At 71.9% G+C, this 225,110-nt stretch carries 204 protein-coding genes, 3 tRNA genes and 2 pseudogenes (2 of these 209 cut by a window edge); 108 read left to right on the plus strand and 101 right to left on the minus strand.

Annotated features, from left to right (window positions below):
* The 13 genes from QFZ74_RS27040 to QFZ74_RS27100 form a co-directional block, all read left to right on the plus strand.
* Positions 1–112, plus strand: the end of a protein-coding gene (locus tag QFZ74_RS27040) for an ABC transporter ATP-binding protein (RefSeq protein ID WP_307623440.1). It extends 680 nt beyond the left edge of the window; the window shows 112 of its 792 coding nt (coding positions 681–792); its start codon lies off the left edge, out of view; the stop codon is at positions 110–112.
* A 412-nt stretch (positions 113–524) separates the two neighbouring features.
* Entirely contained in the window at positions 525–1,427 is a 903-nt protein-coding gene (gene hpnC / locus QFZ74_RS27045) for a squalene synthase HpnC (RefSeq protein WP_307623441.1), read from the plus strand.
* Entirely contained in the window at positions 1,424–2,374 is a 951-nt protein-coding gene (gene hpnD / locus QFZ74_RS27050) for a presqualene diphosphate synthase HpnD (protein ID WP_307623442.1), read from the plus strand. Before hpnC ends, hpnD begins: the two co-directional genes overlap by 4 nt.
* Before the next feature lie 142 nt (positions 2,375–2,516).
* Positions 2,517–3,944: a hydroxysqualene dehydroxylase HpnE gene (gene hpnE / locus QFZ74_RS27055; protein WP_307623443.1), complete on the plus strand. Its 1,428-nt coding sequence runs from the start codon at positions 2,517–2,519 to the stop codon at positions 3,942–3,944.
* A gap of 2 nt (positions 3,945–3,946) precedes the next feature.
* On the plus strand, positions 3,947–5,074 hold the full coding sequence (locus QFZ74_RS27060) for a polyprenyl synthetase family protein (protein WP_307623444.1): 1,128 nt from the start codon (positions 3,947–3,949) through the stop codon (positions 5,072–5,074).
* 118 nt (positions 5,075–5,192) lie between these two features.
* On the plus strand, positions 5,193–7,214 hold the full coding sequence (shc, locus tag QFZ74_RS27065; protein WP_307623445.1) for a squalene--hopene cyclase: 2,022 nt from the start codon (positions 5,193–5,195) through the stop codon (positions 7,212–7,214).
* On the plus strand, positions 7,214–7,855 hold the full coding sequence (locus tag QFZ74_RS27070) for a 1-hydroxy-2-methyl-2-butenyl 4-diphosphate reductase (RefSeq protein WP_307623446.1): 642 nt from the start codon (positions 7,214–7,216) through the stop codon (positions 7,853–7,855). The genes shc and QFZ74_RS27070 overlap by 1 nt, the downstream gene beginning before the upstream one ends.
* Before the next feature lie 5 nt (positions 7,856–7,860).
* Positions 7,861–8,883, plus strand: a complete 1,023-nt coding sequence (gene hpnH / locus QFZ74_RS27075) for an adenosyl-hopene transferase HpnH (protein ID WP_307623447.1) — start codon at positions 7,861–7,863, stop codon at positions 8,881–8,883.
* A gap of 4 nt (positions 8,884–8,887) precedes the next feature.
* The gene (gene ispG / locus QFZ74_RS27080; protein WP_307623448.1) at positions 8,888–10,045 is read left to right on the plus strand and encodes a flavodoxin-dependent (E)-4-hydroxy-3-methylbut-2-enyl-diphosphate synthase; all 1,158 of its coding nucleotides are present in this window, start codon (positions 8,888–8,890) and stop codon (positions 10,043–10,045) included.
* A 32-nt stretch (positions 10,046–10,077) separates the two neighbouring features.
* Positions 10,078–11,982, plus strand: a complete 1,905-nt coding sequence (gene dxs, locus QFZ74_RS27085) for a 1-deoxy-D-xylulose-5-phosphate synthase (protein ID WP_307623449.1) — start codon at positions 10,078–10,080, stop codon at positions 11,980–11,982.
* A complete protein-coding gene (locus QFZ74_RS27090) occupies positions 11,979–13,364 on the plus strand; it encodes an aspartate aminotransferase family protein (protein ID WP_307623450.1) in 1,386 nt (461 codons plus the stop codon). The genes dxs and QFZ74_RS27090 overlap by 4 nt, the downstream gene beginning before the upstream one ends.
* A gap of 79 nt (positions 13,365–13,443) precedes the next feature.
* Positions 13,444–14,043, plus strand: a complete 600-nt coding sequence (locus QFZ74_RS27095) for a helix-turn-helix domain-containing protein (RefSeq protein ID WP_307623451.1) — start codon at positions 13,444–13,446, stop codon at positions 14,041–14,043.
* Positions 14,040–14,162, plus strand: coding sequence for a DUF6126 family protein (locus QFZ74_RS27100; RefSeq protein WP_307623452.1), 123 nt, complete (start codon positions 14,040–14,042; stop codon positions 14,160–14,162). The genes QFZ74_RS27095 and QFZ74_RS27100 overlap by 4 nt, the downstream gene beginning before the upstream one ends.
* 32 nt (positions 14,163–14,194) lie before the next feature.
* Here the strand turns inward: QFZ74_RS27100 and QFZ74_RS27105 are convergent, their stop codons facing one another.
* A complete protein-coding gene (locus QFZ74_RS27105) occupies positions 14,195–14,992 on the minus strand; it encodes a tyrosine-protein phosphatase (protein WP_307623453.1) in 798 nt (265 codons plus the stop codon).
* A 261-nt stretch (positions 14,993–15,253) separates the two neighbouring features.
* Here QFZ74_RS27105 and QFZ74_RS27110 point away from each other — a divergent pair, with 261 nt between their 5' ends.
* Positions 15,254–16,039, plus strand: coding sequence for an SGNH/GDSL hydrolase family protein (locus tag QFZ74_RS27110; RefSeq protein WP_307623454.1), 786 nt, complete (start codon positions 15,254–15,256; stop codon positions 16,037–16,039).
* A 569-nt stretch (positions 16,040–16,608) separates the two neighbouring features.
* Here the strand turns inward: QFZ74_RS27110 and QFZ74_RS27115 are convergent.
* The 3 genes from QFZ74_RS27115 to QFZ74_RS27125 form a co-directional block, all read right to left on the minus strand.
* Entirely contained in the window at positions 16,609–17,229 is a 621-nt protein-coding gene (locus tag QFZ74_RS27115; protein ID WP_307623455.1) for a TetR/AcrR family transcriptional regulator, read from the minus strand.
* A gap of 104 nt (positions 17,230–17,333) precedes the next feature.
* Positions 17,334–18,512: a glutamate dehydrogenase gene (locus QFZ74_RS27120; protein WP_307623456.1), complete on the minus strand. Its 1,179-nt coding sequence runs from the start codon at positions 18,510–18,512 to the stop codon at positions 17,334–17,336.
* Positions 18,513–18,713: 201 nt separating this feature from the next.
* Entirely contained in the window at positions 18,714–19,385 is a 672-nt protein-coding gene (locus tag QFZ74_RS27125) for a carboxymuconolactone decarboxylase family protein (protein WP_307623457.1), read from the minus strand.
* Positions 19,386–19,516: 131 nt separating this feature from the next.
* Here QFZ74_RS27125 and QFZ74_RS27130 point away from each other — a divergent pair, with 131 nt between their 5' ends.
* A complete protein-coding gene (locus QFZ74_RS27130; RefSeq protein WP_307623458.1) occupies positions 19,517–20,734 on the plus strand; it encodes an MBL fold metallo-hydrolase in 1,218 nt (405 codons plus the stop codon).
* A gap of 80 nt (positions 20,735–20,814) precedes the next feature.
* Here the strand turns inward: QFZ74_RS27130 and QFZ74_RS27135 are convergent, their stop codons facing one another.
* Positions 20,815–21,750, minus strand: a complete 936-nt coding sequence (locus tag QFZ74_RS27135; RefSeq protein ID WP_307623459.1) for an alpha/beta hydrolase — start codon at positions 21,748–21,750, stop codon at positions 20,815–20,817.
* A 271-nt stretch (positions 21,751–22,021) separates the two neighbouring features.
* On the opposite strand from QFZ74_RS27135, the gene QFZ74_RS27140 reads away from it, so the two are divergent.
* Positions 22,022–22,894 carry a helix-turn-helix domain-containing protein gene (locus tag QFZ74_RS27140; RefSeq protein WP_307623460.1) on the plus strand — a complete coding sequence of 291 codons (873 nt, stop codon included), beginning with the start codon at positions 22,022–22,024 and terminating at the stop codon, positions 22,892–22,894.
* A gap of 223 nt (positions 22,895–23,117) precedes the next feature.
* Here the strand turns inward: QFZ74_RS27140 and QFZ74_RS27145 are convergent, their stop codons facing one another.
* On the minus strand, positions 23,118–23,906 hold the full coding sequence (locus tag QFZ74_RS27145) for an SAM-dependent methyltransferase (protein WP_307623461.1): 789 nt from the start codon (positions 23,904–23,906) through the stop codon (positions 23,118–23,120).
* A gap of 328 nt (positions 23,907–24,234) precedes the next feature.
* Between QFZ74_RS27145 and QFZ74_RS27150 the strand changes: the two are divergent.
* Positions 24,235–24,575: pseudogene (locus QFZ74_RS27150) on the plus strand (MBL fold metallo-hydrolase); the annotation flags it as partial.
* Between the two features lie 15 nt (positions 24,576–24,590).
* On the opposite strand, the gene QFZ74_RS27155 reads toward QFZ74_RS27150, so the two are convergent.
* Both QFZ74_RS27155 and QFZ74_RS27160 read right to left on the minus strand, forming a co-directional pair.
* Positions 24,591–25,352, minus strand: coding sequence for an IclR family transcriptional regulator (locus tag QFZ74_RS27155; RefSeq protein ID WP_307623462.1), 762 nt, complete (start codon positions 25,350–25,352; stop codon positions 24,591–24,593).
* Between the two features lie 120 nt (positions 25,353–25,472).
* Complete coding sequence (locus QFZ74_RS27160; RefSeq protein WP_307623463.1) at positions 25,473–26,795, minus strand: MFS transporter; 1,323 nt, start codon at positions 26,793–26,795, stop codon at positions 25,473–25,475.
* A 74-nt stretch (positions 26,796–26,869) separates the two neighbouring features.
* On the opposite strand from QFZ74_RS27160, the gene QFZ74_RS27165 reads away from it, so the two are divergent.
* The 11 genes from QFZ74_RS27165 to QFZ74_RS27215 all read left to right on the plus strand — a co-directional run bounded on the left by QFZ74_RS27165 (position 26,870) and on the right by QFZ74_RS27215 (position 38,372).
* Positions 26,870–27,820 (plus strand): 2-hydroxyacid dehydrogenase, encoded by a 951-nt coding sequence (locus QFZ74_RS27165; RefSeq protein WP_307623464.1) that lies wholly within the window; start codon positions 26,870–26,872, stop codon positions 27,818–27,820.
* A 369-nt stretch (positions 27,821–28,189) separates the two neighbouring features.
* Positions 28,190–30,247 (plus strand): ATP-binding protein, encoded by a 2,058-nt coding sequence (locus QFZ74_RS27170; protein ID WP_307623465.1) that lies wholly within the window; start codon positions 28,190–28,192, stop codon positions 30,245–30,247.
* 95 nt (positions 30,248–30,342) lie between these two features.
* On the plus strand, positions 30,343–30,777 hold the full coding sequence (locus QFZ74_RS27175) for a roadblock/LC7 domain-containing protein (protein WP_307623466.1): 435 nt from the start codon (positions 30,343–30,345) through the stop codon (positions 30,775–30,777).
* A 2-nt stretch (positions 30,778–30,779) separates the two neighbouring features.
* Positions 30,780–31,151 carry a DUF742 domain-containing protein gene (locus QFZ74_RS27180; protein ID WP_307624292.1) on the plus strand — a complete coding sequence of 124 codons (372 nt, stop codon included), beginning with the start codon at positions 30,780–30,782 and terminating at the stop codon, positions 31,149–31,151.
* Positions 31,129–31,731: an ATP/GTP-binding protein gene (locus tag QFZ74_RS27185; RefSeq protein ID WP_307623467.1), complete on the plus strand. Its 603-nt coding sequence runs from the start codon at positions 31,129–31,131 to the stop codon at positions 31,729–31,731. The genes QFZ74_RS27180 and QFZ74_RS27185 overlap by 23 nt, the downstream gene beginning before the upstream one ends.
* Positions 31,732–31,834: 103 nt before the next feature.
* Positions 31,835–32,407 (plus strand): GAF domain-containing protein, encoded by a 573-nt coding sequence (locus QFZ74_RS27190; protein ID WP_307623468.1) that lies wholly within the window; start codon positions 31,835–31,837, stop codon positions 32,405–32,407.
* Between the two features lie 163 nt (positions 32,408–32,570).
* Positions 32,571–34,424 (plus strand): DUF2207 domain-containing protein, encoded by a 1,854-nt coding sequence (locus QFZ74_RS27195; protein ID WP_307623469.1) that lies wholly within the window; start codon positions 32,571–32,573, stop codon positions 34,422–34,424.
* A 161-nt stretch (positions 34,425–34,585) separates the two neighbouring features.
* A complete protein-coding gene (gene tdh / locus QFZ74_RS27200) occupies positions 34,586–35,614 on the plus strand; it encodes an L-threonine 3-dehydrogenase (protein ID WP_307623470.1) in 1,029 nt (342 codons plus the stop codon).
* Between the two features lie 19 nt (positions 35,615–35,633).
* Complete coding sequence (locus tag QFZ74_RS27205; protein ID WP_307623471.1) at positions 35,634–36,827, plus strand: glycine C-acetyltransferase; 1,194 nt, start codon at positions 35,634–35,636, stop codon at positions 36,825–36,827.
* A gap of 212 nt (positions 36,828–37,039) precedes the next feature.
* A complete protein-coding gene (locus QFZ74_RS27210) occupies positions 37,040–37,948 on the plus strand; it encodes a LysR family transcriptional regulator (RefSeq protein ID WP_307623472.1) in 909 nt (302 codons plus the stop codon).
* A 64-nt stretch (positions 37,949–38,012) separates the two neighbouring features.
* On the plus strand, positions 38,013–38,372 hold the full coding sequence (locus tag QFZ74_RS27215) for an MmcQ/YjbR family DNA-binding protein (protein WP_307623473.1): 360 nt from the start codon (positions 38,013–38,015) through the stop codon (positions 38,370–38,372).
* 10 nt (positions 38,373–38,382) lie between these two features.
* Here the strand turns inward: QFZ74_RS27215 and QFZ74_RS27220 are convergent, their stop codons facing one another.
* The 6 genes from QFZ74_RS27220 to QFZ74_RS27245 form a co-directional block, all read right to left on the minus strand.
* Positions 38,383–39,300 (minus strand): transketolase family protein, encoded by a 918-nt coding sequence (locus QFZ74_RS27220; RefSeq protein ID WP_307623474.1) that lies wholly within the window; start codon positions 39,298–39,300, stop codon positions 38,383–38,385.
* Between the two features lie 54 nt (positions 39,301–39,354).
* The gene (locus tag QFZ74_RS27225; protein ID WP_307623475.1) at positions 39,355–40,074 is read right to left on the minus strand and encodes a transketolase; all 720 of its coding nucleotides are present in this window, start codon (positions 40,072–40,074) and stop codon (positions 39,355–39,357) included.
* Between the two features lie 135 nt (positions 40,075–40,209).
* Positions 40,210–40,283, minus strand: a tRNA-Pro gene (locus QFZ74_RS27230).
* A 152-nt stretch (positions 40,284–40,435) separates the two neighbouring features.
* The gene (locus QFZ74_RS27235) at positions 40,436–41,893 is read right to left on the minus strand and encodes an aldehyde dehydrogenase (NADP(+)) (RefSeq protein WP_307623476.1); all 1,458 of its coding nucleotides are present in this window, start codon (positions 41,891–41,893) and stop codon (positions 40,436–40,438) included.
* A gap of 30 nt (positions 41,894–41,923) precedes the next feature.
* On the minus strand, positions 41,924–42,871 hold the full coding sequence (locus QFZ74_RS27240; RefSeq protein ID WP_307623477.1) for a fumarylacetoacetate hydrolase family protein: 948 nt from the start codon (positions 42,869–42,871) through the stop codon (positions 41,924–41,926).
* Positions 42,849–43,889 (minus strand): MFS transporter, encoded by a 1,041-nt coding sequence (locus QFZ74_RS27245; RefSeq protein WP_307623478.1) that lies wholly within the window; start codon positions 43,887–43,889, stop codon positions 42,849–42,851. Before QFZ74_RS27245 ends, QFZ74_RS27240 begins: the two co-directional genes overlap by 23 nt.
* 536 nt (positions 43,890–44,425) lie before the next feature.
* Here QFZ74_RS27245 and QFZ74_RS27250 point away from each other — a divergent pair.
* The 9 genes from QFZ74_RS27250 (at position 44,426) to hypE (ending at position 54,661) form a co-directional block, all read left to right on the plus strand.
* Entirely contained in the window at positions 44,426–45,766 is a 1,341-nt protein-coding gene (locus QFZ74_RS27250) for an enolase C-terminal domain-like protein (protein WP_307623479.1), read from the plus strand.
* A gap of 4 nt (positions 45,767–45,770) precedes the next feature.
* Positions 45,771–46,562: a FadR/GntR family transcriptional regulator gene (locus QFZ74_RS27255; protein WP_307623480.1), complete on the plus strand. Its 792-nt coding sequence runs from the start codon at positions 45,771–45,773 to the stop codon at positions 46,560–46,562.
* A 66-nt stretch (positions 46,563–46,628) separates the two neighbouring features.
* Complete coding sequence (locus tag QFZ74_RS27260) at positions 46,629–48,383, plus strand: enoyl-CoA hydratase-related protein (protein WP_307623481.1); 1,755 nt, start codon at positions 46,629–46,631, stop codon at positions 48,381–48,383.
* Positions 48,380–48,952: a hydrogenase maturation protease gene (locus QFZ74_RS27265; protein ID WP_307623482.1), complete on the plus strand. Its 573-nt coding sequence runs from the start codon at positions 48,380–48,382 to the stop codon at positions 48,950–48,952. The genes QFZ74_RS27260 and QFZ74_RS27265 overlap by 4 nt, the downstream gene beginning before the upstream one ends.
* A 79-nt stretch (positions 48,953–49,031) precedes the next feature.
* Positions 49,032–49,778 carry a hydrogenase nickel incorporation protein HypB gene (hypB, locus tag QFZ74_RS27270; protein WP_307623483.1) on the plus strand — a complete coding sequence of 249 codons (747 nt, stop codon included), beginning with the start codon at positions 49,032–49,034 and terminating at the stop codon, positions 49,776–49,778.
* Positions 49,775–52,111, plus strand: coding sequence for a carbamoyltransferase HypF (hypF, locus tag QFZ74_RS27275; RefSeq protein WP_307623484.1), 2,337 nt, complete (start codon positions 49,775–49,777; stop codon positions 52,109–52,111). Before hypB ends, hypF begins: the two co-directional genes overlap by 4 nt.
* Positions 52,112–52,114: 3 nt before the next feature.
* Positions 52,115–52,435 (plus strand): HypC/HybG/HupF family hydrogenase formation chaperone, encoded by a 321-nt coding sequence (locus QFZ74_RS27280; protein WP_307623485.1) that lies wholly within the window; start codon positions 52,115–52,117, stop codon positions 52,433–52,435.
* A complete protein-coding gene (hypD, locus tag QFZ74_RS27285; protein ID WP_307623486.1) occupies positions 52,432–53,574 on the plus strand; it encodes a hydrogenase formation protein HypD in 1,143 nt (380 codons plus the stop codon). Before QFZ74_RS27280 ends, hypD begins: the two co-directional genes overlap by 4 nt.
* Positions 53,575–53,596: 22 nt before the next feature.
* Positions 53,597–54,661 carry a hydrogenase expression/formation protein HypE gene (gene hypE / locus QFZ74_RS27290; protein ID WP_307624293.1) on the plus strand — a complete coding sequence of 355 codons (1,065 nt, stop codon included), beginning with the start codon at positions 53,597–53,599 and terminating at the stop codon, positions 54,659–54,661.
* A 59-nt stretch (positions 54,662–54,720) separates the two neighbouring features.
* Here hypE and hypA read toward each other — a convergent pair whose 3' ends face one another.
* From hypA to QFZ74_RS27360, 14 genes are all read right to left on the minus strand, one after another.
* On the minus strand, positions 54,721–55,077 hold the full coding sequence (gene hypA, locus QFZ74_RS27295) for a hydrogenase maturation nickel metallochaperone HypA (RefSeq protein WP_307623487.1): 357 nt from the start codon (positions 55,075–55,077) through the stop codon (positions 54,721–54,723).
* A gap of 7 nt (positions 55,078–55,084) precedes the next feature.
* Positions 55,085–55,288, minus strand: a complete 204-nt coding sequence (locus tag QFZ74_RS27300; protein ID WP_307623488.1) for a hypothetical protein — start codon at positions 55,286–55,288, stop codon at positions 55,085–55,087.
* 44 nt (positions 55,289–55,332) lie between these two features.
* On the minus strand, positions 55,333–55,539 hold the full coding sequence (locus QFZ74_RS27305; protein ID WP_307624294.1) for a hypothetical protein: 207 nt from the start codon (positions 55,537–55,539) through the stop codon (positions 55,333–55,335).
* A gap of 55 nt (positions 55,540–55,594) precedes the next feature.
* Positions 55,595–56,188, minus strand: a complete 594-nt coding sequence (locus QFZ74_RS27310) for a DUF5947 family protein (protein ID WP_307623489.1) — start codon at positions 56,186–56,188, stop codon at positions 55,595–55,597.
* Positions 56,185–56,754, minus strand: a complete 570-nt coding sequence (locus QFZ74_RS27315; RefSeq protein ID WP_307623490.1) for a NifU family protein — start codon at positions 56,752–56,754, stop codon at positions 56,185–56,187. The genes QFZ74_RS27310 and QFZ74_RS27315 overlap by 4 nt, the downstream gene beginning before the upstream one ends.
* Positions 56,747–58,543, minus strand: coding sequence for a nickel-dependent hydrogenase large subunit (locus tag QFZ74_RS27320; protein WP_307623491.1), 1,797 nt, complete (start codon positions 58,541–58,543; stop codon positions 56,747–56,749). The genes QFZ74_RS27315 and QFZ74_RS27320 overlap by 8 nt, the downstream gene beginning before the upstream one ends.
* A gap of 68 nt (positions 58,544–58,611) precedes the next feature.
* Positions 58,612–59,700 (minus strand): hydrogenase expression protein HypE, encoded by a 1,089-nt coding sequence (locus QFZ74_RS27325; protein ID WP_373462442.1) that lies wholly within the window; start codon positions 59,698–59,700, stop codon positions 58,612–58,614.
* A 1-nt stretch (position 59,701) separates the two neighbouring features.
* Positions 59,702–61,204, minus strand: a complete 1,503-nt coding sequence (locus QFZ74_RS27330; RefSeq protein ID WP_307623492.1) for a hypothetical protein — start codon at positions 61,202–61,204, stop codon at positions 59,702–59,704.
* 341 nt (positions 61,205–61,545) lie between these two features.
* On the minus strand, positions 61,546–62,073 hold the full coding sequence (locus tag QFZ74_RS27335) for an NUDIX hydrolase family protein (RefSeq protein WP_307623493.1): 528 nt from the start codon (positions 62,071–62,073) through the stop codon (positions 61,546–61,548).
* Positions 62,074–62,114: 41 nt separating this feature from the next.
* Complete coding sequence (locus QFZ74_RS27340; RefSeq protein ID WP_373462443.1) at positions 62,115–63,263, minus strand: amidohydrolase family protein; 1,149 nt, start codon at positions 63,261–63,263, stop codon at positions 62,115–62,117.
* A 2-nt stretch (positions 63,264–63,265) separates the two neighbouring features.
* Positions 63,266–64,669: a glutamine synthetase family protein gene (locus QFZ74_RS27345; protein ID WP_307623495.1), complete on the minus strand. Its 1,404-nt coding sequence runs from the start codon at positions 64,667–64,669 to the stop codon at positions 63,266–63,268.
* A 39-nt stretch (positions 64,670–64,708) separates the two neighbouring features.
* Positions 64,709–65,506, minus strand: coding sequence for an SAM-dependent methyltransferase (locus QFZ74_RS27350; RefSeq protein WP_307623496.1), 798 nt, complete (start codon positions 65,504–65,506; stop codon positions 64,709–64,711).
* Positions 65,507–65,553: 47 nt separating this feature from the next.
* Positions 65,554–66,366, minus strand: coding sequence for an SAM-dependent methyltransferase (locus QFZ74_RS27355; RefSeq protein WP_307623497.1), 813 nt, complete (start codon positions 66,364–66,366; stop codon positions 65,554–65,556).
* A complete protein-coding gene (locus QFZ74_RS27360; RefSeq protein ID WP_307623498.1) occupies positions 66,363–67,193 on the minus strand; it encodes an alpha/beta hydrolase in 831 nt (276 codons plus the stop codon). The genes QFZ74_RS27355 and QFZ74_RS27360 overlap by 4 nt, the downstream gene beginning before the upstream one ends.
* A gap of 147 nt (positions 67,194–67,340) precedes the next feature.
* Between QFZ74_RS27360 and QFZ74_RS27365 the strand changes: the two genes are divergently transcribed.
* Entirely contained in the window at positions 67,341–68,528 is a 1,188-nt protein-coding gene (locus tag QFZ74_RS27365; RefSeq protein ID WP_307623499.1) for a thiolase family protein, read from the plus strand.
* Between the two features lie 78 nt (positions 68,529–68,606).
* Positions 68,607–69,383, plus strand: coding sequence for a sulfite exporter TauE/SafE family protein (locus QFZ74_RS27370; RefSeq protein WP_307623500.1), 777 nt, complete (start codon positions 68,607–68,609; stop codon positions 69,381–69,383).
* On the opposite strand, the gene QFZ74_RS27375 is transcribed toward QFZ74_RS27370, so the two are convergent.
* The gene (locus QFZ74_RS27375; RefSeq protein ID WP_307623501.1) at positions 69,380–70,165 is read right to left on the minus strand and encodes an HAD-IIA family hydrolase; all 786 of its coding nucleotides are present in this window, start codon (positions 70,163–70,165) and stop codon (positions 69,380–69,382) included. The two genes, QFZ74_RS27370 and QFZ74_RS27375, sit on opposite strands and share 4 nt — an antisense overlap.
* 85 nt (positions 70,166–70,250) lie before the next feature.
* On the opposite strand from QFZ74_RS27375, the gene QFZ74_RS27380 reads away from it, so the two are divergent.
* A complete protein-coding gene (locus QFZ74_RS27380) occupies positions 70,251–71,048 on the plus strand; it encodes a cobalt-precorrin-6A reductase (RefSeq protein ID WP_307623502.1) in 798 nt (265 codons plus the stop codon).
* Here the strand turns inward: QFZ74_RS27380 and cobF are convergent.
* Both cobF and QFZ74_RS27390 read right to left on the minus strand, forming a co-directional pair.
* A complete protein-coding gene (gene cobF, locus QFZ74_RS27385) occupies positions 71,005–71,778 on the minus strand; it encodes a precorrin-6A synthase (deacetylating) (protein ID WP_307623503.1) in 774 nt (257 codons plus the stop codon). The two genes, QFZ74_RS27380 and cobF, sit on opposite strands and share 44 nt — an antisense overlap.
* 279 nt (positions 71,779–72,057) lie before the next feature.
* Complete coding sequence (locus QFZ74_RS27390) at positions 72,058–72,585, minus strand: DUF309 domain-containing protein (protein ID WP_307623504.1); 528 nt, start codon at positions 72,583–72,585, stop codon at positions 72,058–72,060.
* A gap of 127 nt (positions 72,586–72,712) precedes the next feature.
* Here QFZ74_RS27390 and QFZ74_RS27395 point away from each other — a divergent pair.
* Together QFZ74_RS27395 and QFZ74_RS27400 are read left to right on the plus strand one after the other, a co-directional pair.
* Positions 72,713–72,786, plus strand: a tRNA-Pro gene (locus tag QFZ74_RS27395).
* A 193-nt stretch (positions 72,787–72,979) separates the two neighbouring features.
* Positions 72,980–73,354, plus strand: a complete 375-nt coding sequence (locus QFZ74_RS27400) for a VOC family protein (RefSeq protein ID WP_307623505.1) — start codon at positions 72,980–72,982, stop codon at positions 73,352–73,354.
* Between the two features lie 96 nt (positions 73,355–73,450).
* Here QFZ74_RS27400 and QFZ74_RS27405 read toward each other — a convergent pair whose 3' ends face one another.
* The 8 genes from QFZ74_RS27405 to QFZ74_RS27440 all read right to left on the minus strand — a co-directional run bounded on the left by QFZ74_RS27405 (position 73,451) and on the right by QFZ74_RS27440 (position 81,462).
* Entirely contained in the window at positions 73,451–74,488 is a 1,038-nt protein-coding gene (locus QFZ74_RS27405; protein ID WP_307623506.1) for a LacI family DNA-binding transcriptional regulator, read from the minus strand.
* Between the two features lie 42 nt (positions 74,489–74,530).
* Positions 74,531–75,229 (minus strand): nucleoside/nucleotide kinase family protein, encoded by a 699-nt coding sequence (locus QFZ74_RS27410; protein ID WP_307623507.1) that lies wholly within the window; start codon positions 75,227–75,229, stop codon positions 74,531–74,533.
* Positions 75,226–76,056, minus strand: a complete 831-nt coding sequence (locus QFZ74_RS27415; RefSeq protein WP_307624297.1) for an ATP-binding cassette domain-containing protein — start codon at positions 76,054–76,056, stop codon at positions 75,226–75,228. The genes QFZ74_RS27410 and QFZ74_RS27415 overlap by 4 nt, the downstream gene beginning before the upstream one ends.
* A gap of 62 nt (positions 76,057–76,118) precedes the next feature.
* Positions 76,119–77,138: an ABC transporter permease gene (locus QFZ74_RS27420; protein ID WP_307623508.1), complete on the minus strand. Its 1,020-nt coding sequence runs from the start codon at positions 77,136–77,138 to the stop codon at positions 76,119–76,121.
* Positions 77,139–77,140: 2 nt separating this feature from the next.
* Complete coding sequence (locus QFZ74_RS27425; protein ID WP_307623509.1) at positions 77,141–78,109, minus strand: substrate-binding domain-containing protein; 969 nt, start codon at positions 78,107–78,109, stop codon at positions 77,141–77,143.
* A gap of 220 nt (positions 78,110–78,329) precedes the next feature.
* A complete protein-coding gene (locus tag QFZ74_RS27430; protein ID WP_307623510.1) occupies positions 78,330–79,217 on the minus strand; it encodes a carbohydrate ABC transporter permease in 888 nt (295 codons plus the stop codon).
* A complete protein-coding gene (locus tag QFZ74_RS27435; protein WP_307623511.1) occupies positions 79,214–80,155 on the minus strand; it encodes a carbohydrate ABC transporter permease in 942 nt (313 codons plus the stop codon). Before QFZ74_RS27435 ends, QFZ74_RS27430 begins: the two co-directional genes overlap by 4 nt.
* Positions 80,152–81,462, minus strand: coding sequence for an ABC transporter substrate-binding protein (locus QFZ74_RS27440; RefSeq protein WP_307623512.1), 1,311 nt, complete (start codon positions 81,460–81,462; stop codon positions 80,152–80,154). Before QFZ74_RS27440 ends, QFZ74_RS27435 begins: the two co-directional genes overlap by 4 nt.
* A gap of 351 nt (positions 81,463–81,813) precedes the next feature.
* Here QFZ74_RS27440 and QFZ74_RS27445 point away from each other — a divergent pair, with 351 nt between their 5' ends.
* The 4 genes from QFZ74_RS27445 to QFZ74_RS27460 all read left to right on the plus strand — a co-directional run bounded on the left by QFZ74_RS27445 (position 81,814) and on the right by QFZ74_RS27460 (position 86,300).
* Positions 81,814–82,836: a sugar ABC transporter substrate-binding protein gene (locus QFZ74_RS27445; RefSeq protein ID WP_307623513.1), complete on the plus strand. Its 1,023-nt coding sequence runs from the start codon at positions 81,814–81,816 to the stop codon at positions 82,834–82,836.
* Positions 82,833–83,918: an ABC transporter permease gene (locus tag QFZ74_RS27450; protein WP_307623514.1), complete on the plus strand. Its 1,086-nt coding sequence runs from the start codon at positions 82,833–82,835 to the stop codon at positions 83,916–83,918. Before QFZ74_RS27445 ends, QFZ74_RS27450 begins: the two co-directional genes overlap by 4 nt.
* A gap of 4 nt (positions 83,919–83,922) precedes the next feature.
* Positions 83,923–84,786, plus strand: coding sequence for an ATP-binding cassette domain-containing protein (locus QFZ74_RS27455; protein ID WP_307623515.1), 864 nt, complete (start codon positions 83,923–83,925; stop codon positions 84,784–84,786).
* Positions 84,787–85,034: 248 nt separating this feature from the next.
* Positions 85,035–86,300: a serine hydrolase gene (locus QFZ74_RS27460; RefSeq protein WP_307623516.1), complete on the plus strand. Its 1,266-nt coding sequence runs from the start codon at positions 85,035–85,037 to the stop codon at positions 86,298–86,300.
* An 11-nt stretch (positions 86,301–86,311) separates the two neighbouring features.
* Here the strand turns inward: QFZ74_RS27460 and QFZ74_RS27465 are convergent, their stop codons facing one another.
* Positions 86,312–87,316 (minus strand): Gfo/Idh/MocA family oxidoreductase, encoded by a 1,005-nt coding sequence (locus QFZ74_RS27465; protein ID WP_307623517.1) that lies wholly within the window; start codon positions 87,314–87,316, stop codon positions 86,312–86,314.
* Between the two features lie 51 nt (positions 87,317–87,367).
* Complete coding sequence (locus QFZ74_RS27470; RefSeq protein WP_307623518.1) at positions 87,368–88,528, minus strand: Gfo/Idh/MocA family protein; 1,161 nt, start codon at positions 88,526–88,528, stop codon at positions 87,368–87,370.
* A 182-nt stretch (positions 88,529–88,710) separates the two neighbouring features.
* Between QFZ74_RS27470 and QFZ74_RS27475 the strand changes: the two genes are divergently transcribed.
* A tRNA-Pro gene (locus QFZ74_RS27475) sits at positions 88,711–88,784 on the plus strand.
* A gap of 134 nt (positions 88,785–88,918) precedes the next feature.
* Positions 88,919–89,722 carry an SAM-dependent methyltransferase gene (locus QFZ74_RS27480; RefSeq protein WP_307623519.1) on the plus strand — a complete coding sequence of 268 codons (804 nt, stop codon included), beginning with the start codon at positions 88,919–88,921 and terminating at the stop codon, positions 89,720–89,722.
* A 55-nt stretch (positions 89,723–89,777) separates the two neighbouring features.
* Here QFZ74_RS27480 and QFZ74_RS27485 read toward each other — a convergent pair whose 3' ends face one another.
* The 4 genes from QFZ74_RS27485 to QFZ74_RS27500 all read right to left on the minus strand — a co-directional run bounded on the left by QFZ74_RS27485 (position 89,778) and on the right by QFZ74_RS27500 (position 95,905).
* Positions 89,778–90,599, minus strand: coding sequence for an N-formylglutamate amidohydrolase (locus QFZ74_RS27485; RefSeq protein WP_307623520.1), 822 nt, complete (start codon positions 90,597–90,599; stop codon positions 89,778–89,780).
* A gap of 133 nt (positions 90,600–90,732) precedes the next feature.
* Positions 90,733–92,952 (minus strand): NADP-dependent isocitrate dehydrogenase, encoded by a 2,220-nt coding sequence (locus tag QFZ74_RS27490; RefSeq protein ID WP_307623521.1) that lies wholly within the window; start codon positions 92,950–92,952, stop codon positions 90,733–90,735.
* Positions 92,953–93,061: 109 nt separating this feature from the next.
* The gene (locus tag QFZ74_RS27495; protein ID WP_307623522.1) at positions 93,062–94,159 is read right to left on the minus strand and encodes a mechanosensitive ion channel family protein; all 1,098 of its coding nucleotides are present in this window, start codon (positions 94,157–94,159) and stop codon (positions 93,062–93,064) included.
* 225 nt (positions 94,160–94,384) lie between these two features.
* Positions 94,385–95,905 carry an amino acid permease gene (locus QFZ74_RS27500; RefSeq protein WP_307623523.1) on the minus strand — a complete coding sequence of 507 codons (1,521 nt, stop codon included), beginning with the start codon at positions 95,903–95,905 and terminating at the stop codon, positions 94,385–94,387.
* 178 nt (positions 95,906–96,083) lie between these two features.
* Here QFZ74_RS27500 and QFZ74_RS27505 point away from each other — a divergent pair, with 178 nt between their 5' ends.
* The 5 genes from QFZ74_RS27505 (at position 96,084) to QFZ74_RS27525 (ending at position 101,016) form a co-directional block, all read left to right on the plus strand.
* Entirely contained in the window at positions 96,084–97,523 is a 1,440-nt protein-coding gene (locus QFZ74_RS27505; RefSeq protein ID WP_307623525.1) for an FGGY family carbohydrate kinase, read from the plus strand.
* Complete coding sequence (locus QFZ74_RS27510; protein WP_307623526.1) at positions 97,520–98,923, plus strand: FAD-dependent oxidoreductase; 1,404 nt, start codon at positions 97,520–97,522, stop codon at positions 98,921–98,923. Before QFZ74_RS27505 ends, QFZ74_RS27510 begins: the two co-directional genes overlap by 4 nt.
* On the plus strand, positions 98,920–100,161 hold the full coding sequence (locus QFZ74_RS27515) for an NAD(P)/FAD-dependent oxidoreductase (RefSeq protein ID WP_307623527.1): 1,242 nt from the start codon (positions 98,920–98,922) through the stop codon (positions 100,159–100,161). The genes QFZ74_RS27510 and QFZ74_RS27515 overlap by 4 nt, the downstream gene beginning before the upstream one ends.
* Before the next feature lie 108 nt (positions 100,162–100,269).
* Complete coding sequence (locus QFZ74_RS27520; protein WP_307623528.1) at positions 100,270–100,602, plus strand: hypothetical protein; 333 nt, start codon at positions 100,270–100,272, stop codon at positions 100,600–100,602.
* Positions 100,603–100,674: 72 nt separating this feature from the next.
* On the plus strand, positions 100,675–101,016 hold the full coding sequence (locus tag QFZ74_RS27525) for a hypothetical protein (protein ID WP_307623529.1): 342 nt from the start codon (positions 100,675–100,677) through the stop codon (positions 101,014–101,016).
* 8 nt (positions 101,017–101,024) lie between these two features.
* Here the strand turns inward: QFZ74_RS27525 and QFZ74_RS27530 are convergent, their stop codons facing one another.
* Positions 101,025–101,789: a crotonase/enoyl-CoA hydratase family protein gene (locus QFZ74_RS27530; RefSeq protein WP_307623530.1), complete on the minus strand. Its 765-nt coding sequence runs from the start codon at positions 101,787–101,789 to the stop codon at positions 101,025–101,027.
* 177 nt (positions 101,790–101,966) lie between these two features.
* Here QFZ74_RS27530 and QFZ74_RS27535 point away from each other — a divergent pair, with 177 nt between their 5' ends.
* Positions 101,967–103,844: an ABC transporter ATP-binding protein gene (locus tag QFZ74_RS27535; protein WP_307624298.1), complete on the plus strand. Its 1,878-nt coding sequence runs from the start codon at positions 101,967–101,969 to the stop codon at positions 103,842–103,844.
* A gap of 37 nt (positions 103,845–103,881) precedes the next feature.
* Here QFZ74_RS27535 and cbbX read toward each other — a convergent pair whose 3' ends face one another.
* The 3 genes from cbbX to QFZ74_RS27550 are packed head-to-tail and all read right to left on the minus strand — an operon-like array spanning position 103,882 to position 106,742.
* Positions 103,882–104,859: a CbbX protein gene (cbbX, locus tag QFZ74_RS27540; protein WP_307623531.1), complete on the minus strand. Its 978-nt coding sequence runs from the start codon at positions 104,857–104,859 to the stop codon at positions 103,882–103,884.
* Positions 104,856–105,290, minus strand: coding sequence for a ribulose bisphosphate carboxylase small subunit (locus QFZ74_RS27545; RefSeq protein ID WP_307623532.1), 435 nt, complete (start codon positions 105,288–105,290; stop codon positions 104,856–104,858). Before QFZ74_RS27545 ends, cbbX begins: the two co-directional genes overlap by 4 nt.
* 21 nt (positions 105,291–105,311) lie before the next feature.
* Positions 105,312–106,742 (minus strand): form I ribulose bisphosphate carboxylase large subunit, encoded by a 1,431-nt coding sequence (locus tag QFZ74_RS27550; protein WP_307623533.1) that lies wholly within the window; start codon positions 106,740–106,742, stop codon positions 105,312–105,314.
* A gap of 203 nt (positions 106,743–106,945) precedes the next feature.
* On the opposite strand from QFZ74_RS27550, the gene QFZ74_RS27555 reads away from it, so the two are divergent.
* From QFZ74_RS27555 to QFZ74_RS27585, 7 genes are all read left to right on the plus strand, one after another.
* Positions 106,946–107,947 carry a LysR family transcriptional regulator gene (locus QFZ74_RS27555; protein WP_307623534.1) on the plus strand — a complete coding sequence of 334 codons (1,002 nt, stop codon included), beginning with the start codon at positions 106,946–106,948 and terminating at the stop codon, positions 107,945–107,947.
* Between the two features lie 201 nt (positions 107,948–108,148).
* Positions 108,149–109,543: an OFA family MFS transporter gene (locus tag QFZ74_RS27560; protein ID WP_307624299.1), complete on the plus strand. Its 1,395-nt coding sequence runs from the start codon at positions 108,149–108,151 to the stop codon at positions 109,541–109,543.
* A 71-nt stretch (positions 109,544–109,614) separates the two neighbouring features.
* A complete protein-coding gene (locus tag QFZ74_RS27565; RefSeq protein WP_307623535.1) occupies positions 109,615–109,749 on the plus strand; it encodes a hypothetical protein in 135 nt (44 codons plus the stop codon).
* A gap of 96 nt (positions 109,750–109,845) precedes the next feature.
* Positions 109,846–110,319, plus strand: a complete 474-nt coding sequence (locus QFZ74_RS27570; RefSeq protein ID WP_307623536.1) for an NAD(P)H-dependent oxidoreductase subunit E — start codon at positions 109,846–109,848, stop codon at positions 110,317–110,319.
* Complete coding sequence (locus QFZ74_RS27575) at positions 110,316–111,869, plus strand: NADH-quinone oxidoreductase subunit NuoF (protein WP_307623537.1); 1,554 nt, start codon at positions 110,316–110,318, stop codon at positions 111,867–111,869. The genes QFZ74_RS27570 and QFZ74_RS27575 overlap by 4 nt, the downstream gene beginning before the upstream one ends.
* Positions 111,866–114,667, plus strand: a complete 2,802-nt coding sequence (fdhF, locus tag QFZ74_RS27580; RefSeq protein WP_307623538.1) for a formate dehydrogenase subunit alpha — start codon at positions 111,866–111,868, stop codon at positions 114,665–114,667. The genes QFZ74_RS27575 and fdhF overlap by 4 nt, the downstream gene beginning before the upstream one ends.
* Before the next feature lies 1 nt (position 114,668).
* Positions 114,669–114,887: a formate dehydrogenase subunit delta gene (locus QFZ74_RS27585; protein WP_307623539.1), complete on the plus strand. Its 219-nt coding sequence runs from the start codon at positions 114,669–114,671 to the stop codon at positions 114,885–114,887.
* 67 nt (positions 114,888–114,954) lie between these two features.
* Here QFZ74_RS27585 and QFZ74_RS27590 read toward each other — a convergent pair whose 3' ends face one another.
* From QFZ74_RS27590 to rpe, 3 genes are read right to left on the minus strand one after another with little or no spacing between them, the layout of a single operon-like run.
* Positions 114,955–115,905 (minus strand): phosphoribulokinase, encoded by a 951-nt coding sequence (locus QFZ74_RS27590; protein WP_307623540.1) that lies wholly within the window; start codon positions 115,903–115,905, stop codon positions 114,955–114,957.
* Positions 115,906–115,933: 28 nt separating this feature from the next.
* Positions 115,934–118,195, minus strand: coding sequence for a transketolase (gene tkt / locus QFZ74_RS27595; protein ID WP_307623541.1), 2,262 nt, complete (start codon positions 118,193–118,195; stop codon positions 115,934–115,936).
* Complete coding sequence (gene rpe, locus QFZ74_RS27600; protein WP_307623542.1) at positions 118,192–118,917, minus strand: ribulose-phosphate 3-epimerase; 726 nt, start codon at positions 118,915–118,917, stop codon at positions 118,192–118,194. Before rpe ends, tkt begins: the two co-directional genes overlap by 4 nt.
* 121 nt (positions 118,918–119,038) lie before the next feature.
* On the opposite strand from rpe, the gene QFZ74_RS27605 reads away from it, so the two are divergent.
* Both QFZ74_RS27605 and QFZ74_RS27610 read left to right on the plus strand, forming a co-directional pair.
* The gene (locus QFZ74_RS27605; RefSeq protein WP_307623543.1) at positions 119,039–119,701 is read left to right on the plus strand and encodes a response regulator transcription factor; all 663 of its coding nucleotides are present in this window, start codon (positions 119,039–119,041) and stop codon (positions 119,699–119,701) included.
* Between the two features lie 38 nt (positions 119,702–119,739).
* Positions 119,740–121,023 carry a GAF domain-containing sensor histidine kinase gene (locus QFZ74_RS27610; RefSeq protein WP_307623544.1) on the plus strand — a complete coding sequence of 428 codons (1,284 nt, stop codon included), beginning with the start codon at positions 119,740–119,742 and terminating at the stop codon, positions 121,021–121,023.
* Here QFZ74_RS27610 and QFZ74_RS27615 read toward each other — a convergent pair.
* From QFZ74_RS27615 to QFZ74_RS27635, 5 genes are all read right to left on the minus strand, one after another.
* A complete protein-coding gene (locus QFZ74_RS27615) occupies positions 120,971–121,684 on the minus strand; it encodes an HAD-IA family hydrolase (protein ID WP_307623545.1) in 714 nt (237 codons plus the stop codon). The genes QFZ74_RS27610 and QFZ74_RS27615 overlap by 53 nt on opposite strands.
* Positions 121,671–122,708 carry a class I fructose-bisphosphate aldolase gene (locus QFZ74_RS27620; protein WP_307623546.1) on the minus strand — a complete coding sequence of 346 codons (1,038 nt, stop codon included), beginning with the start codon at positions 122,706–122,708 and terminating at the stop codon, positions 121,671–121,673. The genes QFZ74_RS27615 and QFZ74_RS27620 overlap by 14 nt, the downstream gene beginning before the upstream one ends.
* Positions 122,709–122,713: 5 nt before the next feature.
* Positions 122,714–123,793, minus strand: coding sequence for a class II fructose-bisphosphatase (gene glpX, locus QFZ74_RS27625; RefSeq protein ID WP_307623547.1), 1,080 nt, complete (start codon positions 123,791–123,793; stop codon positions 122,714–122,716).
* An 87-nt stretch (positions 123,794–123,880) separates the two neighbouring features.
* Positions 123,881–124,873, minus strand: a complete 993-nt coding sequence (locus tag QFZ74_RS27630; RefSeq protein ID WP_307623548.1) for a LysR family transcriptional regulator — start codon at positions 124,871–124,873, stop codon at positions 123,881–123,883.
* A 103-nt stretch (positions 124,874–124,976) separates the two neighbouring features.
* Positions 124,977–126,245, minus strand: coding sequence for an ATP-binding protein (locus tag QFZ74_RS27635; RefSeq protein WP_307623549.1), 1,269 nt, complete (start codon positions 126,243–126,245; stop codon positions 124,977–124,979).
* A gap of 515 nt (positions 126,246–126,760) precedes the next feature.
* Between QFZ74_RS27635 and QFZ74_RS27640 the strand changes: the two genes are divergently transcribed.
* The gene (locus QFZ74_RS27640) at positions 126,761–127,456 is read left to right on the plus strand and encodes a GNAT family N-acetyltransferase (protein WP_307623550.1); all 696 of its coding nucleotides are present in this window, start codon (positions 126,761–126,763) and stop codon (positions 127,454–127,456) included.
* A gap of 160 nt (positions 127,457–127,616) precedes the next feature.
* On the opposite strand, the gene QFZ74_RS27645 is transcribed toward QFZ74_RS27640, so the two are convergent.
* Entirely contained in the window at positions 127,617–129,875 is a 2,259-nt protein-coding gene (locus tag QFZ74_RS27645; RefSeq protein ID WP_307623551.1) for a SpoIIE family protein phosphatase, read from the minus strand.
* A 713-nt stretch (positions 129,876–130,588) separates the two neighbouring features.
* Here QFZ74_RS27645 and QFZ74_RS27650 point away from each other — a divergent pair.
* On the plus strand, positions 130,589–130,768 hold the full coding sequence (locus tag QFZ74_RS27650) for a TetR/AcrR family transcriptional regulator C-terminal domain-containing protein (protein WP_307623552.1): 180 nt from the start codon (positions 130,589–130,591) through the stop codon (positions 130,766–130,768).
* A gap of 79 nt (positions 130,769–130,847) precedes the next feature.
* Positions 130,848–131,384 (plus strand): GNAT family N-acetyltransferase, encoded by a 537-nt coding sequence (locus tag QFZ74_RS27655; protein ID WP_307623553.1) that lies wholly within the window; start codon positions 130,848–130,850, stop codon positions 131,382–131,384.
* Positions 131,385–131,437: 53 nt separating this feature from the next.
* Here QFZ74_RS27655 and QFZ74_RS27660 read toward each other — a convergent pair whose 3' ends face one another.
* A complete protein-coding gene (locus tag QFZ74_RS27660) occupies positions 131,438–132,325 on the minus strand; it encodes a helix-turn-helix transcriptional regulator (RefSeq protein WP_307623554.1) in 888 nt (295 codons plus the stop codon).
* 251 nt (positions 132,326–132,576) lie between these two features.
* On the opposite strand from QFZ74_RS27660, the gene QFZ74_RS27665 reads away from it, so the two are divergent.
* The 7 genes from QFZ74_RS27665 to QFZ74_RS27695 all read left to right on the plus strand — a co-directional run bounded on the left by QFZ74_RS27665 (position 132,577) and on the right by QFZ74_RS27695 (position 138,166).
* A complete protein-coding gene (locus QFZ74_RS27665; protein WP_307623555.1) occupies positions 132,577–133,593 on the plus strand; it encodes a zinc-dependent alcohol dehydrogenase family protein in 1,017 nt (338 codons plus the stop codon).
* Between the two features lie 592 nt (positions 133,594–134,185).
* Positions 134,186–135,439 (plus strand): MFS transporter, encoded by a 1,254-nt coding sequence (locus QFZ74_RS27670; protein ID WP_307623556.1) that lies wholly within the window; start codon positions 134,186–134,188, stop codon positions 135,437–135,439.
* 41 nt (positions 135,440–135,480) lie between these two features.
* Positions 135,481–136,248 (plus strand): glucose 1-dehydrogenase, encoded by a 768-nt coding sequence (locus QFZ74_RS27675; RefSeq protein WP_307623557.1) that lies wholly within the window; start codon positions 135,481–135,483, stop codon positions 136,246–136,248.
* A 62-nt stretch (positions 136,249–136,310) separates the two neighbouring features.
* Positions 136,311–136,631, plus strand: a complete 321-nt coding sequence (locus QFZ74_RS27680; RefSeq protein ID WP_307623558.1) for a carboxymuconolactone decarboxylase family protein — start codon at positions 136,311–136,313, stop codon at positions 136,629–136,631.
* 43 nt (positions 136,632–136,674) lie between these two features.
* Positions 136,675–137,085: a cupin domain-containing protein gene (locus QFZ74_RS27685; RefSeq protein WP_307623559.1), complete on the plus strand. Its 411-nt coding sequence runs from the start codon at positions 136,675–136,677 to the stop codon at positions 137,083–137,085.
* Positions 137,086–137,336: 251 nt separating this feature from the next.
* Positions 137,337–137,765, plus strand: coding sequence for an aspartate 1-decarboxylase (gene panD, locus QFZ74_RS27690; RefSeq protein ID WP_307623560.1), 429 nt, complete (start codon positions 137,337–137,339; stop codon positions 137,763–137,765).
* Between the two features lie 47 nt (positions 137,766–137,812).
* Positions 137,813–138,166: a GNAT family N-acetyltransferase gene (locus tag QFZ74_RS27695; protein ID WP_307623561.1), complete on the plus strand. Its 354-nt coding sequence runs from the start codon at positions 137,813–137,815 to the stop codon at positions 138,164–138,166.
* A gap of 627 nt (positions 138,167–138,793) precedes the next feature.
* Here the strand turns inward: QFZ74_RS27695 and gndA are convergent.
* The gene (gene gndA, locus QFZ74_RS27700; RefSeq protein ID WP_307623562.1) at positions 138,794–140,233 is read right to left on the minus strand and encodes an NADP-dependent phosphogluconate dehydrogenase; all 1,440 of its coding nucleotides are present in this window, start codon (positions 140,231–140,233) and stop codon (positions 138,794–138,796) included.
* A gap of 372 nt (positions 140,234–140,605) precedes the next feature.
* Between gndA and QFZ74_RS27705 the strand changes: the two genes are divergently transcribed.
* Positions 140,606–141,679, plus strand: a complete 1,074-nt coding sequence (locus QFZ74_RS27705) for a peptidoglycan DD-metalloendopeptidase family protein (RefSeq protein ID WP_307623563.1) — start codon at positions 140,606–140,608, stop codon at positions 141,677–141,679.
* Here the strand turns inward: QFZ74_RS27705 and QFZ74_RS27710 are convergent.
* Positions 141,669–142,655, minus strand: a complete 987-nt coding sequence (locus tag QFZ74_RS27710) for a DMT family transporter (RefSeq protein WP_307623564.1) — start codon at positions 142,653–142,655, stop codon at positions 141,669–141,671. The genes QFZ74_RS27705 and QFZ74_RS27710 overlap by 11 nt on opposite strands.
* Before the next feature lie 228 nt (positions 142,656–142,883).
* On the opposite strand from QFZ74_RS27710, the gene QFZ74_RS27715 reads away from it, so the two are divergent.
* From QFZ74_RS27715 to glgC, 3 genes are read left to right on the plus strand one after another with little or no spacing between them, the layout of a single operon-like run.
* The gene (locus QFZ74_RS27715) at positions 142,884–143,645 is read left to right on the plus strand and encodes a (2Fe-2S)-binding protein (RefSeq protein WP_307623565.1); all 762 of its coding nucleotides are present in this window, start codon (positions 142,884–142,886) and stop codon (positions 143,643–143,645) included.
* Between the two features lie 37 nt (positions 143,646–143,682).
* Positions 143,683–144,834, plus strand: a complete 1,152-nt coding sequence (gene glgA, locus QFZ74_RS27720; RefSeq protein ID WP_307623566.1) for a glycogen synthase — start codon at positions 143,683–143,685, stop codon at positions 144,832–144,834.
* 51 nt (positions 144,835–144,885) lie between these two features.
* Positions 144,886–146,106 carry a glucose-1-phosphate adenylyltransferase gene (gene glgC / locus QFZ74_RS27725; RefSeq protein WP_307623567.1) on the plus strand — a complete coding sequence of 407 codons (1,221 nt, stop codon included), beginning with the start codon at positions 144,886–144,888 and terminating at the stop codon, positions 146,104–146,106.
* Positions 146,107–146,238: 132 nt separating this feature from the next.
* On the opposite strand, the gene QFZ74_RS27730 is transcribed toward glgC, so the two are convergent.
* Together QFZ74_RS27730 and QFZ74_RS27735 are read right to left on the minus strand one after the other, a co-directional pair.
* The gene (locus QFZ74_RS27730) at positions 146,239–147,582 is read right to left on the minus strand and encodes a wax ester/triacylglycerol synthase family O-acyltransferase (RefSeq protein ID WP_307624300.1); all 1,344 of its coding nucleotides are present in this window, start codon (positions 147,580–147,582) and stop codon (positions 146,239–146,241) included.
* A 143-nt stretch (positions 147,583–147,725) separates the two neighbouring features.
* Complete coding sequence (locus tag QFZ74_RS27735; RefSeq protein ID WP_307623568.1) at positions 147,726–150,047, minus strand: GH92 family glycosyl hydrolase; 2,322 nt, start codon at positions 150,045–150,047, stop codon at positions 147,726–147,728.
* Positions 150,048–150,224: 177 nt separating this feature from the next.
* Here QFZ74_RS27735 and QFZ74_RS27740 point away from each other — a divergent pair, with 177 nt between their 5' ends.
* Positions 150,225–152,564 carry an FdhF/YdeP family oxidoreductase gene (locus QFZ74_RS27740; RefSeq protein WP_307623569.1) on the plus strand — a complete coding sequence of 780 codons (2,340 nt, stop codon included), beginning with the start codon at positions 150,225–150,227 and terminating at the stop codon, positions 152,562–152,564.
* A gap of 215 nt (positions 152,565–152,779) precedes the next feature.
* Entirely contained in the window at positions 152,780–154,294 is a 1,515-nt protein-coding gene (locus tag QFZ74_RS27745; protein ID WP_307623570.1) for an SDR family NAD(P)-dependent oxidoreductase, read from the plus strand.
* 81 nt (positions 154,295–154,375) lie between these two features.
* Here QFZ74_RS27745 and QFZ74_RS27750 read toward each other — a convergent pair whose 3' ends face one another.
* Positions 154,376–154,795: a hypothetical protein gene (locus tag QFZ74_RS27750; protein WP_307623571.1), complete on the minus strand. Its 420-nt coding sequence runs from the start codon at positions 154,793–154,795 to the stop codon at positions 154,376–154,378.
* A gap of 460 nt (positions 154,796–155,255) precedes the next feature.
* On the opposite strand from QFZ74_RS27750, the gene QFZ74_RS27755 reads away from it, so the two are divergent.
* Positions 155,256–155,429: a hypothetical protein gene (locus QFZ74_RS27755; RefSeq protein WP_307623572.1), complete on the plus strand. Its 174-nt coding sequence runs from the start codon at positions 155,256–155,258 to the stop codon at positions 155,427–155,429.
* A 159-nt stretch (positions 155,430–155,588) separates the two neighbouring features.
* Here the strand turns inward: QFZ74_RS27755 and QFZ74_RS27760 are convergent, their stop codons facing one another.
* Complete coding sequence (locus QFZ74_RS27760; RefSeq protein WP_307623573.1) at positions 155,589–156,947, minus strand: amidase; 1,359 nt, start codon at positions 156,945–156,947, stop codon at positions 155,589–155,591.
* 250 nt (positions 156,948–157,197) lie between these two features.
* Between QFZ74_RS27760 and QFZ74_RS27765 the strand changes: the two genes are divergently transcribed.
* Positions 157,198–160,218 (plus strand): glycoside hydrolase family 38 C-terminal domain-containing protein, encoded by a 3,021-nt coding sequence (locus tag QFZ74_RS27765; protein ID WP_307623574.1) that lies wholly within the window; start codon positions 157,198–157,200, stop codon positions 160,216–160,218.
* Positions 160,219–160,279: 61 nt separating this feature from the next.
* On the opposite strand, the gene QFZ74_RS27770 is transcribed toward QFZ74_RS27765, so the two are convergent.
* A complete protein-coding gene (locus tag QFZ74_RS27770) occupies positions 160,280–161,701 on the minus strand; it encodes a lipase maturation factor family protein (protein WP_307623575.1) in 1,422 nt (473 codons plus the stop codon).
* A 181-nt stretch (positions 161,702–161,882) separates the two neighbouring features.
* Here QFZ74_RS27770 and QFZ74_RS27775 point away from each other — a divergent pair, with 181 nt between their 5' ends.
* Together QFZ74_RS27775 and QFZ74_RS27780 are read left to right on the plus strand one after the other, a co-directional pair.
* Positions 161,883–163,958 (plus strand): SpoIIE family protein phosphatase, encoded by a 2,076-nt coding sequence (locus QFZ74_RS27775; RefSeq protein WP_307623576.1) that lies wholly within the window; start codon positions 161,883–161,885, stop codon positions 163,956–163,958.
* Positions 163,959–163,979: 21 nt separating this feature from the next.
* Positions 163,980–164,843: an Fpg/Nei family DNA glycosylase gene (locus QFZ74_RS27780; RefSeq protein ID WP_307623577.1), complete on the plus strand. Its 864-nt coding sequence runs from the start codon at positions 163,980–163,982 to the stop codon at positions 164,841–164,843.
* A 15-nt stretch (positions 164,844–164,858) separates the two neighbouring features.
* On the opposite strand, the gene QFZ74_RS27785 is transcribed toward QFZ74_RS27780, so the two are convergent.
* The 3 genes from QFZ74_RS27785 to QFZ74_RS27795 all read right to left on the minus strand — a co-directional run bounded on the left by QFZ74_RS27785 (position 164,859) and on the right by QFZ74_RS27795 (position 166,910).
* Positions 164,859–165,512: a zf-HC2 domain-containing protein gene (locus QFZ74_RS27785; RefSeq protein WP_307623578.1), complete on the minus strand. Its 654-nt coding sequence runs from the start codon at positions 165,510–165,512 to the stop codon at positions 164,859–164,861.
* 197 nt (positions 165,513–165,709) lie between these two features.
* Positions 165,710–166,225, minus strand: a complete 516-nt coding sequence (locus QFZ74_RS27790) for a hypothetical protein (protein WP_307623579.1) — start codon at positions 166,223–166,225, stop codon at positions 165,710–165,712.
* A gap of 136 nt (positions 166,226–166,361) precedes the next feature.
* The gene (locus QFZ74_RS27795) at positions 166,362–166,910 is read right to left on the minus strand and encodes a sigma-70 family RNA polymerase sigma factor (RefSeq protein ID WP_307623580.1); all 549 of its coding nucleotides are present in this window, start codon (positions 166,908–166,910) and stop codon (positions 166,362–166,364) included.
* A gap of 225 nt (positions 166,911–167,135) precedes the next feature.
* Between QFZ74_RS27795 and QFZ74_RS27800 the strand changes: the two genes are divergently transcribed.
* Positions 167,136–168,287 carry a CapA family protein gene (locus QFZ74_RS27800; RefSeq protein ID WP_307623581.1) on the plus strand — a complete coding sequence of 384 codons (1,152 nt, stop codon included), beginning with the start codon at positions 167,136–167,138 and terminating at the stop codon, positions 168,285–168,287.
* 24 nt (positions 168,288–168,311) lie between these two features.
* Here the strand turns inward: QFZ74_RS27800 and QFZ74_RS27805 are convergent, their stop codons facing one another.
* A complete protein-coding gene (locus tag QFZ74_RS27805) occupies positions 168,312–168,785 on the minus strand; it encodes a MarR family winged helix-turn-helix transcriptional regulator (RefSeq protein ID WP_307623582.1) in 474 nt (157 codons plus the stop codon).
* Positions 168,786–168,842: 57 nt separating this feature from the next.
* Here QFZ74_RS27805 and QFZ74_RS27810 point away from each other — a divergent pair, with 57 nt between their 5' ends.
* The gene (locus tag QFZ74_RS27810; protein WP_307623584.1) at positions 168,843–169,661 is read left to right on the plus strand and encodes an alpha/beta fold hydrolase; all 819 of its coding nucleotides are present in this window, start codon (positions 168,843–168,845) and stop codon (positions 169,659–169,661) included.
* A gap of 236 nt (positions 169,662–169,897) precedes the next feature.
* Here QFZ74_RS27810 and QFZ74_RS27815 read toward each other — a convergent pair whose 3' ends face one another.
* Both QFZ74_RS27815 and QFZ74_RS27820 read right to left on the minus strand, forming a co-directional pair.
* Positions 169,898–171,331: an amino acid permease gene (locus QFZ74_RS27815; protein WP_307623585.1), complete on the minus strand. Its 1,434-nt coding sequence runs from the start codon at positions 171,329–171,331 to the stop codon at positions 169,898–169,900.
* Between the two features lie 124 nt (positions 171,332–171,455).
* The gene (locus QFZ74_RS27820) at positions 171,456–171,860 is read right to left on the minus strand and encodes a universal stress protein (protein ID WP_307624301.1); all 405 of its coding nucleotides are present in this window, start codon (positions 171,858–171,860) and stop codon (positions 171,456–171,458) included.
* Between the two features lie 263 nt (positions 171,861–172,123).
* On the opposite strand from QFZ74_RS27820, the gene QFZ74_RS27825 reads away from it, so the two are divergent.
* Positions 172,124–172,966 (plus strand): polysaccharide deacetylase family protein, encoded by an 843-nt coding sequence (locus tag QFZ74_RS27825; protein ID WP_307623586.1) that lies wholly within the window; start codon positions 172,124–172,126, stop codon positions 172,964–172,966.
* A 27-nt stretch (positions 172,967–172,993) separates the two neighbouring features.
* Here the strand turns inward: QFZ74_RS27825 and QFZ74_RS27830 are convergent, their stop codons facing one another.
* Entirely contained in the window at positions 172,994–173,671 is a 678-nt protein-coding gene (locus QFZ74_RS27830; protein WP_307623587.1) for a class F sortase, read from the minus strand.
* Between the two features lie 337 nt (positions 173,672–174,008).
* Between QFZ74_RS27830 and QFZ74_RS27835 the strand changes: the two genes are divergently transcribed.
* The gene (locus QFZ74_RS27835) at positions 174,009–174,902 is read left to right on the plus strand and encodes a hypothetical protein (protein WP_307623588.1); all 894 of its coding nucleotides are present in this window, start codon (positions 174,009–174,011) and stop codon (positions 174,900–174,902) included.
* Between the two features lie 117 nt (positions 174,903–175,019).
* Here the strand turns inward: QFZ74_RS27835 and QFZ74_RS27840 are convergent, their stop codons facing one another.
* Together QFZ74_RS27840 and QFZ74_RS27845 are read right to left on the minus strand one after the other, a co-directional pair.
* Positions 175,020–175,778: a DUF4239 domain-containing protein gene (locus QFZ74_RS27840; RefSeq protein WP_307623589.1), complete on the minus strand. Its 759-nt coding sequence runs from the start codon at positions 175,776–175,778 to the stop codon at positions 175,020–175,022.
* A gap of 33 nt (positions 175,779–175,811) precedes the next feature.
* Complete coding sequence (locus QFZ74_RS27845) at positions 175,812–175,940, minus strand: hypothetical protein (protein ID WP_307623590.1); 129 nt, start codon at positions 175,938–175,940, stop codon at positions 175,812–175,814.
* A gap of 22 nt (positions 175,941–175,962) precedes the next feature.
* Between QFZ74_RS27845 and QFZ74_RS27850 the strand changes: the two genes are divergently transcribed.
* The 5 genes from QFZ74_RS27850 to QFZ74_RS27870 all read left to right on the plus strand — a co-directional run bounded on the left by QFZ74_RS27850 (position 175,963) and on the right by QFZ74_RS27870 (position 181,348).
* Positions 175,963–176,274 carry a hypothetical protein gene (locus tag QFZ74_RS27850; protein ID WP_307623591.1) on the plus strand — a complete coding sequence of 104 codons (312 nt, stop codon included), beginning with the start codon at positions 175,963–175,965 and terminating at the stop codon, positions 176,272–176,274.
* A 385-nt stretch (positions 176,275–176,659) separates the two neighbouring features.
* Positions 176,660–177,601, plus strand: a complete 942-nt coding sequence (locus tag QFZ74_RS27855; protein WP_307624302.1) for an SCO0930 family lipoprotein — start codon at positions 176,660–176,662, stop codon at positions 177,599–177,601.
* A gap of 308 nt (positions 177,602–177,909) precedes the next feature.
* Positions 177,910–178,725 (plus strand): SAM-dependent methyltransferase, encoded by an 816-nt coding sequence (locus tag QFZ74_RS27860; protein ID WP_307623592.1) that lies wholly within the window; start codon positions 177,910–177,912, stop codon positions 178,723–178,725.
* Positions 178,722–180,887 carry a bifunctional diguanylate cyclase/phosphodiesterase gene (locus QFZ74_RS27865; RefSeq protein ID WP_307623593.1) on the plus strand — a complete coding sequence of 722 codons (2,166 nt, stop codon included), beginning with the start codon at positions 178,722–178,724 and terminating at the stop codon, positions 180,885–180,887. The genes QFZ74_RS27860 and QFZ74_RS27865 overlap by 4 nt, the downstream gene beginning before the upstream one ends.
* A gap of 53 nt (positions 180,888–180,940) precedes the next feature.
* Positions 180,941–181,348 (plus strand): nuclear transport factor 2 family protein, encoded by a 408-nt coding sequence (locus tag QFZ74_RS27870; protein WP_307623594.1) that lies wholly within the window; start codon positions 180,941–180,943, stop codon positions 181,346–181,348.
* Positions 181,349–181,355: 7 nt separating this feature from the next.
* On the opposite strand, the gene QFZ74_RS27875 is transcribed toward QFZ74_RS27870, so the two are convergent.
* Positions 181,356–181,823 (minus strand): pyridoxamine 5'-phosphate oxidase family protein, encoded by a 468-nt coding sequence (locus tag QFZ74_RS27875; protein WP_307623595.1) that lies wholly within the window; start codon positions 181,821–181,823, stop codon positions 181,356–181,358.
* A gap of 161 nt (positions 181,824–181,984) precedes the next feature.
* Positions 181,985–182,866, minus strand: coding sequence for a LysR family transcriptional regulator (locus QFZ74_RS27880; RefSeq protein ID WP_307623596.1), 882 nt, complete (start codon positions 182,864–182,866; stop codon positions 181,985–181,987).
* A 120-nt stretch (positions 182,867–182,986) separates the two neighbouring features.
* Between QFZ74_RS27880 and QFZ74_RS27885 the strand changes: the two genes are divergently transcribed.
* Genes QFZ74_RS27885 through QFZ74_RS27895 form a run of 3 tightly spaced genes read left to right on the plus strand, consistent with a single transcriptional unit; the run spans position 182,987 to position 186,352 of the window.
* A complete protein-coding gene (locus tag QFZ74_RS27885) occupies positions 182,987–183,658 on the plus strand; it encodes a succinate dehydrogenase (RefSeq protein WP_307624303.1) in 672 nt (223 codons plus the stop codon).
* Between the two features lies 1 nt (position 183,659).
* Entirely contained in the window at positions 183,660–185,606 is a 1,947-nt protein-coding gene (locus tag QFZ74_RS27890; protein ID WP_307623597.1) for a fumarate reductase/succinate dehydrogenase flavoprotein subunit, read from the plus strand.
* Positions 185,603–186,352 carry a succinate dehydrogenase/fumarate reductase iron-sulfur subunit gene (locus QFZ74_RS27895; protein ID WP_307623598.1) on the plus strand — a complete coding sequence of 250 codons (750 nt, stop codon included), beginning with the start codon at positions 185,603–185,605 and terminating at the stop codon, positions 186,350–186,352. The genes QFZ74_RS27890 and QFZ74_RS27895 overlap by 4 nt, the downstream gene beginning before the upstream one ends.
* Before the next feature lie 73 nt (positions 186,353–186,425).
* Here QFZ74_RS27895 and QFZ74_RS27900 read toward each other — a convergent pair whose 3' ends face one another.
* The 8 genes from QFZ74_RS27900 to egtA all read right to left on the minus strand — a co-directional run bounded on the left by QFZ74_RS27900 (position 186,426) and on the right by egtA (position 194,528).
* Positions 186,426–187,037: a VanZ family protein gene (locus QFZ74_RS27900; protein WP_307623599.1), complete on the minus strand. Its 612-nt coding sequence runs from the start codon at positions 187,035–187,037 to the stop codon at positions 186,426–186,428.
* A gap of 82 nt (positions 187,038–187,119) precedes the next feature.
* A complete protein-coding gene (locus tag QFZ74_RS27905; protein WP_307623600.1) occupies positions 187,120–189,471 on the minus strand; it encodes an excinuclease ABC subunit UvrA in 2,352 nt (783 codons plus the stop codon).
* 18 nt (positions 189,472–189,489) lie between these two features.
* On the minus strand, positions 189,490–189,681 hold the full coding sequence (locus tag QFZ74_RS27910; RefSeq protein WP_307623601.1) for an antitoxin: 192 nt from the start codon (positions 189,679–189,681) through the stop codon (positions 189,490–189,492).
* Positions 189,682–189,767: 86 nt separating this feature from the next.
* Complete coding sequence (locus QFZ74_RS27915; protein WP_307623602.1) at positions 189,768–189,983, minus strand: dodecin; 216 nt, start codon at positions 189,981–189,983, stop codon at positions 189,768–189,770.
* A 105-nt stretch (positions 189,984–190,088) separates the two neighbouring features.
* Positions 190,089–191,051 carry an L-histidine N(alpha)-methyltransferase gene (gene egtD, locus QFZ74_RS27920; protein ID WP_307623603.1) on the minus strand — a complete coding sequence of 321 codons (963 nt, stop codon included), beginning with the start codon at positions 191,049–191,051 and terminating at the stop codon, positions 190,089–190,091.
* Positions 191,048–191,857: an ergothioneine biosynthesis protein EgtC gene (gene egtC, locus QFZ74_RS27925; RefSeq protein ID WP_307623604.1), complete on the minus strand. Its 810-nt coding sequence runs from the start codon at positions 191,855–191,857 to the stop codon at positions 191,048–191,050. Before egtC ends, egtD begins: the two co-directional genes overlap by 4 nt.
* Entirely contained in the window at positions 191,857–193,206 is a 1,350-nt protein-coding gene (gene egtB / locus QFZ74_RS27930) for an ergothioneine biosynthesis protein EgtB (RefSeq protein ID WP_307623605.1), read from the minus strand. Before egtB ends, egtC begins: the two co-directional genes overlap by 1 nt.
* Positions 193,203–194,528 (minus strand): ergothioneine biosynthesis glutamate--cysteine ligase EgtA, encoded by a 1,326-nt coding sequence (gene egtA, locus QFZ74_RS27935; protein WP_307623606.1) that lies wholly within the window; start codon positions 194,526–194,528, stop codon positions 193,203–193,205. The genes egtB and egtA overlap by 4 nt, the downstream gene beginning before the upstream one ends.
* A 298-nt stretch (positions 194,529–194,826) precedes the next feature.
* Here egtA and QFZ74_RS27940 point away from each other — a divergent pair, with 298 nt between their 5' ends.
* Positions 194,827–195,663 (plus strand): TIGR02452 family protein, encoded by an 837-nt coding sequence (locus tag QFZ74_RS27940; protein WP_307623607.1) that lies wholly within the window; start codon positions 194,827–194,829, stop codon positions 195,661–195,663.
* A 24-nt stretch (positions 195,664–195,687) separates the two neighbouring features.
* On the opposite strand, the gene QFZ74_RS27945 is transcribed toward QFZ74_RS27940, so the two are convergent.
* The 4 genes from QFZ74_RS27945 to QFZ74_RS27960 form a co-directional block, all read right to left on the minus strand.
* Complete coding sequence (locus QFZ74_RS27945; RefSeq protein WP_307623608.1) at positions 195,688–196,134, minus strand: type II toxin-antitoxin system PemK/MazF family toxin; 447 nt, start codon at positions 196,132–196,134, stop codon at positions 195,688–195,690.
* A 91-nt stretch (positions 196,135–196,225) separates the two neighbouring features.
* Positions 196,226–197,719, minus strand: a complete 1,494-nt coding sequence (locus QFZ74_RS27950) for a flotillin family protein (RefSeq protein ID WP_307623609.1) — start codon at positions 197,717–197,719, stop codon at positions 196,226–196,228.
* A 133-nt stretch (positions 197,720–197,852) separates the two neighbouring features.
* On the minus strand, positions 197,853–198,071 hold the full coding sequence (locus QFZ74_RS27955; protein WP_307623610.1) for a hypothetical protein: 219 nt from the start codon (positions 198,069–198,071) through the stop codon (positions 197,853–197,855).
* A 26-nt stretch (positions 198,072–198,097) separates the two neighbouring features.
* Entirely contained in the window at positions 198,098–199,513 is a 1,416-nt protein-coding gene (locus QFZ74_RS27960; RefSeq protein ID WP_307623611.1) for an amidase, read from the minus strand.
* A gap of 137 nt (positions 199,514–199,650) precedes the next feature.
* Here QFZ74_RS27960 and QFZ74_RS27965 point away from each other — a divergent pair, with 137 nt between their 5' ends.
* Complete coding sequence (locus QFZ74_RS27965) at positions 199,651–200,676, plus strand: alcohol dehydrogenase (protein ID WP_307623612.1); 1,026 nt, start codon at positions 199,651–199,653, stop codon at positions 200,674–200,676.
* Positions 200,677–200,759: 83 nt separating this feature from the next.
* On the opposite strand, the gene QFZ74_RS27970 is transcribed toward QFZ74_RS27965, so the two are convergent.
* Positions 200,760–201,317, minus strand: coding sequence for an NAD(P)H-dependent oxidoreductase (locus QFZ74_RS27970; protein ID WP_307623613.1), 558 nt, complete (start codon positions 201,315–201,317; stop codon positions 200,760–200,762).
* A gap of 99 nt (positions 201,318–201,416) precedes the next feature.
* On the opposite strand from QFZ74_RS27970, the gene QFZ74_RS27975 reads away from it, so the two are divergent.
* Both QFZ74_RS27975 and QFZ74_RS27980 read left to right on the plus strand, forming a co-directional pair.
* Positions 201,417–202,106, plus strand: a complete 690-nt coding sequence (locus QFZ74_RS27975) for a TetR/AcrR family transcriptional regulator (protein ID WP_307623614.1) — start codon at positions 201,417–201,419, stop codon at positions 202,104–202,106.
* Between the two features lie 61 nt (positions 202,107–202,167).
* Positions 202,168–203,046, plus strand: a pseudogene (locus QFZ74_RS27980) (LacI family DNA-binding transcriptional regulator).
* 15 nt (positions 203,047–203,061) lie between these two features.
* On the opposite strand, the gene trxA reads toward QFZ74_RS27980, so the two are convergent.
* Positions 203,062–203,535: a thioredoxin gene (gene trxA / locus QFZ74_RS27985; RefSeq protein ID WP_307623615.1), complete on the minus strand. Its 474-nt coding sequence runs from the start codon at positions 203,533–203,535 to the stop codon at positions 203,062–203,064.
* A gap of 36 nt (positions 203,536–203,571) precedes the next feature.
* Here trxA and QFZ74_RS27990 point away from each other — a divergent pair, with 36 nt between their 5' ends.
* Positions 203,572–204,999 carry an NAD(P)/FAD-dependent oxidoreductase gene (locus tag QFZ74_RS27990; protein WP_307623616.1) on the plus strand — a complete coding sequence of 476 codons (1,428 nt, stop codon included), beginning with the start codon at positions 203,572–203,574 and terminating at the stop codon, positions 204,997–204,999.
* A 157-nt stretch (positions 205,000–205,156) separates the two neighbouring features.
* On the opposite strand, the gene QFZ74_RS27995 is transcribed toward QFZ74_RS27990, so the two are convergent.
* On the minus strand, positions 205,157–205,504 hold the full coding sequence (locus tag QFZ74_RS27995; RefSeq protein ID WP_307624304.1) for a M48 family metallopeptidase: 348 nt from the start codon (positions 205,502–205,504) through the stop codon (positions 205,157–205,159).
* 212 nt (positions 205,505–205,716) lie between these two features.
* On the opposite strand from QFZ74_RS27995, the gene QFZ74_RS28000 reads away from it, so the two are divergent.
* On the plus strand, positions 205,717–207,228 hold the full coding sequence (locus QFZ74_RS28000) for a ubiquinol-cytochrome c reductase cytochrome b subunit (RefSeq protein WP_307623617.1): 1,512 nt from the start codon (positions 205,717–205,719) through the stop codon (positions 207,226–207,228).
* On the opposite strand, the gene QFZ74_RS28005 is transcribed toward QFZ74_RS28000, so the two are convergent.
* Positions 207,146–207,547 (minus strand): cytochrome c oxidase subunit 4, encoded by a 402-nt coding sequence (locus QFZ74_RS28005; protein WP_307623618.1) that lies wholly within the window; start codon positions 207,545–207,547, stop codon positions 207,146–207,148. The two genes, QFZ74_RS28000 and QFZ74_RS28005, sit on opposite strands and share 83 nt — an antisense overlap.
* A complete protein-coding gene (gene ctaD, locus QFZ74_RS28010; RefSeq protein WP_307623619.1) occupies positions 207,544–209,205 on the minus strand; it encodes a cytochrome c oxidase subunit I in 1,662 nt (553 codons plus the stop codon). The genes QFZ74_RS28005 and ctaD overlap by 4 nt, the downstream gene beginning before the upstream one ends.
* Before the next feature lie 192 nt (positions 209,206–209,397).
* On the opposite strand from ctaD, the gene QFZ74_RS28015 reads away from it, so the two are divergent.
* Positions 209,398–210,384, plus strand: a complete 987-nt coding sequence (locus tag QFZ74_RS28015) for a Ku protein (protein WP_307623620.1) — start codon at positions 209,398–209,400, stop codon at positions 210,382–210,384.
* A 41-nt stretch (positions 210,385–210,425) separates the two neighbouring features.
* Positions 210,426–210,665, plus strand: coding sequence for a hypothetical protein (locus QFZ74_RS28020; RefSeq protein ID WP_307623621.1), 240 nt, complete (start codon positions 210,426–210,428; stop codon positions 210,663–210,665).
* A 244-nt stretch (positions 210,666–210,909) separates the two neighbouring features.
* Here the strand turns inward: QFZ74_RS28020 and QFZ74_RS28025 are convergent, their stop codons facing one another.
* Together QFZ74_RS28025 and QFZ74_RS28030 are read right to left on the minus strand one after the other, a co-directional pair.
* The gene (locus tag QFZ74_RS28025) at positions 210,910–211,692 is read right to left on the minus strand and encodes an Fpg/Nei family DNA glycosylase (protein WP_307623622.1); all 783 of its coding nucleotides are present in this window, start codon (positions 211,690–211,692) and stop codon (positions 210,910–210,912) included.
* Between the two features lie 40 nt (positions 211,693–211,732).
* A complete protein-coding gene (locus QFZ74_RS28030) occupies positions 211,733–212,776 on the minus strand; it encodes an NAD-dependent epimerase/dehydratase family protein (RefSeq protein ID WP_307623623.1) in 1,044 nt (347 codons plus the stop codon).
* 151 nt (positions 212,777–212,927) lie between these two features.
* Here QFZ74_RS28030 and QFZ74_RS28035 point away from each other — a divergent pair, with 151 nt between their 5' ends.
* Together QFZ74_RS28035 and QFZ74_RS28040 are read left to right on the plus strand one after the other, a co-directional pair.
* Complete coding sequence (locus QFZ74_RS28035) at positions 212,928–214,115, plus strand: zinc-dependent alcohol dehydrogenase (protein ID WP_307623624.1); 1,188 nt, start codon at positions 212,928–212,930, stop codon at positions 214,113–214,115.
* A gap of 92 nt (positions 214,116–214,207) precedes the next feature.
* Entirely contained in the window at positions 214,208–214,444 is a 237-nt protein-coding gene (locus QFZ74_RS28040) for a CsbD family protein (protein WP_307623625.1), read from the plus strand.
* A gap of 66 nt (positions 214,445–214,510) precedes the next feature.
* On the opposite strand, the gene QFZ74_RS28045 is transcribed toward QFZ74_RS28040, so the two are convergent.
* Genes QFZ74_RS28045 through QFZ74_RS28060 form a run of 4 tightly spaced genes read right to left on the minus strand, consistent with a single transcriptional unit; the run spans position 214,511 to position 221,084 of the window.
* The gene (locus QFZ74_RS28045; protein WP_307623627.1) at positions 214,511–215,119 is read right to left on the minus strand and encodes a GvpL/GvpF family gas vesicle protein; all 609 of its coding nucleotides are present in this window, start codon (positions 215,117–215,119) and stop codon (positions 214,511–214,513) included.
* A 34-nt stretch (positions 215,120–215,153) separates the two neighbouring features.
* Entirely contained in the window at positions 215,154–216,275 is a 1,122-nt protein-coding gene (locus QFZ74_RS28050) for an enolase C-terminal domain-like protein (protein ID WP_307623628.1), read from the minus strand.
* On the minus strand, positions 216,272–218,056 hold the full coding sequence (locus tag QFZ74_RS28055; protein ID WP_307623629.1) for a thiamine pyrophosphate-requiring protein: 1,785 nt from the start codon (positions 218,054–218,056) through the stop codon (positions 216,272–216,274). Before QFZ74_RS28055 ends, QFZ74_RS28050 begins: the two co-directional genes overlap by 4 nt.
* A gap of 19 nt (positions 218,057–218,075) precedes the next feature.
* The gene (locus QFZ74_RS28060; protein WP_307623630.1) at positions 218,076–221,084 is read right to left on the minus strand and encodes an FAD-binding and (Fe-S)-binding domain-containing protein; all 3,009 of its coding nucleotides are present in this window, start codon (positions 221,082–221,084) and stop codon (positions 218,076–218,078) included.
* A 312-nt stretch (positions 221,085–221,396) separates the two neighbouring features.
* Between QFZ74_RS28060 and QFZ74_RS28065 the strand changes: the two genes are divergently transcribed.
* From QFZ74_RS28065 to QFZ74_RS28075, 3 genes are all read left to right on the plus strand, one after another.
* Complete coding sequence (locus tag QFZ74_RS28065) at positions 221,397–222,185, plus strand: sigma-70 family RNA polymerase sigma factor (RefSeq protein ID WP_307623631.1); 789 nt, start codon at positions 221,397–221,399, stop codon at positions 222,183–222,185.
* 82 nt (positions 222,186–222,267) lie between these two features.
* Positions 222,268–222,759 carry an SRPBCC family protein gene (locus tag QFZ74_RS28070; protein ID WP_307623632.1) on the plus strand — a complete coding sequence of 164 codons (492 nt, stop codon included), beginning with the start codon at positions 222,268–222,270 and terminating at the stop codon, positions 222,757–222,759.
* Entirely contained in the window at positions 222,752–224,353 is a 1,602-nt protein-coding gene (locus tag QFZ74_RS28075; RefSeq protein WP_307623633.1) for an NAD(P)/FAD-dependent oxidoreductase, read from the plus strand. Before QFZ74_RS28070 ends, QFZ74_RS28075 begins: the two co-directional genes overlap by 8 nt.
* On the opposite strand, the gene QFZ74_RS28080 is transcribed toward QFZ74_RS28075, so the two are convergent.
* On the minus strand, positions 224,310–225,110 hold the 3' portion of the coding sequence (locus QFZ74_RS28080; protein WP_373462444.1) for a cation diffusion facilitator family transporter. 228 nt of this gene lie beyond the right edge of the window; the window shows 801 of its 1,029 coding nt (coding positions 229–1,029); the start codon falls outside the window, past its right edge; the stop codon is at positions 224,310–224,312. The genes QFZ74_RS28075 and QFZ74_RS28080 overlap by 44 nt on opposite strands.

Here is a 225,110-nt window from a genome sequence, read left to right on the forward strand (position 1 = left end):
GTCCATCCGCGACACCTGCAACCGCGTCCTGTGGCTGGAGCGCGGTGAGCTGCGCATGGACGGGCCCACCGAAGAGGTCCTCAAGGAGTACGAGAAGTTCACCGGCAAGTGAGGCAGAGGCCGTCCGGGCCACCGGGCCCCGCCGGAACTCTCCGGCGGGGCCCGGCGCCTGCGGAGGAGCGAAGGCACGCGCTGCAAAGGCGCGGCGCCTGCTTCTGCAAAGGAAGCGTCAACTCCCGGCCGCCGTCGGAATCTTGACGCCAATCGGTTCGTTGTTGTGATGCGCAGGACACCCGGACGGACGTCAAGCGTTGTACAACGTAAGCTGTATCGGTCCAGGAAAGCGGCAAGTGGGGCGATAACGCGCGACACTCCCCGCCGGGTCGCCGTGCGGACGGCCAGGCGGCGTGTCCGAAATAGTCTGTATTGGGTCGGCAGTGTAGAACGGGAGATGTGACGGCAATGGCTACGGAAACTCCCCAGCTCAACGCAGCACGCGCCGTCCCCGCCCCGGGTAGTGCGCGGTGACGGGAACCGACACGGGCCGCTCCGGTGATCCGGAACGCGGCACGCTCGACAAGGCCGCGCACGAGAACTTCCCCGTGGCCCCCTTCTTCCTGCCCAAGCTCTGGCGCGACGACCTCATGGCCGTCTACGGCTTCGCGCGACTCGTCGACGACATCGGTGACGGCGACCTCGCCCCCGGCGGTGCCGACGCCCGCCTGCTCGGCGTGTCCCCCGCGGACGCCGAGGACCGCCTGCTCCTCCTCGACGCCTTCGAGGCCGACCTGCGCCGCGTCTTCGACGCCACCCCGCGCCACCCCCTGCTGCGCCGCCTCCAGTACACCGTCGGCCGCCGCTCCCTGACGCCCGAGCCCTTCCTCGGCCTGATCGCCGCCAACCGGCAGGACCAGCTCGTCACCCGGTACGAGACCTGGGACGACCTCCTCGCGTACTGCGAACTGTCGGCCAACCCCGTCGGCCGGCTCGTCCTCGCCGTCACCGGATCCTCGACCCTCGAGCGGATCCGGATGTCCGACGCTGTCTGCACGGGGCTTCAGATCGTCGAACATCTCCAGGACGTGTCCGAGGACCTCGGCCGCGACCGGATCTATCTGCCCGCCGAGGACATGAAGCGCTTTCAGGTCCAGGAGGCGGATCTGGCCGCGGACAGCACCGGCGCACCGGTGCGCGCGCTGGTGGCACACGAAGCCCAACGCGCCCGCGATCTGCTGAATGAAGGCCTCCCCCTGGTGGGTAGCGTCCCGGGCAGACTGAAGCTGCTGCTCGCAGGGTTCGTGGCGGGGGGAAGGGCGGCGATCCGCTCGATCGCCGCCGCCGACCACGACGTACTTTCCGGCCCTCCCAAGCCCGGCAAGATCCAGCTGCTGCGTGAGGCGGGCGTGATCCTGCGAGGGAAGGGGTGATCCGGACCGTGGAGTCGGCACCACACGTGTCCGCACCGGTACTCGCCGCCTACCGCTACTGCGAGACCGTCACCGGGCAGCAGGCCCGCAACTTCGCGTACGGCATCCGGCTGCTGCCGACGCCCAAGCGCCGCGCCATGTCGGCGCTCTACTCCTTCTCCCGGCGGATCGACGACATCGGCGACGGCCCGCTGCCCGGCGAGGACAAGCTCGAGCGGCTCGCGGACACCCGGGCCGTGCTCGCCAGGATCCGCGCGGGCGCGGTCGCCGAGGACGACACCGACCCGGTCGCCGTGGCGCTCACGCACGCCTCCCGGGCCTTCCCGATCCCGCTGGGCGGCCTGGACGAGCTGATCGACGGCGTCCAGATGGACGTGCGCGGCGAGCAGTACGAGACCTGGGACGACCTGAGGGCGTACTGCCGTTGCGTCGCGGGCGCCATCGGACGCCTCTCGCTCGGCGTGTTCGGTACGGAACCGGGGGCGCGCGGCGCCGAGCGCGCGCCCGAGTACGCCGACACGCTCGGGCTCGCGCTCCAGCTCACCAACATCCTCCGCGACGTCCGCGAGGACGCCGAGGGCAACCGCGTCTATCTGCCCGCCGACGACCTCGCGAAGTTCGGCTGCTCCGCCGGCTTCGCCGGGCCTACCCCGCCCGCGGGTGCCGACTTCGCGGGCCTCGTGCACTTCGAGGTACGACGGGCCCGCGCCCTGTTCGCCGAGGGCTACCGACTGCTGCCCATGCTCGACCGGCGCAGCGGCGCCTGCGTCGCCGCCATGGCCGGGATCTACCGGCGCCTGCTCGACCGCATCGAGCGCGAGCCGGAGGCCGTGCTGCGCGGCCGCGTCTCACTGCCCGGCCGAGAGAAGGCGTACGTCGCCGCGCGCGGACTGTCCGGCCTGGACGCCCGGCACGTGTCGCGGCGGACCGTCGGGAGGCGCGCCTGATGGACCGCGTGGACAGCGACGCCCCCGGCGCACCGGCGCGACACGCAACCCTCGGGTGCGCCGCCGCGTCCCTGAGGTCGACCGCCCTCGCCCGCCGTGCACCGATCGAGCGGCACCGCGAGAGCGCGCGGGAAGGTGCCCGATGACCGACAGCACGCAGCTCGACGCACCGCACACCGGCAACCCGGACCGTGCCGGACGCTCCGCCGTCGTGGTCGGCGGCGGCCTCGCCGGGATCACGGCCGCGCTCGCCCTCGCCGACGCGGGCGTGCGCGTCACCCTGCTCGAGGGCAGGCCGCGCCTGGGCGGGCTCGCCTTCTCCTTCCGGCGCGGCGAACTGACCGTCGACAACGGCCAGCACGTGTACCTGCGTTGCTGCACCGCCTACCGCTGGTTCCTCGACCGCATCGAGGGCGCGGCCCTGGCACCGCTGCAGAACCGTCTCGACGTGCCCGTCGTCGACCTCGCCAAGCCCGAGGGACGCCGTCTCGGCAGGCTGCGGCGCGACCCGCTGCCCGTACCCCTGCACCTGGGCCGGAGCCTGGCCGCCTACCCGCACCTCTCGCTCGCCGAGCGTGCCGCGGTCGGGCGTGCCGCGCTCGCGCTCAAGGGGCTCGACCTCGCCGATCCGGCCCTGGACGCGCAGGACTTCGGCAGCTGGCTGGCCGCGCACGGCCAGTCGGCGCGTGCCATCGAAGCCCTGTGGGACCTGGTCGGGGTTGCCACCCTCAACGCGGTCGCGGGCGACGCCTCGCTGGGGCTCGCCGCGATGGTGTTCAAGACCGGTCTGCTCTCCGACCCGGGCGCGGCCGACATCGGCTGGGCGCGCGTCCCGCTGGGCGAACTGCACGACCGGCTGGCCCGCAAGGCGCTCGACTCCGCGGGCGTGCGCATCGAGGTCCGTACACGCGTCACCTCCATCTCTCACAACGGAAACGGGAGTTGGAGCGTTCAGGTTCCCGGCGAGACGATCGCGGCCGACGCCGTCGTCCTCGCCGTGCCCCAGCGCGAGGCGCACGAGCTGCTGCCGCCAGATGCCCTCGACGCCCCCGAGCGACTGCTCCGGATCGGCACCGCCCCGATCCTCAACCTGCACGTCGTCTACGACCGCAAGGTGCTCGCCAAGCCGTTCTTCACCGCTCTCGGCACCCCGGTGCAGTGGGTCTTCGACCGCACCGAGGCCTCCGGGCTGCGCACCGGCCAGTACCTCGCCGTGTCCCAGTCGGCCGCGCAGGACGAGATCGACGCACCGGTCGCCGTCCTGCGCGAGCGCTATCTGCCCGAGCTGGAGCGGCTGCTGCCGGCCACGCGCACGGCGGACGTCAAGGACTTCTTCGTGACCCGGGAGCGCACGGCGACGTTCGCTCCCACCCCTGGCGTCGGGCGGCTGCGGCCCGGCGCACGCACCAAGACCCCCGGCCTGTACCTGGCCGGAGCGTGGACCGCCACCGGGTGGCCCGCGACCATGGAGAGTGCGGTCCGCAGTGGCGTGAGTGCGGCTGACGCCGCGCTCGGCGCCCTGGGGCGGCCCCGTCCCCGCCACCTCTTCGAGTTCGAGGAGGCGGCCTGATCATGATCGATCAGCAGGCGGCCGGCCCCCGCACCCCCGGTACCGCAGAAAGAGGAGAGACTGTGCCCACTGTGCCCCCGGCCACGAAGGCTGCCGACGCGGTGGACGTGACCGCGCTCCTGGAGCGCGGCCGGACCCTGGCCACGCCGGTACTGCGGGCGGCCATCGACCGTCTGGCACCCCCCATGGACACCGTCGCCGCCTACCACTTCGGCTGGATCGACGCCCAGGGCAACCCCATGGCGGGGGACGGGGGCAAGGCCGTGCGCCCCGCCCTCGCCGTGCTGTCCGCCGAGGTCACCGGAGCCGCACCCGAGACCGGCATCCCCGGCGCCGTCGCCGTCGAGCTGGTCCACAACTTCTCGCTGCTCCACGACGACCTGATGGACGGCGACGAGCAGCGCCGGCACCGTGACACCGTCTGGAAGGTCCACGGACCGGCCCAGGCCATCCTCGTCGGCGACGCCCTGTTCGCCCTGGCCAACGAGCTGCTGCTGGAGCTCGGCACGGTCGAGGCCGGCCGCGCCACCCGTCGTCTGACCACCGCCAGCCGTGCCCTGATCGACGGTCAGGCGCAGGACATCTCCTACGAGCACCGCGACCGCGTCAGCGTCGAGGAGTGCCTGGAGATGGAGGGCAACAAGACCGGCGCGCTCCTCGCCTGCGCCTCCTCCATCGGCGCCGTGCTCGGCGGCGCCGACGACAAGACCGCCGACATGCTGGAGAAGTACGGCTACCACCTCGGCCTCGCCTTCCAGGCCGTCGACGACCTCCTCGGCATCTGGGGCGACCCGGAGTCCACCGGCAAGCAGACCTGGAGCGACCTGCGCCAGCGCAAGAAGTCCCTGCCGGTCGTGGCCGCGCTCGCCGCGGGCGGCGCCGCCTCCGAGCAGCTCGGCGAGATGCTCGCCGCCGACGCCCGGTGCACCGACTTCGAGAACTTCTCCGAGGAGGAGTTCGCGGCCCGCGCCGCCCTCATCGAGAAGGCGGGCGGCCGCGCGTGGACGGCGGAGGAGGCGCGCCGCCAGTACGGCATCGCCCTCGAAGCCCTCGACTCCGTGAACATGCCCGACCGGGTGCGGGACCAGTTCGCGGCGCTCGCCGACTTCGTCGTCGTACGGAAGAGATGATCACCATCGGCCGCATAGCCCTCGCGTAGTCGCCGGCCGGTGCCGCGGGCAGTGCCCGCTCACCGGCCGACGGCGGACCCACAGCAGCACGACGAGACGACTGCACGAAGGGGAAGCCATGACAGCGACGACCGACGGAAGCACCGGGGCCTCCGTGCCGCCCCGCGCCGCCTCGGCCCATGGAGCAGCCAGCACGATCCCCGGGGCGGCCGGGGTACACGTAGCCGCCGCCCGCGCCGCGCAGCGCGCCACCGACTTCCTGCTCTCCCTGCAGGATGCCGAGGGCTGGTGGAAGGGCGACCTCGAGACCAACGTCACGATGGACGCCGAGGACCTGCTCCTGCGCCAGTTCCTGGGCATCGGCGACGAGGAGACGACCCGCGCCGCCGCCCTCTTCATCCGCGGCGAGCAGCGCGAGGACGGCACCTGGGCCACCTTCTACGGCGGCCCCGGCGAACTGTCCACCACCATCGAGGCGTACGTCGCCCTGCGCCTGGCCGGCGACGCGATCGACGCCCCCCACATGGCGAAGGCCTCCGCCTGGATCCGCGAACAGGGCGGCATCGCCGCCGCCCGCGTGTTCACCCGGATCTGGCTGGCCCTGTTCGGCTGGTGGAAGTGGGAGGACCTGCCCGAACTCCCGCCGGAGCTCGTCTACTTCCCCAAGTGGATGCCGCTCAACATCTACGACTTCGGCTGCTGGGCCCGGCAGACGATCGTCGCCCTGACGATCGTCTCCGCGAAGCGCCCGGTACGGCCCGCGCCCTTCCCGCTCGACGAACTCCACACCGACCCCGCCCAGCCGAACCCGCCCAAGCCCTTCGCTCCCGTGGCCAGTTGGGACGGCGTCTTCCAGCGGCTGGACAAGGCGATGCACCGCCTGCGCCCGGTCATGCCGCGCCGGCTGCGCCGGGCCGCGATGAACACCGCCGCCCGCTGGATCATCGAGCGCCAGGAGAACGACGGCTGCTGGGGCGGCATCCAGCCGCCGGCCGTGTACTCGCTCATCGCCCTGCACCTGCTCGGCTACGACCTTGAGCACCCCGTGATGCGCGAGGGCCTCGCCTCGCTGGACCGGTTCGCCGTCCGGCGCGAGGACGGGGCGCGGATGGTCGAGGCCTGCCAGTCACCCGTGTGGGACACCTGTCTGGCCGTGATCGCCCTGGCCGACGCGGGAGTTCGCCCCGACCACCCCCAACTCGTCAAGGCGGCCGACTGGATGCTCGGCGAGGAGATCGTCCGGCGCGGCGACTGGGCCGTACGCCGTCCCCAACTACCGCCGGGCGGCTGGGCGTTCGAGTTCCACAACGACAACTACCCCGACATCGACGACACCGCCGAGGTCGTCCTCGCGCTGCGCCGCGTGCAGCACCCCGACGCGGAGCGGATGGAGGGTGCGATCGGGCGCGGGGTCCGCTGGAACCTCGGGATGCAGTCGAGGAACGGCGCCTGGGGCGCCTTCGACGTCGACAACACCAGCCCGTTCCCCAACCGGCTGCCGTTCTGCGACTTCGGCGAGGTCATCGACCCGCCGTCCGCCGACGTCACCGCGCACGTCGTCGAGATGCTCGCCGTCGAGGGCCTGTCCCACGACCCGCGCACCCGGCGCGGCATCGAGTGGCTGCTGGCCGAACAGGAGCCCGACGGCTCGTGGTTCGGGCGCTGGGGCGTCAACTACGTCTACGGCACCGGGTCCGTGGTGCCCGCGCTGACCGCGGCCGGACTGCCCGGCTCGCATCCGGCGATCCGCCGCGCGGTGAACTGGCTGGAGTCCGTCCAGAACGACGACGGCGGCTGGGGCGAGGACCTGCGCTCGTACAAGGACGCCAAGGAGTGGAGCGGCCGCGGCGCCTCCACCGCCTCCCAGACCGCGTGGGCGCTGCTCGCGCTGCTGGCTGCGGGGGAGAAGGACTCCAAGGCCGTGGAGCGAGGCGTCGAGTGGCTCGCGGCCACCCAGCGGCAGGACGGCTCCTGGGACGAGCCGTACTTCACCGGCACCGGCTTCCCCTGGGACTTCTCCATCAACTACCACCTCTACCGGCAGGTGTTCCCGCTCACCGCGCTCGGCCGGTACGTGCACGGCGAACCGTTCAGTGACCAGCACGCAGGGCAGCCGCTCGCCGGGGCCGAGGGGAGCTGATGAGAGCGCAGCCCGCCACGGCCCCGCTGCTGATCGCCTGCGCGCTCGGCATCGAGCACCTCGCGCTGCGCACGGGCGAGCGCGGCGCCTGCGGCGGGCCGGTCACCGTCCTGCGTACCGGTATGGGCCCCCGGGCGGCGGAACGCACCGTCGCCCGGCTGCTCACCGACCCCCCGCTGGCCGGGGCCGCCGTGCTCGCCACCGGCTTCTGCGCGGGGCTCGCCCCCGGCATGCACCCCGGTGACCTGGTCGTCGCCGAAGAGACCAGGGACCCGCGCGGAAACGTTCCGTGCGTGGGCACCGAACGGCTCGTCAAGGAACTCGTCCGCACGGTGCCCGGGCGCACCGTCCACACCGGCCCGCTGACCGGCTCCGACCACGTCGTCCGCGGCCACGAACGGTCCGATCTGCTGGCGACGGGCGCGATCGCGGTCGACATGGAATCGGCGGCCACGCTCCTGAGCGCCGTGCGTGCGGGCGTGCGCCCGGTTGCGGCCGTACGGGTGGTCGTGGACGCTCCAGAACATGAACTGGTCCGGATCGGCACGGTGCGCGGTGGAATATCAGCTTTCCGCGTTCTTCGTTCCGTCCTCCCCGCTTTCTTCGAATGGCACCGTTCTTTGCTGCTCCCCCGGAGGTGAGCCAGATGGCCATGCCGCTGCGCCAGTCCATCAAGGTCGCTACGTACCTGGCTGAACAGAAGCTGCGCAGGCGGGACAAGTTTCCGCTCATCGTCGAGCTGGAACCGCTCTTCGCCTGCAACCTGAAGTGCGAGGGCTGCGGCAAGATCCAGCACCCGGCCGGCGTGCTGAAGCAGCGGATGCCGGTCGCGCAGGCGGTGGGGGCGGTGCTGGAGTCCGGCGCGCCCATGGTGTCCATCGCCGGCGGCGAACCGTTGATGCACCCGCAGATCGACGAGATCGTGCGCCAGTTGGTGGCCAAGCGGAAGTACGTCTTCCTGTGCACCAACGCGCTGCTGCTGCGCAAGAAGATGGACCAGTTCACGCCCTCGCCGTACTTCGCCTTCGCCGTGCACATCGACGGACTGCGCGAGCGGCACGATGAGTCCGTGGCGAAGGAGGGCGTGTTCGACGAGGCGGTGGCGGCCATCAAGGAGGCCAAGGAGCGCGGCTTCCGGGTCACCACCAACTCCACCTTCTTCAACACCGACACCCCGCAGACCATCGTCGAGGTACTCAACTTCCTCAACGACGACCTCGAGGTGGACGAGATGATGATCTCGCCCGCCTACGCCTACGAGAAGGCACCCGACCAGGAGCACTTCCTCGGCGTCGAGCAGACCCGCGAGCTGTTCAAGAAGGCCTTCTCGGGCGGCAACCGCCGGCGCTGGCGGCTCAACCACTCCCCGCTCTTCCTGGACTTCCTGGAGGGCAAGGTCGACTTCCCGTGCACCGCGTGGGCGATCCCGAACTACTCCCTCTTCGGCTGGCAGCGCCCCTGCTACCTGATGAGCGACGGGTACGTGCCGACGTACCGCGAACTCATCGAGGACACCGACTGGGACAAGTACGGCCGCGGCAAGGACCCGCGCTGCGCCAACTGCATGGCGCACTGCGGCTACGAGCCCACCGCCGTCCTCGCCACCATGGGCTCGCTCAAGGAGTCGCTGCGCGCACTGCGCGAGGCGGTCTCCGGGAACCGGGAGTGACCGTATGACAGCCATCCCCCTCGGCCTCCCGGAGGCCCCGGCCCGGCCGATCGCCGAGCGGCGCGTGTCGCGGCAGATCCAGGTCGGACCGGTGGCGGTCGGAGGCGGCGCGCCTGTGTCGGTGCAGTCGATGACGACGACGCGGACGTCGGACATCGGTGCGACGCTCCAGCAGATCGCGGAGCTGACGGCGTCGGGTTGCCAGATCGTGCGGGTGGCCTGCCCCACGCAGGACGACGCGGACGCGCTGGCGACGATCGCGCGGAAGTCGCAGATCCCGGTGATCGCGGACATCCACTTCCAGCCGAAGTACGTGTTCGCGGCGATCGAGGCGGGCTGTGCGGCGGTGCGGGTGAACCCGGGGAACATCAAGCAGTTCGACGACAAGGTCAGGGAGATCGCGCGGGCGGCGAAGGACCACGGCACGCCGATCCGCATCGGTGTGAACGCCGGTTCCCTGGACCGGCGTCTGCTGCAGAAGTACGGCAAGGCGACCCCGGAGGCTCTGGTGGAGTCGGCGCTGTGGGAGGCGTCGCTGTTCGAGGAACACGGCTTCCGGGACATCAAGATCTCGGTGAAGCACAACGACCCGGTCGTGATGATCGAGGCCTACCGCCAGCTGGCGGCCCGGTGCGAGTACCCGCTGCACCTGGGTGTGACGGAGGCGGGCCCGGCGTTCCAGGGCACCATCAAGTCGGCGGTGGCGTTCGGCGCGCTGCTCTCCGAGGGCATCGGCGACACGATCCGCGTCTCGCTGTCGGCGCCGCCGGCGGAGGAGGTCAAGGTCGGCATCCAGATCCTGGAGTCGTTGAACCTGCGCCAGCGGGGTCTGGAGATCGTTTCGTGCCCGTCGTGCGGCCGCGCGCAGGTGGATGTGTACAAGCTGGCCGAGGAGGTCACGGCGGGCCTGACCGGCATGGAGGTCCCCCTTCGCGTCGCGGTCATGGGGTGTGTCGTGAACGGCCCGGGCGAGGCCCGCGAGGCCGACCTCGGCGTCGCTTCCGGTAATGGCAAGGGCCAGATCTTCGTGAAGGGCGAGGTCATCAAGACCGTCCCCGAGTCCAAGATCGTGGAGACCCTGATCGAGGAGGCCATGAAGCTGGCCGCCCAGATGGAGGCCGAGGGGCTCGCCCCGGGGGAGCCCGCCGTAACAGTGAGTTGAACCGAAGCACGGAACCGAGAGGGGGCCCGACGGTGACCATTCTGGAGAACATCCGGGGACCGCGCGACGTGAAGGCGCTGTCCGAGGCGGAGCTCGGGGAACTGTCGGAAGAGATCCGCGAGTTCCTGGTGACGGCGGTCGCCAGGACCGGCGGTCACCTCGGACCCAACCTGGGCGTGGTGGAACTCTCCATCGCGCTCCACCGGGTCTTCGAATCGCCGGTCGACCGCATCCTGTGGGACACCGGCCACCAGAGCTACGTACACAAACTCCTGACCGGACGCCAGGACTTCTCCAAACTGCGCGGCAAGGGCGGACTGTCGGGCTATCCGTCGCGCGAGGAGTCCGAGCACGACGTCATCGAGAACAGCCACGCCTCCACCGCCCTCGGCTGGGCCGACGGACTCGCCAAGGCCCGCCAGCTGCAGGGGGAGAAGGGCCATGTGGTCGCGGTCATCGGCGACGGCGCGCTCACCGGCGGCATGGCCTGGGAGGCGCTCAATAACATCGCGGCCGCCAAGAACCGGCCCCTGATCATCGTCGTCAACGACAACGAGCGGTCGTACTCGCCGACCATCGGCGGCCTCGCCAACCACCTGGCCACCCTGCGCACGACCGACAGCTACGAGAAGATCCTCGCCTGGGGCAAGGACGTCCTGCTGCGCACCCCGGTCATCGGCACGCCCCTCTACGACTCCCTGCACGGCGCCAAGAAGGGCTTCAAGGACGCCTTCGCGCCCCAGGGCATGTTCGAGGACCTCGGCCTGAAGTACGTCGGCCCGATCGACGGCCACGACACCAAGGCCGTGGAGTCGGCGCTGCGCCGCGCCAAGCGGTTCCACGGGCCGGTACTGGTGCACTGCCTCACGGTGAAGGGGCGCGGCTACGAACCCGCCCTCGCCCACGAGGAGGACCGCTTCCACACCGTCGGCGTGATGGACCCGCTGACCTGCGCACCGCTCACCCCGTCCGGCGCCCCGTCCTGGACGTCGGTGTTCGGCGACGAGATGGTGCGCATCGGAGAGGAACGCGACGACGTCGTGGCGATCACGGCGGCCATGCTGCACCCGGTCGGCCTCGGCAAGTTCGCCGCACGCTTCCCCGACCGCGTCTGGGACGTCGGCATCGCCGAGCAGCACGCGGCCGTGTCCGCCGCCGGACTCGCCACCGGCGGCCTGCACCCGGTCTTCGCCGTCTACGCCACCTTCCTCAACCGTGCCTTCGACCAGCTGCTGATGGACGTGGCGCTGCACCGGTGCGGAGTCACCTTCGTCCTCGACCGGGCCGGCGTCACCGGCGTCGACGGGGCCTCGCACAACGGCATGTGGGACATGTCCGTCCTCCAGGTCGTGCCCGGCCTGCGGATCGCCGCGCCGCGCGACGCCGACCAGTTGCGCGCCCAGCTGCGCGAGGCCGTCGCCGTGGACGACGCGCCCACGCTGGTGCGCTACCCCAAGGAGTCGGTGGGACCCCGGATCCCGGCGGTCGACCGGGTGGGCGGCATGGACGTCCTGCACCGGGACGAGAGCCCCGAGGTGCTGCTGGTCGCCGTCGGCGTCATGGCGCCGGTGTGCCTCCAGGCCGCCGAGCTGCTGGCCGCCCGCGGCATCACCTGCACGGTCGTGGACCCCCGCTGGGTCAAGCCCGTCGACCCGGCGCTGCCCGGACTCGCCGCGGCACACCGGCTGGTGGCCGTCGTCGAGGACAACAGCCGCGCGGCCGGGGTCGGCGCCGCGGTGGCGCTGACACTGGGCGACGCCGAAGTCGACGTACCCCTGCGGCGGTTCGGCATCCCCGAGCAGTTCCTCGCGCACGCCAAGCGCGGCGAGGTGCTGGCCGACATCGGGCTCACACCCGTCGAGATCGCGGGGCGCATCAGCGCGAGTCTGGCCGTGCGGGAGCAGTCCGACGGCCCCGTCAGGGAGAAGGCTGAATGACCAGCGAGTTCGACCTAGGCACCCTCCTCGCCGAGCGCGGGGCCGAGCGCTACGAGCTGCACACCAAGTACCTCAACCCGCAGCTCCCGCGCATGCTGCGCACCATCGGCTTCGACAAGGTCTACGAGCGCGCCGAGGGCGCCCACTTCTGGGACGCCGACGGCAACGACTACCTGGACATGCTCGCCGGGTTCGGAGTGATGGGCCTGGGCCGCCACCACCCGGTCGTCCGGCAGGCGCTGCACGACGTCCTCGACGCCCGGCTCGCCGACCTCACCCGCTTCGACTGCCCGCCGCTGCCCGGCCTCCTCGCCGAGCGGCTGCTCGCGCACAGCCCTCACCTGGACCGGGTGTTCTTCGGCAACAGCGGCACGGAAGCCGTCGAGACGGCCCTGAAGTTCGCCCGGTACGCCACCGGCAGACCCAGGGTCCTGTACTGCGAGCACGCCTTCCACGGACTGACCACCGGCTCCCTGTCGGTGAACGGCGAGAAGGGGTTCCGGGACGGCTTCGCCCCGCTGCTGCCCGACACCGCCGTACCGCTCGGCGATCTCGACGCGCTGACACGGGAGTTGAAGAAGGGCGATGTCGCCGCGCTCATCGTCGAGCCGATCCAGGGCAAGGGCGTGCACGAGACCCCGCCCGGCTATCTGCGCGCCGCCCAGGAGCTGTTGCACCAGCACAAGGCGCTGCTCATCGCCGACGAGGTGCAGACGGGCCTCGGCCGGACCGGGGATTTCTACGCCTACCAGCACGAGGACGGCGTCGAGCCCGACCTGGTGTGCGTCGCCAAGGCGCTGTCCGGCGGCTATGTGCCGGTCGGCGCCACGCTCGGCAAGGACTGGATCTTCAAGAAGGTCTACTCGTCCATGGACCGGGTGCTCGTCCACTCGGCCAGCTTCGGCTCCAACGCGCAGGCCATGGCGGCCGGGCTCGCCGTCCTGTCGGTCATGGAGAACGAGGAGATCGTCGTCAACGCCCGTGCGGTCGGGGAGCAGTTGAAGTCCCGGCTCGCGGCACTGACCGACAAGTACGAGCTGCTCGCCGACGTCCGCGGCAGGGGCCTGATGATCGGCATCGAGTTCGGCCGCCCCAGCTCGCTGAAGCTGCGCGGCCGCTGGACCGTCCTCCAGGCCGCCCGCAAGGGCCTGTTCGCCCAGATGGTGGTCGTACCGCTGCTCCAGCGGCACCGGATCCTCACCCAGGTCTCCGGCGACCAACTGGAGGTGATCAAGCTGATCCCGCCGTTGGTCATCGGCGAGGCCGACGTGGACCGGTTCGTGGACGCCTTCACCGCCGTGATGGACGACGCACACAGCGGCGGCGGCCTGGTCTGGGACTTCGGCAAGACCCTGATGAAGCAGGCGGTCGCCAACCGGTGACGCGTTCGCGGTCTCGAGAGGTCTTGCCTCTGAGGCAATAAATTTGCCCGATGGGCAAGAGGTGCGGCTGAATGGAGGCATGAGCTCCTCCGAAGCCGAGCTGCACGTCGTGGCGCCGCAGCTCCGGTCGCTGCGCAGGCGCGCCGGCCTCACCCTGGAGGCCGCGGCCCGCGCGGCCAGGCTGTCGCCCGCCCACCTCTCTCGCCTGGAGACCGGACAACGACAGCCCTCGCTGCCCATGCTCCTCGCCCTCGCCCGAATCTACGGCACGACCGTGTCGGAACTGCTCGGCGAGACCGTCGCCGGCCGGGACGCGATCGTACGCGCCGCCGACATGGAGCCGACCCGGGCGGGCGGCTGGACGTACTTCCAGGCCGGCGCGCCCGGCCGCGGGATGCAGGCCCTGCGGGTCCGGGTGCCGTACGGCGCGCAGGGCGACATGGTGCGGGTGCACCCCGGTGAGGAGTGGCTGTACGTCCTCCAGGGGCAGCTGCGGCTGGGCCTCGGTGACACCGTGCACCGGCTCGGGCCCGGCGACAGCGCGCACTTCGACTCGCTGACCCCGCACCGGCTCGCCGCCGAGACCGACGACGGGGTCGAGCTCCTGTTCGTCCACACCCTGCTGCAGAGTCCCACGGCCGCGCTGTGCCTGGGCCCCCACACCGGAGAGCTGTCATGAGCAACCTCGAGGAGAGGTTCCCCCGCGCCCTGTGGGTGCGGCTGATCATCTATATCGCCGTCGGCCATGTCCTGGCCGCCTTCATCTACCTGCTGTTCACGCTGGGCGCCAAGGGGTGAGGTGCCACGGCGCCAGCGCCGTGCCGCGACGGTCAGTCGAGGAAGCGCTCGCGCAGCCGCTCGCGGTCCTGCGGAGTGAGCCCGAGGCCCCGCTCGAGGTAGGTGTCGACGTCGCCCCAGGTCTCCTCGATGGCCTCGAACGCCGCCGTCAGGTACTCGGCACGCGCGTCGAAGAGGGGGCTGAGCAGCTCCATGATCTCGGGAGTGTAGGCGGAGGCCGCGTCGCCGTTGCGGCGGACCTTGTAGCGGCGGTGCTTGGCGTTCGACTCCAGGTAGTCGGCCACGATGGCGTCGCGCTCCACGCCCAGGGCGAGGAGCGTCACGGCTATGGACAGGCCCGCGCGGTCCTTGCCCGCCGCGCAGTGCATCAGGGCCGGTGCGCTGTCCTCGGCCAGCGCGTGCAGCACCTGGGAGTGCTCGGCGGTGCGCCCCTTGATGATCGCGCGGTAGGAGGCGATCATCCGGTTCTCCGCCTTGCCGTCCGAGAGGAGTCCGCGGAGCTGGTCGAGCTCGCCGTCGCGGACCAGCTTCCAGAACTCGGCGCCGTCGGCCGGGTCGCTCAGCGGAAGGTTCACGTTCCGTACGCCGGGGAGGTCGACGTCCGGTCCTTCCAGCTTCTGGTCGGCCTCGTTGCGGAAGTCGAAGACCGTGTGCAGACCGAGGGAGGAGAGGAAGGCCGCGTCGTCGTCGGTCGCGTGGGCCAGGTGGCCGCTGCGGAACAGCACCCCGTACCGCACCCGCCGTCCGTCCACGGTCGGAAGGCCGCCCACATCACGGAAGTTGCGCACTCCGGCCAGTTCGGGCTCGGTCGACGGGACCTGCTGCGTCACGGGGTCTCCTCGCGGGTCGGTGCCGACGGCGCGGCTCGCCGGCGGGCACGTGATCGACCATACGACACGGGTTCTTCGGGCCCGCGAGTTGTCCACAGGTGCGGGTAGTTCAATATGCCGAGCTTATTTACTCATTGATAAAAACAGGCGAGAGTGTCCTATCTCACCGCTCGTCAACCCCTGCCTACGGTCGCGTAAGTCACATCCGAAGGTGAATCATGTACTGATGTGACAGACGATTCGGAGAGTGACAACACAGCAGTGATCGGGTCCTACGTGGCCCTGGGGGACAGCTTCTCGGAAGGCGTCGGTGACCCCGGCCCCGACGGGGCGTTCGTCGGCTGGGCCGACCGGTTCGCCGTTCTGCTCGCGGACCGCAGGCCCGAGGGCGACTTCCGGTACACCAACCTCGCGGTGCGCGGGAAGCTGCTCGACCAGATCGTGGCGGACCAGCTTCCGCAGGCCGTCCGGCTCGGTCCGGACCTGGTGTCCTTCTGCGCGGGCGGCAACGACATCATCCGCCCCGGCACCGACCCGGACGAGGTGGCCGAGCGGTTCGAGCGGGCGGTGGCCCAACTGACCTCCGCCGTCGGCACGGTCATGGTGACGACCGGATTCGACACGCGCGGCGTGCCCGTGTTCAAGCACCTGCGCGGCAAGATCGCGACGTACAACGGCCATGTCCGGGCCATCGCCGACCGATACGGCTGCCCGGTGCTGGACCTCTGGTCCCTGAAGACCGTCCAGGACCGCCGGGCCTGGGACGATGACCGGCTCCACCTCTCTCCCGAGGGCCACACGCGGGTCGCGCTTCGCGCGGGTCAGGTCCTCGGCCTGGAGGTCCCGGCCGACCCGGACCAGCCCTGGCCCCCGCTCCCGCCGCGCGGCACCCTCGAGATCCGTCGCGACGACGTCCACTGGGCCCGCGAGTACCTGGTCCCCTGGATCGGCCGCCGCCTGCGCGGCGAGTCCTCGGGCGACCACGTCACGGCCAAGGGGACGCTGTCCCCGGACGACATCAAGATGCGGATCTCTGCGGTGGCTTGAGGGGCGGTCGCCTTGACGGCGCTTGACGGCGCTTGACGGCGGTTGCCCGAAAGGGGGGCGAACGGGGCGGTCGGGGGCGGCCGGTGCGCGCGATGCACTGGCGAGCCTGCCGGCCGCCGCCGGTTCGGGGGAGCGGAGTGGTTGCTGATTCGGGCGGCGCGGCTTGGCCGGGCTTCGGCTGTGGCTGCGTGGGGCGGTTGTCCACGGGCTGTGCTGCTGGCTGGCCGGTGTCCCGGCGGTTGTGGTCTCCACAGGGGGGCAGCCGTAGGCCGCGCTGCCGAGGCGTACTGCTCGGCCGTGGGCTCTGGACGCGAGGTCCTGACTCACCTGCCCGGTCTTGGGCCCTGAACGCGGACGCGTCACCCGTCAGTTGGCGATCGCCGAGCCGACACTCACGGCGGAGCGAGCCGCCCCTGACCAGGACGTCGGCGGTGAAGGCAGCCGCGCTGACCGGCCGCCGGGTGCCCTCCTCGCGGTGGCGCAGGACCCCCGGCGACTCGACGGCCACCCGCGCCCCATCGCGCTGCACGGCGGCGAGCAGCGCGTCACTTCCCCCGCATCAGGGCCGCTCAGTCCTCCCGTCCGCTCAACGCGCCACGCTCCAGCCCCAGTTCCCGAGCCAGCGCCTCGTCCACCCACTCCTGGGCCCGGGCGCGCGGGACCTTGCCCGCGTACGAGGTCAGTTGGACGGCCAGGCCGTCGAGGAGGGCGGTCAGGCGGAGGGCGGTGGCCGGTGGGTCGGGGCACGCGAACTCGCCCGCTGCCACGCCCTCGGAGATGACCTCGGCCAGCGCGGCCTTCCACCGGTCGTCCAGATTGCCGGTGACCTCGCGCAGAGCGGGTTCACGCAGGGACGCCGCCCAGCCCTCGACCCACAGGCGCCACCCTTTGGCCTGGCCCGTGGGGGCGTACCAGCGCACGGCCGAGCGCAGCCGGCGCAGCGCGGTCGTACGCCTGCTCAGCAGCTTGCGCAGGTGGGCGAGGTCGCCCTCCGCCGCGAAGGCGAACGCGGCGGCCATCAGCTTCTCCTTGGTCGAGAAGTGGTACAGCACCAGCGCGTTGCTCACGCCCAGCGCCGAGGCCACGTCGGCGATCCTGACCGCCGCCACGCCCCGCGCCTCTATCTGCTCGACGGCGGCCCGCAGCAGCGCCTCCCGCCGCTCCGGCACGCTCAACCGCACTCTCGCCACGCCGTCACCCTAATCCAGTGATCACGGACGCCGCTGAACTCGCCCATCCGTTGGGGGCGTTCGCGTGCGATGTGGGGATTGCGGGGACGCGTTTCACGCCACCGTCACCGATACCAGCCGTACCGCTCCGCGATGACCGGCAGCCGGTCGGCCACGATGGCGTGCGCGGCGGCCCGCGGGGTCGTCCCGTCGCGCTCCGCGCGGGTCAGCATCAGGTCGATCAGGGCGCGCATCGAACGCCGGGTGTACGCGAACGCCTCCTCCGCGTCGGGGCCGATGTCGCCGAACAGCGTCCACCACCACCAGGCGTTCGTACCGGAGTTGACCACCACGTCCGGCAGGATCGTCACCCCGCGCGCGGCCAGCCGTTCCTCCGCCTCGGGGAGGACCGGCATGTTGGCCGCCTCGACGATCCAGCGGGCGGTGATGCGCTCCTGGTTCGCCGCGTCGATCGCGTACGACACCGCCGCGGGCACCAGCACCTCCGCGTCGGCGGACAGCCAGGCGTCGCCCGGCAGTTCGCGGTCGTCGGGGCGCAGGACGGAGCGGTCCACGGTGCCGTACGCGTCGCGCGCCGCGAGCAGCGCCTCGACGTCGAGGCCGGCCGGGTTGGCGATGGTGCCCTTGACGTCGCCGACGGCCACGACGGTGAGCCCCGCGCGCGCGAGAAAGCGCGCCGTCGCCCCGCCCATGGTGCCCAGCCCCTGCACCGCCGCCCGCGTCCCGGCGTACGGCACCCCGGCCCGGTCCAGGGCCGCGAGCGCGGACTCCGCGACCCCGCGGCCGCCGACCAGCTCGTCGAGGCCGATGCCGTCCACCTCGACCGCGAAGGCGTCCGCGAGCCGCTTGCGGGCCGTGGCCTCGTCGTCGAGCAGCGGGTACACGGCCTGGATCGACGACACGAGTCCCGCCTCGGCGGCGGCCCGGTCGACCAGGTCCTGGGTGAGGCCGAGGTCCTCGCCGGTCGTCCAGAGGCTCTCGACGTACGGCCGCATGGCGCGCAGGTAGCGCACGAGCAGCTCGTACGCCCCCGGGTCCCGGGGATCGCAGTCGATGCCGCCCTTGGCGCCGCCGAGGGGGACGTACCGGCCCTCGGGGTCGTAGTGCAGGGCCTCCTTCATGGTCATCCCGCGCGCGAGCCCGGTGACCTCCTCCAGGGTGCAGCCCGCCCGCATCCGCAGACCGCCGCTGGCCACGCCGCGCACCAGCCGGTCGACGACCAGGAAGCCCTGGCGTCCGGTGACGTGGTCGGTCCAGGTGAGCGACATCAGCGGAGCGGTCATGCGGTCTCCTGGGAGAGGGCGGTCGGGGCGGGCCCCAGCATGCGCTCGGGCGAGGTCCACGACGTCACGCGGCTTCGGATCGAGGGGGTCGAGCGGGACCGGGGCGGAGAAACAGCGCATCGGTCCGCGGGACGGCACTTACTGAACCACCGGTCAGTGTGTTGGGGTGGCGGGGCCCTGTCAATCCGCCCGGACGGGGCGTCAGTCGCGCGGTGCCGTGGAGTGCTGCGCGGTCCGGCCGGCCGGGATCTCGCAGGCGTCCTTGAAGCCCTGACTGGTCAGGCCCAGCGCGGAGTTGGTGCGCGAGCGCAGGTTCTCCACCGACACCATCGCCGTCAGCTCCACCAGCGCGGGCTCGCCCAGTTCGCCGCGCAGCCGGTCGACGAGGTCGTCGGTCACGGTGGGCGGGGTGGCCGTCATCGCCTCGGCGTACGCCATCACGTCGCGCTCCAGCGGCGTGTACACGTCGCTGTCCCGCCACACCGGCACGTCGTGCACCTTCTCGGCCGCGATGCCGTGCTCCCGGCTGACCCAGTAGCCGAAGTCCATGCACCACGAGCAGCCGACCGCGGCGGCCGTCGCCATCTCGGCGAGCGCCTTCACACCGGGGTCGAGCTTGTTCCACTTCGCGAGCGACTGCTCGTAGCGCAGGTAGCTCCAGAGCACGCGCGGGTTGTGCGAGAGGGCCAGGGCGGGGTCGAGGGTCTTGCCGTACGTGCGCCGGCTGTACCAGTCGACGAGCCGGAAGAAGAGGGTGCGGGGCGGGGTGAGCGAGACGCGGGCCACGGGGGCCACCTCCTGGAACGCGGGTCCGGACGCCTCGGTACGGGCGTCCTCACCCGTACGACGGACGGGGCCGTGCGGATGTGACATCCGGTGCCGGCCCCGCGCGCGGGAGGAACGCGGGAGGAACGCCGAGAGGCGAGGGACGGGCCAAGGGCACCCCGCACTGTCAGACCCGCGGACCATAATGGATGCTCCGACCCACTCCACCAGGAGGTGCCGTGACCGGCTCGCGTTCTTCGAGCTCCGGGCTTCGCGCGCTGCGGCCCGCTGCCTTCGGCGCCGACCCGAGCGGTGACCGGCTGGCCCGCATCCATAGATCGCCCCACTTCAAGGACGGCATCTTCCAGAACCCCGGCGGCCATGCCTCGACCCGCCCGTCCGCGTCGATGCTGGAGTTCGCGAAGCTCTACTTCGACAAGGACCAGCGGCCCCGCCGCGCCCCGAGCGGCGCGATCCCGGTCCACGCCACCACCCTTGCCGACCTGGCCCGGCCGGCCGCCACCGGGCTGCGGCTGACCTGGCTCGGCCACTCCAGCGTGCTCGCCGAGATCGACGGGCAGCGGGTGCTCTTCGACCCGGTCTGGGGCGAGCGCTGCTCCCCGTTCCCGTTCGCCGGGCCCAAGAGGCTGCACCCGGTGCCGCTGCCGCTCGCCGCGCTCGGCCCGGTCGACGTCGTGGTCATCTCGCACGACCACTACGACCATCTCGACATGCCCACGATCAAGGCGCTGGCCGGCACGGACACCCTGTTCGCCGTGCCGCTCGGCGTCGGCGCCCACCTGGAGCGCTGGGGCGTCTCCGCCGACCGGCTGCGCGAGCTGGACTGGCACGAGGCGACCAAGGTCGGCGGACTCACCCTGACCGCCACCCCGGCCCGCCACTTCTGCGGCCGAGGGCTGCGCAACACCCAGCACACGCTCTGGGCGTCCTGGGTCGTCGCCGGCGAGGAGCACCGGATCTACCACAGCGGTGACACCGGCTACTTCGATGGCTTCAAGGACATAGGCGCAGCGCACGGCCCGTTCGACGCCACCATGATCCAGATCGGGGCGTACAGCGCGTACTGGCCCGACATCCACATGACCCCGGAGGAGGGCGTGCGCGCCCACCTCGACCTCCAGGGCGGGACGCCGCACGGCGTGCTGATGCCGATCCACTGGGGGACTTTCAACCTGGCTTTCCACGCGTGGGCGGAGCCGGGGGAGTGGACCAGGGACGCGGCTGAGGAGGTCGGGCAGGTCGTTGCTTCTCCTCGGCCGGGTGAGCCTTTCGAGCCGGCCGGGCAGGTTCCCACGGACTCGTGGTGGCGGTCCGTGTCCCACCCGATCGCTCACCCGTGGCGCCGACCGCGACCGATGGTGTCGGCTGCTGCCGCTGAGGAGCGGAGCGACGAGGAGTGCGTCGCGATCCTTGAGTCCACCGAAAAGGGCCGCTGACCAGCGGTTCAGGCCGAGCCGACGCTCCCCGGTCCGTGGTGGGCGGCTCCAGCATCGGGGCCGCCCACCACGAGTCGGTGTCAGAGGTGCTTCTTGTAGAACGGGACGAGGTGGCTCAGCGCCTCTTCGACCGGCTCGGGCTGATCGTAGAGGTCGTAGTGCGACGCACCTTCGACGACGACCAGTTCCTTGTCCTTGGACGCGGCGCGGCCGTAAATCTCGAAGCCGGCACGGTAGGAGCCGAAGCCGCCCGGCCGGTCTCCGATCACGATGCACATCGGCTGGGTGAGCAGCACTTCGGCCCGGTCGAAGGCATCCCAGTTGACCAGGGCGGCCTGGCGTGAGAAGCGGAAGCTGGTGGTGCCGTGCGGAGCGCTACCGCGATCGGTCTTGTAGTACTCGGTCGCCTCGCACAGGTCGATCTCGGCCAGGCCGGCCTCCTTGGCCGCCTCCGGCGATGCGGGGAGCAGGTCATTGACCACGCCGTCCGCGCCGCGGGCTTCGGCCGTGCGCTGAGCGGCGATGGCCTCCAGCGCGGCAATGGGGTCGTAGTTCACGAACCCCTCACGCATCAGCCGGCCGACGTTGCCCGCGACGACTGTGCCGAGCGCCTTGATCCGCCGCTCCGTCATCGTGGCGCTGATGGCGTAGCCGCCTCCGCCGCAGATGCCGAGGACACCGATGCGGTTCTCGTCCACGTACGGCTGCGTGACCAGGTAGTCGATCACGTAGCTGAAGTCCCCCACCCGGAAGCCCGGGTCCTCCGTGAATCGTGGCTCGCCGCCGCTGGCACCCTGGAAGCCGGCGTCGAACGCGATCATGACGAACCCGTGCTGGGCCAGCGCCGTGCCGTACACGTTGCCCGAGGTCTGTTCCTTGCAGCTGCCGGTCGGATGGGCACTGATGATCGCGGGGTACTTCTGGGTCTCGTCGAATCCCGGCGGGAAGTAGATGTCCGCCGCGATGTCCCAAGCCAAGCCCTTGATACGGACCGGCTTGACGTTGTCGTTGCTCATTGAGTGTCTCCTCCGGGAGCGGTGTACTCCCGCTGGTGCCACCTGCGAGCGATCGGCATGTGATGCCGAAATGCTCTCGCTGGAGATCCGCAATACTGGATCGCCAGACAGGTGTCGTTCATCTTGATGGCCAGCAATTCCGGCGGGCCGCATATTCAAGTTGGCATGCGCCGCATACCTCTGCAATGGGCCGGTCTTGTCCCCCGACAAAACTGTCCGGGGACAAGACCGGCCCCCTCACAAGAGGAGACCCACGCTGTAAGAATGAGCCATGAGAAGCAGCAACCGCAGCGAGCTGGGCGAGTTCCTCAAGGCCCGGCGGATGGACCTCAGCCCGGCCATGGTGGGGCTGGCGGAACCCGGCGGCCGGCGGCGGGTCAAGGGCCTGCGCCGGGAGGAGGTGGCCCTGCTCGCGTCGATCAGCACCGACTACTACACCCGCCTGGAGCAGGGGCGCCGCCAGGGATCCGCGGCGGTGCTGGACACGATCGCCCGGGTCCTGCGGCTCGACGAGGACGGGCGGGCGTACATGTTCGAGCTGGCTGGCAAGGACGCAGTCCGGCCGCGCCGGCAGGCGCCGCAGAAGATCCAGCCACAGCTGCAGCAGTTGCTGGACGACCTGAACACCATCCCGGCCATGGTCCTGGGCCGGCGGATGGACGTTCTCGCCTGGAATCCGATGGCGGCCGCCCTCCTCGGTGACTTCGCGAGGATTCCCGAAAAGCAGCGCAATTACGTCCGAATGGTCTTCATGGACCCGGCGGTGCGGGCGCTGTATCGGGACTGGGAGGAGGTCGCCCAGACTGGCGTGGCCCAGCTGCGCATGGAGGCCGCCCGCGACCCCCATGACCTACGACTGACTGCCCTGGTCGGCGAACTCTCGGTGCAGGACGAGGACTTCCGCCGCTGGTGGGGCGCCCACCGCGTCGCCGTCCGCGGCATGGGCACCAAAGTGCTGCACCATCCGATCGCCGGTGACCTCACCCTCGACTGGAACACCCTCACCTGCGTCGTCGATCCCGATCAGCAGCTCATCACCTACACCGCCGATCCCGACACGCCCTCCCATGACGGCCTGCGCCTACTCGCCTCCTGGGTCGCGGACACCGAACGGTCCGACCGGACCAGGCCCGGGCCACGCTGAGTATCAGCACGTCCAACTTCGTTGCCATTGCCGCTGTGTTGTGGCCGGGGTGTGAACCGGGCAGTTGGCCGTGGCGCGTCGCCTTGTCGGCGGGTCGAGAACGCGCCGCTGCCACGGGCGGAGCCGGTTGCGGATGGCGCTGAGGGAGCAGGGGAGTGGCGTCGGTGGCCGGGCAGGCCCGCCGACCTGAGCTGCCCGCTGCTGCCCTCGGACGCGAGAGACCTCACGGCACGCGGGCTACGCCGACATAGAAGCCGCTCAGCTCCTGGGCGGGAGCCGGTGAATCCTTGTACCACTTGGTCGCTGTGACCAGCCCTGGAGCCACCAGTTCCAGCCCCTCGAAGAACGGCTCGATCTCGGCCCGCGTACGCATGCGCAGGGGGATCTCGCCCTTGCGGTAGGTCGTGTTCACCGACTTGGCGAGGTGCGGGTGCTCATCGGTGGTGCCGTGGGAGAACATGAAGTAACTGCCCGAGGGCAGCGCGTCGAGAAGCGTCCGCGTGAGACCGTAGGGGTTTTCGTCGTCGGTGATGAAGTGCATCAGCGCGATCATCGACAGCGCGACGGGCCGGGTGAAGTCCAGGAACGTACGGGCGTGGTCGAGGATGGTCCCCGGCTTCCGTACGTCGGCCTCGATGTAGTCGGTGCTTCCCTCGGGACTGCTGACGAGCAGAGCCTCCGCGTGCCGCAGCACGATGGGGTCGTTGTCGGCGTAGGCGATGCGCGCCGAGGGCGCAATGCCTTGCACGATCTGATGCAGGTTCGGCTCGGTCGGGATGCCCGTACCGATGTCGAGGAACTGGTCGATGCCGTTGCCGGCCAGCCAGGCCGCCGCGCGGTGCATGAACGCCCTGTTGCGCATGGCGTTGAGACGCGCTTCCGGCGGCAGCCGCTCCGCCACCTCCTCATCGACCGGATAGTTGTCCTTGCCGCCCAGCAGCCAGTCGTAGACGCGTGCCGGGTGGGGCCTGCTCGTGTCGATGCGACTTTCGGAGGAGGGGTCTGCCGTCATGCATGACTCCAGCGTGTACTAGGTCGCTGACCGACTCACCGAGGTCGTCTCGTGCGCTGTGGGTGAGGCGGTAGAGGGCATTGCGATTGTGCCATTGGCCAAGCCCTCGCGCAGAGTTGTCGCTCGATGGTCGCACGCTCAAGTGGTGCGCCGGGCGCCAGGCGTATTGCCCCGGCGTTGTTCACGCGGCTGATGAGTGGCTGGCCGCCGCATGCGGTCGCCTTGGCCGAAACGGCGAGTTCGCGTGGTCGTCACTGGCTGTGGAGCCACAGTTGCCGTCTCGACACGTGGCTTAAGCCCTGAAGCCTGATAGTGCGTCATGTTGTCCGACATCCACATGACCCCCGAGGAAGGCATGCGCGCCCACCTCGACCTCCAGGGCGGGGCGCCGCACGGCGTGCTGCCGCCGATCCACTGGGGGGCCTTCAGCCTGGCGTTCCACGCGTGGGCCGAGCCGGGGAGGGGACCCGGGACGCCGCAGAAACAGTGGGCCAGGCCGTCACCTCGCCCCGGCCCGGCGAGTCCTTCGATTTGGCCGGGAAGCTGCCCGAGGACCCGTGGTGACGCGGGGTGTCCCGGCCTCTCGCCCGACCGTGGCGCGGGTCCCGGGCGGAGGAGGACGGTGCCGACGTACGACGGGACGATCTCGACTTCGACGCAGAGCGGTGACCGGCTGGCCGCCGCTCAGGGGGACATGCGTGCGGCCACGTCCTCCACGCACTCCCGCAAGGCGGGGGCGTGGGCGCGGAGTTGGCCGGCCTCGGTGAGGATGACCGTGGCGGCGAGGGAGATGGCCAGGGGCCGGGTGCCCTCGGGGGGGTCGGGCAGCGCGGCCGCGATCGAGCGGACGCCGATCTCGTTCTCCTCGTCGACCTCGGCCCAGCCGCGCTCCCGTACGAGGGCCAGCTCGGCGCGGAGCCGGTCGGGGTCGGTGATGGTGCGGGGCGTCATCGCCGGGAGGGGGCCCGAGAGCAGCCGCTCGCGCTCCTGTTCCGGGAGCCCGGCGGCGATGGCCTTGCCGAGGGCGGTGGCGTGCCAGGGGTTGCGGGTGCCCTCCGCGCTGCGCAGCTGGATGTGCTGGGTGCCCTGGGCGGAGAGGACGAGCAGGACGTCGCTGCCGTGCAGGATGCCCGCGATGACGGGCAGCCCGGTGCGTGCGGCGAGCCGGTGCATCGGGCCCGCCGCGGCGGAGTAGCCGGCGGGCGAGCGCTGGAACCCGCGGGAGAGCTCCAGCACACGCGCGCCCAGGGCGTACCGCCGGGCGTTCTCGTCGTAGGTGGCGAACCGTTCCTCGACGAGCCGGCCGAGGAGCCGGTGGGCGCTGCTGACGGGCAGGTCCGCGGCGCGGGCGGCGGCGCTCACGCCGAGACCGGCGGGATGCTCGGCCAGTACGGTGAGCAGCCGCAGCCCCCGGCCCAGCATGTCGTCGCCGGATGGTGTGGGCACCGTGTGCGCCTCCGTGTTCGGTGCTGCCGCCGCCGCTGACGCGCGTGTCGCGACGGAGGAGTGGGGGGTGGGGGTGCGGCGGCCGCCGTCATGACGCCGGGCCGGCCGCCGCTACGACGATCACCGTACCGGGACCGGACGGGGCGTCGCGGGCTCGGGCACGGCCAGGGTCAGGGCGGCGGCGATCAGCGCGCAGGCCGCCATCATGCCGAAGGCGCCCGCGTCGCCCAGCGGGGTGCCGCGCACCCAGCCGACCAGATACGTCCCGGCGAAGGACCCCAGCGCGCCGAAGGAGTTGACGAGCGCGACGGCGGCGCCCGCGATCCCGGGCGGGGCGAGGGTGGTGACCAGGGCGAAGTACGGGCCGTACGGTGCGTACAGACACAGCCCCGCCACCACCAGCAGGCAGAGGGCCAGCGCGAAGTGGGCGCCGGCCGCGTACGAGCCGACCAGGGCCACGCCACCACAGGCCAGCCACGGCCAGACGGCCACCCGGCGACGGCCGGAGCGGTCGGACAGGCGCGAGTTGAGCAGCATGGCGACGGCAGCGCAGGCGTACGGGATCGCGGTGAGCAGTCCGGTGGCGCCGATGCCCTCGCCGGAGCCCTTCTTGATGATGGCCGGCAGCCAGAAGACGAAGCCGTACATGCCGAAGGACCAGAAGAAGTACTGCGCGGCCATGGTGAGCACCGCGGGGGAGCGCAGCACGCGGCCGTACCGCTCGCGCAGGGAGCCGGTCACCGCCGGTGCCGCGGCCTGTTCGGCCGCCAGGTCGGCGCGCAGCAGGGCGAGCTCGTGCTCGGGCAGTCGCTGCGTCTGCTCGGGGCGGTCCTTGATGAGCCACAGGCAGCACAGGCCCCAGACCACCGAGGGCGCTCCCTCGGCGATGAACATAACGCGCCAGTCGGAGACCGACACCAGCCAGCCGGAGACCGCCGACAGCCACATCACGGTGACCGGATTGCCCAGGATGAGCAGGGTGTTGGCGCGTCCGCGCTCGCCGCGCGTGAACCAGCGCCCGAGCAGCATGACCATCGACGGCAGCACCGCGCCCTCGACGACACCCAGGGCGAAGCGGACCGCGATCAGCTGGGTGGGGCTGCTGAGCAGGCCCTGCGTCACCGCGAGCAGTCCCCAGGCCACGGTCGACCAGGCGACCATCCGGCGGGCGCTGCGCTGCTCGGCGTAGATGGTCCCCGGGATCTGGAAGAAGAAGTAGCCGAGGAAGAACGACGCGGCGATGAGGGAGTCCGTCCCGGCGGACAGCCGCAGGTCCTCGGCCATGCCGCCGGCGGACGCGATCGCGTAGTTGGACTTGTCGAGATAGGCGAGCGAGTACGTGACGAAGGCGACCGGCATCAGATACCGGGCGCGGGCGGACCGCCAGAACCCGGCCTGCGCGGGCTGTGCCCCGGTGTCGGTGGCGGGTGACGTCGCTGTCATCCCAGACCCCCTGTTTTCCGTGAGATGGAAAGTGTTTCACTGGACGGGAAGCACGGTACGAGAAGGAGAGTCCGATGACCAGAGACCTTCACCACACCGCCACCGGCGTCCTGCTCCCGTGGGCCGACCTGGACCGGCGGTACGGCCCCTGGCCCGACGGTGTGGAGGTGCACGTCTGGGACGGCGTGATGCCGGGCACCGAACCCGCCGCCGACGTCCTGGCCCGCATGGGTCTGTGGGTGATGCCCTACGCCGTGCCCGGCGCAGACCGCCTGCTGCCCCGGCTGCCGCGGCTGCGCGCGGTGCAGTCTCTGAGCGCCGGGGTGGAGAAGCTCGCGCCGCTCCTGCCCGCCGGGGTCGCCCTGCACAACGGCCGCGGGCTGCACGACGCCTCCACCGCCGAACACGCCCTCGGGCTGATCCTGGCCGCACAGCGGGACCTGCCGCAGTGGGTCGCCGACCAGACCGCCGGCCGCTGGAACCCGCACTTCACGCGCTCCCTCGCCGACTCGCGCGTGACGATCCTCGGGTACGGCTCCATCGGCGCCGCGCTGGAGCAGCGGCTGCTCGCCTGCGAGGCCGAGGTCGTGCGGGTCGCCCGGCGTGCCCGGCCCGAGCAGGGCGTCCACGCCGTCGCCGACCTGCCGCGGCTGCTGCCGCAGACCGACATCGTCGTCCTCGTGCTGCCCGAGAACCCAGGCACGGTGGGCCTGTTCGGCCCCAAGGAGCTGGCCGCGCTGCCCGACGGGGCGCTGGTGGTCAACGTCGGCCGGGGCCGCACGCTCGACACCGAGGCGCTGCTCGCCGAGACCCGCGGCGGCAGGCTGCGCGCGGCCCTGGATGTCACCGACCCCGAGCCGCTGCCCGCCGACCACCCTCTGCGGCACGCCCCCGGCGTGCTGATCACTCCTCATGTCGGCGGCGGTTCGGCCGCGTTCCGCCCCCGCGCCGAGCGTCTGATCGTCGACCAGGTCCGGCGCTTCGCCGAGGGGCAGCCGCTCCGCAACGCCTTCTCTCGCGGCTGATCCTGCTTTTGGCGGGAAAAGGGCCGGTGCGCGCATCCGCGTACCGGCCCTTGATGATTATCGGCTGTCATTTCTGATCGAGTCGGATCGATATTCATCCCATTTCTTACGGGAATTCAACGCGATTATCGGTCGGCCGTACGAGGCTTAATACCAAAGCGGGACGCTGCGCGGGGGAGTTTGCCAACTGCCCTCCGAACGCCATGCGCAGGCAACTACCGTGAGTGTCCGTCGGTCGACACAGGGCCCGCTGTCCGGGCGCTCTTACGACCGGACAGCGATCGCGTATGCCCACGCACCACGCACCACGCACCGCGCACCACGCGAGGAAAAAGGACCGACGGACCAGCATCCAGTACGAGGACACCGATGTCTCACCTCCGTGCACCGGCCGCCCGCCCCGACCGCCGTGAGGGTGGACGGCACGGCAGGCCGGCTCCCCGCCCCACTTCCGCGCTGCCCGAGACCCATATACGCCCCCAACTCCTGCGCCTCGCCGTCCTGCCGCCCCTCGCGGTCGCACTCAGCGGCACGGCCGCCGTGCTGTTCACCGTTCGCTCCACCGGCGCACGGCCCAGCCTCGTGCTGTGGGCCGTCCTCGCCGGAGCCGCCTCGGTGACGATCGCGGGCATCGCGATCGCCACCGTCGCCGCGGGCCGTGCCGCCCGCTCGGTGAGCGACCGCGTCGGCGTTCTGCGCCGCAACGCCGCACGCGGCGAGGCCGATCTGCGCTCCCTCGTCGAGGCGCTCCGCCGCGGGGAGGGGCCGCCGCAGCGCAGGACGCGCGGCGGGCCGCCGGAGGACGCCGACGCCTTCGAACTGCTCGCCGCCGACCTGGCCAGGGCCCACGACGGCGCCGTCACCGCCGTCGTGCAGGCCGCCCAGCTCTCCAGCCACGCAGGGAGCGAACAGAAGCTCGAGGTCTTCGTCAACCTCGCCCGGCGGCTCCAGTCCCTCGTGCACCGCGAGATCTCGATCCTCGACGAGATCGAGAGCGAGATCGAGGACCCGGACCTGCTCAAGGGCCTGTTCCATGTGGACCACCTCGCCACCCGCATCCGGCGCCACGCCGAGAACCTCGCCGTGCTCGGCGGAGCCGTCTCGCGCCGGCAGTGGAGCAACCCGGTGTCCATGACCGAGGTGCTGCGCTCGGCCATCGCCGAGGTCGAGCAGTACTCCCGGGTCAAGCTGGTGCCGCCGATCGACGGCGAGCTGCGCGGGCACGCCGTCGCCGACGTCATCCATCTGCTGGCCGAACTCGTCGAGAACGCCACGGTGTTCTCGGCCCCGCAGACCCCGGTGCTGCTCCGCGCCAACCTCGTCACCTCCGGGCTCGCGGTCGAGGTGGAGGACCGCGGACTCGGGCTGCCGGTCGGCGAACAGAGCCGGATGAACGCCCTGCTCGCCGACCCCGACCAGGTCAACGTCGCCAGCATGCTGGCGGACGGACGCATCGGCCTTTACGTCGTCTCCCAGCTCGCCCGCCGCCACGGCATCCACGTCCGCCTCCAGAGCAACATCTACGGCGGGGTCCAGGCCGTACTCGTCATCCCGAAGGCGTTGTTGGGGACGGCGTCGGGGGCGGGGGCGGGGGCGTATGAGGGTGTGCCGCAGGCGGCGGAGGTGCCGCCGGTACAGCCGCAGCCGCGGCCACAACACCAGTCTCAGCCGCGTTTGCATCCCCAGTCTCAGCCGCGACCGCGTCCGCAATCCCAGCCGCAGGCACGGCCGGTGGCGCCAGTGCCGGAGCCGGATCCGGAGCCGGGGCTGGAGTATGGGGGTCAGCCGGGAGCCGGTGGCCATGCGGCCAGCCCGGACGGAAACCCGCGCGGGATGCGGCGGGTCGAGGTGCCGGGGGCTCGGGACGGTTCCTTCGACGGACCGCCCGTGCCGCTGCCGGTGCGCGGGGGTCAGGAGGCGCGGCCCAACCCCGCGCACGCCGTGCCCGGCGTACAGGCCGCCGACCGGATCGTGGACGCCGACCACATGGCCGCGCCACCCACCAACCTCGGCGGCAGTGCGGTGCGCGGCACCATGGCCAAGCCTCAACTGCCGCGCCGGCGCGCTCAGGAGCACATCGCACCCCAGTTGAAGGACGGCCCGGTTCCGCGCCCGGACAGCGAAAACGTGGTGGGCCACGACCCCGGCCTGGTCGCCGCCTTCCAGCGCGGTGTCGGCCTCGCGGAGACCCAGCAGCACATGGAACTCACCCACACCGAGCCCGCCCACACCGAGCCCGCCCACACGATGCCGACCCTGGTGGACCCACCCGAGTTCGGCCGGACGGACACCGGCGCGGGCCACATGAGCCCCGGCCACATGGAGACCCCTCACATGGAGCCTGACCACATGGGTTCGGGCCACATGGGTTCGGGCCACATGGGGTCGGACCACATGGAAACCGACGGAAGTACCCCGGCCGGATGAAGAGCCCGGCCACCGCCACCCCCTGACGAGACACCCGACCACCTCCCCCCACCAGCGCTCCCGCTGGCCTTCGTACCCCAAGGAGTCGATCGACCATGGCGAGCGATGCGCCGACCGCCCAGGTATCCGACCTCGACTGGCTGATGAGCGGCCTCGTGCAGCGCGTACCGCACACCACCAGCGCCGTGCTCTTGTCCTGCGACGGGCTCGTGAAGTCCGCGCACGGCCTCGACCCCGACAGCGCCGACCACATGGCCGCCCTCGCCTCCGGTCTGTACTCGCTCGGCCGCAGCGCGGGGGCCCGGTTCGGTGACGGCGGGGACGTACGGCAGGTCGTCGTCGAACTCGACTCGACCCTGCTGTTCGTCGCCACCGCCGGCTCCGGCACCTGCCTCGCCGTGCTCGCCGGCCGGGAGGCCGACGCCGCCGTGCTCGGCTACGAGATGGCGATGCTGGTCAAGAGCGTCCGGCCGTACCTGGTGACCGCGCCCCGGCAGCACGCCGTCGAACCGCAGGCGTTGAGGCCTTGAGCGTGCGTGCGGTCGGTGACGGGCCCTGGCTCGACGACGCGGCCGGACGGCTCGTGCGTCCCTTCACGGTCAGCAACGGCCGCACCCGGCCCACCGTCGCGCTCGACCTCATGTCGCAGGTGATGACCACCGGGGCCACCCCCCTCGGGTACCCCGGCCCCGAGCAGGCCCAGGTGCTCGGCCTGTGCCGCGCGCCCCTGTCGGTCGCCGAGATCGCCGCTCACCTGAAACTGCCCGCGGCGGTCACCAAAGTGCTGCTCGCCGACCTCGTCGACTGCGGGGCGCTGACCGCCAAGCCCCCCGCGTTCCATGACAACCCCACTGACCGGTCCCTTCTGGAGGCAGTGCTCGATGGACTACGACGACAGCTCTGACCTGTTCCCCACCGCACTGAAGATCCTGGTGGCCGGCGGGTTCGGGGTCGGCAAGACGACCTTCGTGGGCGCGGTGAGCGAGATCGCCCCGCTCAGCACGGAGGAACTGCTCACGACGGCCGGTGCCGCGACCGACAACCTCGACGGGATCGAGAACAAGGTCGAGACGACCGTGGCGATGGACTTCGGCCGCATCACCCTCGACCCGGAGCACGTTCTGTACCTGTTCGGCACGCCCGGCCAGGAGCGGTTCTGGTTCATGTGGGACGAGCTGTCCGAGGGTGCGCTCGGCGCGGTCATCCTCGCCGACACCCGGCGCCTGGAGGAGTGCTTCGCCGCGGTCGACTTCTTCGAGGAACGGGGTCTCGGCTTCATCGTCGCCGTCAACGAGTTCGACGGCTCCTACCGTTACGACCCCGAGGAGGTGCGCGCGGCCATAGACCTCGACCCGGCGATCCCGATCGTCCGCTGCGACGCGCGCATCTCCAGTTCCGGCATCCAGACCCTGCTCATCCTCGTACGCCACCTCCTCGCGTACGCACCGGCCGCCGCACCCACCCACGGCGCCCACCACATGTGAGCGCGGCACACAGTCCACGTCACACCCATGGATGGCGCACACGAACACGACCCCCTGAACGCAGCCCACATATGGAGTACGCCCACAGTGAGGGAGCCCGGACATGACCTACGAGCCGTCGCGGCCGGCCAGGGGCCTGCTGCTCACCCCCGAGGACAGGGATGCCCCCGACCGCGTCCGGCGCCTACGCAGGCTGGGCCTGGGGGAGCGCCCTGAACCCGCGCTCGACGCCGTCGCGGACCATCTCGCCCGGATCACCGGAGCGCCGTACGCCATGGTCAACTTCGTGGGCGAGGAACGGCAGTTCTTCGCGGGCCTGCGCACACCCGCCGCCGGTACGGCGGTCAAGGCCGACGGCACCCCGGCCGAGGTCGCCCGCGCCCTCCCGCGCGACCATGGCTTCTGCCCCCATGTGGTGGTCCGACGCAAGGCACTCGTCCTGGACGACGTCCGCGACTACCCGCGCTTCGCGGGCAACCCGGTCGTCGACGAGTACGGCATCCACGCCTACCTCGGCGCCCCGCTCCTCGACAGCACGGGCTTCGTCCTCGGCACGGTCTGCGTCGCCGACGCCCGGCCACGCCGGTGGGGACCGACCGGCCTGGAGACCGTCAAGACGACAGCGGCGGAACTCGGCGCCGAGATCGCCCGGCGGGAGGAGAGCCCGGAGCTCTGAGCGCGTCCAACTCGCCCGCCCGCTTGTTGATTTCTTTCCTTCCCCGCCCATCCCGGCCACCGGACTCCGGCGCTAGGCTGCGCCCTCGCGGCGTGTCCGTGATCAGGCGGGGCCTGGTCGCGCCGCTGAGCTGGGGGGCGTGATGAAGGGCTTCGGGGACGGTATGACGGCGGATGTGAAGCGCCGAAGACGCCGGAACGTGGTGGCCGTGCTCGTCACGGCGGTCGTACTGGCCGGCGCCGCGATGCTGAGCGCGTACGAGACGAGCAGTGAGAGCGTCGCCCGCATGTGGGCAGCAGCCGAGCTGTCCGCCGACGGCCGCGCCCGCATCACCGAAGTGATCGACTACGACTTCGGACACGAGGACCGGCACGGCATCTTCCGGGACGTCCCCGGACTGCCGGGCGACGCCGACGAGGCCAAGGTGCACATTGCCATGGACGGCGAGCCGGTGCCGTACGAACTCCAGGCCGAGATGGGCGACAACGGCGAGACCCGCATCCTCATCGGCGACGCCGACCGCACGGTGACCGGCGCTCACCGCTACCGCATTCAGTACCAGTTGGACGACATCGCCCCCAAGGGGAAGCTCGCCTGGAACGCGGTCGGCACCGGATGGCTGGTTCCGCTGGAGCACGTCGAGATCCATGTGACCGGGCCACACACCTTCGCTGACGTCCGGTGTGTGAGCGGTCGGCAGGGCTCCCGGTCCCCGTGCCAGGCCCGTCAGCCCTCGCCCGGCCACCTCACGCTCGGCTTCGACCACCTCGACGCGGGTCGCGGCGCCACGCTGTACGCCGCCTCCGCGGGCGGCGCCGCCACGGTCCCGCCGTCGCCTGCCGAGCCGTCCGGGCCGGTCCTGTCCATCCAGCGCCCCGGCCCGCTGCGGGTCGGGCTCCTGGCCGGCGCGATCGCCCTGGCCGCCGGGCTTCTGACGGGGTGGGCGCTGCGACTGGGCGGGCGTGAACGGGTGCCGGCCGATGTGCTGCCCGGAGCCGCCGCGGACGTGACCCCCGCGGACGCGATCGCCGCGGACGCGACCGGCGCGACACGCCGCGTCGACGTCACGCGCCTCGGCGGCCTGGTCACCGAGACCTCATCCCCACCCGAAGGGCTGACCCCGGCCCAGGGCGGCGTCCTGCTCACGGAGAAGGTCCTGCCCCGGCATCAGGTGGCGTGGCTGCTGAAGGCCGTGATCGACGGATACGTCGTCATGGACGACAACGAGTCCTTCCCCACGCTCACCCGCCCCTCGCGGGACGAGGTCCCGCGCACCGACCGCGAAGTCAGGGAGGTGCTGGACCAGGCGTTCGCGGGCCGCGACTCGCTGCACCTCGGCGGCGGCTACGACCGTCTCTTCAGCACCGCCTGGCGGAAGATCGCCTCCGATCTGGAACGCTGGCGCGACGACGGCGACGACCTGTGGGAGCCGGGCCGGGGCGCGCTCGAGGGGCGACTCCAGACCATCGGCCTGCTCGGCACCCCGGTCGGCCTGATCGCCACGATCGTCGCCGGAGTCGCGGCGGGCCGCCCGCACGGATACTGGGCGATCCTGCTTCCCGTCGGCGCGGCGCTGGCGGGCGCCGGCGTCGCACTGTTCGCCTGGTCCGGCGAGTTGATGGCGCGTACACCCAAGGGCTCGGCGCTGTGGCTCCGTCTGGAGTCCTTCCGCCGCTACCTCGCCGGAGCCGGCGCCCAGCACGTGGAGGAGGCGGCCGGCGCGGGCGTACTCGACCACTACACCGCCTGGGCCGTGGCGCTCGGCGCCGCCGACCGCTGGTCCGAGGCGGTGAAGCAGTCGACGGTGCCGCCGCCCGCCCCCTCCCCGCAACGGCCGGCCCGCGTGCCGCTGTACCGCACCCTGATGGCCTACGCGATGCTCAAGGCGGTCTCCTCGACCACCACCCCACCGCCTCCTCCGCCGAGCAGTTCGTCCACATCGAGCTCCAACTCCAGTTCCAGCAGCGACTACTCCGTCGGGGGCGGCGGAGGTGGGGGCGGAGGCGGCTCCTGGTGACCCCGGCAGCAGGCACGTGAAGGAAACCTGCGGCCGAGCTTAAGAAAACCTCGATGGACCGGGGCCGTCGGCGTGAGGCACATTGCTCGGGAATTCACCCCACTCCCGGCGGGGCCGTTCGGTGTGCTCCGGACCGGGAGCTCACCCACAGGAGCCGTCGCGTGAAGGCGCTGGTCAAGGAGAAGGCGGAGCCCGGGCTCTGGCTCACGGACGTCCCGGAGCCGCAGGCCGGTCCCGGGGACGTGCTGATCAAGGTCCTCCGGACCGGGATCTGCGGCACCGACCTCCACATCCGCAACTGGGACGGCTGGGCGCAGCAGGCCATCAGCACCCCGCTCGTACTCGGCCACGAGTTCGTCGGCGAGGTCGTCGAGACCGGCCGGTACGTCGTGGACATCAAGGTCGGCGACCGGGTCAGCGGCGAGGGCCACCTGGTCTGCGGCAAGTGCCGCAACTGCCTGGCCGGGCGCCGTCACCTCTGCCGTGCGACCGTCGGCCTCGGCGTCGGCCGGGACGGCGCGTTCGCCGAGTACGTCGTGCTGCCCGCCGCGAACGTGTGGGTGCACCGCGTGCCCGTCGACCTCGACATCGCGGCGATCTTCGACCCGTTCGGCAACGCCGTGCACACTGCGCTGTCGTTTCCGCTGGTCGGCGAGGACGTGCTGATCACCGGCGCCGGCCCGATCGGCCTGATGGCCGCGGCCGTGGCCCGGCACGCGGGGGCCCGCAACGTCGTCGTCACCGACGTCAGCGAGGACCGCCTCGACCTCGCCCGCAAGATAGGGGTCAGCCTGGCCCTCAACGTCGCGGAGTCGACGATCGCCGACGGCCAGCGCGTCCTCGGCCTGCGCGAGGGATTCGACGTGGGCCTGGAGATGTCCGGCCGCCCCGAGGCGATGCGCGACATGATCGCCAACATGACCAACGGCGGCCGGATCGCGATGCTCGGGCTGCCGTCCGAGGAGTTCCCGGTCGACTGGTCCCGGATCGTCACCTCCATGATCACGATCAAGGGCATCTACGGCCGCGAGATGTTCGAGACCTGGTACGCCATGTCGGTCCTGCTGGAGGGCGGGCTCGACCTCTCTCCCGTCATCACCGGGCGCTACGACTTCCGCGACCACGAGGCCGCCTTCGCCGACGCCGCCAGCGGCCGCGGCGGCAAGATCATTCTCGACTGGACCCTCTGAGGACTTCAAGGAACTGATGATGTTCGATTCCGTACGCGACGATCTGCGCACCACCCTCGACGAGATCCGCGCCGCCGGACTGCACAAGCCCGAGCGGGTCATCGGCACCCCGCAGTCCGCGACCGTGAACGTCACCGCGGGCGGCCGCCCCGGCGAGGTCCTCAACTTCTGCGCGAACAACTACCTCGGCCTCGCCGACCACCCCGACGTCGTCGCTGCCGCCCACGAGGCGCTCGACCGCTGGGGCTACGGCATGGCCTCCGTGCGCTTCATCTGCGGTACGCAGGAGGTGCACAAGCAGCTGGAGGCGCGGCTGTCGGCGTTCCTCGGCCAGGAGGACACGATCCTGTACTCCTCCTGCTTCGACGCCAACGGCGGTGTCTTCGAGACCCTCCTCGGCCCCGAGGACGCGGTGATCTCCGACGCCCTCAACCACGCCTCGATCATCGACGGCATCCGGCTGTCCAAGGCCCGCCGCTTCCGGTACGCCAACCGCGACATGGCCGACCTGGAGACCCAGCTCAAGGAGGCCTCGGACGCCCGCCGCAAGCTGATCGTCACCGACGGCGTCTTCTCGATGGACGGCTACGTCGCGCCCCTGAAGGACATCTGCGACCTCGCCGACCGGTACGACGCCATGGTCATGGTCGACGACTCCCACGCCGTCGGCTTCGTCGGCCCCGGCGGCCGCGGCACCCCCGAGCTGCACGACGTGATGGACCGCGTCGACATCATCACCGGCACGCTCGGCAAGGCGCTCGGCGGCGCCTCCGGTGGCTACGTGGCCGCGCGCGCGGAGATCGTCGCGCTGCTGCGCCAGCGGTCGCGTCCGTACCTCTTCTCCAACACCCTGGCCCCGGTGATCGCGGCGGCCTCGCTGAAGGTGCTCGACCTGCTGGAGGCGGCCGACGACCTGCGCGTCCGGCTCGCCGAGAACACCGCGCTGTTCCGCAGCCGGATGACGGAGGAGGGCTTCGACGTCCTCCCCGGCGACCATGCCATCGCACCGGTCATGATCGGCGACGCGGCGAAGGCGGCCCGCATGGCCGAGCTGCTGCTGGAGCGCGGCGTGTATGTGATCGGCTTCTCCTACCCGGTGGTGCCGCAAGACAAGGCCCGCATCCGCGTCCAGCTCTCCGCCGCGCACTCCACCAAGGACGTCGACCGCGCGGTGGACGCGTTCGTCGCGGCCCGGGCGGCGCTGGAGGCCTGACGGGGCCGGGGCGGTGCCGGGCTGCGAGTCCGGGTCGGTCTGGTCTGCGGGTCCGGGCCGGTTTCCGGGTCGGCCTCGTCTCCGGATCGGGGGGCGGTTTCCGGTCCCGGCCCGTCTCCGGGTCCGGCCCGGAACCGGTCCGGGGCGGGCCCGAGCCGAGTCGGGCGCGGCCCGGAACCGATCGCTCCGGACGTTTTGCCATAATCCATCGCATGATCGAAGCGCGGCGGCTCCACATCCTCCGTGCGGTGGCCGACCACCGCACGGTGACCGCGGCGGCCGCCGCGCTCTATCTCACGCCCTCCGCGGTCTCCCAGCAGCTCACCGCCCTGGAGCAGGAGACCGGCCACCGCCTGGTCGAGCGCAGCGCCAAGGGCGTACGCCTGACCCCCGCCGGCGAGATCCTGCTCGGCCACACCAACGCCGTCCTCGCCCAGCTGGAGCGGGCCGAGGCGGAGCTGGCCGCGTACAGCTCGGGGGCGGCCGGCACCGTCACCGTCGCTGCCTTCGCGACCGGCATCGCGCAGGTCGTGGCGCCCGCGGTGACCCGGCTCGCCCGGACGGCGCCCGGCATACGCCTGCGTGTGCAGGACACGGAGGGCGACGCCAGTGTGCCCATGGTCCTGGACCGGGCGGTCGAGGTCGCGGTCGCCGTCGAGTACCGCGGGGCGCCCGCCGCCGACGACCCCCGCCTCACCCACGTCCCGCTGTACGCCGAGCCCTTCGACGCCGTCGTCCCGGTGCACCACCGGCTGGCCGACGCCGCCGAGGTCCCCCTCGCCGAGCTGGCCAAGGACCCGTGGATCGGCCCGTACCCCGGCAACCCCTGCCACGACGTGGTCGTCCTGGCCTGCGAGAGTGCCGGGTTCCAGCTCCGGCTCGAACACTTCTCGGACGACTTCCGGGCCGTGGTCGCCCTCGCGTCCGCCGACGCGGGCGTCGCCCTCGTGCCCCGCTCCGCGCTGCGCGGCATGGACCTGTCCGGCGTGGTCGTCCGCCCCGTCGACGGGGTCGCCCCCACCCGCCGGGTCTTCGCGGCCGTACGCCGCGGATCCGAGGACCATCCGCTCATCCGCCCGGTGCTGGACGCGCTCGGCGACGCGGCGGCCGCCCGCGCCTAGGGAACCGGCCGGACCGGACGCTCCCACCAGGTGACTGTCAGTGGCTGCGGCTACGGTGCCAGTCATGCCGGATGCCGAAGACGTACGCCGTATCGCCCTGTCCCTGCCGGACACGTCCGAGAAGACCGCCTGGAACATGCCCACGTTCCGGGTGGCGGGGAAGATGTTTGCCACGCTGCCCGAGAACGAGACGTCGCTCGCCGTGCGCTGCCCCAAGGAGGAACGCGACGAGCTGGTCCTCGCCGAGCCGGAGAAGTTCTGGATCGCCGGCCACGAGGCCCAGTTCGCCTGGGTCCGCGCCCGCCTGGCCGCCCTGGACGACGAGACCGAGCTGCGCGCCATCCTCACCGACTCCTGGCGCCAGGCGGCCCCGCCCCGGCTGCTCGACGCCCATCCGGACCTCGGGGTCCCGGACGAGGCGTAGCAGCCCTGGCTCACGCCCGCTCCGGCACCCGGCTCCCCAGGAACGCGCCGATCCGCTCCCGCAGCCCCCGCGCGTCCAGGCCGTGCGCGGCGACGTGCTCCTCGACGGTGCCGTAGCGCCGCAGCTCGCGGCGGCCCACGCCGAGCCCGAGAACCCGGTGCGGCACGTCGGAGAGGGCCTCACTCGCGGCGGCCGTGGAGGTGCCCGCGAGGTACGGCTCGACGAGGACGACGTCCGTGCCCGCCGTCTCCGTGGCACGGCGCAGCGCGGCGGCGTCGAAGGGCCGTACGGTCGTGGCGTACAGGACGGTGACGTCGAGGCCCTCCGTGGCGGCGAGCGCCGCGTCCAGCATCGGGCCGACGGCGACGACCACGCCCGAGCGGCCCTCGCGCACGGTGCGGAAACGCTCGCCGTCGACCGCGAGCGGCTGCCGGTTCGCCTGCACGGACAGCCGGACGTACACCTTGTCGTCGCCCGCGGCGACCGCGTGCCGCAGCAGCGTCTCGGCCTCGTCGGGGTGCCCGGGCACATGGACGGTCCAGTCGTCCAGGGTGTCGAGCAGCGCCACGTCGCCGGGCGACATGTGGGTGTAGCCGCCGGCGGGCCAGTCGAAGGAGGCCGCCGCGCTCACCAGTACGGCGCCGGTGTCCTGGTGGCCCAGGTCCAGCTTGACCTGCTCGAAGGGCCGCTCCACGAGGAAGCTGGCGAAGGTGTGCACGACCGGGCGCAGTCCGGTGAGCGCCAGCCCGGCGGCGGCGCCGACCAGGAGTTGCTCGCGGATGCCGACGTTGATCACCCGGTCCGGGTGCCGGCGCAGTGCCTCGGCGAAGCCGTCCTTGCCGATCTCGGCGAGAACGATCGCGACCCGGGGATCCTCGTCGAGCAGGCGGGTGACGACGGGGGCGAAACGGTCACGCATGGTGTCCATGACGGGTGGGCCCTTCTTTTCGCGATGGCTTTCAGAGGGATTTCACGAGCGATTTCAGAGGAACTTCGGCTCGACACGTGCCACGACCACATGTGGCCGGCCCGGGTGCGGGGCGGTGAACGCGGCATACAGCGCCTCGTGATCACGCCCGTCGACGGTCACCGCGGACCAGCCGGCCGCCTCGAAACGGGCGGCGATCCCGCCAGGCCGGGCATGGCTCGCGGAGGCGTTGTCGATGACGACGGTGTGCAGTCGCTCCAGTCCCGCGGGTCCGGCGAAGGCGATCGCCTCGTGGTTGCTGCCCTCGTCCAGCTCGGCGTCCCCGATCAGCGCCCAGACGGCGGGCTGGCCGAGCCCCTGGGCGCGCAGCCCGAGGGCCGTGCCGACGGCGATCGGCAGCCCGTGCCCCAGCGAGCCGCTGCCGATCTCGGCGCCCGGCACCAGCACCCGGTCGGGGTGGTGGCCGAGCGGGGAGTCGTACGAGCCGAAGCCCGGCAGCCAACCCACCGGCAGGAACCCCTTGGCGGCCAGCACCGCGTAGTACGCCATCGGCCCGTGCCCCTTGCTCAGCAGGAACCGGTCCCGGCCCGGATCGTCCACGCGGTCGGGGCCGACCCGCAGGACGCGGTCGTACAGGACCCAGAGCACGTCCAGCGTGGAGGTCGCGGCGGGCCCGTGCTTCTCGTCGCCGGTCATCAGGCTCATCAGCCCGGGCAGGTCCGCGTAGGTGTACGTCCGCTCGTACGTCCGCTCGTCTTGCTCGGTGATCGTCATGCGAACGATCGTGCAACCTCGACCGAGCTTGAGGTCAAGAGATGATCGTCGGGACGCCTGGAACCGGCCCCGGAAATGATCGAGGGGCTGTTTCGGATTGCTCCAAAACAGCCCCTGACCTGCGACTCTTTCGAGTCGGGACGACAGGATTTGAACCTGCGACCCCTTGACCCCCAGTCAAGTGCGCTACCAAGCTGCGCCACGTCCCGGTGTCGTCTGACCTGGGCTTTCCCCGGTCGAAACGCGCAGGGAAACAATACCGCACTCGGCTCGGTGATCGCGCACCCGTTTCCCGGGACACGGGCGATCCCCGGCTACGGCGGCTGCATGATCCGGTGACGCGACGTCCTGCGGGTCGAGGTCAGTCGCCGTCGATTCGCTGCGGCACCCCCAGCGGGTTGTCGTCCCGGAGGGCCTCCGGGAGGAGGTCCTGGGGTATGTCCTGGTAGGCGACCGGGCGTAGGAAGCGGGTGATCGCGGAGGAGCCTACGGAGGTGTGCAGGGCGGCGGTGGTCGCGGGGTAGGGGCCGCCGTGGTGCATGGCCGCGGTGACCGCGACGCCGGTCGGCCAGCCGTTGTAGACCAGCCGGCCCGCGCGCTCGCTCAGCACCGCCAGCAGCGGGCGTACAAGATCGGCCTCGGCCGGTTCGGCGTGCACCGTGGCGGTGAGGTTGCCCTCGAACTCCTCGGCCATGGAGAGGAGTTCGTCCTCGTCGGCGTACTCGACCACGACCGACAGGGGGCCGAACGCCTCCTCCAGCAGTACCTCGCGGTGGCGTCGCAGCGTCGGTACGTCCGTGACGAGCAGTGTCGGCGCGGCGGTGAGGTCCTCGCCGGTGCCGCCCTCCACCAGCGTGCGCACGCCGTCGGCGGTGCTCATGGCGGCCGAGCGCTTGCGGTAGCCGTCGTACACCCCGGGGTGCAGCATCCGGGTGGCTGGTACGGCCCGTGCGGCCTTGGCGAGCCGCTCGTCGAGGCCGTGGCCCCGCGGGAGGAACAGCAGTCCCGGCTTGGTGCAGAACTGGCCGGTCCCCAGGGTGAAGGAGGCGACATAGCCCTCGGCGACCTCCGCTCCCCGGGCGACGACGGCGCCCGGGGTGACGAACGCCGGGTTGAGGCTGCCGAGTTCGCCGTAGAAGGGGATGGGCGCCGGACGCGCGGCCGCGAGGTCGAACAGGGCCCGCCCGGCCGGGACGGACCCGGTGAACGCGGCGGCCTTGATCCGCGGGTCGAGCAGCGCGCTCCGTCCGGTCTCCAGGCCGGTCACGAGGGCGAAGGAACCCTCGGGCGCACCGCCCGCGCGCAGCGCCCGCACGATCAACTCGGCGGTGCGCACGGACAGTCGGGGGTGACCCGGATGCGCCTTGACCACGACCGGGCAGCCCGCCGCGAGGGCCGAGGCCGTGTCGCCGCCCGCGACGCTGAAGGCGAAGGGGAAGTTGCTGGCAGCGAAGACGAGCACCGGCCCGAGCGGGACGAGCATCCGGCGCAGGTCGGGCCGGGGGCCCAGCGGGGTCTTTGGCAGCGCCCGGTCGATGACGGCGTCGAGGCAGCCACCGTCCTCCAGCACCGCCGCGAAGGACCTCAACTGAACGGTCGTCCGCAGCAGTTCGCCGCGGAGTCGGCCCTCCAGCAGGCCCGATTCCTCACCGGCGAGGGGGACCAGCTCGTCGGCCGCTCCGTCGAGCGTGTCCGCGACGGCCGTGAGCAGGGCGACCCGTTCGCGCGGCCGCAGTGCCGCCAGCGGCCGCGCGGCCGCGGACGCCGCGGTGAGGACGGCGTCGAGTTCGGCCGGTGTGGTGTCGTCCATGTCGGTCATCAGTCTCCTCGTCTCGCTCTGTCGTCTCGCTCAGGTGTCTTCCTGCGGGCGTACCCGGTGCGCACGCCGCGCCAACGGCCGGTCGATCGCCTCCACCAGCCAGTCCAGTTCGGCCCGTTGGTCGCGTACCGGGTTCGAGAGCGTGCCGACGCCCTCGACGGTGATCTCGACGACGTCCCCGGACCGGAGGGTGAAGTCGAGGCCGGGGACGATCCCGGTGCCGGTGGACAGCACGGCGCCGTCGGGGAACGGCTGGGAACGCCACAGGTGGTCCACCAGGTCCCGCGGCGGACGGTGGAAGGAGGCTGTGGTGGTCGTCGCCTCGTAGGCGACGGCGCCCGAACGCCGCACGACCAGACCGATCTTCAGCGCGGTCGCGTCCTCCACCTCCCAGAACGGCACGATCCCCGACGACACCGCCGCGCTTCCGGCGTAGACCTTGGCCTGCGGCAGGTAGAGGGGGTTCGATCCCTCGATCGAGCGGGAGCTGACGTCGTCGACGATCACGTAACCGACGGTCTCCCCCTGCCTGTTGAGTACCAGGCCGAGCTCGGGCTCGGGCACGTTCAGCTCGGAGTCCTCGCGGACGGCGATCGGCTCGTCATCGGTCACCACGCGCCAGGGCTGTGACTTGAAGAACAGCTCGGGGCGCTCGGCGTCGTAGATCCGCTCGTACACGGACTGTTCGGTGCTCTCCGCGATCCGGGCGTCCCGCGAGCGTTCGTAGGTGACGCCCGCGGCCCAGAGTTCCATGAGGCCGTCGAGCGGCGGCAGCAGGAGGACGGCGTCCGCCGGGAGGCCGGGGCCGGATCCGGGGGCGGCCGCGGTGGCCTCGACAAGGGCGCGCAGGTCGGCCGCGGGCAGCTGCAGCAGGTCGGCGATGCGCGGTGAGCCCTCGAAGGGGCGCACGGTCCCGGAGGCGTCGGCGACGCCCGTGCGGACGGTCCCGGTGTCGTCAGCGAAGCGCACGAGGTGCATCGGTGATCCCTTCTGCCGTGGCGGGGGTGCGGTGTCCGACCCAGCGGAAACCGGCGACGACGGCCGCTCCCGCGGCGGCGATCGCGGCGATGACGTAGAGGCCGCCGGCCCCGGACCCGGTGCCCGCCTCGACGGCGCCCATCAGATACGGGCCGACGAAGCCGCCGAGGTTGCCGAAACCGGAGATCAGCGGGATGGTGCCGGCGATCTGGACGCCGGCGAGAAGCGTCGGCGGCACCGTCCAGAACACCGGCTGCGCGCCGAGGAAGCCGAACGCCGCGACGCACAGGGCTGCGACCGCGGGCACCGGCGGCAGCAGCACGCCGCCGACGAGCCCGACGACCGTGAGCACGAGCGCGAGTCCGAGCGGGCCGCGGCGGTCGCCGGTACGGTCCGACCACCACGGCAGGATCAGCACGCCGAGCAGGGCGAACACCCAGGGCAGCGCCGAGACGAAGCCGATGCCGACATCGCCGAGGCCGTCGATGCGGCCGACCAGCGCGGGCAGCCAGAACGTCACGCCGTACACGCTGATCTGGATCGCGAAGTAGACGAACATCAGACGGAGCACCCGGCTGTCGCGGATGATCTCGCGAGCCCGCCGGGGCGGACGTGCGCCGGCGCCCGGCTCGTCCGCCGCGATGCGCTCCGTGAGCAGTCTCCGCTCGTCGGACGTCAGCCAACCCGCCTGCTCCGGGCGGTCGGTGAGCAACCTGGGGATGAACAGGGCCAGTACGACGGTCGGCGCGCCCTCCAGCAGGAACATCCACTTCCAGCCCGCGAGGCCGGCCAGGCCGTCGAGCCCGATGAGGTAGCCGCCCACCGGGTTGCCGATGATGCTCGCGACGGCGACGGCCGACTGGAACAGGCCGGTGGCCCTGCCGCGGTCGGCGCCCGGGAACCAGTAGGTGATGTAGAGGATCACGCCGGGGAAGAAGCCCGCCTCCGCGGCTCCGAGCAGGAAGCGCAGCACGTAGAAGGAGGAGGAGTTGGTGACGAGGGCCATCGCGCAGGACAACAGCGCCCCACACGAACATCAGACCGGCCAGCCAGCGGCGCGCACCGATCCGGTGCAGCGCCAGGTTGGAGGGCACGCCGAGCACCGCGTACCCGAGGAAGAAGACGCCGGCGCCGAAGCCGAAGGCGGCGGCGCCGATGCCGACGTCCGTCTCCAAGTGGGTTTTCACGAGTGCCACGTTCGTGCGGTCCAGGAAGCTCAGCACGAACATCACGAAGAGCGGGGGCAGCAGGCGCCGGGAGACCTTCCGGCGCACGCTCTCCTGGCTGGTCACCGTTTCCGTCGGATCCATCGGACCTCCCTGCGGTCCACGCTGACGCGCGTAGGGGTGGGTGGTTGTCTGGCAGTCGCTGGCCAAGGAGCAAGAAACATCTGACGTCTGGACCGTAGTGATGGAGTCGGGGTGTCGCAATACCTAGGTAACTGGTGTTTCAGCGCGCTGAATTGAGAGAAACATCTGACGGAATCGATAGACATCTGACATCTTGGCCCTGCGTACGTGCCTCAACCGTCGTCACACACAGGAGTGATTGCCGATGACCGCCCGTATCGTCGATGTGGAGACGATCGACGTCCGCTTCCCCACCTCGCGGGAGCTCGACGGCTCGGACGCCATGAACGACGCGCCCGACTACTCCGCGGCCTACGTGGTCCTGCGCGTGGCCGGAGGGGACAAGCGCACGGACGTGTCCGAGGGACACGGCTTCACCTTCACCATCGGCCGCGGCAACGACCTCGCCGTCCAGGCCGCCCGCGCCGTCGGCGAACGCGCCGTGGGCCTGTCCGTCGCCGAAGTGGTCGGCGACCTGGGCGGGTTCTCCCGCCATCTGCTCGGCGACAGCCAACTGCGCTGGCTCGGCCCGGACAAGGGCACCATCCACCTCGGCACCGCCGCCGTCGTCAACGCCGCCTGGGACCTCGCCGCCAAGCTCGCGGGCAAGCCGGTGTGGAAGCTGCTCTCCGACATGACGCCCCGTCAACTGGTCGACCTGGTCGACTGGCGCTACCTCAAGGACGCGCTCACGCCCGAGGCCGCGCTCGAACTGCTGGAGTCCCGCGCGCCGGGCCGCGCCGAACGCGAGCGTTACGTCCGCGAGCACGGCTACCCCGCCTACACCACCAGCGCGGGCTGGCTCGGCTACGACGACGCCAAGCTCGCCCGGCTGTGCAAGGAGGCCGTCGACCAAGGCTGGAACGCCGTCAAGCTCAAGGTCGGCGCCGACCTGGCCGACGACGTACGCCGCTGCCGCATCGCCCGCGAGATCATCGGCCCCGACCGCCGGCTGATGATCGACGCCAACCAGACCCTCGGCGTCGAGGAGGCCATCGCCTGGGCGCAGGCGCTCGCCGAGTTCGACATCTGGTGGTTCGAGGAGCCGACCAGCCCCGACGACGTCCTCGGCCACGCCGCCATCGCCCAGCGCATCGCGCCGACCCACGTCGCCACCGGCGAACACGCCCACAACGCCGTGATGTTCAAGCAGTTCCTCCAGGCCAAGGCGATCGGCATCTGCCAGATCGACGCCTGCCGCCTCGGCGGCGTGAACGAGGCCGTCGCCTCCCTGCTGCTCGCCGCCGCGCACGACGTACCGGTCTGCCCGCACGCCGGTGGCGTCGGCCTGTGCGAACTGGTGCAGCACCTCTCGGTCTTCGACTACGTCGCGGTCAGCGGCTCGATGGACAACCGCGTCATCGAGTACGTCGACCACCTCCACGAGCACTTCCACGACCCGGTCCGCATTCGCGGCTCGCGCTACCTGGTGCCCGAAGCCCCCGGCTACAGCGCGCAGATCCGACGCGAGACGCTCGAGGCCCATCGCTACCCCGAGGGTCCCGTCTGGAGCCGGCCTCCGGCCGATGCCCAGGTGGCATCCTGAGCCCATGCCGAAGAAGCCCATGGCGAAGAAGAGAGACACGGACAGCCTCGGCGAGAGCGCCGGAAGCGTCGTCGACGTGGCGATCAACCGCCTCAAGGAGCGCATCGAGGCAGGGGAGTTCGCACCCGGGCAGCGCCTGCCCCCGGAGATGGTGCTCGCCGGCGAGCTGGAGCTGTCCCGTCCCTCGCTCCGCGAGGCCGTCCGCGCCCTCGCCATGGCCGGCGTCCTGGACGTGCGCCGCGGCGACGGCACGTACGTCACCGATCTGCGCCCCGACCGGCTGCTCCGCGCCATCGGCAGCTTCCTCGACCTCGCCCACGACACCGGGCTCGACGAGATGCTGGAGTGCCGCAAGGTCCTGGAACCGGGCGCCACCGCGCTCGCGGCCACCCGGATCGACGAGGCCACCCTGGACGCCCTGCGCGGGCGCATCGAGCGCATGCGCACCCTGCACGATCCGGAGGAACTGGTGCGCGAGGACCTCGCGTTCCACGCCGACATCGTGGCGGCGACCGGCAACCGCACCCTCGAGTCCCTGCTGGCCTCCGTCACCCAGCGCACGGCCAGGGCCCGCATCTGGCGGGCCCTGGTCAAGTCCGACGTCCTGTCGTGGAGCCACGAGCAGCACATGGACATCTACCGTGCCCTGCGCGCCCGCGACAGCCTCGCCGCCTTCACCGCGGCCCACCGCCACGTCGACGACGTGGAGGCCTGGGTGCGCGAACGCCTCGACGCGGTCCGGGAGCATTCCCCGGAAGCCGACGCGAAGGGGATCCGAATGGAGGAACGCATCTGACCGAGCCCGGCGAAACGCCGCGGTAACCCTTTTCGCCCACCCCGAAACCGGCGAACATGCCCCAACATGGACCTCTTGCTCGTCGTCAGTGCGTTCAACAGCCTGTCCCAGCGCGTGTACGCCGAACTGTCCGACCTCGGGCACCGGGTGGACGTCGTGCTCGCTTCGCACGGACCCGACGCGGTCCGTGCCGCGGTCGCGGAGCTGCGCCCGGAGCTGATCATCGCCCCCATGCTCAAGACGGCCCTGCCCGAGGACGTGTGGCGCGAGCACACCTGCCTCGTCGTGCACCCGGGGCCGCCGGGCGACCGCGGCCCCTCCTCCCTGGACTGGGCGATCGGTGAGTCCGCCCCGCAGTGGGGGGTGACGGTGCTCCAGGCGGAGGCGTCCATGGACGCGGGCGCCATCTGGGCGGCCGAGCCGTTCCCGGTGCCGCCGGTCGGCAAGAGCGACCTGTACCGGGGCGAGCTCGCCGACGCCGCCGCGGCCGCCGTCCTGCTGGCCGTACGCCGCTACGCCGAGGGCGCCTTCAAGCCGCGGCCGCAGAGCGACCCCGAGCTGCGCGTCATCTGGCGCGACGCCTTCCGCCAGGAACAGCGGCGGATCGACTGGGCGAACGACACCACCCGCACGGTGCTGCGCAAGCTCCGCGGGGGTGACTCCCAGCCCGGCGTCCTGGACGAGATCTGCGGCCAAGAGCTGTTCCTGCACGGCGGACACCCCGAGGACCGGCTGCGCGGCCGCCCCGGTGAACTGCTCGCGACCCGCGCCGGGGCCGTGTGCCGGGCCACCCGCGACGGCGCCGTGTGGATCCCGGAGATGCGCCCCCGCAAGAACTCCGGCGACCCCGCGCCCTTCCGCCGCCCCGCCGCCTCCGTGCTCGCCGCCTTCCCGGTCCCGCCCGGCGCCGTACGACGGGCGTACGTCGGGCTGACCTGGGTGCCGGAGGTCCCCGTCCCGCTCGACCTGCCCGCCGACCGGGACACCTGGACCGACATCCGCTACCGGCAGCACGGCGACACCGGCTTCCTGACCTTCTCCTTCCCCGGCGGCGCGATGAGCACCGACCACTGCCGCAGGCTGCTCGCCGCCTACCGGTACGCGCTCACCCGCCCCACCTCGGTCCTGGTCCTCGGCGGGGCCCGCGACTTCTTCTCCAACGGCATCCACCTCAACGTCATCGAGGCGGCCGCCGACCCGGCCGCCGAGTCCTGGGCCAACATCAACGCCATGGACGACCTGGTCGAGACGATCCTGTGCACCACCGACCGGCTGGTGGTCGCGGCGCTCGGCGGCAACGCGGCGGCCGGCGGCCTCATGCTCGCCCTCGCCGCCGACCAGGTGTGGTGCCGCGAGGGCGCCGTCCTCAACCCGCACTACCGGCGGATGGGCCTGTACGGCTCCGAGTACTGGACGTACACCCTGCCGCGCCGCGTCGGAGCCGAGACGGCCGAGCGGCTGACGACCGAGGCACTGCCGGTGAGCGCCGCCGCGGCCGCCCGGATCGGACTGGTGGACCGTCTGCTGCCGGTCACGCCCCAGGCGTTCACCGCCGAGGTGGAGCGCACGGCGACCGCCCTCGCCGGCGCCCCGGACCTCGGCGAGCGGATCGCCGCCAAGGCCTCGGCACGCCAGGCCGACGAGACGCAGCGGCCGCTCGCCGCGTACCGCCGGGCCGAACTCGCCCGTATGCACGCCACGTTCTTCGATCCGCACGCCCCCTATCACGCCCTGCGCTCGGCCTTCGTCCGCAAGGTGCCCGGCGGCTCGGCCCGCCCGCTGTCCCCGGTCGGCGAGCAGGGCATCGGGGCCGAACGATGACGTCGGCGCCGGACGCGCGGTTGCTCGTGGCGGGCGTCGGCAACATCTTCCTCGCCGACGACGCCTTCGGCCCCGAGGTGATCCGCGCCCTGGACCGGCGCCCGCTGCCGCCCGGGGCGCACGTACGGGACTTCGGCATCCGCGGTCTCGACCTCGCGTACACGCTGCTCGACGGCTACACCACCGCCGTGCTCGTCGACGTGGCCGTACGCGGCCACCGCCCCGGAACCCTGTCGCTGATCGAGCCCGACCTCCCGGACGGGGCCCCGGCCGCCGCCCCGCCCGAGGCCCACGGCATGGACCCGGCCAAGGTCCTGGCTCTCGCCGCCCACCTGGGCGACGGCCCGCTGCCGCGCGTCCTCGTCCTCGCCTGCGAGCCCGCGGCCCGCCCCGACCCCGAGGAGGACATCGACCCTGGCCTCAGCACGCCGGTGCGCGACGCGATCGGGCCCGCCGTCCAGGCCCTGCACACCCTGGTGCCCGCCCTGCTCGCCGACCCGGCGGCCACACCCCCGTTGAGCCGCCAGGAGGAATCGGCGGACCCGCCCGCGGCCGGTCTCGCACGCTAATCCGCCGGGGGCGTCGAGGATCGCAGGGCAACACGTCGTGCCCCGACGTGCACCCGATCCCTCGCGAGGAGCAGCGCCCATGTGCGATTCCGTGGACGTCACCCAGGCCGTCCTGGCGAAGAACGACGGCCTGGCCCAGACCCTGCGCGCCGATCTGGCCCGGCGCGGGGTGAGCGTGGTCAACCTGCTGTCCAGTCCGGGCAGCGGCAAGACGGAGCTGCTCGGGCGGGTGCTCGCCCGCGCGCTGGAGCGGCGCGTCCCGGTGGCCGCGCTCACCGCGGACCTCGCCACGGACAACGACGCCGACCGGCTGGCCCGCTCCGGAGCCCCCGTCAAGCAGCTCCTCACCGACGGACTCTGCCACCTGGAGGCCCGCCAGCTGCGCGGTCACGTGGAGAACTGGATGCCCGAGGACACCACGCTGCTCTTCGTCGAGAACGTGGGCAATCTCGTCTGTCCGGCCTCCTACGACCTCGGCGAGAGCCTGCGCCTCGTGCTCATGGCGGTGACGGAGGGCGAGGACAAGCCGCTGAAGTACCCCACCGCCTTCGGCTCCGCCCACCTCGTCGTGCTCACCAAGACCGATCTGGCCGAGCCCGCCGGCTTCGACGAGGCCGCCTTCTCCGCCAACGTGCAGCGGGTCAACCCCGGCGTGGAAGTCGTACGGACCTGCGCCCGCGCCGGTGCCGGCGTCGACGCCGTCCTGGAACGCGTGCTCGCGGTGCGGGACGGCTCCCTGCCGCATCTGCCGCCGCTCGCCCCCCACCCGCACGGCCACGACCACACCGCTGACGCCACCGCCCTCGCCGCCGACCGCGTCTCGTGACAGCCCCGGCCACCCAGGCGGTGCGCCGCCGCGTCACCGTGCGGGGCACCGTGCAGGGCGTGGGCTTCCGCCCCTACGTGCACCGCCTGGCCACCGACCTGGCGCTCGCCGGGTTCGTGAGCAACACGGCGTACGGCGTGCTCATCGAGGTGGAGGGACCCGCGGCCGCCGTCGCCGCCTTCCGCGACCGGCTCCCCGCCGAACTGCCGCCACTGGCCACCGTGATCGGCATCGAGGCCGAGGACCTGCCCGCCACCGGCGCCGACGACGCCTTCACCATCCGCTCCACCGAGCAGTCCCCGGGCCGCACCCAGCTCCCGGCCGACACCGCGACCTGCGCCGACTGCCTGCGCGAGCTGGCCGCCCCGGCCGACCGCCGCCACCGGCACCCCTTCGTCACCTGCACCCACTGCGGACCCCGCTTCACCATCGCCACCGGCATGCCGTACGACCGCGCCGTCACGACCATGGCCGGCTTCCCGATGTGCCCGGACTGCGCCCGGGAGTACGGCGATCCGGGCGACCGCCGCTTCCACGCCCAGCCCGTGGCCTGCCCCGCCTGCGGACCCCGGCTGCGCCTTCTCCCCGCAGCCGGCGGTGATATCCGCCCCGCACGGGACGCCGATGCGCTGACGGCGGCCCGCGCCCTGCTGGCCGCCGGACGGATCGTCGCGGTCAAGGGGCTCGGCGGCTACCACCTGGCCTGCGACGCCACCGATCCGCGCGCCGTCGACGAGCTGCGCCGCCGCAAGGAGCGGGGCGGCAAACCGTTCGCCGTGATGTGCGCGGACCTCGCCGCCGCCGAGCGCATCGCCGAGACCTCCCCGGCCGAGCGCACCGCGCTCACCGGCCCCCGGCGCCCCATCGTCCTGCTGCGCCGACGCGGCTCGGACCTCCTCGCCCCCGGCGTCTGCCCGGGCAGCCCGCACCTCGGCGTGATGCTGCCCTACACCCCCCTGCACACCCTGCTGTTCGGGCTGCCCGGCGACCCGCCCGGACCGCAGGCGCTGGTCATGACGAGCGGCAACCGCTCGGGCGAGCCGATCGTCACGGACGACGACGAGGCGCTGACCCGGCTCGCCCAACTGGCCGACGCCTGGCTCGCGCACGACCGGGTCATCGCCTCCCCGTGCGACGACTCGCTGCTGCGGGTCCGCCCCGACGGCACCGAACAGGTGCTGCGCCGCTCCCGCGGCTACGTCCCCCGGCCGCTGCGGCTGCCGGTTCTGGTACGCCCCGCGCTCGCGGTCGGCGGCGACCTCAAGAACGCGCTGTGCCTCGGCGAGGGCGAACAGGCCTGGTTCGGGCCGCACATCGGCGACATGGGCGAGCTGACCACCCTCCAGGCCGCCGAGCGGGCGGAGTTGCGGATGCAGGCCCTGACCGGCGTCACCCCCGAACTCGTCGCCGCCGACCGCCACCCCGCCTACCACTCGGCCCGCTGGGCCTGCCGACTGACCGGCCTGGCACCGCTGTTCGTCCAGCACCACCACGCGCACACCGCCTCGGCCATGGCCGAGCACGGTCTCGACGGCACCACCCCCGTCATCGGCGTCGCCTTCGACGGCACCGGGTACGGCGACGACGGCACCGTCTGGGGCGGCGAGTTCCTCCTCGCCGACTACACGGGCTACCGGCGCTTCGCCCATCTCGCCCCCGCCTCCCTCCCCGGCGGGAACGCGGGCGTCGCCAACCCGTGCCGACTCGCGCTGGCCCGGCTGCGGGCCGCCGGTCTGCCCTGGGACGCGGACGTGCCGAGCGTCACCGCCTGTACCCCCGACGAACTGGCCCTTCTGGACCAGCAGTTGACGCGTCAGGTCGCGTGCGTGCCGACCTCCAGCATGGGGCGGCTCTTCGACGCGGTCTCCTCCCTCGCCGGGGTGTGCCACCGCGCCGGGTACGAGGCCCAGGCCGCGCTGGAACTGGAGGCCGCGGCCGGTGCGGCATGGGGCGCCGACAACTCGGCGTACGGCTTCGGCTTCGGCTTCGACGGCGGTTCGGGTGCGGTGCGGTGCGATCCGGCGCCCGTGCTGCGGGCCCTCGTCGCCGACCTGCGGCACGGCACCCCGGTGCCGGTGATCGCCGCGCGCTTCCACCGCGGCGTCGCGCACGCCGTGCTGGAGATCTGCGGGCGTGCGCGGCGGGCCACCGGCCTCGCCACCGTGGCCCTCACCGGCGGGGTCTTCGCCAACGCCCTGCTGGAAGAGGCGTGCACGGCCCTGCTGGCCGACGCGGGCTTCGCCGTCCTGCGCCACGGCGAGGTCCCCCCGAACGACGGCGGTCTGGCGCTCGGGCAACTGGTGGTCGCGGCGCGGCAACGACAGGAGGAGTGACCCATGTGTTTGGCAGTGCCCGGCAAGGTCGTGTCCATCGACGACCAGGCCGATCCGCTCACCGGGCTGATCGACTTCGGCGGCGTGCAGAAGCAGGCGTGTCTGGAGTACGTGTCCGACGTACAGGTCGGCGAGTACGTCATCGTGCACGTCGGCTTCGCCCTCCAGCGACTGGACGAGGCATCGGCGCTCGCCTCGCTCAAGCTCTTCGAGGAACTCGGACTGCTGGAGGAGGAGTTCGGCGACGCCTGGGAGCAGGCGGCGAACGAGGCGGGGGCCACCCTGACGGCGGAGCACCCGAACAGCGGGAGTGAGGTCCTGTGAAGTACATCGACGAGTTCAACGACCCTGATCTCGCACGGCGGTTGCTGGACGAGATCCACGCCACCGCCACCCGGCCGTGGGCCCTGATGGAGGTGTGCGGAGGACAGACCCACTCCATCATCCGGCACGGCATCGATCAACTGCTCCCCGAACAGGTCGAGTTGATCCACGGGCCGGGATGCCCCGTCTGCGTCACCCCGCTCGACGTCATCGACAAGGCGCTGGAGATCGCCTCACGGCCGGGCGTGATCTTCTGCTCCTTCGGCGACATGCTCCGCGTCCCCGGCACCGACCGCGACCTGTTCCGGGTCAAGGGCGAGGGCGGCGACGTACGCGTGGTCTACTCGCCGCTCGACGCACTGGAGTTGGCGCGTAAGCACCCGGACCGCGAGGTCGTGTTCTTCGCCATCGGCTTCGAGACCACCGCCCCCGCCAACGCCATGGCCGTGCACCAGGCGCGCCGCCTCGGCCTGGCCAACTTCAGCCTGCTGGTGTCCCATGTGCGGGTGCCCCCGGCCGTCGAGGCCATCATGAGCGCCCCTCAGTGCCGGGTGCAGGGCTTCCTGGCCGCCGGCCACGTGTGCAGCGTGATGGGCACGGCCGAATACCCCGAGCTCGCCGAGCGGTTCGGCGTCCCGCTCGTGGTGACGGGCTTCGAACCGCTGGACATCCTCGAAGGCATCCGCCGCGCCGTACGCCAACTGGAGCGCGGCGAGCACCGGGTGGAGAACGCGTACGCCCGGGCCGTGCGCGAGGACGGCAATCCGGCCGCCCTGCGCATGATCCAGGAGGTGTTCGAGGTCGCCGACCGCAACTGGCGCGGCATCGGGCGCATTCCGCGGAGCGGCTGGCGGCTGTCCGAGGCGTTCCGGGCGTACGACGCCGAGCACCGCTTCGACGTCGGCGGCATCCGTACCGAGGAGCCGGCCGAGTGCCGCAGCGGCGAGGTGCTCCAGGGGCTGATCAAGCCCACCGAGTGCGCCGCGTTCGGCACCACCTGCACCCCGCGCACCCCGCTCGGCGCGACCATGGTCTCCAGCGAGGGCGCCTGCGCCGCGTACTACCTGTACCGCCGGATGAACAGCCCGATGCCGCAGGCCGCCCGGGCCGCGCGGGAGGAGATGAACCCCGTTGCCTGAACTCGCCGACGCCACCGCTGACATGACCGCCGACCCGGTCGTCGATCCCGCCAACTGGAGCTGCCCCGCCCCGCTGCGCGACCAGCCCGTCGTGGTCATGGGGCACGGCGGGGGCGGCGCCCTGTCCGCCGAGTTGGTGGAGCAGGTGTTCATCCCCGCCTACGGCAACGCCACCCTCGCCGCGATGGCCGACTCCGCCGTGCTCGAACTGGGCGGCGCCCGGCTGGCGTTCTCCACCGACTCCCATGTGGTGCGGCCGCTGTTCTTCCCCGGCGGCAGCCTCGGCGACCTCGCGGTCAACGGCACCGTCAACGACCTGGCGATGAGCGGCGCCCGGCCCGCCTACCTGTCCGCCGCCTTCGTCCTGGAGGAGGGCGTCGAGCTGTCCGTGGTCGAGCGGATCGCCCGCGCCATGGGCACGGCGGCCGAGGCGGCCGGGGTCACCATCGCCACCGGAGACACCAAGGTGGTGGAGTCCGGCCACGGCGACGGCGTGTACGTCACCACGGCCGGGGTCGGTCTCGTGCCCGACGGCGTCGACATCCGCCCGCAGCGGGCGCGGCCCGGCGACGCCGTCATCGTCAGCGGGCCGATCGGCCTGCACGGCGTGGCCATCATGAGCGTGCGAGAGGGGCTGGAGTTCGGCATCGAGATCGCCAGCGACACCGCGCCGCTCGCCGGACTGGTCGCCGCCATGCTGGACGTCACCCCGGACGTCCACGTGCTGCGCGACCCCACCCGCGGCGGCCTCGCCGCCTCCCTCAACGAGATCGCCCGCGCCTCGGGAACCGGCGTCCGGCTGAGCGAGCGCGCCATCCCGGTGCCGGACGCGGTGGCGGGCGCCTGCGGCTTCCTCGGCCTCGACCCGCTGTACGTCGCCAACGAGGGGCGCCTGGTGGCGTTCGTACCCCGCCCCGCGGCGGAGGCGGTCCTCGCGGCGATGCGCGCCCACCCGCAGGGGACCGGCGCCACACTGATCGGGGAGTGCGTCACCGAACATCCCGGCATGGTCGTGGTCTCCACCGGCCTCGGCGGTACGCGGGTGGTGGACCTGCCGCTCGGCGAGCAGCTTCCGCGCATCTGCTGAGCTGAGTACACGCGAGGGCCCCGCCGGTGCCGCACGCACCGGCGGGGCCCTCGCGCATGTCAGGCCGAGCCCAGTATCGGCTCGATGCCGGTGATCTCCAGTTCCCGTCCGCTGCGCAGGTCCTGGGACGGCTGATCGCAGCGCGGGCACCAGAAGAACGGCGGCATCCCTACCGCGAACTCCTCGGCGCACGGGGCGCACCAGGCCTGCGCGGGAACCTGCTCCACCACGAGCCGGGCCGAGGCCAGGGCGGTTCCGTCACGGGCCACTTCGAAGGCGAAGTCCAGCGCGTCGGGCACGACGCCGGACAGCTCACCGACCCGGACGGTCACGGCGGAGACGGCCTCCGTCCCGTCCGCCCGGGCCAGCGCGTCGGCCTGCTCGATGATCGCGGTCGCGATCGACAACTCGTGCACAGCCGCCTCACGGGTACCGGCGGCGGGCGCGGAAGCCGCTCACGGTCATCCGCCGGATCCGCACCTCACGCACCAGGCTGGGGATCTCCCGGACGAACAGCGCCAGGGCGAGCAGTCCCACCACGAGGGCCTGGGCCTTCAGCACCTGCCGTCCGGTCGTCCCGGCTCTCCGGCACATGGGGGCCGGCTTTCGTGCTCGTCGATGCTTCATTTCCGGTGACTCCCTGCTGTCGCTGTGCCTGTCGAGTCGGTTCCTCATCCCGGCGGGATGTTCGGCATGACCTCCAGGAGGACGTCGTGCTTCTTCCAGCTGATGGCGGTGGAGCGGCGCGCGTCCGCGGTGCCGTCCTCGTGGTGGCCGCGCTGTCCCTGGTACGGCCCCTTGTTGCCCTCGTGCATCCCGCACACGTGCGTGGGGGTGTCCGGCTTGACCTGGGCCCGGCCCACTCTGACGTGGCCGATGGTGGTGGTCATGGGACTCTCCTTCCTCGCCTCCGCGCCGCGGAGGACGTCGTGCTCACGACGACCGCTCGGTGAGGCCCTCGAAGAAGGCCTCGACGGCCCGCCAGACCCGGCCGCCACCGGACAGGCCACGCCATTCGCGGCGTACGACGGCCACCATCCGGTAGCAGTCGTCGACGGGCACGATCCAGTGGTGGTCGAGGCCGTGGACGGTGTTCACCAGCAGTGCCTCCACCTCGGGTGCCACGGTTCGCAGCGGCGGACACATCGCGCCCAGCCGCTGCCAGGCGTCCGCGTCCACCTCCCACCGCATGGCGCCCGCCGGGCTCGGCCCCTGGGCGGTGACGGTGCCGTCGGCCCGGGGCACGAAGAAGACCAGCCCGACCGGCACCCCCAGGACCTCCGTGTCGACCCGGGGGAGCCTGACCCGGCGCCGGGGCACGAGCCGGTAGCGGCCTTCGCCGTCGCCCGCGAACAGCACCGAGCAGGGGCCGCAGACGCAGCGCACCTCGTCGTCGGAGCAGTCGTACAGATGGCGGTGCTCCTCGGACACCCGCGTGGCGCACAGCTCGCACACCTCGGCCGCCGACGTCACCGCACGGTCGGCCGAGGAGCGGATGAGGCGGGCCAGCGCGCCGTCCGTGCTCACGGCGCGCCCCGGTGGGTGAGCGCAGCCAGCGGCACGAACGCCGGGGCCGCGGGCCGGCCGGAGTCCTCCAGCGGCTCCACGTCCGTCAGCTCGGGAGCCAGGGCGAGCACGGCCTCGCGCACCGCGTCGGTGACCTCGCTCGTACCGCCGCCGCATTCGCTGCCGCAGCCGCCCGCCGTCACGCGCACCCGGCCCACCTGTCCCTCGACACCGGCCCACTCCACGTCGCCGCCGCGCTCGCGCACCGCCGGGCGCAGCCGTTCGACCGCGCGGGCGGCCCGGCGCTCGACCGGCTCCGGGTGGATGGCGTGCAGCACCATCAGGTGCCCGACCAGCTCGTCATCGGCGAGGCGCCCGGCGAGCTCCGCGTCCGCGTGGTCGAGGACCCGGGCGAGTGCCTCGCCGTAGACCTCGGTGAGCAGCGCGACCGCCTCCACGGCGGAGCGGGCGTGCGAGCCGGGCGCGGACTCCAGCCCGGCCAGCAGCTCGTCGAGGTGGGCGAGCCGGGCCTCGACGGCCGGGTCGGCGAGCCGGCCGACCGCCACCGGCGCCTCGGCCTCAGCCATGGTTCGCCCCGTACGTCGGCGAGTGCAGGGTGGTCAGCGTCTTGCCCTTGCCCATGTACATGTGCACGCCGCACGGCAGGCACGGGTCGAAGCTGCGGACGGTGCGCATGATGTCGACGCCCTTGAAGTCGTCCGGCCCGTTCTCCTCGAAGATGGGCTGGCCCTGGACGGCGTCCTCGTACGGCCCGGGGGTGCCGAAGCTGTCGCGGGGGCTGGCGTTCCACGGGGTCGGCGGGTACGGGTGGTAGTTGGCGATCTTCTTGTCCTTGATCACCAGGTGGTGGGAGAGCACGCCGCGCACCGCCTCGTGGAAGCCGCAGCCGATCGCCTCGTCCGGCACCTCGAAGTCCTCGAACACCTTGGTCTCGCCGGCCCGCACGAACCCCATGGCCTCCTCGATGAACTGCAGCGCCATGGCGGCCGCGTAGGCCACGAAGTACGGCCGGGCGCGGTCGCGCTCGATGGTGTTGCTCCACTTCGGGATGCGCCACTCCAGCGTCGTCTCCGGCAGCGTCTCGCCCTTGGGCAGGGAGATGCGCACGCTGTCGCCGGTCGCCTTGACGTACGGGGTGTCGACCAGGCCGCTCAGCGCGGTCGACCACAGCCGGGCGAGCGGGCCGCCGCCGGTGTCGAGGGCGAGGTGCTCGCCGGTCTTCTTGTCGAACCAGCGCGGGCTCATCACCCACGTGTACTTGTCGTCGAAGTTCCGCTTCTGCGGCACCGGGATCGTCGTCTGGTTCCACGGGTGGCGCATGTCGACCGGGTTGCCCAGCGGGTCGTGCGTGACGAACGGCTTCTCGTTGACCCAGTCGTCGTAGTACGAGCTGCTGACCAGGATGCGGATGCCGAGGTTGATGTCGATGAGGTCGTTGGTGACCAGCTCACCGTCGACGATGATGCCCGGGGTGACGTACATCGCCTTGCCCCACTCGTTCATCGTGTCGTAGCGGTAGTCGACGACGTCGGGGTCCTGGAAGGCGCCCCAGCAGCCCAGTTGGATGCGTCGGCGGCCGACCTCCTCGTAGCCGGGCAGCGCCTCGTAGAAGAAGTCGAAGACGTCGTCGTTCATGGCGACGGCCTTCTTGATGAAGTCCATGACGCGCATGAGGCGGCTGAGGTAGTCGGTGAAGAGGGTCGGGGTCGGCATCGTGCCGACGCCGCCCGGGTAGAGCGCCGACGGGTGGACGTGGCGCCCCTCCATCAGGCAGAACATCTCGCGGGTGACCCGGCTGACCTTCAGGGCCTCCTTGTAGACCTCGCCCTCGAATGGGTTGAAGGCCTTCATGATGTCGGCGATCGTCCGGTAGCCGTGGAGGTACCCGTGCGGCGCCTCGGTGCGCTCCGCGCGGGCCAGCACACCGGGGTTGGTGGCCTTGACCATCGCCTCGCAGAAGTCCACGAACACCAGGTTGTCCTGGAAGATCGTGTGGTCGAACATGTACTCCGCGGCCTCGCCGAGGTTGACGATCGTCTCGCCCAGCCGGGGCGGCTTCACCCCGTACGCCATCTGCTGGGCGTAGTCCGAGCACGTGGTGTGGTTGTCGCCGCAGATGCCGCAGATGCGGGAGGTGATGAAGCCCGCGTCGCGCGGGTCCTTGCCCCGCATGAAGACGGAGTAGCCACGGAACAGCGACGAGGTGCTGTGGCACTCCACGACTTCCTGGTTGGCGAAGTCGATCTTCGTGTAGATGCCCAGGTTCCCGATGATGCGGGTGATCGGGTCCCAGTTCATGTCCACGAGCTGCGGTGGTTTGCGTGCTGAGGAGGGCCCTGCCTCGGTGGTGGTCATCGGTGGTTGTGCCCCTCGGTTTCGTTCGGTGCGTGGTGGGGTGCGGGCGGGTGTGGGCGGGCGTGCGGTCAGGGGCGCCAGTACGGGTCGTAACCCGTCGTGAGCTTGCGCCCCTTGTGACGCCACTTGGTCTCGTGGTTCACCATGTCGTTGGTGAAGCCGCGCAGCCGGCGGACGACGGCCCCGTAGGGCTTGATGACCATCGACGACAGCGTGCCGCCGGGCGGCTCGTCCATGAACGGCATGAACGCGTCCGGGAAGGCGGGCATCGTGCAGCCGATGCAGATGCCGCCGACGTTCGGACAGCCGCCGACACCGGCCATCCAGCCGCGCTTGGGCACGTTGCAGTTCACGACCGGACCCCAACAGCCTGTCTTGACCAGGCATTTGGGAGAGTTGTAGTCCAGCGCGAACTGGCCCTGCTCGTAGTACGAGCCTCGGTCGCAGCCCTCGTGCACCGTCCGGCCGAACAGCCACTGCGGGCGCAGCATGTGGTCCAGCGGGGGCGGGGGAGCGGCGCCGGCCGCGTGGTACAGGACCCAGATCAGGGTCTCCATGAAGTTCTCGGGCTGGATCGGGCAGCCGGGCACGTTCACGATGGGCAGGCCGCCCTGCGAGAGGAAGTCCCAGCCCAGGTAGTCCGCGAGACCCATGCAACCCGTCGGGTTGCCGGCCATCGCGTGGATGCCGCCGAAGGTGGCGCAGGTGCCCGCGGCCACCACCGCCCAGGCCTTGGGGGCGAGCTTGTCGATCCAGGTGTTCAGGGTCTCGGGCTGACCGGTCTCCGGGTCGTTGCCGAACGAGGTCCAGTAGCCGTCGCCCTCGATGGTGTTCTGGTTGGGGACCGAGCCCTCGATGACGAGGATGAACGGAGCCACCTCGCCACGCGCCGCCGCCCGGTAGGGCGCGAGGAACTCCTCGCCGCCCAGGGTCGGGGAGAGCACCTTGTTGTACAGGGTGACCTTCGGCAGGCCCGGGATCAGACCGAGGACCAGGTCTTCGATGGAGGGCTGGTCGGCGGCCGTCAGGGAGACGGTGTCGCCGTCGCAGCTCATCCCCTCGGAGATCCAGAGGATGGTCATCTCCTCGAAGCCGGTCCGCTTCTCGACGGGGCCGGGTTTGTCGCGGACGTCGGTGGTGCGGCGATGCTTGTTCATGTCATCGGCCTTTGCTGCGCGGGGAGTTGAGGTCGGTGGAGCCGAGCGTCTGGAGTGGGGTGAGCTCGTCGGGCCGGAAGTAGTGGAAGCGGCCGTACCAGGTGTGGAGCTCGGCCGCCGGGTCGCCGTCGACGGTCACGGCGACGTGCGTGCTGCCGTCCACGTCGTGGAAGACGGCGGCCACCTCGGCGGTGCGCCCGACCAGGAACATGTCCTGGGCGTCTGCGCCGCGCCCCCGCGGGCACAGCCGTACGCGGCTGCCCTTGCCGACGGGCACGCCGTCGACGAGCACGGTGTCGGTCGTCGGGGACAGGCCTTCGTCGGCGCCCTCCTGCCACCAAGTGGCGCGCTCGGGGGCGGGCCCGGCGGCGTGGGGCGTGGCCGGGGCCAGGGAGCGGACGGCGCCGTGCAGGCGCGCGAAGACCTCCTGCGGCATCGTGTCGACCCGGTCGAGGATCGCGGCGGCCCGCGCGTCGGTGGCGCGCGCCTCGCGCTTCTCCTCGTCGGTCAGCAGCATCGTGCGCAGGGTGAGGATCTCGTCGATCTCCGCGGCGTCGTGCAGATCGCCGGGGCTCTCCGGGGCCACCTGGGGGTGGTCGGAGAGGATGATCGGCGCGGAGAGCACGGCCGGTCCGGTGGTGGCGGGGGAGCCGCCGCCCAGCACGGGGAAGGTGAACTCGTTCCGGCAGGCGCGCGCGTGCTCGCAAAGGTCGGCGGGCGGGTCGATCAGTGACACGAACTCCGCGCCCTCGCAGGCGAGGAGGGTGTGCGTGGCGATGAGCGCACGGCGCAGCGCCTCGTCGCGCGGGGTGCTCGGGTCGGGTGCGGGCGCCGCGTTCGTGGTACGCACCCGGAGCCGGACGACGTCCTCGGAGAGCCGCTCGGCCACGACGCCGACATCGCCCCGGACCGCCTCGCGGCGCCGCACGATCCGGCCGACGCCGTCGGGCAGCGGCTCGTCGGTCTCGTCGGCCTCCGCCTCCAGCGTCACGGTGTGCTCCCGGCGTAGCAAGCCGTCGAGCGGGAGGGCGAGTTCGACCTCGCGCGGCACCGCCTCGTCGAAGGTCAGATGCGTCTGCCCGTCGCCCGTCCGCAGCGACGCGACCGCACGGGGAGCGCCGTCCCGGCCCGCCTCCTCCACCTGCTTGTGCTGCATCTGGAGGCAGCGCACCTTGATCCGTACGACGGCACCGGGCCGCCGGACGCGCAGCAGGCACTCGGTCCGCTGGTACCAGGAGTCCGCGGAACCGGACACGCTCGGGGCGACGGGGCCGGACTGCTCCACCCACTCCCGGGGGAACAGCACCCCGAACTGCCACCGGACACGGTTCTTCGTGGAGGAGCGGCGGTAGGGGTAGAGCAGATAGCCCTCGTAGAGGACGGCGTCGGCGACCGCGCTCAGTTGCTCGAAGCCGTCCCGGCGCCGGTCGGGCGCCGGATCCTTCCCGGCGTCCGTGACCGCAGCACAGGCCACGGTGCTCGCGGCAGCCAAGCCATCCGACATCCCGCCTCCTCGGATCCGTATGCGTGTGCGCCCATGCCTTCCACCACGGTCACCCCGCCGACGCACCCTCGCCTCCTCTGGCTCACCACCGTTGGGCCGTTCAGGCGAGAAGGCTTGGCCCGCCCGGCGGGGAGGGGGCGTGGGTTCGGGGAGGGGGAGTGGGCTCGATCAGGCGAGGGCTTTGAGGCACGCGCGGCCAGCGCTCGTCCAGCAGGAGGCGGTGGACGAGTCGCGGCGGGACAAGGCTGCCCCCGAGGTGCTCGGCGGCTCGTGGACGTACTCCGGGCGGGAAGCCGGGCGGAAGCGTCGCGACGCGCTTCCCCCGGCCGGACCCCGTACGGTCAGGCGACGATGCCGACGTGGGCGAGGGCCTGCTTCAGCAGGACACCGTGGCCGCCCGGCATCTCGCTCTGGAGCGCCTCCGACAGCGCCTCCTGCGGGCTGAACCACACCAGGTCCAGGGCGTCCTGCCGCGGACGGCAGTCGCCGGACACCGGCACGATGTAGGCGAGGGAGACGGCGTGCTGGCGCGGGTCGTGGTACGCCGTGACACCCGCGGTCGGGAAGTACTCGGCGACCGTGAACGGCTGGAGGGACGCCGGGACGCGGGGCAGGGCCACCGGACCGAGGTCCTTCTCCAGGTGGCGCAGCAGGGCGTCGCGCACCCGTTCGTGGTGCAGGACACGGCCGGAGACCAGGGTGCGGCTGACCGTTCCGTCGGGTCCGATGCGCAGCAGCAGGCCGATGCTGGTGACTTCGCCGCTGTCGTCGACGCGCACCGGTACGGCCTCCACGTACAGGATCGGCATGCGGGCGCGTGCCATCTCCAACTCGTCGGACGAGAGCCAGCCGGGCGTGGTATCGGTCATGTCTGACATTGCTTGATCATACTTTCCGGGTGGGGGCGCGCTCAGTCGCGGGGATGATCGGATGCGGGGATTCCATACAGACGGCGGGCGTTGTCGCGTCCCGTCCACTCGGCGATCCGCAGGGCGTCGCAGAGGCTCAACTCGTCGGCGTCCACACGGTCCTGGAGCAGCGCGGCCATCCCGCGACGGAAGCACAGCGCGCCCAGATGGTGGCACTCGGCGAGCCCGTACGCGTCGGAGCTGTACAGGAGTTTGCGGAAGGGGGTGATCTCCAAGGCCTCCTCCAGGATCGTCCGGGCGCGGATCGGACCGGCGAAATGCAGGGCCAGTCCGACGTCCAGGTACACGTGCTCGAACACCGTTGCCAGATAGGCGGCTTGGCGGTGGAACGGCCAGCAGTGCAGCAGGAGTACCGGGATGGTGCCGCGCGTCAGGTGCAGCCAGTCGGTGAGCAGAGCGGGGTCGGCGCGGTGCAGCCGGATGTCGAAGTCGCCGAGACCGGCATGCAGTTGGAGCGGCAGGCCGAGGTCGACCGCGGTCCACAGCAGATGGCGTACGAGGACGGGATCGGCGAGGCGCGCCCCGTCCGACGCGAGCCAGTGTCCGGCGGCCTCGGTCACCTCGGCGTCCGTCGGCCGCTCCGGGGTCAGGGCGAAGCCCGTGCGGTACGCGGCCACCGACTTCACGCCCACCACACCCGGCCGCCGTACGGCCTCCTCGGCGGCGGCGCGGAACGCGGCCGCGTACGCGGCCGGCTCCATACCTCGCGCGGCCACCGCCTCCGCCACGCTCTCCAGACGTACGACCTCGTACGCCGTGCCACCCCCGTCGGCCGCCAACTCGGCCGGAGAAGTCACCGGTTGCGGGGCGTAGCCCGTGTCGACGCAGAACACCCCGGCCCGCGCGGCCGTCAGGAAACGACGGTTGACCTCGCGCCACCCAAGGGCGGCCCGCCGGTCCAGGTAGTCGGCGGGCGGTGCATGGCGCGGCAGGTCCAGCAGGGGCGCGCAGTGGCGTCGTACGGCCGCGCCGACCGGGCTGTCGAAGGGTGAGATCCCGCTGCCGGGCCAGGCGTCGCCCTCGGTGAGCAGCGACTCGAACTCCTCGCGCGACAGGTCGGCGGTGACCGCACCGTGGCAGTGGTGGTCCACGAGGGGCAGGGCGTCGAGCGCCTCCTGGATCGCGCCCACCGTCAGTACGTCCAGCGGTAGTGCGCCGCCACCTGGGCGTCGTCCAGCCCTTCGACCGCCGCCGCCTCCCCGAGGCGTACGGCCGTCACCGCGTCGGCGAGGACGGGGCCGAGCGCGGCGCGCAGCACCTCGTCGCCGCGGAACTCCTGGACCGCCTCCGGCAGCGACGCCGGCAGTCGGCGTACCTGCCGGGCCGCCGCCTCCGGAGGGCCGAAGCGCGCCGGGTCCCCGGTGATCTCCTCGGACAGCGGCGTCGCCGAGGCGATGCCGTCGAGCCCGGCGGCGATGACGCAGCCGAGGGCGAGATAGGGGTTGGCGGCCAGGTCGACCGGTTTGACCTCCAGGTTGGCGCTCTCCTCCCGGCGGCCGAGCGTGCCGGTGACCACCCGCACCCCGGCCTCGCGCGTCTCCCGGCCCCACGCGGTGAACACCCCGGCCCACTGGGAGGGCTTGAGCCGCAGATGGCTGGCCGGGCTCGGCGCGGTCACGGCCGTCAGCGCGGGCAGATGCGCGAGCACCCCGGCCAGGAACGACTCGGCCTCACCGGTCATGCCGTACCGGCCGTTGCCCCCCGAGTGCAGATTGAGGCCGTCGCGCCAGCAAGAGAGGTGGATATGACCGCCGTTGCCGACCCCCGTGGCGAACACCGCGGGCGAGAAGGACACTTGGAGGCCGTGCCGTCGCGACACCGCCCGGATCGTCTGGCGGACCAGCACACTGCGGTCGGCGGCCGCCACCGGGTCGAGCGCGCCCACCGAGACCTCGAACTGCCCGGCCGCGTACTCGGGATGGACCTGATCGACGTCCACGCCCTCGGCCGCGAGGGCCGCGAGCAGGTCGGCCGTGCAGTCGCTCAGCTCGACCTGCCGCGCGGCGCCGTACGCCGGACCCGGCGCCGCCGGGACGAACTCCCCCTCGGGCGCCGGCCCGAGGCCCACCGACCACTCGATCTCGATGGCCGCCTTGAAGGTCAGGCCGTGCCGCTCCGCCGCGTCCGCGACGATCCGGCGCAGGACGGTGCGGCTGCACCCGGGATGGCGCTCGCCCTCCTGGGTGATCCGGTCGACGGGGGCCCACGCCCAGCCGGGCTGCCCCGCCAGCACCACCAGCGCGTCCAGGTCCGGGTAGAGGCGCAGATCGCCGTCGGGTGAGCCGAGCACGTCGGTGGTGACGACGGAGTCGTCCGCCAGGAACGTGTCGAAGACCGGCGACATGCCCACGCCCCACGCCGCGGCTTCGGGGAGCCGCGCCGTCGGGACCGTCTTCACCCGGCCGACGCCCGCCGTGTCGACGTACGACAGGACGATCCCGCGCACGTCCTGCCGCTCCAGCTGGGCGGCGAACTCGGTGGCCCGCTGGACGTCGCCGGGGCGGCCGCCGGGCACCGGGTCGGCAAGGGTGGTCATACGGCCTCCTTGGCGGGGCTCCCTGATGCGTGCTCGGGCTCAGCGTTTCACGGCCACCGCGCCGAACTGCGGTACCGCCACGGGGGAGTCGGTCTCCGCGCGCCACCGGGAGCACGGCACCAGGCCCGGTTCGAGCAGGTCGAGTCCCTCGAAGAAGGCGGCGACCTCGGCGCGGCCGCGGGCCGTGATGGGCGGGGTGGCGTTCTCGTTCCAGAACCTCATCGCCTCGACGTTGCCCTCGCCGCCCAGGTCGGCGTCGAAGGTCGGGTGGGTGAGCACGAGGAAGCTGCCCGAAGGGACCGCCGCCATGAACCGGCGCACGATGTCCCGGGCCTCGTCGGCGTCGAGCACGAAGTTGAGGATGCCCAGCATCATCACGGCGACCGGCCGCGAGAGGTCGAGGGTGTCGGCCGCGCGTCGGACGATCGCGTCCGGGTCGCGCACGTCCGCCTCGACATAGTCGGTGGCGCCCTCGGGGCCGCCGGCGAGCAGGGTGCGGGCGTGCGCGAGCACCACCGGGTCGTGGTCGACGTACACGATCCGCGACGCGGGCGCGACCCGCTGGGCGATCCCGTGGGTGTTGTCGCCGGCCGGCAGCCCGGTGTCGAGGTCCAGGAACTGCCGTACGCCGCGCTCGGCGGCGAGGTAGCGGACCGCCCGGCCCAGGAACGCGCGGTCCGCGCGCGCCACCTCCCGGATCACCGGGAACATCCCGGCGACGTGCTCGCCCACGTGCCGGTCGGCCTCGTAGTGGTCCGTGCCGCCGGTCCAGTAGTTCCAGACGCGCGCGTTGTGCGCCACGGACGTGTCGACGGAAGGGTGCGCGGACGCGTCCACGGACGTACTCTCCTTGCTCCGTCCGCTCACCGCTTGGCTCCGCTCGCTCACCGCTTGATCCCGACGCCGCCGTACACCGAGATCGGTCCGGGGCCCAGATCCCACTCGTCCTCGGCCAGTTCGGGGCGCCAGTCCGCCACGGACACGACGCCCGGCGGGAACAGGTCGAGTCCCTTGAAGAAACGGCTCACTTCGGCGTGCGGACGCGCCACCAGGGTCACGCCTCCTGCCGCGTACGCCTCGATGCCCCGGCGTACGTTCTCCGGTTCGAGGTCGGCGGTCATCGCGGACAGCACCAGACAACTGCCCGGCGCCAGCGCGTCGACCAGGGTGTCCACCAGCTCGTAGGCGCCGTCCGCGTCGGCGACGAAGTGCAGCAGCGCGATCAGCGACAGGGCGACGGGGCGGCCGAAGTCCAGGGTGCGGGCGGCCAGTTCGAGGATCCGCTCCGGTTCCCGGGCGTCGGCCTGGAGGTACTCCGTGACGCCTTCCTCGGTGCCGTGGAGCAGGGAGTCGGCCTGGGCGAGGACGATCGGGTCGTGGTCGACGTAGACCACCCGTGCCTGTGGGGCCGCGGCCTGGGCGATCTGGTGGAGGTTGGGCTCGGTGGGGATGCCGCTGCCGATGTCGAGGAACTGGCGGATCCCCGCCTCCCCGGCGAGAAGCCGGGTGGCGCGCTGCATGAACCAGCGGTTGGCGCGCGCGGCCCGGGGCGCCCCCGGCTCGATCGCCATGAGCTGCTCGCCGAGGCGGGCGTCGACCGGGTAGTTGTCCTTGCCGCCGAGGAACCAGTCGTAGACCCGCGCGGCGTGCGGCCTGGTCGTGTCGATCTGCCGGAGGGCGGGCTCGCTCGCGGTCATCCGGCGCTGCCCTGCTCGGCGGCGGGCAGGACCTCGTCCAGGAAGCGGGTCAGGTCGGCGAAGACGTCGGCCCGGTTCGTCTCGTTGAACACCTCGTGCCGCGCCCCGGGGTAGATCCGCTCGGTCAGCCGGCCACCGCTCAACCGCTCCACGCCGGGCCGGCTGCCGGGCAGCGGGACCAGCCGGTCGTCGTCACCGTGCAGCCACAGCAGCGGGAGCGCGCCGATGTCGCCGCCGCCGGCGACGGTGTCCAGGGTGCGGGCGAACGCCTCCACCGTCGGGCGCTTCATCGGGCCGTGCCAGACCAGCGGGTCGGCGGCGTAGTCGGCGCCCACGGCCGGGTCGCGGGAGAGCGAAGCCAGGCTGATGGGGGTGTCCGGGATCTCGTCGTGGGCGAGCAGGCCGACCACCAGGTCCCAGGTGCCGATCACCGGACCGGACAGGACCAGGGCGGTCAGCTCGTCGCCGTAGCGCTGGGCGTAGCGGGCCGCGATCAGGCCGCCCATGGAGTGGCCGATCAGGACGACGGGCAGGCCCGGGTGCGCGGCGCGGGCCAGGTCGGCGACGGCGTGTACGTCGGTGACGACGTCCTCGAAGTCCTCGATCAGCACGCGTTCGCCGGAGGACGTCCCGTGGCCGATGTGATCGGGTGCGAACACCGCGGCGCCGTGGCGGTGCAGGACGTCGGCGGCCTCCTCGTACCGGCCCGCGTGTTCGCCGTACCCGTGCACGAGGAGGGCGATGTAGCGGGGTTCGGGATGCGGCCACTCGTGGGCGGTGATCTTGCCCCGCGTCCCGGTGAGGACGTGTTCACGGACGGGCGCCATGTCTCCTCCAGTTGCCTCGGCGAAGGTACCGGGGGATCTTCCCAGGGGAGCGGTCGGAGGTCTATAGTCCAAAACTAGCAGTGCTAATTAAGTTGCGTCGAGTCCCGATGTGTCCCCGGTGAAGCGTCGTCGGTCAGGAGTCCTCCGTTGCGTCCCGTCCACTTCGCGGCCGCCCGCCGCACCCCGATCGGCAAGCTGCGCGGCGCCCTGTCCGGCGTACGTCCCGACGACCTGGCCGCGACCGTGATCCGCCGGCTGGTGGCCGACGTACCCGCGCTCGACCCCGAGCGCATCGACGACGTCTACTGGGGCGCCGCCAACCAGGCCGGCGAGGACAACCGCAACGTCGCCCGCATGGCCGCGCTGCTCGCCGGACTGCCCGAGTCCGTGCCCGGCGCCACCGTCAACCGGCTGTGCGCCTCAGGCCTGGAGGCGGTCACGACCGCCGCCCGCACCATCGCCGCGGGAGAGGCCGACGTCGTGCTCGCGGGCGGCTCGGAGTCGATGAGCCGCGCCCCCTTCGTCCTGGCCCGCCCCGACGAGGCCCTCCCGCACCACGTCGAGACCGTCGACACCCGCCTCGGCTGGCGCCTGGTCAACCCGGCGATGAAGGAGCTCCACGGCCTGCTGTCCATGGGCGAGACGGCCGAGGAGGTCGCCGAGCGGTACGGCGTCCCGCGCGAGCGCCAGGACGAGTTCGCCCTGCGCAGCCACCAACTGGCCGCCGCCGCACGCAAGAACGGCCACTTCGACGACGAACTCGTCCTCGTAGAACGCCCGGACGGCATCGTCGTCGAGAGCGACGAGTGCGTGCGCGAGGACACCTCGTACGAGAAGCTGGCCCGCCTCAAGCCGGTCTTCCGCCACGACGGCACGGTCACCGCGGGCAACGCCTCGCCGATGAACGACGGCGCGGCCGGGCTGCTGCTGGTCAGCGAAGAGGCCCTGGAGGAACTGGGGTTGGAGTCACTCGGCCGGTACGTCGCCGGGGCCTCCGCCGGAGTCCACCCCGACGTGATGGGCATCGGGCCGGTGCCCGCCACCCGGAAGGTGCTCAACAGGGCCGGGTGGGCCATCGGGGACGTCGAGGAGGCCGAGTTCAACGAGGCGTTCGCGGCACAGGCGTTGGCCTGCGTCGACCAGCTCGGCATCGACCCGGAACTGGTCAACCCCACCGGCGGAGCGATCGCGTTGGGCCATCCGCTCGGCTGCTCCGGCGCCCGCATCCTCACCACCCTGCTGCACCGCATGCGGCGCACCGGGACGGGCCGGGGACTGGCGACCATGTGCGTCGGGGTGGGGCAGGGGAGCGCCCTCCTGGTCGAGCGGAGCTGAGCCTCTCGGGGGCGCCGGACCGGCGAGCGAGGCCCCCCGCGATCAGCGAAGATGCGTGGCCATAGCATCTGTTCCCTCATGAACACGATGACGCTCTGGCACATCACCGGCTGGGAGTTCGCGGCGCTCGCCCTCGCCGCGCTCCTCGTCGGCTTCTCCAAAACCGCCGTCAGCGGGGCCAACACGGTCAGCCTCGCCGTCTTCGCGGCCGTCCTGCCCGCTCGCGCCTCCACCGGCGTCCTGCTCCCGGTACTGATCGTCGGCGACCTGCTCGCCGTGGCCAGCTACCGCCGGCACGCCCACTGGCCGACGCTCTTGCGGCTGTTCCCGGCGGTGGTGGTCGGCGTGGTGGGCGGCACGCTGTATCTGATGTGGGCCGACGGGACCGTACGGATCTCGATCGGCGCGATCCTGCTGCTGATGGCCGGCGTCACGCTGTGGCGGCGGCGCCGCACCGAGACCGGCACGGCGGAGGAGCCGGAGCCGGAGACCACCGGGGTCGGCAGGCTGAAAGCCCCCTCGTACGGCGTCCTCGGCGGCTTCACCACCATGGTCGCCAACGCGGGCGGCCCGGTGATGTCGATGTACCTGCTCTCGGCGGGCTTCCGGAAGCTGGGCTTCCTGGGGACGGCGGCGTTCTTCTTCCTGATCGTCAACGTCGGCAAGCTGCCCTTCAGCGTGGCCCTCGGCCTGATCGACGGCCGCTCGCTGATCCTCGACGCCGCGCTCGCGGTGTTCGTCGTGCCCGGCGCGTTCCTCGGCAAGTGGGCCGTGAAGCACATCAACCAGCGGCTGTTCGAGCAGCTCGTGATCGCGGCGACGATCGTCGGCGGGCTCCAGCTGCTACTGCGCTAGCCCTGCCGGCCGAGCAGGGCGGGCAGCTCCGCGATCGAGTCGATCACATGGTCGGGACTGCCGCTCGCCCGCTCCACCGTCTCGGGGAGATACTTGCCCGTCCTGACCAACACCCCCGTGATCCCGGCGCGTTGGGCGGCGAGGACGTCCGACTCGACGTCGTCACCGACCATCAGCGCCTGGCCGGGACCGACGCCCAGCCGGGCCAGCGCCGCCGCGAAGAACGCCGGTGACGGCTTTCCGGTGACCTCCGCCTCGACGTGCGCCGCCCGCTCCAGGCCGAGCAGGAACGCACCCGTGTCCAGTTGCAGCCCGGCGTCCGTACGCCAGTACAGGCTGCGGTGCATGGCCACCAGCCGCGCACCCCGCTGGAGGTTCCCGAAGGCCCGGTCGAGCGCCTCGTAGCCGAACTCGGGACCGGCGCCACCGATGATGACCACATCGGGGTCGGCGTCGTCGGGGACCAGGGTCAGGGCGTCCAGGTCCGCTGCGATGTCCCCGGCGTTGAGCAGGGAGCAGCGGGCGCCCGGACAGTGCTCGGCGAGGTAGGAGGCGGTGGCCGCGGGCGCGGTGAGCACGTCCTCGGCGGACACCGGGAAACCGGCCCCCGACAGGGTGTCGGCGATCGACGCCCGCGTCCGGGACGTCGTGTTGGTCACCAGCGCGACCCCGAGACCGGCCGACCGGATCTCCCGCAGCGCTTCCACGGCCCCGGGCAGCGGCTCCCAGGAGACCGTCAGCACCCCGTCGATGTCGATCAGCACGCCCCGCACGGATTCCATGCCGGGGACGATAGGCAACCGGCGCGCGGAACGGGACGTACGACACCGGAACCGCGCCGGAGAACCGACCCCGTACGCTCACCCCATGTCCCCCCACGTCCTCGTCCTCGGCGGCACCACCGAGGCCCGCCGCCTCGCCGCCGAACTGGCCGCGCGTCCCGGAGTCCGGGTCACCACCTCGCTGGCGGGGCGGGTGACACGGCCGGGAGCCGTCGACGGAGAGGTACGGATCGGCGGGTTCGGCGGCGCCGAGGGGCTGGCCTGCTGGCTGCGCGAGCGGCAGGTGCACGCCGTCGTCGACGCCACGCACCCCTTCGCCGCCGGCATCACCGCGGGCGCGGTCAGGGCGGCGGCGGAGACCGGCCTGCCCCTGGTCGTGCTGCGCCGCCCCGGCTGGCACGCCGGCCCGGGCGACCACTGGCATCCGGTCCCGTCCCTGGACGCGGCCGCGCGGGCGCTGCCGGGCCTGGGCCGGCGGGTGTTCCTCAGCACCGGGCGCCTGGGCCTCGCCGCCTTCGCCCACCTGAGGGAGCTGCACTTCGTCGTACGGTCCGTGGAGCCCCCCGAGCCACCGATGCCGCCGGACGCCCAAGTGATCCTGGCGCGCGGCCCGTTCACCGTGGCCGACGAGTCGGCGCTGCTGCGTGAGCACCGCATCGACGTGATCGTGACCAAGGACAGCGGGGGAGAGGCGACGGCCGCGAAACTCACGGCGGCACGCCGGCTCGGCCTGCCCGTGGTCGTCGTACGACGGCCGCCGCTGCCGGACGGGGTGACGGCAGTGGCCGACGTGGCCGGTGCTCTGGAGCGGCTCGGGGCCGGCCTTCCGGGGATGCCGGTCAGCCGTCCTTCGGACTCCGCCGCAGCAGATAGGTGTCCATGATCCAGCCCTTGCGCTCGCGGGCCTCCGCGCGCAGCCGCTCGATACGGGGAGCGGCCTGAGCGATCGGGCCGGAGGCGAGGATCTCGTCCGGGGTGCCTATGTACGCGCCCCAGTAGATGTCGATGTCCTCCTCGGCGTACTGCCGGAAGGTCTGCTGGGCGTCGAGCATCACCACCACGTCGTCCACCCCCTCGGGGAAACCCTCGGCCAGGCGCCGGCCGGTGGTGATCTGCACGGGCCGGGCCACCCGGTTCAGCCCCGTACGGTGCCGCGCGACGAGCGCCGAGACGCTGCTGATGCCCGGAACGACGTCGTACTCGAAGGACACCGCGCCGCGACCGAGCACCTCCTGAAGGATGCCGAGCGTGCTGTCGTACAGCGCCGGGTCGCCCCACACCAGGAACGCGCCGCTCTCGTCCTCGCCGAGCTCCTCGGCGATCAGACGCTCGTAGATGCCGGCGCGGGCGCTGCGCCAGTCCCCGACGGCCGGGGAGTACGCCGCGCCGCCGGCCGAGCGGTCCCGCTCCGGATCGCGCGCCTCCACCAGCCGGTACGAGCCCTCGGGCACATGCGCGTCCAGCATGCCTCGGCGCAGCCCCGTCAGGTCGCTCTTCGCCTCGCCCTTGTCGAGCAGGAAGAACACGTCCGTGCTCCGCAGCGCCCTGACCGCCTGGAGGGTCAGCTGGTCGGGGTCGCCCGCGCCGATGCCGATGACATGAATCTTTCGCACGCCCCGAGTCTGCCCCATGCCACTGACAGCGAGTCCACCGCCTCCCTGCGCGCGGCTAGGGTCTGTCGTTTGGATCAGGCTGGCTGTGAGGTGCGGTACTTCTCGACCGACCCGAGCGGGGTCTGGTGCGTGCAGCTGCAAGGCGGAGGAGGGCGTCGACGCGATGGGGTCCCCCCCCCGCGCGAGCGGAGCCGAGCGTGGGGGAGTTGGCAACCGACGACAACGCGGCAGATGTGCGTGCCAGGCCCCGCGACGCCGGGATGATCCAAACGACAGGCCCTAGGCGGCCCCGCGCAGCCGGGGCGCCTGATCCGCGGCGTCGACGGCTTCGGCATGGCGCTCCACCCCGCCCGCGAGCTCCCCGGCCCAGGCGACGAGCCCGGGCAGATCGATCCCGTACGGCCGCTCATCGTCGCTTTCCACGGCCCACTCCTGAACCGCCTCCGCACCGCGCCGCAGCAGCCGTGCGCCGCCCCCGGTGTTGCCGCGGGCCGCGTGGGTGAGACCGACGGCGAGCTGGGCGAGCCCGCGCCACAGGGTGCGTTCGCCCTCCGGCCCGGACTTCCAGGCGTCCTCGAAGACCTCGTGGGCGTGGAACGGCTTCCCCTCGTCCAGCAGCGCCTGCGCCGCCGCGACCGTCTCCTCCGGGGTCCGTACGACGCCCTCGGGCTGCCGCTCCACCCCGTCGGTGCCGTACGGCAGTGGGCGCCCCAGCCCGTCCCGGGGCCGCGCGTTGCGCGCCCGCCCCTCGCTGTCCCGGTCCCGCGGCTGAGCCGCCCGCCCTGACGAAGCCCCTGTGCTGCCCATACGACCGATTGTCCCGCGCCTCCCGATGCCGTGCGCGGAGGCCGGTACGGGGGCCATTCGGTGCAACCCGGGACGTGCGGTAAAGTTCTGTTCGCACGATCACGCGGGTCACCGCGAGTGAGCGCATCGGGACGTGGCGCAGCTTGGTAGCGCACTTGACTGGGGGTCAAGGGGTCGCAGGTTCAAATCCTGTCGTCCCGACAGTGATGTCGGAGTTTTCCGTGGATGAGGGGCCCTTCCTTGGGGCCCCTTATTTCATGGGGCGGTTGTCGTTCGAGGTCCGTTTCGAGGACCGAGCGGGCGGCGTAGCGCCGTGCATGACCGCCGCCGCGGCGGGTACGACCCCTCCCGTACGAAGCGCCGTGGAGGCGGCCGAGAGCGAGGGGTGTCGGAAGTGATTCGAAAGCTGCAGGCGGTCGCGCTGGACTGTGCCGATCCGGTACGGCTCGCGGAGTTCTACGCGGAGCTGCTCGGTGGCCGGGTGGTCGCGGATCCGGAGGACTCCGACTGGATCGAGGTGCACGGCTTCGAGGGGACGCCGCTGGCCTGCCAGCGGGTGGACGGCTACCGACCGCCCGCATGGCCCGGCCAGGAGCGCCCGCAGCAACTCCATCTCGACTTCGACGTGGACGACCTCGACGGCGAGGAGAAGCGGGCGCTCGCCCTCGGCGCGACCGTGCTGGAGCGGACGGACCAGATCCGCCCGGAGGCCAACTGGCGGGTCTACACGGACCCGGCCGGCCATCCGTTCTGCCTCTGCCTCCACTGAGTCCACCGCGGGCCCACCGGCCCACCGCAGCCATGAGGCGCGGGGCGCGGCCTCGGATGCGCCGTCCGGACCGGATCGGCGCGCTCGGCCTGGTCCTCAACGCTCTGGTGCCGGGAAACCCGCCACCATCGTCGGCGGCGCGGCCGAGCGGCCGCAGCCGCACGACTCGCGGTGCATGAAGGCCGGGTTGATGGTCAGGCGGCGGGGTGGCAGGGACGGGGTCGTGATGCGGGACAGGGCCATCGACACGGCCTGTTCGCCAATGGACAGGGCCGGTTGGGCCATCGCGGTGAGGCGGGGGTGGAAGAGGTCGGCCCACTCGAAGTCGTCGAAGCAGACCAGGGCCATGTCCTCAGGGACGGCGAGACCGGCGTCGCGCAGGGCGCGCAGGGCGCCGATGGTCATGCGGTTGTTGCCGACGACCAGGGCCGTCGGCCGGTCCGGCAGGGACAGCAGGCGGCCGACCGCCGCCTTTGCGCCCAGCTCGGTGGAGTCACCCTCGGACGCGTAGCGCGGGTCGGCGTCGATGCCGTTGCGGCGCAGGCCCAGGAGGTAGCCGTCCCGGCGTTCGTCCGTGGTGCTGAGACCGGCGCGGCCCGTGATCATGGCGATGCGGGTGTGGCCGAGGGAGGCCAGATGGTCGACCAGGGCGGCGGTCGGCTCGATGTTGTCGACGGCCACCTGGTCGACGGCGGCCGGTATGAAGCGGTCGATGACGATCACGGGGACGTCGACCTTGCTCGCGTAGCTCAGGGACTGGGCCCCGTCGCCCGCCGGGGCGAGGAGCACCGCGCTGACCCGGCGGCGCAGCAGTTCGCCGACGGCCTTGATCTCCTGGTCGCGCTCGTCATGGGTGTCCGCCAGCACCAGCGAGTACCCCGCCGCCGAGGCGTGCCGGTCGATGCCGTGCACGACGTTGCTGAAGTACGGGTTGGACAGGGCGGACATGGCCAGGCCGATGGTCCCGTACCCGGTGTTCTCCAGGGCGCGCGCGACCGGATCGGGGACGTAGCCCGTCTCGGCGACCGCGTCGAGGACCCGGCGTACCGTCGAAGTCGCCACGGGACGCGTCTTGTTGAGCACATGGGAGACCGTGGACACGGACACGCCCGCCCGGAGTGCCACATCCGTCATGGTCGGTCTCTGTCGGGGTGCTCTGCCTGGCATGTCCGGAGCCTATCCGACCTCGCTGAGCACGAGATCGGCTCGTGAGGCGGTGCCGCGGATGAGCGCGCTGGTGTCCTCGTCGACGCCGTACGCCTTCGTCCGGGCGGCCTCGGCGGTGAAGCCGTACCGGACGTAGCGGCGGGTGAGCCGGTCGCGCCGGGCCCGCGGATCGGCGTCCAGGAACCAGGTCTCGTCCAGCTCGTCCTTCACCTCGTGCCATGGACTGCGCGTCGACAGGAGGAAGTTGCCGTCGACGATGACCAGCCGGTGGTGCGCGGCGACCTCGATCGAGCCGGCGACGGGCTCCTCCAGGTCGCGGGTGAACTCCGGCCACCACACGGAGGAGTTGGTCTCCGCGCGCGTGCGGCGAAGCAGTGCGAGGAAGCCGCCGGCGTCGAAGGTGTCGATGGTGCCCTTCGTGGCCGCCTGCCCCCGGGCGTCGATGACCTTCTGCGCCAGGTGGAATCCGTCCATGGAGACCGCGACGGCGAGAGAGGGCCGCTCGCGTTCCATACCCGCCCACAGCTGTTCGGCGAGCGTGGACTTGCCGGAGCCCGGCTCCCCGGCGATGCCGAGCAGCGCTCGCCGGGTGCCGGACGCCAGACGCAGCGCGCGCTCGACGAGGGCGCTCAGGGGCGGACTCCCGTACAGGGGCGGGTCGTACGAATCACCCGTCGCTGTACGGCCGTTGCCGCCCGTCACCGTCATTCGGCGGTCTCCGGGAGGTGACGGGGCGAGGCCCCCTCGGTGGGCATGGGCTGCGTACTGCTCTCCAGGAGGCTGCCGTCGGACCCCATCTGGAGCGCGCCGGTCATCAGGCCCACCACGTCGGTCATCGTGCACGCCCCGGGCTCGACCACGGCCGTGCGCCGGCCGAGGCGGTGCACATGGATCCGGTCGGCGATCTCGAAGACCTGCGGCATGTCATGGCTGATGAGGACGACGGGAACGCCCCGGTCGCGGATGCGGCCGATCAGGTTCAGCACCTGCCGCGACTCCCGTACGCCGAGCGCCGCGGTCGGCTCGTCCAGGATGATCAGTCGCGTGCCGAACATCGCGGCACGCGCCACCGCCACCGCCTGGCGCTGGCCGCCGGACAGGGTGCCGACGAGCTGGGTGATGTCCTGGATGGTCGCGATGCCGAGCCGGTCGAGCTGTTCGGCGGCGAGGGTGCGCATCTTCTTGTGGTCGAGCATGCGCAGCTTCGAGCCGAGGAACCCCTCGCGCCGCAGCGGACGCCCGAGGAACAGGTTGGTGGCGATGTCCATCTGCGGGGCCACCGCGAGCGTCTGGTACACCGTCTCGATGCCCGCGGCCCGTGCGTCGCGCGGACCGTGGAAGTGGACGGTGCGGCCGTTCAGTTCGATGGTCCCCGCGTCCGGGATCAGCGCTCCGGTGAGGGCCTTGATCAGGCTGGACTTGCCCGCGCCGTTGTCGCCGACGACGGCGAGGACCTCACCGGCGCGGATCTCGAAGTCGGACTCGCGGATGGCCACGACATTGCCGTACCGCTTCACGAGTCCTCTCGCGCGCATCACCACCTCGGAGGAGGCATCGGCATCCGCCGTGGCGGCCGGCGCGGAGAGTTGCGGCTCGTTCATGCGGCCCTCCTGCGGACGACGCGGTCGACGGCGACGGCGGTGATGACCAGAATGCCGGTGGCGACCTGCTGGTAGAGGCTGTCGATACCGGCCTGCGTCAGGCCGTTGGACAGCACCGTGACGACCAGCGCGCCCAGCACCGTGCCGGGGATGCCGCCGCGCCCGCCGAACAGGCTCGTGCCGCCGATCACCACGGCCGTGATGCTGTCCAGGTTGCCGGTCTGGAAGGCGTTCGGGTCGGCGTTGGGGATGCGGCCGAGCGCCTGCCAGGCGCCGATGGCGTAGACGAACCCCGCCAGCACGTACACGCTCAGCAGCGTGCGCCGGGTGTTGATGCCGGTCAGCCGGGCGGCCTCCTCGTCGTCGCCGACGGCGTAGACGCTGCGACCCCAGGAGGTCTGGGTGAGCAGGAACCACAGCCCGAGGCCCAGGACGAGCATCACGCCCATGCCGTACGTGACCTCGATCCGGCCGAACAGATACGAGCGTTCGCCCAGGAAGGTCAGCAGGCCCGGCGGCACGGAGAAGCTCTCGCCGCCAGCGAACAGCTGGCTGACGGCGGTCAGTACGCTCAGGACGCCGAGCGTCACGATGAACGGAGGCAGCCGCAGCCGGGTCACGAAGGCGCCGGCCAGCCCGCCGATCGCGGTGCACAGCAGGATGCCGACGACCAGCGCGACGCCCGCGGGCAGCGTGTGCTGCCCCAGACGCGCGATGACCAGGGTGCCCAGCACCATGATGGCCGCGTTGGCCAGGTCGATGCCGGCCGTCAGGATGATGAGCGTCTGGCCCAGCGCGAGGGTGCCGACGACCAGGAACTGCTGGACGATCAGCGACCCGTTGTCGATGGTGAAGAACGTGTCGGTGCTCAGCGCGAACACGGCGATGGCGATGGCCAGTGCGGCCAGCGGGCCCGCCGCCGAGTTCCCGAGGGCCCGCACGGCGGCGGACTTCAGCGGGGACCCGGCGGCGGTCGTCTCCGGCGCCGGCGCGGGGGGCGTCTGCGTCGCGGTCACGATCAGCCCCAGCAGTTCTTCAGGCCCCAGGCGGTGTCCTTGGACTCCAGCCCCGGCTGCGGCTTGTCGGTGATGAGCTGCGATCCGGTGTCGATGAACCCGGACGGCTTCTTCTTGTCCTTGGCGTAGTCGATGACCGCGTCGACGCCCAACTGCGCCATCTTCTTCGGGAACTGCATGACGGTCGCCGCGAACTTCCCGCTGCGCACGTTGCGTACGCCCGCGCAGGAGCCGTCGATCGAACCGATGACGACGCTCTTCTTGCCGCCCAGCGCCTCCGAGGCACCGGCCGCGGCGGGCTCGTTGAGCGTGTAGACGGAGTTCACGTCCCGGTCGCGCTGGTAGAGGTTCTCCATCGCCGTCTGGGCCTTGGTCTGGTCGCCGTTGGTGACCGCCGTGCCCTTGATCCCGGGCGACCCGTCCTTGAGCCCGAAGCCCTTCAAAAAGCCCGAGTGGCGCTGGGTGTTGACGGTCGAGCCGGGGGTGCCGTCCAGCATGACGAGCGCGGGCTTCCGCTTGCCCAGGGCCGCCTTGACGTACTTGCCCTGCGAGACACCCGCCGCCGTGTTGTCGGTGGCGATCGTCGCGTCCACGGCGTCCGCCGGTTCGGTCGCGGTGTCCAGGGCGATCACGACGATGCCCTTGGCCCGCGCGGCCTTGATGGCCCCGAGGACGCCGCTGGAGTTGCTCGGGGTGATCAGGATGCCGGCGACGTTCTGTGCGACCAGGTTGTTGATCGCGTCGACCTGCCCCTGGTTGTCGCCGTCGAACTTGCCCGCGAGCGGGATGAGTTTGGCGCCGCGCTTGTCCGCCTCGGCCTTCGCCGAGTCGCGCAGCTTGACGAAGTAGGGGTTGCTGTTGGTCTTGGTGACCAGTCCGACGGTGACCTTGCCCCCGGACTGCGAACCACCCCCCGACCCGCCGCTCTTGGTCGACGTGCACCCCGTCACCAGCAGGGTCAGCCCTGTCACGGTGACGACGGATGCTCTGGCAGGGAAACGCAGACGGCCCACGATCTGCCCCTTTCCTCGGCTCTTCCTCGGCACAGGTCGTCCTCGACCTGCTCGGGTGCCAACAAGCTAGCGGGCCAAGCCCCGTTGGCATAGCCATTGCGCAAAGCTTTGCGGACGAGCTGAGATGGCGGAGGCCGTGATCGGGTGGGTCGTGGACGGATGTCCGAGTACGCCCGCCTCAGCCCTTGTTGGACCCGAGCGTCAACCCGCTCACGAACTGCCGCTGCAGCACGAAGTACACGACGAGCGTCGGGATCGCCGTGAGCAGTGCGCCCGCGGCGACCAGGTTGGGGTCGGTGAAGTACTGGCCGGAGAGGTTGTTGAGCGCCGAGGTGATCGGCATGTTCTCGCCGGTCGAGACGAGGACGACGGCCCAGAAGAAGTCGTTGTAGACCCAGATCGACAGCAGGGTCGCCAGGGCAGCCATCGCGGGCTTGCACAGGGGGAGGGTGATCTGCCAGTACAGGCGCCACACCGAGGCGCCGTCGACGAGGGCCGCCTCGGTCAGTTCATGGGGCAGGGAGCGCATGTAATTGCTCAGCACGAAGGCGCAGAAGCCCGACTGGAAGGCCACATGGATGAGGACCAGGCCGAGCGCGGAGTCGTAGAGCTTGCCGCTGACCGTGACGCCGGGGAGGTCGACCAGCAGGTACAGGCGGTAGAGCGGGGTGATGACGACCTGCTGCGGCAGCAGGTTGCCGGCCGTGAAGACAAGCAGGAGGGCAAGGTTGAGACGGAAGTCGAAGCGGCTGACGTAGAAGGCGACGCAGGAGGAGAAGAACAGCGTCAGGAGGACGGCCGGTACGGCGATGAGCAGCGTGTTGCCGAAGTAGTGCGGCATGTCCGACTGGGTGAACGCCTGGGTGAAGTTGGTGAGGCTCAACCGGTCCGGCCAGGACACGTAGCCCTTGGCGCTGGTCTCGCCGTACGGGCGCAGGGCGGCGAAGACCGCCCACAGCAGCGGGGCGAGCCAGGCCAGGGCCGTACCCGCGAGGAACAGGTGCAGCAGGATCCGGGCGGGGCGCAGAGGGGTGCGCCGCTTGCCGGGCGCGGCCGGGGTGCTCACGCGCGTCGCTCCTTCCGGAAGGTGGCCACCAGGTAAGGGATGATGACCGCGAGCGAGATGGTGAGCAGGACGACGGCGATGGCCGATCCGTAGCCGATGCGGCTCGACTCGCCGATGATGTTGTTGGTGACCAGGATCGACAGCAACTCGGTGCCCCGGGCGCCCTTGTTGAAGACGAAGACCAGGTCGAAGGCGCGCAGGGCCTCGATGATCGTGACGACCAGGACGACGGTGTTGGTGGGGCGCAGCGCCTGGAAGACGACGTGCCGGAAGGCCTGCCACTCGCCCGCGCCGTCCAGGGCCGCGGCCTCGCGCAGGGACGGGTCGACGCTCTTCAGTCCGGCCAGGTAGAGGATCATCATGTAGCCGGTGTGCCGCCAGGACGCGGCGACGAGGATCGCCCACAGGTTGAGCTTCGGGTCGCCGATCCAGTCGATGTAGTGGCCGGGCCGGTTGGTCCCGGTGAGGCTGTTGATCAGGCCCGTGTCCGGGTTGTAGACGAGCTGCCACACGAAGCCGGTGACGGCCATCGACACGACGACGGGAAGGAAGTACGCCGTCTGGTAGACGCGGCTGAAGCGGATCCGCTTGTCCAACTGGACGGCCAGGAACAGGCCGAGCGGCGTCGGGATCACGATGAGCACGACGAACCACACGACGTTGTGCTGCAGGGCGGGCCAGAACTGCGGGTTGTCGGTGAACAGTTGGCGGAAGTTGTCCAGGCCCACCCATTCGATCGCGTCGAACCCGATGCCGTCCCAGGTGGTGAACGCGAGCGCGATCGAGGCGAGCGCGGTGACCCAGACGAGGACCACGTGCAGGACCGTCGGCACGCCCGCCATGAGCGCGAGCGTGAACCGGTCGCGGCGCGTGAGGAGGCGGCGGTGGCCGCGCGAGGCAGAGGCAGACCGCCGCTCGCCGGGCGTCGCGCCGCTCATGAGGACGCGAAGATGGTCTTCTTCTGCCGCTCGATCGAGGTCAGCAGGCCGTCGACGCTCTTCGGGTTCTGGACGAACCGCTGGAACGCGGGCTGCGTCACCGTGGCGGCGAAGTCGGGCCGGGTGTCCCGGTCCATGAACTGGGTGAGGTTCTTCGCCCCGGTGATCATCGCGTACGCCTTCTTCTGGAGCGGGCTGTACGCGGAGGTGTCGGCCTTGGTGGAGGCGGCGACGAAGCTCGGGTCGGCCTTGAGATAGCGCGTCTCGGCCTCCGGAGTGCCCAGGTACTCCAGGAGCTTGAGGGCGCCGCTCCTGTTCTTCGGGGAGCGGCTGATCATGAAGCCGTCGGTGGGCGCCTCGACGGTGTCCAGGCCGTGAGCCGGGTCGATCTCGGGGAAGGGGAAGAAGTCGAGGTCGTCCAGGTCGGTCTTGTTCGTGAACTGCTGGGCCACGAAGGTGCCGAAGACGTACAGGCCCGCCTTCTTGGCTACCAGCGTCTGCGCGGCGTCCTGCCAGGTCCGGCCGAGGGCGCCGTCCTGGTGGTAGGGGAGTATCTCGCGCCACCGGTCGAAGACTGCGCGCACCCTGCGGTCGGTCCAGGAGGCCTTGCCCGCCATCAACTCCATGTGGAAGTCGTATCCGTTGAGGCGGACGTTGATCTGGTCGAAGGTGCCGGTCGCGGGCCAGCCGTCCTTGTCGCCGAACGCGAACGGAACCAGGCCGTCCTTCTTCATCCGCTTACACAGCGCCATCAACTCGTCCCAGGTGGCGGGGGCTTCGTAGCCGTGCCGCGCGAAGACGCTTCTTCGGTAGAACACCGCCCACGGGTACGTGTACAGCGGCACGAAGTAGTACGTGCCGTCCGTGCCCCTGCTGAGCGCCTTCATCGCCTCGGGGAAGTCGCCGCCGATCTTCTCCCACACCTCGTCGACCGGCGTGGCGAGGTGCTTGGCGGCGAAGAACTGCATGCGGTAGCCCGCGAACCAGTGGAACACGTCGTCCGGCGTGCCCTGGAGATAGGAGTTGATCTGTTCCTGAAAGGTGTTGTGGTCCTTGGTGTTCACGTCGACGGTGATGCCGGACTGCTTCGTGAAGGCCGCGTAGAGGTCGGCGAACGCCTTCTTCGGCACCGCGTCCGAGGCGTTGGAGCCGACGGTGACGGCATTTGTGCCGGCCGACGTGCCGCTGCCGCCGCAGGCGCTCAGCAGGGGCAGGCCGGCACCGGCCAGGGCCGCGCCCCCGGCGGTGCGGAGCAGGGAGCGGCGGCTGGGGCGCGGTGCGGTGGGACCGGAGAGCGACAGACGCATGGCGGCTCCTGGAGGCAGGGTTCGGCCAGGGGCGAGCGGATCCCGATCGCCTTTCCGAACCGATCAGAAACCAACTCGACCGAACAGGGTGGCGCTATCACAGCCGCGCGTCGTGACACACGTCAAGAGACGCGTCCCCCTTGCCCGAAACGTAACCGGCGGGCGCAGAAGGGCTTTTGGGGCTCTGACGTTTGCGAACGTGCCCGCGGGAAGATGATTGACAGCGAGCGCGCCAGGCACTTGGATCCCCATGACCCGGACCGCCCGGCCGGTCCGGGGCGCCGGATCCCCCGATCCTTTCCTTTCGCCCGGAAGACCAGTTCGCCCGGAGACCAGTGAGGTGCAGGAAAGATGGACCGCTCGTCGCACGACCGCTCCCGCAGACTGGCCCGTGTCGTGGCCGTCGCCGCCGCGGCAGCCCTGACCCTCGCCGGCTGCTCGAGCGGCTCCGGCGGAAAGAAGTCCGACGAGTCGGGAGCCCCGGGCGCGTCCGCGGGCAAGGCCGCCACGCCCCGTATGACGGTCGCCCTGGTGACCCACCAGGCGGCGGGCGACACCTTCTGGGACATCGTCCGCAAGGGCGCCGAGGCCGCCGCCGCCAAGGACAACGTCAAGCTCGTCTACTCCCACGACCCGAACGCCGGCAACCAGGCCAGCCTGGTCCAGAACGCCGTGGACCAGAAGGTCGACGGCATCGCGATCACCCTCGCCAAGCCCGACGCCATGAAGGACGTCGTCACCAAGGCGACGGCCGCGAACATACCCGTGGTCGGCCTCAACTCCGGTGTGAGCGACTGGAAGAAGCTCGGCCTGATGGAGTTCTTCGGCCAGGACGAGACCGTCGCCGGCGAGGCGCTCGGCAAGCGGCTCAACGAGGCCGGCGCCAAGAAGGCCGTCTGCGTGATCCAGGAGCAGGGCAACATCGGCCTCACCCAGCGCTGCGACGGGGTGAAGAAGACCTTCTCCGGCAAGACCGACGTCCTCTACGTCAACGGCACCGACATGCCGTCCGTGCAGTCCACCATCACCGCCAAGCTCAAGAAGGACAGCGCGATCGACTACGTCGTCACGCTCGGCGCGCCCTTCGCGCTGGCCGCCGTGCAGTCGGCCGGCGAGGCGGGCAGCAAGGCCAAGATCGCGACCTTCGACCTGAACAAGGAGCTGACCGGCGCGATCTCCAAGGGCACCATCCAGTTCGCGGTGGATCAGCAGCCCTACCTCCAGGGCTACTTGGCGATCGACTCCCTGTGGCTCTACAAGAACAACGGCAACTACAGCGGCGGCGGTGAGCAGCCCGTGCTGACCGGGCCGGCCTTCGTCGACAAGTCCAACGTCGAGCGCGTCTCGGCGTTCGCGTCGAAGGGCACTCGGTGACCGGGACGTCCGGTCACGCCGGGCCGGCGGTGGGCACACCGCCGGCCCCCGGCGGCACGGCGACCGACGGGCGCACCGCCGAACGCCCGCTGGTGCTGCGGCTGCTGGCCCGGCCCGAAGTAGGCGTCCTGCTGGGCGCGTTGGCCGTCCTCGTCTTCTTCCTCGTCGTGGCGCCCTCGGTCCGCCAGGGCAGCTCGATGGCCACGGTGCTCTACCAGTCGTCCACCATCGGCATCATGGCGCTGCCCGTCGCCCTGCTGATGATCGGCGGCGAGTTCGACCTGTCCTCCGGTGTCGCCGTCATCACCTCGGCGCTCACCGCGAGCATGCTCAGCTACCAACTGACCATGAACGTCTGGACGGGCGTGATCGTCGCCCTCGTCGTGTCGCTCGGGGTCGGCGCCTTCAACGGCTGGCTGCTGGTCAGGACCGGGCTGCCGAGCTTCCTGGTCACCCTCGGCACCTTCCTGATCCTCCAGGGCGTCAACCTCGCCGTGACCAAGCTGGTCACCGGCAACGTCGCCACCGACGACATCAGCGACATGGACGGCTTCGAGCAGGCGAAGGCCGTCTTCGCGTCGTCGTTCGACGTCGGCGGCGTCCAGGTGAAGATCACCGTGGTGTGGTGGCTGGTCTTCGCCGCGCTCGCCACCTGGGTGCTGCTGCGCACCAAGTACGGCAACTGGATCTTCGCCGTCGGCGGCAACCAGGACAGCGCCCGCGCGGTCGGTGTCCCGGTGACCTTCACCAAGGTCACCCTGTTCATGACCGTCGGCTTCGGCGCCTGGTTCGTCGGCATGCACCAGCTCTTCGCCTTCAACACCGTGCAGTCCGGCGAGGGCGTCGGCCAGGAGCTGATCTACATCGCGGCCGCGGTGATCGGCGGCTGCCTGCTCACCGGCGGACAGGGCTCCGCGATCGGCCCGGTCTTCGGCGCCTTCATGTTCGGCATGGTGAACCAGGGCATCGTGTACGCCGGTTGGAACCCCGACTGGTTCAAGGCCTTCCTCGGCGTGATGCTGCTCGGCGCCGTCCTCATCAATCTGTGGGTCCGGCGCACGGCGACGGCGACCCGGAGGTGACCCGATGACCAGCAACACCCCGATCGTCGAACTCCGCGGCACGGGCAAGTCGTACGGCAACGTCCGCGCCCTGCACGGCGTCGACCTCGCGGTCCACTCCGGCCGGGTCACCTGCGTCCTCGGCGACAACGGCGCCGGCAAGTCCACCCTCATCAAGATCATCTCGGGGCTGCACCGGCACACCGAGGGCGAGGTTCTCGTCGACGGCGCACCGGTGCGCTTCGGCACCCCGCGTGAGGCGCTCGACAAGGGCATCGCCGCCGTCTACCAGGACCTGGCCACCGTGCCGCTGATGCCGGTGTGGCGGAACTTCTTCCTGGGCTCCGAGCTGACCCGGGGCCCCTGGCCGGTCCGCCGTCTGGACATCCCCCGCATGAAGGAGACCGCGGACCGCGAGCTGCGCGACATGGGCATCGTCCTGGACGACCCGGAGCAGCCCATCGGCACGCTCTCCGGCGGCCAGCGCCAGTGCGTCGCCATCGCCCGTGCCGTCCACTTCGGCGCCCGCGTCCTCATCCTGGACGAGCCGACCGCCGCGCTCGGGGTGAAGCAGTCCGGGGTGGTGCTGAAGTACATCGCCGCCGCCCGCGACCGCGGTCTCGGCGTCATCTTCATCACCCACAACCCGCACCACGCCTACATGGTCGGCGACCACTTCAGCGTCCTGCGCCTCGGCACCCTCGAACTCAGCGCCGAACGCCGGGAGATCACCCTGGAGGAGCTGACGAACCACATGGCGGGCGGCTCCGAACTCGCGGCACTCAAGCACGAGCTGGCGACGGTTCGGGGCGTGGACGTGGAGGAGCTGCCCGAGGAGGGGGAGCTCGGCGGGGGCGGTGGCGCGTCGGCGGCGGGCGAGGACGACTGACCGGTGTCCTGGGCCCGCTGCCGTACCGCTTCGTGGTCGGACCACTGCGGGATGTGAGGGGGCGGCGCTCCCGACAGGCGATGACACGAGGGGGCTCCTATCCTCGTGATATCAGGGCCGTCCGGTCGCCCGCGAGGGCAGGACGTACGCCGGACGCACCTGCCGGCCGGTCCCGTTCCGCCGACTTCACCGACAGCCGCGGGACCGGCCTCCTCCCTGTTCCGCAGCGTTCTCACGGGGGAGCAAGCATGGCGCACGCGAGAAGACGACGACTGCGCGACGGAGCCGTCGCAGCCCTCGCGGTCGGAATGCTCGCGGTCCCGGCCGCGGGCGGATCCGCCGCGGCCCTGCCGCCCTCGACCACCGCTCCCTCGACCACCGCCCCCACGGCCGGACAGCCCTCGCCCTCCCCCTCCGGCGACGACGTCCGCGCCCTCACGCCCGCCGTGCAACGGCAGCTCGACGGGGCCGTACGGCAGGTCATGCGCGAGGCGCGCGTCCCCGGCGTGACCGTCGGGATCTGGACCCCCGACAAGGGACAGTACGTCCAGTCCTTCGGCGTCGCCGACAAGAGCACCCGCCAGCCGATGTCCCCCGACCTGTACACGCGGATCGGCAGCGAGACCAAGACGTTCACCGTGACGGCGCTGCTCGAACTCGTCGACAGCGGCAAGGCCGGCCTGGACGACCCGATCGGCAAGTACATCAGCGGCGTACCGAACGGCGACCGGATCACGCTGCGCCAGCTGGCCGGGATGCGCAGCGGGCTCTTCAACTACAGCGAGGACGACGACTTCTTCAAGGCGCTGACCTCGGACCCGGAGCGGCCGTTCACGCCGCGCCAGCTGCTCGACTACTCCTTCGGGCACCCCGTGCTCTTCCCGCCCGGCGCGAAGTTCGACTACTCCAACACCAACCTGATCCTCCTCGGCCTGGTCATCGAGAAGGTCAGCGGCCGCCCGCTGGGGGAGTACATCCGGCAGACCATCCTCGAACCGGCCGGTCTGCGGCACACGCTCTTTCCGCAGGGCAACGAGTTCCCGACGCCCCACGCGCAGGGCTACACCGACCAGACCGCGACCGGCCGCGTCGAGAACGCCACCGACTGGAACCCTTCCTGGGGCTGGGCGGCCGGCGCGATGATCTCCGATCTGGAGGACCTGCGCGTCTGGGCGCGCACCGTGGCCACCGGTGAACTGCCCGACGGCAGCACCCTGATCAGCCCCGCCACGCAGAAGCAGCGCCTCACCACACCGGCGACGCCGATCCCCGGCGCCGGGTACGGCCTCGGCATCTTCGACGTCCAGGGCTGGATCGGGCACAACGGCTCCCTGCCGGGCTACGAGACGCTCACCATCTACCTCCCCTCCGCCCGGGCGACCGTCGTCGTGCTGCTCAACACCGACATCAACGCCAAGGGGGAGGAGCCCAGCACCCTGTTCGGCGACGCGATCACGAAGATCATCTCGCCGGACCACGTGTTCAACCTCCCCGCCCAGCCAACGGCCAAGTGAGCGGGGGAGGTTCAGTCGGCGCGGACCTCCGCGACGGTCACCGGCCGGTGCTCGCGCAGCGACAGCGTGCACGCCTCCGCGATCCAGCCCGACTCCAGCGCGTCCGCCACCGTGCACGGAGACGGCCGGGTGCCGGCCACCACCTCGGTGAACGCGGCGAGTTCGGCACGGTAGGCGTCGGCGAAGCGGTGCAGGAAGGAGTCGTACGGGGTGCCCGCGGGGAAGGTGACCCCGGGTTCGGCGGAACGCAGGGGGAGTTGGTCGTCCAGGCCCACGGCGAGGGAGTCGGCGAAGCCGTGCAGCTCCAGGCGTACGTCGTGACCCCGGGCGTTGTGGCGGCTGTTGGAGACCAGGGCGACGGTGCCGTCGTCCAGGGTGAGGAGCGAGCCGGTGGTGTCGGCGTCGCCCGCCGCCCGGATGTAGTCGGCACCCCGGTTGCCGCCGACGGCGTACACCTCGGTCACCTCGCGGCCGGTCACCCAGCGGATGATGTCGAAGTCGTGCACGGAACAGTCCCGGAAGATGCCCCCGGACGCGGCGACGTACCCGGCCGGCGGGGGCGCCTGGTCGAAGGTCGTCGCGCGGACGGTGTGCAGCTTGCCCAGCTCACCGGAGCGCACGGCCGCGCGCGCCGCGCCGAAGCCCGCGTCGAAGCGCCGGTTGAACCCGATCTGCACGGGCACCCCGCTGCCCTCGACGGTCCTGAGCACGTCCACACCCTCCCGCATGGTGCGGGCCACGGGCTTCTCGCAGAACACCGGGACCCCGGCCTCGACCCCGGCCAGCACCAGGGCCGGGTGGGCGTCGGTGGCCGCCGCCACGACGATGCCGTCCACCCCGGCGGCCAGCACCTCCTCCGGCGAGTCCGCGACCTCGGCCCCGAACCGGTCGGCGGCCGCCTTGGCCGCGTCCGCGACCGGATCGGCGACGACGAGCGACTCGACGGCGTCCAGCGCGGACAGGGTCTCGGCGTGCAGGGTGCCGATACGGCCGAGGCCGAGGATTCCGATACGCATGACGGAGCTGCTCCTTGAGGGGTCGGGAAGGTGGGCAGGCAGTCAACGGCGTTACGAGGAAGGCACCTTGACCCATGTGCCGCTCTCGCTGGACCGCGCCATCGCGTCCAGTACGGCGGCACTGTGCACGGCGTCGGCGAGGGTGGTGCCGTACGGGGTCGCCTCGGCGATCGAGCGCAGGAAGCGGGCGGCCTCGATGACCTTGAGGTCGTCGTAGCCCATGGCGTTGGCCGCGCCAGGCTGGAACGCGCCGAACTCGCCGTCCCCCAGCCCGACATACACCGTGCTGACCGGCTGGTCCTGGTAGGTGGTGCCGCGGCTGACCGCGAGCTCGTTCATCCTGCGGAAGTCCCAGAACACCGCGCCCCTGGTGCCGTGCACCTCGAAGCCGTAGTTGTTCTGCTCGCCGACCGAGACCCGGCAGGCCTCCAGGACACCGCGGGCGCCGGAGGCGAACCGCAGCAGACAGTTGACGTAGTCCTCGTTCTCGACCGGGCCGCGCTCGCCGCCCGGGGCGCGTGCATGGCCCGCAGTGCTGCCCGTCGGACGCGCCCGCTCGGGAACGAACACCGCCGTGTCGGCGACCAGGGAGACGATGTCGCCGAGCAGGAAGCGGGCCAGGTCGGCGCCGTGCGAGGCGAGGTCGCCGAGCACCCCGCTGCCGCCGCGCTCACGCTCGTACCGCCAGGTCAGCGCGCCGTCGGGGTGGGCCGCGTAGTCACTGAACAGCCGGATCCGGACGTGGGTGACGGAGCCGAGCTCGCCGGAGGCGATCAGCTCACGGGCCGCCTCCACGGCGGGCGCGTTGCGGTAGTTGAAGCCGACGGTGCCCTGGACGCCCGCCTTGGCGACCGCGTCCGCGACCACGCGCGCGTCGTCGGCCGTCAGCCCGACCGGTTTCTCGATCCAGATGTGCTTGCCGGCCTCGGCCATCGCGACGCCGATCTCGCGGTGCAGGAAGTTCGGCGCGGTGATGCTCACCGCCCGGACCTGAGGATCGGCGGCCACCTCGCGCCAGTCACGGGTGGCCGAGGCGAACCCGAACCGCGCCGCGGCCTCCTCCGCCCGCCCCGGTACGTCGTCGGCGACCGCCAGCAGCCGCGGCCGTACGGGCAGCTGCGGATAGTGGTGCGGGACACGGGCGTACGCCTGCGTGTGCACCCGCCCCATCCAGCCGAACCCGATGACGGCGACCCCGAGCGCATCCACCATGGCAGCCCTTCTCCGGACCAGGTCCCTTGTCTGTCCAGCCACCCTGAGCGGACGGACCGCGCCTGTCAATCGAACGGAAGCGGCGGCTCCGGCCCCGCGCACGGAACGCCGGACAGAACCACCCGTACGCGTACGGTAAGGTTGACCTGCGCGATCACGCGGAACACCGCGTGGCGACGCCTCGGGACGTGGCGCAGCTTGGTAGCGCACTTGACTGGGGGTCAAGGGGTCGCAGGTTCAAATCCTGTCGTCCCGACTCGGAAGAGTCGTAGATCAGGGGCTGTCTCGGAGAAATCCGAGACAGCCCCTGACCCGTTTTCGGGGAGCAGTTGTGGACCAGTCGTGGCCCAGGCCGGGACCTGAAGGACTGCTTTGTGTCATGCTTCGGTCATGACTGACCGAGACGACTGGGGCAGCAGACTGCGGACCGATCGACCTCACTCAGCGCGTGTGTGGGACTACCTGCTCGGCGGGAAGAACCACTACCCGGTGGACAGTCAGGCCGGCGAGCTGATCCTCAAGACCTTCCCCGAGTTCGCGGCCATCGCCCGGGTGCAACGGCGCTTCCTGGAGCGAGTGGTGCGGTTCCTGGCGCGCGACGCCGGGATCCGCCAGTTCCTCGACATCGGTACCGGGTTGCCCACCACCTGTAACACCCACGAGGTCGCCCAGGGCATCGCGCCCGAAAGCAGGATCGTGTACGTGGACAACGACCCCATCGTTCTCGCCCACGCCGATGCGCTGTTGGTCAGTGCGCCAGAAGGAAAATGCGCCTACCTCGACGCCGATGTGCGCGATCCGCAGAAGATCCTCACCCAGGCGGCTCACACACTGGACTTCGACCAGCCCGTCGGCCTGATGCTGCTCAACATCATGGGCCAGGTCTCGGACGAGGAGGAGCCCGAGCGGATCGTGGCCGAACTCATCGACGCGCTGCCGCGCGGCAGTTACGTGGCCTTGAGCGACGGCACGGCCACCAACGACCAACTCCAGGCGGCCGTCGAAGCGTACAACGCACAGTCCGTCAACACGTACCACCTGCGCTCACCCGAGCACATCGGGAGCTTTCTGCGGGGGACGCGTCTGGTCGAACCAGGCTTGGTCAGGTCTGCCGACTGGCGCCCGGACCCTGACTCTGCGGGGACCCCGCAGGAGCAAGGGCACGCGGTCGGGGCGGTAGGCCTGAAAGAGTAAGAGCTCCTTCGAGGTTGAACTAACAGCCGTGGGTACCGAGTTGACGTGGGGCGGCCTAGAGAGATGAGGCCGGAGGGTGGGCGCCGGCGCCGTCGACGAGGGTGGCCAGGGCGGTCGCCAGGCGGGACAGTCCGGGGCCCGCCGGGCCGCCGGGCTCGGTCATGTAGGTGTCCCGGCGGATCTCCACCATGAGCGCGCCGACACGCGGCTCCCTCCCGTGGAACTCCAGCGGGACGTACGCCCCGCCGAAGGGACTGTCGAGCCCCGTCTCCCCGCACCCGGCGAACGCCTCGCGGGCCAGCTTCGTCAGCGCGTCGGGCGTGTGGAAGGCGTCGGTGCCGATGCAGACGGGTGGGCGCGGGCCGGTGCCGTGCAGTTCGTAGGGGAGCGGTTCGGCCGGGTAGGAGTGGACGTCGACGACGATGGCCCGTCCGGTGGCGGCGAGCCGGTCGCGTACCGCCTCCGTCATCGCCCGCGCGTACGGCCGGAAGTAGCCGGCGAGGAGCGGTTCGGGGTCGGTGTGTTCGGGGCGCAGCGGGGCGCCGTGCGTGGTACGCGTGTACACGGCGCCCATGCCGGCCGTCAGCATCTCCTCCCGCTCGTCCGGAAACCGTTCCGGATCGACGACCAGCCGCGACAGCCGGTTGACGAACTGCCAGGGCGTGACCCTCGCCAACTGGGCCGCAGCCTCGGCGATTTCCGCCGTGTGGGCGTCGGTGATGTGGTCCAGCTCCCGCTCCAGCGCTACGTCGTCCAGCATGATGTCCGACCGCACGGAGGGCGGTATCTCCCGTGCGGAGTGCGGCACATGGAGGATCACGGGGGAGTCCTCGGCGCCGGGCAGGAGTTCGAAGGAGGGCGGCGCGGCAGGGGTCATGGGGCTGCTCCCGGGGCGTTGTCCGTGGCGTGGTGCACGATCAGGAGTGTTCCGGACACACCTCCGCCCCGGCCGGGCGGTGCCGGACGGGGCGGAGGCTACGAGCGGGCGGGCCGGCCGGAGGCCGGGGGCGTCAGCTCAGGGACGCGAGGGTGTCGTTCCAGGTGGCCGACGGGCGCATGACCGCGTCCGCCTTGGCCTTCTCCGGCTGGTAGTAGCCGCCGATCTCGGCCGGGGAGCCCTGGACGGCGATCAGCTCGTCGACGATCTTCTGCTCGTTCGCGGCGAGCGCCTCGGCGAGCGGGGCGAAGGCCTTGGCGAGCTCGGCGTCGGCGGTCTGCCGCGCCAGCTCCTGCGCCCAGTACAGGGACAGGTAGAAGTGGCTGCCGCGGTTGTCGATGCCGCCCACGCGACGGGTCGGCGACTTGTTCTCGTTGAGGAAGGTCGCCGTCGCGCGGTCCAGGCTGTCGGCGAGGACCTGCGCGCGGGCGTTGCCCGTGGTCTTCGCGAACTGCTCCAGGGACGGCACCAGGGCGAAGAACTCACCCAGGGAGTCCCAGCGCAGGTAGTCCTCCTTGACCAGCTGCTGGACGTGCTTCGGGGCGGAGCCGCCGGCGCCCGTCTCGAACAGGCCGCCGCCCGCCATGAGCGGGACGACCGACAGCATCTTGGCGCTGGTGCCCAGCTCCAGGATCGGGAACAGGTCGGTGTTGTAGTCACGCAGCACGTTGCCGGTCACCGAGATGGTGTTCTCGCCGCGGCGGATGCGCTCGACGGACAGCTTGGCCGCTTCGACCGGGGCGAGGACACGGATGTCCAGGCCCTCGGTGTCGTGCTCCGGCAGGTACTGCTCGACCTTGGCGATCAGCTGCGCGTCGTGGGCGCGGGTCTCGTCCAGCCAGAACACCGCCGGGTCACCGGTGGCGCGGGCGCGGGTGACGGCCAGCTTGACCCAGTCGCGGATCGGGGCGTCCTTGGTCTGGCAGGCGCGGAAGATGTCGCCCTCGGCGACCGGCTGCTCGATCAGGACGTTGCCGGCCTGGTCGACCAGACGGACCGTGCCCGCGGTGGCGATCTCGAAGGTCTTGTCGTGGGAGCCGTACTCCTCGGCCTTCTGCGCCATCAGGCCGACGTTCGGGACCGTGCCCATGGTGGACGGGTCGTAGGCGCCGTTCGCGCGGCAGTCGTCGATGACGGCCTGGTAGACACCGGCGTACGACGAGTCCGGGATCACCGCGAGGGTGTCGTGCTCCTCGCCGTCCGCGCCCCACATGTGGCCGGAGGTGCGGATCATGGCCGGCATCGAGGCGTCGACGATGACGTCGGACGGTACGTGCAGGTTGGTGATGCCCTTGTCGGAGTCGACCATGGCGAGGGCCGGGCCCTCGGCCAGCTCGGCGTCGAAGGACGCCTTGATCGCGTCGCCCTCGGGCAGGGACTGAAGGCCCTTGAGGATGCCGCCGAGACCGTCGTTCGCGGACAGGCCGGCGGCCGCCAGCGTCTCGCCGTACCGCTCGAACGTCTTCGGGAAGAAGGCGCGCACCACGTGACCGAAGATGATCGGGTCGGAGACCTTCATCATCGTGGCCTTCAGGTGCACGGAGAACAGGACGCCCTCCTCCTTGGCGCGGGCGATCTGCGCGGCCAGGAACTCGCGCAGGGCGGCCACGTGCAGCACGGAGGCGTCGACGACCTCGCCCTGAAGGACCGGCACGGACTCGCGCAGCACGGTGGTGGTGCCGTCCTCGGCGACCAGCTCGATCTTCAGCGCGCCGTCCTCGGCGATGACCACGGACTTCTCGGTGGAGCGGAAGTCGTTCTCACCCATGGTCGCCACGTTGGTCCTGGACTCGGAGGACCAGGCCCCCATGCGGTGCGGGTGGTTCTTGGCGTAGTTCTTGACCGAGGCGGGGGCACGGCGGTCCGAGTTGCCCTCACGCAGGACCGGGTTCACGGCGGAACCCTTGATCTTGTCGTAGCGGGCGCGGACCTCGCGCTCCTCGTCGGTCTTCGGGTCGTCCGGGTAGGCCGGCAGGGCGTAGCCCTTGGCCTGGAGCTCGGCCACGGCGGCCTTCAGCTGCGGGATCGACGCCGAGATGTTCGGCAGCTTGATGATGTTGGCCTCGGGCCGCTTGGCCAGCTCGCCCAGCTCGGAGAGGGCGTCGGCGATGCGCTGGTCCTCCCGCAGGTACTCGGGGAAGGCGGCGATGATGCGGCCGGCCAGCGAGATGTCCCGGGTCTCCACGGCGACACCGGCCTGCGAGGCGTAGGCCTGGACCACCGGCAGGAACGAATGCGTTGCCAGGGCCGGGGCCTCGTCTGTGTAGGTGTAGATGATGGTCGAGTCAGTCACCGGGTGCTCCGCTCCACGTCTGCAACATTGCTCGACATCAAGATATCTCGTGAGCGACCCGCACTCGACAGGGGTCCGCGACTTGTGCCGGCCGCGGACCCCGCGAGCGTCAGTCGAGCCGGACGGAGTCCGCCTCGCCCGGTTCGCGCTCGGCGGTGCGCTGCTGCGGGATCACGACGTTGCCCTGCTGGAGGGCCACCGTGCGGACGGGCGAGGGGATGCGGATGCCCTCGTCGCGGTAGCGGCGGTGCAGGCGCTTGATGAACTCGTGCTTGATCCGGAACTGGTCGCTGAACTCGCCGACGCCCAGGATGACCGTGAAACCGATGCGCGAGTCGCCGAAGGTGTGGAAGCGGATGGCCGCCTCGTGGTCGGGGAGGGCGCCGGTGATCTCCTTCATGGTCTCGGTGATCACCTCGGTGGTCACGCGCTCGACGTGGTCCAGGTCACTGTCGTAGCTCACCCCGACCTGGAGCAGGATCGTGAGCTTCTGCTCGGGCCGGGTGTAGTTGGTCATGTTCGACTTCGCGAGCTCCCCGTTGGGGATGACCACCAGGTTGTTGGAGAGCTGGCGGACCGTGGTCTGGCGCCAGTTGATGTCCACGACATAGCCCTCCTCGCCGCTGCTCAGCTGGATGTAGTCGCCGGGCTGGACGGTCTTGGAGGCGAGGATGTGGATGCCCGCGAAGAGGTTGGCGAGCGTGTCCTGGAGGGCGAGCGCGACGGCCAGGCCGCCGACGCCGAGGGCGGTCAGCAGGGGTGCGATCGAGATGCCCAGCGTCTGGAGCACCACCAGGAAACCGATGGCCAGGACCAGTACCCGGGTGATGTTGACGAAGATCGTGGCTCCGCCGGCGACCCCGGAGCGGGACTGCGTGATCGTCCGCATCAGGCCCGTGACCACCCGGGCCGCGGAGACCGTGATCACGATGATGAGCCACACGGTCAGGATCTGGTTGACGTGGTGCTGGACCGTCCGCGTCAGCGGCAGCGCCACGCCCGCGCCCGCCAGGCCGGCCGCTATGGCACCCCACGGCACGATCGAGCGCAGGGCGTCCACCATGACGTCGTCGCCGCTCCAGCGGGTGCGCTTGGCGTGCTTGGCCAGCCAGCGCAGCAGCCCGCGCGACAGGAACGCCACCACCAGGCCGGCGGCCAGGGCGATGCCGGCGAGGACGAGATCGTGCAGGGTCACGTCGCGGTTCATCGGTCACCTCCACCAGGGCGTGCTGCGGCGCCCGAGAACGGCGCCGTCGGCCGGATGTGAAGTTGTGTCACGTTGTCACCTGCTCGCTGTCCGGGATGTGCGAACGTGCCGACCGTACGAAGGTTCGATGGTGGGCGCGTGTGCTCATCCTGCCGCATCCCGTAAGGCAGTTCGTACCGGACGAGGGTGCGCGGACACCCCCGCCCGGCGGGCCGAACGGACGGATCAGGCGATGTCGTCGGTGAGTTGGGCCGCGTCGTGGCCGGTGCCGTCGGCAGCCGTGGCGGGCGTCGCGTACGTCCGGCGGGCGACGTACCACCACACGCTGGCCAGGACCAGTACGACGACGAGGGCCACCGAGGCGTAGTTCATCGTGTCGACGGTGACCGGTGAGGACTGCGGCAGACAGAACAGCACCGTGACTCCCGTCACCCACACGACCGCGATCCACCCGACCGGCCTGCTCCACCGGCCCAGGCTCCACGGACCCGGCCGGAAGCGGCTACCGGCGCGCAGGCGCAGCAGCACCGGGATGGCGTACGCGGGCGTGATGCCGATGACGTTGATGGCGGTGACCGCGCCGTACGCCGTCGCCGAGTACAGCGACGGCAGCGCAAGCAGCCCGGCGACCACCACCGACAGCCACACCGCCGCGACAGGCGTGCGCGTACGGGCGCTCACCCGGCGCCAGAGCGCCGAGCCGGGCAGCGCGTTGTCCCGGCTGAACGCGAACACCATGCGGCTGGCGGCGGCCACTTCGGCGTTGCCGCAGAACAACTGGGCGACGATCACGACGAGCAGCAGGGCGCAGGCCCCGTTCGTGCCGAGCGCGTCGAGCAGAATCTGCGCGGGCGGCACCCCCGTGGCGCTCGCGCGGGTGGCGTCGTAGTCCTGGATGGCGAAGGTCAGCCCGGCCAGCAGCACGAAGCCCGCGATCCAGGAGACCCAGATGGAGCGCACGATGCCGCGCGCCGCCTGGACGGAGGCCCCGGCGGTCTCCTCCGACAGATGCGCGGAGGCGTCGTAACCGGAGAACGTGTACTGCGCGAGCAGCAGGCCGATCGCCGTCACGTACAAGGGGCTGGACCAGCCGGTGTCGTTGACGAACGTCGTGAACACGAAGGACGGGGAGCGGTGGTGGTCGGGCAAGATCGCCAGCGCACCGACGATGAGGGCGACACCGGCCAGATGCCACCAGACCGAGACGGAGTTGAGCAGGCTGACCAGGCGGACGCCGAACAGGTTCAGCACGGCGTGCAGGAGCAGGATCGCGACGAAGATCAGCATCGTGCGGCCGGGAGTCGGCTCGAAGCCCCACCGGAGGTTGGCGAAGGCGCCCGTGAACAGCGCGGCGCCGTAGTCGATCCCGGCGATCGCGCCGAGCAGGCCCAGCAGGTTCAGCCAGCCCGTGTACCAGCCCCAGCGGCGGCCGCCGAGCCGGTCCGCCATGTAGTAGAGCGCGCCCGACGTCGGATACGCGCTGGTGACCTCGGCGAGCGCGAGCCCCACGCACAGCACGAACAGACCGACGCCCGCCCAGCCCCACAGCATCACGGCGGGCCCGCCGGCGCCCAAGCCGAAGCCGTACAGGGTCATGCAGCCGGACAGGATCGAGATCACCGAGAAGCTGATCGCGAAGTTTCCGAAACCGCCCATGCGGCGGGCGAGTTCGGGGCGGTAGCCGAGCTCCCGGAGCCGCTCTTCCTCATCGGGGTGCGGTGGTGAGGGTTCGGAGACGGGGGACATGAGGGACAACCTCCAACGGGTCGACGGCAATCGGTCGCGCGAACGGGAGGATGCCCTGTGCAACCCGAACTCAAGTTTGTTCAAAGTGATTTGACGATAAATCAGGTGTGCTTGACGTGCCTGGGGCGCGGCGGCAGGCTGTCGCGCGGTGATCCACGAGGGAAGGGAAGGGGCCGGAATGACAGGTGCGGTGCTCGCCGTGGACCAGGGCACATCCGGCACCAAGGCCCTGGTCGTCTGTCCCGAACGCGGCGTCCTGGGTGTGGGATTCGCTCCGGTACGCCCCCGCCAACTGTCCGGCGGGCGGGCCGAGGTCGACCCCTTCGAGCTGTACGACTCCGTCGTGGACGCCGGGCGGCAGGCTCTGGCCGGGGCGGACGAGCCCGTCGTGGCGATGGGGCTCGCCAACCAGGGCGAGACGGTCCTCGCCTGGGACCCGGACACGGGCCGCCCGCTCACCGACGCACTCGTCTGGCACGACCGGCGCGCGGAGAGCGTCTGCGCCGACCTCACCGAACACGCGGATGAATTACGGCAGTTGACCGGACTGCCCCTCGACCCCTACTTCGCCGCCCCCAAGATGGCGTGGATCCGCGGCCATCTCACCCGCGAGGGGGTGGTCACCACCTCGGACGCCTGGCTGATCCACCGGCTCACCGGGGGGTTCGTCACCGACGCCGCCACCGCCGGCCGTACGCAACTACTGGACCTCGACAGCGCGACCTGGTCCGCACGCGCCCTCGACCTGTACGGGCTGTCCGACGAACGGCTCCCGGACGTCGTCGACACCGCGGGTCCCGTCGGCACGACCACCGCCTTCGGCCCCGAGCACCCCGAGATCCCGCTCACCGGCCTGGTCGTCGACCAGCAGGGCGCCCTGCTCGCCCACCGCATCACCGGACCCGGAGGCGTCAAGTGCACCTACGGAACAGGCGCGTTCCTGCTCGCGCACACCGGTGACACGCCCCGGCGCGGTCCGTCCGGGCTGGTCGGCTGTGTCGCCTGGCGGCTCGACGGACGGACCAGCTACTGCCTCGACGGGCAGGTCTACACGGCGGCCTCGGCCGTCCGCTGGCTCACCGAGCTCGGCGTCATCAACGGGGCCGCCGACCTCGACCGCGTGGGCGGGGCCGTACCCGACGCCGGAGGCGTGACCTTCGTGCCGGCGCTGGCCGGGCTCGCCGCCCCCTGGTGGCGCGGCGACCTGCGCGGCTCGCTCACCGGCCTCGGCCTCGACACCACCCCCGGGCACGTGGTGCGCGCCCTGTGCGAGGGCCTCGCCGCCCAGGTCGTCGCCCTCTGCGAGACCGCAGCCACCGACCTCGGTGTGCCCTTGACCGCGCTGCGCGTCGACGGCGGCCTCACCCGCTCGTCCCTGCTCATGCAGACCCAGGCCGACCTGCTGCAACGCCCCGTCGAGGTGTCCGCGCTCCCTGAGGCGACCTCGCTCGGCGTCGGCGCCCTGGCCCGGCTCGGCGCCGACACGACGCTCAGCGTCGAGGACGTGCTGCCGGACGGCAGACCGGCCGCCGTGTACGAGCCGCGCATCGGCGCCGACGAGGCCGCCGAACGCCTCGGCCGCTTCCGCGCCGCCGTCACCACCCTGCTCGCCTCATGACGGTCACCGCCCGCGGGGCGCTGCCCTCGACGCCGTACGACGTGACCGTCGTCGGCGCCGGCGTCGTCGGCTGCGCGATCGCCCGCGAACTGGCCCGCCACCCGCGGCTGCGCGTCGCGCTCGTCGAGGCCCAGGACGACGTCGGCCAGGGCACGTCGAAGGCCAACACCGCCATCCTGCACACCGGTTTCGACGCCACGCCCGGCTCCCTGGAGGCCCGGCTGGTCCGGGAGGGCTCCCGCCGGCTCGCCGCGTTCGCGGCCGAGTCCGGCATCCCCGTCGAACCGGTCGGCGCGCTGCTCGTGGCCTGGGACGAGGAGCAACGCGCCGCGCTGCCCCGCCTGGCCGAGAAGGCCGAGCGCAACGGGTACCGCGCGGCCCAACTCCTCGACGCCGCTCAGCTCTACGCACGCGAACCGCACCTCGGCGCCGGTGCGCTGGGCGCCCTCCACGTGCCCGGCGAGAGCATCATCTGCCCGTGGACGACGACCCTGGCGTACGCGACGCAGGCGGTCCTCCATGGCGTGGACCTGCACCTCAACTCGGCGGTACAGCAGGTGAATCGGCCGGAAGGCGCCCACCTGCTCACCACCGATCGGGGCACCCTGCGCACCCGCTGCCTGATCAACGCGGCGGGACTGCACGCCGACACCCTCGACCGCGACCTGGGCCACCACGACTTCACGGTCACCCCGCGCCGCGGACAGCTCCTCGTCTTCGACAAGTTCGCCCGCTCGCTGGTTCGCCACATCCTGCTGCCCGTCCCGACGGCCCTCGGCAAGGGCGTCCTGGTCACCCCGACCGTGTACGGCAACGTCCTGCTCGGCCCCACCGCCGAGGACCTCGACGACAAGCGGGCCACCGCTTCCACGGCCGACGGCGTGGCCCTGCTGCGCGAGAAGGGCCGCCGCATCCTGCCAGCGCTGCTCGACGAGGAGGTCACCGCCGTCTACGCCGGGCTGCGCGCGGCCACCGAGCACGACGACTACCGCATCACGGCCCACCCCAGCCAGGCGTACGTCACCGTCGGCGGCATCCGCTCCACCGGCCTGACCGCGTCCCTGGCCATCGCCGCGCACGTGACCGAGCTGCTGGCGGACACCGGCCTCGCTCTCGGCCCCGAGCGGGAGCTGGAGCCGGTGCGGATGCCCAACCTCGGCGAGGCCTTCCCGCGCCCGTACCAGCTCGCCGAACTCATCGACGCCGACCCGGAGTACGGCACGCTGGTCTGCCACTGCGAGCGGGTGTCCCGCGGCGAGATCCGCGACGCCCTGGCCGCGGTGATCCCGCCGAACAGCCTCGACGGACTGCGCCGCCGGACGCGGGCCAGGTCAGGCCGATGCCAGGGATTCCACTGCGGCGCTGCGGTGCGGGCGTTGTTCGAGGAGGGCCAGCGGTGAGCGGACTTCGTGAAGTCGCGGGCGCCGTACGCCACGTCGACGTCCTCGTCGTCGGCGCGGGCCCCGCCGGACTCGCGGCCGCCGCCCGCCTGGCCGCCGCCGGTACGCGCCGTGTCGAGGTGTTGGACCGGGAGCAGCAGGCCGGGGGAGTGCCCCGGCACTGCGCCCACGGCGGATTCGGCCCCTGGCTCCACCCCTTGACCGGCCCGGCGTACGCCCGCCTGCTCACCCGGGCGGCGGTGCGCGCGGGGGCGGTCGTACGGACCGGGGTGACCGCCCTCGACTGGGCGGGCCCGTCCACGCTGACCGCGGTCGGTCGGGGCGGGCCGGAGACGATCGAGGCCCGGGCGGTGGTCCTGGCCACCGGCGCCCGCGAACGCCCCCGCACGGCAAGGCTGGTGCCGGGCACCCGGCCTGCCGGGGTGTACACGACGGGCGAGTTGCAGCAGGCGGTGCACCTGTACGGGCAGCGCATCGGCAGCCGGGCGGTGGTGATCGGCGCAGAAGAGGTCTCCTACGCCGCCGCCGACACCGTACGCGCGGCGGGCGCGGAGGTCGTCGCCATGGTGACGGACCTCCCGCAGGCCCAGGTGAGCCCGGGTCGCGCCCTCAACGCCCGCCTGCGGCAGGGGATTCCGCTGCTGACCGACGCGATGGTCGATGAACTCGTCGGCCGTGGACGGCTGTCGGCCGTCCGCCTGCGCCACCACGACGGCCGTACGACCGTACTTCGTTGCGACATCGCCGTGTTCACCGGCGACTTCGTGCCCGAGCGCGAGCTGGCACGGCGTGGTGACCTCGTCCTTGACGCGGGCACGCGCGGCCCCGCCGTCGACGGTGGCCTGCACACCTCCCGGCCGGGTGTCTTCGCCGTCGGCAGCGTGCTGCACCCCGCCGAGAGCGCGGCGACGGCGGCCCGCGAGGGCGCGCACGCGGCCGACGCCGTACGGCGACGGCTCACGGGCGACGCCTGGCCGACCGGCGTTCCGCTCACCGTGGCCGCGCCCCTGCGCTGGATCGCCCCGAACCGCGTCACCCCGGCCGACGAGCTGCCGTACGTCCTGCGCACCACGATCTCGCTGCACCGCCCCGTACTTCAGGTGACCCAGGACGACCGCCTGCTGCACCGCTCACGCAGCCTGCGCACGGCACTCCCGAACCGCACCGTGACGCTGACGGCGAGCTGGACGCACCGCGTCGACGCGGGGGGCGGTCCGGTGCGGGTGACCGTTGCCTGACTGACCGGCCGCCGGCGGAACAAACCGCTCAGACACTCGACGCGGCGGTCCCCTTTCCCCGAGTTGTCGTCCTTTACACTTTCGCCGTCACTCAGCGTGAGGATCCATATGAGAAACGTGATGGGAGCGCTGCGAAGTCCGCGGCGTCCTTTTGTACTCGGCGCGGCACTGACCGTCGCGCTCGTCGCGCAGTCGGCCGTACTCGTCGAACAGCACATGCAGATCCAGAGTCTGCAGACGCAACCCGTCGACTTCGATGAGCACCTCAAGGCCGGACCTCCCGGCCCGTCCGGTCCTCCCGGACCTGTCGGCCCGGCGGGACCCATCGGCCCTCCCGGCAAGGACGGGGCGGACGGGACGGACGGCAAGGACGGCACCAACGGCAAGGACGGCAAGGACGGCACCAACGGGAAGGACGCTGTCGCGCCGCCGGCGAGCTAGAGCCCCGGCCGCAGTCACCCCCGTGAACCGTCGCCCTTTGCACTTTCGCCGTCAGGCAGCGTGAGGATCAATGTGAGAAGCGTGAAAGAGGCGTGGCGCAGCCCGCGCCGCCGCCATGTGCTCGGCGCGGTGCTGACCATCGCGCTCGTCGCGGAGACAGCCGTGCTCGTCGCCCACCAACAGGAGCTCGACGACATGCAGATGCAGCGCGTCAGTCTCCAGGACGGCGGCGTCGGGCAGGGACCGCCCGGCCCGCCGGGCCCCTCCGGCCCGTCCGGCAAGCCCGGCCCCACCGGCCCGACCGGCGTGCCGGGGGAGGACGGTGACGACGGTGACGACGGCAGGAGGGGCCATAACGGAAGGCGAGGACGTGACGGCAGGGACGGAAGGGTCATCCCTGCCCCCAAGAAGTGACAGCCCGTTCACACCTCCCCGAACGACCCGTGCCGCCCCGCACCCCCGGCGAACCGAGCCGCCCCCTCCATCGCCTCCGCCAACACACCCATCCCGTAGCGGAGTTCACTCCGCATCGCCGCCTCCTCGTCCTGGCCCTCCTGCTCCAGGACCGAGGCCCGGTCGCCCCGCAGGCACGCCTGCGGGAAGCGGGCGATGGAGGCCGCCAGTTGCTCCGCCTCGACGCGGGAGCGGCCGGTCGGGACCACGCGGTTGGCCAGGCCGATCTCATGCGCCTCGGCGGCGGCGACCGGGCGGCCGGTGAGGATCATGTCCATCGCCCGGCTGGTGCCGATCAGGCGGGGGAGGCGGACCGTACCGCCGTCGATCAGGGGGACGCCCCAGCGGCGGCAGAACACGCCGAAGACGGCGTCCTCCTCGGCGACCCTGAGGTCGCACCACAGGGCCAGTTCCAGGCCGCCGGCGACGGCGTGGCCCGCGACCGCGGCGATCACCGGCTTGGACAGGCGCAACCTCGTCGGGCCCATCGGGCCGTCACTGTCCGTGGCGACGCGGTTGCTCCGCTCGGTGCCCATCGCCTTCAGGTCCGCGCCCGCGCAGAACGTGCCGCCCTCGCCCCACAGCACCGCCACCCGCGCCTCGGGATCCGCCTCGAACGCGCGGAAGGCGTCGGCGAGTTCGGTCGCCGTCGGCCCGTCCACCGCGTTGCGCACCTCCGGGCGCGAGATCACCACCGTCGTGACCGGGCCCTGGCGTTCGATCCTGACCGGCATGTGTCCCTACCCCACTCCCCGTCGCGCTTGTGTGCGGGCGGCAGGCTACAGGGCGGGAGCGCTCAGATGACCTGGCGTACGCCGGGCCGCCGGCTTGTCGGGAGGGGGAGGAGGGGGTGCGCCGGAATCTCGGTTGACCTCAAGGACGCTCGAGGTTCTACCGTTCTTTCCATGAGCATGGAAACCACCGCCTGGATGCAGCTGCACAGCGTGATGACCGCGCAGGAGGAGCGGCGCCCCTTCGCCCGCGCCACCCTGCGCCGCATCGGCGCCTTCGCCCGTCCGCACCGCCGCCGCATCGTGCAGTTCGTGCTGCTCGGGGTGGTGACCGCGCTGCTCGCCGTGGCGACGCCGGTCCTCGCCGGGCGCGTCGTGGACGCGATCGTGTCGCACGGCGACGCGGGCCGGGTCGTCCGGCTCGCCCTGCTGATCGCCCTCATCGCGGTCGCGGAGGCGGGGCTCGGCATCCTCGCGAGACGCCTCTCGGCGACGCTCGGCGAGGCGCTCATCCTCGACCTGAGGACCGCCGTCTTCGACCACGTGCAGCGCATGCCGGTCGCCTTCTTCACCCGCACCCGCACCGGGGCCCTCGTCAGCCGCCTGAACAACGACGTCATCGGCGCACAGCGCGCCTTCAGCAACACGCTCTCCGGGGTCGTCAGCAACTTCGTCACCCTGATCCTCACCCTCGCCGTGATGCTCACCCTGTCCTGGCAGATCACCCTGCTCGCGCTGGTGCTGCTCCCGGTGTTCGTGCTGCCCGCGCGGCGCATGGGCAGCCGGATGGCGCGTATGCAGCGCGAGGCGGCCGCGCTCAACGCGGCGATGGGCACCCGTATGACCGAGCGCTTCTCGGCGCCCGGCGCCACCCTGATCAAGCTGTTCGGCCGTCCGGACGAGGAGTCGACCGAGTTCACCGCGCGCGCCGCCCGGGTGCGCGACATCGGCGTCCGCACCGCGACCGCCCAGTCGGCGTTCATCACCGCGCTGACCCTCGTGTCCTCCCTCGCCCTCGCCCTGGTCTACGGCCTCGGCGGCTGGTTCGCGCTGCGCGGCACCCTCGAAGCGGGCGCCGTCGTCTCCCTGGCCCTGCTGCTGACCCGCCTGTACGCCCCGCTCACGGCGCTCGCCGGAGCCCGCGTCGAGGTCATGAGCGCCCTGGTCAGCTTCGAGCGGGTCTTCGAGGTGCTCGACCTCGACCCGCTGATCAAGGAGAAGCCCGTGGCGCGCGAGGTGCCCGAGGGTCCGGTCGCCGTCGAGTTCGCGGACGTCCGCTTCGGCTACCCCGCCGCCGACAAGGTCTCCCTCGCCTCCCTGGAGGAGGTCGCCACCCTCGACACCCGCGGCGGCGACGAGGTCCTGCACGGCATCTCCTTCCGCGCCGAACCGGGCCAGACCGTGGCCCTCGTCGGCTCCTCCGGCGCCGGCAAGTCGACCATCGCGCAACTGCTGCCGCGGCTGTACGACGTCGACGAGGGCGCCGTACGCATCGGCGGCACCGACGTCCGCGACCTCAGCGCCGCCTCCCTGCGCGCCACCCTCGGCATGGTCACCCAGGACGGCCACCTGTTCCACGACACCGTCCGCGCCAACCTGCTGCTCGCCCGGCCCGGGGCGAGCGACGACGAGCTGTGGGACGTCCTGACCCGCGCCCGCCTGGAGGAGGTCGTACGCGCCCTGCCCGACGGGCTGGACACGGTGGTCGGCGAACGCGGCTACCGGCTCTCCGGCGGCGAGCGCCAGCGCATGACCATCGCCCGGCTGCTGCTCGCCCGCCAGCGGGTCGTCATCCTCGACGAGGCCACCGCCCACCTGGACAACACCTCGGAGGCGGCCGTCCAGGAGGCGCTGACCGAGGCCCTGGAGGGCCGTACGGCCGTGGTGATCGCGCACCGGCTGTCGACCGTACGGGCCGCCGACGTGATCCTCGTGGTCGAGGGCGGCCGCATCGTGGAGCGCGGCACGCACGAGGAACTCCTCGTCGCCGACGGCCGGTACGCGGAACTGCACCGCACCCAGTTCGCCAAGCAGGACGCCGAGGTGGCGGCGAGCTGAGCGCCCGCCGCCCCGAGTGACTCGCCCTGCCCCTTGATCAGTTCGGCCCTGCGGCGAACACCCGGCTGGCGAGGAAGTCCTCCGGCTCCAGCCGCATGAGGTCGTCCTTGCCCAGCGCCCCCGCGTCACCGTCCACCAGCCGGTTGGCCTGCCGCAGCCGGGCGCGCTCCACGGCGTTGCGGACACTGCGGGCGTTGGCGAACCGCGGCTGCTCGCGGCGCCGTTCCAGATAGTCCCGGACGGTGGAACGGGCCGCCGGGGACAGCTCGTATCCCTGCTCGCGCACGATGAGTTCGCTGATCTGCTCCAGCTCCTCCAGCGAGTAGTCGGGAAAGTCGATGTGGTGGGCGATGCGTGAACTCATCCCGGGGTTGGACTGGAAGAAGGTGTCCATCCGGTCCTTGTAGCCGGCCAGGACGACCACGAGGTCGTCGCGCTGGTTCTCCATCACCTGCAGCAGGATCTCGATGGACTCCTGCCCGTAGTCGCGCTCGTTCTCCGCGCGGTACAGGTAGTAGGCCTCGTCGATGAACAGCACGCCGCCCATGGCGCGTTTGAGGACCTCCTTCGTCTTCGGCGCGGTGTGCCCGACGTACTCGCCGACCAGGTCGTCCCGGGTGACGGTGACCAGATGGCCGCGCTCCAGATAGCCGAGCTGCTTGAGCAGCGCGGCCATCCGCAGGGCCACCGTCGTCTTGCCCGTGCCGGGACTGCCGGTGAACGACATGTGCAGGTTGGGCCGGTTGGACGAGAGGCCGAACCGCGCCCGCTGCCGGTCGACGAGCAGCAGCGCCGCGATCTGCCGGATGCGGGTCTTCACCGGGCGCAGGCCGACCAGTTCACGGTCCAGCGCGTCCAGTACGTCGTCCACGCCCGACTTGCGCCGCTCCGCGTCCAGGTCCACCGTCGCGTCGTCCGGCAGGAGTTGCTCCACCGGGTCGTCGGCGGCCGCCTCGGTGCCGGGTGCGGAGGGGCGCATACCGAAGGCCGGACGCCCCTGGTCGCCGCCGGTCATCGGGGGCGGCCCGGCGCGTAACGCTCGCCGGAGGGGCGGTCGGTGGCGTACGCCTGCGTCGTGTACTGGATGCGGCGGTCGCTCACCTCGGTCCGCTGGAGCCGGAAACCGGGCTCGTCGTCGGGGCGGTTGACGATGAACGACAGCGCGGTGGTCTGCCGGCCGAGGCGCGCGTCGTAGGCGTTGACGCGGACGTAGTGCTGGGGGTACGCCCGGCGGCACTCGTCGACCTCGAACATCACGCCCGCGGCGTCGCGCAGGTCGAACATCGGCAGGCCCCACATCTCCCAGTAGGTGTTGCGGGGGTGCGGGTCGTCGGTGAACTCCACCGACAGTGGCCAGTCGTTGTCCAGCGCGTACTGGATCTGCCGCTGGATCTCCTCGTCGGTCAGGTCGGGCAGGTAGGAGAAGGTGCCCTGGGTGATGCGCATGTTCTTCGTTCCTCCCGGTCGTCAGGCCGTGGTCGGGGTGGGGACGACGTCCGGTGTGTCCGTGGACGCATAGGTGAAGGTGACGTCGCCCCAGGTGGACAGCGCGACGTCCAGGGGACGGTGGTGCTTGGCGGCCGCGCGCAGGATGTCCGGGCCCTCGGCGAGGAAGTCCCGGCCCTCGTTGCGCGCCTTGATCATCGCTTCGAGCGCGACCCGGTTGGCGCTTGCGCCGGCGGCGATGCCCATGGGGTGGCCGATCGTGCCCCCGCCGAACTGGAGGATCACGTCCTCGCCCAGGTAGTCCAGGAGTTGGTGCATCTGACCGGCGTGGATGCCACCGGAGGCGACCGGCATGACCCCGGGCAGCGAGGCCCAGTCCTGGTCGAAGTACAGGCCCTTGACCGGGTCCGCCTCCACCTTGTCCAGCCGCAGCGTGTCGTAGAAGCCGCGCACGGAGTTGGGGTCGCCCTCCAGCTTGCCGACGACCGTGCCCGCGTGGATGTGGTCGACGCCCGCCAGGCGCATCCACTTGGAGATCACACGGAAGCTGACGCCGTGCGTCTTCTGCCGGGTGTAGGTGGAGTGGCCGGCGCGGTGCAGATGCAGGATCACCCCGTTCCTGCGGGCCCACTTGGCCATCGACTGGATCGCCGTGTAGCCGATCGTCAGGTCGATCATCACGATGACGCTGCCGAGCTCCTTGGCGAACTCGGCCCGCTCGTACATGTCCTCCATCGTCGCCGCGGTGATGTTGAGGTAGTGGCCCTTGGTCTCACCGGTCTGCGCCTGCGCCTTGTTGACCGCCTCCATGCAGAACAGGAACCGGTCCCGCCAGCGCATGAACGGCTGCGAGTTGATGTTCTCGTCGTCCTTGGTGAAGTCCAGCCCGCCGCGCAGCGCCTCGTACACCACCCGGCCGTAGTTGCGGGCGGACAGACCGAGCTTCGGCTTCGTCGTGGCGCCCAGCAGCGGACGGCCGTACTTGCCGAGGTGCTCGCGCTCCATCACGATGCCGTGCGCGGGGCCCTGGAAGGTCTTGGCGTAGTGCGGCGGGATGCGCATGTCCTCCAGGCGCAGCGCCTTGAGGGGCTTGAAGCCGAAGACGTTGCCGATGATGGACGAGGTGAGGTTCGCGATCGAGCCCTCCTCGAACAGGTCGAGGTCGTACGCGATGTAGGCGATGTACTCGCCCTCGGCGCCCGGCACCGGATCCACCCGGTAGCACTTGGCCTGGTAGTGGTCGTACGCCGTGAGCCGGTCCGTCCAGACCACCGTCCAGGTGGCCGTCGAGGACTCGCCCGCCACCGCGGCGCCGGCCTCCTCCGGCGGCACGCCCGGCTGCGGCGTGATGCGGAACGCGGCGAGGACGTCCGTCGGCTTCGGCTCGTAGTCCGGCTGCCAGTACCCCATTTCGGCGTAGGGAATGACTCCTGCGCCCCAGCGCTCGGCCATGTCTTCTCCTGACGATGGGTGACTCGGGATGTCTCCATGCTGGCGCCGAACCCTTCGTATATCCATCAAGTCTTTCGGCGGATACTTGAGTGATCGCTCAAGGGTTGGATCCGGAGCGCCGCGATCCCGGATCCGGAGGGCCGCGATCCCGACCGTGTCCGGCGTCTTTACCTGCGGCTTCTTTTCGGGGTATCTATGGCGGCATGCTGTTGCGCCAGTTGGAGTACCTCAGTGCTTTGTCGCGCGAGGGCCACTTCGGGCGCGCGGCCGAGGCGTGCCATGTGTCCCAGCCCGCGCTGTCGTCCGGCATCCGCAAGCTGGAGGCGGAGCTCGGTGTGCGGATCGTCCAACGGGGCCAGCGGTTCGAGGGGTTCACCCCCGAGGGCAAGCAGGTGCTCCAGTGGGCGCACCGGATGCTCGCGGAGCAGGACGCCCTGCGTCACTCGCTGTCGAGCATGCGCGGCGGGCTGTCCGGGGTGCTGCGCATCGGCGCGGTCCCCACGGGGCTGACCATCGCCTCGATGCTGACCACACCGCTGCACGCGCGGCACCCGATGATGCAGTTCTCGCTGGAGTCGATGTCGTCGCGCGAGATCGTGGCCCGGCTCAACGAGTTCGACATCGACGTCGGCATGACCTACGTCGACGGCGAACCCCTGGGCAAGGTGCGGGTGGTCCCGCTGTACCGGGAGCGGTACCTGTTCCTGACGCCGCGGGAAGGGGCGTTCGGCGAGCAGGACTCGGTGAGTTGGGCGGAGGCCGCCTCGGCGCCGCTGTGCCTGCTCACCCCGGTGATGCAGAACCGCCGTATCCTCGACGGGTACTTCGCCGAGGCCGGCGCGACGGCCGGGCCCGTCGTCGAGACCGACACCGTCTCGGCGATCTACGCGCACATCGCCTCGATGCGGCTGTCCAGCGTCATCCCGCATGCCTGGCTGCACAGTTACGGCGTACCGGAGGGCACCCGGCTGCTGGCGCTTCCCCGGCCGAAGCGGGCCGTCCACGTCGGACTGGTCCTCGCCGACCGCGCCCCGGAGTCGCTGCTGGCCCGCGCCCTGGTGGACATCTCGCGCCAGATCGACATGCGGGGCGAACTCGACCGCGTGATGCGACGTCACGTAGACGGCCTGCGCCCGCTGGGCGAGGAGGAAGGGGAGGGAGTCATTCCGAGAGCCCGAGCGGATGCGGAGCAACGGGCTTCATAAATCCTGGTTATGACCAGATTCGCAAAGAAAGTTTGACCTGGGTCACACACGCCCTTAATTTTTCAGCGCACCACCGCTGAGGCGACCGAGCTTGTACGTCGCCGTCGCCCGTGTCGGACGTCACCCGCTGCGAGCGCATGCACCAGCCACCACCTCAGCCACTCACAGGATACTCGCACAAGGAGGTGGACAGTGGCTGCACTGTCCTTCCTGGACCGCGAGCACACGGTTGCCCGGCCCGGCTACAGTCGTTGGCTGATACCACCCGCTGCGCTCGCCATCCATCTCTGCATCGGCCAGGTCTACGCCACCAGCGTCTACAAGACCGCGCTGGTCCAGGACTTCGGCACGACGCTCACCTCGATCGGTGTCATCTTCTCCATCGCCATCGTCATGCTCGGCGTCTCGGCGGCGGTCATGGGCACCTGGGTCGACAAGGTCGGCCCGCGCAAGGCGATGTTCACCGCCGCCTGCTGCTGGTCCGCCGGATTCCTCATCGGCGCCCTCGGCATCGCCACCGACCAACTGTGGCTCGTCTACGTCGGCTACGGCTTCATCGGCGGCATCGGACTCGGCATCGGCTACATCTCCCCGGTCTCCACGCTCATCAAGTGGTTCCCCGACCGGCCGGGCCTGGCCACCGGCATGGCCATCATGGGCTTCGGCGGCGGCGCCCTCGTCGCCTCCCCGCTCTCCCGTGAGCTGCTCGCCTTCTACGACGGCCACGGCGACACGGCGGCGGTCGCCTCCGGCGGCGCGGTCGCCAAGCTGTTCGTGACCCTGGGAGTCGTCTACTTCCTGGTCATGATGCTGGGCGTCTTCACCGTCCGCGTCCCGGCCCCCGGCTGGCGGCCGGACGGTTTCGACCCGGCGCAGCTGAAGGCCAAGCCGATGGTGACCACCGCGCACGTCTCCGCCGCCAACGCCATCAGGACACCGCAGTTCTGGCTGCTGTGGACGGCGCTGTTCTGCAACGTCACCGCGGGCATCGGCATCCTGGAGCAGGCCGCCCCGATGATCCAGGACTTCTTCCGCAAGGGGGAGACGTCGAGCGTGACCGTGGCCGCCGCGGCCGGGTTCGTGGGCCTGCTGTCGATCTTCAACATGACCGGCCGCTTCGCCTGGTCCTCCGCCTCGGACTTCATCGGCCGCAAGCCGATCTACGTGGTCTACCTCGGTGTCGGCATGGTCCTCTACACCCTGCTCGCCCTGGTCGGGTCCACGTCCACGGCCCTGTTCGTCCTCCTGGCCGCCGTCATCATCTCCTTCTACGGCGGCGGTTTCGCGACGGCTCCCGCCTATCTGCGGGACCTGTTCGGGACGTACCAGGTCGGTGCCATCCACGGCCGGCTGCTCACCGCGTGGTCCATGGCGGGCGTCGTCGGACCGCTGATCATCAACGGCATCCTCGACGCGCGGGGCACCCCCGGCGAGCTGACCGCGAGCGACTACCGGCCGGCGCTGTTCACCATGGTCGGTGTCCTGGCGGTCGGCTTCGTCGCGAACCTGCTCGTCCGGCCCGTCGCCGCCCGCTGGCACGAACCGGCCGGGACGCCGCAGACCAGCGCGGCCGCGCAGGCCGCCGCCCCCAACTGAGCGGCAAGCCACAACTGGCCACCACCCGCAACTCGCGACCGCCCGCAAAAGGGAGGGAAGGAGCGACCGTCATGTCGCAGAGCGCCACCAAGGCATCCGGCGGCCACACCGCGAGGATCGCCATCTCGTGGCTGATCGTCGGAGTACCGCTGGTGTACGGCGTCGTGCAGGCCGTCAACTCCAGCCTGCCGCTGTTCACCCGCTGAAACCGGCCCGCCCGTCCCCCGTCCCCTTCAGGCGCGGGGCGGGCCCGCTGCCATTTCCGGAAGTACGAGCAACAAGCAACCCCTGCGGAGCGGCTCATGAACCGAACGGAAATGAATCTGCCCGAACTCGTCCGGTGCGTCGTCGACGCCCACCGGCAGGAACCGGGACCCCTCCTGGTGGTTCTCCAGGACATCCAGGACCGGCTCGGTTACATCGATCCCGACGTCGTCCCGCTCGTGGCCGCGGAGTTGAACCTGTCCCGCGCCGACGTGCACGGCGTCGTCACCTTCTACCGGGACTTCCGCTCCAGGCCGCCGGGCAGGACGACCGTACGGGTGTGCCGCGCGGAGGCCTGCAGGTCGGTCGGCGCGGAGGACCTGCTCGCCGGTCTGGAGCAGACCCTCGGCGTCCGGGCCGGACAGACCACGCCCGACGGCTCGGTGACCCTTGACCAGGTGTTCTGCCTGGGCAACTGCGCGCTGGGACCCGCGGCCCAGGTCAACGGCCGGCTGTACGGGCGTCTCGACCGGGACCGGCTGGCCGGCATGGTGCAGCGGGAGGCGTCATGACCACGGTCTACGTGCCGCGGGACTCCGCGGCGACATCCGTCGGCGCCGACGAGGTCGCCGAGGCCCTGCTGCGCGAGGCGCCGGCCACCGGCCGGGAGATCGAGGTGGTGCGCAACGGATCGCGCGGCATGCTCTGGCTGGAGCCCCTGGTGGAGGTCGTCACCGAGCGCGGCAGGATCGGCTACGGGCCCGTGTCGCCCGACGACGTCGCCGGCCTCGTCGCCGCCGGCATGCTCGAGGGCGAGCCCGAACACGCCCTGTACCAGGGTCCGGTGGACGAACTGCCCTGGATGCGCGACCAGCAGCGGCTGTGCCTCGCCCGCGTCGGCCTCACCGACCCGCTGTCCCCCGAGGACTACCTCGCCCACGGCGGCCTCGCGGGCCTGCGCCGGGCCCTCGCACTCGACCCGTCCGACGTGGTCACCGAGGTCATGGACTCAGGACTGCGCGGCCGCGGCGGCGCCGGGTTCCCGGCCGGTATCAAGTGGCGCACCGTCGCCGGCACCGACGAGGACGTGAAGTACGTCTGCTGCAACGCCGACGAGGGCGACAGCGGCACCTTCGCCGACCGGATGGTCATGGAGGGCGACCCGTTCGTCCTCATCGAGGGCATGACCATCGCCGCGTACGCCGTCGGCGCCCACGAGGGCTACCTCTACCTCCGCTCCGAATACCCCGACGCCGCCCAGGTGTTGCACCAGGCGATCGGCATCGCACGCGAGCGCGGCTGGCTCGGCGAGGACGTCCTCGGCTCCGGCTTCCGCTTCGACCTCCATCTGCGGATCGGCGCCGGGGCGTACATCTGCGGCGAGGAGACCTCCATGCTGGAGAGCCTGGAGGGCAAGCGCGGCATGGTGCGCGCCAAGCCGCCGATCCCGGCCCTCACCGGTCTGTTCGGCAAACCGACCGTCGTCAACAACGTCCTGACCCTCGCCAGCGTGCCGGCCATCCTCACCGACGGCGGCAAGGCGTACGCCGACCTGGGCGTCGACCGCTCGCGCGGCACCCAGGTGTTCCAGCTCGCCGGGAACATCGCGCGCGGCGGCGTCTTCGAGACCGCGTTCGGCATCAGCCTGGCCGACCTGGTCCACGGCTACGGTGGCGGCACCCGCTCGGGCAGGCCCCTGCGCGCCGTCCAGGTCGGCGGCCCGCTGGGCCCGTACCTGCCGGCCTCCCAGCTCGAACTGCCCACCGACTACGAGGCGTTCGACGCGGCCGGGGCGATGCTGGGGCACGGCGGGATCGTCGTCTTCGACGACACCGTGGACATGGCCGGCATGGCGCGCTACGCGATGGCGTTCTGCGCCGAGGAGTCCTGCGGCAAGTGCACTCCCTGCCGGATCGGCTCCGTCCGCGGGGTCGAGGCGATCGACCGCATCACCGCCGGGGAGGACCCCGAGGCCAACCTCGGCCTGCTGAACGACCTGTGCGAGCTGATGACCGACGGCTCGCTGTGCGCGATGGGAGGACTGACGCCCAACCCGGTGCGGAGCGCGCTGCTGCACTTCCCGGAGGACTTCACCGCTCGACGCGAGGAGGCGGCACAATGACCCGGTTCAAGGAACCCGACCTCGGCACGCCCGGCCTGCCCGGTGCGGCTACCGTCACGGTGGAGATCGACGGGCAGCCGGTGGCGGTGCCGGAAGGCACCTCGGTGATGCGCGCCGCCGCCCTGTCCGGCACCGACATCCCGAAACTGTGCGCCACCGACAGCCTTGAGGCGTTCGGCTCCTGCCGGCTCTGCCTGGTGGAGATCGACGGCCGCAAGGGCACCCCGGCCTCCTGCACCACCCCGGTGACCGAGGGGATGAAGGTCCGCACCCAGACACCGCGCCTCCACAAGCTGCGCCAGGGCGTCATGGAGCTGTACATCTCCGACCACCCTCTGGACTGCCTGACCTGCCCCGCCAACGGCGACTGCGAACTCCAGGACATGGCGGGCGTCGTCGGACTGCGTCAGGTGCGCTACGGCTACGAGGGCGAGAACCACCTCGACCTGGAGACCGATCACAGCAACCCCTACTTCGACTTCGACGCGTCCAAGTGCATCGCCTGCTCCCGGTGCGTGCGCGCCTGCGGCGAGATCCAGGGCACCTTCGCGCTCACCATCGAGGGCCGCGGCTTCGAGTCCAAGGTCTCCGCCGGGGCGGGCGAGTCGTTCCTGGACTCCGAGTGCGTCTCCTGCGGTGCCTGCGTCCAGGCCTGCCCGACCTCCACCCTCCAGGAGAAGTCGGTGGTGCAGCTGGGCATGCCGACCCGCAGCGTCCAGACCACGTGCGCGTACTGCGGCGTGGGCTGCACCTTCAACGCCGAACTGCGCGGCGACGAACTGGTCCGCATGGTGCCCGCCAAGGACGGCGGCGCCAACGAGGGCCACTCGTGCGTCAAGGGGCGCTTCGCGTTCGGCTACGCCACCCACCCCGATCGCGTCCTCAAGCCCATGGTGCGGGAGAACATCACCGACCCGTGGCGCGAGGTCGAGTGGGACGAGGCGATCCGCACCGTCGCCACGCGCATGCGCGACATCCAGCAGCGGTACGGCGCGGGCTCGATCGGCGCCATCTCCTCCTCGCGCTGCACCAACGAGGAGGTCTTCGTCGTCCAGAAGATGGTGCGCGCGGCCTTCGGCAACAACAACGTCGACACCTGCGCCCGCGTCTGCCACTCACCCACGGGCTACGGGCTCAAGCAGACCTTCGGTGAGTCCGCCGGCACCCAGGACTTCCGCTCGGTCGCGGACGCCGACGTGATCGTGCTCATCGGCGCCAACCCCACCGACGGACACCCCGTGTTCGCCTCCCGGATGAAGCGCCGGCTGCGCGAGGGCGCCCAGCTGGTCGTCATCGACCCGCGCCGCATCGACCTCGTCCGCTCACCCCACGTCGAGGCCGCCCACCACCTCCAGCTGCGCCCGAGCACCAACGTGGCCGTCATCAACGCCATGGCCCACGTGGTGGTCACCGAGGGCATGGTCGACAAGGCCTTCGTCGCCTCCCGCTGCGAAGGGTTCGACGAATGGGCCGAGTTCGTCGCCCGCCCCGAGAACAGCCCCGAGGCCACCGAACCGGTCACGGGCGTCCCCGCGGGCCAACTCCGGGCCGCGGCACGGCTGTACGCGCAGGCACCCAACGGCGCCATCTACTACGGCCTCGGCGTCACCGAGCACAGCCAGGGCTCCACCATGGTCATGGGGATGGCCAACCTCGCGATGGCCTGCGGCAACCTCGGCCGCGAGGGCGTCGGCGTCAACCCGCTGCGCGGCCAGAACAACGTCCAGGGGTCGTGCGACATGGGCTCCTTCCCGCACGAGTTCAGCGGCTACCGCCATGTCACCGACGACGCCGTACGCACCGTCTTCGAGGAGCTGTGGGGCCGGGCCCTCCTCCCCGAACCCGGACTGCGCATCCCCAACATGTTCGACGCCGCGATCGACGGCACCTTCCGCGGGCTGTTCGTGCACGGCGAGGACATCGCCCAGTCCGACCCCAACCTCCGGCACGTCGCCGCCGCGCTCGGCGCGATGGAACTCGTCGTCGTGCAGGACCTGTTCCTCAACGAGACGGCCGAGTTCGCGCAGGTCTTCCTGCCCGGCGCCTCCTTCCTGGAGAAGGACGGCACCTTCACCAACGCCGAACGCCGGATCAACCGGGTGCGCATGCTGATGCCGCCGAAGTCGGGCAGGCACGAGTGGGAGATCGTCTGCGACATCGCCACCGCCATGGGCTACCCGATGGCGTACGACCACCCGAGCCAGATCATGGAAGAGATCGCCCGGACCACACCGACCTTCAGCGGCGTGACGTACGAACTGCTCGACAAGCTCGGCAGCGTCCAGTGGCCCTGCAACGAACAGGCACCCACCGGCACGCCGACCATGCACGTCGACGAATTCGTGCGCGGCAAGGGCAGGTTCATGGTCACCGCATACGTCCCCACCGACGAGCGGACCACCTCCCGCTTCCCGCTGATCCTGACCACGGGACGCATCCTCACCCAGTACAACGTCGGCGCGCAGACCCGCCGTACGGACAACGTGGCCTGGCACGCCGAGGACGTGCTCGAGCTGCACCCGCACGACGCCGAGGTCCGCGGCATCCACGACGGCGACCTCGTGACACTGGCCAGCCGCGTCGGGAGCACCAGCCTGCACGCCCGCGTCTCCGACCGCATGCCGCCGGGCGTCGTCTACACCACGTTCCACCATCCGGTGACCGGCGCCAACGTGGTGACCACCGAGAACTCGGACTGGGCGACCAACTGCCCGGAGTACAAGGTGACGGCTGTACAGGTCGCGCTCGCCCACCCGCTTCAGTCCCCTCAGGGCGACCGGCTCGCGGCGGTGGACTGACATGGCCGCCACGGGCGTCCCGGCCCAGTACCGGATGGCGAACGACATCGCGAACAACCTCGGTCATCTCCCCGCCGGCGAGATCGCCGAGGCGGTGGCGGGTCACATCCGCAGGTTCTGGGACCCGCGGATGCAGGCACAGCTGATCGAGCAGGTCGGACAGGCCGGCGCCGACGGCAACCCCGTCGTCGCGGCGGCCGCCGCGCTGCTGAGGAACTGAGCGAGCGAAGGCCCGCGCCGCCCCGCCCGGACAGGGGCGGGGCGGCGCGGGCCTGGTGGCGCGGCCGTCAGCGGGTGGCCTCCAACAGGTGATACATCAGCAGCAGTTGGGTGATGGCCAGCGGCTCGCTGCGCTCGCCGCCGTCGAGCCTGCCCAGGGTGTCCGGCGGACCGCCCGCCTCCACGCCCAGCTGGGACCAGATCGCCTTCTCCACCACCTGGCTCTCCTCGCGCGGCGCGTAGCCGTGGACGTGCAGCGCGTCGACCGGCCGGCCGTCCTCGTCCCGGGACAGTTTCAGGTGGATCGCCCGCCGGTCGCCCTTGGACAGCACCCCGTTCAGCTCCGGATGCGGCACGGTCGGCCGCAGCAGCAGCTCCGCCGACAGCGGTGTGCCGGGCGGATCGTCGCGGCCCGCGATGGGCGCGAACCGCACGACGAGATCGGCCGCCGCCCGCTGCGGCCGGATGAACTCCTCCGACTCCGGCTCCCGGCGGGCGAGTTCGCCCCGCACCTGGTCGGCGGTGTACCCACGCTTCCGCGTGTCCCGCCTGATCTTCCACTCCCGGCGGATCTCCTCCGGCGGGTTGAGATAGACGGTGACGTCGAAGCACGCCCGCATCAGCTTCGTGTGCAGCGGCAGCAGACCCTCGACGATCACGAAGTCACGGGGCTCGATGAGCTCCGGCCGGGTGAGCTGCCCGGTGTCATGGTCGTACACCGGCTTGAGGATCGGCTGCCCGATGGCGAGCAGCTGCAGATGCTGCTCCATGACCCCGACGTAGTTGCAGTCCGGGTGCAGCGCGGTGAACGGCAGCCCCTTGCGCTCCTGCCGGTCGTAGCGGTGGTAGTCGTCCACGCAGACCGAGGTGCTGCGCTCCGGCCCGAGCGCCTCCACCAGCCCCTTGGTGAGGGTGGTCTTGCCCGCCGCGCTGTCGCCCGCGATGGCGAGCATGACCGGCCGCCGTCCCGCCGCCCGCCCCGCGTCCGCCCGCTGCATCCGCATCATCTTGTACGGCATCTCGCTCCTCCCCGGCGCCTCGACGCCGTCATGCCTTGCCGGTGATGCCGGTCAGTGCGGCCTCCACGACCGCCGGCACCGTGAAACCGAGGGCGCGGTACACGACCGGCCCGGGCGCACTCGCGCCGAACCGGTCCAGCCCGATGACCTGATCGCCGGGCCGGGCCAGGGCCCGCCACCCGTGCGGCACCCCCGCCTCCACCCACACCGCCGGACAGTGCGGCAGCAGCCCCGGGTCGGCCGCCAGCGCCTCCTCGAACCGCTCGCGCCAGGGCACGGAGACGACCCGGACCGCGACACCGCGCGCGTCCAGCTCCTCGGCGGCGGCGCACGCCAGCGCCACCTCCGACCCGGTCGCGAGCAGGACCGTCTCCGGGGCGTCGGCGCTCTCGCGGACGACCTGGCAGCCGTACCGGGCCAGCGTGCTCGCGGACACCGGGGCGAGCACCGGCAGGTCCTGGCGGCTGAGCACCAGTGCCGTCGGCCCGTCACTCCGCTCCAGTGCCAGCTGCCAGCAGGCGGCCGTCTCGTTGGCGTCGCCCGGGCGCAGCACCGCCAGCCCGGGGACGAGCCGCAGCGACTCCAGCTGCTCCACCGGCTGATGCGTCGGCCCGTCCTCGCCGACCGCGATCGAGTCATGGGTGAAGACGAACACCACCGGCAGCTTCATCAGCGCCGCCAGCCGCAGCGTGGGCCGCAGGTAGTCGGAGAACACCAGGAAGGTACTGCCGTACGGCCTGAACTCCCCGTGCAGGGCCATCCCGTTGAGCACCGCGCCCATGGCATGCTCACGGATCCCGAAGTGCAGGGTGCGCCCGTCGTACGCCCCCGGCCCGACGTCCCCCACGCCCGGGATCGTCGTGTTGGTCGAGGCCGCCAGATCCGCCGAACCCCCGACCAGCGCCGGGTAGGCCGGGCCGACCGCGGCCAGCACGGCACCGGACGCCTTGCGGGTGGCCATGGATGTTCCGGGCTCGAACTCCGGGAGCAGCGATTCGAGTTCGGGCGGAGAGGCCGAGGGGCTCCACTGCGCGGCGAGGTCGGGGCGGTCCTCGGCCCAGCGCGCCCGGTCGAACTCCCAGGAGACGCGGTCCGTACGTCCCTTGTCGGCCAGCCGGCGGCAGTACTCCGCGACGGCGGCGGGGACGTGGAACACCTCGTCCGGCCGGCCGAATCGTCGCCGCGTGGCCGCCAGTTGTGCCTCACCGAGCGGCGCCCCGTGCGCCGCGCTCGTTCCGGCCACGGTGGGTGCGCCGTACCCGATCGTCGTCCGTACGGCGACGAGGCTCGGCCGGGTCTCGTCGGCGACCGCGGCGGCCAGGGCTGCCGTCACCGCGTCGGCGTCGTTGCCGTCGGCCACCCGCAGTGTCTGCCAGCCGTAGGCGGCGAAGCGCGCCAGCACGTCGTCCCGGCAGGACCCGGTGGCCGCTCCGTCGATGGTGATGTCGTTGTCGTCGTAGAGGACGATGAGCCGGCCGAGCTCCAAGTGCCCGGCGAGGGAGGCCGCTTCGTGGCTGATGCCCTCCATCAGGTCGCCGTCGCCCGCGAGCACCCATGTGCGGTGCCCGACGACCGTGTGCTCGGCGGTGTTGCACCGGGTGGCCAGCATCCGCTCCGCGAGCGCCATGCCCACCGCGTTGCCCAGTCCCTGGCCCAGCGGGCCGGTGGTGGTCTCCACACCGGGGGTGTGACCGTACTCGGGATGTCCCGGCGTCGCCGAGCCCCACTGGCGGAACCGGCGCAGCTCGTCGAGCGGGAGGTCGTAGCCGAACAGATGCAGCAGCGCGTACAGCAGCATCGAGCCGTGGCCGGCGGACAGTACGAACCGGTCGCGGTCCGGCCAGGCTGGGTCGCTCGGGTCGTGGCGCAGGAAGCGCGACCACAGCACCCACGCCGGGACCGCGGCGCCCATCGGCAGCCCGGGGTGCCCGCTGCCCGCCGCCTCCACGGCGTCGGCGGCGAGCAGCCGGATCGTCGCCGCCGCCTGGGCGTCGAGGTCGTCGGGGGCGGGCGCGAGATCGGCTGGCGCCGGGCCGGGTGGGGCGGTGTGTGACTCGTCCGTGGGCGTGGGTCCGGGCGGGGTGGTGTGCGGCCTGTCCGTGGGCACTGGGCCGGGCGGGGCGGCCGGCCGGCTGTTCGTGGGTGTGAGGCGGGGCGGGGCGGTGTGTGACTGGTCTGAGGGCGTGGGTCCGGGTGGGGCGGTCGGCCGGCTGTCCGTGGACGCCGGGCTGGGCGGGGCGGCGTGGGACCTGGGCGGGACGGTGTGCGGCCTGTCCGTGGACGCGCTCATGCTGCCTCCTTGGTGTCCTTGTCGTGGGAAGCCGGGCCCGGTGCCGCCTGCGCGGCCAGCGCGCGCAGGGCCGTCACCTCCTCGGCGAGATGGGCCCGTTCGCGGAACAGCGCGCTGCCCGCGCAGAACGTCGTGGCACCGGCCCGCGCGGCGCCGGCGATGGTGCCCCGGCCGATGCCGCCGTCGACCTCCAGCTCGATGTCCCGCCCGGACCGGGCGATGAGGTCACGGGCGGCGGAGATCTTCGCCTCCATGGAGGCGAGGTAACGCTGGCCGCCCCAGCCCGGGTTGACCGTCATGACGAGCAACAGGTCGATGCCGTCGAGGACATGCTCTACCGCGCTCAGCGGGGTGGCAGGATTGAGCGCCACTCCGGCCCGCGCCCCCAACTCCCTTACGGCGTCGAGGGTGCGGTGCAGATGGCGCGTCGCCTCGGCGTGGACGATGATGATCTCGCAGCCCGCGTCCACCCAGTGCCGCAGCATCCGGTCCGGCTCCTCGACCATCAGATGGGCCTCGAACCCGAGGTCCACCAGCGGGCGCACCGACGCGATGACGTCCGGTCCCATGGTCATGTTGGGCACGAACACCCCGTCCATGACGTCCCACTGGATGCGGTCCACCCCGGCCCGCTCCAGCAGCCGGCACTCGTCCCCCAGCCGTGAGAAGTCGGCCGGGAGGACGGATGGGACGATGCGCGGGGGCGATGCGGTCGAGTTCATCAGGGCCTCCTGTCCTGGGGGTTGCGGACGACGGTAGGCACGCGCGGACGCGCGCGGTTCCCCCCGGTGGGGGATGACGCTGGGGATTCCCGTGATCACAGGCCGCGGTTAGGGTGACCGCATGGAAGACCGACCGCTGCGGGTCGTGCTCGTCGACGACCACGAGATGGTGCTCGAGGGACTGAAGACGCTGCTGGCGCGGTTCGCGCGCCGCGTACGCGTGGTGGGCCAGGCCGCGGACGCTGCCGACGGCGCGCGTGTCGTCGCGGCGTTCGACCCCGACATCGTCGTCTCCGACGTACGCCTGCGCGGCCCCGCCAGCGGCCTCGACCTGTGCCGGCGGCTCGTCGAGACAGAACCCGAGCGGAAGGTCGTCCTGCTGAGCGCGTACGACGACGAGCAGTATCTCTACCAGGCGCTGCGGGCCGGAGCGGTCGGCTATCTGCTCAAGTGGATGGGCGGCGAGGAGCTGGTACGGCACATCGAGCGGGCGGCGTCGGGTGAGGTCGTCGTGGACCCGACCATGGCCGGCCGGGCCGCCGTGTCCGCGGCGCGGCTCCAGGCCGGGGAGTTCTGGCCCGGCGCAGCGCTCGGCCTCACCCAGCGGGAGAGCGAGGTCCTCTCGCTGCTCGTCGCCGGGCTGTCCAACCGTGCCATCGCCGGCCGGCTCGTCCTCGGCGGGGAGACGGTCAAGAGCCATGTGGCCTCGCTCTACCGCAAGTTGGAGGTCAACGACCGGGCGGGCGCGGTGGCGGCCGCGCTGAGGGAGGGGATCTTCCGGTGAGGGTGGGGAGCGGCAGCGAGGGTGCTGGTGGAGGTGGCATGGCTGACGAGGGCGACGGGGCCGGTGAGGCCGACGCGGCGACCGGCGGGCACGATCACGGCCTCGGTCTCGCCGACCCCGAGCGCGAGAACGCGCTGCTGGTCGGCATCATCGAGGCGATCTCCGCCGGCCCGGACCTCGGACCGCTCGCCGCCAACGTCGCCGGGCTCATCTCGGAGGCCACCGCCACCGACGTGTGCTTCGTGCACGTCCTCGACGACACCGGTGAGTCCCTCACGCTCACGGGCGCGACCCCGCCCTTCGACCGCGAAGTCGGCCGTGTCCGGCTGCCGATCGGCGAGGGCGTGAGCGGCTGGGTGGCCAGCCACCAGGAGCCCGTGGTCATCACGGACCACAAGGAGGACGACCCCAGGTACCGCTACTTCCCCCAACTCCGCGGCCAGGACTACACGTCCATGCTCTCGGTGCCCATGGCGAGCCGCCCCGGCGGGTTCGTCGGCATCCTCAACGTCCATACGCGCGACCGCCGCGAGTTCACCGACCGGGACGTCCGCCTGCTCACCTCGATCGGCAGCCTCGTCGCCGGAGCGATGCACCAGGCCCGGCTGCACCGCAGGCTGGCCGCCCGCGAGCGCGCGCTGGAGCGGTTCGCCGAGCAGATCATCGACGCGCAGGAGGGGGAGCGGCGCCGGCTGGCGTCCGACATACACGACGGCATCGCCCAGCGGCTGTTCAGCCTCCGCTTCCATCTCGACGCGGCGGCCGACGCCCTCGCCGACGCGCCCGACTTCACCGCCGAGCAGCTCGTCCACGCCCGCCGCCTCACCGGCCTCACCCTGGACGAGGCCCGCGCGGCGGTCAACGACCTGCGCCCGCCCGTCCTGGACGACCTCGGTCTCGCCGACGCCCTGACCAGTCTGGCCCGTTCGGTCCCGACCGTCGACGTGACCGTGGACGTCGAGGAGTGCCGCCTGCCCGAGCACGTGGAGATCGCCCTCTACCGCATCGCGCAGGAGGCCCTCCAGAACGTCGTCAAACACGCCGAGGCCACCCAGGTCCGCCTCGAACTGCACGGCGACGCCGATGAGATGTCGCTGCGCGTCTTCGACGACGGCCGTGGCTTCGACCTCGCCGCCCCCGCTGCTTCTCCCGCGCCCGCGTCCGAGCAGCCGAACGGCAGCGGATACGGCATGGGCAGCATGGCCGAACGCGCCGAACTCGTCGGCGGCCGCCTTCAGGTGTGGTCCCACCCCGACCACGGCACGACGGTCATCGCCAAGGTGCCGACTGCCGCAACAGGGCCGCGGCATCAGGATCGTTGAAGCCGTCGAAGACCGCCAGGGCACCGGTGAAGTCCTGCCCGCGGGTGTAGTCGTTCGTCACGACGACACAGGGCAGCCCCGCGTCCAGCGCCGCGGTGAGGCCGTTGGCCGAGTCCTCGACGGCGAGGGCCTGTTCGGGTCCTACGCCGAGGCGTGCCAGCACCTCGCGGTAGACCGCCGGGTCCGGTTTGAGCGTCCGTACGTCGGTGCCGGTGACCACCTCCGCGAACGTGTCCGCCCCGAACAGCCGCTCCAGCAGCGGCTCGACCCACGCCAGGGTGCCGGTCGTGGCGACGGCGAGGGTGACGCCCGCCTTCTGGAGATCGGCGATCAGCTCGGGTACGCCGGGACGCGCCGGGACGCGACCCTGCGCGACCAACTCCCGGAACCGGGCCGTCTTGTCCGCGTGCAGCGCCGCCGCGAGCACCGACGCCTCCTCTGGTTCGTACTCCTGCTCCTCCAGGAACACGGCGATGCGCCTGCGTCCGCCGGTGACGTCCAGCAGACGGCCGTACGCCTCGACGCTCCACCGGTACGGCAGCCCCGCCGCTGCGAACGCCGCGTCGAAGGCGACCCGGTGGCCGTCCCGCTCGCTGTCGACGAGCGTGCCGTCGACGTCGAAGACGACCACGGTCCGGCCGGCGTCGTCAGGCCGGCGCATGCGCGTCTTCCAGGGCGTCGGTGTAAGTCCCCTGGAGCGCGGCCGTGTTGCACGCCACCCGGTGCGCGAGGGCCCGCTGCCCGGCGCTCACCCGCCCGGGCTCGCCGTGCCAGGCGGCCAGCGCCGGGTCGACGAGGCCCCGGCCGAAGGAGAAGGTGAGCGGCCACGGCGTCTCCAGCCGTTGCATCGCGGCGAGGTGGGCGGTGGCCCGCGCGGCGCTCTGCCCGCCCGACAGGAACGCGATCCCCGCGACGCGCTCGTCCACGGCGGCACGCAGCACCGTGACCGTGGCCCGGGCGACCTCGTCCGGCGTGACGACTTCGAAGGAGTCCCGCCCCGGCACCACCATGTTCGGCTTGAGCACGATGCCCTCCAGGTCCACCCCCGCCGCCTCCAGCTCGGCGAACACCGCGCGCAGCACCTCGGACGTGACCGCCGCGCACCGGGCGGTGCCGTGCGCGCCCTCCATCAGGACCTCGGGCTCCACGATCGGCACGATCCCGGCCTCCTGGCACAGCGCCGCGTACCGGGCGAGCGCGTGGGCGTCCGCCCGCACCTTCCACGGGGACGGCTGCCCGGCCCCGGTGCCGGTCCCCGCCCCGATGCCGACGACCGCCCGCCACTTGGCGAAACGGGCGCCCAGAGCGGCGTACTCGGCGAGCCGTTCCCGCAGACCGTCCAGCCCCTCGGTCACCGTCTCGCCCGGGGCGCCCGCCAGGTGCCTGGCGCCGGTGTCCACCTTGATGCCGGGCAGCAGCCCGAGCTGTGCCATGGCCTCGGGGAACGTGCGTCCGTCGGCCAGGGACTGGCGGAAGGTCTCGTCGCACAGGATCACCCCGCTGATGCCGCTGGCGAGCCGGGGCGTGGTGACGAGCAGTTCGCGGTAGGCCCGGCGGTTCTCCTCGGTCGGCGCGACGCCGGTCTTCTCCAGCCGGGCGGACATCGTGGCGATGCTCTCGTCGGCGGCGAGGATTCCCTTTCCGGGAGCCACCATCTGGGCGGCGGTGCGGGCGAGTTCGGTCATCGCGGTCACGCTCCTTCCTGAGCGGCGGGTCGGGAAGAGGGGGCGGGGTCGTGCAGGTGGTAGTCGACGACGCCGTACGCGCCGAGCCGGGCGAGGCTGTGCTCGCTGCGGAGGAAGCGGACGGTGCCGCTGCGGGCCCGCATGACCAGCGACTCGGTCGAGGCCCGGCCGGGGCCGTAGCGCACGCCGCGCAGCAGCTCGCCGTCGGTGACGCCCGTCGCGACGAAGAAGGCGTCGTCGCCGGTGACGAGATCGTCGGTCGTGAGGACGCGGTCGAGGTCGTGCCCGGCGTCCAGGGCCCGGCGCCGCTCCGCCTCGTCACGCGGCGCCAGCCTGCCCTGGAGCACCCCGCCGAGACACTTGACGGCACAGGCGGTGATGATCCCCTCCGGCGTGCCGCCGACACCGAGGAGCAGGTCGACGCCCGTATCGTCGCGGGCCGCCATCACCGCACCCGCCACGTCGCCGTCGGAGATGAACTTGATCCGCGCCCCCGCCCGGCGCACCTGCTCGGCCAGGCCGGTGTGGCGCGGCCGGTCGAGGATGCAGACGGTGATGTCCTCGGGGGCGCAGCCCTTGGCCCTCGCGACCGCGCGCACGTTGTCGGCGACGGGCGCCTCGATGTCGACGGCACCGGCGGCCACCGGCCCGGTCACGAGCTTGTCCATGTAATACACGGCGGACGGGTCGAACATCGACCCGCGCGGGCTCACCGCGAGCACCGACAGCGCGTTGCCCATGCCCTTCGCCGTCAGGGTCGTCCCGTCGATCGGGTCCACGGCCACGTCGCAGCCGGCCCCGGTGCCGTCGCCGACGCGCTCACCGTTGTAGAGCATCGGCGCCGCGTCCTTCTCGCCCTCGCCGATGACCACGACGCCGCGGACGGGCACGGTGCCGATCATCGCGCGCATGGCGTCGACGGCGGCCTGGTCGGCGCCGTTCTTGTCGCCGCGCCCCACCCACCGCCCGGCCGCCATCGCCGCGGCCTCGGTGACGCGCACCAGGTCGAGGGCGAGGTTGCGGTCGGGGCGGGGGCGGACCGCCCTGGTGCTGCGTGTACCGACGTCGGCCGGTGTCGTCGTCATGTCACTCTCCCTCCTGGGCAGAACGACCGCCCCGCACGCGGTCGGGGTGGTGCGGAGGGTGTACGGGGCGGCGTTCCGGAAGCGACGTTAGGCGTGCGGGGTGGCCGGCTTCGCCCCCCGCCGGGTGGAAAGCGCGGGGGAGACGGGGGAGTTGGGGGAGCGGGTCGGGCTGGTGGAGCGAGGGGCACGCCAGCCGCCCGCAGCGCCATCGCCGTCGTCACCGCCCCCGTCGTAAAGAAGGTGGTCGAGGAGCAGGGTGGTGGTCGCGGACGTCCGGGTGTGGGTCACGGCATGCCAGGGCCTGCGCAGGGGCGTGTCCGGGACCGCGACCTCGACCAACTCGCCGGCGGCCAGGTGCGGGGCGACCGCGTCACGGGAGACGAGGGTCGCGCCGAGCCCGGTCACGGCTCCGGCGACCACGGCCCCGTTGGAGCCCAACGTCAGCCGGGGCGGGTCGAGTTGGCGACCGGCAAGCAGGGCCTCGCAGGTGACACGGGTGCCCGAGCCGGCCTCGCGCAGCAGCCAGGTGGTGCGGCCCGGATCGAAGTCCTCGGCGAGCCCGGGGGCGACGACGGCCACCAGTTCGTTGGCCCGAACGGCCCGCGTGACGACGTCGTCGAGCCCGTGGGGCGGCCGTCCGGCGACGACGAGATCGGCCTGATGGGCGGCCAGCAGCCCCCACACCCGCTCGCTCGTGCCGACTTCGAGCCGCAGATCCACCGCGGGGTACCGGGTCAGGAACCCCGCGATCACGGCGGGCATGACGTGCTCCCCGGCGGTCGTCACCGCGGCGACCCGCACCCGCCCGCGCTCCGGATCGACGTCGCCCCGCGCGGCGGTGAGCGCCTCGTCGTGCAGCCCGAGGATGGTGCGGGCGTATCCGGCGTACGTCTGCCCGGACGGCGTCAGGCACACGCCTCGGCCCACCCGCTCCACCAGTGGTACGCCGACCTCCCGGGTGAGCGCGGCGACGGCCGCCGACACGGCCGACTCCGTCACGACGAGACGCTGCGCCGCCACCTTCACCGACCCGGTCTCGGCTAGAGCGACGAAGGCGCGCAGCCGGGCAGTGGTCGTCATGCGCCCCTCCTCAGGCCTGCTTCCAGGGGCTTGGAGGATAAGGCCTGAGGCGAGAGGACGACCCACGAGGGAACCGACGCGGGCCGTGGCCTCCCTGCCGGTCTCACATCCGCGTGTACCGTTCCATGTCCTCGTGGAACTCGCTGATCATCTGGTCCGTGAGGGTGGGCCGGATCTCGCTGATCGCGGTGAGGTAGTCCTCGGTGGCGGCGGGTTCCCCGCGCCGGTGCGCCACCTCGCGTTCGAAGGCGGCCTGTGAACCCTTGCGGGCGGCGTACTCGATGTCGGCGGGTGTGAACAGCTCGGAGGCCTCGACGAGTCGGGCGAGATCGACCGAGTCGGCGGCCCGGCCGAGGTAGCGCTGCCAGATCGCGGCGCGTGCGGTGGCGTCCGGCGGGCCGATGGGGAGCAGGTAGTCGAACCGGCCCGGCCGCAGGAACGCCGGGTCGAGCGAGCGTACGGAATTGGTCGCGCAGACCATCAGGTGCTCGTCGTGCGCGCGGAAGCCGGGGATCAGCTTGAGCAGCTCGTTGGTCACCATGTGCCCGGGGTCCGCGGCCACCCCGGACCGCTCGCTGGCGATCTCCTCGACCTCGTCGATGAACAGCACCACCGACTCCAGGGCGCCGATGTCGGCGAACGCCTCCCGGAGAGCCGCGGCGAGCCCGGCCGGTCCGCCGGCGGCGGCGAGCCGGGAGGGGAAGAGCTCGACGAACGGCCAGCCCAGCCGGGACGCGACCGCCTTGGCGAAGCTGGTCTTGCCGGTGCCGGGCGGCCCGAAGAGGATCACCGCCTTGGGCGGGACGACGCCGTACTGCTCGACCAGCTCGGTCTCCTTCAGCGGCAGCACGATCCGCCGCTCGACGATCTCCTTCTCCCGCTCCATCCCGGCCACCGAGCCCCACAGCCCGCCCGGCAGCACCCGTCCGCCGAGGGCGTCGAGAAGCCCCGCGTCGGCGGCGGGGAGGTGGTCCAGCGTCTCGAAGTAGACCAGCCCGTCCCGGGGCCGGTACCCGTAGTTGCGCAGTGCGGCCGTGCCGGTGGCCTCGGCCGGGAGCAGCGCGCTGATACGCCGTACCCCCGACGCGCGCAGCCGCCGCTCCAGCTCGGCGAGGAGATCACTGCCGATCCCGCGCTGCCGCCACCCGGCGGCCAGCGCCAGCACCAGCACCCAGGCCCGCTCACCGTCGGCCCGCGCCACCGCCATCCCCACGAGCTCGTCCCCGACGGCCGCCACCACCGCGGGCTCCCCCGTACGGACGGCGGCGATCACCTCGGAGAGCGGAAACACGGGCACGGCCCGGCCGTCCATCCCGTTCTGGTCCCAGAGCTGAATGGCCTGATCCAGGTCATCGTCATGGAAGTCCCTCATCCGCCACGCGGGCATCCCTACGCCACCTCCTCGCTGCCGCTCCCACCAGGGTGTGGGGGAGCGGGACGGGGCGCACGCCGGAAGCACGCTGCGCGGTGATCTTGGGACCGTTACGGAACAGTCGACAGCGGGGGACGGGAGTGATGCGGCCCCGGGTCAGCGGGAGACGAAATTGATACGGCCGGGGCCGGGGGCGCCGCGTGGCTGGTGGGGCCGTTTGTACGGGCGTCCCTGCGGGGCCATGGCCTGCCGCCACACCGGCCCGGGACCCAGGATCACCACAGAAACGATCAGCCAATTGCCCCGGATGGCGGGGGCCGGTGAGCGCTCCGCCACCGCCCCCCGACCCCAGGTCACCGGGTGTTTTTCATGTCACGCGCGCGCCCCGCTTTCTTTACTCGGCCTTTCCCCGAGCGAGGGGGCCGTGGCCGCATGCTGGACCACCGCCATCGCACCGGGCACCGGGCATCGATGGCGGCCGAATCCCCCCCATGTCACGAAGGAACCGAAGCCCTGTGCCCGCATCCGTCTTCCTCACTGGTCGCAAGACCTGGCTGGAGCCCCTCGCTCCCCACCACGCCGAGGCCCTGGCCCAGGCCGGCGCCGAGGACCGTACGACCTACGCCTTCACCCCCGTCCCGCACGGCCTCGACGCCGCCCAGCGCTACATCGACCGTGCTCTCGCCGAGCAGGCCGAGGGCCGGATCCTGCCCTTCGCGGTGATCAGCGCCGAGGACGGGCGGGTCGTGGGTTCCACCCGCTTCCTGGAGCTCGACTACTGGCAGGGCCCGCTGATCTGGCCGCCCGCCCCGGGCGTCCCGTACGGCGACCCGGCCACCGCCGTGCCCGACGCCGCCGAGATCGGCAACACCTGGCTCGCGCCGCGCGCTCAGGGCACCGGCATCAACACCGACGCCAAGCTGCTGATGCTGCGCCACGCCTTCGAGACCTGGGGCGTACGACGCGTCTCCTTCCGCGCCGACGCCCGCAATCTGCGCTCGCGCGCCGCGATCGAGCGGCTCGGGGCCACCTGCGAGGGCATCCGCCGGGCCCACTCGCGCGGACTGGACGGCGTCGTCCGCAGCACCGCGTTCTACTCGATCCTCGACGACGAGTGGCCCACCGTCCGCGACATCATCGAGCTCCGCATGGCCGGCACGGTCTCGCCCGCCGTCCTCGACCGGGCGGCGCCGGACCGCGCCTGCGCCTGACCGATCCGTACGGGCGGCGTCGCGTCACGCCGCCTCCTGCCCGGTCTCGCGTCCCTGATTCGGGACCGAGTCCAGTGACGGGACGGATGCCGTCGAGGGTCCGGTCCGCCCGGCCCCGGGCACGCCGCCGGCGGGCGCCCGCCGGCGGCCCGCGACCGGATCAACTCCCGTTCAGATGAGGGGAGTTTGCCGACTCGCGGTCGGAGTGCGCGGTCGTACGGGCGGAAGCCGCGGTCGGGCGCTCGGCGGGGAGGAGCTGCTCCGCCCAGATGACCTTGCCCTCGCGGCCGTGCCGGGTGCCCCAGTGCTCGGCGAGCTGGGCGACCAGCAGCAGGCCGCGGCCGCCCTCGTCGAAGGTGCGGGCGCGTCGAAGGTGCGGGGCGGTGCTGCTCGCGTCGGACACCTCGCAGGTCAGCGTGTCCTGGAGGATCAGGCGCAGCTGGATGGGGCTCTTGCCGTAGCGGATCGCGTTCGTCACCAGCTCGCTGACGATGAGTTCGGTGGTGAAGGACAGCTCCTCGAGCCCCCAGGCGGCCAGCCGGTCCGTCACGAAGTCGCGGGCCCCGGCGACGGCGGCGGGGTCGGCCGGGAGGTCCAGCGTGGCGACGTGGTCGGGGTCGAGCGCCCGGGTCCGCGCCACCAGGAGGGCGACGTCGTCGGCGGTGCGCGTGGGCAGGAGCGCGTCCAGCAGCCGGTCGCAGATCTCGTCCGGTGACCGCGGCGCCCGGGCGAGGACGTCGCCGAGCACCGCGCGCGCGGCGTCCACGTCACGGGTGCGGCTCTTGATGAGTCCGTCGGTGTACAGGGTGAGCATGCTGCCCTGCGGCAGCTCGAACTGGGCGGTCTCGAAAGGCAGTCCGCCCAGGCCGAGCGGCGGGCCGATCGGCAGGTCCGGGAAGTCGACCGCGTACGAGTCCGGGGCGCCGTAGCCGTAGCCGTCGCCTTCGTCGGCGGGCATGGGAGTCGCCACCGCCGGCAGGAGGTGTCCGGCGCTGGCCAGGGAGACGACGCGGGAGACGGGATCGTAGACCGCGTACAGGCAGGTCGCGCTGATCTCGCCCACGCCCTCGTCCGGCTCCTCCTCGCGCTGGAGGCGGATGACCACGTCGTCCAGGTGCGTGAGCAGTTCGTCGGGCATCAGGTCGATGTCCGCGAAGGCGCGCACGGCCGTGCGCAGGCGGCCCATCGTGGTCGAGGCGTGCAGGCCGCGGCCGACGACGTCCCCCACGACCAGGGCGACGCGCGCCCCGGACAGCGGGATCACGTCGTACCAGTCACCGCCCACGCCCGCCCGCGAACCGCCGGGCAGATAGCGGGAGGCCGCCTCGATGGCGCCGTGCGAGGGGGCGCGCTGCGGAAGCAGGCTGCGCTGGAGGGTGAGCGCGACGGAGTGCTCGTGGGTGTAACGGCGGGCGTTGTCGATGTGCACCGCGGCGCGGGCCGAGATGTCCCGGGCCAGAAGGAGGTCGTCGTCGTTGAACGGCTCGCCGGTGCGGTGGCGGAGGAACTGGGCGAGGCCGAGGATGTTGCCGCGGGCCTGGAGCGGTACCAGCAGCACCGAGTGGAAGCCGAGTCCGCCGGGGGCGGGTCCGGGCGGCAGCCACGTCGGGAGGACGTCGGTGGCCGTGATCCGGTGCAGCAGGGCCTGCCCCGTGGCCAGCGCGCGAGCGGGTTCCGACCCGGCGGGGTAGGTGTGCGTACGCCCCGTGGCGGAGGCGTCCGGGAAACCGTCCGGTACCGGCCGCTGGGCGATGCGGCGCAGCACGGGTGTCTCCTGCGGCGGATAGGTGTCCTCCTCGCGGAGAACGGAGTCGAGGAGGTCGACGGTGACGAGGTCGGCGAAGCCGTCGCTGCCGGCGTCGGCCAGCTCCTGCGCGGTGCGCGCCGTGTCGAGCGTGGTCCCGATCCGCCGGCTCGCCTCGTTGGTCACCAGGAGCCGCCGCTGCACCAGCCGATCGCGCTCGCCCTCGTACGCGGCGACGACGTCCTCCGCGCCACGGTCGACGTACTCGAAGGCCCGTGCGATCAGGGAGCTGGTGACGGCGTGGAGCAGCTCCCAGTCGTCGGTGAGACGGGCGGCCTCCGTCTGGAGCTCCTGGAGCAGGCCGACGTGGGCGAGCCGGTAGGCACGCAGGAGCCTGCTGATCGGCACGCCGCTCCGGGCGAACCCGCGGGCGACCTCCAGGGCGTCGGCGGGTGCCTCGAAGTCGGCCGCGTCGAGGTCGTACTCGAGGGCGTCCAGGAAGGCGCTGATGTGCCCGGCGGTGTCCTCCAACGCCAGAGCGGCGATGTCGTCGCACTCCCACAGCTCGGGAAGCTCGTCGCGCATGCGCCGCAGCACCACGTCGACCGATTCGCTCGCCCGCGGCCTGAACTCCTGAGCCAGACGACGGAGGAACGCACCGGCATCGTTCCCCATGAAAAAAATGTACGGAAGGACCTGGACCGGCGCCTCTCGGGACCGGACGGGCGCCTCTCGGGACCGGGCCGAGCGCCGTCGTGTGGGCCGGTGCCGGCTCGGTCTCCCTCTCGCTGGCCGTGCGGTGAGCCAGGCGGCTCGGCCACCGCAGGGCGGGGTCGATGTCCCGGATGCCGGAGCCCGGCGGACCGGAGTCAGAGGCGCCCTGTCGGTCACTGCGGGCTGGCGCCGCTCACCCCACTGACGCCGCCCACCCGCGAGATCACCAAGCGGTGGGGCGTCGCGATGGCGACCGCGACCAAGGTGCTCACCGAGCTGCGCCGTGAGGGCGTGGTCCGCGCGGTCCCGGGTATCGGGACGATCGTCGAGTCGCGCGCGGCGGCAGGGGGTCGTGCGGTGCGCGGCAGCCGCTCCCCATCGGGACAGGCTGCTCTCACGCTCGAACGGATCGTCGACGCCGCCGTCACGGTCGCCGACACCGAGGGGCTGGCCGCGGTCTCGATGCGCCGGGTGGCGGCCGAACTGGGGGTGGCGACCATGTCGCTCTACCGGCACGTGACCGACAAGGACGACCTGCTGACGCGGATGATGGACACGGTCATGGCGGTCCGCCTTCACCGCGCACCTCATGCTGCTCAACTACGCCCGCGGGATCGCCGTCAATCTGGAGACGGAACGGGAGGCCGAGGCGCACAGCGGGCTCGACAGCGTGGATGGACACCCAGGAGCCGGCATTCCTGGCGCTCCTGGCCACCGGCCGGTTCCCGGAACTCTCCCGCCTCGCGAGGGCCGGTTACGACCTCGACCTCGACGCCCTCTTCGAGTTCGGCCTCCAACGACTCCTCGATGGCCTGGCCCCACTTCTGGACGAGGGCTCCGTCGGCCGAGCGTGAAGAGGAGTGAGCTGACGGGCAGTGTCGCCCTGAGCAAAAGCGATTGCATCGAGGGGAGCGCTCACGTTGGCTGGGCGACGTGACTGAGCTGCGGACCGGTCGCCTCATCCTCCGTCGGTGGCGTGACTCCGACCTTGAACCGTGGGCGGCGATGAACGCCGATCCCGAGGTTCGGGAGCACTTGGGCGACGTACTCACCCGTGAACAGAGCGATGCCTCTGTGGCACGGTTCCAGGCCGAGTTCGACCGGCGAGGCTACGGATGGTGGGCGGTCGAACTTCAGGCCACGGGCGAGTTCGTCGGCTTCGCGGGCCTTGATCAGGTGGATGACGGCACGCCGTTCACCGGAGTGGAGATCGGCTGGAGGCTCACCCGCTCGGCCTGGGGTCAGGGCTACGCCACCGAGGCCGCGCGGACCGTTCTGGCCCACGGCTTCGACAGGCTTGGGCTTCCCGAGATCCTCGCCGTGACAACGGCCGCCAACCTCCGTTCTCAGGCAGTGATGCGCAGGATCGGCATGACCCGGGACCCGGCGGGCGACTTCGACGACCCCGCCGTGCCCGAAGGACCGCTGCATCCGAACGTACTGTTCCGCATCACGCGTGGTGCGGGTTGATCCGAACGCGAAGGACCGGCCCTGGCTGCTACCGAACCTCGCTGCTACCGAACCTAGCTGCTGGTGAAATCCGCGGCGGTGGCGGCTTCTTGGGTGGCGGCCCAGGAGGCGAGGAGGCGCAGGCCCTCTTCGGAGGGTGAGCCGGGCTCGGCGGTGTAGATGGTGAGGGTGAGGCCGGGTTCGGCGGCCATGTCCAGGCCCTCGTAGGCGAGGGTGAGTTCGCCGACGGCCGGGTGCTGGAAGCGTTTGGTTCCGGTGCCGTGGTGGCGGACGTTGTGCGCGCCCCAGCGGGTGCGGAACTCGTCGCTGCGGGTGGACAGTTCGCCGACGAGGTCGTGCAGGTCCTTGTCGTGGGGGTCGCGGCCGGCCTCGGTGCGCAGAATGGCGACGGCGATGTCGGCGGCGAGGTCCCAGTCGGGGTAGAAGCGGCGCGAGGCGGGGTCGAGGAAGTTGAAGCGGGCGAGGTTCGCCTGATTGTGCCCAGTGGCGTAGACGTCGCTGTAGAAGGCGCGGGCGAGCTGATTGGCGGCGAGGAGGTCCATGCGGCCGTTGCGGACGAAGGCGGGCCCGGCGGTGATGGCGTCCAGCGTCCATTGCAGGCTGCGGTGCGGCGTCCACTGCCGGGTGGTGCGGCGCCGGGGGCGGGTGAGGGCGTCGGAGCCGTCGGCGGCCTGGGCCAGGTTCAGCAGGTGGGCCCGTTCGGCGTCGTCCAACTGGAGGGCGCGGGCCACGGCTTCCAGCACAGCCGGCGACACCCCGGCGAGGTTGCCGCGTTCGAGTTTGGCGTAGTACTCCACGCTCATGTCGGCGAGGGCCGCGACCTCGCTGCGGCGCAGGCCGGGGACGCGCCGTCGGCTGCCGGAGGGCAGGCCCGCCTGTTCCGGGGTGATCTTCGCGCGCCGCGAGGTGAGGAACTCGCGGACCTCTGCTTGGTTGTCCACGCCTTCGACGGTACGTCCCGCACGCGACCGGAGGGATGTACTGCCGGTACACCCTTTGATGGTGACTCGCTGCGCGCGCGAAGAACCGGTTACCTGGAAGACGTGGTGCTGCCACCGGCCCTGAACGCGGTGGCCGGTGAGCAGCCCACGCCCGGCTCGGGTGGCCCGCCGCCCACGGCCCGGCTCGCACCCGCACCCGGCGCCACCGGCTCCTCCGGCCGGCGCACGCCTCACTCGTTAAGGAATTCCACATGCGCGGCGCAGTGATTCACGCCCCCGGCGACGTCCGCTTCGAGACCCTGGACGACCCGAAGATCCTCCACCCGACCGACGCGATCATTCGCACGGCCGTGACCTGCGTGTGCGGCTCCGACCTGTGGCCCTACCGCGGGCTGGAGCCGATCGGCGACCCGCACCCGATGGGCCACGAGTACGTCGGCTTCGTCGAGGAGGTCGGAGCCGAGGTCACCTCGGTCAAGCCCGGCCAGTTCGTGATCGGCTCGTTCGCCACCTCGGACAACACCTGCGCGAACTGCCGTAACGGCTTCCAGTCCAACTGCCTGCACCGTGAGTTCATGAGCACCTGCCAGGCCGACTACGTCCGCATCCCCAACGCCCAGGGCACCCTGGTCGCCACCGGCCAGGTGCCGGGCGAGGAGTTCTGGCCGGGCCTGCTGGCCGTCTCCGACGTCATGGGCACGGGCTGGTGGGCCGCCGACGCCGCCGAGGTGCGGCCCGGCTCCACCGTCGTGGTGGTCGGCGACGGCGCCGTCGGCCTGTGCGGTGTGATCGCCGCCAAGGAGATGGGCGCGGAGCGGATCATCGCCATGAGCCGCCATGAATCCCGGCAGAGGCTCGCCCTGGAGTTCGGCGCGACGGACATCGTCACCGAGCGCGGTGAGGAGGGTGTGGCCCGGATCAAGGACCTCACCGGCGGCGTCGGCGCCGACAGTGTGCTGGAGTGCGTCGGCACCGCCCAGGCCATGCAGCAGTCGCTGCGCTCCGCACGTCCGGGCGGCAACGTCGGCTTCGTCGGCGTCCCCCACGAGGTCGCCGTCGACGGGCAGGAGCTGTTCTTCTCCCAGGTCGGCCTGCGCGGCGGCCCCGCCCCCGTGCGCCGCTACCTGCCCGACCTCATCGACCGCGTCCTGACCGGCCGGATCGACCCGGGCAAGGTCTTCGACCTCACCCTGCCCCTGGACCAGGTCGCCGAGGGCTACCGGTCGATGGACGAGCGCCGCGCGATCAAGGCCCTCCTCAAGCCCTGACGCCCCGGGCCTGAGGCGGGGCGCGTATTGGCCCTGGCCCTGGCCCTGGCCCTCGGCCTCGGTCCTGTCGGCCGCGCAAGCCGAACACCGCCGGTGCCCCGAGCCCCGCCCTCAAGCCAGGCGACCTCGCCTGCCACGTGCCCCGAGCCCACCGCCCCTAGGGCCTGTCGTTTGGATCATCCCGGCGTCGCGGGGCCTGGCACGCACATCTGCCGCGTTGTCGTCGGTTGCCAACTCCCCCACGCTCGGCTCCGCTCGCGCGGGGGGACCCCCATCGCGTCGACGCCCTCCTCCGCCTTGCAGCTGCACGCACCAGACCCCGATCGGGTCGGTCGAGAAGTACCGCACCTCACAGCCGACCTGATCCAAACGACAGACCCTAAGTCCGGCGACCTCGCCTGCCACACGCCCCGCGGCAACCTCGCCCTCTTCCACCGCGATGGCCCCGGCCACGCCGCAGCCGACGCCGACCTGCTCGTCCTCGGCCACCTCGACGCCGCCCCCGGCCCGCTGACCCGGGGCCGCCCACATCACCCCCGAGCCCGCCCCCGCCTCCTGACCGCCTCCCCTTCTCGTACGGAAAGGCCCTCGCATGTCTTCCGCAGCCGGAACCGCCCCCGGCCGACTGCCCTTCGTCGTCTGGGTGCTCGCCGCCGGTACGTTCCTGATGGGAACCACCGAGTTCGTCATCGCCGGACTGCTGCCCGAGATGGCCTCTGACCTCCACGTCAGCGTCTCCCACGCCGGCCTGCTGATCACCGCCTTCGCCGTCGGCATGATCATCGGCGGACCGACCATGGCCATGGCCACTCTGCGTCTGCCGCAGCGCCGCACCCTGGTCCTGGCCCTCGCCGTGTTCGCGCTCGGCCACGTCGTCGCCGCGCTCAGCACGTCCTTCACCGTCGTGCTCGCCGCGCGTGTCGTCACCGCCCTGGCCACCGGCGCGTTCTGGGCGGTCGGATTCGTGATCGCCACCGCAGCCGCGGGCCCCGGCCAGTCCACCCGCGCCGTCAGCGTCATGATGGGCGGCCTGACCCTGGCCAACGTCGTCGGCGTGCCGATCGGCTCCTACGTCGGCCAGTTCACCGGCTGGCGCGGCCCCTTCTGGGCGCTGGCCGTCCTCGCCGCGCTGGCCGCCGTGTTCGTCGGCCGCGTCGTCCCCCGGACCGAGCGGCGCGCCGCGGTGTCGGTGCGGGCCGAGGTGCAAGCCCTGCGGCAGGGCAGGCTGTGGCTGGCGCTCACCGCCGCAGTGCTGATCATGGGCGGCGTCCTGGCGACGTACACCTACATCACGCCGCTGCTGACCGACCGCGCGGGCATCGCCGAGAGCGCCGTCCCCCTGGTCCTGATCGCCTTCGGCATCGGCGCGCTCGGCGGCAACACCATCGGAGGCCGTCTCGGTGATCGTCGCCCCATGGTGACGACGATCGCCGCCGCCGCGGCCACCGCCGTCACCCTGCTCCTCCTGATCCCGCTGTCCAGCAGCCCGGTGGCAGCCGTCGTCCTGGTCTTCCTCATGGCCCTGACCGGATTCACTGTCAACCCGGTGGTCACCTCCCTCGCCGTCCGCTTCGCGGGCGACGCCCCCACCCTGACCTCGGCCCTGACGACCTCGGCCTACAACACCGGCATCGCCGCGGGCTCCGCCATCGCCGGCCACGCCCTGGACTCCTCCCTCGGCCTGACCGGCCCGGCCCTGGTCGGCGCCGTCTCCACCGCCCTCACCCTGCTCCCGCTCATCGCCCTCGCGGTCAGCGGCGCGGCCCGCCGGACGCGGATCGTCACCCGGCAGACCGACGCCGGCGCACGACGGACGGTCGACACACCGGTGACGACGACCCGCTGAACCTCAAGTCCACGACACACCGCCCTCGCCGGGAGACCCTCATGAATCCCACGTACGACTTCACCGGACAGGTCGCCTTCGTCACCGGTGCCGGCTCCGGCATGGGCCTGGCCACCGCCCGCGCCTTCGCCCGGGCCGGAGCCGCCGTCGCCCTCGCCGACCTCGACGCGAGCGCCGCGAACGCGGCCGCCAAACAGCTCACCGACGAAGGCCACCAAGCCCTCGCCCTCGTCTGCGACGTCACCGACGAGGACCAGGTGGCCGCCGCGGTGGACCACACGGTGGAGACCTTCGGCCGGCTCGACATGGCCTACAACAACGCCGGAATCCAGATCCCGCCCGCCGACGCCGCCGACGAAGGAGCGGACCAGTTCGACCGCGTCCATGCCGTCAACCTGCGCGGCGTCTGGGCGAGCATGAAGCACGAACTGCGCCACATGCGCGCCCAAGGAAGCGGTGCCATCGTCAACTGCTCGTCCCTCGGCGGGCTCGTCGGCATCCCCGGCCGGGCCTCCTACCACTCCTCCAAACACGGTGTGATCGGCCTGACCACCAGCGCCGCCCTCGAATACGCCCCGCGCGGCATCCGCGTCAACGCCGTGTGCCCCGGCACCATCGACACCCCGATGGTCAGCGACATGATCGCCAAGGGGGAGCTGGACTGCGCCGAGGCCGAGGCCAACCAGCCCATCAACCGGCTCGGCACCGCCGACGAGATCGCCCAGGCCGTCCTGTGGCTGTGCAGCCCCGGCGCGAGTTTCGTCGTCGGCGTCGCCCTGCCCGTCGACGGCGGCTACGTCGCCCGGTGACCACACCGTCGGCAACTGGATCCCGCTGGACCGCCCCGAGCACAGAAGGAAGAACCGACACCATGCCCAAGCAGTCCGCCCCCAAGGAGCTGGAGACGATCGCGCCCAAGCTCGTAGAGCTCACCAACGACGTCCTCTTCAGCGACATCTGGGAGCGCCCCGGCCTCTCACCGCGCGACCGCAGCCTGGTCACCGTCAGTGTCCTGGCTGCCCTGTACCGCAGCGAACAGCTGCCCTACCACCTGAGCGTGGCGCTGGAGAACGGCCTGAGCGTCGACGAACTGTCCGAGGCCATCACCCACCTCGCCTTCTACGCCGGCTGGCCCAACGCCATGACCGCGATCAACCAGCTTAAGAAGATCGCCGACGAGCGCGATGCCTGACACGGGCGCAACCTCCCTCTACAGCACCAAGGAAACAACCGCCATGGAACACATCACCGAGACGTCCACGCTCAAGGCCCCGGCCGATCGCTTCACCGGCGACGTCTACCTCAACATGATCGAGACGCCCACCGAACCCGCCCGCCTCGCTTCCGCCCTGGTCCGCTTCACCCCCGGCGCCCGCACCAACTGGCACTCCCACGCCAACGGCCAGACCCTCTACATCACCGACGGCGTGGGCCTGGTCGGCACCCGCGACGGCAACGTCGTACGTGTCAGCGCCGGCCAGATCGTCAAGTGCCCGGCCGGTGAGGAGCACTGGCACGGAGCCACCGACACCACCCTCATGGCCCACATCGCCATGGTCGTCGGCGACGGCAGCGGAGACGGCACCACCTGGCTCGAACCCGTCACCGCCGAGCAGTACGCCGACGCCCTGAACAGCACCAACTGATTCGTACGCCGACGGTACGGCCACCCGTTCGCCCCGGAACTCGTGCGGCTGCGGTTCAGGCGTCCAGGCGGCGCTCGGCGAGCCAGGTGACGATCTTTTGCGAGGGGCTGCCGAGCGAGGTCAGCATTCGGTCAGTATGGGTACCGAAAACCTGGGGACAACTACCCGGACAGGCGACTGGCTGTAAAGTATGGAAAGAGCCCTTGACCTGCAAAAACGCAGGCAGGGAGCCTACTTCCAGGAGTACACCTATGTTCCGCACGATGTTCAAGTCCAAGATCCATCGAGCCACCGTCACCCAGGCCGACCTGCACTACGTGGGATCTGTGACCATCGACGCCGACCTGCTCGACGCCGCCGATCTGCTGCCCGGTGAGCTCGTGCACATCGTCGACATCACCAACGGGGCCCGGCTGGAGACGTACGTCATCGAGGGGGAGCGGGGCTCGGGTGTCGTCGGGATCAATGGGGCCGCCGCTCATCTCATCCACCCCGGTGACCTGGTGATCATCATCAGCTACGCTCAGGTGAGCGACGCCGAGGCGCGGGTGCTGGAGCCGAAGGTCGTGCACGTCGACGGCGACAACCGGATCGTGGCCCTCGGTGCCGACGCGTCCGAGCCGGTGCCCGGTTCGGACCAGCGGCGCAGCCCGCAGGCCGTGGCGGCCGACCGGGGCTGACAGTCGCGCGGCGACAGACCGACGGACGACCAGGAGCGTGCGTGCCCATGAGCGGCGGCGAGAGCGTCGAGATCCGCGACGACCGGGCGGCCGGCCGCCTGGAAGCCGTCGCCGGCGGTGAAGTCGTCGGCCGTATCGAGTACTTCGTGCTCGACGCGCCCGCGCGCGCCCTGGTTCCCGTCCACACCGTCGTCGAGCCCGCCCATGAGGGCAAGGGCATCGCGGGCTCCCTCGCCCGCGAGCTGTACGCCATTGCCGCCCGCGAGGGCGTCGCGGTGGCGCCGCTGTGCCCGTACGTCGTCCAGTGGGCCGCTCGTCATCCCGCCGAGGCGCCTGCCGCCGACCCCGGCCTGCTGCGGGCCGCGAAGCAGTGGCTGGCGGCGCATCCCGGGCGGTTCTGAGCGCCGCCGGGGCGGGTCCGGGCGCGGGAGCGGTCCGCCTCCCGCAGGCGTGGCGGTGCACGTGGCGGGTACGCGGGGGAGTAGTCGACAGGCGATGTCGGCCATTGGCCGGAGGACGTCATGACGAACCCGCACCCCGACCCCGTGCCGCCCGGTCCGACCCCGGGTCCGGACCCCGGGCACCCGGAGCCGTACCCCAATCCGGTCCCGCCGCCCGAGCCGGCGCCCGCTCCGGAGCCGACCCCGCCGCCGGAGCCGTACCCCAACCCGGTCCCGACCCCCGAACCCCCGCCGGCGCCCGGACCGCCCCCGCATCCGGAGCCGCCGCCGCACCCGGGGCCCCCGCCCCCTCCGGGCCCGCCCCACCCCGGCCCGCCTCCGGAACCCTCTCCGTCCCCGATCCCGCCGGGACCGGAGCCCTTCCCGCCGCCCGAGCCGGGACCGCCCCTGACCTGAGCGCGAGCGAGGGCCGCCGCTGACGGATCAGCGGCGGCCCTGTCAGGCAGCACTCAGGAGGCGGCCGGACCGCCGAGCGGTGTCATGCACCGCCCGGCAGGAAGCGAACCCTCAGGCGCGCAGCCCTCGGGCCCGCACCCCTCGGGCCTGCGGCCCTCAGGCCCGTACCCGTCAGGCCCGCACCTCGGAGCGGTCTCCGCCCCACAGCGTGTGGAACGAGCCGTCCTGGTCGACGCGGCGGTAGGTGTGGGCGCCGAAGAAGTCGCGCTGGCCCTGGGTCAGGGCCGCGGGCAGGCGCTCGGCGCGCAGCGCGTCGTAGTAGGCGAGGGCGGCGGCGAAGCCCGGGGTGGGCACGCCTTGACGGGTGGCCGTGACGAGGACCTCGCGCCAGTCGTCCTGGGCGTCCGCGATCTCCTGGGCGAAGGTGTCGTCGGACAACAGGCTCGGCAGGTCGGGCCGGGCGTCGTACGCGGCGCGGATGCGGTCCAGGAAGGCCGCGCGGATGATGCAGCCGCCGCGCCAGATGGCGGCCATGGCGCCGAGGTCGATGTCCCAGTCGTACTCCTCGCTGGCCGCCGCGATCTCGTGGAAGCCCTGGGTGTACGAGACGATCTTCGACGCGTAAAGCGCCTGCTCGACGCGGTCGGCGAAGGCCGCCTTCTCCGCGTCGCTCATCGGGGTCGGCTTGGGGCCGGCCAGGCCGCGCGAGGCCTCGCGCAGGGCCGCGTGACCGGACAGGGAGCGGGCGAAGACCGCCTCCGCGATGCCCGACACCGGGACGCCGAGGTCGAGGGCGATCTGGACCGTCCAGCGGCCGGTGCCCTTCTGCTCGGCCTGGTCCACCACGACGTCCACGAACGGCTTGCCCGTCTCCGCGTCCACGTGGGACAGCACCTCGGCCGTGATCTCGATCAGGTACGAGTCGAGCCGGCCCTGGTTCCAGGTGCGGAAGATCTCCGCGATCTCGGCGGGGGTGAACCCGGCGACGTCGCGCAGCAGCTGGTACGCCTCACCGATCAGCTGCATGTCGGCGTACTCGATGCCGTTGTGGACCATCTTCACGAAGTGGCCGGCGCCGTCGGGGCCGACGTGGGTCACGCAGGGCGCGCCGTCCTTCGCCTTCGCGGAGATCTTCTCCAGCATCGGGCCCAGCGAGTCGTACGACTCCTGCGGGCCGCCCGGCATGATGCTCGGGCCGTTCAGCGCGCCCTCCTCGCCGCCGGAGACGCCCATGCCGACGAAGTGGATGCCCTGCTCGCGCAGCTCGCGCTCACGGCGGCGGGTGTCGGCGAAGTGCGCGTTGCCGCCGTCGATGATCATGTCGCCCGGCTCCAGCAGCGGGGCGAACTCCTCGATCACCGCGTCGGTCGGCTCGCCGGCCTTGACCATGATGACCAGGCGGCGCGGCCGCTCCAGCGCCTCGACGAACTCCTTGGCGGTCTCGGCCGGGACGAAGTCGCCCTCGTTCCCGAACTCCTCCACGAGCGCCTGCGTACGCGAAGGCGTCCGGTTGTGCACCGCGACCGTGTAGCCGTTGCGCGCGAAGTTACGGGCGAGGTTGCGGCCCATGACCGCGAGACCCGTGACGCCGATCTGCGCCGAACTGCTCATACCGCCTACTCCTCGTAAATAGGGTGGATCCGGTTTATTCGGTGGATCCTGCACACTGCATGCTCTAAAAGGTCGTGCCGGTCGTGCACGGCAGTTCGGTCAGTATCGCCCCTGAACCGCCCTGACGTGCACGTACGGCGACGCGACCATCCTGACGTGCCGAGCGCCGTCGGCGCACATCTGACCCGCCACGCTTGCATACGTGCGGAACGCGCCCGGCGCCTCAGCGGAGCAGCGAACGGCTCACGGATCGGCCCAACAGCCGCTCCTGACCGACCACTTGGAGTGGCCGACGGCCGAATGTCGTCTTGTCGCGGCCTGTTTGCGGCGGCTACTTTTGCCCCTCCTGACGCAGGGCGAGGGGGGGCCGAAGTGGCCGTGCACGGTCGGCATCGCCGCTACCAGCCGAACAGGATCAACCGCGCCTCACTCACCGTCACCGCGGGCGGGGCCGGCCTCGCGCTCCCCCTCATCGGCGCCGGGAGCGTCCACGCGGCCGACGCGGCCACCTGGAACAAGGTCGCCGCCCGCGAGTCCAGCGGCGACTGGAGCGTCAACACCGGCAACGGCTACCACGGCGGCCTCCAGTTCACCCGGTCCACCTGGGCGGCCTACGACGGTACGGCGTCCGCCCTGCTGCCCGGGAGCGGCGAGGCCGTGCACATAAGTGACGTACAGCCCCAGATGGCGCCTCAGTCCCGCGCCGGCAAGGCGGAGATGTACACCGTCGTGCGCGGCGACACGCTGTCCGGCATCGCCGAGGAGCGGGACGTACGGGGCGGCTGGCAGCGCCTGTACGCGGCCAACCGTACGACGGTCGGAGCCGACCCCGACCTGATCCTGCCGGGACAGCGGCTGACGCTGCACACCGCTCACGCCGCGGCACCGCCCGCCGAGAAGTCGGCCAAGCCATCGAAGAAGACGGAGAAGGCGGAGAAGGCGGAGAAGGCGGAGAAGACTGAGAGGACGGAGAAGGCGGCGAAGGCGGCGAAGGCGCACCGCGAGTCCGAGAAGCCCGCCAAGCCCACCCGCCGCGGCCACACCTCCCTCACCGCCCCCGTGAACGCCCGCACGGGGACGCCCTACCGTGCTGTCGGCTCGTACTGGTCGAAGGGCTATCACACCGGCGTCGACTTCCCCGTGCCCACCGGCACCTCCGTCCACGCGGTCGCGGCCGGACGCGTGGTCGACGCGGGCTGGGGCGGCTCCTACGGCTACCAGGTCGTCATCCGGCACGCCGACGGCCGCTACTCGCAGTACGCCCACCTGTCCGCCATCAGCGTGCGGACGGGGCAGGAAGTCTCCGTCGGACGGCGCATCGGCCGCTCGGGGGCGACCGGCAACGCCACGGGCCCGCATCTGCACTTCGAGGTGCGGACCGGGCCCGCGTTCGGCGCGGACATCGACCCGGTCGCCTATCTCCGGGCCGGCGGCGTCAGGATCTGACCCGCAGGCGGTGCCGGTGCAGCGCGGGCAGCGGCACGTGCATGCCGGGGGAGGAGAGGGGCTCGGGGTCGGAGGCAGGCCGAGCGGGTGAGTCCGACGGCCGCTCCTGCGAGTTCCCCTGAGCCTTCGAGGCCGGGTGCGGTGTGTGCTGGATGCGCTCCGTCGTCAGCAGGATCAGGCCGCCCGCTGCCACCACACCGCTGCTCAACGCGAGCGCGGTGCCCGTGACGCCGTAGCGGAAGGTCTCGCCGAACATCGTGATGCCGACCGCGGCCGCCAGCACCGGGTTCACCACCGTCAGCGTGGCGAGCGGTGCCGCGAGGCCGCCGCCGCGGTACGCGGCCTGGGAGAGCAGGACGCCGGCCGACGCGAACACGCCGATCGCCGCCAGCGACGGCAGGTCGGCCGCCGAGAACCCGTCGCTCCAGTCGGTGGTGACGGTCTTGGTGAACACCGACGACATGCCGAACGCGATGCCGGAGGCGACCGCGAGCAGCACGCTGCGCACCGCGGGGTGCCGGTGCGCCGCGCGGGCCGCGGTCATCAGCGTCAGCACCGCGCCGCCGGTGACCACGGCCGTGCCGATGCGCTCGGCGGCGGTGAGCGACTGGCCGTGGGAGGTGCCGACGAGGGCGAGCAGTCCGGCGAGACCCAGAGTGGCCATGATGGCGCCGCGCCAGGCCGCCGCCCCGGCCTTGCGGCCGACGAACAGCGCCGCCATGGGCAGCGCGAACACGATGGTCAGGGCGCCCAGCGGCTGGACGAGGCTCAGGGGGCCGTAGGCCAGCGCCACCACGTGCAGCGCTCCGCCCACGGCCGTCAGTGCGACGGCGGCCCACCAACTGGGCCGCCGTAGATGGCCGTACCGCTCGTCGGGAGCGCAGGACAGCGCGACCTGCTCCTGCACGATGGCCCCGCCCGCGTACGCGACGGCGGAGACGAACGACAACAGGACGGACAACACGAGGGCGGTCATCAAGGGCTCCTCGGCGCCAGGCGGGACCCCCGGGCCCGGTGACGAGTACGGTCGGCATTCATGGGCAACACTCTGCCGCCCGGGCTTCTTCCCGTCGTCGTACCTGGGCAGGCATTGAGTCCTACTGCCGATGGAGTATCTCCGGAGCACCGTCCTCCCCAGGGTGGGCGACACGGACGTACCCCCGACTCGGCCGCATCCGTACCGTCCCTGGTACTACTCCTGTTCGTGGACATCGACCCCGGACTCGCAGCGCTCCGCCCGCTCGGCGGATTCTTCGTCCTGCGCGCGGCAGGAGACGGCGGGCGGTCACCGGCCGGGACGCTGCCGACGCTCGCGGAGGCCTATGGCGGGGCAAAGTCTGACGTTTACGGCGATTCCATAATTTTTCGTGTCGAGCTGGTGGCGCAGCGTCTTCGCACCTCTGAGCTGCGCGTTTCCGCGTCCATCGCCCAGCAGGGGCTCGCCGCCCGGCTCTGGTCGGTGGCCCTCGGCAGTGCCGTCCTGTACGGCCGGATCCCCGATCCGGACCCGGCCCTGCTCCACTGGGACCCGGCCGCGACCGCACCCGACGACCTCTGGCTGGCCGAGATGCGCCCGCTGCCCGGTGACGCGGAGACGCTCGCGGCCGCCGTGCTGGACCGCCACCTCGAACCCCTAGGGGAGACCCTGCGCGCCCGGTACGGGGTCGCGGCCGGGCTGCTGCGCGGCAACGCGGGCTCCGCGCTCGCCGGCGCCGCCCGCGAACTCCAGCGATGGGCGCACGGCAGCGGCCGTACCGACCTGGCCGAGCGGGCCCGCGCGCTCACCGCCGAACTGTTCACCCACCCCCTCCTGAGCGCCACCGGCACCCTCTCCGGCACTGCCTTCCGGCGCCGCAGCTGCTGCCTGTACTACCGCCTACCCGGCGGCGGAGTCTGCGGCGACTGCTGCTTCACCCGGCCGCCGCGCTCCGTCCCGCACTCTTCCCCGAGCGCCCCGTCTGGGTGACCATGAGGGAACCTGCCGCCAAGACCAGGGAGTTGCGGTGCGAGTGGGACTGCTGAGCCGGGAGTTCCCTCCGGACGTGTACGGCGGCGCCGGAGTCCATGTCGAGTTCCTGGCGCGGGAGTTGACGTCCCTGGTCGAGCTGGAGGTGCACTGCTGGGGCGAGGGCCGCGGTGTCGGCGTCGTACGCCACCGCCCCTGGTCCGCCCTGGACACCGCCAACGACGCCCTGCGCACGTTCTCCGTGGACCTCTCCATGGCCGCCGCCCTCGCGAGCCGCGACCTCGTCCACTCCCACACCTGGTACGCCGGTCTCGCCGGCCACCTCGCCAAGCTCCTCTACGGCGTCCCGCACGTGATGACCGCCCACTCCCTGGAGCCGCTGCGGCCCTGGAAGGCCGAGCAACTCGGTGGCGGATACGCCCTGTCCGGCTGGTCCGAGCGCACCGCCATCGAGGCCGCCGACGCGGTGATCGCCGTCTCGGGCGCCATGCGCGAGGACATCCTCGGCTGCTACCCGGCGCTGGATCCGGCCCGGGTCCACGTCGTGCACAACGGCATCGACACCACCCTCTACCGCCCGGACCACGGCACCGACGTCCTCGCCCGGCTGGGCGTGGACCCGCACCGCCCGTTCGTGCTGTTCGTCGGCCGCATCACCCGCCAGAAGGGCGTCCCCCAACTGCTGCGCGCCGTACGGGACATCGACCCGGCGGCGCAGGTCGTGCTGTGCGCGGGCGCGCCGGACACCCCCGAGCTCGACCGGGAGTTCCGCGAGCTGTTCCGGGAGTTGAGCGGAGTCCGCGAGGGCGTGCACTGGATCCCGCAGATGCTGCCGCGCGGAGACGTCATCCAACTCCTCACCCACGCCGCCGTGTTCGTCTGCCCCTCGGTCTACGAGCCGCTGGGCATCGTCAACCTGGAGGCGATGGCGTGCGGCACGCCCGTCGTGGCCTCCCGGGTCGGCGGCATCCCCGAGGTCGTCGACGACGGCCGGACGGGCCTGCTGGTCACGCCGGACGAGGACTTCGAGACCTCGCTCGCGGAGGCGCTGGACGAGATCCTCGGCGACCCGGAGAGGGCCCGGCGGATGGGGGAGGCGGGGCGGGAGCGCGCGGTGGGCGAGTTCGGCTGGGACACCGTGGCCCGGCGCACGGTGCGGCTGTACGAGGAGATCCTCAAGCAGGCTTAGCCGGCCCCGCCCGGGGCAGGCCAGGGTTCGACCAGGGTGAGGGGAGCGGCCATGCGTCGTGGAGGTCCTTCGGTTCTCGGGATCGTGCTCGCCGGCGGCGAGGGCAAACGGCTGATGCCCCTGACGACGGACCGCGCCAAACCCGCGGTCACCTTCGGCGGCACCTACCGGCTCGTCGACTTCGTGCTCTCCAACCTCGTCAACGCCGACATCCTGCGCATCTGCGTGCTCACCCAGTACAAGTCGCACTCGCTGGACCGGCACATCACCACCACCTGGCGGATGTCCAGCCTGCTCGGCAACTACGTCACCCCGGTCCCGGCGCAGCAGCGGCTCGGCCCGCGCTGGTACCTGGGCAGCGCCGACGCGATCCTGCAGTCGCTCAACCTCGTCCACGACGAACAGCCCGACTACGTCGCGGTGTTCGGCGCCGACCACGTCTACCGCATGGACCCGCGCCAGATGATCGCGCAGCACGTCGACAGCGGCGCCGGCGTGACCGTCGCGGGCATCCGAGTGCCGCGCGCCGAGTCCTCCTCGTTCGGTGTGATCACCCCGGGCTCGGACGGGCAGAGCGTCAAGCGGTTCCTGGAGAAGCCCGCAGATCCTCCCGGCCTGCCGGACGATCCGCAGTCCGTGTTCGCCTCGATGGGCAACTACGTCTTCAGCACCAAGGCCCTGATCGAGGCGCTGCACCGGGACGCCGAGGACGAGCGGTCCGTGCACGACATGGGCGGCTCGATCCTGCCCCAGCTCACCGGCCGCGGCGAGGCGCAGCTCTACGACTTCGCCGACAACCACGTCCCCGGCGAGACCACCCGCGACCAGGGCTACTGGCGCGACGTCGGCACCCTCGACGCCTACTACGACGCCCACATGGACCTGATCGCCGAGCGCCCCGCCTTCAACCTCTACAACCGCACCTGGCCCGTCTACACCCACTCGGGCCAGCTCTCGCCTGCCCGTTTCAACGCCGGCGGCATAGCGAGCGAATCCATCGTCAGCGCGGGCTGCCTGATCCGCGGCCAGGTCACGCGGTCGGTCCTGTCTCCGGGCGTGGTGGTGGACCCGGGGGCCGTCGTGCAGGGGTCGGTGCTGCACGACAACGTGCACATCGGCCGGGGCGCGGTGGTGCGCGGCGCCGTCATCGACAAGAACGTCCAGGTGCCGCCCGGGGCGACGATCGGCGTCAACCCGGACCGCGACGCCGAGCTGTACACCGTCTCCCGGGGCGGCGTGATCGCCCTCGGGAAGGGGCAGTTGGTGCCCTAGGGTCTTTGTTTGGATCAGGCCGGGCTCGCGGGCCCGACACCGGCTGGGGCGCCCCCGAAGGCGCCCCAGCCGGAACGGCCCCCTATGACCCCTACGGCCCCCTATGGACCCCTACGGATCCCCACGGACGCCTCAGGGATCGCAAGCCATGATCAGCGTCTCCACCTCGGCCGTCAGCGCGCGGGCGAAGCGGTCGAGGTCCGGGACGGCTCGGCCGTCGGCGACCAGGCCGTAGTGCACGTGGCCTCGGTACGTCGAGATCGCGACCGCCAGGGACTGGCCGGGGGCGAGCGGGGCGAAGGGGTAGACCTCGGTGAGGGGGTGGCCGCCGAGGCGCAGTCCGATGCCGGGCAGGGGGACGCTGGTGACCAGGATGTCGAACCACAGCCGGGCCGCCTGGCCGACGAGCGGTCCGCCGAGCCGGTGGCCGAGCGCGGGGACGTGGTCGGCGAGCAGCGCGACCGCGCCGGCGCCCCGGTCGGCGCCCGCGTCCTTGTTACGGTCCATCGCCGCGCGCACCGTGTCGAGGCGGCTGCGCGGGTCGGGATCGTCGACGGGGAGCCGTATCAGGTAACCCGAGAGCCGGTTGCCCTGTGGCTGCGCGCTGCGCGGGCGGCGCCGGGAGACGGGGATCAGCGCGCGGGGCTCGACGCCCGCGCTGCCGTCGCCGCGCTCGTCGAGCCAGCGGCGCAGCGCGCCCGCGACGACGGCGATGAGGACGTCGTTGACGGTGCCGCCGACCGCCTTGCGCACCCGGTGCACGTCGTCGATGTCGAGCACGACGCCCGCGGTGCGGCGCGTGCCGCTCGGCGTGGAGGTCAGCGCGGAGGAGGTGCGCCCGCCCAGCGTGGACAGGGCGACGGAGGCGCCGATGTCCAGCGCGCGGCCGGCCTCGGACAGGGCGCCGCGCAGCAGACCGGGCAGCTTGCGCACGTCGGGCAGCAGACCGCGCGGCGGCTCGACGGGGCGCGGGCCGCGCTCGGGGAGGTCCATGGGGTCCAGCACGCCCGCGGCGAGCTTGAGCGCGCGGAGGCCGTCGGCGAGCGCGTGGTGGAACTTGAACAGCACGGCGAAGGAGACACCGTCCTCGCCGGGCAGCACGTGCGCCTCCCACGGCGGCCGGTCGCGCTCCAGCGGGCGTTCCATGAGCGTGCCGGCCACGGCCTGGAAGTCGCCGGCCGGGGCGTGCAGCCGGACGTGGTCCATCGGGTCGAAACCGGGATCGGGCTCACGGGTGGCGCCGCCGAAGGCGAGCGGGAGCGCGAAGGGGGAGCCGATGGGCTGCCAGACGTCCCGGATACGCATCCGCAGTCCCGGCACGGCGGCGGCGCGGGCGGCGAGCAGGTCGGCCGCGTGGGCGCCGGCGGTGGGCGAGTGCGCCGAGAAGACGCCGAGGGCGCCGAGGTGCATCGGGTACAGGTCGGACTCGATGTTCCAGAAGGCCAGGTCGAGGGGAGCGAGCAGATCGGAAGTCAATGGCTTGCCTCGCATCGACGAAGGGTGGGCATGCAGTCAACCTCCGGCAGATGATTACGGTCAAGTGCGATCAAGTTACGCACAGTTAACTTCAGATGAAGTTGCGCCCGCCGAAAGGGGCGGGACTGCCCAGGCACCTGAGGTCACGTCAGGGAGGGCGGCGCGGACCCCGGGGACGTGCCCCACTCCGACGGGTGCGGGCCGACCGTGAAGGACAGCTCGCGCAGGGAGCGCAGGGCGTCCGTCGTCAGATACGTCCGGCCGTACGGGACCCCGTCCGCGGCGACGCCCTGGACGTAGCGGTCGGCCGCCGAGGTCCCCGGCGCGCTGACCGTCAGCCGGCCGCCGGGCCAGTAGCGGCGGTCGAGGGCGAGGTCCACGCGGTCGAAGACGGGCGTGGACAGCCCCCAGGTGCCGTACCCGGGCTGGACCGGGAAGAGCCCGATCGAGGACAGCACGTGCCAGGCGGACATCGTGCCCAGGTCGTCGTTGCCGGTCATGCCGGTCGGCGCGTCCGTGAACAGGGTCATCGCCGCGTGCACCACGTCGGTCGTCTTCCAGGGCTGCCCGGTCGAGAGGTAGGTGTACGGGGCGATGAGGTCGGGCTCGTTCATCGGGTTGTACACGGCCGCGTTGTAGTACGTGTACGGGTCGCCGTGCACCCACACCTCGCGGGCGGTGCGCTCGGGGTCGGTCAGCAGCCGGTCGTAGGCGAAGAACGCGTCCAGCCGGTCGTTGGCCGCCCGCTGACCGCCGATCAGGCGGACCAGGTCCGGCACGTCCTGCGGCACCAGCCACTGGTACTGCCAGGCGGTGCCCTCGTGGAAGCCGACGCTGCGGGCCGGGTCGGCCGGTCCGGCGAAGGCGCCGGAGGCGTCCCGGGCGCGGAAGAAGCCGGTCGACGGATCGAAGACGTTGCGGTAGTTGCGTGAGCGGGCCGCCCACCGGTCGGCGTCCGCGGTGTGGCCGAGGGCGCGGGCCATCTGCGCGAGCATCGCGTCGGACAGGGCGTACTCCAGGGTCACCGAGGCGCCCTGGTGGTAGTCCGAGTCGCCGAGCTTGGCCTGCGGGCGGCCCGGGACGTAGGGGGCGAAGCCGTTCGCCAGGTACTCGTCGTTGGCCTCCCGGCCGGCCATCGGCACGTCGACCGGGGGCACGCCGTCGGCGTTCTGCCGCAGCACGCGGTACGCCCGTTCCTCGTACCCCCTGAGAAGACCGAGCTGGTACGCGGTGGTGAGGAACGGGGTGACCGGGTCGCCGGTCATGATGTTCGTCTCGGCCGTGGCGTAGCCCCACTTGGGCAGCCAGCCGCCCTCCTCGCCGACCCTGATCACCGACCGGGCCATGTCGCGGGCCTCGCGCGGCGCGAGCAGGGCGAGGAGCTGGCACTGGGTGCGGTAGGTGTCCCACAGGGACCAGTTCTGGTAGTACGTGAACCCCTTGGCGCGGTGGGTCCGCTGGTCCCAGCCGGTGTAGCGGCCGTCCGCGTCGCTGCCCGTGCTCGGCGCGAGGAACGACCGGTACAGCGACGAGTAGAACGTACGGCGCCGGGTGTCGTCCCCGCCTCGGACACGGACCGTGCGCAGCCGCCCCTCCCACGCCCGCCGGGCCGCCTCGCGCACCGCGTCGAACGAACGGCCGCCCTCCGCCCGCAGGTTGACCTCCGCGCCCCGCGGGTCGACGTACGACAGCGCGGTGGTCGCCGTGACCGTGCGGTCCCCGGTGGTGTCGAACCGGACGTAGGCGCCGCCGCGGCCGGTGCGGGAGCCGTCGGTGACGGCGGCGCCGTCCCAGGTGCCGTACGCGGTGAAGGGCCGGTCGAAGCGGGTGATCGTGTGCACGGTGTACGGCAGGGTGTCGCGGCAGAAGCCGCGGCCGGTGATCGTGGTGCGCACGGTGCGGTCGTCGAGGATCTCGACCCTGGCGCCGACCGCCTTGTGCAGCGACTGGCCCGCGTTGAGCAGGACGTTGGCCTTGTCGGTGGCCGGGAAGGTGTAGCGCTGCACGCCGGTGCGCGTGGTGGCGGTCAGCTCGGCGGTGATCCCGGAGGACAGGCCGACCCGGTAGGAGCCCGGGCTCGCCTGTTCGTCGGTGTGCCGGAAGCCGGCCGCGTACCGGGCGTAGTCCGTCTCCGTGACGTCCCCGGTGGTCGGCAGGACCGGCAGGTCCCCGCCGATACGGCACCCGACGCCGGAGAGGTGGACCAGCGAGAAGCCCCGGATGCGGCTGTCGGAGTAGTCGTACCCCGTCCGGTGCCCGGTGTCGGGCGAGAGCTGGACCATCCCGAAGGGCACCGTCGCGCCGGGGAAGGTGTTGCCCTCGTTCTCGGTGCCGATGAACGGGTCGACCAGGTCGGTGAGCGGGCCGCCGCTCGGTTCGGCGGACCGCGCGGCGGGGGCGAGGAGCAGCGCGGACGCCGTCATCACCCCCGCCAGACACAGCCGCTCAAGCCGGGTCCCTCTCATGTGGGATGACCTCCGGAGCTCGACGTCAGTGTCTGCATCCTGAGGTCATCGGGGCGGGAAGCCGGGGATCCCGGGCGGTCTTCGTCGGACGCGTCGCGGTACGGGACCGGGCCCGGGGGAACATAGCCTCAAAAGTGGAGAAATGAGACTAAGGGGATCATCGTGGATGATCATGGCTTGTTCGAAGACGACGCCGAAATCGGACGGCAGGACAGGGCCGCCGCCGGGGAGCCGCTGGAGCCGCGGGTGGGCCCCGTGCCGAAAGGGCCGCCCAAGTCGAAGCCGTACACGCATCCGGCGGCGGGCTGGGGCGCGGCCAAGGCTGTGGGCGAGTTCCTGGTCGACGAGCGCGAGGTCGTGGTGGGCTCGCTCGAGATGCTGAAGATGAACCAGGAGGACAGCGGCGGCTTCGACTGCCCGGGCTGTGCGTGGCCCGACACCAAGGGCCTGGCGCTGGACCTCTGCGAGAACGGCATCAAGCACACCACGTGGGAGATGACGGGCAAGCGCGTCACCCGCGAGTTCTTCGCGGAGCACACCGTCACGTCGCTGTTCGACTGGAACGACCACGACCTCGAGGCGCAGGGCCGGCTGACCGAGCCGATGACCTACGACCCGGAGACCGACCACTACGTGCCCATCAGCTGGGCGGACGCGTTCAAGCTCTTCGGCGACGCCGTCCGCGCTCTTGAGGATCCGAACCAGGCCTCGTACTACACCTCGGGACGGCTGGGCAACGAGGCTTCCTTCCTCTACCAGCTCATGACCCGAGAGCTCGGCACCAACAACCAGCCCGACTGCGCCAACATGTGCACCGAGGCCGGCAGCCGCGCGATGATCGCCTCGCTCGGCACCGGCAAGGGCACCGTGGACCTCAAGGACTGGGAGGCCGCGGACGCCGTCTTCGTGATCGGCATCAACGCCGCGTCCAACGCGCCGCGCATGCTCACCCCGCTGGCGCAGCTCTACCGCGCCGGCAAGAAGCTCGTCCACATCAACCCGCAGGTCGAGGCGGGTGCCACCCGCACGATCATTCCGCACGACCTCGTGGCGATGGCGACCTTCCACGCCACCCCGACCAGCAACCTCAATATCCAGCCGCGGTCCGCCGGCGACATGGCGCTGATGCGCGGGATCGCCAAGGCGACCCTGGAGATGTCCGAGAGGGACGATCACGCGATCGACAGGGAGTTCCTGGCGCGCCACACGACCGGCTTCGACGCCTACCGGAGGCTGGTCGAGGACACCTCGTGGGACGAGATCGTCCAGCAGTCGGGCGTGGCCAGGGAGGACATCCTCAAGGCCGCCACGATCTACCGCGAGGCCGACCGGTCGATCATGACCTGGGGCCTGGGCGTCAACCAGCACGAGCACGCCGTCGACACGATCCGCGAGATCGTCAACGTCCTGCTGCTGCGCGGCAACATCGGCCGCGAGGGCGCCGGCGCCGCTCCCAACCGCGGCCACAGCAACGTGCAGGGCAACCGCACCTGCGGCATCACCAACGCCCCCACGCGGGAGTTCCTCGACAAGCTCGCCGAGGTCTGCGGGATCGACCCGCCGCGGGAGGAGGGGCTGGACGTCATCGGCACCGTCGAGGCGATGGACCGCGGCGACATCAAGGTCTTCGTCGGCATGGCGGGCAACTTCGCGCTCGCGCTGCCCGACACCAGGTACACCTACGCGAGCCTGCGGAAGGTGGATCTGACCGTCTACGTCAGCACCAAGCTCAACCGCAGCCACATCGTCCACGGCAAGCGGGCCCTGATCTTGCCGTGCCTGGGCCGCACCGAGAAGGACATGCAGAGCGGCGGCCTGCAGCGGCTGTCGGTCGAGGACGGCGATTCGATGGTCCACCTCTCGCAGGGCAACCAGCACCCGGCCTCGCCGCACCTGCTCTCCGAGCCCGCGATCATCGCCGGCCTCGCCCGGGCGGCGCTGCCGGACTCCGCCACCCCGTGGGAGTGGTACGTCGAGGACTACGACCGCATCCGCGACACCATGGCGAAGGTCCTGTACGGCTTCGAGGACTTCAACCGGCGCGTCCGGCAGCCGATGGGCTTCCGGATCAAGCAGCCCGCCCGCGAGCTGGTCTTCCTCACCCCCTCAGGGCGCGCCGAGTTCTCGCACGCCCCCCTGCCCGACGTGGTGCCCCGCGACGGGCGGCTCGTCCTGGGCGCGATGCGCTCCCACGACCAGTGGAACACCACGATCTACACCGACAACGACCGCTACCGCGGCATCCACCACCTGCGCACGCTCGTCTTCATGAACGGCGACGACATGCGCGAGCGCGGCCTGAAGGAGTTCCAGCCGACCACGATCACGGCATACGCCAAGGACGGGACCGAGCGCACGCTGAAAGGCTTCCTCGCGGTCGAACACGACATCCCGCGCGGCGTCGCCGCCGGCTACATGCCGGAGCTGAACCAGCTGATCTCGGTCAGCGACTACAGCGCCCAGAGCGACCAGCCGCTGATGAAGCAGCTGAACGTCACGATCGAACAGGACGCCTGACGATTCCCGTCGAGGCCCTCGGCCGGCCCTCGCGCCGTCTCGCGCCAGGCGCGTCGGCGGCGCGCGCGGCCGTGCGGGGCGGCCTCACCCGGGTGCCCCCCCAGGGGTCTCCCCCGGAGCGGTTTGGTGGTATGGGGGAGTGCTCCGTAAAATTCCCTGTTCGAAAGCGGGCGCGACCGGTGCCCTGCGCAGGTGATCAGGGAAGCGGCAGCGCGATGACGGTGACAGACGACGGCCTGACGGCCTCGGGCGTGGCGAACGAGCCCGGCGACGAGGTGGTCCACGGCCCCGGCATCGACCCCGAGCGCCTGGCGGTCTGCCTCGCCGTACTGGAGGAGCTCGACAAGATCGAGGTCGACCACCCCGACGCGATCAAGGTGCGCCGGGCCACCTCGCACATCTACCGCACGGTCAAGCAGCGCCGCCGCCAGGAGCGCCGGGCCGCCAAGACCGCGCACGACAAGGCGATCACCGAGGCCACCGCGACCGGCTCCGCCCAGCGCATCGACGACGAGACCGAGGGCATCCTGCCGTCGTCGAGCACCGAGTCCGGCAGGATCGCGGGGATACTCCAGCGCCCGCGCTCCTGCTACACCTGCAAGTCCCGGTACGTGGAAGTCGACTACTTCTACCACCAGCTCTGTCCCGATTGCGCCGGCCTGAACCGCGCCAAGCGCGACGCCGGCGCCGACCTCACCGGCAAGCGCGCGCTGCTCACCGGCGGCCGCGCCAAGATCGGCATGTACATCGCGCTGCGGCTGCTGCGCGACGGCGCGCACACGACGATCACCACGCGCTTCCCGAAGGACGCCATCCGCCGTTTCAAGGCGATGGAGGACTCGGCGGACTGGATGCACCGCCTGGAGGTCGTGGGCATCGACCTGCGCGACCCGGCGCAGGCCGTGGCCCTCGCGGACCAGATCACCGAGGCCGGCCCGCTCGACATCCTGATCAACAACGCGACGCAGACCGTGCGCCGGCTGCCCTCCGCCTACGCCGCCCTGGTCGACGGCGAGAGTGCCCCGCTGCCGGCCGGTGAGCTTCCCGCGCACCACGTCATCGGCGCCTTCAACTCCGGCGCGGTCGACGGTCTGGCGGCCCTGCCCGTCGGCACCAGCGGCCTCGACGCCCAGAAGGTCGCCGACCTCGCCCTGGTCGCGGGCAACGCCAGCGTCGCCCGGCACCTCGACGGCACCGCCATCGACGCGGGCGGCCTGCTCCCCGACGTCGTCGAGTCCAACACCTGGGTGCAGACCATCGAGCAGATCTCCCCGGTGGAGCTCCTCGAGACCCAGCTGTGCAACTACACGGCGCCGTTCATCCTGATCAGCAAGCTCCGCCCGGTCATGGCGGAGGCGGCCAGGAAGGCGACGAGCGGACGCGCGTACGTCGTCAACGTCTCGGCGATGGAGGGCGTCTTCGGCCGCGGCTACAAGGGCGCCGGCCACCCCAACACCAACGCCGCCAAGGCCGCGATGAACATGGTGACGCGCACCAGCGCCCAGGAGATGTTCGACGCCGACGGCATCCTCATGACCTCGGTCGACACCGGCTGGATCACCGACGAGCGTCCCCACTTCGACAAGCTCCGCCTCGCCGACGAGGGCTTCCACGCCCCGCTCGACCTGGTCGACGGCGCGGCCCGCGTCTACGACCCGATCGTGCGCGGCGAGGCGGGCGAGGACCTGTACGGCGTGTTCATGAAGGACTACGCGCCCGGCAAGTGGTGACCCGGCTCCACCGCCGCTGATCCGGTACGGCGCCGAGCGCGCCGTACCGGATCATGACGCGCCGTCATGCGCCGTACCGGATCATGACGCGCCGTCAGCCGCCCGCCCCGGCCCCGCGTGCCGTGCCGCCACCAGTTCCAGCACCGTGCGCCAGTCCTCCAGGACCCCCGCGTCGAAACCGGCGGTCCGGCCCTCCTCGTCCGCCGCACGCAGGGACAGCAGGTCGTCGTCGGCGTACGGGCCCCGGGCCATGCCGTGGTGGCGTACGAGACGGGCGACCCGGTCGCCGAGCAGTGGCCGCACCGCGGCGGCCGCGCGGTCCGCCTGCTCGGCCTCCTCGCTCGGCCCCAGCAGCCGCCCGCTGTCCCGCATCAGCCCCGCGACCTGGAGCTCCTTGTCGGCGGGACGGCTGCGACGCAGGAGAGCCGCGGTCCGCAGCGCGCGCTCGCTCCGGCACGCGTACAGCATCTCCATCAGCTCCTCGACGCCGCGCAGCTCCATCCGTCCGTCCTCCCGCGATACGGCTCGTGTGGACGCCAGCAGAGCAGGACGAGTTTTCGGTCCGGCCAACGCCGCCTGAACTGCTCGACGTCGAGGACACGTGTGCGGCGATGTCCGCCGAATGGGTGGCCCCAAAGGGTGCATCATGTGACAAATGGGCGCAAAATTGGGCTGATGGAGCACACATTGGATCGCAATGGTTACGCCTTGTTTGCACTCCCTATCGAGCGCGCCCCCGCTCATTTGGTTACTCTATAGCCGACGGACAGCACGACTGGGTCCCATCCCCACCCACCGTCCGTCCCGAGGCGACCGCTTCACAACGGTCTGTTCTCCTACGAGTTGCCGGCGCCACCGCGTCCGAACTGGCCTTCCCTCCAGACCCGAGCGGGCGTGACGTGCCGGATCACAGACTGTTCCGGTTCGCCCCGAGGGTGACCCGACACATAAGGAGTGCGCGGTGACACCGGAGAAGACGAATCGCGAGCAGAGCAGCAAGAAGAGCAAGGAGAGCCCGGGCAAGAGGCCCGGTCAGCTCGGCAACCTCGACGTGTGGGCCCGGTCCGCTCCGATCCGCCTCGCGGGTTACGAGGAGGATCTCGCCGAACCGCACATCCTGCCGAGCGTGGACTGACCGCCGGGTCAGCCACCTCGCGATCGCCGGACGCATGGGCGTGCGCAGGAGTCACGCCCATGCCGGCCACCCGCACCGAAGAAGCCGCGGCCGACACCGGACCGCGGCTCCTCTCTGTCCGTCCGGACGTCCGCTCCCCGGGCTCGTCCCCTCCCCGCGTCAGTCCAGCAGCGCCGTGCGCTGCCACGGCCGCAGGCTCTCCAGCCGCTCCGCCAGCTCCAGCAGCTTCGGCTCCGACCCCGGCAGGCCCACGAGTTGTACGGCGCCGGGCGCGCCCGAGGGCAGCGTGCCGAACGGGACGGACATGGCGGGCCAGCCCGTGAGGTTCCACGCCGGGGTCAGCGGTGAACAGGCGGTGTTGGCGAGGACGTTGCTCAGCCAGCCGCGCTCGTGCCACGACCCCGCCTTGGGCGAGCGGCGGGCGAGAGCCGGGGTGAGCAGCACGTCGTGCTCGGCGAAGAAGGGGATCAGGCGCCGACGCAGCCGCTCGCGGTGGTCGCCGGTGCGGACGGTGCGCAGGAAGCGGCGTCCGACGGCGGCGTGGGCCCGGGTGCGCGGGGCCAGCAGCGCCGGGTCGAGGGCGGCGGCGTCCACCGCGGTGCCCGCCGTCCAGTGCTGGAGCGCGGTGAGGCCCATGGTCACCGGGTACGGCGGCTCGGCCCGGCGCACCCGGTGGCCCGCCCCCGCCAGCAACCCGGCCGCCTCCCGCACCGCGGCCGCGTACGGCCGGGTCACGCTGGTCCCGGCGAGCGGGCTGCGCAGGGAGACGCCGATCCTCAGCGCGGCCGGCTCGTCCCCGTCCGCGGGCTCCGCGGCCGTGAACTCTGTGCCGGCCAGGGCCGAGAGCATCAGCCGGAGATCCTCGACCGTGGTCGCCAGCGGTCCGTTCTCGGACATGCCGAACCAGTCGCCGTTGCCGATCCCGGCCGGGATCACCCCGTGCCCCGGCTTGAGCGTGACCAGGCCGCAGTTGGCCGCGGGGATGCGCAGCGAGCCCATGCCGTCGTTGCCCAGCGCGATCGGAGTCAGGCCTGCAGCGACCGCGGCCGCGCTGCCGCCCGAGGAGCCGCCCGCCGAGCGCGCCGTGTCCCACGGGTTGCGGGAGATGCCGTACACCCCCTCGGTGGTGCCGAAGACGCACAGCTCGGGCACGTTCGTCAGGCCCACGACCACCGCGCCCGCCGCCCGCAGCCGGGCCACGGTCACATGGTCCTCGGCGGCGGGGGTGTCCGGGGTGGCGGCGGAGCCGTTGCGGGTCGACTCCCCGCGTACACCGAGGTTGTCCTTGATGGCCACCGGCACACCGGCGAGCGGGAGTTCGGCCAGGTCGGAACGGTCGGCCAGGGCATCGGCCTCGGCGAGCGCCGCCTCGGCGCGCACGGTACGGAAGGCGCCGATCCGGCCGTCGAGCCGCTCGATCCGCGCAAGGTGCTCGGCCACCACCTCGCGCGGCGTGGCGCGCTTGTCGCGTACGGCGGCGGCGATCTCGGCGGCCGTCCGGCCGATCCACTTGGTCACGACTGCTCCTGGGAGGTGCGCTGAGAACTCGGCTGAGGACTTACTCGTCAGTACGTCAGGTGTCGGGAGAACTCTGCCCGCTCCCGCGCCCCACGTCGAGATCCTCCCCGGCCCCGGGCCGGTGAGTGACCGGCGTCATAGGCATGGTTGTCCGGGCGGCGCTTCCGGCCGACGCTGGGAGTGTGCGGCGGCCCCAGAGGTCGTCACGCACCCCAGGTGTCCATCCGCGACCAGCATCGGAGCACCCCCCATGCATGACGACCGCACTCTGGTGGAAGCCCGGCTCAAGCGTGTCCTCGACGAGCGTGTCCGCCCCGCTGTGTACCCCGAGTCCGTGCCGCTGGAGGTCGCGGTGTGGCATGCGCCGGGCGAACCCGTGCCGGTCGCCGAGGGGCTCGCGGCCGACCCCGAGCCGATCGAGGTGGGTGCCCGCTGGGGCGCCCCCTGGGGGACCAGCTGGTTCCGGGTGACCGGGACCGTCCCGAAGGCGTGGGCCGGCCGGACCGTCGAGGCCCTGCTCGATCTCGGCTTCGACGACTCCATGACCGGCTTCCAGTGCGAGGGCCTGGTCTACCGTCCCGACGGCAGCCCGGTGAAGGGCCTCAACCCGCACAACCAGTGGGTCCGCGTCGGCGCGCCCGTCCAGGGCGGCGAGGAGGTGCGGCTGTACGTCGAGGCCGCCTCCAACCCGGTCATCTTCGGCCCCCGCCCCTTCGTGCCCACCCCGCTCGGCGACAAGGACACCGCGGGCAGCGAGCCCCAGTACACGCTCGCCCGGATGGACCTCGCCGTCCTCGACGAGACCGTGTGGCAGCTGGTGATCGACCTGGAGGTGCTCGGCGAGCTGATGGCGGAGCTGCCCGCGGACTCGGCGCGCCGCTGGGAGATCCTGCGCGCGGTGGAGCGCGCCCTCGACGCCCTCGACCTCCAGGACGTGGGCGGCACGGCGGGACAAGCGCGTTCGTACCTCACCGACGTCCTCGCCGCGCCCGCCGTGCCGTCCGCCCACCGCATCAGCGCCGTCGGCCACGCACATATCGACTCGGCGTGGCTGTGGCCGCTGCGGGAGACCGTACGGAAGGTGGCGCGCACGGCCGCCAACATGACCGCGCTGCTCCAGGACGAGCCGGACTTCGTCTTCGCCATGTCGCAGGCGCAGCAGTGGGCCTGGGTGAAGGAGCACCGGCCCGAGGTGTGGGCGCGGGTGAAGAAGTCGGTCGCGGACGGGCGGTTCGTGCCGGCCGGCGGGATGTGGGTGGAGTCGGACACCAACATGCCCGGCTCGGAGGCGATGGCCCGGCAGTTCGTGCACGGAAAGCGGTTCTTCCTCGACGAGTTCGGCATCGAGAACCAGGAGGCGTGGCTGCCCGACACCTTCGGCTTCGCCGCCGGGCTCCCGCAGATCATCCGCGCGGCGGGCTCCAAATGGCTGCTGACACAGAAGATCTCGTGGTCCCGCACGAACAAGTTCCCCCACCACACCTTCCTTTGGGAGGGCATCGACGGCACCCGAATTTTCACGCACTTCCCGCCCGTCGACACCTACAACTGCTCCATGAGCGGCAGCGAAATCGCCCATGCCGCGCGCAACTTCAGGGACAAGGGCAGTGCCCGCCACTCCCTCGCGCCCAGCGGTTTCGGCGACGGAGGCGGCGGCACGACCCGTGAGATGGTCGCCCGTGCGGCCCGGCTGGGCGACCTGGAGGGCTCGGCCACCGTCACCTGGGAGACGCCCGAGGCGTTCTTCGAGAAGGCCGAGGCCGAGTACGAGCGTCCGCCCGTCTGGGTCGGCGAGCTCTACCTCGAACTCCATCGCGCCACCCTCACCAGCCAGGCCAGGACCAAGCAGGGCAACCGCCGCAGCGAACACCTGCTGCGCGAGGCCGAGATGTGGGCGGCCACCGCCGCCGTCCGCACCGGATTCCCCTATCCGTACGAGGAGTTGGACCGCCTGTGGAAGACGGTGCTGCTGCACCAGTTCCACGACATCCTGCCCGGCTCCTCGATCGCCTGGGTGCACCGCGAGGCCCGCGCGACGTACGCCCGCGTCGCCGCCGAACTGGACGCCCTCATCGGCGCGGCTCAGCGCGCCCTGGCCGGCGAGGGCACCACCCCGCTCGTCTTCAACGCGGCCCCGCACGAGCGCGACGGCGTCCCGGCGGGCGGCGCCGCGACCCCGCGGGCGGTCGGCGAGACTCGCCGCATACCGCGCCCCGACGGCGGATTCACCCTGGACAACGGCCTGTTGAGGATCGTGGTCGACGCCCGCGGTCTGGTCGATTCCGTGTACGACGTCGAGGCCGGCCGCGAGACGATCGCCCCCGGCGGCGCCGGCAACCTGCTCCAGCTGCACCAGGACCTCCCCAACATGTGGGACGCCTGGGACGTCGACGCCTTCTATCGCAACACGGTCACGGACCTCACGGACGCCGACGAGGTGACCGCGGGCGAGGAGGCCGCGTCGGTACGGATCGTCCGCTCCTTCGGCGACTCCCGCGTCACCCAACTGCTGTCGCTGCCACCGGGGGAGCGGCGGCTGGTGGTCGACACGGAGGTGGACTGGCACGAGACGGAGAAGTTCCTCAAGCTGGCCTTCCCGCTCGACGTGCACGCCGAACGGTACGCCTCCGAGACCCAGTTCGGGCACTTCCACCGCCCCACGCACACCAACACCTCCTGGGACGCCGCCAGGTTCGAGGCCTGCAACCACCGCTTCGTCCACCTGGCGGAGCCCGGCTGGGGCGTGGCGATCGTCAACGACTCGACGTACGGCCACGACGTGACCCGTACCGTCCGCACCGACGGCGACCGCGGCACGACCACCACCGTCCGGGTCTCCCTGCTGCGGGCGCCCCGCTTCCCCGACCCCGAGACCGACCAGGGCGTCCACCGCTTCCGGCACGCCCTGGTGCCGGGCGCGGCCATCGGGGACGCCGTCCGCGAGGGCTGGCGGATCAATCTGCCCGAGCGGCATCTGACCGGCGCCGGCGAGGTCGCCCCGCTGATCGAGGTGGACGACGACGCGGTGGTCGTCACGGCCGTCAAGCTGGCCGACGACGGCAGCGGCGACGTCGTGGTCCGCTTCCACGAAGCCCACGGCGGCCGGGCGCGGGCGACACTGACGGCCGGTTTCGAGGTCACCGGCGCCACCGTGACCGACCTGCTGGAGCGCCCGCTCGCCGACGCCCCGGCGCCCGAGCGCGACGGCAGCCGGATCGCGCTGCGGCTGCGTCCCTTCGAGCTCGTCACGCTCCGGCTGAAGCGGGGCTGAGCGGGGCTGAAGCAGGGCTGAGCGACGCGGGGAGTGCGTGGGCGGCCGGTGTGTCCGCCGCCTACGCGCTCTCCGCACGCGTCGCCAGCCGGGTCGGCGGCATGTAGTCGCGGACGTACGTCCGCTCCCAGCACGCGCCCGTCTCCCGCAGCTCGCGCCAGTCGGTGTACCGGTAGCGGAAGAGGCGGGCGCGGACGTAGCGCGGGGGCCGGCCGGACGGGAAGGGGGAGCGGCGCAGCAGCTTCAGCGTGGCGCGGTCACCCTCCAGGAGCCGCTCCATCAGCCCGCCGAACCACTCCCCGGCGTACGCGGGCGACAGCGCGGCGAACCACATCAGCCAGTCCAGCCGCAGATGGTACGGGGCGAACTGGCGCGGCCAGTGCCGTGGACCGCCGGGCTTGCCCTTGAACTCGTACTCCCGCCAGTCCGCGTCCTCGTGCGGCCGCTCGTCCAGGGTCCCCTCGACCACCACCTCGTACCGCACCCGGCTGACGCTGCCGAACGCGCCGTAGGTGTTGACCAGGTGGAGCGGGTCGAAGGAGCGGTTCATGACCTGGCGGCGGGAGATCATGTTCGTCACCGGGCGGTAGCTCAGGAACAGCAGCAGCGCGGCGACGGCCAGGACGACGATCTCGTACCAGAGCGGCGCGGCCGGGACCGCCGGCGGGCCGGTGGGGAACTCGATCGCGGACAGGGCCAGCACGATGGTGATCCAGTTCAGCCAGGCGAAGTTGCCGGACAGGACCAGCCACAGCTGGGTGACGACCATCAGGGCGGCCGCGGCCGACGCGATCGGCTGCGGGGTGAACAGCAGGAAGGGCACGACGAGTTGCGTGAGGTGGTTGGCCGCCACCTCCACCCGGTGCAGCGGCCTCGGCAGATGGTGGAAGAACCAGCTCAGCGGGCCCGGCATCGGCTGGGTCTCGTGGTGATAGTCCAGGCAGGTCAGCTTCCGCCAGCACTCGTCGCCGCGCATCTTGATCAACCCGGCGCCGAACTCGACCCGGAACAGGATCCAGCGCAGCAGGAACAGCACCACGACCGGCGGCGCGACCTCGTCGTTGCCGAGGAACACGGCGAGGAAGCCGACCTCCAGCAGCAGCGACTCCCAGCCGAACGCGTACCAGGTCTGGCCGACGTTGACGATCGACAGGTACAGCGCCCACGGCGCCAGCCACAGCAGCATCCCGCCCCACAGCGGGAGTTCGGAGTCCGCTCCCGCGAGCAGGGCCGCCGACACCGCGCAGCCCGCCCAGCAGCAGGCGGCGAAGAAGCGGTCCGAGTAGTGCAGGTGGAACAGGCTCGGCGCCCGCCGGAACCGCACACGGGCGACGTACTCGGGAATCGGCAGCATGCCGCGCTCGCCGAGCAGGGCGCGGAACTGGAGGGCCGCCGCCAGGAACGCGACCAGGTACACGCCGGCCAGAGCCCGCTGGAAGACCAGCCGGCTCAACCAGTACTCGGGTGCGGTGAACCAGTCCACGGCGGTGCGCTCCTTCCTTCATTGTGGCGCCCCGCGGCGGTCGCTCTCCGTACCGGGACGCTCCGTTTGCGCAACCCGGGCGAGTGAAGCAGACAATAGTGGCGAAAAGCCCGCAACGACAGGGGAGATCGTGTCGCCCCTCCCGCTCGAAGAATCGGCCGAATCCTGGCATGGTGGGCGCATGGCTGAGCAGGGAGCGAGCGCCCTGTCAGTCCCGGAGGAGTGGCCCGCTCATCCGGATCCGATCCTGGCGCTCAACCGTCTGGGCACCTTCGACTGGGACCTGGACGCCGGTCTGTTCCACATGGACGCCCAGGCGTACCAGGTTTTCGACCTGCTCCCGGACGAGTTCGACGGGCGCCCGGAGAGCCTCGCCGTCCGGGTGCCCCCGATCGAGGCCAGCCGGCTCGACGCCGAGGTGGCCAAGGCCATCAAGGACGGCAGCGAGAACTACGGGGCGTACTTCCGTATCCGCCGCCGTGACGGCTCGCTGCGCTGGACGCACTCACTGGGCCACATCCACCGTGACGCGACGGGCCGGCCGCGCCGTGTCGTCGGCATCGTCCGGGACGCCACCAAGGACGTCACGGACGGCGACACGGGCGGCCCCTGGGCCGACCAGAACGCGGCCTTCCGCCGGCAGACCGACGTCGTGCAGTCCATCACCGCGGCCCTCGCGCCCGCCCGCACCGTCCAGGACGTCATCGACGTCCTCAAGGACACCGGCGGCCTGCGCCACCTCGGCGTTGCCAGCCTGGTGATGGGCCTGGTGGAGTCGGGCCGCATCCGGCTCGTCGCCGAGGGGCCCGCGGGCGGCTTCGTGCCCGGCACCCGGGTCACCCGCGTCGACGAGCCGTACCCGATGAGCGAGGTCGTCCGCACGCTGAGCCCGCGGTACATCGAGTCCTCGGAGGAGTTCGCCGAGGAGTACCCGATCCTGTGGCCGCACATCACCGGCCTGCGGATCACCTCCGCGGCCTATCTCCCCCTCGTCGCCCAGGCCCGCCCGATCGGCGCCATGGGGCTGCTCTACAACGACCGGCGCGGCTTCTCGGCGGAGGAGCGGGCCGTCCTGGTCGCGCTCGGCACCAGCATCGCGCAGAGCCTCCAGCGGGCCATGCTCTACGAGCAGGAGAAGGACCTCGCCCAGAACCTCCAGCAGGCGATGCTGCCGCGCACCATCCCCAGCGTCCCCGGCGCCGACGTCGTCGTCCGCTACCGCTCCGCCTCCCTCGGCCGGGACATCGGCGGCGACTGGTACGACCTCATCCCGCTGCCGGGCGGCCGCGTCGGCGCCGTCATCGGCGACGTCCAGGGCCACGACACCCACGCGGCCGCCGTCATGGGCCAGCTGCGCATCGTGCTGCGCGCCTACGCCGCCGAGGGTCACACCCCGGCGACCGTGATGGCGCGCGCCTCCGTCTTCCTGCACGAACTCGACACCGACCGCTTCGCCACCTGTCTGTACGCGGAGGCCGACCTCGCCACCGGAGTGGTCCAGGTGGCCCGGGCCGGGCACATCGACCCGATCGTCCGGCACACCGACGGCTCCTGCCGCCGCGCCCCGGTCGACGGCGGCCTGCCGCTCGGCCTGTCCGCCGAGTTCGGCCGGCTGGAGTACCCGGTCACCACCCTCGAACTCGACCCCGGCCAGACCCTGCTGCTGTGCACCGACGGGCTCGTGGAGCGGCCCGGCGGCGACGTCGACGACGGCATGCGGACCCTCACGGAACTGATCCGTCAGGGCCCCTGCGACGTGCGCGAGCTCGCCGACCTGCTCATCGACGTGGCCGAGGAGCGCGGCGGGGACGACGACGTGGCCCTGCTCCTGCTGCGCCGCCGCGGCCTCGACACGGCGCGCCCCGGCGGCCGGCTCCAGCAGCACGTGGTCCCCGGTGACCCCGAGGCCCTCACCCTCGCCCGGCACTTGATCCGCGCCTCCGCCCGCGCGTGGGGCGCGGGCGAGCGCGCCGACGAGATCGAACTGGTCGCCGACGAGCTGATCACCAACGCCCTGATGCACACCGAGGGCTGTGCGATGGTCACCCTGCGGGTGCTCAGCGGCAGCGAACGCAGGCTGCGCGTCGAGGTCGAGGACTCCTCCAGCGCCCTGCCGCGCCGCCGCGACGCGGGCGAGACCGGTGTCTCCGGGCGCGGGCTGCTGCTGGTGGACCGGCTCGCCGACGTGTGGGGCGTGGAGGCGCGCGGCAGCGGCAAGGCGGTCTGGAGCGAGTTCGTACTGCCAGACAGCCCCTAGCGGGGATGGCAGGCTGGACCCATGCCCGAACTGCCCGAGGTGGAAGCGCTCAGGGAATTCCTGACCGAGCACCTGGTCGGCCGCGAGATCGTGCGCGTCCTGCCGGTCGCGATCAGCGTCCTGAAGACGTACGACCCCCCGCCCACCGCCCTCGAAGGGCGCGAGGTCGCCGCCGTGCGCCGGTACGGCAAGTTCCTCGACATCGTCTCGGCCGGCGGGCCGCACCTGGTCACCCACCTCGCCCGCGCGGGCTGGCTCCAGTGGAAGGACCGGTTGCCCGACGGCCCGCCCCGCCCCGGCAAGGGCCCCCTCGCCCTGCGCGTCGCCCTGGACACCGGCGCCGGGTTCGACCTCACCGAGGCCGGGACGCAGAAACGCCTCGCGGTGTACGTCGTCCGCGATCCCGAGGACGTCCCCGGCGTGGCCCGGCTCGGTCCCGACCCGCTCGCCGACGACTTCGACGAGGAGCGCTTCGCGGCGCTGCTCCAGGGCGAGCGCCGCCAGATCAAGGGCGCCCTGCGCGACCAGAGTCTGATCGCCGGCGTGGGCAACGCCTACAGCGACGAGATCCTGCACGCGGCGCGGATGTCGCCCTTCAAGCTCGCCTCGTCCCTGACCCCGGAGGAGACGCGCGGCCTGTACGCCGCGCTGCGCACCACCCTCACCGAGGCGGTCGAACGCTCCCACGGTGTCGCCGCCGGACGCCTCAAGGCCGAGAAGAAGAGCGGTCTGAGGGTGCACGGCCGCACCGGCGAGCCCTGCCCTGTGTGCGGCGACACCATCCGCGAGGTCTCCTTCAGCGACTCCTCGCTCCAGTACTGCCCGACCTGCCAGACGGGCGGCAAGCCGCTGGCGGACCGCCGGATGTCGCGGCTGCTGAAGTGAGCCGCGGAGGCGAAGTCAGCGGGCCCCGATCGTCACCAGCGGCCGTCCGTCCCTGGTGCGGACCTCGTAGCGGGCGATCTGGTCGGGGTGCAGGGCGGAGCCGCCCTCCATGGTGCTCGTACGGGTGTCACGGCCGGGGACGGTCCAGCTGGTCAGGGCCTGTTCCGAGCCGTCGCGGGCGACGGCTATCAGGCGGCAGGTGTGCGGGCCCGTCGCGTCCGTCACCTTCAGCTCGACGTCGCTGCCCCAGTCCCGGTCCTCGACTCTGACCTGCGCCCGGACGCCGGAGTGCGCGTCGGTCGCCGCCAGGACGCGGGCGGGGGCGCTGCCCTGGCCGGCGTACAGGGTGAGGCCGGGGCCGGTCAGGGCGAGCACCACCGAGGCGGCCAGGCCGTACAGGAAGCGCCTGCGGTGGACGCGGTGGCGCCTGGCCACCTCGGTGAGCAGCCGGTCCAGCAGCCGGGGGCCGGGCAGGGCCAACGGGGCCACGAAGCGCGGGGTGGCCCTCCGGTACAGCATCAACTGCCGTGCCGCCGGGCCGAATTCGGTCACGCGTGCGGTGCAGCGCGGGCACTCCATGAGGTGGTCCTCGAAGCGGAACGTCTCCACCTCGTCCAGCACGCCGAGCGCGTAGGCGCCGACGTCACGATGCCGTTCCAGGGACCTCATGCCGAATCCTCGTGCCGTAGGGTGCGGGGGGCGTCACTCCTTGCTCCCACCCGTACGCACCCGACAGCCGAATCACTCAAGCCACCGCCGGATCGCAACCCAAGAGGGTGATTCGGAGCCATCGCGGCCGCGGATTGGTGCCGGTTCGGAAAAGCCAGGCGGTTCGGCCCGGCGGTTCGGAAACGGTGGCCGGCGGCTCAGAAGAGGTGGATCGCGAGGTGCCCGAGGGGTAGCCCGAGCCGCCAGGCGGGCGTCCACACCTTCGGTCCGTCGTCCTCGCCGATCGCCGGTCCGCCGCCCGGTACGGCGTCGAGGTCGGGGGCGAGCAGCTCGGTCTCCTCCAGCCAGCGCCAGGCGTCGGCCGCCAGGTCGAGGTCGGGCGAGGGGCCGCCGGAGCCGGCCGCCTCGACGGTGAGCAGGTCCAGGCGCTCGCGCACCCAGTCCTGCCACGGCTGGTCGTAGGCCGTCAGCGAGAGCCAGTTCTCCAGCTGGGTGACGACCCGGATGCCGGAGAGCTCGCCGCCGGAGTCGGACAGGAAGACGGTCAGCGCCAGGGCGTCCCGGCCGGCCCGGAACTCGAAGGACGTGGGCGGCATCAGGTCGCCGGTGCGCAGCAGTTCGTCGGCGATGTACTCGGCGTACAGCCAGGCCATGGGGACGGTCAGCTTGTCGCCGCCGGTGCCGTCCGTGCTCTCGTGACCTCTGTGCAGCATCCCTTCCTGCCTTCCTCCGGTACGTGCGCGTCGCCCGAACCCTGGCCCCCGGTCCGGAACACGGATGAAGACAGCTGATTGCCCAAGCGTGGTCCACAGCAAGGCGCTTTGCGAAGCCTTTGCGTGGGCTTCGGTTTCAGCGCAGGTCGGCCGCGTACCCGGGAAGTACCCGGCGCAGGGCACGCAACGCGTAGAACGCACGGGACTTCACCGTTCCGGGTGGAATGCCCAGGGTCTCGGCGGCCTCCGCCACACTGGCCCCCTGGAAGTACACCAGCACCAGGACTTCCCGGTGTTCGGGCGAGAGCGTCTTCACGGCCTCGCGCACATCGAGCGTCGCGGCGGCCCGCTCGGCATGGTCGGCGCACACGCGCACGTTCTCCAGGACCGCGTCGCCCACCTCCGGCGGACGCGCCTGCCGGGCCCGCCGCGCGTCGATCGCGAGCCGCCGGCCGACCGTCAGCAGCCAGGGGCGTACGGAGTCGAAGCGGTCGGCGCGCAGCGCCTCGGGATGCTGCCAGGCACGTACGAAGGTCTCCTGCACGAGGTCCTCGGCGCGCTGCCGGTCCCCGTCGCACAGCCGCAGCAGCAGGGCGAACAGGGGGCGTCCGTGCTCGCGTTGCAGCGCGGCGAGCTCGTGCTCGGCGGTCGTCGTCCCGCGGGTGAGGGTGTCTCCGGCCGTCATGGGCGTATGGCACCGCAGGGGGCGCCGGCCCGACAGGGGGCGCACACGGATCTGCGGCGGGCGGTCGATCGCGTCGGCGAACGGTGCGACGAACGGTCCGTCAAGACCGGTCCCCGACACCGGACGGGCTAATGAGGGCGGCGGGACTGTTTGCGGCGGCGGCCAGATTCGTACCCATTTGTGTGTAAATACAACCTGGAGAGACGACACCCTTGGGGTGAGCTGATGATCGCACGCAGACGCCAGGTGGCCCTGGCCCTCACCGCCCTCCTGACGGCGGCCGCGGCCTGTCAGGCCCAGGCGCGGCACGAGTCCGCCAGTCCCGCCCGCCCGGCACCGCCCGCCGCCCGCGACTTCACCCTCGTCGCGTCCGGCGACATCCTCCCCGACACCTCCGTCATGGAGCGGGCGAACTTCGACGCGAACGGCAACGGCTTCGACTTCCTCCCCATGCTGTCCGGCATCCAGTCCGTCGTCTCCCGGGCGGATCTGGCGCTGTGTCACATGGACACGGTGTACGGCGAGAACGGCGACTACTCGGGCGGCCCCGTCTTCAAGTCGCCGCCGGAGATCGCCCTCGGCCTCACCGCGACCGGCTACGACAGCTGCTCCACCGCCTCCGCCCACGCGCTCGACGACGGCGCCGCCGGCATCCGCCGCACCCTGGACGCCATGGACGGCACGGGCCTGCGGCACGCGGGCACGGCCCGGACCGAGGACGAGGCCCACACGGTCACCCTGCTACCGGCGGGCCCCGCGAAGGTCGCGCACCTGTCGTACGCGGACAGCACGAACGGCATCGTTCCGCCACCGGGGCAGCCGTGGGCCGTCGGTCTCATCGACGAGGGGCGTATCCTCGCCGACGCCCGCGCCGCCCGGAAGGCGGGCGCCGACGTGGTCGTGGTGTCCCTGAACTGGGGCACCGAATGGCAGGACGCCCCCGACGAGCGCCAGGTCGCCCTCGCCCAGCGCCTCACCGCCTCGCGCACCGGCGGACGTCCGGACGTCGACCTCATCCTCGGCACCCACGCCCACGTCCCGCAGGCGTACGAGAAGGTCAACGGCACCTGGGTCGTCTACGGCCTCGGCGACCAGATCGCCGGCGAGATGACCAACCATGAGGGCGCCCGGGACCAGCGCGCCAACCAGTCCACCCTCGCCCGCTTCACCTTCACCGCGCCCGCCCACCGCGGCGAGCGCTGGCGGGTGCGCCGCGCCGAGTTCGTCCCGCAGATGTACGACCTCGACGCCGGACGCACCCTCGACCTCAACCAGGCGATCGCCGCCGGGGCCGAACTGACCAGCGTGCGCGACCGCATTCGGGACGTGACGCTCAGCCGGGGCGCCGCCAAGGACGGGCTGGTCATGGGGCAGTGACCAAGCCGGGGCGGCGGGTGCACGTCAGTCGGGGTCGCCCTGCTCGAAGGTGCGCACCATCGCGCCGAGAACCCGCACGCACGCCGCCACCTCGGCCGCCGTCAGGTCGCCGCCCACCTGGCGCATCAGCTGGTGCTCGCGGCCGAGGACCCGCGTGATCGTCGTGCGGCCCCCCTCCGTCAGCCGGATCAGGGAGGACCGCTGGTGCGCGGGGTTCGGCACGCTCTCCACCCAGCCGTGCCCCGCGGCCTCGTTGACCATGCGCTGCACGAACTGGCGGCTGATCGCCTGGTCGCGGGCCATCTGCGGGACGGTCAGCGGACCGTGGACGCGCAGCAGGTTCAGCACCGCGCGGACGCCGGCGGACACGCCCTCGACGGGTTCCGCCTGGTCCACCTTGCGCGCCGCGCGCCGGTAGAGGGGGCCGACCAGATCGAACACCTCGGTGAGACGGTGGCCGAGTTCGTCGGGGGAGAGGGGTTCGTCGATGTCGCTCACGGAGCCATCATGACACCTTGGTTGCCAAACGGCGGTCGAGATGACACCTTGGTTGTCATGACAGTTGCTTCGGAACTGCGCTTCGTCACATCCACCGACGGCGACCTCGCCTACCTCGACACCGGCGGCACCGGCGAGCCCCTGGTCCTGCTGCACTCCGGATACGCCGACCACCGCGTGTTCGAGGACCAGATACGGGCCTTCGCCCCCGCGTACCGGGTCATCGCACCCGACACCCGCGGCCACGGCTGGTCGGCGAACGCGAGCCGCCCGTTCCGCTGGGCCGACGACCTCGCCGGACTGCTGCGCCACCTCGATATCGGCCCGGCGGTCCTGGTCGGGGTCTGCATGGGCTCCGCCGTCGCCACCGACACCGCGCTGGAGTACCCGCACCTGGTCCGTGCCCTCGTCGTCAACGGCGCCGGCACCAGCGAGTTCGAGTACACCGACCCCTGGACCCTGCAGCGGTTGGCCAAGGGGGTAGGCCTGCTCTCGGCGGGCGACATCGCCGGGTACCTCGAAGGGTTCAAGCACAACGTCGCGGGTCCGCACCGCGCGGGGGACGAGGCGGACCCGGACGTCGTACGGCGGCTGCGGGAGATGGTCGCGCACACCCTCGCGAAGCACACCCTCGGCGAGCCTGAGCGGAAGGAGCCGCTGACCGGTACCTGGGAGCGGCTGGCGAAGATCGACGTGCCCGTCCTGGCCATCCACGGCGCCCTCGACGCCACCGACGCCATCGCGATGGCCCAGCGGGTCGCCGACTCGGCGCCCCACGGCCGGTCGGTGACGATCGAGGGCACCGGCCACTACCCCAACATGGAGAAGCCCGACGCCTTCAACGAGGCACTGGCGGACTTCCTCCGCACGCTCTGAGGCGCCAGGAGTGTCTAGGGTCTGTCGTTTGGATCATCCCGGCGTCGCGGGGCCTGGCACGCACATCTGCCGCGTTGTCGTCGGTTGCCAACTCCCCCACGCTCGGCTCCGCTCGCGCGGGGGGACCCCCATCGCGTCGACGCCCTCCTCCGCCTTGCAGCTGCACGCACCAGACCCCGCTCGGGTCGGTCGAGAAGTACCGCACCTCACAGCCGGCCTGATCCAAACGACAGACCCTAGCGGCCCGTCCGCTCGGGCGGGCGGGCCGCCAGCGCCGACCGCTTGTACGAGTACCCGAAGTAGATCACGCACCCGATCGCGAACCAGATGGCGAAGCGCACCCACGTCTGCCACTGCAGGAACGTGATCAGCCACAGCGAGAAGAGGACGCCCAGCGCCGGCACGAACGGCATCCACGGGGTACGGAACGTGCGCGGAAGGTCGGGCTGCTTGTAACGCAGCACGATCACCGCAGCGCACACCACGACGAACGCCAACAGGATGCCGATGTTGGTCAGTTCGGCCGCCTGCGCGATCGGGACGAACCCGGCGATGGCGGCCGACGCGACGCCGACGATCCAGGTCACGCGGGTCGGCACATGACGCGTCGGGTGCGTCTTCGCGAACCACTTGGGCAGCAGCCCGTCACGGGACATGGCGAACCACACCCGGGTCACGCCCAGCATGAACGTGAACATCACGGTGAGGATGCCGATGATCGCGCCCACCGCGATCACGTCCGCGAGTCCGCTCAGGCCCACCGACTTGAACGCCGACGAGAAACCGCTCTCCGGGTCGATGTCCTTGTAGTTCTGCATGCCCGTCAGCACCAGGCAGGCCGCCACGTACAGCACCATCGCGATGATCAGCGAGTAGATGATCGCCTTGGGCATGTGCCGCTGCGCGTCCTTCGACTCCTCGGCCGCGGTCGACATGGCGTCGTACCCGAAGACCGCGAAGAACACCGTCGCGGCGCCGGTGAAAGCGCCGCTCAGTCCGAACGGGAAGAACGGGTGGTAGTTCGCGCTGGTGATGTGGAACACGCCGACGCCGATCACCAGCAGCACGACCAGCACCTTGAGCGCGACGACGAACGTCTCGAAGCGGGCGGCGGTGCGGATGCCGAGGTTGAGCAGCCAGGCGATCAGCAGGCACAGGATCACGGCGAAGAGGTCGACCCGGCGCCCCGGCGCGGTGCCGGGCGCCCCCAGCATCCAGACGGGCAGATCGGCGCCCAGCTCCTGCACCAGGAAGCTGAAGTAGCCGGAGATGCCGATGGCGACCACCGCCACGATCGCCGTGTACTCCAGCAGCAGGTCCCAGCCGATGAACCAGCCCGCGAACTCACCCAGCACCGCGTACCCGTAGGTGTAGGCCGAGCCCGCCTTCGGGATCATGCCCGCGAACTCGGCGTACGACAGCGCGGCCGCCGCGCTCGCGACACCGGCGATGAGGAACGACAGCAGAACCGCCGGCCCCGCGGTGCCGTTGGCCACCGTACCGGCGAGGGTGAAGATGCCCGCGCCGATGATGCCGCCCACACCGATCGCCGTGAGCTGCCAGAGCCCGAGCGACTTTTCGAGCCGAGGGCCCTCCGACACCTCCGTGTCCTCGATGTGCTCAATGGGTTTGCGACGGAGGATGCCCTCACCCGCGCGGAGCCTGGCCATGTCCCTCACCTCTTCGCCTACGGCAATCGGTTGACGGCGGATCATGATGGCTCAGTGACGACCTCGACGGAAGACGCCACGCACGGTCCCGTCCTATGCCCTGCGCGGCGCCGCGCGGCACTCGCTACGGCACCACCGTCACCGGCCAGCGCCCCGCCTTCACCAGCCGCACCGCCACCGAGCCCACGATGCGGTGGCCGGCCTTCTCGGAGGCGCCCACGACGACCGCGTCCGCCGTGAGTTCGTCCGCGGCCTGGACCAGGCCGTTGTAGGGGTCGCCGCGGTAGGTGTGGAACTCCCAGCGCACGTCGAATATCCCCCTGACCCGCTCGGCCGCCTCCCGGATCTGCGCGATCAGGTCCTCGGCGATCTCGTCAGTGGTGTCCGTCACCGGCGCCCCGAGCATCGCCCCGGCCGCCACCACCGGCTGCACGTACACGACGGCCAGCAGGGCCCCCTGGCGCCGCGCCAGGCCGCCCGCGTAGGCCGCGGCGCGCAGCGAGGACTCGGAGCCGTCCAGGCCGACCATGATGACCCGGGGACCGTCCGTGCCCCGCTCGAAGCGGTGCGCGTGGTGCTCGTGCTGCTGGTGCTGTTCCGTCACGGCCGTGAGGCTATCGGACGGCACGCCGGCGAACCCGTCCGGGACGTCGCGCTGCGGCCGTCCGGCCGCGTCGCCGCCGAGCCGGGTCACCCTCCGGGCGGTCGACGGCTGGGCCGAGTGGGTGATCTTCTGCCGCCGCACCGGTGTCCTAGTGGTGCGCCGGTACCCGTCGGGGCGACTGATGGGTCATGCAGAAGGATCAGTTGTTCACGCGGCGCCGGGCGTTGCTCGCCGGCGCCGCCGCCGTGGGGGCGGTCGGGACCACCGGACTTCTCCTGTCCGGGCCCGGCCAGAGCGCCCACGTGCGGCACGCGGCGCCCGCCCCCGGCCCCCAGGCGCGCCCCGCGCCGAACTCCTCCGTCTACCGGCTCCAGCCCCTCACCGGTGACGGACCCCCGCGGGTCGCCCCCGCCCGGCCGCCCGTGCGGCGTGAGCCGATCCTGCGCATGTCCGGACGCGGCCGCCACATGCTGCTGACCTTCGACGACGGCCCCGACCCCGAGTACACCCCGCTCATCCTGGACACCCTGGCGCTCTACGACGTCCGCGCCACGTTCTTCGTGTGCGGCGGGATGGCCGAGCGCAGCCCGCACCTGCTGTCCCGGATGGCCGACGAGGGACATGTCGTCGGCAACCACACCTGGTCCCATCCGCTGCTCACCCAGCTGCGCCGCGCGCAGATCCGCAGCGAGATGGAACGGACCTGCGAGGTCATCGAGGAGGCCTACGGCGAGCGCCCCCGCTGGTTCCGTGCCCCCTACGGCGCCTGGAACCGGGCGGTCTTCCAGCTCGGCTCCGAGCTGGACATGGAGCCGCTGGCCTGGACCGTCGACAGCCTCGACTGGACCGACCCCGGCACCAGCGCCATCGTCGACACGGTCGAACACGGCGCGGCCCCCGGCGTCGTGGTGCTCTCCCACGACGCCGGGGGCTACGACCGCATGCAGACCGTCAAGGCCCTGCGGCGCTACCTTCCCCAACTGCTCGACGACGGCTACCACTTGACCGTGCCGAGGCGGGCCTCCGTCTGACCGCCCCCGCGCCCGGCCGGGGCCCGCTCAGCGGACCTCGGCCAGGCGCGCGAAGACGACGACGTTGCCGTCGTAGCCGTTCTGCTTCGAGTAACCGCCGCCGCACGTGATGACTCGCAGCTCGGGAGTGCCCTTCGCGCCGTAGACGCGGTCGCCGGGGAAGTCGTTCTTGCCGAAGACCTCGACGCCGTAGATCTCGAACTCGGCCGTCCTGCCGTCCGCGCGCCGTACGTCGACGAGATCCCCCTTCTTCAGCGAGCCGAGGCCGTAGAACACGGCGGGGCCCGACTTGTTGTCGACATGGCCGACGACGACCGCGGTCCCCTTCTCGCCGGGCGAGACGGCGCCGGTGAACCAGCCGGCCAGGTTCGGGTTCTCGGGCGGCGGCGCCCCGATCCAGCCGTCCTCGTCCAGGCCCACGGGCACGACGGGCGCGTCGACCCGGATCGCGGGAATGGCGACCCGGTCCGCGGCGGAGAACGGCAGCGCCTGTACGGGCCGGGCGGGCGCCGCGCTCGGCACGCGGGTGTCGGCCGCCGCGGCCGCCGCCGGAGCGGGCTGCGGCGGGCCGACGTCGAACTCTCCCGAACCGTTGCGGATGAGCGCCAGCCCGGTCAGCAGCACCAGCGCTATGACGCCCCACGGGGCACGCCTCCTGGGCCGCTCCTCCTCCACGGCAAGCCAGGACAGCTCGGACGCGTACATTCGCCATCCCCTCTCGACGGGGCCGTAGTCGCCACGTCAATCGCGCATACGAGAACGCTAAGTCCCGCGGCAGGGGCCCGGCGACGGCGGAAGGCGCGAACGGGTGTCCCCGACGACTTTTGGTGCGCCATCCGAGTAGCCGCCGACAGGATTTTTTCTGACGGTCCATGACCTGCGACAACATCAGATTGTGTGCTTTTCCTTCGGCGTGTCACCTCACCGGGACGGACCATTCTCGAAATGCGGGCGTGTTCCCCGCATCTGAGGGTCTGTACGGGAGGTGCTTTCTCGCCGATCCACCGGGTACGGGACCCGGGGCGCCTCCGCGGAGGATCACATGGCACACACACGCGCCCTGGCGGTCGCGGCCGCCGTGGTCGCCGCCCTCGGGCTCTGCGCCCCCGCGGCCGTCGCGGACGGCATGGGCAGCGGGGGCGGGACGGGCGGCACCGGAGTGGGAGGCCTGGGCAACGGCGGCGGCGCCGTGGTCGCCCCGGGGAACGGCACGGTGGTCGGACCCGGGGTTCCGGTCGGCCCCGGCGTCGGACCCGGTGCCGGGATCGCCCCCGGCAACGGCTTCGGACCGGGCAACGGCAACGGCAACGGCAACAACGGCTTCGGCAACAACAACGGAAACCGGCCCGGCAACAACAACGGGTTCGGCAACGGAAACGAAAACGGAAACGGAAGCAACAACGGGTTCGGCAACAACGGCAACAACGGCAACAACGGCAACAACGGCAACAACGGCAACAACGGGTTCGGGAACAACAACGGAAACCGGCCCGGGAACGACGGATTCGGCGGAGGCGGGTTCGACGGCGACCGCGGGGACTTCGGGCGGAACGTCATCGTCACGCCCAACGTGGTCGCCCGCGGCGGCCAGATCACCGTCATCGTGGAAGGCTGCCGGGGTGACGGCACGATCTCCTCGCGCGCCTTCCGTAACGCGCCGCTGTTCCCCGTCGACAGCAGCACGTCCAGGGGCATCGCGACGATCAGCGACGACACCCGGCCGGGCCGGTACGAGATCACGGTGAACTGCGGCGGGCGTACCTTCACCCGGGCAGGGGCGTTCACCGTGCTCGGAGGCGTGCACGGCGGCCTCGGCGGCAGTGCCACCGCGGGCGCGACCCCGACGGACATGGCCATCGGCGGCGGGCTGGTCGCCTCGGCCGCGGTCGGCGGCGCGGCGTTCTGGGTGCGCCGCCGCTACGAGAGGCGGATCTGAAACCGGCGGCCCACCCGAAGCGGGAATCGACCACCCCGCGACGACAGGCCCTCGCCCGGGCCCCTGGCGGAGTCCGGGCGAAGGCCGGCGCGCGTGTCCGGAGCCGGACACCGGTGCTCAGCCCGTGAGGTGCGGGAAGAGCTGGAGGAACGGCTCCGTCGCGGCGGCGCCCCGGCTGTAGGGCTCGTCGAAGTCCCAGATCAGGAAGAGCATGAACGCGATCGTCACGGAGAACAGCCCGGCCAGGACGAGCTCCCGTTTCGTCCGCTGGATCTGGAGAGCGAACACCATGCCCACCGTGATCGCGGCCCCGAAGAGCAGCCCGAACCACACCACGCCCGGCATCGTGGCCCCGGTCGCGTCGGCGCGGGCGCTGCGCGCCTGGTCCACCGCGGCCACCTGGTCGACCAGCGGCTGGTAGGCCTGCGCCTCGAAGTCGGTCTTCGGCCGGTAGTCCGTCACGTCCCGCCGGATGTCGTCGAGCAGGGCGATGCCGGCCGCGGTCAGCTCGCCCCGGTCGGTCATCGACTTCCACTCCTTGGTGACGACGTGTCCGACATAGGCGTTGACGTCGGACCGTACGGCGTCACGGATCTCGGGCGGATAGACCCGTACCCGCTCCGAGATCTCGTGCAGCGCCTGGGCCTCCGCCTGGACGTGGTCCTGCGCCGCGCTGCGCGCCTCCCAGACCCCGGCGATGGCCAGACCGAGGACGATGGCGTACACCACGCCGATCCACATCGTCATGTACTCGATGACGTCCGGGGTCTCGCTGGGATCGTCGTCCGGTGCCGTGCGATGCCGTACGAGGGCGATGATGACGACCACGGCACAGGCGGCCAGCATCGCGAGGACGAGAACAAGCCAATCCGACAACAGGCCCTCCTGGAACGGGCGAGCAGGTGACCGTCAGCGCGGACGCAGGGCGGCGACGGCGACGATCGCGGGCACGGTGATGAGCAGGACGTAGGTGACCGGGGACGTGCGCTGGGGCGCCTTCCGGGTGGTCGCCCTCGGTCGGTACCGCGGATAGCTCACCGGCGTCACGGACGGACGCGGGGTGGGCTCGGCGGGCGGCGACGGCTTCGGCGGGGCCGGACGCGGCCTCGGCTCCGGGGCCGGGGGCGGCGGCGGGGGCGGCGGCTCGGGCGGCGCCGGGCGCGGACGCACCGGCGGCGGTGCCGGTTTCGGCGGCGGAGGCTTCGGCGTGGGCTTCGGCTTCGGCGGGGTGGGTTTCGGCGGCGGGGGCGGCGGAGGCGGCGGCGGGGGAGTGGGCGTCGGTGTCGGTGTCGGGGTCGGCGGGCAGGGCGGCGGCGTGGGGCTCGGGCACGGCGGCGTCGGCCAGGAGCCGCCGGCGACGGCCACCGCGTAGCTGCCGTCCGGTCCCGCCGAGGCGTACGCACAGGCGTCGGCCGACGCCGTGCCTGCCGGGCAGCCCACGAGCATCCACGTCAGCGTCGCCAGGGTCAACGCCCTTGCGACGGACGCGAGTCGGGTCGGTTCGAGTCCATGCACGACGGGAGCATGAGTCGCTGGGAGCCGTCCCACGCCGGACATCGGCGGGATTGGCCCGAAGGAGGGACATACGGTGTACGGCGGTTTGAACAGCGGAAGTCCGCCCCGCCGGGCCACCGCGCGCCACCCCGTGAGAAAAAATCGCGCCACGGTTGAACACGCCACCCCGCCCCGTCCGTACCCAGTGTCGTGCGGCTGCCAGGCAGACGCCACAACAACCGGTCGATGATGGGGAGTTGACGATGAAGACCTCGTGGCGGACCGCCTCACTGGTGGCAACGGCCGCGTCGGTGCTGGCCCTGACCACCGCGTGCGGCCAGGACCAGGCCACGACCCCGTCGTCGGCCCAGAACGTCGGTGCCACCGCGGCTGCGCCGGGCGGCTACGGCGACCCGGGCAGCGACATCGGCAGCGGCGCGGACAGCGGCTACGGCACCGACGACGACGGGGCCGACTCCGCGGGCAAGCTGTCCGCGGCCACCAACCCCAAGCTGGGCAGGGTGCTGACCGACGACTCCGGCCTCACCCTCTACCGCTTCGACAAGGACACCGCCGAGCCGCCCAAGTCCGCCTGTGACGGCGGCTGCGCCCAGACCTGGCCGCCCGTGCCCGCGAACGACGCCACGGCGGGCGCCGGCATCGACAAGGCGCTGCTCGGCGAGGTCACCCGCTCCGACGGCAGCAAGCAGCTGACGGTCGACGGCTGGCCGGCGTACCGCTACGCGAAGGACCTCAACGCGGGTGATGCCAACGGCCAGGGCGTGGGCGGCAAGTGGTTCGCCTTCGCACCCGACGGAAAGAAGATCGACAAGGGTGCGCTGCCGGGCCTGTCGACCCGCAAGGACCCCCGGCTCGGCGAGATCGTCGTCGACAAGAACGGCATGACGGTCTACCGCTTCATGAAGGACAAGGCCTGGCCGAAGTCCGTCTCGAACTGCACCGGGGCCTGCCTGGAGAAGTGGCCCGCGGTCGCCCCCGTCAAGTCCGACGACACCAAGGGCGTCGAGAAGAAGGGCCTGATGGGCTTCACCCGGCCCGACGGCACCAAGCAGATGACGGTCGACTGCTGGCCGATCTACACCTTCTCCGGTGACCAGGCTCCCGGGGACGCCAACGGTCAGGGCGTCGGCGGCACTTGGTACGCCGTCGCGCCCGACGGAAAGCCGGTCGGCACGCCCAAGTAGAGATCACCTCCCCAGGGTTGATCGCCCCGCCCCGTCAAGCATCGGACCACCGCGGAAGGGAGGGACGCGGGCACGCGAGTGCCGAACGGTACGACCCCGGGCGCGCGACCACCGGTCCGCCCCCTCCGCACCACACCGGAGGGGGCGGACCGCTGTGGCGTGCGCTCATCACACAGCGCGGCGGACAGGGCACACGCCGCAGGCAGCGGCCGGGAACGGACCGTCAATTTCCGGTTCCGGTCGCTCCGTTGGCGGGCGATCAGTAGCCTCGGCTCGAACACCGGACCGCCTACGCCTTGGAGAGATACATGGAGCGTCCCGCCTGGGCCCCACGGAGCATCGACATCTCGGTGCCGAGCGTCGCGCGTATCTACGACTACTACCTGGGCGGCTCGCACAACTTCGAGGTGGACCGGGAGGCCGCCCGCAAGGCGATGGAGTTCATGCCGGGGCTCCCGAAGATCATGCAGGCGAACCGGGCGTTCATGCGTCGCGCCGTGCGCTTCGCGGCCGGCGAGGGCGTCACCCAGTTCCTGGACATCGGCTCCGGCATCCCCGCCTTCGGCAACGTCCACGAGGTGGCCGAGGAGGTCAGTCCCGGCGCGCGCGTGGTGTACGTCGACCACGACCCGGTGGCCGTCGCGCACAGCGAGGCGGTCCTCGCGGGCAACGACGCGGCGGACGTCCTCGCCGCCGATCTCCGCAAGCCCCAGGAGATCCTGTCGAGCCCTCAGGTCGAGCGCCTCATCGACCTGAATCGGCCAGTGGCCCTGCTGCTCGTTGCCATACTGCACTTCGTGGAAGACGCGGACGACCCCTACGGCGCTGTGGCCGAGCTGAGCCAGGCGCTCGCCCCCGGCAGTCTGCTCATCCTCACCCATGCCGCGTACGAGGGCATCCCGCTGGCGCCGCAGCGGGCCGAGGGCGCGGTCGACGTGTACAAGGACATCCGCAACCCGCTGATCATGCGCTCGCGCGAGGAGATCGCGCGGTTCTTCGAGGGGTACGACATGGTGGAACCCGGGCTGGTGCCGATGCCGCACTGGCGGCCTCAGCCGGCATCGGAGGAGGAGGACGATCCGTACGCCTTCTCCGGATTCGCCGGCGTGGGGCGAGCGGCGTGACCGCGGAGGCGGACGGCCCGGCCGCGCGGCCGGACGGGCCCGAGGACAGACTGCGCCGGTTCGCGACGATCTGGAGCCGGGCGGTGTTCCCGGTGACCTCGACCTCGATGACCCGGCCCGAGTTCGAGGAACAACTCCTGCCGCTGGCCCGCCGGTTGAGCGAGGCATTGCGCAAGCGCGCCTTCGACCCCGAGGCGGCGAAGGCGGTCGGCGCCGCCCTGGTCGGCACCCACTGCACCGACCCCGAGGCGCTCAGCCGCACCCTGGACTGCGTCGACGCCTACCTGGTGCTCTACTGCGGGGACGACCGCCACCAGGACGAGCTGCGGACCCGCTGCGCACGGCTCCAGCACGCCATGGCGGCCGGCTTCGCGCACGCCCTGCGCGAGCGCACCCTCGCCGAGCAGGAGGCCATCGCGCAGGCCGCGCTCAGGGCCCAGGGCGTGGTCGCGCAGGCCCTGCACGACAGCGAGGCCCGCTTCCGCGCGGTGTTCGAGGGCGCGGCCATAGGGATCGGCATCGCCGACCTCGACGGCAACGTCCTGCAGACCAACGCCGCCCTGCTACGCATGTTCGGCAGCTCCCAGCAGCTCGTCCACGGCCGCAACGCCCGCGACTGGACCCACCCCGAGGACGCGCCCCAGGTCTGGCGGCTCTACGACGAACTCGTACGCGGCGAGCGCGAGCACTACAACGTGGAGAAGGCCTACCACCGCCCCGACGGCACGACCCTGTGGACCAACCTCACGGTCTCGCTGCTCCGCGACGCCGACGGCAACCCGCAGTACCAGCTGGCCCTCGTCGAGGACACCACCGAACGGCGGCTGCTCAACCTCCGGCTGCGCTACGAGGCCACCCACGATGCGCTCACCGGGCTGCCCAACCGCACCCTGTTCTTCGAGCGCCTGGAGAAGGCCGTCGGCGCGGGCAACGGCAGCCGTTTCGGGCTCTGTTACCTCGACCTGGACGGCTTCAAGACCGTCAACGACAGCCTCGGGCACGCCGCCGGCGACCGGCTGCTCGTCGAGATCGCCGACCGCCTCCAGTCGTGCGCCACCGCGCCCGGCGAGATGGTCGCCCGGCTCGGCGGCGACGAGTTCGTGGCGCTGACCACCGCCCCCGGCACCGAGCGCGAGGTCGACGAGCTCGCCGAGCGCATCATGGGCGCGCTGTCCAGCCCGGTCAGCATCGACGGCCGCGACCTGCTCGTGCGCGGCAGCATCGGCATCGTCGAGGGCCCGGCGGGCGAGCGCACCCCGGCCGAGGTGCTGCGCAGCGCCGACATCACGATGTACCGGGCCAAGTCCGCGGGCGGCAACCGCTGTGAGCTTGCTACCCCGGAGGCCGACGCCCGCGCCATCACCCGGCACGGACTGACCACCGCGCTGCCCGCGGCCCTGGACCGGGGCGAGTTCTTCATCGAGTACCAGCCGCTCGTCCACCTCGGCGACGGCAGCGTTCGCGGCGCCGAGGCCCTGGTGCGCTGGCTGCACCCGCAGCACGGCGTGCTCGGCCCCGACCGGTTCATCCCGCTCGCGGAACACACCGGCCTTATTGTTCCGTTGGGCCGCTGGGTGCTCCAGGAGTCGGTCCGCCAGGCCCGCGAGTGGCGCGAGCGCCACGGCCACGGCACCGAGGCCGGCCCGCTGCGCATCAACGTCAACCTCTCGCCCTGCCAGCTCAGTCACCCGGGTCTGGTCCAGGACACCGTCGACATCCTGGAGCGTACGGGCGTGGCCCCCGACGCGCTGTGCCTGGAGGTCACCGAGTCCGCCCTGATCGGCGCCGACGACGACCTCCTCAAACCGCTGCGCCGGCTCGCGGAGATGGGCGTCGACATCGCCCTGGACGACTTCGGGACGGGCTACTCGAACCTGGCGAACCTGCGCCGCCTGCCGGTGAGCATCCTCAAGCTGGACCGCTCCTTCACCCAGAGCATGCAGCAGTTCCCGGCCGACCCCGTCGACCTCAAGATCGTCGAGGGTGTCGTCTCGCTCGCCCACAGCCTCGACCTCGCGGTCACGGTCGAGGGCGTCGAAACGGGCGCCCAGGCCGAGCAGTTGCGCATCCTCGGCTGCGACACGGCGCAGGGCTGGTACTACGCCCGCCCCGGCCCGCCGGAGCGGCTGCACGACCTGGCGCTGGTGGACGCGACGGGCTGAGCCGGCGGAAATACGGTTGCCCGACTCCCGGGGCCGCGCGCGATCATGTGCGCGTGACCCAGGAACCGGATGACGTACGGCAGGCGATCGAGGGCGAACTGCGCCTCCACGACCCCGCCGTCCGCAGCTCCCCCAGCGAGATCCTCCGCCTGCTCGACCCCGAGTTCGTCGAGGTCGGCTCCTCGGGGCGGCGCTACACGTACGCGGAGATGATCGCCGAGCTGCCCAGCCACCCGGGCAGCCAGGCGGACGGCCCCCGGTACGAGCCGTCCGAGATCACGGGCGTCCTCCTGGCCCCCGGTCTGGTGCAGCTCACGTACGAGACCGACTTCGACGGTCTGCGGGCGCGCCGCACCTCCCTGTGGCGCAAGCGCGACGAGGAGACGGGCTGGCGGATGTACTACCACCAGGGCACCCCGGTCCCGCCCGCCGCCGACCAGTGGCCGTGCTCGAGGGGCTGACGTCGGGTCACTCAGTGAGGTCGGCGACCAGCCGTGGGCGCCAGCGCGCGACGATGTCCGCCTCACTGGCACCACCCTCGTAGGCAGGCGAAATGAGTCGTCCCACTTCGACGATCCGTACGAGCACCGCCGACTTCACGCGAGCCGGGTCTGTACCGCGTCCCTTCTGGAAGCGGTTGACGATCTGTTCGTACACGTCGCCCTTGGTGTGCACCTCGGCCACGCCGCGAAAGCGATACCCCTTACGGCGGACCGGGTCGACGACATTGATCTCCACGGCCGGGTTCACCGCGAGGTTCGCGACCGTTCCAGGCGAGTGCGTATCCAGAAAGACGAGGTGCTCGTCGTCCCAGACTTCCGTCGTTCCCTTGGGTGAGAGGTTCGGGGTGCCGTCCGGTCGTACGGTGGCGACAAACCCCAGTCCCTGGGCCGCCACCAGGCGGCGCATCTCATCATCGAGCATGATCTGCTGCATACCTCCGTGCCGAGAAGACCGTCAACCTGTCGCCGAAATCGGCAGGTTGAGGACGCACCGCCGGGGCCGGTGCCGGGCGAGCCCCCTATACAACCAGCCCGGCGTACGTACGGGAGGGTGACGGCGGTCACGTTCGCTGTGGTGTGGCACTCCCGCTGGGCTCACCGCTCCAGCAGCATCCGCTGCAGCTCCCGGGCCGCCCTCGGCGGCGCCACGTCGCTGCGGTGGGCCAGGGCGATGGTGCGGTGCAGCCCGGGCCGGGCGAGCGGGGTCACGCGCAGGCCCTTCCCGGACCGGGCCGCCACCATGTGCGGCACGACGGCCACCCCGAGCCCGGCGCGCACGAAGCCGAGCACGGCGTCCATCTCGCCGCCCTCGACGGCGAAGTCCGGCTCGAAGCCCTCGGCGCGGCACGCGGCGACCGTGAGCTCCCGCAGGTCGTAGCCGTGCCGGAACATGACCAGCCGCTCGCCCTCCAGGTCGGCGACGCGCACCCTGCGGCCGTCGCCGGGGGCCGGTGCGTCGGGGGCCGACACGACCACCAGGTCCTCGCGCAGCAGCTCCACCGTGGTCAGCGCAGGGGACGGCGTGGGCAGCGGCAGGACGACGAGGGCGAGGTCGAGGGCGCCGCGCGCGAGTTCCCGTACGAGATCGTGCGAGCCGCCCTCCTCGACCATGAGCCGGATGCCGGGATAGCGGTCGTGGAAGGCGCGCAGCACGTCCGGCAGCAGGCCCGTGCACAGACTCGGGGTCGCGCCGAGCCGCACCCGTCCGCTGCGCAGCTGGGCCAGCTCCTGCACCTCGTGCCGGGCGGTGTCCGCGTCGGCGAGGATCCGCCGGGCCAGCGGCAGCAGCGCCTCGCCCGCGTCGGTCAGCGTGATGTTGCCGCGCGCCCGCAGGAACAGATCGGCGCCCAGCTCCCGCTCCAGCGCCCGGATCTGCTGGGACAGCGACGGCTGGGCGACATGGACGCGCTCGGCGGCACGCGTGAAGTGCCGGGTCTCGGCGACCGCGACGAAGTACTGGAGCTGCTGGAACTGCACCTTACCGACGATAGCCCATGCCTATCGAATCGAGCCGGACCATGTCTTGGACCTCTGGCATGGAGGAGCCTTAGCGTGCTTGCCATGGCACTGGCAACGCGGACGGACCGACGACCGTCCATGACGCGCACCGTGTGGGACAGCACCGTCGGCCAGAAGACGGTGATGGCCGCCAGCGGCCTGATCATGCTGCTCTACCTGGTCGCCCACGTCATCGGCAATCTGAAGATCTTCTTCGGCGCCGCCGAGTTCAACCACTACGGGCACTGGCTGCGCACCGTGGGCGAGCCGTTCATGCACCACGAGTGGACGCTGTGGACCGTCCGCGTGGTGCTGATCGCCGCCGTCGTCGCACACGCCGTCAGCGCCTACCAGCTCAGCCGGCGCGGCATCAAGGCGCGCCCGGTCAAGTACGTTCACCCGAGGCCCCGGGCGAGCTACGCGACGCGCACCATGCGCTGGGGCGGGATCATCCTCGGCCTGTTCATCGTCTGGCACCTGCTCGACCTGACGACCGGCACGGTCCACTCCGGCGGCTTCCAGCCGGGCCACCCCTACCAGAACGTCGTGGACACCTTCTCCACCTGGTACGGCGACGTGATCTACATCGTCGCGATGCTCGCGCTCGGCCTGCACATCCGGCACGGCTTCTGGAGCGCCGCCCAGACCCTCGGCGCCGGCAGCCGCAGCCGCGACCGCGCCCTGAAGACCGCCGCGAACGTTCTCGCAGCTCTGCTCACGGCCGGCTTCATCGCCGTACCCGTGGGCGTCATGACCGGAGTGGTGAGCTGACATGACCTACACCGACTACGTCACCGGCGAACCCGTCGCCGACTCCAAGGCCCCCTCGGGACCGGTCGGCGAGCGCTGGGACAAGCGCCGCTTCGAGGCCAAGCTGGTCAACCCGGCCAACCGCCGCAAGCACACCGTCATCGTCGTCGGCACCGGTCTCGCGGGCGGCTCGGCCGGTGCCACGCTCGCCGAACAGGGCTACCACGTCGTCCAGTTCTGCTACCAGGACTCCCCACGCCGCGCCCACTCCATCGCCGCGCAGGGCGGCATCAACGCCGCGAAGAACTACCGCAACGACGGCGACTCCGTGCACCGGCTGTTCTACGACACCGTCAAGGGCGGCGACTTCCGCGCCCGCGAGTCCAACGTCCACCGGCTCGCCCAGATCTCCGTCGAGATCATCGACCAGTGCGTCGCCCAGGGCGTGCCCTTCGCGCGCGAGTACGGCGGCCTGCTCGACACCCGCTCCTTCGGCGGCGTCCAGGTCTCCCGCACCTTCTACGCCCGCGGTCAGACGGGCCAGCAGCTTCTGCTCGGCGCCTACCAGGCCCTGTCCCGGCAGATCGCCGCCGGGAACGTGGAACTGCACCCGCGCACCGAGATGCTCGACCTGATCGTCATCGACGGCAGGGCGCGCGGCATCGTCGCCCGCGACCTCGTCACCGGCCGCATCGACACGTACTTCGCGGACGCCGTCGTCCTCGCCAGCGGCGGGTACGGCAACGTCTTCTACCTGTCGACCAACGCCATGAACTCCAACGCGACCGCCGTCTGGCGGGCGCACCGGCGCGGCGCCTACTTCGCCAACCCCTGCTTCACCCAGATCCATCCGACCTGCATCCCGCGCACCGGCGACCACCAGTCCAAGCTCACGCTCATGAGCGAGTCGCTGCGCAACGACGGCCGCATCTGGGTGCCGAAGGCCAAGGGCGACACCCGCCCGCCAGGCCGCATCCCCGAGGACGAGCGCGACTACTACCTGGAGCGCATCTACCCCTCCTTCGGCAACCTGGTCCCGCGCGACATCGCCTCGCGCGCAGCGAAGAACGTCTGCGACGAGGGCAGGGGAGTGGGCCCCGGCGGTCAGGGCGTGTACCTGGACTTCGCCGACGCCATCAAGCGCATGGGGCGGAAGGCGGTCGAGGCCAAGTACGGCAACCTCTTCGACATGTACCAGCGGATCACCGACGAGGATCCGTACGAGGTGCCGATGCGGATCTACCCCGCCGTGCACTACACGATGGGCGGACTGTGGGTCGACTACGACCTCCAGACCACCGTCCCCGGCCTGTTCGCGATCGGCGAGGCCAACTTCTCCGACCACGGCGCCAACCGGCTCGGCGCCTCGGCGCTCATGCAGGGCCTCGCGGACGGCTACTTCGTCCTGCCGGCCACCCTCAACGACTACCTGGCGCGCCACCCGCACCAGGAGCCGGTGACGGACGAACACCCGTCCGTGCAGGAGGTGTTGGCGGAGACCGAGGACCGGATCAACCTGCTCCTCGCCGTCGACGGCGACCGCACCCCCGACTCCTTCCACCGCGAACTCGGCGAACTCATGTGGGAGTTCTGCGGCATGGCCCGCACCGAAGAGGGTCTGCGCAAGGCCCTGGAGCGCATCCCGGAGATCTGCGAGGACTTCTGGCGGCGCATCAAGGTGCCCGGCAGCGGCGAGGAGTTCAACCAGTCGCTGGAGAAGGCGAACCGCATCGTCGACTACCTCGAACTCGCCGAGCTGATGTGCCTCGACGCGCTGCACCGCGCCGAGTCCTGCGGCGGTCACTTCCGCGAGGAGTCCCAGACCCCGGACGGCGAGGCCGCCCGCAGGGACGAGGAGTTCTCCTACGCGGCGGCCTGGGAGTTCACGGGCACGGGCGCGGCCCCCACCCTGCACAAGGAAGACCTGGTCTTCGAGTACGTCTACCCCACCCAGCGGAGCTACGCATGAAGCTCACCCTGCGCGTCTGGCGGCAGCGCGACGCAGACGCCGACGGCGCGATGTCCACGTACGAGGTGGACGGCATCTCCCCGGACATGTCCTTCCTGGAGATGCTCGACACCCTCAACGAGGAGCTCATCCTCAAGGGAGAGGACCCGGTCGCCTTCGACCACGACTGCCGCGAGGGCATCTGCGGCGCCTGCTCCCTCGTCATCAACGGCGACGCGCACGGGCCCGAGCGCACCACCACCTGCCAACTGCACATGCGGTCCTTCCGGGACGGCGACACCATCGACGTCGAGCCGTGGCGGGCCTCCGCCTTCCCGGTGATCAAGGACCTGGTGGTGGACCGGTCGGCGTTCGACCGGATCATCCAGGCCGGGGGCTACGTCACCGCGCCCACCGGTTCCGCGCCGGAGGCCCATGCGACGCCGGTGCCCAAGCCGGACGCCGACTTCGCCTTCGAGCACGCCGAGTGCATCGGCTGCGGGGCGTGCGTGGCCGCGTGCCCGAACGGCGCGGCGATGCTGTTCACCTCCGCCAAGGTCAACCACCTCAACGTCCTCCCGCAGGGCGCGCCCGAGCGCGAGAGCCGCGTCCTGGACATGGTGGCTCAGATGGACGACGAGGGCTTCGGCGGCTGCACCCTCACCGGCGAGTGCGCCACCGCCTGCCCCAAGGGCATCCCGCTGATGTCCATCACCAGCATGAACAGGGAATGGCTGCGCGCCACCCGCAAGGCGGCCAAGCGCTAGCTCCAGACGTTCGCCGGCAGGGGGCGGACGGGCGGGCCGGGAGTGGTGCTCATCCCCGGCCCCGTCTCGCATGTCACCGTCCCTCGGCATTCAACAACCCCACATCCGCTCTCCCGGCACAGGTCACGCGCGCGTACTGCGCGGTTTCGACCAGGACCGAGCAGCCCGCCCCGAGCGCCAGGATCCGCGGCACGGACGCCAGCGCCGCGAACCGCATCGGGGCGAAGAACCCCAGCGCCGCGAAGACCAGCAGGTTGCCGACGATGCCGAGCGTCCCCATCGTGACCAGGTCCCGTAGTGGTACCAGGCTCACCCGGGCGGGGACGACGCCCGCCCCGGCGCCCGGCATCATGGTCAGCCACAGGAACGGCATCGTCCCGTGGACCATGCCCACCTCCGCCAGCGACATCCGCCACGCCGATATGACACCGGCGGCACGCCGACGGCGCGCCAGAAGCCACACCACCAGCGCGGCCAACGGCAGCGCGACCAGCGTCATGAGCACCACGCCGTTGAACGTGTCGAAGCAGCCGTGCCACCGCCCGGCCATGCACGTCGGAGCGGACATCATGAGCGGCCCCCGCACGACGAACGCGGCGCTCGCCATGGCGAGGATCGCCAGGCCGAGGAGCACGATCCTGAGCGTGTGGCGGGGCGGTGCTGACAGGGATGCGTTGTGGTTCACGAACCCATTGGAGACGGAGGGGCGTTGCGGTGGCGTATGCGGTTTTCGATACGCCCGCGATACACGGAAGTCCCGGCTAGGGCTACGGCTGCATCGCCCGCGCCAGATAAGGCCCCGTCACACTCCCCTCCGCCCCCGCCACCTCCGCCGGCGTGCCCGCCGCCACGATGCGGCCGCCCGCGTCGCCGCCGCCCGGGCCGAGGTCGATGACCCAGTCGGCGCCCGCGACGACCGACATGTCGTGCTCGACCACGACGACCGTGTGGCCGGCGTCGACCAGGCCGTGGAGCTGGCTCATCAGCACGTCGACGTCGGCCGGGTGGAGGCCGGTGGTCGGTTCGTCGAGGAGGTAGAGGGTGTGGCCGCGGCGGCCGCGCTGGAGTTCGCTGGCGAGCTTGATGCGCTGGGCCTCGCCGCCGGACAGCTCGGTGGCGGGCTGGCCGAGGCGCAGATAGCCGAGGCCCACGTCGAGCAGGGCGCTCAGGCTGCGGGAGACCGACGGAGTGTCTGCGAAGAACTCCGCCGCGCGTTCCACCGTCATGTCGAGCACGTCCGCGATGCTCTTGCCCTGGTACGTCACTTCGAGCGTCTCGGGGTTGTAGCGGGCGCCGCCGCAGTCCGGGCACGGGGAGTACGTGCTCGGCAGGAAGAGCAGCTCGACGCTGACGAACCCCTCGCCCTGGCACGTCTCGCAGCGGCCGCCCGCGACGTTGAAGGAGAACCGCCCGACGCCGTAACCGCGCTTCTGTGCCTCGTCGGTGGCGGCGAACAGCTTGCGGACGACGTCGAACAGCCCGGTGTACGTCGCCAGGTTGGAGCGCGGGGTGCGCCCGATCGGCTTCTGGTCGACCGAGACCAGCCGGCCGACCCCTTCCAGTTCCTCCGTGATCTCGCCGATGAGCGTGGACTTCCCGGATCCGGAGACGCCGGTGACCGTGGTGAACACGCCGAGCGGGAACTCGGCCGTCAGCTCGCGCAGGTTGTGCCTGGTGATGGGCCCGACGGTCAACTGGCCGCTCGGTGTGCGCAGTTCGCGGGCGGGGGCGGGAGCGCGGTCGAAGAGGTAGCGGGCCGTGGCCGACTCCGCGACCGAGGCGAGGTCCGCGACCGGTCCGCTGTGCAGCACCCGGCCGCCGTGCTCGCCCGCGTGCGGGCCGACGTCCACCACCCAGTCGGCGCCCCGCATGACGTCCAGATGGTGCTCGACCACGAACACCGAGTTGCCGGCCGCCTTCAGCCGTTCCAGCACCGTGAGCAGCGCCTCGGTGTCCGCCGGGTGCAGTCCGGCCGACGGTTCGTCGAGGACGTACAGGACACCGAAGAGTCCCGAGCGCAACTGCGTGGCGAGGCGCAGCCGTTGCAGCTCGCCCGCCGAGAGGGTGGGGGTGGGACGGTCCAGGCTGAGGTATCCCAGGCCGAGTTCGAGGACCGGCGCGATCCGCTCCCTGAGGTCCTCGCACAGCACCCGGGCCGTCTCCGACGTGCCCTCCCGCTTCGCCGTGGCGTCGAGCAGGCCGACCAGGTCCGTCATCGGCAGTCCGGCCAGTTCGGCGATATTGTGCCCGCCGAAGGTCACCTCCAGCGCCTCCGGCCGCAGCTTGGTGCCGTGGCACGCCGGACAGGGCGCGGTGACCAGGAAGCTCTCGGCCTTCCGCCGAAGATGCGGGCTCTTGGACTCCGCGAACGTCTTCAGCACGTACCGGTTGGCGCTCATGTACGTGCCCTGGTACGACCGCTGGATCTTGTGGGCGTCGCGCACCGGGTGCACCGTGACCACCGGCTGCTTGTCCGTGAACAGGATCCACTCCCGCTGCTCCGGATCCAGCTCGCGCCACGGCCGGTCGACGTCGATGCCGAGCGTGTCCAGGATGTCGCGCAGGTTCTTGCCCTGAAAGGCGCCCGGCCAGGCGGCGATGGCGCCCTCCCGGATCGACAGCGAGGGGTCCGGGACCATCAACTCCTCGGTGGTCCAGTGGATCGTCCCTATGCCGTGGCACTCCTCGCAGGCGCCGATCGGGGTGTTGGGGGAGAAGGCGTCGGAGTAGAGGAGTTCGGCGCCCGGCGGATAGTCACCGGCGCGCGAGTACAGCATGCGCAGGTAGTTGGAGAGGTTGGTGACCGTGCCGACGGACGAGCGCGAGGTCGGCGTCGAGCGCCGCTGCTGGAGCGAGACGGCGGGCGGCAGCCCGGTGATCTCACCGACCTTCGGCGCCCCCACCTGGTGGATCAGCCTGCGCGCGTACGGCGCCACCGACTCGAAGTAGCGCCGCTGGGCCTCGGCGTAGATCGTGCCGAACGCCAGCGACGACTTCCCCGAGCCGGAGACGCCCGTGAACACGGCCAGCACGTCCCGGGGGATGTCCACGTCGACGCCCTTGAGATTGTGCTCGCGGGCGCCCTGGACGCGGACGTAGGGATCGTGGGGGCTGAGCATCACCCGTGGCCGCAGCTGCTACGGGTGCGGAGGGATGTCCCGGTCCTGGCCCCCGAGTTCGTCCTTCATGCGCTGCTGGGCGGTGTCGACCTGACCCTTGTACTTGCCCTGGGTCTTGTCGTCGATGCGGTCGCCGACCTGGTCGATGCCCTTGTTCGCCTGCGACTCGTGGCCCTTCAGCATGTCCTTGAGCTTGTCCATGATGGACATGGCAACCCTCCTAGCCGAATAGAGGTTCCGTCTCCCAGGGTCTCCGCCCGGGACCCGGTTCGCATCCTGAGCGGCTGGTCAGGACCTCAGGCCTGGTCCTCGATGCGGAAGCCCACCTTCATGCAGACCTGGTAGTGCTCGATCTGCCCGTTCTCCAGCTGCCCCCTGACCTGCGTCACCTCGAACCAGTCCAGGTTGCGCAGGGTCTGGCCGGCACGGGCGATCCCGTTGCGGATCGCCTGGTCGACGCCCTCGTGGGAGGTGCCGACGATCTCCGTGACCCGGTAGGTGTGATCGGTCATACGGGTGCTCCTCTTCACGGGTGACGGGTGTCTCACACGTCACGTCACGTCATCCACGGTGCCGCACAAGCGAACGGAGCGCGAGCGCGAGCACCCCGGGTCTCTTCAGCGGGCCATGCTCAGCGACAGCGCGAAACGGTCCTGGGCGTCGGTCCACCAGTGGGTCAGCTCCAGGCCCGCCGCGGTGAGTTCCGCCGCCACGCCCTCCTTGCGGAACTTGGCCGACACCTCGGTGCGCAGCTCCTCGCCCGCCGCGAAGTCCACGGCCAGGCCGAGCGCGGGCACCTTGACGGTCTGCGCCGCAAGGGAGCGCAGCCGCATCTCGATCCACTCGTTCTCCGTGTCCCACACCGCCACGTGCTCGAAGGCGCCGGGTTCGAAGTCGGCGCCCAGCTCGCGGTTGACGACGGCCAGGACGTTCTTGTTGAACTCGGCCGTCACCCCGGCCTCGTCGTCGTACGCCCGGACGAGCACCTTCTCGTCCTTGACCAGGTCCGTGCCCAGCAGCAGCGCGTCGCCCGGCGCCAGCAGGGAGCGGACGGCGGCCAGGAAGGCGGCGCGTTCGGCGGGGAGCAGATTGCCGAGGGTGCCGCCCAGGAAGGCGACCAGGCGGGGCTGCGGGGCCTGCGGCAGGGTCATCCGGCCGGTGAAGTCGGCGATCACGGCGTGCACGGCGAGTTCCGGCCGGTCCGCGACGAGGGCCTCGCCCGCCTGGGTGAGCGCGCTCTCGCTGACGTCCACCGGGATGTACGTGTCGAGGCCGGTGAGCGCGTCGATGAGGTACCGCGTCTTCTCCGAGGAACCCGAGCCCAGTTCGACGAGCGTGCGGGCATGGGTCGCAGCGGCGATCTCGGCGGCCCGGTCGGCGAGGATCTCGCGCTCGGCCCGGGTCGGGTAGTACTCGGGCAGCCCGGTGATCTCCTCGAACAGCTCGCTGCCGCGGGCGTCGTAGAACCACTTCGGCGGCAGTGTCTTGGGGGTGGCGGTGAGGCCGTGCTGGACGTCGGCGCGCAGGGCGGCGTCCGTGGCGTCCTCGGGGAGGGTGCGGGTGACTCGCAGGGGACTCACGTGCAGGGCTCCTTCGGTGGTACGGATTCCGGGCGGTGCACCTGGCTGTGTGCCGGGCTCGCGATCGGGGAGAGCAGCACGCCGGTGCGGCTCGCCGTGAGCAGGGTGCGGTCGGGGACCTCCCGCCAGCGCGGATCGTCGTCGTACGGTTCGGAGGCGACGGCGACTCCCTCGCCCGCGACCGGCTCGGGGAGGTACCAGAGGCTGTCGCCCCAGGCCGTGGCCGCGATGGTCGTGCCGTCGGTGAGCAGCAGGTTGAGCCGGGAGGCGGGGACCGCCTCCGCCACCTCGCGCACCGTCTCGGCCAGCGCCCGGCCGACCTCGGTGCCGGCGCGCAGCCGGTGCAGGACCAGCGCCCACACGAACGCCGCGTCGTTGCGGGCCTCCAGCGACAGCAGCTCGACCGGGGAGAGGGTGGACACCAGGGGCGCCGCCGCGTGGGGCCAGCCCGCCACGGCGCCGTTGTGGCTGAACAGCCAGGGCCCCGCCGCGAACGGCGCGGCCGCCGCCTCCCCGTCCGCGCCCGGCAGCGTCGCGTCACGCACCGCGGCGAGCAGCGCGCCCGTGCGTACCACCCGGGCCAGGTCGGTGAACGACAGGTCCGACCAGATCGGCCCGGGCCGCCGGTAGCGGGCGGGCACCGGGTCGCCCGGCGCGTACCAACCCACCCCGAAACCATCGACGTTGACCGTTCCGTGCCGCTGCCGTCGCGGCGCCCACGACTGCTGGTACAGGCTGTGCGGGGGATCCAGCAGGAGCCGCCCGAGCGGCTCCTGTGGTCCCAGATAGGCCAGATGACGGCACATCAGGCATCCGCCTCCACAGAACGCGCCGTGCGGAAGCCGCAGAAGATCTGCCGCCGGACCGGATAGTCCCAGTTGCGGAACGTGCCCCGGCACGCCACCAGGTCCACGGCGAACGAACCGCCGCGCAGCACCTTGTACTCGGGCCCGAAGAACACGTCCGAGTACTCCTTGTACGGGAACGCCGTGAAGCCCGGGTACGGCAGGAAGTCGCTCGCCGTCCACTCCCACACGTCGCCGATCAACTGCCTGATCCCCAACGGTGATTCACCGGCCGGGTAGCTCCCGGCCGGCGCTGGACGCAGGTGCCGCTGGCCCAGGTTGGCGTGCTCCGGGGCGGGGTCGGCGTCACCCCACGGGTAGCGCGTCGAGCGATCCGACACCGGGTCGTGCCGGGCCGCCTTCTCCCACTCCGCCTCGGTGGGCAGCCGGCGCCCGGCCCAGCGGGCGTACGCGTCCGCCTCGTACCAGGAGACGTGCAGCACCGGCTCGTCGGGCGGCACGACCTCGGTGACGCCGAAGCGGCGGCGCAGCCACTGCTCGCCGTCGCGGTGCCAGTACAGCGGGGCGCCGATCCCGTGCTGCCGGATGTGCGCCCAGCCCTCCGGCGCCCACCAGCGCTCCTCGTCGTAGCCGCCGTCCACGATGAACGCCTGGTACGCGGCGTTCGTCACCGGCGTGGTGTCGAGGTGGAAGGGTGCCACCTCGCGCCGGTGCGCCGGGCGTTCGTTGTCCAGCGCCCACGGCTCGGTGGAGGTGCCCATGGTGAACGGACCGCCGGGGACGAGGACCTCGGCCGGACCGGTGAACGGCGGCGCGGGATCCGGGTCCGGGGCGGTGAGCGCCTGCGGGCCCTTGCGCAGCTGGTGCGTGATCAGCATCGTCTCGTCGTGCTGCTGCTCGTGCTGGGCGATCATCCCGAAGGCGAAGCCCGCCTCGGTCAGCCGCGTCCCGTGGAACGCGGTGCTCTCCAGCAGATCGAGCGCCCGCCCCCGCACCTCGGCCGCGTACGAGCGCGCCTCCTCGGGCGCCAGCAGCGGCAGCGAGGGCCGCTCCGCGCGCGGGTGCTCGAAGGCGTCGTACAGCGGGTCGATGTCGGGGCGCATCGCCTCCCGGCCGCCGACCGCCCGCAGCAGCCACAGCTCCTCCTGGTTGCCGATGTGGGCGAGGTCCCACACCAGCGGGGACATCAGCGGCGAGTGCTGCGCGGTGAGGTCGGGCCCGTCGACACAGCTCGTCAGCAGTGTCGTGCGGGCGCGGGCCGTGGTGAGCGCGGCCAGCGCCCGCCCGCGCAGGGCCTCGGCGTCGGGTCCGGAGGTTTCGGAAGGATCGGAGGTGTCGGGGACGGTCATGACGGGACGTCCTTCCCAAGGGGGCGGCGGCCGGTGCCGTCGGCCCCGCGGTCCAGCAGGTCGTCGGCCGGGCAGCGGCCGCGGACGACATAGCGGTCTCGGTACGCCGCCACGGCCGCGGTGACCTCGGGGGTGGCCCCGAGCCGGGGCAGCGCCTCCAGGGCGGCCGCGAAACAGATGACCGCGGCCTCCCGCAGCTCCCGGTCGGCGGGTCCCGACCGGGCGGCGTCGATCCACAGCGCGTTGTGCGGCGCGGGCCGCGCCAGGCTCCGCTCGGCCAGCGGCTTCACGGTCCGGTACGCCGTCTCCGCCGCCTCCGGATCGTCGAACAGCGCCGCCGTCACGGCGAGCGGCACGATCCACCCGTCGTCGCCGGGCTGCGCGTCGATCATGCGCAGTTCGAGATGACCGCGCGGCCGGACCGGCGGGAACAGCGTGGTGAGGTGGTAGTCGACGTCCTCCCGGGTGGGCGGCCGGGGCTCGCCCGTACGGGCCCACGCGCGCAGGGTCAGCCCCTCGGGCACCTGCCAGGGACCGTCGTCCTGGCGGACGCACATCACCGGGGTGTCCAGCACGTGCCGGGTCCAGGACGCGCGCGGATCGCCCTCCAGCGGGGGAGCGCCGGCGCGGGCGGGACCGATCTGCGTCCAGAACAACTGCCGAGTGGAGCGCCAGCCCGTGGGCTGCCCCTGCACCAGCGGCGAGTTGGCGAACGCGGCCACCAGTACCGGGCCCAGCTGATGCGCCAGCCACCAGCGCCGCGTGTGGCCGAGCGGACCCGGTTCCTCGTACCCGGCGTCCACGCACACCTGCACGGACGCCGAGGTGCACATCATGCGCCGGCCGGCGGGGCCCGTACGGTCCAGGCAGGCCTCCAGGGCGTCGTACCGCGGCTCGCGCAGGAACCGGCGCGGTACGTGCCAGGGATCGTGGCCGATGCCGAGCAGGCCCAGGCCGTCCTCGCTCAGGACCGCGCGGACCGCGTCGAGATCGGCGGAGACGACGGAGATGCACTCCATCAGGGAGCCGGCGGGCGGCGAGCTGAGCTCGAGCTGACCGCCGGGTTCGACGGTGAGTGCCGACTTCAGGGGCACGGCGCGCAGTGCGGCGTAGGCCGCGGCGAGCCGTTCGGGTGTCAGAGGGAGCTGCGGCGCGCGCAGCTCATGGACGATCCACTCCACTTCGACACCGAGGGCGCGGGGCGGTCCGGTCTTGAAGCAGATGCCGTGGACCAGCGCCTCGACCTCGGCCTCGGTGACGGCCGTACGGCGCCGCGTACAGCCGCTCACCGAATCCGAAGCGTCGCTTGCCGAATCTGACATGTCGGGATCCTCCTGAGATTCCACCATGTCACCGGCCCGGCCCCAGTCGGCCCGGGCAGGCACTCGTTCCACCCAAGACCCTCGCGCCCGTTCGCACAAGGGCGCCCAGCGGAGGGGTTCCGGATCGACGAACTCCGTTTCCGTACCCGTCTCCCGGCCGTCACGATGCCGGGAAACTCCGTTGCGGCGCATCACCAGCATCGCTCAGGATGCGCACATGAGCACGACGGGGGAACACGGTGAGTGACCGAAGCGGCAGCGCGGAGTGTGCGGTCGAGGCCTTCACGGGAGTGGCGCGATGAGCGCGCGCCTGCGCGGCATCGCGCGCGGGACCGAGGAGATCGTGGCGGCGGGGACGTACGTCGCACCGGACGGCCGCGAGGTCCTCCTCGCCGCGGCGATCGAGGCCGCGCGATCCGCCACCCGGATGTACGGCCCGTACCCGGTTCCGGTGCCACCGGCCACCGAAGCGGACACGCTCGTCGAGGTCACGGCCGAGAGCAGTCTGGAGGCCGCCCGCCGGCTGGCCGACCCGTCGAACCCGGTGGCCGTCCTGAACTTCGCCTCCGCCCGGAATCCCGGCGGCGGCTACCTCAACGGCGCGCAGGCCCAGGAGGAGGCCCTGTGCCGCGCCTCCGCGCTGTACACCTGCCTGCTGCGGGCCCCGGAGTTCTACGACCACCACCGCGCCCACCGCGACCCGTTCTACACCGACCGGGTCGTCCACTCCCCGGCCGTGCCCGTCTTCCGGGACGACCGGGGCGACCTGCTCGACCAGCCGTACCTCGCCGGCTTCCTCACCGCCGCGGCCCCGAACGCCGGAGTCGTCCTGAGCCGCATGCCGGAGCGCGCGTCCGAGCTGCCGCGCGCCCTCGGCGTACGGGCGGAGCGTGTCCTGGAGACCGCGGCCGCGCTCGGCTACCGGCGGCTGGTGCTCGGGGCCTGGGGATGCGGGGTGTTCCGCAACGACCCGGTGCGGGTGGCGGGGGCCTTCCGGGGGCTGCTCGGCGCCGGTGGACGCTTCGAGCGGGCCTTCGAGCACGTGGTGTTCGGCGTGCTGGACCGCACGCGGGGCGCCGTGGTCCGCGAGGCCTTCGTGCGGGAGCTGACGGCGCTCACGCGTACCGGAGCCTGACGGCCAGGGCGCCGAGGCGCGTCCTCAGTGCCAGCCGTAGCGCTCGCGCAGCCGGTGCACCACCAGGTTGAACCGCATCCGGTCGAGCGCGCACGCCTCGCGGCGCATGCCCTCCTCGTGCAGCCGCATCACGCGGTCCACCGCCACCCAGGAGTCGCGGCCCGTCCGGTCCCAGGGACCGCTGCCGATCGGCACCCAGTCCCGGTCGCCGACGTGCGCCTTGCTGGAGAGCTGCACGGCGAGGAAGGTGCCGGCCGCCTCCCGGGCCACGACGACCACCGGCCGGTCCTTGCCCCGCCCGTCGTTCTCCTCGAACGGCACCCACGTCCACACGATCTCACCGGGGTCCGGGTCGCCGTCGTGCGCGGGGGAGTACTCGGTCTTCACCCGGCCGACCTCGCGCGGGTCGGCCTCGGTGGTGGCGGTGGGGCCGAAGCGGCCGGGAATCTCTTGATCATCAAAGACAGTCACGGGGGCACACCCTAAAGCCTGCCCCCGCACTCGTGCGTGCGGGGGCAGGCTCAACCGACCAGACGGATCAGGTCACTTCAGGCGGTTCGGGTCACTTGTCGTCGACCCGCACCTGCTGCGACGGCGGAGACGCCACGACCCCGTTCACGGGCTGAGCGGCAGACGAAGTGCCGCTCGGATTCTGCCCGTTCAACGAGGAGAGCAGCTGACGGGCCAGTCCGAGCCCCGTCCCGCCCATCGTGAGCGCCTTGGCGAACAACTCGGCCATGCCGTCGGCGCCGTTGAGCAGCACCATGTTGTCCACGTTGCCGAACGCGGACGCCCCGGCCTGGACGATCTCCGGCCAGTTCTCGGCGAGTTGCTGGGCGACGACGGCTTCCTGGTTCTCGGCGAGGGCCGCGGCCCGCGCCTTGATGGACTCCGCCTCGGCCAGACCCTGCGCCTTGGTCGCCTCGGCCTCCGCCAGGCCTCTCGCCTGGGCGGCGGCCGCCTCGGCCTCACCGGTGGCCCGGGTCGCCGCGGCCATGGCCGCACCCCGGGTCTTGGTCGCCTCGGCCTCGGCACCCGCGGCCGCCTTGACCCGAGTGGCCTCGGCCGCCGCCGCGAGCTCCGTCTCCTTGGCCTTGGCCTGGGCCGCCGAGATACGCGCGTCACGCTCGGCCTCGGCCAGCGTCCGCTTCTCGTAGGCCCGGGCGTCGGCCGGCTTGCGGACGTCCGCCTGGAGCTGCTGCTCCCTGCGGTGCGCCTCCAGCTCCGCGACCCGGGTCTCCTGGACGACGACCTCCTGCCGGGCGGCGGCGTCGGCGAGCGGTCCGGCCTGCCGGGCCTTCGCCCCCGCCTTGTCCCGCTCGGCCTGGTAGCCGGCCTGGAGGATCTCGCTGTCACGGGTGGCCTCGGCCATCCGTGCGAACGACTGCTGCTCGGCCTCGGTGGCGAGACGGTTCGCCTCCGCCTGCGCGATGCGTGCGTCGCGCTGGACGGCCGCGGCGTGCGGCATCGCCAGGTTCTGGATGTACCCGGTCGGGTCCTCGATCTCGTGGATCTGCAGCGAGTCGACGATCAGGCCGAGCTTCTCCATCTCCGTACCGCAGGCCGCCCGGGTCTGTCCGGTCAGCTTCTCCCGGTCGCGGATCATGTCCTCGACCGTCAACCCGCCCACGATGGAGCGGAGATGACCGGCGAAGACGTTGTGCACCCGCTCCGCCATCAGCTTCTGCTGATCCAGGAACCGGCGGGACGCGTTGGCGATCGACACGAAGTCGTCGCCCACCTTGAAGATGACCACGCCCCGCACCTTGAGCGGAATGCCCTGGTGCGTCACGCAGTCGACCGACAACTCGGTCTCGTTCAGGTCGAGGGAGAGCTTGCGCACCGCCTGGACACCGGGCAGCACCAGCGTGCCGCGACCGGTGACGATGCGGAATCCCATGCCCTCCCCGAGGCCCTCGGTCCGGTGCTTGGAGCCGGAGATGACGAGCGCCTCGTTCGGCTCGGCGACGCGCCACATCATCTTGAACAGACCGATCAGTACGAGAACGGCGGCAACCGCCGCCCCCGCAACGACGCCGATTACAGCCATCGGCATACGCCCCCTTTGCATGGTGCCCTTTCGGCACCGAACGAAGGGAGTGTGCTCCTGCGCGGGAGCCCTGAGAAGACGCCGGCGAATCCTTGTTGCAATCTTGACGCATACGGCTCTCACCTGGGGCGGAGCATGCTCAACTGTCGTACGCGGGGCTGACGTAGACCGTGCGCGGCGGCAGGTGTTCCAGCACCATGACCACCGTGCCCCGCTCGATCCGGCCGCGCCCGTCGGCGGCGTACGCGAGGAAGTGCTCGGCGCCCCCGCGTACTTGGAGGATCACCTCGCCGACCAGCCCGGGCCCGACCGTTCCGGTGACCCGCCCCATGAGCCCGACCATCGACGCATCGTCCATGCGCCCAGGGTACGGGCCGACTCCCTTCACAGAGCGGGGGATTCGGCGCCCGGCCACCGATCGTGCCAGCGCACCTCCGCCTCCAGCCGGGCGGCGAGGGAGACGAGCAGCGGCTCGCCGCCCGCGGGGCCGAGCAGTTGGGCGCCGACCGGCAGCCCGTCGCCGGCGAACCCGGCGGGCACGTTGACCGCCGGCCAGCCCAGGACGTTCCACGGCCAGGCGTACGGACAGGCGGCGATCATGGCGCGGTCGGTGGCGAGCCCGCCGAGCGGGAGCAGCGCGCCGATCAGTGGGGGAGGAGCGGCGGTGGTCGGGGTGAGGACGACGTCGTACGAGGAGAAGAACGCGCCGAAGCGCCGGTGCAGCGCCGCCTCCGCGCGCCGGGCGGCCCGCAGCGGCGCCCCGTCGAGCAGCCGGCCCAGCCGGGCGGCGTCCCGGGTGCGCCGGTCGAGCAGCGCGGGTTCGGGGATGTCGCGCACCCACTCCGCGAGGCCGACGGTGGCGCGCGGTACGAAGCTCAGGCCGATCCGCCCGTACGGCGGGTCGGCCTCCTCGACGTCATGCCCCAACGCGTCCAGCCTCCCGGCGAGTTCGACGACCCTGGCCCGCACCTCCGGCCGGAGCCGGGCGGGCAGCGCGGAGAACGGCGGCTTCAGCGACAGCGCGATCCGCAGCCGCCCGGGATCACGGCCCACGGCGTCCGAGGCGGAGACGGCGGGCGGACGGTACGGATCGCCGGCGTGGTTGCCGCTCGCCGCGTCCAGGAGCAGGGCGGCGTCGGCGACGGTGCGGGCGAGCGTGCCGTGGACGGAGATCCCCTGGAAGTCGTCGGCGCGTGGCCAGGTGGAGATGCGGCCGCGCTGCGGCTTGATGCCGACCAGATGCGTCCAGGCGGCCGGGATGCGCACCGATCCGGCGCCGTCCGAGCCCAGCGCGGCCGGGACCAGCCCCGCCGCGACCGCCGCGGCCGATCCCCCCGACGAGCCGCCGGGGGTGTACGCGAGGTTCCATGGATTGCGGGTCGCGCCGAACACGGGCCCCTCGGTGCACGGCCACTGCCCCAGCTCGCAGGTGTGGGTCTTGCCGACGATGACGGCACCGGCCGCGCGCAGCCGCCGTACCGCCTCCGCGTCCTCGGCCGCCGGAGGGAAGGTGCCGCGGCAGCCGAACGCGGTCGGCTCGCCCGCCACGTCGATGTCGTCCTTCACCGCCACCGGCACCCCGAGCAGCGGCCGCCGGACCCCGGCCGCCAACTCCTCATCGGCGGCGTCCGCTTCGGCGAGCGCGGCCTCGGTCCGTACGATCCTGAAGGCGTTCAGCGTGTCCTGCGCGGCCGTGATCCGCGCGAGGGTCCGCCCGACGAGCTCGCGCGAGCCGACCTCCCCCTCGGCCAGCGCGCGAGCGGTCGCGGCGAGGCCCGCGCAGCGGTCGTCGGACGTCATGGCGGGAGCACCTCCGGAGCGTCGTCCTCACGAGGCCTCACGAGGAAGGTGTCGTGTATCGAACGTAACGTGCGGGCCGGCCGCGGAGCTGGTCTGCTGGTGTGCGGGGGCTTCCACACCTGTTCCCGGAGGGACGCATGAGTACCTATCGAGTCGCACAGGTGCCCGCGGCCGGTGCCGCGTTCGAGATCGTCGAGCGCGAGGTGCCGCGGCCGGGCCCCGGCCATGTGCGCATCGCCGTGGAGGCGTGCGGGATCTGCCACAGCGACGCCTTCTTCGTGAACGCCGAGGTGCCGGGCATCAGCTTTCCCGAGGTGCCCGGGCACGAGGTCGCCGGGCGCATCGAGGAGCTGGGCGAGGGCACCGAGGACAAGGGCTGGCAGGTCGGCGACCGGGTGGCGGTGGGCTGGTTCGGCGGCAGCTGCGGGTACTGCCGGCCCTGCCGGGACGGCGACTTCATCATGTGCGAGCACCTCCAGGTGCCCGGGTGGGCGTACGACGGCGGCTTCGCGCAGAAGATGATCGCGCCGGAGAACGCCCTGGCCCGGATCCCCGACGGGCTGGCGGCGACGGAGGCGGGGCCGATGGCCTGCGCGGGCGTGACCACGTTCAACGGGCTGCGCAGCAGCTCCGCCCGGCCGGGCGACCTGGTCGCGGTGCTCGGCCTCGGCGGTCTGGGGCACCTGGGCGTGAAGTACGCGGTCGCCATGGGCTTCGAGACGGTGGCCATCGCCCGGGGCGCGGACAAGGCGGACTTCGCCAAGCAGCTCGGCGCCCACCACTACATCGACAGCACGGGCGGCGTCCCCGTCGCGGACGCCCTCCAGGCGCTCGGCGGCGCCGACGTCGTCCTGGCCACCGCCGGCAACTCGGAGGCCATCTCCTCCACCGTGGACGGCCTGGCGGCACGCGGCGAGCTGGTGGTCATCGGCGCCACGCCCGAGCCGATGGCGATCAGTCCGCTCCAGCTGATCATGCGCGGCAGGGTCGTCCGCGGCCATGCCTCGGGCACCGCGCAGGAGGTGCAGGACACCATGGAGTTCAGCGCCCTGCACGGCATCCGTCCGACGATCGAGACGGTGCCCTTGAGCGACGTCGACGAGGCGTACCGCAAGATGATGTCCGGCGCGGCGCGCTTCCGGATGGTCCTTACCATGAACTGAGCCGGCGTCCTCACCACGACGCGTGCGCAGGGGCCGGAGCTCGCGATGAGCTCCGGCCCCTGCGGCTGACGCGTACGCCCGGGTCAGGCGGCGGCGCCCACCGTGCCGTGCAGGCGCGCGACGACCTCGGCCAGGTCGGCGGCGACCTCGGCGTCGTCGGCCGGGTGGGTCTCGGCGAAGCGGGTCATCGAGCCGGGGATGGCCAGCTTGACGTCCTCGAGGACCTTGCCGCCGGCGACGCCGACGGCCTTGCGGACCTCGTCCTGCGCCCACACGCCGCCGAACTGGCCGAAGGCGGTGCCGACCGCGGCGGCCGGCTTGCCGACCAGGGCGCCGGCGCCGTACGGGCGGGACAGCCAGTCGATGGCGTTCTTCAGCACGGCCGGCATGGTGCCGTTGTACTCGGGCGAGAAGAACAGGAACGCGTCGGCGGCCTGCGCGGCCTCACGCAGCTTGGCCGCGGCGGCGGGGACGGAGCCCTCGACGTCGATGTCCTCGTTGTAGAAGGGGATGTCGGCCAGACCCTCGAACACCTCGACCTCCACGCCCTCCGGAGCGAGCTTGACGGCCGCCTCGGCGAGCTGGCGGTTGTGCGAACCGGCGCGCAGGCTGCCGACGAGCGCGAGGATGCGAACAGACATGGAGACTCCAAAGTGCTGAAACAGTGCTGGCACGATCCGGACCGTGGTCCGTTGAACGTTGTACCAGCGTAACCGGACCGGGGTCCAGTTTTGTTCCCGATGCTTTACGCTGACTTCATGTCCAGCGCCCTGCCGCCCTTCCCGACGCCCCAGGAGCCCGCAGACGCGCCGCCCCTGCTGGAGGTCGGCTCCGGCGAGGACGAGCCGTGCCTGCGCGCCGACGCCGCCCGCAACCGCGCCCGGCTGCTGGAGGCCGCCGCCCGGCTGGTCAGGGAACAGGGCGCCGCGCACCTCACCATGGACGCGGTGGCCGCCGCGGCCTCGGTCGGCAAGGGCACCCTCTTCCGCCGCTTCGGCGACCGCACCGGGCTGCTGATGGCCCTGCTGGACCACTCGGAGAAGAAGTTCCAGGCCGCCTTCATGAGCGGCCCGCCCCCGCTCGGCCCGGGAGCCGATCCGGTGCGGCGGCTGGGCGCGTTCGGTGTCGCGCTGCTGCGCCGCTCGGCGGACGAACTGGAACTGCAACTGGCCGCCGAGCCGGGCCCCGACCGCCGCTTCTCCACGCCCCCGCGCTGCGTCCAGCACAGCCATGTGGCCATGCTCCTGCGCCAGGCCGCTCCCGACGCGGACACCGAACTCCTCGCCCAGACCCTGCTCGGCTATCTCAACCCGGTCCTGGTCCACCATCTGACGCGCCAGTCCGGGATGTCGCTGGAGCGGCTGGAGGCCGGCTGGCTGGACCTCGTGGGGCGGGTGACGCGGTCCGCGCAGCCGCCGGACGGAGAGTGACCCTCTCCGGCGCCCACACCGGCCCGGGTCTCTGCCAAGACGCCGTACGTCGCCGTACGTCATGGTGCAGACACCGAACCCGCGCTCGGCCGGGGCGCGTTCCGTCCCCACGAGTGCCGATGTGGCGCGGCTGGCCGGTGTCTCGCGGGCGACCGTCTCCTACGTCCTCAACAACGCCGGCGCGGTGCGGATCAGCGGGCTCACGCGGCGCCGGGTGCACGACGCCGCGAAGGAACTCGTGTACGTGCCGCACGCCGCCGCCCGCGTCTGCGCGCCGGGCACAGCCGGATGGTGGTGATGCCCGCCCCGGCGGGACCGGTCGGTCCGCTCCACGGACGGTTCCTCGACGAACTCCAGCGCGCCCTCGGCCGGCTCGACTACACGGTCGTGCAGTACGGCACCCTCGGCCTGAAGGGCGACGAAGTCGCCCGCGCCTGGGCCGAGTCACGGCCGGTCGCCGTCCTCGTCCCCGGCGCCGGGCTCGGCCCGGAGGGCGTCGCGCTCCTCAAACGGGCCGGAGCCCGGGCCGTGGTGACGCTCGGCCCCGAGCGGGTCGATGACGCTCACGCCCTGCTGACCGACCACGGCGGCGTCGGGCGGTGCGCGGCGGCGCATCTCCACGCCCGCGGCAGGCGCCGTATCGGCGTCGTGGTCCCCACGGAGCCCGGCCTGGACGTCTTCTCCCGGCCCGCCTCGACGGCGTACGCGAGGCGCTGCACGGCACGGACGCAACGGTGACCGGGCTGCCCCTCGGGCCAACTCCCGTCAGCGGGATGCCAGTTCGGCGGCCGAGTTCTCCTCGTAGGCCACCATCCACATCGAGCTGCCCTCTGGCCGCGCGCTCGCCGAACTCGTCGACCGCGCCGTGCACCATCCCGGCGCCGAGCCCGAGACCCACACGGTCCTGGCGGTGTCGGTGGTGCAGCGCGACTCCAGTTGACGGCCGACGGGAGGTCTACGCGCTCGGGGTCTCGCCGTCGCCCTGGGACTGCTGGGTGGCGACCGCCTTGCGGACCTCGTCCATGTCCAGCTTCCTGGCCTGGTCGATGACGTCCGTGAGGGCGGCCTCGGGCAGCGCTCCGGGCTGCGCGTACACGGCGACCTTGTCGCGGACGATCATCAGCGTCGGGATCGACTGGATGCCGAACGCCGCCGCGAGCTCGGGCTGGGCCTCGGTGTCCACCTTGCCGAAGACGAGGTCCGGGTTCTCCTCGGCAGCCTTCTCGTACACCGGTGCGAACTGCTTGCAGGGCCCGCACCAGTCCGCCCAGAAGTCGATCAGGAGGAAGTCGGTGTCCTCGACCGTCTGGTCGAAGTTCTCCTTGGTGAGCTCAACGGTGCTGCTCATGTGCGATACCTCTTCCTGGTGTCGGGTGGAGCCCTGTGCACAACAGGGCCGCCCAAGTGCGTATTCCGCGCAAGTACCCATGTGGCCACAGCGCACACCACCCGCCAGACTGAGGCCATGACGGAAACCGATTCGACCGTGTACGACGTCGTGGTGCTCGGTGGCGGTCCCGTGGGGGAGAACGCCGCCGACCGCACCCGGGCCGCCGGGCTGTCCACCGCCGTCGTGGAGAGCGAACTGGTCGGCGGCGAGTGCTCCTACTGGGCCTGCGTCCCCAGCAAGGCGCTGCTGCGCCCGGCCATCGCCCGCGCCGACGCGCGCCGCGTCCCGGGCCTGAGCCAGGCCGTGCAGGGCCCCCTCGACGCCGCCGCGGTCCTCGCCCACCGCGACGAGCTCACCGGCGACTGGAACGACGACGGCCAGGCCGAATGGCTGAGCGGCATCGGCGCCGACCTCTATCGCGGTCACGGCCGCCTCGCCGGACCGCGCACGGTCGTCGTGACCCGGCCCGACGGCGAGACGACTACCCTCACCGCCCGGCAGGCCGTCGTCGTCGCCACCGGCAGCCGCGCGCATCTGCCCGACCTGCCAGGACTGGACGGGGTCAAGCCCTGGACCAGCCGGGAGGCCACCAGCGCGCAGGAAGTCCCCGGGCGGCTGATCGTGGTGGGCGGCGGCGTGGTCGCCACCGAGATGGCCACCGCCTGGCAGGCCCTGGGCTCCCAGGTGACCATGCTGGTCCGCGGCAAGGGCCTGCTGCCCCGCATGGAGCCCTTCGCCGGCGAGCTGGTCGCCGAGTCCCTCACGGAGGCCGGGGCGGACGTCCGTACCGGTACGACCGTGGAGTCGGTGACCCGCGAGAACGGCACCGTCGTCGTGGTCACCGACCACGGCGAGCGCATCGAGGCCGACGAGATCCTGTTCGCCACCGGCCGCGCCCCGCGCACCGACGACCTCGGCCTCGACACCGTCGGCCTGGAACCGGGCACCTGGCTCCCGGTCGACGACAGCATGCGCGTGACCGGCAGCGACTGGCTGTACGCCGTCGGAGACGTCAACCACCATGCCCTGCTCACTCACATGGGCAAGTACCAGGCCCGTATCGCGGGCGACACCATCGCCGCACGCGCCTCCGGCGCCCCGGTCCAGGAGTCACCCTGGGGCCCGCACGCCGCGACCGCCGACCACCACGCCGTCCCCCAGGTCGTCTTCACCGACCCCGAGGCCGCCGCCGTCGGCCTCTCCCTGGCGGAGGCGGAACGCGCCGGCCACCGCGTCCGCGCCGTCGACATCGGATTCTCGTCGGTCGCCGGCGCGAACCTCTACGCCGACGGCTACCAGGGCCGCGCCCGCATGGTCGTCGACCTGGACGACGAGACGCTGCTCGGGGTCACCTTCGCCGGGCCCGGCGTGGGCGAGCTGATCCACTCGGCCACCGTCGCCGTCGCCGGGCAGGTCCCGATCGGCCGGCTGTGGCACGCGGTCCCGTCGTTCCCGACGATCAGCGAGGTGTGGCTGCGGCTGCTGGAGGCGTACCGCAGCTGACGCGAAACGCGCCGCCCCGGCGCCGTATTCAGCGCTCGGCCCCCGTGCTCGGCCTCCGCGCTCGATCTCAGCGCTCGATCTCAGCGCTCGACCTCCGCGCTCGGCCTCCGTGCTCGGCCTCCGCGCCCGACCTCAGCGCTCGATCTCCTGCTCGGCCTCAGTGCTCGGCGAAGTCCCCGGCGAGGGCCGACGCGATCCGCAGATGGGACGCCGCCTCCTCGTGCCGGGCCTGCCGTTCCAGCGTGCGGCCCAGCATGAGGCGGGCGTAGTGTTCCACCGGGTCGCGCTCCACGATCCGGCGCAACTCCGCCTCGGCGCGCCGCAGTTGGGCCGAGTGGTAGTAGGAGCGCGCCAGCAGCAGACGCGGTCCGGTCTGCTCCGGCACCTCCTCGACCAGCCCGACCAGCACCCGCGCCGCGCTCGCGTAGTCCTTGGCGTCGAAGAACTGCTGCGCGCGCTCCCAGCGCTCCGTCGGTGTGCCGTGGTCGTAGTACGTCGTGTCCACTTGAGTCTCCACTGATGACCTCCTTCGAGGTCTGCAACGGAACCCGATGGTTGAATATTCCACTACATCGGCCGATCGGGTGCCGGGCCCGCGCCGCGCGAGTGCTTCGCGCCGGGCACCCGTTACCCGGGGCTGCGGCGGCGGAAGGGGACTCCCGTGAGCCGTGTCCTGCCGTGCCCGGGAACAGTCCGCCGCGCCGTCGTGGAAGCGACGTGACGGCGCCCCGCCGCGCGGGGGAGCGGGTCGCGGACGCGTTCGACGCGCGGCTGCCCCTCGACAAGGGCGGACAACTGCTGCGCAAGGCCTTCCCCGAGCACTGGTCCTTCCTGCTGGGTGAGCTGGCCCTGTACAGCCTGATCGTCCTGGTGCTGACGGGCGTGTGGCTGACGCTGTTCTTCGAGCCCGGGATGCAGGAGGTCGCCTACGACGGGCCCTACATGCCGCTGCAAGGGGTGCTCGTCTCGGAGGCCTTCGACTCCACCCTGAGGATCAGCTTCGACGTGCGCGGCGGGCTGCTGATCCGGCAGATGCACCACTGGGCCGCGCTCGTCTTCCTCGGCGCGATCGGGCTGCACCTGCTGCGGATCTTCTTCACGGGCGCCTTCCGCAGGCCGCGCGAGGTCAACTGGGTCATCGGCGTCACGCTCTTCGTCCTCGCCCTGGCCGAGGGCTTCGCCGGCTACTCGCTCCCGGACGACCTGCTCTCCGGCACCGGGCTGCGCATCGCCCAGGGCATCATGCTGTCCCTCCCGGTGGTGGGGACGTACGCCGCCTTCTTCGTGTTCGGCGGCGAGTTCCCCGGCGGCGACATCATCCCGCGGCTGTACAGCCTGCACATCCTGCTGCTCCCCGGGGTGCTGATCGCTCTTGTCACGGTGCACCTGATCCTCGTCTTCTACCTGAAGCACACTCAATGGCGAGGGCCGGGCCGCGCGCGGACCAACGTGCTCGGCAAGCCGCTCTTCCCGCAGTTCATGGCGTCGTCCATGGGGCTGTCCTTCACCGTCGCCGGCGTGCTGGCCGTCCTCGGCGGGATCGCGCAGATCAACCCGGTGTGGGTCTTCGGTCCCTACCGGCCGGACCTGGTGTCGACCGGGTCCCAGCCCGACTGGTACGTCGGCTTCCTGGAGGGCGCGCTGCGGCTCGTACCGCCGTGGGAGACGAACCTGTGGGGGCACACCCTCATGTGGAACGTCCTGCTGCCGGCCGTCGTCCTGCCCGGACTGTTCTTCCTCGCGCTGTACATGTATCCCTTCGTCGAACAGCGGCTGACCGGGGAGGGCGCGCAGGAGCAGCACCTGTGCGACCGGCCCCGCGAGCGGCCCGCGCGCACCGGCCTCGGCGTCGCGGGCCTCACCTTCTACGCCGTGCTGCTGCTGGCCGGCGCGAACGACATCGCGGCGCTGGCCTTCCGGATCTCGCTCGACACCCTGACCTGGGTGCTGCGGGTCGCCCTGATCGTGGCCCCGGTCGTCGCCTTCCTGGTCACCCGCGCCGTGTGCCGCGCCCTCATGAACGCGGAGCACGAGCGGCTGACCGAGGGCGAGGAGACCGGCGAGGTACGGCAGACCGTGGCCGGCGGCTACGAGAGCGGCCACCGTCCGGTCACGTCGTTCCGGCCCGGCGCCCCGCGCGCCCCGCTCAGTCCTCCTGACCGGAGCCCCGATCGACGTACTGGAAGACCAGCCCGAAGATCCCCAGGCCCAGAAGACCGGCCCCGATGAGGAACAGCCACAGCCCGTAGACCACGCCGGTCGCCGTGACGGCGGAACCGAACGCGGTGATCACCGGCCAGCGGCTGTGCGGCGGGAAGAACTCCAGCGGCCCGGCCGCGTCGGCCACCTCGGCGTCCGTACGGTCCTGCGGGCGCTGGCCGCGGCGGACGTACTGGGTGGCGCAGAAGAAGGACACCAGCGCGGCCATGCCGAACGCCACGACGAGCGCCGCCGTGCCGGCCGGATCCCCCGACCACACGCCGTAGAGCGCGCCGCAGCCGCCGAAGAAGACGGCCACACCCCCGAAGAGCAGCGCCTCCGCCTTCACCGCAGCCCCTCCTGCCGCGCCTCGGGGTGATGCAGATCGAACGCCGGGGCCTCCGAGCGCACCCGGGGCAGCGCCACGAAGTTGTGCCGGGGCGGCGGGCAGGAGGTGGCCCACTCCAGACCGCGCCCGTACCCCCACGGGTCGTCCGTGTCGGCGCGCCGTCCGTGGCGGGCCGAGTACCAGACGTTGTACAGGAACGGCAGGGTGGAGACGCCGAGCAGGAACGCCCCGAGCGACGACAGTGCGTTGAGCAGGGTGAAGCCGTCGGCGGGCAGATAGTCGGAGTACCGGCGGGGCATGCCCTCCTCGCCCAGCCAGTGCTGGACCAGGAAGGTCAGCTGGAACGCCGGGAACAGCAGCCAGAACTGGAGCTTGCCGAGGCGCTCGTCGAGGAACCGGCCGGTGAACTTCGGCCACCAGAAGTAGAACCCGGCGAACATCGCGAACACGACCGTGCCGAACAGGACGTAGTGCAGGTGCGCCACGATGAAGTACGAGTCGGTGAGATGGAAGTCCAGCGGCGGCGAGGCGATGAGCACCCCGCTCAGCCCGCCGAGCAGGAACGACATCAGAAAGCCCAGCGCCCACAGCATCGGCGTCTCGAACGACAGGGAGCCGCGGTGCATGGTGCCGATCCAGGCGAAGAACTTGATCCCCGTCGGCACCGCGATCAGGAACGACATCACGGAGAAGAACGGCAGCAGCACCGCGCCGGTGGCGAACATGTGATGGGCCCACACCACGGCGGAGAGCATGGTGATGGCGATCGTCGCGCCGATCATCGGCAGGTAGCCGAAGAGCGGCTTGCGGGAGAACACCGGAATGATCTCCGAGATGATGCCGAAGAACGGCAGCGCGACGATGTAGACCTCCGGATGCCCGAAGAACCAGAACATGTGCTGCCACAGGATCGCCCCGCCGTTGGCCGCGTCGAAGACGTGGGCGCCGAACTTGCGGTCCGCCTCCAGCGCGAGCAGCGCCGCCGTGAGCACGGGGAAGGCCGGCAGCACCAGGATCGACGTGAAGAGCACGTTCCAGGTGAAGATCGGCATCCGGAACATCGTCAGGCCCGGTGCGCGCAGACACAGGATCGTGGTGATGAAGTTGACCGCGCCGAGGGTGGTGGAGACACCGGTGACCACCAGTCCCATCACCCACAGGTCGCCGCCGGCGCCGGGGGAGTAGTACGCGCTGTTCAGCGGGGCGTACGCGAACCAGCCGAAGGCGGCCGCGCCGCCCGGCACCAGGAAGCCGGAGACCACCATCAGGCCGCCGAACAGGTACATCCAGTACGACAGGGCGTTGAGCCGGGGGAAGGCCACGTCCGGGGCGCCGATCTGGAGCGGCATGATCGCGTTGGCGAAACCGGCGAACATCGGCGTCGCGAAGAGCAGCATCATGATCGTGCCGTGGATCGTGAAGAGCTGGTTGTAGCCGTGATCGCTCACGAACTGCAGCCCGGGGCGGGCGAGTTCGGCGCGCATCGCCAGGGCCAGCAGACCGCCCAGCAGGAAGAAGCAGAACGCGGTCACCATGTACAGCCGGCCGATCACCTTGTGGTCGGTCGTCGTGGCCCAGTTCACCAGCCTGCGGCCCAGCGAGGATGACACGGGATAGGGCGCACGGGTCGCGCCGGCCTGTGCTGCGGCTTCGGTCATGGTCCTCCTTCGGCGGGCCCGCGGCGACGCTATCGGCGTACGCCGCGCGTGCGACGCCACCACGCCTCGGCCTGAGCCGTTGGAGGGAGGCCGTATGCGTCATGCCGCCCTGGGTACCCGGCGTCCGGGGACCCAGACAGAGGGAGATGCCTTCGTGTCTCCCGCGCGGACGCGGGAGGAGGTGACCGCGGTATGGCACGTGCCGTCTGGAACGGGGCGCTGACCTTCGGCCTGGTGTCCGTGCCGGTTCAGCTGTTCACGGCGACGGACAGTCACACCATCCGCTTCCACCAGCTCCAGCGCGGCACCTCCGACCGGGTGCGCAACCGGCGCGTGAACGAACGCACCGGCGAGGAGGTGGCGCCGGACGACATCGTCAAGGGGTTCGACGCGGGCGACGAGTACGTGATCGTCGAGCCCGGCGAACTGGACGGCATCGCGCCCGGCCGGTCCCGGGAGGTGGAGGTCACCGGGTTCGTCGACCTGGCGGACGTCGAGCCGGTCTTCTTCGACCGGACGTACTACCTGGGCCCCAAGGACGAGCAGTACGAGAAGGTGTACGCCGTTCTGGAGAAGGCCCTGGAGCGTGCGGGCAAGGCGGGGATCGCCACGTTCGTCATGCGCAACCGGCAGTACCTGGTCGCCGTGAAGGCGGAGAACGGGATCCTGACGCTGCACACGCTGCACTGGGCGGACGAGATCCGGGACCCGCACAAGGAGGTGGACCACCTTCCGGAGGGGGCCGAACCGGGCGGTCGCGAGCTGAAGATGGCCGAGCAGCTCATCGACTCGCTGAGCATGGACTGGGACCCCGACGACTTCCATGACACGTACCACGAGAAGGTGGAGGAGCTGATCGAGGCCAAGAAGAAGGGCGAGACCGTCGAGAAGGCCGAGCAGCCCGCGCAGGCCACGAACGTCGTGGACCTGATGGACGCCCTGCGGGCCAGCGTCGACCGCGCGAAGTCGAAGCAGGGCGCCCGCTCCAAGAAGGCGGCCCCGCCCCGCAAGGCCCGGGCCCGGTCCGCTCCCGCACCCGACCTCGGCTCGCTGACCAAGGCCGAACTGTACGAGTTGGCGGCCGAGGCGGACGTCCACGGCCGCTCCTCCATGAACCGCGAGGAACTTCTCGAGGCCCTCGCGCACGCCGGTGCGGGCGGCCACGCCCGGGCGTCATGACGCACAACTCCCGATGCCCGGACCCGAGACGAGGAGGAGCCATGAGCAAGCACGACCCGCAGGCGCACGAGCGGCCCGTACCGAGGGACCTGCCCGACCAGCAGGCGCACGAGGACCGGGACGACCGCTGGGAACCCCGCCCGGACGACCGGCGCCCGCCCGATCACCACGGCACGGGCGACGTGCCGGACCCGGACGAAGCAGGGGCGGGCCCGCGCGGAGCGCCGCGGCAGGCCGGCGTGGACCCGCAACAGCCGCTTCCCGACGAGCCCTCCGACTGAGCCCGCCCTTCAGGGTTCCCTGCGGCGGCGACGCGGCGCGAGCGCAGATGCGGGCCGCAGCGGGGGCAGGCCGGTTCGGGGTGGTCGCGGTGGCCGGTGAGCCGGGTGCGGCGCGGCGGCGGCCCCGGACGAAGCAGATGCGGGGCGCCGCGGTCGGGCGGGATGCATCGCATCCCGAGCAGCCGGTTCCTGACGAGCCCTCCGGCTGAGGCCGCTCTTCCCGCTCTTCCCGCTCTTCAGTGGTTCAGTGCTGGCAGCGCCCGCACCACACCGTGCGGCGGCCCGCGACGCGGCGCGAGCGCAGACGTGCGCCGCAGCGGGGGCAGGCAGGTTCGGGGTCGTCGCGGTGGCCCGTGAGCCAGGTGCGGCGCGGCGGTACGCGGGCGGCGCGGACGGAGGTTTCGAGGACGCCGCCCATCGCCGTGAACACGTGGCGTGCCTCGGACTCGTCGAGTTCCCGGGCCGGACGGCCGGGATCCACCCGCGCCCGCCACAGGATCTCGTCGCTGAGCAGGTTCCCGAGGCCGGCGATGAGCGACTGGTCCATCAGGACGCCCTTGACCACGCCCCGCCGCCCCGCGAGCAGCTCCAGGAAGTCCTCGCGGCCGAAGTCGAGGGCGTCGGGGCCCAGCCGGGCCAGGATCCGCTCCACCGCCTCCTCGGTCGGGGCGAGCCGCAGGCCCTGGAGCTTGCGCTGGTCGCGGTAGCGGAGCTGCCGTTCGTCGTCCAGGGTCAGGGCGACGCGGTCATGCGCGTGGAAGGAGTCCTCCGCACCGGCGCACAGCAGCTCGCCGGTCATCCCGAAGTGCCAGACCAGATACGGCGGATCGCCGATCGGGGCGATCAGCAGCTTGCCGTGGCGCCGGGGCCGGCCGAGCCGCCGCCCCTCCACCTCCCGGCGCAGCCGCCGCGCGGTGACCCCGCGCAGGACACCGGCGTCACGCACGTCGACGCGCCGCACGCAGCGGCCGCGCCCGCAGGAGTCCAGCACGTCGCGATAGCCCTCGACGTCGGGCAACTCCGGCATCACGGCCTCCCGCAGCGCCTCGTCCTCGTCGGCGTACGGCCTATGCGGCGAGCGGCGCGGTGTCCATGCCCGCGTGCTCGCGGAGCCCGTCGAGGAAGTCCTGGAGCGCCTCGACCGCCGTGTGCCGCGGCTGCCAGTCCAGTTCGTCCCGGGCCCGCGAGGAGTCCATCAGCGGCAGCCGCAGCACGGCGTCGAAGAGATCCGGCGAGGCGGGCACCAGGCGCAGCCGCCAGGCCGCAGACAGGGCGGCCCGCACCGGCGGCAGCGGAACGCGCAGTTGGCGTGCCTCGAGGATCTCGGAGAGCCGGGCCGGGTCCAGGACCGGCTCGGCGGCGAGGTTGAACGCGCCGCGCACCGGGCGCATGACGGCCGCGACGTACGCGGCGGCGGCATCGTCGGTGTGCAGGGCCTGGAACACCAGCCCCGGCAGATCCGGCACCACGGGCACGAACGGCGGCCGCATCAGCTGCGGCGGGATCAGCGATCCGGCGAAGATCCGGCGCTGCTGCGCCGCCGACTCCCGCTTGAACAGGAAGCCCGGGCGCATGCGCACCACCCGCATCCCCGGGTGCTTCAGTTCGTACGCGTCCAAGTAGCGTTCCAGGTAAGCCTTTTCGCGGCAGTACGCCGCCTGGGGCCAGCCATGGGTCGGCCAGGACTCGTCGACCGCGCGGTCCTTGGGGCCGGGCGCGTAGGTGCCGACGGACGAGGCGTGGACCAGCGCGGGGACCCCGGCCGCCGCGGCTGCCTCGAAGACCCGGATGCTGCCCAGCACATTGGTGCGCCAGGTCGTCAGCGGGTCGTGGGTGGGCTGGAACTTCCAGGCCAGATGGATGACCGCGTCGGCGCCCCGGAAGTGCGGGACGAGATCGTCGCCGTCCGGGTCGATGTCCGCCGCGACCCAAGTCGTCTTCTCCGGCTGCCAGTCGGGGGTCCTGCGGGCCAGGCCGACGACCGACGCCACCCCGGGATGGCGGCTCAGCGCCTCCACCACGCTCGTCCCGACGTTGCCGGTCGCCCCGACGACCACGACCCGGAGCCCGTCGGTGCCTCCTGCTGCCGCATGCCGTTCCGTGTCGTTCATGGCAGCCGCCCTTCCGTGGGAGGTCTCCTCGACGCGCGGGTACCCGGAGCACCGGCCCGTATGCGGCCGCACGGCCGGTGAACACGGGGGCTGCCGGGTACCCGGTGACCTGGGGGGAGAGCCGCGACACCGACATCCTGAGGAGGCGGCCATGCGCGCGCTCACCTGGCAGGGCAGGAGGGACGTCCGCGTGGACACGGTCCCCGATCCCGAGCTGCGGGATCCGACCGATGTGATCGTCCGGGTGACGACCACCGGGATCTGCGGGTCCGATCTGCATCTGTACGAAGTCCTGGGGCCGTTCCTCGAAGCCGGGGACATCCTCGGCCACGAGGCCATGGGCGTCGTCGAGGAGACGGGCCCCGAGGTGTCCGAGATCCAGGCCGGGGACCGGGTGGTGGTGCCGTTCAACATGTCCTGCGGCGCGTGCTACATGTGCGGCCAGGGCCTGCACTCGCAGTGCGAGACCACCCAGGTGCGGGAGCACGGCAAGGGCGCCTCGCTGTTCGGCTACACCAAGCTGTACGGCCAGGTCCCCGGCGGCCAGGCCCAGTACGTCCGGGTGCCCTTCGGCGACCGGCTCCCGGTCAAGGTGCCCGAGGGCCCGCCCGACGAACGCTTCGTGTACCTGTCGGACGTACTGCCCACGGCCTGGCAGGCGGTCGAGTACGCCGACGTGCCCGACGGCGGTTCGGTGGTGGTCCTCGGCCTCGGCCCCATCGGCGAGATGGCCTGCCGCGTCGCCCGGCACCGCGGGGCCGGCCAGGTGATAGGCGTCGACCTCGTCCCCGAACGGCTCGCGCGGGCCGCCGAGCACGGGGCGACGACCTTTGACCTGCGCGAGTACGAGGACGATCTGCCCGACGCGATCCGTGACCTGACCGACGGCCGCGGACCCGACGCCGTCATCGACGCCGTCGGCATGGAGGCGCACGGCGCCCCCGTCGTCGAGGCGGTGCAGCGGGTCACGGGCATGCTGCCCAAGGCACTCGCGCAGCGCCTCATGGAGCAGGCGGGCCTCGACCGGCTCGGCGCGCTGCGCACCGCGATCGACACGGTCCGCCGGGGCGGCACGATCTCGCTCTCCGGCGTGTACGGCGGCATGGCGGACCCGCTGCCGATGCTGACGCTGTTCGACAAGCAGATCCAGCTCCGCATGGGGCAGGCCAACGTCCGCCGCTGGGTGGACGACATCCTGCCGCTGCTGACCGACGAGGACCCCCTCGACGTCGACGGCTTCGCGACCCACACGATGCCGCTGGAGCGGGGCCCCGAGGCGTACGAGATGTTCCAGGCCAAGCGCGACGGCATGATCAAGGCGGTCCTCAAGCCGTGGTGAGCCGGGCCGACGACGCCGGTTTCAGACCCTCCGGCCGAGGTAACCGGAGGGCGTGACAAGAGCGGGAATTCCTCTCCGAGGAGCTGATCCACGTGACTGACCAGGGAAAGAAGATCCGGGGCAAGGCCCAGGAGATCAAGGGCAAGGCCAAGGAAGCCGTCGGACGCGTCACCGGTGACGAGGAGATGCGCGCCAAGGGCGCCGGCGACCGTATCGCGGGCAAGACCCGTCAGACGGCCGGCGAGGCGGGCCAGAAGGCACGCGGCACGACGGAAGAGGCCAAGGGCAAGACCGAGGAGATGAAGGGCAGGATCCGCAGGAACATGTGAGGACGCGTCGAGCCCGCCCACCCTGGCCCACCAGGGGCGGACGACCCGCCCGGCTGCGAGGGGCCGCTATACGAAGTCGTACGGCGGCATCGGTCCCTCGAGCCGGAAGCGGACGTCGTCCCCCATCTGGTGGGCCAGACTCAGCTCGGTCGCGAGGAACAGTTCCTCCTGGTCGTACGGCACGAGGAACGCGACGCTCAGGATCCGGTCGCCGGTGGCCTCCAGCGGGTTCCGCTCCCGGGTGAACGGCCGGAACGCCTCGACCACACCGGTGGCCAGCGCCCGGTGCGGGGCGTGCTCCAGTCCGGCGGCCACCTCGTCCTGCGCCACCTCCAGCCGGTACTCGGCGCACCCCGCCACCGACCGGAGCTTGCGTGCGTACGTCTCGCAGTCCCGCTCCAGCACGACGCGTACCTCCGCGTCGTCCGCCGCGCGGAACCCGAACCGGAGCGGCAGCACGGTCCCGCCCGCCAGAAGGTGCTGCTGCACCTCCCGGTAGGCGGCCAGGTTCCGTGCGGCGGGACGCGGATCCAGGGGAGCGTCGCCCACGATCGCGCACAGCGCGCCGGTCTTGATCGTGCGGAGCCGGCCGAGAGGCGGCGCGCCGGGACCCCGTACGGCGTCGAGGCGGACCGGATGGTCCTCGCCGACGATGGAATAGACGTAGACAGCCACGGCTCGTGTGCTCCTTCCGCGGGCGCCCATCCTGTCAAGCGGAGCGGTATTCCTCCGCTCGTGCCGTGCGCAGGTCCAGCCCGTGTCCCGCCGACGCGTCGGCTCCCGGACGGATGGTTCCGCCGCGGGGATCGAGGGCGCCGGTGAACAGCAGCCGCTCGACGCGTACGTGATCGTGGAACCATTCGAGATGGCGGAGGTTGGGGACGGCGGCCGCCGCGTGCGCGTGGACGTGCGGGGCGCAGTGGCCGGAGACGGCGAGCCCCGCGGACTCGGCCAGGGCGGCGGCACGCAGCCACACCGTGATCCCGCCGCACCGGGTGACATCGGCCTGGAGGCAGTCCACCGCCTGCTCGCCCACCATGTGCCCGAAGTAGGCCAGGGTGTAGCCGTACTCGCCCGCCGTGACGTCCATCGGCAGCGCGGCGCGTGTCTGCGCCAGCCCCGTCAGGTCGTCGGAGGAGACCGGCTCCTCGAACCAGGTGACCTCGTGCTCGGCGAGCCGCCGGCCGACGCGAACCGCCTGCCCCCGGCCGTACGCCCCGTTCGCGTCGACGTACAGCTCAGCGTCGTCCCCGATGGCGGCGCGGGCCCGTGCGACTCGTTCCAGGTCCCGGCGCTCGTCGGCGCCCCAGGACTCCCCGATCTTGATCTTCACGCGCGGGATCCCCTCGTCCTGCGTCCAGCCGCGCAGTTGCCGCTCCAGCCGCTCGTCGTCGTACGTCGTGAACCCGCCGCTGCCGTACACCGGCACCTCGCAGGAGCACGCGCCGAGCAGCCGGACCAGCGGGAGGCCGAGCAGCCGGGCCTTGAGGTCCCACAGGGCGATGTCGACCGCGGAGACCGCGCCGGCGACGAGCCCCGGGCGGCCCGTGTTGCGCACCGCCCGGCTCATCGCCTCGTTCATCGCCGGGACGTCCCACGCGCGGCGGCCCTCGACGACCCCGGCGAGATGCCGGGTGACGACGTCGGCGGTCGCCGGTGAGCCGTAGGTCCAGCCGATGCCGGTCACGCCGTCGCTCGCCGCCGTCACCAGGACCAGCGTGGTCTCGTCCCAGCCGAGGGTGCCGTCCGCCTCGGGCGCGTCCGTGGGGACGGTGTAGGCGGCCGCGCCGAGCGCCGTCACCGTTGGATCCGTCGGCAGCGCTGCCGTCATGAACGGCGCCGGGGGAGGAACTCCTGGACCTTGGCCTTGAAGCCCTGCCGGATCATCGAGGCGCGGTCGGAGTCGCCCTTCAGGACGGACAGCGCGGCCGCCTCGATCTGGTCCAGGGAGGCGTGCGGCGGGATGGGCGGGACCGCCGGGTCGGTCAGGAAGTCGATGACGACGGGCCGGTCCGACTCCAGCGCCGTGCGCCAGGCCGCCTCCACGTCCTGCGGCTTCTCCACCCGGATGCCGCCCAGGCCGATCGAGCGGGCGAAGTCGGCGTAGGCCACGTCGGGGATGGACTGCGAGGGCAGGAACTGCGGGGCGCCTTCCATCGCGCGCATCTCCCAGGTGACCTGGTTCAGGTCCTGGTTGTTGAGGACGGCGACGACGAACCGGGGGTCGTCCCAGTCCCGGTAGTACTTGGCGATGGTGATCAGCTCGGCCATGCCGTTCATCTGCATCGCGCCGTCGCCCACGATCGCGACACAGGGCCGGTCCGGGCGGGCGAACTTGGCGCCGATGAGGTAGGGCACCCCCGGCCCCATCGTGGCGAGCGTGCCGGAGAGCGAGCCGCGCATCGAGCCGCGCATCCGCACATGACGGGCGTACCAGTTCGCGGCCGAGCCCGAGTCGGCGGCCAGGATCACGTCGTCGGGCAGCAGCGCGTCCACCGCGTGCACGACGTACTCCGGGTTGACGGGGTCCGCCTCGACCTCCGCCCGGCGCTCCATGACCTCCCACCAGCGGGCTGTGTCCTTCTCGATCTTCTCCCGCCAGGACCCGTGGTCCTTCTCCCGCACCTTCGGCAGCAGCCGGTCGAGCGTCTGCCTGGCGTCGCCGACGAGGTTCACGTTGAACGGATAGCGCAGCCCCACCATGAACGGGTCGATGTCGATCTGCACGGCCCGCGCCTGGCCGAACTCCGGCAGGAACTGGGTGTAGGGGAAGCTGGATCCGATGACCAGCAGGGTGTCGCAGTCCCGCATCATCTCGTACGACGGCCGGGTGCCGAGCAGCCCGATGGCGCCCGTCACGTACGGCAGGTCGTCGGGGAGGGCGTCCTTGCCCAGGAGGGCCTTGGCGACGCCCGCGCCGAGCTTGTCGGCGAGTTCGCGGACCTCGGCCTGGGCGCCCCGGGCCCCCTGCCCGATGAGGATGGCGACCTTCCTGCCCTCGTTCAGGATCCGGGCCGCCTCGTCGAGGTCCTGCTCGGCCGGGACGGGCGCGGAGTGCACGGGGCCCAGGCTGGAGGGCACCATCTTGAACGCGTGCTCCGGCGGCGAGTAGTCCAGCTCCTGCACGTCCGCCGGGACGATGACCGCGGTGACGGTGCGCTGGGCCTGTGCGGTGCGCATGGCCCGGTCGAGGACGTTCGGGAGCTGCTCGGGGACGGTGACCATCTCGCAGTAGGCGCTCGCGACGTCCTTGTACAGGCTCAGCAGGTCGACTTCCTGCTGGTAGGAGCCGCCCATGGCACTGCGGTTGGTCTGGCCGACGATCGCCACCACGGGGACGTGGTCCAGTTTGGCGTCGTACAGGCCGTTGAGGAGATGGATGGCGCCGGGCCCCGACGTCGCCGCGCACACGCCCGGCCGCCCGGAGAACTTGGCGTAGCCGACGGCCTCGAACGCGGACATCTCCTCGTGCCGGGACTGGATGAACTCGGGCTTGTTGTCCGCCCGTCCCCAGGCGGCCAGCAGGCCGTTGATGCCGTCGCCCGGGTAGCCGAAGACATGGGTGACATCCCATTCGCGCAACCGCTGGAGGATGTAGTCGGACACCTTCATCTGTGAGTACTCCCCTTCGTCAGATCGTGGTTCGGTCGGCGTCACCGGGCGTGCCGGTGGGTTCGGGGCGGTCGAGGGCGCCGGCCAGGACCTCCGCGAGGTGCAGGGGCCGGCGGCCGGTGCGGCCCTGCTCGATCTGCGTACGGCAGCTGAACCCGTCCGCGATCACCTGGGCGTCCGGCGGGGTACGGCGGACGGCGGGCAGGACGCCCAGTTCGCCGACGGCCATCGACAGGTCGTAGTGCTCGCGCTCGAAGCCGAAGTCGCCGGCCAGCCCGCAGCAGCCCTCGTCGAGGACGTCCGCCTCGATGCCCGCCCGGCGCATGAGTTCGCGGTCGGCGTCGAACTTCATCACCGCGTGCTGGTGGCAGTGCGTCTGCACCGTCGCCCGCCCGCCCACGTGGGGCGGCCGCCACTCGTCAGGGGTGTCGCCGACGAGGAACTCGGCGAGCGTGCGGCACTGCCGGGCGAGCCGGTGGGTGTCCTGGTCGTCCGGGAGCAGCTCGGCGGCGTCCGAGCGGAAGACCGCCGTGCACGACGGCTCCAGGCCCACGACGGGCACCCCGGCCTCGAGCCAGGGCCGAAGCTTGTGCAGCGTACGGCGCAACACACGCTGAGCGACGGCGAGTTGACCGGTGGAGATCCAGGTCAGGCCGCAGCACAGCGGGGTGGCAGGCACGGCGACACGGAATCCGGCGTCCTCCAGCAGCCGTACCGCAGAACGGGCCACCGAGGGACGGAAGTAGTTGGTGAACGTGTCGGGCCACAGCAGGACCGTACGGTCGTCGACCGGGTCCGGATCGGGCCCGGCGCGCCCCCGCCACTCCTGTACGAAGGACCGCCGCGCGAACTCCGGCGCCTGACGCTGACCGGCGACCCCGGCCAGCCGCTTGCCCAGGGGGGCGAGGACCGGTGCGCGCAGGGCCGCGTTCACCAGCCCCGGGGCGAGCCGCGAGGCGCGGGCCCACAGCGGCAGCCAGCCCAGGGAGTAGTGCGCGGCAGGGCGCAGCCGGCCGGCGTAGTGGTGGGACAGGAACTCGGCCTTGTAGGTGGCCATGTCCACCCCGGCCGGGCAGTCGGACTTGCAGCCCTTGCAGGCCAGGCACAGATCGAGGGCGTCCCGCACCTCGGTGGAGCGCCAGCCGCCCGTCACGGGGGAGTCCGGGTGGCCGCCGAGCATCTCGAACAACAGCCTCGCCCGCCCCCGCGTCGAATGCTCCTCCTCGTTCGTGGCCCGGTACGAGGGGCACATCACGCCGCCCGTGTGCGCACGGCAGTTGCCGACACCGACACAGCGCATCACCGCGTCGGTGAAGGAGCCGCCGTCGTCCGGGAAGCCGAACCGCGTGTCGCTGCCCTGAGGGCGCCAGGCCGGGCCGAGCCGCAGGTCGTCGTCGGTGCGGTGCGGGGCGACGACCTTGCCGGGGTTCATCCGGTCGTGCGGATCGAACAGCGCCTTGACCTCGCCGAAGGCGGTGACCAGACGCTCACCGAACATCCGCGGCAGCAGCTCGCCGCGCGCCTGCCCGTCACCGTGCTCGCCCGACAGCGAACCACCGTAGGAGACCACGAGATCGGCGGCGCGGAAGAGGAACTCCCGGAAGTCCGCGACCCCTTCGGCGCTCTTCAGGTCGAACGGGATCCGCGTGTGCACGCACCCCTGGCCGAAGTGGCCGTACAGCGAGGGCCGGTCGTAGCCGAACTCGGTGAACAGCCCCCGCAGATCACGCAGATACGCGCCCAGCCGCTCCGGCGGGACGGCCGAGTCCTCCCAGCCTTCCCACGTCTCGCGCTCGTCCGGCGGCCGCGCCGTCACGCCGAGACCCGCCTCGCGCGCCCGCAGCAGCAGATGCTCGCGCTCGGGATCGTCGGAGAACGCGACCGTCGGATCCTGCTCGCTGCGCCCCAACGCCCGCAGCAGAGCGTGCCCTTGAGCCTCGACGTCCTGGTCGCTGTCGCCGGTGAACTGGACCAGCAGCCAGCTCTCCCCCTCGGGGAAGCGCTCGAGTGAGTCGAGATGGGCGTGCTCCTCGCGCATCAGCTGCGCCATCCGCCCGTCGAGCGCCTCCAGTTGGGCCGGCGCGCTGTGCGCCAGCAGCCGGGGCACGTCGTCGGCGGCCGCGCAGATGTCGTCGTACCCGATGACGACGATGGCCTCGGCCTCCGGCACCGGGACGAGCTCGAGTTCCGCGCGCAGGACGGTGACCAGGGTGCCCTCGCTGCCCACGAGCGCGCGGGCGAGGTCGAAGCCGTTCTCCGGGAGCAGCGAGTCCAGGTTGTAGCCGGAGACCCGGCGGGGAAGCTCGGGGAAGCCGACGCGGATGTCCCCGAGATACCGGTCGACGAGCCCGCGCAGCCCCGCGTACAGCTCCGCACGCGGCCCGCCGCCGCGCACGATCGCGTCGAAGGTCTCCTGGTCGGTGGGGCCGACCCAGCAGCGGGTCCCGTCGTAGGTCAGGATCTCCAGCCGCCGGACGTTGTCGACCGTCTTGCCGTACGCCTGCGCGGTGCCCCCGCACGAGTTGTTGCCGATCATGCCGCCGAGCGTGCAGTGGCTGTGCGTGGCCGGCTTGGGGCCGAACATCAGCCCGTAGGGGGCGAGGCACCGGTTGAGCTCGTCCAGCACGATGCCGGGCTCCACGACGCACCGGGCCCGCGCCGGCTCCACCGACACCAGGTCGTGGCAGTACTTCGTCCAGTCGATGACGACCGCGGTGTTGGTGCACTGCCCGCCGAGGCTGGTGCCGCCGCCGCGCGACAGCACCGGGGCGCCGAACCGCGCGCACACCTCGACCGCCGCGACGCCCGCGTCGATGTCATGCGGCACGACGACGCCGATCGGGACCTGCCGGTAGTTCGACGCGTCCGTCGCGTACGCCCCGCGGCTCCCGGCGTCGAAACGCACCTCCCCGTCCACCTCGCGGCGCAGTGCGGCCTCCAGGGCCGCAACGTCGGGGTCCGGAGGGGCGGCCCCCCTCGGCGCGGCTGCCCGCTCGCCCCGTGCCGACGCCCGGTGATCGGTGACCATGCGACCTCCCGTCGCGTACGCGTCCGATTCCGCCGGGCGAGTACCCGGACCGCGTCCGCACACGCACGTCGTCGCGCCGCGAGGGGTGACTCGGGACCCGTGCGGCCGCAGTGTCGCTTCCGGCAAAACGTGATGGTCATGGGCAATCCGTGTTTTCCGGAGCTCACGGGCGGGCAATCGCGGGGTGCCCTGCCGAGTCGCCGACGCCGCTGTGCCGCCCAGGCAGGGGCTTGCCCGCCGCAGTCATGGGAGGAGCCGCCGGAGAGCCGCTCTTCGCCGGTGACGGTGAGTGTCGATCGACGGGAACAGGTGATGAGCGTGACCCGTGTACAGCATGCGCATGACGACGCACCCGACACGATGGAGGACTTCCGCCGTCTCGAGAGCCTTCCGCCGGGACCGGAGCGGGACGCGCTGCGCGAGGACGTCGTACGGGCCTGGCTGCCCATGGCCCACCGGATCGCCGCACGCTTCCGTGGCCGCGGTGAGCCGCTCGAGGATCTGCGGCAGGTCGCCGCGCTCGCCCTGGTCAAGGCGGTGGACGGATTCGAACCGGGGCGCGGCGGCGCGTTCGAGAGCTACGCCGTGCCGACGATCACCGGCGAGGTGCGCCGGTACTTCAGGGACCACACCTCCGTGCTGCGCGTACCGCGCCGCACCCAGGAACTGCGCCGCCAGGTCTGCCGGGTCTGCCAGGAGATCTCCCCGTCGGGCGGCGACGTCTCGCCGGCCGAGATCGCCGCGCGGACCGACCTGGAGGCGGACCAGGTGCGCGAGGGGCTGCTGGCCCGGAACGCGTACTCCGTGCTGTCCCTGGACGTCGAGCTGATGCCCGGCGAGGCCCGCGGCGGCATGACGCTCGCGGAGACGCTCGGGGCCCCCGACCCGGGGCTCGACCAAGTGGTGGACCGCGAGTCGGTGCGCCCCTTGCTCGGGGCGCTCCCCGAGCGGGACCGGCGGATCCTGTACCTGCGGTTCTTCCGGGGCATGACACAGCGCCGCATCGCCGAGGAGTACGGCATGTCGCAGATGAACGTCTCCCGCGTCCTGAGCCGCATCTGCGCGCAGCTGCGCGACCAGGCCCTGGCCGGCGCCGCGTAACCGCGCTCACGGGGGTGAGAGGCGGTACGCGGCTGGGCACTCGGTCGGATCTGGCGGGTCATTCGTGCGGAAGGAGGCGGCCATGGCCGTCCGGCATCAACTGGTCGAGCGCGAACCGGCCGCGGTGTGGAACGTCCTGCGGGACCCCTCCCACTACGCGGACTGGGTCGTGGGAACGTCCGAGACGGTTCCCCGTGCGGGGCGGTGGCCCGAGGTCGGCTCGTCACTGACCTACATGATCAAGCTCGGCCCCAAAAGTGTCGAGGGCTTCACGGTCGTACGCCGCTTCGAGCACCCGCGCTTCCTCGAACTGGAAGCGCACACCGGCATCGGCACGGCCCGCATCGCGTTCGACATCCGGTCCTGGGGCGAGGAGACGCTTCTCATCGTGGACGAGCATCCGCTGCGCGGACCCGGCGGCCTCCTGCACAACGCGGTGCTGGAGACCTTGATCCAGTTCCGTCACCGGGACATGCTCGGCCGCCTCGCGCGGCTGGTGGAGCGCCTGAACCCGCCGAAGGGACACGTGGCCGCCCCGCCGTCCGCCGTCACCGAGGAGGCGAGCCGTGAGTGACGCCGTGGTGATCGGCGCCGGGCCGAACGGCCTGGTGGCCGCCAACATCCTCGCCGACCACGGATGGAGCGTGGAGGTCCTCGAAGCCCAGGACACCCCGGGCGGGGCCGTCCGCAGCGACCGCGGGGTCCATCCCGACTACGTCAACGACCACTGCAGCTCCTTCTACCCGCTGGCCGCGGCCTCCCCGGTCATCGACGCCCTGGAGCTCGAACGCGAGGGGCTGCGCTGGTCCCACGCACCGCGCGTGCTGGCCCACCCACTGCCAGACGGACGCTGCGCCCTCCTCGACCGGGACCGCGAGGCCACCGCGGACGGACTGGACGGCTTCGCCGACGGGGACGGCCGCTCGTGGCGCGAGCAGTGCCGGACCTGGGACCGGGCCGGACCGGGCCTGATCGCCGCGCTCTTCTCCCCCATGCCGCCCCTGAAGGGCCTGGCGTCCCTGGGGCTGAAGCTCCGCGCCGGGGGCGCGCTGCGGCTGGCGCGCCGCATGCTGCTGCCCGTACGCCGGCTCGGCGAGGAGGAGTTCGACGGCGAGGGCGGCCGGCTGCTGCTCGCGGGCAACGCCCTGCACGCCGACCTCGGCCCGGAGGCCGCCGGGAGCGGAGGCTTCGGCTGGCTGCTGACGATGCTCGGCCAGACGTACGGCTTCCCCGTCCCCGTCGGCGGCGCGGGCGCCCTCACCGACGCGCTCGTACGCCGGCTTGAGCGCCGGGGCGGCCACGTCCGCTGCGGTGAGCGCGTGACCGAGGTGGTCGTCTCCGGCGGCCGGGCCGTCGGGGTGCGCACCGCCGACGGCGACGCGGTCCCGGCCCGGCGGGCGGTCCTCGCGGACGTGTCAGCGCCCGACCTGTACGGCCGGCTGGTCGACGGGGACGAGCTGCCGGAGCGCGTGCACCAGGACCTGCGGCGCTTCCAGTGGGACTTCGCCACCTTCAAGGTCGACTGGGCCCTCGACGGACCGGTGCCCTGGACCGCCGGGGAGGCGGGGGAGGCGGGCACCGTCCACCTCGCCGACGACGTGGACGACCTCACCCGGTTCGCCGCGCAGATCGCCATGAACCTCGTCCCGGACCGGCCCTTCCTGCTGCTGGGCCAGATGACCACAGCCGATCCCTCGCGGTCGCCGGCCGGCACCGAGTCCGCCTGGGCCTACACCCACCTGCCCCGCGAAGTGCGGGGCGACGCCGCCGACGAGGGCCTCACCGGGACCTGGGACGAGTCCGAGCGGGAGATCATGGCGGACCGCATCGAGCGGCGGGTCGAGCAGTACGCCCCGGGCTTCCGCGACCGCATCGTGGGCCGGCGCATCCTCGCCCCGGACACCCTGCAGGCCGCGGACGCCAACCTGGACACCGGTGCCATCAACGGCGGCACCACCAACCTGCACCAGCAGGCGGTCTTCCGCCCCGTCCCCGGCACCGGCCGGCCCGAGACCCCGGTCCACGGCCTGTACCTCGCGTCCGCCTCCGCGCATCCCGGCGGTGGTGTGCACGGTGCGCCCGGGGCCAACGCCGCTCGCGCGGCGCTTCGCGCGGGCCACCCGTTCACGCGCCTGATCGCGGGTGCCCACCGCTCGCTCGCGCGGTGACGGCCGGCGAGGGGGCGTCCTCCTCGCGGCCCGGCGCCTCGGTGATGTCCAGGAAGACGTGGTCGGCCTGCGGCCACTCGGCGGCGATCCGCCGCTTGATGCGGACGCAGACCAGCTCGACCACCTCGCTGTCGAGTCCCGGAGTCAGGTCCACGCGGGCGGCCACCAGCAGCGAGTCCAGCCCCAGCCGCATCGTCAGCAGCGCCGCGACCTTGTCGATCTCGGGCTGGGAGGCGAGGAAGTCACCGATGCGGTCCCGCAGCCGGGTGTCCACGGCCTCGCCGATCAGCCGGTTCCGCGCCTCCCGGGCGAGCCGGTAGGCCACGCACACCAGCAGCAGACCGATGCCCATGGAGGCGCCGGCCTCCCAGGCCGCCTGCCCGGTCAGCAGGTGCAGCCCGACCCCCGCCGCCGCGAGGAGCACGCCCGCCACGGCGGTGGCGTCCTCGGCGATCACCGTCCGCAGCGCCGGGTCGCCGCCCGTGCCGTCCTCCTGCCCGCGCGCCTGGTACAGGGCGCGGACCAGCGAGGCGCCCTCGGCCACCAGCGCGATCCCGAGCACCGCGAGCCCTGCTACGTACCCCGTCATCGACTCGTGCTGGTCGGTGCGCAGGGCCTGGACGCCCTGGTAGACCGAGAAGCAGCCGCCCATCACGAAGATCCCCACCGCGGCCAGCAGCGCCCAGAAGTAGCGCTCCTTGCCGTAGCCGAACGGGTGCAGATCGTCCGGGGGCCGCTTGCTGCGGCGCACCGCGAC

Source organism: Streptomyces sp. V3I7 (assembly GCF_030817495.1).
Taxonomy (GTDB): domain Bacteria; phylum Actinomycetota; class Actinomycetes; order Streptomycetales; family Streptomycetaceae; genus Streptomyces.

Excerpts from the sequence above, each read along its gene's own strand:
- QFZ74_RS27685 (WP_307623559.1), top strand. The coding sequence starts at position 136,675 with ATGGAACACATCACCGAGACGTCCACGCTCAAGGCCCCGGCCGATCGC.
- QFZ74_RS27680 (WP_307623558.1), top strand. The coding sequence starts at position 136,311 with ATGCCCAAGCAGTCCGCCCCCAAGGAGCTGGAGACGATCGCGCCCAAG.
- QFZ74_RS27970 (WP_307623613.1), bottom strand. The coding sequence starts at position 201,317 with ATGTCTGTTCGCATCCTCGCGCTCGTCGGCAGCCTGCGCGCCGGTTCG.
- QFZ74_RS27535 (WP_307624298.1), top strand. The coding sequence starts at position 101,967 with ATGGAAACCACCGCCTGGATGCAGCTGCACAGCGTGATGACCGCGCAG.
- rpe (WP_307623542.1), bottom strand. The coding sequence starts at position 118,917 with ATGAACTCGACCGCATCGCCCCCGCGCATCGTCCCATCCGTCCTCCCG.
- QFZ74_RS27460 (WP_307623516.1), top strand. The coding sequence starts at position 85,035 with ATGGCGCACGCGAGAAGACGACGACTGCGCGACGGAGCCGTCGCAGCC.
- QFZ74_RS27240 (WP_307623477.1), bottom strand. The coding sequence starts at position 42,871 with ATGCACCTCGTGCGCTTCGCTGACGACACCGGGACCGTCCGCACGGGC.
- QFZ74_RS27360 (WP_307623498.1), bottom strand. The coding sequence starts at position 67,193 with ATGGCGCCCGTCCGTGAACACGTCCTCACCGGGACGCGGGGCAAGATC.
- QFZ74_RS27100 (WP_307623452.1), top strand. The coding sequence starts at position 14,040 with ATGAGCAACCTCGAGGAGAGGTTCCCCCGCGCCCTGTGGGTGCGGCTG.
- QFZ74_RS28060 (WP_307623630.1), bottom strand. The coding sequence starts at position 221,084 with ATGGTCACCGATCACCGGGCGTCGGCACGGGGCGAGCGGGCAGCCGCG.
- hypB (WP_307623483.1), top strand. The coding sequence starts at position 49,032 with ATGTGCGATTCCGTGGACGTCACCCAGGCCGTCCTGGCGAAGAACGAC.
- QFZ74_RS28020 (WP_307623621.1), top strand. The coding sequence starts at position 210,426 with ATGAGCAAGCACGACCCGCAGGCGCACGAGCGGCCCGTACCGAGGGAC.
- QFZ74_RS27140 (WP_307623460.1), top strand. The coding sequence starts at position 22,022 with ATGAGAAGCAGCAACCGCAGCGAGCTGGGCGAGTTCCTCAAGGCCCGG.
- egtA (WP_307623606.1), bottom strand. The coding sequence starts at position 194,528 with ATGTCAGATTCGGCAAGCGACGCTTCGGATTCGGTGAGCGGCTGTACG.
- QFZ74_RS28070 (WP_307623632.1), top strand. The coding sequence starts at position 222,268 with ATGGCCGTCCGGCATCAACTGGTCGAGCGCGAACCGGCCGCGGTGTGG.
- QFZ74_RS27500 (WP_307623523.1), bottom strand. The coding sequence starts at position 95,905 with ATGTCCCCCGTCTCCGAACCCTCACCACCGCACCCCGATGAGGAAGAG.
- QFZ74_RS27260 (WP_307623481.1), top strand. The coding sequence starts at position 46,629 with ATGGACCTCTTGCTCGTCGTCAGTGCGTTCAACAGCCTGTCCCAGCGC.
- QFZ74_RS27765 (WP_307623574.1), top strand. The coding sequence starts at position 157,198 with ATGCATGACGACCGCACTCTGGTGGAAGCCCGGCTCAAGCGTGTCCTC.
- QFZ74_RS27320 (WP_307623491.1), bottom strand. The coding sequence starts at position 58,543 with ATGACCACCACCGAGGCAGGGCCCTCCTCAGCACGCAAACCACCGCAG.
- QFZ74_RS27605 (WP_307623543.1), top strand. The coding sequence starts at position 119,039 with ATGGAAGACCGACCGCTGCGGGTCGTGCTCGTCGACGACCACGAGATG.
- egtB (WP_307623605.1), bottom strand. The coding sequence starts at position 193,206 with ATGACCGTCCCCGACACCTCCGATCCTTCCGAAACCTCCGGACCCGAC.
- QFZ74_RS27695 (WP_307623561.1), top strand. The coding sequence starts at position 137,813 with ATGAGCGGCGGCGAGAGCGTCGAGATCCGCGACGACCGGGCGGCCGGC.
- QFZ74_RS27125 (WP_307623457.1), bottom strand. The coding sequence starts at position 19,385 with ATGTCACATCCGCACGGCCCCGTCCGTCGTACGGGTGAGGACGCCCGT.
- ctaD (WP_307623619.1), bottom strand. The coding sequence starts at position 209,205 with ATGACCGAAGCCGCAGCACAGGCCGGCGCGACCCGTGCGCCCTATCCC.
- QFZ74_RS27675 (WP_307623557.1), top strand. The coding sequence starts at position 135,481 with ATGAATCCCACGTACGACTTCACCGGACAGGTCGCCTTCGTCACCGGT.
- QFZ74_RS27510 (WP_307623526.1), top strand. The coding sequence starts at position 97,520 with ATGACGGTCACCGCCCGCGGGGCGCTGCCCTCGACGCCGTACGACGTG.
- QFZ74_RS27160 (WP_307623463.1), bottom strand. The coding sequence starts at position 26,795 with ATGACAGCGACGTCACCCGCCACCGACACCGGGGCACAGCCCGCGCAG.
- fdhF (WP_307623538.1), top strand. The coding sequence starts at position 111,866 with ATGACCCGGTTCAAGGAACCCGACCTCGGCACGCCCGGCCTGCCCGGT.
- QFZ74_RS27175 (WP_307623466.1), top strand. The coding sequence starts at position 30,343 with ATGGCGAGCGATGCGCCGACCGCCCAGGTATCCGACCTCGACTGGCTG.
- QFZ74_RS27800 (WP_307623581.1), top strand. The coding sequence starts at position 167,136 with ATGATCGCACGCAGACGCCAGGTGGCCCTGGCCCTCACCGCCCTCCTG.
- QFZ74_RS27215 (WP_307623473.1), top strand. The coding sequence starts at position 38,013 with ATGCCGGATGCCGAAGACGTACGCCGTATCGCCCTGTCCCTGCCGGAC.
- QFZ74_RS27255 (WP_307623480.1), top strand. The coding sequence starts at position 45,771 with ATGCCGAAGAAGCCCATGGCGAAGAAGAGAGACACGGACAGCCTCGGC.
- QFZ74_RS27810 (WP_307623584.1), top strand. The coding sequence starts at position 168,843 with ATGACAGTTGCTTCGGAACTGCGCTTCGTCACATCCACCGACGGCGAC.
- QFZ74_RS28035 (WP_307623624.1), top strand. The coding sequence starts at position 212,928 with ATGCGCGCGCTCACCTGGCAGGGCAGGAGGGACGTCCGCGTGGACACG.
- QFZ74_RS27780 (WP_307623577.1), top strand. The coding sequence starts at position 163,980 with ATGCCCGAACTGCCCGAGGTGGAAGCGCTCAGGGAATTCCTGACCGAG.
- QFZ74_RS27435 (WP_307623511.1), bottom strand. The coding sequence starts at position 80,155 with ATGAGCGGCGCGACGCCCGGCGAGCGGCGGTCTGCCTCTGCCTCGCGC.
- QFZ74_RS28055 (WP_307623629.1), bottom strand. The coding sequence starts at position 218,056 with ATGAAGGTGTCCGACTACATCCTCCAGCGGTTGCGCGAATGGGATGTC.
- QFZ74_RS27235 (WP_307623476.1), bottom strand. The coding sequence starts at position 41,893 with ATGACCGACATGGACGACACCACACCGGCCGAACTCGACGCCGTCCTC.
- QFZ74_RS27405 (WP_307623506.1), bottom strand. The coding sequence starts at position 74,488 with ATGACGGATGTGGCACTCCGGGCGGGCGTGTCCGTGTCCACGGTCTCC.
- egtC (WP_307623604.1), bottom strand. The coding sequence starts at position 191,857 with ATGTGCCGTCATCTGGCCTATCTGGGACCACAGGAGCCGCTCGGGCGG.
- QFZ74_RS27250 (WP_307623479.1), top strand. The coding sequence starts at position 44,426 with ATGACCGCCCGTATCGTCGATGTGGAGACGATCGACGTCCGCTTCCCC.
- QFZ74_RS27185 (WP_307623467.1), top strand. The coding sequence starts at position 31,129 with ATGGACTACGACGACAGCTCTGACCTGTTCCCCACCGCACTGAAGATC.
- QFZ74_RS27650 (WP_307623552.1), top strand. The coding sequence starts at position 130,589 with ATGGACACCCAGGAGCCGGCATTCCTGGCGCTCCTGGCCACCGGCCGG.
- QFZ74_RS27335 (WP_307623493.1), bottom strand. The coding sequence starts at position 62,073 with ATGACCGATACCACGCCCGGCTGGCTCTCGTCCGACGAGTTGGAGATG.
- QFZ74_RS27555 (WP_307623534.1), top strand. The coding sequence starts at position 106,946 with ATGCTGTTGCGCCAGTTGGAGTACCTCAGTGCTTTGTCGCGCGAGGGC.
- QFZ74_RS27790 (WP_307623579.1), bottom strand. The coding sequence starts at position 166,225 with ATGCTGCACAGAGGTCACGAGAGCACGGACGGCACCGGCGGCGACAAG.
- QFZ74_RS27665 (WP_307623555.1), top strand. The coding sequence starts at position 132,577 with ATGCGCGGCGCAGTGATTCACGCCCCCGGCGACGTCCGCTTCGAGACC.
- QFZ74_RS27190 (WP_307623468.1), top strand. The coding sequence starts at position 31,835 with ATGACCTACGAGCCGTCGCGGCCGGCCAGGGGCCTGCTGCTCACCCCC.
- QFZ74_RS27565 (WP_307623535.1), top strand. The coding sequence starts at position 109,615 with ATGTCGCAGAGCGCCACCAAGGCATCCGGCGGCCACACCGCGAGGATC.
- hypE (WP_307624293.1), top strand. The coding sequence starts at position 53,597 with ATGACCGCCGACCCGGTCGTCGATCCCGCCAACTGGAGCTGCCCCGCC.
- QFZ74_RS27620 (WP_307623546.1), bottom strand. The coding sequence starts at position 122,708 with ATGACCGAACTCGCCCGCACCGCCGCCCAGATGGTGGCTCCCGGAAAG.
- QFZ74_RS27885 (WP_307624303.1), top strand. The coding sequence starts at position 182,987 with ATGACGCGCACCGTGTGGGACAGCACCGTCGGCCAGAAGACGGTGATG.
- QFZ74_RS27820 (WP_307624301.1), bottom strand. The coding sequence starts at position 171,860 with ATGGTCGGCCTGGACGGCTCCGAGTCCTCGCTGCGCGCCGCGGCCTAC.
- QFZ74_RS27570 (WP_307623536.1), top strand. The coding sequence starts at position 109,846 with ATGAACCGAACGGAAATGAATCTGCCCGAACTCGTCCGGTGCGTCGTC.
- QFZ74_RS27890 (WP_307623597.1), top strand. The coding sequence starts at position 183,660 with ATGACCTACACCGACTACGTCACCGGCGAACCCGTCGCCGACTCCAAG.
- QFZ74_RS27370 (WP_307623500.1), top strand. The coding sequence starts at position 68,607 with ATGAACACGATGACGCTCTGGCACATCACCGGCTGGGAGTTCGCGGCG.
- QFZ74_RS27280 (WP_307623485.1), top strand. The coding sequence starts at position 52,115 with ATGTGTTTGGCAGTGCCCGGCAAGGTCGTGTCCATCGACGACCAGGCC.
- QFZ74_RS27520 (WP_307623528.1), top strand. The coding sequence starts at position 100,270 with ATGAGAAACGTGATGGGAGCGCTGCGAAGTCCGCGGCGTCCTTTTGTA.
- QFZ74_RS27300 (WP_307623488.1), bottom strand. The coding sequence starts at position 55,288 with ATGAAGCATCGACGAGCACGAAAGCCGGCCCCCATGTGCCGGAGAGCC.
- QFZ74_RS28030 (WP_307623623.1), bottom strand. The coding sequence starts at position 212,776 with ATGAACGACACGGAACGGCATGCGGCAGCAGGAGGCACCGACGGGCTC.
- QFZ74_RS27345 (WP_307623495.1), bottom strand. The coding sequence starts at position 64,669 with ATGACCACCCTTGCCGACCCGGTGCCCGGCGGCCGCCCCGGCGACGTC.
- QFZ74_RS27795 (WP_307623580.1), bottom strand. The coding sequence starts at position 166,910 with ATGACGGCCGGAGACACCCTCACCCGCGGGACGACGACCGCCGAGCAC.
- QFZ74_RS27965 (WP_307623612.1), top strand. The coding sequence starts at position 199,651 with ATGAGTACCTATCGAGTCGCACAGGTGCCCGCGGCCGGTGCCGCGTTC.
- QFZ74_RS27875 (WP_307623595.1), bottom strand. The coding sequence starts at position 181,823 with ATGCAGCAGATCATGCTCGATGATGAGATGCGCCGCCTGGTGGCGGCC.
- shc (WP_307623445.1), top strand. The coding sequence starts at position 5,193 with ATGACAGCGACGACCGACGGAAGCACCGGGGCCTCCGTGCCGCCCCGC.
- QFZ74_RS27545 (WP_307623532.1), bottom strand. The coding sequence starts at position 105,290 with ATGCGCATCACCCAGGGCACCTTCTCCTACCTGCCCGACCTGACCGAC.
- QFZ74_RS27745 (WP_307623570.1), top strand. The coding sequence starts at position 152,780 with ATGACGGTGACAGACGACGGCCTGACGGCCTCGGGCGTGGCGAACGAG.
- QFZ74_RS27505 (WP_307623525.1), top strand. The coding sequence starts at position 96,084 with ATGACAGGTGCGGTGCTCGCCGTGGACCAGGGCACATCCGGCACCAAG.
- QFZ74_RS28025 (WP_307623622.1), bottom strand. The coding sequence starts at position 211,692 with ATGCCGGAGTTGCCCGACGTCGAGGGCTATCGCGACGTGCTGGACTCC.
- QFZ74_RS27610 (WP_307623544.1), top strand. The coding sequence starts at position 119,740 with ATGGCTGACGAGGGCGACGGGGCCGGTGAGGCCGACGCGGCGACCGGC.
- QFZ74_RS27120 (WP_307623456.1), bottom strand. The coding sequence starts at position 18,512 with ATGACCGCTCCGCTGATGTCGCTCACCTGGACCGACCACGTCACCGGA.
- QFZ74_RS27205 (WP_307623471.1), top strand. The coding sequence starts at position 35,634 with ATGTTCGATTCCGTACGCGACGATCTGCGCACCACCCTCGACGAGATC.
- QFZ74_RS27355 (WP_307623497.1), bottom strand. The coding sequence starts at position 66,366 with ATGACCGCGAGCGAGCCCGCCCTCCGGCAGATCGACACGACCAGGCCG.
- QFZ74_RS27785 (WP_307623578.1), bottom strand. The coding sequence starts at position 165,512 with ATGAGGTCCCTGGAACGGCATCGTGACGTCGGCGCCTACGCGCTCGGC.
- QFZ74_RS27585 (WP_307623539.1), top strand. The coding sequence starts at position 114,669 with ATGGCCGCCACGGGCGTCCCGGCCCAGTACCGGATGGCGAACGACATC.
- QFZ74_RS27315 (WP_307623490.1), bottom strand. The coding sequence starts at position 56,754 with ATGGCTGAGGCCGAGGCGCCGGTGGCGGTCGGCCGGCTCGCCGACCCG.
- QFZ74_RS27220 (WP_307623474.1), bottom strand. The coding sequence starts at position 39,300 with ATGGACACCATGCGTGACCGTTTCGCCCCCGTCGTCACCCGCCTGCTC.
- QFZ74_RS27480 (WP_307623519.1), top strand. The coding sequence starts at position 88,919 with ATGACTGACCGAGACGACTGGGGCAGCAGACTGCGGACCGATCGACCT.
- QFZ74_RS27950 (WP_307623609.1), bottom strand. The coding sequence starts at position 197,719 with ATGCCGATGGCTGTAATCGGCGTCGTTGCGGGGGCGGCGGTTGCCGCC.
- QFZ74_RS27960 (WP_307623611.1), bottom strand. The coding sequence starts at position 199,513 with ATGACGTCCGACGACCGCTGCGCGGGCCTCGCCGCGACCGCTCGCGCG.
- QFZ74_RS27855 (WP_307624302.1), top strand. The coding sequence starts at position 176,660 with ATGAAGACCTCGTGGCGGACCGCCTCACTGGTGGCAACGGCCGCGTCG.
- QFZ74_RS27775 (WP_307623576.1), top strand. The coding sequence starts at position 161,883 with ATGGCTGAGCAGGGAGCGAGCGCCCTGTCAGTCCCGGAGGAGTGGCCC.
- QFZ74_RS28015 (WP_307623620.1), top strand. The coding sequence starts at position 209,398 with ATGGCACGTGCCGTCTGGAACGGGGCGCTGACCTTCGGCCTGGTGTCC.
- QFZ74_RS27060 (WP_307623444.1), top strand. The coding sequence starts at position 3,947 with ATGATCGATCAGCAGGCGGCCGGCCCCCGCACCCCCGGTACCGCAGAA.
- QFZ74_RS27975 (WP_307623614.1), top strand. The coding sequence starts at position 201,417 with ATGCTTTACGCTGACTTCATGTCCAGCGCCCTGCCGCCCTTCCCGACG.
- QFZ74_RS27145 (WP_307623461.1), bottom strand. The coding sequence starts at position 23,906 with ATGACGGCAGACCCCTCCTCCGAAAGTCGCATCGACACGAGCAGGCCC.
- QFZ74_RS27070 (WP_307623446.1), top strand. The coding sequence starts at position 7,214 with ATGAGAGCGCAGCCCGCCACGGCCCCGCTGCTGATCGCCTGCGCGCTC.
- QFZ74_RS27325 (WP_373462442.1), bottom strand. The coding sequence starts at position 59,700 with ATGAACAAGCATCGCCGCACCACCGACGTCCGCGACAAACCCGGCCCC.
- QFZ74_RS27440 (WP_307623512.1), bottom strand. The coding sequence starts at position 81,462 with ATGCGTCTGTCGCTCTCCGGTCCCACCGCACCGCGCCCCAGCCGCCGC.
- glpX (WP_307623547.1), bottom strand. The coding sequence starts at position 123,793 with ATGACGACGACACCGGCCGACGTCGGTACACGCAGCACCAGGGCGGTC.
- QFZ74_RS27390 (WP_307623504.1), bottom strand. The coding sequence starts at position 72,585 with ATGGGCAGCACAGGGGCTTCGTCAGGGCGGGCGGCTCAGCCGCGGGAC.
- QFZ74_RS27815 (WP_307623585.1), bottom strand. The coding sequence starts at position 171,331 with ATGGCCAGGCTCCGCGCGGGTGAGGGCATCCTCCGTCGCAAACCCATT.
- QFZ74_RS27465 (WP_307623517.1), bottom strand. The coding sequence starts at position 87,316 with ATGCGTATCGGAATCCTCGGCCTCGGCCGTATCGGCACCCTGCACGCC.
- hpnH (WP_307623447.1), top strand. The coding sequence starts at position 7,861 with ATGGCCATGCCGCTGCGCCAGTCCATCAAGGTCGCTACGTACCTGGCT.
- QFZ74_RS27830 (WP_307623587.1), bottom strand. The coding sequence starts at position 173,671 with ATGTACGCGTCCGAGCTGTCCTGGCTTGCCGTGGAGGAGGAGCGGCCC.
- QFZ74_RS27710 (WP_307623564.1), bottom strand. The coding sequence starts at position 142,655 with ATGACCGCCCTCGTGTTGTCCGTCCTGTTGTCGTTCGTCTCCGCCGTC.
- QFZ74_RS27825 (WP_307623586.1), top strand. The coding sequence starts at position 172,124 with ATGCAGAAGGATCAGTTGTTCACGCGGCGCCGGGCGTTGCTCGCCGGC.
- cbbX (WP_307623531.1), bottom strand. The coding sequence starts at position 104,859 with ATGACCGGCGGCGACCAGGGGCGTCCGGCCTTCGGTATGCGCCCCTCC.
- QFZ74_RS27910 (WP_307623601.1), bottom strand. The coding sequence starts at position 189,681 with ATGTCCATCATGGACAAGCTCAAGGACATGCTGAAGGGCCACGAGTCG.
- panD (WP_307623560.1), top strand. The coding sequence starts at position 137,337 with ATGTTCCGCACGATGTTCAAGTCCAAGATCCATCGAGCCACCGTCACC.
- hpnE (WP_307623443.1), top strand. The coding sequence starts at position 2,517 with ATGACCGACAGCACGCAGCTCGACGCACCGCACACCGGCAACCCGGAC.
- QFZ74_RS27095 (WP_307623451.1), top strand. The coding sequence starts at position 13,444 with ATGAGCTCCTCCGAAGCCGAGCTGCACGTCGTGGCGCCGCAGCTCCGG.
- QFZ74_RS27455 (WP_307623515.1), top strand. The coding sequence starts at position 83,923 with ATGACCAGCAACACCCCGATCGTCGAACTCCGCGGCACGGGCAAGTCG.
- QFZ74_RS27735 (WP_307623568.1), bottom strand. The coding sequence starts at position 150,047 with ATGAGAGGGACCCGGCTTGAGCGGCTGTGTCTGGCGGGGGTGATGACG.
- ispG (WP_307623448.1), top strand. The coding sequence starts at position 8,888 with ATGACAGCCATCCCCCTCGGCCTCCCGGAGGCCCCGGCCCGGCCGATC.
- QFZ74_RS27630 (WP_307623548.1), bottom strand. The coding sequence starts at position 124,873 with ATGACGACCACTGCCCGGCTGCGCGCCTTCGTCGCTCTAGCCGAGACC.
- QFZ74_RS27445 (WP_307623513.1), top strand. The coding sequence starts at position 81,814 with ATGGACCGCTCGTCGCACGACCGCTCCCGCAGACTGGCCCGTGTCGTG.
- QFZ74_RS27195 (WP_307623469.1), top strand. The coding sequence starts at position 32,571 with ATGACGGCGGATGTGAAGCGCCGAAGACGCCGGAACGTGGTGGCCGTG.
- trxA (WP_307623615.1), bottom strand. The coding sequence starts at position 203,535 with ATGGGTACTTGCGCGGAATACGCACTTGGGCGGCCCTGTTGTGCACAG.
- QFZ74_RS28050 (WP_307623628.1), bottom strand. The coding sequence starts at position 216,275 with ATGACGGCAGCGCTGCCGACGGATCCAACGGTGACGGCGCTCGGCGCG.
- QFZ74_RS27380 (WP_307623502.1), top strand. The coding sequence starts at position 70,251 with ATGTCCCCCCACGTCCTCGTCCTCGGCGGCACCACCGAGGCCCGCCGC.
- QFZ74_RS27530 (WP_307623530.1), bottom strand. The coding sequence starts at position 101,789 with ATGCCGGTCAGGATCGAACGCCAGGGCCCGGTCACGACGGTGGTGATC.
- tkt (WP_307623541.1), bottom strand. The coding sequence starts at position 118,195 with ATGAGCGCGTCCACGGACAGGCCGCACACCGTCCCGCCCAGGTCCCAC.
- QFZ74_RS27750 (WP_307623571.1), bottom strand. The coding sequence starts at position 154,795 with ATGGAGCTGCGCGGCGTCGAGGAGCTGATGGAGATGCTGTACGCGTGC.
- QFZ74_RS27090 (WP_307623450.1), top strand. The coding sequence starts at position 11,979 with ATGACCAGCGAGTTCGACCTAGGCACCCTCCTCGCCGAGCGCGGGGCC.
- QFZ74_RS27470 (WP_307623518.1), bottom strand. The coding sequence starts at position 88,528 with ATGGTGGATGCGCTCGGGGTCGCCGTCATCGGGTTCGGCTGGATGGGG.
- QFZ74_RS27905 (WP_307623600.1), bottom strand. The coding sequence starts at position 189,471 with ATGCTCAGCCCCCACGATCCCTACGTCCGCGTCCAGGGCGCCCGCGAG.
- QFZ74_RS27635 (WP_307623549.1), bottom strand. The coding sequence starts at position 126,245 with ATGAGGGACTTCCATGACGATGACCTGGATCAGGCCATTCAGCTCTGG.
- QFZ74_RS27590 (WP_307623540.1), bottom strand. The coding sequence starts at position 115,905 with ATGCCGTACAAGATGATGCGGATGCAGCGGGCGGACGCGGGGCGGGCG.
- QFZ74_RS28065 (WP_307623631.1), top strand. The coding sequence starts at position 221,397 with ATGAGCGTGACCCGTGTACAGCATGCGCATGACGACGCACCCGACACG.
- QFZ74_RS27895 (WP_307623598.1), top strand. The coding sequence starts at position 185,603 with ATGAAGCTCACCCTGCGCGTCTGGCGGCAGCGCGACGCAGACGCCGAC.
- QFZ74_RS27955 (WP_307623610.1), bottom strand. The coding sequence starts at position 198,071 with ATGGACGATGCGTCGATGGTCGGGCTCATGGGGCGGGTCACCGGAACG.
- QFZ74_RS27485 (WP_307623520.1), bottom strand. The coding sequence starts at position 90,599 with ATGACCCCTGCCGCGCCGCCCTCCTTCGAACTCCTGCCCGGCGCCGAG.
- QFZ74_RS27835 (WP_307623588.1), top strand. The coding sequence starts at position 174,009 with ATGGCACACACACGCGCCCTGGCGGTCGCGGCCGCCGTGGTCGCCGCC.
- QFZ74_RS27410 (WP_307623507.1), bottom strand. The coding sequence starts at position 75,229 with ATGACGGTGACGGGCGGCAACGGCCGTACAGCGACGGGTGATTCGTAC.
- QFZ74_RS27135 (WP_307623459.1), bottom strand. The coding sequence starts at position 21,750 with ATGAGCAACGACAACGTCAAGCCGGTCCGTATCAAGGGCTTGGCTTGG.
- QFZ74_RS27670 (WP_307623556.1), top strand. The coding sequence starts at position 134,186 with ATGTCTTCCGCAGCCGGAACCGCCCCCGGCCGACTGCCCTTCGTCGTC.
- QFZ74_RS27940 (WP_307623607.1), top strand. The coding sequence starts at position 194,827 with ATGAGCGCGCGCCTGCGCGGCATCGCGCGCGGGACCGAGGAGATCGTG.
- QFZ74_RS27645 (WP_307623551.1), bottom strand. The coding sequence starts at position 129,875 with ATGGGGAACGATGCCGGTGCGTTCCTCCGTCGTCTGGCTCAGGAGTTC.
- QFZ74_RS27575 (WP_307623537.1), top strand. The coding sequence starts at position 110,316 with ATGACCACGGTCTACGTGCCGCGGGACTCCGCGGCGACATCCGTCGGC.
- QFZ74_RS27330 (WP_307623492.1), bottom strand. The coding sequence starts at position 61,204 with ATGTCGGATGGCTTGGCTGCCGCGAGCACCGTGGCCTGTGCTGCGGTC.
- glgC (WP_307623567.1), top strand. The coding sequence starts at position 144,886 with ATGCGTCGTGGAGGTCCTTCGGTTCTCGGGATCGTGCTCGCCGGCGGC.
- QFZ74_RS27170 (WP_307623465.1), top strand. The coding sequence starts at position 28,190 with ATGTCTCACCTCCGTGCACCGGCCGCCCGCCCCGACCGCCGTGAGGGT.
- QFZ74_RS27375 (WP_307623501.1), bottom strand. The coding sequence starts at position 70,165 with ATGGAATCCGTGCGGGGCGTGCTGATCGACATCGACGGGGTGCTGACG.
- QFZ74_RS27225 (WP_307623475.1), bottom strand. The coding sequence starts at position 40,074 with ATGACGATCACCGAGCAAGACGAGCGGACGTACGAGCGGACGTACACC.
- QFZ74_RS27860 (WP_307623592.1), top strand. The coding sequence starts at position 177,910 with ATGGAGCGTCCCGCCTGGGCCCCACGGAGCATCGACATCTCGGTGCCG.
- QFZ74_RS27495 (WP_307623522.1), bottom strand. The coding sequence starts at position 94,159 with ATGAACCGCGACGTGACCCTGCACGATCTCGTCCTCGCCGGCATCGCC.
- QFZ74_RS27165 (WP_307623464.1), top strand. The coding sequence starts at position 26,870 with ATGACCAGAGACCTTCACCACACCGCCACCGGCGTCCTGCTCCCGTGG.
- QFZ74_RS27415 (WP_307624297.1), bottom strand. The coding sequence starts at position 76,056 with ATGCGCGCGAGAGGACTCGTGAAGCGGTACGGCAATGTCGTGGCCATC.
- QFZ74_RS27615 (WP_307623545.1), bottom strand. The coding sequence starts at position 121,684 with ATGCGCCGGCCTGACGACGCCGGCCGGACCGTGGTCGTCTTCGACGTC.
- QFZ74_RS27915 (WP_307623602.1), bottom strand. The coding sequence starts at position 189,983 with ATGACCGATCACACCTACCGGGTCACGGAGATCGTCGGCACCTCCCAC.
- QFZ74_RS27265 (WP_307623482.1), top strand. The coding sequence starts at position 48,380 with ATGACGTCGGCGCCGGACGCGCGGTTGCTCGTGGCGGGCGTCGGCAAC.
- gndA (WP_307623562.1), bottom strand. The coding sequence starts at position 140,233 with ATGAGCAGTTCGGCGCAGATCGGCGTCACGGGTCTCGCGGTCATGGGC.
- QFZ74_RS27550 (WP_307623533.1), bottom strand. The coding sequence starts at position 106,742 with ATGGCCGAGCGCTGGGGCGCAGGAGTCATTCCCTACGCCGAAATGGGG.
- QFZ74_RS27210 (WP_307623472.1), top strand. The coding sequence starts at position 37,040 with ATGATCGAAGCGCGGCGGCTCCACATCCTCCGTGCGGTGGCCGACCAC.
- QFZ74_RS27990 (WP_307623616.1), top strand. The coding sequence starts at position 203,572 with ATGACGGAAACCGATTCGACCGTGTACGACGTCGTGGTGCTCGGTGGC.